Genomic DNA, 230,686 nt, shown 5'->3' with positions numbered 1-230,686 from the left:
ATCAACGGCCACAGGGACAACATCTGTAGTCGGTGAAGATTTCAAATTCGGTAGAAGCAACAACTTGTGTGACGAAACCTAAGGGGAAATGGTTGTCTTTCTATAACCAGCCCCCTTTGAAAAGTCGGGTCAGAATACATTTAGAGAGCAGCTCCTATACGCAATTAAGGTTGGTCAGACGCATTATTACTCTGAGTTCGTCGGGTAGTAACATTACCCGGCCTTGCTTTTTTTGCACTAGGGTGGGATATTTCTGTCTCGATACAACTTCAGTGTTTTCAGGAACCGCAAGGATTTGGTTCTGATCTATGTGCTCACGCAGTAAAACATCAGGCTTTACCCTCCTGGAACTCATGGTCGCGGTTGCCATTCTGGCTATCTTGCTGACCATCGGTATCCCCAGCTTCAGTAACTTTATTGACAGCAGTCAGCGCCGCGCTATCAGCGAAGGTCTAGCATCTGCCGTTAAGGTGGCACGCTCAGAAGCGGTTACGCGTGGCGTGGAAACCACGCTTTGTAGGAGAAACAGTGCAGGTACTGCGTGTAGTAACGCTGCTGACTGGAGTGTAGGATGGCTTGTGGTGCCAAGTGGGGCCGCGCCGGTTAGGGTTTGGGATGCGGTGCCAGGTGAACATGGGCTCACTCTCAATACCACTGAACAAATGATTACGTTCACGCCCATGGGAGGAGTGAAGAATCAGAACACTTTTGACTTTTCGTTATCGTATGGAGACGGTAATATTGGTGGTTATAAAGTAACCGCCATCGGAGGCTTTGAAGTTGAGGAGAACTGAAGTCTATGTCCAGGGATGGGAAGGTTAACCTTCCAAAAAACAGCCAGTCTGGTTCAACGCTTATCGAAGTGTTGATCGCTATGTTTGTGATTGCCGTGGGGTTGTTGGGGGTCGCCGGAATGATGACCTACACCACCAAGGGCAACCACAGCGCCTACCTGCGCTCTCAGGCTTCTTTCCTTGCCTACGATCTAGCCGATGCCATGCGGGCCGCTCCCGCGGATGCGGAAGCAGGAGAGTTTGACAATTCATGCAACGGTACTTCTAGCTCCTGTAGTTTCCGCCAGGCTTGGGATAACCGGGTTAGAAGCGAACTCGGTGCCACTGCCAGCGGTGCAATCAGCTGGGCTGGCGACTCGGTAACAATCAGCCTTACCTGGGATGATAGTCGTGGTGAATTGCTTGATGATGCAGGCGATCAGGCTGCTGGAGTCAACGCCCAAAACAACGTTTTCGAGTTCGAGACAGAGATATAGTCATGCAGGGACGCTCCGCTCAAACGGGTTTTACGCTCATTGAGTTGATGGTCAGTCTGACCATCGGCCTTTTCATTATTCTAGGTGTTTTGGTCGTTTACGTAGGAGGCATCCGTTCCTATTCTGTGAATGATGCCTTGTCACGAGTTCAAGAAAGTGGTCGCTTTGCGATGGAGTTCTTGTCCCGCGACATCCGGCAGGCCGGGTTTCAGGCAGGCTGCACTACCGTAAATAACTTGTTAGACGAGACTGATGACGAGTATTCAGAGCTGCTTCATTTTTTTGCCGGAGGGATCTCTGGCTGGAACAATGACGCGGGAGCTTTCGCTGATGATTTGGTTGGTTACCAGCCCGGCACTGATGTACTCCTTCTTAAAAATGCAGCCAATCTCACCGGTGTTACTGCTTCGGGGAACACGCCCGCAAATGCAAATACAATACAAATCACGGCTGCAAGTGGAATTCCCAGAGGCACGATAATTCTTGTAGCTGATTCTATCGGTTGTGACCTGTTCCAAAAGGCGAATAACGCCAATGCACAGTCTTTGACGCGGGGCGCAGGTGGTGGCGGTGGTTTTGTTCCCGGCAATAAAAACCCGGGCACCAATGATTTCAGTCACCAATATGATGATGAGATGCAGATCTTCCAGTTTGACTCGATGCTTTACTACGTGGGTACAGGAACGGGAGGGGGGCCAGCTTTGCGTCGCGCTCGGTTACAGTCAGATGGGAAGCTTGGTGGCGATGTTGAGCTGGTTAGTAACATACAAAGCATGCAGGTCGAGTATGGAGTAGATAGCGATAACGACAATAATGTCAATTCATACGAGACCGCAGATGCAATAGGAAACTGGGACCAGGTGCTGTCTGCCCGTCTTTCTCTTTTGGTATCGGATGAGACTGACAATGTTCTTGAAGTAGCGGCCGATGCGCTGCCAGCTCCGTTCCAGGCGGTAGATACGTCGGATCGAAGGTTGCGCAGGGTGTTTACTTCCACAGTCGCACTGAGGAACAAACTGCCATGAACCCGAAAATGAATAAAGACGAATCGGGAGCGGCTTTAATAGTCGCGCTTATAATGCTGCTTTTGATCACAATCATTGGCGTCAGTGCGATGCAGACGACAACGATGGAAGAGCGGATGGCAGGGAACCTCAGGGATCGCCACGTGGCATTCCAGGCGGCGGAGGCCGCGTTACGTCAGGGAGAGTCCGATGCCGAGAATGACTTTCCTGATGTGGATGGTAATGGAACAATCACGGTCGATATAAACGGTAATACAGTACCTGCAACCTACACTGTCACTGAGCAGGCGGTTGAGTATGAACCCTCTCTGGATGCTAATGAGAGTCCTGACTTCGCGATTATGATTGTGCGGGTAGTTGCTGAATCCCAAGGTTTATCTGGGAATAGTAACGTGCGGCTAGAATCGACATACAGAATAGAACGATAGGCGACAGGATGATGAAAGGAATTCGTATCAAGAGCTGGCTATATTCTGTCGCTTTGTTGGCATCGTGCCCAGCCGCAGCAGACGTGGCTCAGGAACCGCTGTTTCTGGGTAGCAGTGTACCGGGCAATTTGGCGATAGTTCCGTCGGTCGAGTTCCCCACGGTAAATAGTGTCGCGAATCTCGCTGATACTTATGATGCTGATACGCCCTATATTGGATATTTCGACTCCCGCAAGTGTTATGACTATTACGGCAGCGCTGCTGAGAGTGAGCGACACTTTTATCCTACATCGATCTCCGAAAATATGCGCTGTCCTGGGCCTGTATGGAGCGGTAACTATTTAAACTGGGCGACTACTCAAACGATTGATCCGTTCCGCTGGGCACTGACTGGTGGTCTGCGGGTCAAAGATACACCTACGGAAACTTGGGTGGAAAAGGCACGTCATGATGGCCAGGGAAATTATTTTCCACGCAGAACTATTAGTGGCTCTAGCCTGGTTGCAGACCTAACTCCCTTTGATGCCGACTGGATTTATACAGATATCGACGGCCAGGGTAAAAATATGGCTATCGGTTTGCCGAGCGGCGCCGAATATCTGGGTGAAGACGCGTCTAATCGAAACACCACTTTGCTATATCAGGAAGATTTTGAAAGTAATAATTTGAGATCAGGCGCTGATTCAGCTTATAGCAATCAACAGATACGAAGGTCTAATTAAAGAAGTTATCGAGGTAACTACTCACTTAATAAAAGGCAAGGGGGATATAATAATAGTAATTATATCTATAACGCTTTTAATATTGATGGTGGGTTCGTCTATTCCGGAAAATTTTACCTGACCAATGATAACTATACCGGAATATATATTGCTGATAATAACGGTAACGGCTATGGAGTTACTGTCTCTGCTCAAGGTGGAAATAATATATGGCTGGATATCATGAGAAACAGCCAGTGGCAACAGGGGAATGTCACCGGTACTGCTGCTAACTTGGATAGATGGAAATGGTATAAGTTTGAGTTGGTAAATGATGGGATAGGACATCTTTCGCTGACGATATTTGACGGAAATAATCAGGTCGTTTCTGTATCTGGCACAAATAATATGTCGGTTGGTAACTTTACCCGGCTATATTTTCAAGATGGCGATGGCTATTACGTAGATGACCTTGAGGTTGCGAGCTATACGCCTGATTTTAATGAGGGTATGGCGAAGTATGATCCTACTGGTTCCGCCAATTACGGTGCTGTTGTCAGGGCTAAAGTATGTGATCCAGCCGTCGGTGTTGAAAGTAATTGCCAGCAATATTCTCAAGGCTGGAAACCCGAAGGCTTGATGCAGGAGTATTCCGATCGTATTCGATACAGCGTTTTTGGCTATCTGAATGATAGGGAAAAAGGGCGTGATGGCGGTGTGCTGCGCGCCAGTCAGCGTTTTATCGGTTTACGTGCTCGAGACCCTGAAACCGGTTGGGGTACCAATAGCGCTCCGGAATGGGACGCTAACACGGGTGTATTAATTCAAAACCCGGACTCAGATGCCGCTTCAGCAACAGCGACTTACTTCGGTGTTCCTGTTGCAGATAGCGGCGCGATGAATTACATCAACAAGTTTGGTGAACTGAACAATAACCAATTTAAAACTAATGACCCTGTTAGTGAACTTTACTACACGGCTACTCGGTACTTCCGTGGTTTGGAATCGGTACCCGAGTATTCAACTCGATCCCCTGCCCATAATTCGAACCCCAGTAACACAACCAAAGCTGCGTGGGTTGATGGTTTCCCGGTTGTGCGAACTTGGGAGGACCCAATCCAGTATAGTTGCCAGAAAAACGTGATTCTAGGTATTGGTGACGTATATACCCACAACGATCAAAACCTTCCGGGACGTACAGGAACATCGGGCGAGCCGGGGCGGCCCAGCGCCGTATCTGATGACACAGACGTGGATGTCGAAGACCTTAACGGTGTTGTTGGAGCACTGGAAGGGCTGAACCTGAATAACGAAAGCCGCTTTGGTGCTACACGTAATGCTGGCTATATGATTGGGTTGGCCTTTGATGCGCGTACGCGAGATATCCGAGACGACCTTGATGGAAAACAGTCTATCGAAACTTATTGGGTGGACGTGCTGGAAAACCAGATCCTCGAGGACGTAGGGCGTAACCAGTTTTGGCTCACGGCAAAATATGGCGGTCTTACACCGCGCTGCCCTGATAACGACCCGGGATGTGAGCTTCCAGAAATAACCGGTCCTCACGACTCTGATATACCCAATCCATTACCTGATAACTGGTGGTTCACCAATGGTGAAGTGCTTACACAGTCTGGTAGGAACTTGAAAAGAGCGGATAATTATTTTCCTGCCGGTCAGGCTGATGACATGGTTGAAGGTCTGAAAAGTGCCTTTGAGGATATTGCAGCTTCTCTGACATCCACAGCAACAGCCGTATCTTTCAATAGTGATCAGCTCCAGACTGACTCACTGATCTTTCAGGCGCTTTTCGATACCAACCTCTGGAGCGGTGACCTCATCGCTATAGATATAGACCAGTACGGTAATGTAGGTTCAGAGGTTTGGAGTGCTGCAGATAAGCTCGATGGTCTGACATCATTCTCCAGCCGCAAAATTTATACGGCGGGCGATTTTTCAGATATCTCTGGCGGTAGTGTTGCACGCGCTGGTCGCAGTTTCTCTCAGCTAACTCCGTCTCAGCTAGATAGTCTCGGCGACGGGTCTTTGTCTTCCCAGGAAAAATCGGACTTGATCGATTACATTCAGGGTGATCGTAGTAATGAGAGCGCCGAATACCTCCGTCCACGCGCGAGTCGTATGGGCGATATTGTGAATTCTAGCCCCCAGTATCTTTATCATGATGATTTCGGATACTCCGCGTTATCTGGAAGTCTAGGTACCAGTTATACGGAATATCGTGAGAGCAGTATTTATCAGAACAAACCGCCGGTAGTTGTGGTGGGTGCTAATGACGGAATGCTGCATGTATTTGATGCCAGTGAAGGTGAAACAGGCAGTGGAACAGAACTATTTGGATACGTACCCAGCGCAATCATAGAAAATCTTCATGAACTAGCTAATCCTGATTATCTACACCGGTATTATGTTGACGGTACACCAAGGCTTGGCGATGCGTGGCTGGGCAATCGTTGGGCAACCCTGGCCGTGGGTACCACTGGTGCTGGAGGAAACAGTATTTTCGCACTGGACATTTCCAATCCAGACGCGATGTCTTCGGATAGTGTTCTCTGGGAATTCACGAATGATGATATGGGACGGCTGGTACAGCAGCCCTCTCTTGTATCCTTGGCGAACGGCAAGTTTGGTGTAGTTGTCAGCAGTGGTTACGAGACTACACAGGACGAAGGTTATGTATGGGTTCTGGATGCCGCTGACGGGTCTGTTATCGCTGAGGTAGAGCTGCCTACCGCGGGCGGTGAATTGGGAGCGCCGTTGGTCGTTGATCTCGGACGTGACCGGGTTTCAGACAGAATCTATGTGGGTGATACCGAGGGTAACCTTTGGCGAATAGATATTGATGGATCAAATGCCAATCAGTGGGACGTTCCAAATTCTCTAAAACAGGGCAATGTTGCTAAGCCACTGTTCATCGCTAAGGATTCAGCTGGTGTTCGCCAGCCTATTACGGCCCCGCTCAGCGCAGCGCTCAATGGAAATGGTGATCCGGTTGTACTCTTTGGTACCGGTAGTTTCCATGAACAGGGTGATGAGATTGTGAGTGACGACCCTCAGATTCAGTCGTTCTATGGCATCTATGATGAGGGTAACGAAATTTCTGACCGCTCTGCACTTCTGGAGCAGGATATTACCCGGGAAGTTCACAACGGTAACTTGGCGCTGCGCACCACATCCCGGAATACATTGACCGCCAGTAATAAGGGCTGGTTTATGGATCTATTTGTAAGCTCGGCTAACGGAGGCTTTGGTGCGGAGGGTGAACGTGTCGTTTCTAGAGCGAGTTTGACCTCTGATCTCGTTGTATTTAGTACGTTGATCCCTTCGGCAGATCCCTGTGCCGGCGGCGGTAGTAGCTGGTTCCTCGCACTCGATTACAACTCTGGTAGTGCAATGACTTACCAAGTGTTTGACGTGAACGGAGACGGTGAGTTTGATGTAGATGACGGAGTTGATGGCCAGGTATCTTCCGGCTTTTCAAACACCGACGCAGGTGTAAGCAGCGGTAGCATCACTGATGAGGATAGCGGCGGTCAGGTGCTGGTTACCACTGGTTCAAGGAATGTTGAGCCCGAAACGGTAAACATCAACGACGGCAGTGAAAGCGGCCGTATCGCCTGGCGTGAGCTAATGCAGTGATGGGAGGCAAGGTGAAGGGACGTGCGCAGGGCTTTACGCTGATTGAACTGATGATCGTGGTCGCCGTGGTCGGGATACTGGCGGCGATCGCCTATCCCTCCTATCAGGAGCATGTGAGGGAATCACGTCGTTCCAACGCCAGGGTGGATCTGTTGCAGTTGGCGCAGTTTATGGAACGGTATTACACAAGTAACGGGCGTTATACAGTGACCACGGCTTCTAATGCTGCGGGTCCGGCCTTGCCCTATGATGAGTCGCCCAAAGATGGCTCGGCCAAATACTATGACCTGAGCCTTCTTAATAACGCAGCGGATGACCTGACCACCAGTGCTTACACACTGCAGGCGGTGCCTAAAGGTGTAATGAATGGCGATCGCTGCGGTACGCTTACGTTGACCAATGCCGGTGTTAAAGACGCCGGCGGTGATGTGGATGACTGCTGGGGGCGCTGACTTTACTGGGTCTAGAGTGACCTAAAACCCCGAATAAATGAGGACGTCATGGATGACGCCGAGTTTTCCCCAATGCCGGGCAAGGTTTGCCCGCGGCCTAACGGCTTTACGCTGATCGAGTTGCTGGTCGCTATTACCATACTGGCGATTTTAGCGATGCTGGTCCCTTCTATGGCCGGTATGATCGAGCGAGCTTCCCGCGATTCAGCTCAACAAGAGTTGATCTCCCTGATGTCTCTCGCACGTTCAGAGGCGATCCAGCGCCAGCAGCCCGTGACATTCTGTCGAGGTGGGCCCGCTGCCTGCGCAGGTAACGCCATGCAGGGCGAGACCCGCTGGGATGGTGGGTTAATGTTTGTCGATACGAACCAAACTAGGTCGTTTATCTCTGCTGATGACGAAGTACTGCGTTATACCGCGTTTGACGACGTCACGAGGGTTACCTGGAGTCGCGGCGACGCGATAACCTTTGAGGCGGATGGTAGCGTTACGGGTTATTCGAATGGCACTTTTAAACTTATCCACCGTAATGAGCCCGACACTGTCCACTGTTTAATACTTTCGCTGCAGGGCCGGGTGAGGTCGGCGGAACAAGAAGACTGCGATTGACCGTTGTCGCCCTGTTTTTTCAGAAGCTGTTGTAACATCATGCCCTGATCGTTTTTCTCGGGGAGCAGTATGAAACATATCCTTATCATCGGCGCCGGAGTAATTGGCCTGATGACAGCGCGGGAGCTGGCCCGTGCCGGTGTTAAAGTCACTCTGGTTGAACGCGGAGAAAGCGCCCACGAAGCCTCCTGGGCCGGCGGCGGTATCGTCTCTCCGTTGTATCCCTGGCGTCATGGCGAGGCAGTAACCCGGCTGGCGCTCTGGTCGCAGAGCAGCTATATCCTGCTGGCACAGGAGCTGTTTGCTGAAACCGGCTGTGATCCTGAGCTACGCCAGAAAGGGATCATCATGGTGGATGTGCATGATGAGAAGGAGGCATTGCAATGGGGTCACGATCACTATCGCCCATTGGTGAAGGTGGATAGCGAGTTTATCCACGACAAAGAGCCTCGCATCAGCGGTGATTTCAGCTCAGGTATGTGGATGCCGGAAGTGGCCAGCATCCGTAACCCCCGCCTCGGCCGCGCTCTGCGGATCAGCGCCAGTCAGCATCCTAATATCGAACTGATTGAACACTGTGAGGTGACCGGCTTTATCCTGGCCGGCGAGCGTGTTGAGGGTGTGCATACATCGAAGGGCGATATCCGGGCGGACGATACGGTCGTTGCTACCGGGGCCTGGAGTGGTGGCCTGCTTGAAAGCCTCGGGTTGCGCCTGCCGGTAGAACCGGTGCGTGGTCAGATGATGGTATTCAAGGCGCCGGTGGGGCTGATCGATCGCATCGTGATGCTCAACGGTCGCTACCTGATCCCCCGCAGTGATGGCCGTATCCTTGTGGGCAGCACCTTGGAACATGTGGGTTTTGATAAGCAGACCACGGAAGAGGCGCGGGAGTCACTTTATAAAACCGCTCTGACAATTCTGCCTGATCTGGCACAATATCCCGTCGAACATCACTGGGCAGGGCTGCGGCCCGGATCGCCGGAGGGAATCCCCTATATCGGCCAGGTCCCGGGTTGGTCCGGGCTTCACCTCAATTGTGGGCATTTCCGCAATGGGCTGGTGCTGGCGCCGGCATCCACGCGTCTTCTCAGTGATCTGCTATTGGATCGCGCGCCGATCATCGATCCGGCTCCCTATGCCGTCGATGGCCGTATTGAACACGACTGACAGGTATCCTTAGGTACAGATGAGTAAGCCGATTCGGGTCGCCATGGCCCAGCTGAATCTTTTGGTGGGTGATATTCCGGGCAACACCGCACGGGTTATCGAGACTGCATGTAAAGCCAGGGACGAGCTAAACGCCGATCTGGTCATGTTCCCCGAGCTGGCCCTGAGCGGCTATCCGCCGGAGGATCTGCTGCTGCGTCCGAGCCTGGAGATCCGTATCGAGCAGGCGCTGGAGCGGGTGCTCAGTGAAGTGCGCGGTATTACCTTGCTGTTGGGATATCCCCGTTACCGCAATGGTGCCCTGTACAACATGCTCGGCGTGATTCGTGACGGCGAGATCCTCACCGAGTACGCCAAGCAGTGTCTGCCGAACTACCAGGTATTCGACGAGCAGCGTTACTTTGTTGCTGGCACCGAGCCGGGAGTGATTGATCTGGACGGTTATCCGGTAGGCCTGAGTGTCTGCGAGGATATCTGGCACACGGCTCCGGTTCAGCAGCTCAAAGCGGCTGGCGTGCGTCTGATCCTAAATATCAACGCTTCTCCCTTTGATTCCAAAAAAGCCGAACAGCGTGCCGACCTGCTGGCGCGCCAGGCACAGACCGCAGGTTGTCCGATTCTCTACGTCAACCAGGTGGGCGGTCAGGATGAGTTGATTTTCGATGGCGGTTCCCAGGCGGTGGATGCCGCCGGTCGGCAGGTATTTGCAGGAGCATTTTTTGAAGAAGGGCTGTATGCCTTCAGTATCGATCCGGTATTGGGTCAGGTCACGCCTGAACAGCCGACCATTGAGGTGCCTTCCTTCGAGAAGTCTGTCTATGACGCGCTGGTCTTGGGCGTGCGGGACTACGTCAATAAGAACGGTTTCAAGGGCGTTGTTCTCGGCCTGTCCGGTGGTATCGACTCTGCCGTGACCGCCGCAGTTGCCGTGGACGCACTGGGTGCCGATCGGGTCGAAGCGGTGATGATGCCGTTCCGCTATACCTCCAGTATGAGCGTGGAAGATGCCGCCGGAGAGGCGGATCTGCTGGGCATCCGCCACAGCGTGATCTCTATCGAGCCGATGTACGAAAGCTTTATGGCGGCGCTGGCGAATGAGTTTGCGGGTACCAAGGCCGATACCACTGAGGAGAACCTTCAGGCTCGCTGTCGCGGTGTGCTGCTGATGGCGATCTCCAACAAGAAAGGATATCTGGTACTGACCACCGGCAACAAATCCGAAATGGCAGTGGGTTACTCCACGCTATACGGCGATATGGCCGGTGGTTTCGATGTGCTCAAGGATGTACCGAAAACCCTGGTGTACCGACTGGCGACTTACCGTAACGGTATCTCGCCGGCGATTCCGCAGCGGGTTATCGATCGTCCGCCGTCAGCCGAGCTGGCGCCTGATCAGAAGGACCAGGACAGCCTGCCGGAATATGATGTACTGGATAGAATTCTGGAACTGTACGTTGAGCGAGACTACAGCGCCCGGGCAATTATCGATGAAGGCTTCGCCGAGGCGGACGTGAATCGTGTGGTACGGCTTGTGGATATCAACGAGTACAAAAGACGCCAGTCGCCGGTGGGGCCGCGCCTTACCCAGAGAGGTTTTGGTCGGGACCGGCGTTATCCGATTACTTCGGGATGGAAGCCAGGCGAGTAATTAACGCTCGCCGCCCGCTAAACATTGCGTCTTCGTGCTGGGGTAACCTGGCACAGCGATGAATAAAATCGAGGTGGTGGTCTCTGGGGAGGGGCTGCCGCTGAGTAAAGCTGGCGGGTACAAATAAAAAAAGGCTTGCACACGTTCCGTAGTGCAAGCCTCCTTGGCGTCCTGCCGCTTTCCTTCGCAATACCAGGCTATCCATTGCCTGCGAGTTTCCTTACCCACATCCGAAAACGGCTTCCTGCCGTTGCTGCGATCCCGTCAGCGGATGAGCATATGATCCCTCAGCCGCGCCCTGTGGACTATAGGAATTTTTCCTAAAATTCGGCGTGGCGGCTATTTCATTCTATTCAGGTTAAGAAGCAGAGAATCGGTCAGCTCTACGGCCACATGGGGGAGGGCGTCAATGGCTCGCATCAGGCGCTGCTCACCGCTCTGATGGATAAACTCCAGTAGCAGCGGTTTGATCGATTGAGGTAACAGGGCATGCAGTGGGTGATCCCTGCCATCGGCACGGAGGTAGACCCAGTGCCCGGGGTAGCTGGTACTGACATCGATGAGCGTTTGCATCTGCGCAGGGCCGATCTCCGGTGTATCACAGGGCAGAATCAGCAGGTCGTTTTCGGGTAGATTGGGCAGCAGAGCAGCCAAGGCTTTGAGCGGGCCGGGGAAACTGTCGTCCGGATCCGAAATCAGTGGAAAGCCGAAAGCGGCGTAAGCCGCCTGGTTTCTGTTGCAGTTGATATAGATCTGTTGGCAGTGAGGTTGCAGCGCCTGCAGCGAATAGCTGACCAGGGGCTGGCCATCATGATTGATCAGGCCCTTATCCTGGCCACCCATACGGCGGCCACGGCCGCCCGCAAGCACCAACCCCGTATAGTTTTTTCTATCGTTTGTTATTCTGTTGTTTTCGCTCGCCACGACCGCTTGTACTCCTCGCAAAGATCGCGCCCATTGTCAGGCGACCTCCTGCGCTCTGGCAAGGGCTATCGCCTGCTGCTTTGCGGTGCGTGTTACCTCACCAACGATGATCAGGCTGGGTGTCTGGAATTGCGCCTGTTGTGTTTTCTCGACGATGGTGCCGAGAGTGGCCAGTAGATTGCGCTGCTCGGCACGGGTACCGTTTTCGATCAGCAGAATCGGCCAGTCGGCCGGCAGACCGTGTTTCTGCAGCCGGGCGCTGATGGAAGGCAGAGCCTCCAGGCCCATATAGAACACCAGCGTCTGATCGCGTCGGGCCAGCGACGACCAGTCGTGGCGCAAATGATCTGCATGATGGGTCGCGGTGATAAAGCGTACCTGATGGGCACTGTCGCGATCGGTCAGTGGGATGCCGGCCGCGGCGGCACAGCCGGAGGCAGCAGTGATGCCAGGTACAATCTGCCAATCGATGCTGGCATGGTTCAATGCATCTATCTCCTCTGCCATCCGTGCAAAGATGGCAGGGTCGCCGCCCTTGAGGCGAAGAACGCTCTTTCCACGTCGCGCTTCACTCACCATCAGTTCGCCGATTTTCGACTGCAGCACACTGTGATTCCCCGGGGCTTTGCCGACGTAGTGGCGTTCAGCGCTCGCTGGTATCAGATCGATAATCTCTTTGCTTACCAGTCGATCGTAGATCACTACCTGAGCGTTGCGGATCAGCTGATCGGCACGGACGGTAAGCAGGTCTGCGGCGCCGGGGCCGCAACCGATCAGATGAACCTGGCCTCTGGATTTGCCAACCTGCCTTTTATCCACAGCCGGTGGTGTTACCGACGCAGAGCGATGGTCGCTGTTCTGGTGAATAATGCGGCTCAGAATCTGTGCAAGCGGAGAAAAAGGTTTAGACAGAAACATGATCGGCTTCCTTGGCGCTGTCAGCAATCAGCGCCTTAAGTTCGGGGAGGCAGGAACCGCAGTTGGTTCCACATTTGAGTTGCTCACCCAGCTTCTCGGCTGAGTCTGTGCCGGCGAGGATCGCCGCCAGAATCTCTGTCTCGCGCACCTGAAAGCAGCTGCAGATTACGGCTCCACAACCTGAACTGCCTGCGTCGCGCGCTGCCAGGAGCTGGCGGCGAGCATCCTGATCGATAGAATCCCTGGCGAACTGGGTATCCAGCCAATCCAGCTCCGGCAGATTCTGATCCGGCTCGATCAGCAGCACCCATTCGAGCCGGTCACCCTTAAAACTGCAGCCACGGAAACGTCCCTGGCTGCGGTCTTCCAGCATCAGGTCCGGTTTGCGGCCCAGATTTTCTGCGCACCAGACTGACCAGTCATCCACGGCGTTGGTGTCGGCCACGCGGAAGCTGGTGCAGTGCTGCAGTGGAACACGGCTCCAGTACTCGCTCGGAGGAGGGGCGTTTGAAACTGTGATCAGGCGAGCCTGCCAGACTGTTTTCAGAGCCGAAATCGATGCTATGCCCTGTTTCGATTCCGGCTGGCCGGAGATCGGGTCGACCACCGCGTCGATCAGATCGCCGCTGATCGCGGCGGATGTAAACTGGGCGTTCCAGTGCATCGGGATAAACAGCTCGCCTGGACGCTGGGCTTCACTCAACTGTGCCCTGGCAACGTAGCGGCCAAGCGCGTTTTCCAGCACGGCGATATCGCCGTCGGCAATATCGAAACGCAGGGCATCCTTGGGGTGGAGTTCGATAAACGGCTCGGCTCTATGCTGTAGAAGTCGGGCGGCGCGTCCCGTGCGGGTCATGGTGTGCCACTGATCCCTGATCCGTCCGGTGTTGACCACCAGTGGATAGCTTTTGTCAGGCTGTTGCTGCGGCAGGCTGGGCTCTACCGGCAGCAGGCGAGCTTTGCCGGAGGGCGTGAAAAACTGGCCGTCTGTGAACAGGCGAGCCGTTCCCAGCGGTGCTGTAGCGTTAACCGGCCACTGGATGGGCTTCAGCGCATCGTATTCGTGATCGCCAATCTCTGTGAGCCCACTGATATCGAAGCCCCTGCGGCCGTTGTTTTCAAACCCGGAAAGCGCAGCGTGCTCGCGAAAGATCGCTGCGGGGCCCGTATAAGTGAAGGACTCGGCAAAGCCCAGGCGTTTGGCGACCTCACAGATAATCCACCAGTCATTTTTTGCAGCGCCGGGCGCGGGAATCAGTCCGCGCTGGCGCGAAATTCTGCGATCAGAGTTGGTCACGGTGCCATCTTTCTCTGCCCAGGTGGTGGCGGGCAGGGCGATGTCGGCAAGTTCCAGCGTATCGGTCTTTGCCATACATTCGGAGACGATTACCAGCTCGCATTTCTCCAGCGCGGCGCGAACCTGGCTGGCGCGAGGCAGGCTGACGACCGGGTTGGTGGCCATGATCCAGACCGCCTTGATCTCGCCGCGTTCGATGGCCGAAAAGAGTTCGACCGCTTTCAGCCCCTCGGTTGTTGCCATATTGGGTGCCTGCCAGAAACGCTGTACCCGGTCGATGTTCTCGGCGCTGGAAAAATCCATATGCGCAGCCAGCTGGTTGGCCAGCCCGCCCACTTCGCGCCCGCCCATGGCGTTGGGTTGGCCGGTCAGCGAAAAAGGCCCCATGCCGGGTTTGCCGATACGTGCCGTTGCCAGATGGCAGTTGATGATGCTGTTGACCTTGTCGGTGCCGCTGCTGGACTGATTGATCCCCTGGGAGAAAAAGGTCAGCGTCTTTTCGGTGTTACAGAACCAGTCGACCAGGGTTTCCAGATCGGCCTGCGGGATATCCGTCATTTGGGCTGCTGTGGCTAGATCCGGGACGCTGCGCTGGGCTGCCGCAAGCGCTGCATCCAAGCCCTCGGTATGCTGTTCGACGTAGTCTCGGTCAATCTGTCCGCGCCGCTCCAGCTCAACCAGGATCGCATTGAAAATAACCGCATCGCTGCCGGGCTTCAGTGAAAGATGCAGGTCCGCCAGTTCTGAGGTCGCGGTGCGGCGGGGGTCGATCACGACAACGCGCAGCGAGGGGTTGGCTTTCTTGGCGGCGGTCATACGCTGAAACAGAATCGGATGGTTCCAGGCGGCGTTTGAACCCACCAGAACCATCAGTTCGGCGTGGTCTATATCATCGTAGCTGCAGGGCATCAGGTCGCCGCCGAAGGCGCGTTTATAACCGGCAACGGTGGATGACATACACAGGCGGGAGTTGGTATCCACCTGGCTGGAGCCGATGAAGCCTTTCATCAGCTTGTTGGCGACGTAGTAGTCCTCGGTCAGTAGCTGGCCGGAGAGATACATGGCGACCGACCGCGGGCCGTGCTGTTCGATGATGTTGGCCAGCCGTTCGGCGGCGCTGTCCAGGGCCTGCTCCCAACCGGTTTCAACGCCATCTACGCGGGGCTGCAGCAGCCGGTCGTGCGTTCCTGTGGTTTCATGCAGCGCGCTGCCTTTGACGCAGAGCCGCCCGCGATTGGCGGGGTGATCGCTATCGCCGGAGACGGCAATGATCGCCTGATCCTGCACCTGGGCAGTTACGCCACAGCCGACACCGCAGTAAGGACAGGTGGTATTGTTCATGCTTCAGCCCTGCAAAAAAAAAGCGCCTGAACCTCAGTCCTGCCAGAGCAGGGTGAGATTCAGGCGCCTTTGCCATCTATCGGAAACGTCGCTAAGACATTTCCGTGAAATTGTTGATTAACTGTCCATAAACCAAGCAATTCTGATGCCATTCGTAGGCGCGTATGAATTTCAAAGAGTTAGCTGAAAGGATGGTTTTGGTCTCTGCTTTTATGCCTCCCTAACATGCATCGCGCACTCAGGTGGTGCGAAATCTGACGTGTCATCAGGTGTAAAGGGCTCCCAGCGCCTGCCGGTTTAAGGATGCTTCCAGTGAGATTCGATTAGGCTCGTTAGGCATATAAAGAAGGACCTGTTTTTTGCGCGGTATCAGGGGACCGTCTAATGACCAGTTTCAGGAAAAGGCTGCTCTATTTTTGATCAAAAAACGGCCGATCCTGCCTGATCTCGGTGCGATTTCTCTGTGCAGAGCAGCTAAGAAAAAGAACAAATGTAGACTATGAGTTTGTTTTTTATGAATTAATAAAAAACTGGCACAGGCTTCGCTTATGTTTTGGCAGATCGGTGGCGTGCCGTCTTGCTCTCAAGAGTCAAGGTTGAAAGCAGATTACCCGCCCCGAATGCTCTTTTAGAGCCTGACAATTAGCGAATTCGGCAAAGGCGCCGTTCCAGTATCACAGACCGAGGTTTGTGGTGCAGGAACGGCGCCTTTTTTTGTTTCTGGAGGAATGGATATGAAAAAGTTTAATCGTCGTTCTCTGTGCAAACGCCTGCTGCTGGCGGCTTCCATCGGCCTGGCTTCTGGCGCCCTGTCTCTGCCGGCAGTTGCGGAAGTAGGTTATGCCGAAAAAGAGGAGCTGAAGTTTGGCTTCATCAAGCTGACCGATATGGCGCCGTTGGCGATCGCCTACGAGAAGCAGTACTTCGAGGACGAGGGTCTATATGTAACTCTGGAAGCCCAGGCAAACTGGAAGGTGCTGCTGGATCGTGTCATCGATGGGCAGCTGGACGGCGCCCATATGCTCGCAGGTCAGCCGCTGGGTGCGACCATCGGCTTCGGCACCAAGGCGGATATCATCACCGCATTCAGCATGGATCTGAACGGTAACGGTATCACCGTCTCCAACGATATCTGGGAGCAGATGAAGCCGAATATCCCGGTGGGTGAAGATGGCAAGCCGGTTCACCCGATCAAGGCCGATTACCTGAAGCCGGTTGTGGATAAGTACAAGTCCGAAGGCAAGCCGTTCAACATGGGCATGGTGTTCCCTGTGTCCACTCACAACTATGAGCTGCGTTACTGGCTGGCTGCCGGTGGCATTCACCCGGGCTTCTACGCTCCGGAAAAAGGTGATACCAGCGGCCAGCTGCAGGCCGATGCGCTGCTTTCCGTGACCCCGCCGCCGCAGATGCCGGCGACCATGGAGGCGGGAACCATCTACGGCTACTGCGTCGGTGAGCCCTGGAACCAGCAGGCGGTGTTCAAGGGTATTGGTGTGCCGGTAATCACCGACTACGAGATCTGGAAAGACAACCCGGAAAAAGTGTTCGGTGTCTCCAAGGAGTGGGCGGAAAAATACCCCAACACCCATATCCGTGTGGTCAAGGCGATGATCCGCGCCGCCAAGTGGCTCGATGAGAACAACAACGCCAACCGTCCGGAAGCGGTGGAGATCCTGTCACGCCCAACCTATGTGGGCGCGGATGAAGAGGTAATCGCCAACTCTATGACCGGTACCTTCGAGTACGAGAAGGGCGATGTGCGTGATGTACCGGACTTCAACGTCTTCTTCCGCCATAACGCGACCTACCCGTACTACTCCGATGCGATCTGGTACCTGACCCAGATGCGCCGCTGGGGCCAGATCTCCGAGTCCAAGCCGGACAGCTGGTATATGGATATCGCTAAAAAAGTCTATCGCCCGGATATCTATGCCATCGCCGCCAAGGAGCTGATCGCCGAAGGCAAGATGGATGCATCTGAATTCCCGGATTTCGATAGCGAAGAGGGTTTCAAGGCGCCGCAGACCCAGTTCATCGACGGTGTTACCTACGACGGTCGCAAGCCTAACGAATACCTCGAGAAGTTCTCTATCGGCCTTAAGGGCGACCAGAAAATCTAATCCCCGCGGGCAGCCAGGCCCTGGCTGCCTATCCGGGAAGGAGAGATCACCGATGACTAGCATCCGCATGACTCTGGCCGGCGTTTCCAGTATCGCCGGGGTTAAATCCAATGACACCCTGGGCAGCTGGTTCAAGCGCATGCTTGGCGCCCTGGGGCTGCCGCTGCTTGGCCTGGCCGTATTCCTGTTTATCTGGCAGGCCGGCGCCAAGCAGATCGATACATCCCTGGGGCAGTTTCCGGGACCGACCCAGGTCTATGAGCAGTCGGTAGCACTCTATGCCGAGCATATGAGTGAGCGTGAGCGGGAAACGGCATTCTATGAGCGCCAGGAACAGCGTAACGCCGAGCGTGTTGCCAAGGATCCGAACTATGTGCCGAAGATTCGCGATTACACCGGTAAGCCGACCTTTTTCGATCAGATCGGCACCAGTCTGGTGACTGTGCTGGCCGGCTTTGCCATCGCGGCATTGATCGCCATCCCGCTGGGAATCTGCATCGGCCTGAACGCATCGCTCTATGCGGCGTTGAACCCGATTATCCAGCTGTTCAAGCCGGTATCACCGCTGGCCTGGTTGCCGCTGGTGACTATGGTGGTCAGTGCGGCTTACGTAACCGACGATCCGATGTTTGCCAAGTCATTCCTGACCTCGCTGTTCACCGTTGCGCTCTGCTGTCTCTGGCCGACGCTGATCAATACGGCAGTGGGAGTGTCTGCGGTCAGCCAGGATCTGCAGAACGTCAGCAAGGTGCTGCGCCTGAGCTGGATGACTCACGTAGTGAAGATCGTGCTGCCCTCTTCGGTGCCGATGATCTTTACCGGTCTGCGTCTGTCGCTGGGTATCGCCTGGATGGTGCTGATCGCAGCGGAGATGCTGGCGCAGAACCCGGGGCTGGGCAAATTCGTCTGGGACGAGTTCCAGAACGGCAGCTCCGATTCCCTCGGTCGCATCATGGTCGCGGTTCTGGTGATCGGCCTGATCGGCTTCCTGCTCGACCGGATCATGTTGCTGCTGCAGCGCCGTGTGTCCTGGGACAAAAACGCAATTACCCGTTAAGGAGAGCTCATCATGACCAAGCATCTTGAACTGACCGGTGTATCCATCGAGTTCCCGACGCCGAAGGGCTCCTTCAAGGCATTGGATAACGTAAACCTGAAAATCGCCCGCGGTGAGTTTGTCTCGCTGATCGGCCACTCCGGCTGTGGTAAGTCCACGGTGCTCAATATTGTCGCCGGCCTTTACCAGTCCACCACCGGTGGCGTGGTGCTGGATGGCAAAGAGGTGAACGAGCCGGGCCCCGAGCGCGCGGTGGTGTTTCAGAATCATTCGCTGCTGCCCTGGCTCACCGCCTACGAGAATGTGGAGCTCGCGGTGAAGCAGGTGTTCAAGGGCAAGAAATCCAAGGCGGAGATGAAGGCCTGGATCGAACACAACCTGGAGCTTGTCCACATGACCCACGCTATGCACAAGCGCCCGGATGAGATCTCCGGTGGTATGAAGCAGCGTGTTGGTATCGCCCGTGCGTTGGCCATGGAGCCTAAGGTGCTGCTGATGGACGAGCCGTTTGGCGCCCTCGATGCCCTGACCCGTGCCCATCTACAGGACTCGCTGATGGAGATCCAGAAGGACTTGAACAACACGGTGATCATGATCACCCACGATGTGGATGAAGCGGTACTGCTCTCCGACCGTATCGTCATGATGACCAACGGTCCGGCGGCGACCGTGGGCGAGATTCTCGATATCGAACTGGAGCGACCGCGTAACCGCATTCAGCTGGCCGATGATGCGCAGTACAACCACTACCGCCATGAAGTGCTCAGCTTCCTCTACGAGAAGCAGCGCAAGGTCGAGGATATCGGCCAGCATCGCTCGCAGAAGGCTGCGGCGGATAACACTCAGGAGACCGCACCGGCAAAAAAGCAGGCCCAGGCCTGAGCGATGGATGAGGGACAAGGCCATGAGAAAACTGGTTGATCTGCTGATTATCGGGAACGGCATGGCCGCCAACCGGTTGCTGCAGGAGTTGAGTAAACAGCCCAACCGTCCCGAGTCGATCCTGGTGATTGGTGAAGAGCCTCGGCCGGCCTATAACCGGGTGCTGCTGTCCCCGCTGCTGGCGGGTGAGCTGAATGAATCTGATCTTCAGCTTAACGGCGTGGAATGGTACGCAGAGCAGGGCATAGAGCTGCTGTGTGGCGACCCCGTTCAGGATCTGGACCTGTCGCTGCGCCTGGTCAGAACAGCTCAAGGCAAGGTGGTTCGGTATCGTCGGTTGGTGTTCGCCACCGGCTCACGCTCCGCGCTTCCGGCAATCCCGGGCGCAGATCTCAGCGGTGTGATGGGTTTTCGTACCTGGGCCGATGTGGAGACTATGCAGGCGCAGGCGGCCAAGGGAGGTTGCGCGGTGGTTGTCGGTGGCGGCCTTCTCGGGCTGGAGGCGGCGGAAGGCCTGCGCAAACTGGGTATGCAGACCAGTGTGTTACAGCGTGGTGCCTGGCTGCTCAATCGACAGCTGGACCGCAGTGCCGCCAGTCTGCTGCAGCAGACGCTGGAGGAGCGTGGGCTCGATATCCATACCGATGTCGGTATTGAACTGATTGAAGGCGAGGCGGGAAGGGTGAGCGGCGTGATGCTCAAGGATGGGCGTACGCTGAAAGCCGATCTGGTGGTGCTGGCGGCGGGTATCACCCCGGAAATCACGCTGGCGCAGGCAGCGGGGCTTGTCTGCCATCGGGCGATAGCGGTGGATGCGAGACTGCAGACCAGCGACGAGCGGGTGTTTGCTCTGGGCGAGTGCTGTGAATTTGCGGGCCAGACCTACGGTCTGGTAGCGCCGATCTGGCGTCAGGCCGAGGTGTTGGCCCAGGTGCTCGCCGGTCAGGACAACAGTGGGTATGTTGAGCAGCCCGTCGCGACCCAGTTAAAGGTGAGCGGTATCTCACTGTTTTCCTGTGGCGAGATTGATGCGGAGGACGCCCAGGTCTTGGAATATCGTGATTTGGGACAGCGTGAGTATCGCAGAATCTGGTTGCGTGAAGGGCGTCTGGTCGGCGCGGTGTTATATGGCGATACCCGTTTCGGTCCCGAGTACTTCAAGGCCTTGCTGGCGAAGGAGGATCTCTCCGTCCAGCGAGAGTCACTGCTGTTTGGTCTTGCGGATCGGCAAAAGGTCGCCTGAGCGACGGCACCGGGGTGTTTGTTCAGACTTAAAAATAATAGTTGAGATAAACTCAACTATGGATCAAAAAAGGATCGTTTTTTTTCAGCCAGGTGGCTACGTATTATAGGCCTCAAGTTAGACATTCAACTAAAGTCGAATCCAAAGAGGTGCCACCATGGCTGAACAAAATCTTACTACTGCTGAAATCGCTCGTCGTAACGGTTGTGAAGATCCGATCGTCCTGGCTCAGATCGAGCGCGCTGAATACATCGCTGAACTGATCCACGGTCTGACCAGCTGGGTTTCTGCTAAAGCTTCCCAGGTTGCTCACGAAGTATCTGCGCTGTTCCACCGTCACGCTCACTGATCGGTAGAACAGCCCTCCCCAGGGCTGGGGATAGAATAAAAAAGCCCTTTCTCTTCTTTATGCGTTCCTTGTGACGTTTCTTGTAACGTTCCTTGTAAAAAGCACTGCGTTAAAACTGGTTACACTATCCGCTTTATCTCTGTGTTATCTCGAAAAGCCGTTATCGCCCGATTGTCAGCACGTTAGCAGGTTGAGTCCCCCGGGGCGTAGCAATGCTATTGCTTCTATATCCCGTTTTACTCCGTGACTGAGTCAATCGGCGCAAGTTCGCACTACCTGACGCGCGTGTTCGTAGCGACGCCCTCGTCGCGATTCCCGCTGAGGCGTGATTAATCGGCGCGAGGTTATTATGCCCCTTGGGTGCGCGCCTCTAATGCAGCTGAGCCTCATAGCGCTGGTCGGTCAGGGTCTTCATAAAGGCGACCAGGGCATCGACACGGCGATCATCCAGAGCCGGGGCATCCTTGAGGATCTCTTCCGACAGGTTGCGCTCTACCTCGGCTGCATTCCAGGGATTACCGGTTTCCGGGTTGATCGCCCGGGCCGGGTTGCGGCTGTTGTAGTGGTCATAAAACAGAACTACTGTGCGCAGATCTTCGAAGACGCCGTTGTGCATGTAGGGGCCGGTAACCGCGACGTTGCGTAGTGTAGGCACCTTGAATTTACCGTCACGGGTCGGATCGTCGATGTTCGCGTTGGCGGAGAGTCCCAGATCGATACCGCGATCCAGTGCCGGATTCATCGGTACGCCGATATTGTGGTAGCTGTAATCGGTGAACGTTTCCTGTTTGTACATCGGTGTCTGACTCAGCTGATGACACTGGTTGCAGTTGGTGAACTGCTGAGAGAAGAACAGGGTGCGGCCCAGTTCCTCTTCGGCGGTCATCTTGTACTCGCCGCGCAGGTAGCGGTCGTATTTGGAGTCGAACGGCGAGAAAAACTCGGTTTTTTCAAAAGCCTGGATACTGTCGCCCAGCGCCTGATAGGCCCGTTCCGGGTCGTTCAATATCGCATCATCAAACAGCTTCGCAAAACTCTGCTGATAGTAGGCGTTGTCGCGTAGCCTCTCGATGATCGCTGCCTTGCTGGGCATCCCCATCTCCGCCGGGTTCAGCGGCGGCCCCATCGCCTGGTCGGCCAGTGTCGACGCACGACCGTCATGAAATTGCCCACCCTTATAGCTGCCGTCCTCGGTTTGATGAAACTCCGGTGAAAACGCCGCATAGCTGGCGGTGGGCGCATTACGGCCGCCGTGAGAGCTGCCATCGTCGCCGAGCGAGTCCGGTGTGCGTTTGGGATCGACAAAACCGCTGGAGGGATCGTGGCAGGTGGCGCAGGACTGGGTACGGTTTTTCGACAGGTTAACGTCAAAATAGAGCCGCTGGCCCAGATCGGCCAGGCTGGTTGCAGCCTGGATATCTTTACCCGCGGCGTCGGCTGTGTGACTGAGTTCACTGCTGGCCGTTTTCTGGCAACCGGCCAGCAGTGAGCCCAGTAAAACCGCTATAGCGGTGGGAAGCACAGCGTTGTAAAGCTTCATGAGAGACCCTCTTCACCGGTGCGGACAGCCTAAAGTAATGAGAACAAGTCGCGAGAATAAGTAGCAATAAATAGAATCAATAAATAACCGGACGAAATGTCACGTTAATTTTTGAATGATACATATTATCACTCGCATTACAAAGCGTGGAGAGGTGCGCTTTGTCGAAGGTCAAAATCGGTGTAGATAGTCGCTGGATGGGATGGCTGTGGATAAAAAGAAGCCCCGGCTTAAGCCGGGGCTGGTGAGGTTCCGAATCGTACGAATTAGCCGGGCTCAGCTCAGGCGGCTGCTTCGTCCTTCTCCGGTACCGACTCGCGAATCAGGTAGTCGAAAGCACCCAGTGAGGCGGTGGCGCCTGCACCCATGGCGATAATGATCTGCTTGAACGGCACGGTGGTCACATCGCCTGCGGCGAAAACGCCCGGCATGGAGGTTTCACCCTTGGCACCGATCTCGATCTCGCCAAACTTGGACAGATCCAGGTCGCCCTTGAGCCATTCGCTGTTTGGTACCAGTCCGATCTGGACGAAGATACCTGCCACATCCACATCATGGGACTCGCCGCTGGCACGGTCGGTATAGGTCAGACCGGTGACACGCTCGCCATCGCCATTCACCTGGGTGGTGGCCGCTTCCTTGATGATCTTGATGTTCGGCAGTGACTCCGCCTTGCGCACCAGGACATCGTCGGCGCGCAGGGTGTCGCCGAACTCCAGCACGGTCACGTCTTTAACGATACCGGCCAGGTCGATCGCTGCTTCGATACCGGAGTTACCGCCACCGATCACCGCTACACTCTTGCCCTTGAACAGCGGGCCGTCGCAGTGCGGGCAGTAGGCCACGCCCTTGCCGCTGTACTCTTTCTCACCAGGGACGTTCATCTGTCTCCAGCGGGCACCGGTAGCCAGGACGACCGCGCGGCTTTTCAGAGTGGCGCCGCTTTCCAGATCAACCTCAACCTGACCTTCACGGCGCAACTTGGCGGCTTTCTGTTCGGTGATGATATCCACTTCGTAATCGCGGACATGCTCTTCCAGGCTGGCGACCAGTTTGGGACCTTCGGTGTACTTGGTGGAGATAAAGTTCTCGATCCCCACGGTGTCCATCACCTGGCCACCGAAACGCTCGGCGACAATACCGGTACGGATGCCCTTACGAGCGGCGTAGATCGCGGCTGCGGCACCGGCCGGGCCACCACCGACGACCAGCAGGTCATAGGGTTCTTTCTCGGACAACTCGGCAGCCTGGCGCTCTGCGGCACCGTCGTCGACCTTGTTCAGAATCTCCGGCAGAGTCATACGGCCCTGGCCGAACGCTTCGCCGTTCAGGAATACGCTGGGAACGGCCATGATGTTGCGCTCGCTCACCTCATCCGGGAATACGCCGCCGTCGATCATGGTGTGGGTGATCTTCGGGTTCAGCGTGGCCATCAGGTTCAGTGCCTGTACCACGTCCGGGCAGTTCTGGCAGGAGAGTGAGATGTAAGTCTCGAAGTGCAGCTCCTTATCCAGTGCCTTGATCTGTTCAATCTGCTCGTCGGCCACCTTCGGTGGGTAACCGCCGTTCTGCAGCAGTGCCAGCACCAGTGAGGTGAACTCGTGTCCCATCGGGATACCGGCAAAATGAACGCGAGGAGTCACACCCTCAGGTGATACCGCCATGCTTGGTTTCCGAGCGGCGTTGCCCTCTTCGTTCAGGGAAATCTTGTCAGACAGAGGGGCAATCTCCTGCGCCAGTTCGCGCAGCTCTTTACCCTTGGCTGAGTCGTCTGCAGACAGGGTTATCTCAATCGGAGTAACCAGCGCCTGCAGATAGGTGTTCAGTTGCTGTTTCAGGTTTGCATCCAACATGAGCCCGTCCTGCATTCAATGTTCAAGGAAAATCGGTGTTCGGGGAAAATCGAGGGGTGGGGCTGCGCCCCGGTGCTTTTAAACACCCCGGCACAGCCCTCGGTGGAACCGGTCTTAGATCTTGCCGACCAGGTCCAGAGACGGAGCCAGAGTCGCTTCGCCTTCTTTCCACTTAGCCGGGCAAACTTCACCCGGGTGGGAGGCAACGTACTGAGCCGCTTTGATCTTGCGCAGCAGGCTTTCAGCTTCACGGCCGATGCCTTCAGCAGTCACTTCAGCGGCCTGGATGATGCCTTCCGGATCGACGATGAAGGTAGCGCGGTCTGCCAGGCCCTGGCCTTCACGCAGTACGTCGAAGTTGGTGGTTACAGTCCAGTTCGGATCGCCGATCATGGTGTACTTGATCTTGCCGATGGTTTCAGAAGCATCGTGCCAAGCTTTGTGTACGAAGTGAGTGTCGGTAGAAACAGAGTAAACTTCGACGCCCAGCTTCTGCAGCTCTTCGTAGTGATCAGCAACGTCGCCCAGTTCGGTCGGGCAAACGAAAGTGAAGTCGGCCGGGTAGAAGAAGAATACGGACCACTGGCCTTTCAGGTCAGCGTCAGAAACTTCGATGAATTCGCCGTTTTTGAATGCAGTCGCGGTGAACGGCTTGATCGGGGTGTTGATTGGCTGAGCCATGTCTAATCTCCTTTAGGTTTGTCAGTAGCGTTTCGACAGGACTTAGAATAGTTTTCTCCGTTGGATATGAGAAATTGATTATTCCAAGGTTGTTGATAGCTATCCTTAATCAGCAGCCAATAGCCGCTGCCAATGAATTCATTGGGATCCGGTATCTGCTGTTTCAACCCCGGATCCCATTGAACTTTGTAATCAGCTTCCTCAGTGGCCGGCAGATGCGGCCTGTATCGCCGTCAACGCGATGGTGAAAACAATATCTTCGACCAGCGCGCCGCGGGACAGATCGTTTACCGGCTTGCGCATCCCCTGCAGCATAGGTCCGATACTGATGACATCGGCGCTGCGCTGTACCGCCTTGTAAGTGGTGTTGCCGGTGTTCAGGTCGGGGAAGATAAAGACGGTAGCGCGACCGGCCACGGGGCTGTCCGGGGCTTTGCTGCGGGCCACGCTCTCCATGATAGCGGCGTCATATTGCAAAGGTCCGTCAATGAGAAGGTCGGGACGCTTGGCCTGCGCCAGGCTTGTCGCCTTGCGAACCTTATCCACATCGGCACCCTGACCGGACTGGCCGGTGCTGTAGCTGATCATCGCCACCCGCGGCGGGATACCGAATGCGGCAGCAGAGTCGGCGCTCTGGATGGCGATATCGGCCAGCTCTTCCGCATTGGGATCGGGATTGATGGCGCAGTCACCGTAAACCAGTACCTGGTCCGGCAGCAGCATAAAGAAGACGGAAGAGACCAGGCTGGTGTTAGCCGCAGTGCGGATCAGCTGCAGCGGCGGGCGGATGGTGTTCGCCGTGGTATGCACCGCGCCGCTGACCAGGCCGTCCACCTCGCCGGCTTCCAGCATCAGCGTACCGAGCATGACGTTATCCTGCAGCTCATCCCGGGCCTGCAGCTCGGTCATTCCCTTATGTGCCCTCAGCTGCATCAGCCGCTGCACATAGTGCTCGCGCTTGACCTCTGGATCGACTACCAGCACACCCTCGGGTAGATGGATGCCCTGGTTCTGTGCCAGCTCCTCTATCTCCTCTGGGTCTCCCAGCAGAATTGAACGGGCGATACCGCGCTGAGCGCAGATGGTGGCGGCGCGCAGGGTGCGCGGCTCGTTACCCTCAGGCAGAACAATACAGCGGTTGGCCTCGCGGGCGCGGAGCGTCAGTTGATAGCGGAACGCGGCAGGGGAGAGATGAACCTCGCTGCTGCAGGTGCGCAGGGATGCCAGCCAGTCGGCGTCCAGGTGAGCGGCGGTAAACTCTTTGACTCGCTTGATCCGTTCACTGTCCTCTACCGGAATTTCCAGCGAATAGCGGGGGATATTCAGCACCGTCTGCCAGCTGTCCGTATCGACGCAGACCAGTGGCAGGCCGGATTCAAGTCCCTTGCTGCAGAGTTTCATCACCTGTTCTGAGGGGCGAAACCCACCGGTCAGAACCAGTCCGGCCAGCTCGACGCCGTTGGCGGCGGCCAGGCAGGCGGCCAGAATAATGTCCTCGCGATCCCCGGGCGTCAGAATCAGCGTGCCCGGGCGCAGTCGGCTGGCGGCGTTGCTCAACGTCTGCGCGCAGAGCGTGATATTGCTGACGCGGCGGGTGGAGATCTCGCCAGCGTTAAGGATGCTGGCGCCCAGGTAATCGGTGATATCGCAGAGGCGAGGAGCCACCATGGCCGCATCCCAGGGAATACCGCCGAGCAGTCGGAAACCCTCGTTGAACAGGCTGGCGCCGGTTTGCAGCTTGGCCAGGGTGAAACTGCGGGTCTGGGTTTCATCCATCGCCAGATCGGGTCGCGGATTGCCCTCCAGGTCCAGCGGCGCATCCAGTTTGTTAAGAATGCAGCCCAGTACCTTGGGGTTGCCGATTCCGCCATAAAGCCGCGCGACGATATCGATATGGTCCTGGGTGGCTTCAACGGAATCCAGCCCCGGTGATGCCACCAGCACCACATCCGCATCCAGCGCCTTGGCCACTTCCCGGTTCAGAGTGTTGGCATAGGGCTGGGTCGAGGTGGAGACGAGACCTTCGATGACGACCACGTCCGGCGTATCGCTATAGCAGGTCTGAAACCGCTCGATGATCTGTTCCAGCAGCTGATCCTGCTGCCCGTTGCTGACTAGGTGCTCAGCCTCGCGCATCGGGATCGGATCGGCGATCGCAAAGGCGCTGCTGGAGCGCAAAATCGCCACACTGCGGTCGGTGCTGTCGCCGTTGCGCGTCTGCGCTATCGGTTTGAAAAAGCCGACGCGAATTCCCTGTTGCTCGAGAGCGTGAACCAGCCCGAGTGCGGTGGTGGTCAGACCGCTGCCGAGTCCGGCGGGCGCGATCAGAATGCTGTGCGGCATAACCTGGCTTCCCCTTTGATGTCCCTGTCGAAACGGTGCGTATATTTTGTGCGATGCACAAAATATACGCCTTGGATTCAGATCAAGGAAACCCTGAAAGTGTGCAGGGGGGGGCTCCTGCTCTACTGATTCAGCTCCGCACAGTAATCGGGGTTTTCCCTGGCAGGGGTGAAGAGTATCAGGTCAACTGTTGCAAGATTGCCAAAGCTTTCGGGTTCATAGCTGCTTGGGTCGTCGCTATGCGCCTCTTCAACAGCCTGCAATATCAGGGTGACGGAGGGCGTAGCGTCCAGCCAGCGTGGTACGCCCAGGTCCTTGCGTGCATGGATGCTGCCGGTGAGGAGAATGCCGGTGCGATCGGCTGCAGTATGGTTTCTTAATACGCGGGCGATGCTCTGATCCCGGGCAAGCTGTACCTGGCGCATCGGATCCAGTTGGGAGCGGGGTAACTGGCCGCAGTGACTTTCAAACAGCAGGTCGCGCATAAAGTCGGCGTGGGCGGGTTCCAGCTCACCGTCGGGCGCTCTATCGCGGTAGACCTGGCTCATGGTCTCGCGGTTGATATCCGCCGCTAATACACCCTGGCTCCATTTAAAGGCCGCCTCCACCGGTGCCTGGTACAGGTGCCAGGGCCAGCCATCCTGCCAGTCCAGGGCTTCGGGCGTTGGAGCGTCGCCCGCAGTGAAAAGCCGGTCGAACTTAGGCTGTTTGTCACTGGACGCCATCTCCAGAGCCACGGCGCCAAGGCGCTGTTGTTCGCCCAGAGCTGAAATCAGCTCCGCCTGGAAATGGTGATGGTCCGGGTTATCGTGTTGTTCACCGATCAGCAGCCAGCCGCCTTTCGGTAGCTCAGCGTAAAACTCGGGCCAGTCGATAAAGCGCTGCTGCTCCGGCGACCAGAGTTTGCCCACCAACTCATGCTCTTCGGCACTGGCTGGCAGCGCCAGTGCCGACAGGCAGAACACAAACAAAGCGCTGGACGTTTGCCGCTGACGCTGTTTTCTCAACATCTGCAGCATGGGGTCAATCTCCGTGGGGTGAGCTGGATTTTACATCCAGGTAGTCACGCTGGATCACGGTTTCGAGCGCGTTGGTGGCGGTCACCAGCTCGTCGAAGGTCTCACGACAGGTTTTCAGCTGCTTGATCTGGTCCGGGCTGGGCACGCCGGTGCTGCTGACATTGGCGATATCCAGCAGTTCGCGCACATAGGCGGCACGGGCGTGGGCCACCATGGTCAGCAAGGGTTTAAGATCGTTCAGCGAAAGCTCGGGAAACTGGGGATTGATGATCTCCCGGTTGATTTCGCGGCGGTATTTCTCCAGCTCCAGCAGCAGGCGGTTGTTGCTTACAGGCATGCTGTGTCTCCTCATCATGTAGTCATGGCGTCCATGGAAACCTGAGCAGCTCCGTGCTCTTCCTGAAGATTAGCGCTAATCACTATAAAAGCGTTAATGAATCAGTGCTTTGTAATGACCTGAGTGGCGCAGGATAGGCGGTGTCCGGGATGACGCTGTGGCGGGTAGATGGCATACTCGCGACGTCCGCTATTTGCGGCGGTATTTCGTTTCGCGTGAACAGGAAGCCCGAATGAGTGTAGAGACCACTGTGGAAAATGGCACCGAGAAGCTCTCGCTGCGTGACTTTACCGAGAAGGCTTATCTCGATTATTCAATGTACGTCATTCTGGACCGTGCTCTGCCGCATATAGGCGATGGCATGAAGCCGGTGCAGCGACGTATCGTCTATGCCATGTCGGAACTGGGTCTGAAGGCCACCGCCAAGTACAAAAAGTCGGCGCGTACCGTCGGTGATGTACTGGGTAAGTTCCATCCCCACGGTGACTCCGCCTGTTATGAGGCGATGGTGCTGATGGCGCAGCCGTTCAGCTACCGTTATCCACTGGTCGACGGTCAGGGCAACTGGGGCTCCCAGGATGATCCCAAGTCGTTCGCGGCCATGCGTTACACCGAATCCAAGTTGTCACGCTATTCCGAAGTACTGCTCAGCGAGCTGGGACAGGGCACAGTGGAGTGGGTGCCCAACTTTGATGGCACCATGAACGAGCCGGAAGTGCTGCCGGCGCGCCTGCCCAACGTATTGCTTAACGGCGGTACCGGTATCGCGGTCGGTATGGCCACCGATATTCCGCCGCACAACCTGCGCGAAGTAGCCAAAGCCTGTGTGCATCTGCTTAAGCACCCGTCTGCGGATGTGGAGCAGCTTAGCGAATTTGTGCCGGCGCCGGACTTTCCCACCGATGCCGAGATCATCACGCCGCGTGAAGAGCTGCTGAAGCTTTACCGCACCGGCCGTGGCTCGGTGAAGGCGAGGGCGGTTTACAGCAAGGAAGATGGCGAAATCGTCATCACCGCGCTGCCGTATCAGGTTTCCGGCGCCCGCGTGCTGGAGCAGATCGCCCAGCAGATGCAGCAGAAGAAGTTGCCGATGGTCTCCGACCTGCGCGATGAATCGGACCACGAGAACCCCACCCGACTGGTGGTGGTGCCGCGCTCCAATCGCATCGACACCGAGCAACTGATGGCGCACCTGTTCGCCAGCACCGATCTCGAGCGCAGCTACCGCGTTAACCTGAACATGATCGGCATCGATGGCCGCCCCCAGGTGAAGGATCTACGTCAGATTCTTACCGAGTGGCTGACCTGGCGGACCGATGTGGTACGTCGCCGTCTGCAGCACCGCCTGCAGAAAGTGATCGACCGCCTGCATATCCTTGAAGGCTTGATGGTGGCCTACCTCAATATCGATGAGGTGATCGCCATCATCCGCCATGAGGATGAACCCAAACAGGAGTTGATGCGCCGTTTTGGGCTCACCGATATTCAGGCCGATGCGATCCTCGACCTGAAACTGCGTCATTTGGCGCGTCTGGAAGAGTTCAAGATCCGCGGCGAGCAGGACGAGCTGAGCGAAGAGCGCAAGCAGCTTGAGGAAACCCTCGGCTCGGACAAACTGATGCGCAAGCTGATCAAGGAAGAGATCGAGGCCACCGCCAAGGAGTTTGGTGACGAGCGTCGTTCACCGCTGGTGGAGCGCGAAGAAGCCCAGGCGTTCAGCGAGAAGGATCTGCTCAGCGCAGACCCTGTCACCATCGTACTTTCCAAACAGGGCTGGATCCGAGCCGCCAAGGGGCACGATATCGATGCCGAGGGGCTCAGCTACAAATCCGGCGACGGCTTTAAGCTGGCCTGCCCGGGGCGGATGAACCAGCCCACGATTCTGGTCGATTCCACCGGCCGTAGTTATACGCTGGATACTCACACCCTGCCGTCGGCAAGGGGGCAGGGCGAGCCGGTTACTGGCAAGCTGACGCTGCCCAAGGGCGCGGTGATCGACGGTCTGACCTCTGGTCGGGATTCCGACCAGGTGCTGATGGCCTCCGATGCAGGCTATGGCTTTGTTACCCGGATCGAGGATCTGACCTCCAAAACCAAGAATGGTAAGGCGGTGCTGACGCTGCCGAAAGCGGCCAAGGTTCTGGCACCGGTGAATGTGCAGGCCCCCGACACCGAGCTGCTGGCAGCAGTGAGCTCCACTGGGCGGTTACTGGTGTTCCCGGTCTCTGAGTTGCCTCAGCTGGGGCGCGGCAAGGGCAACAAAATTATCAACATCCCATCCAGCGCAGCCGCCAGCGGTGAAGAGCTGATGGTGGCGATCCAGACCTTCCTGCCGGAGGATACGCTGGTGATTCACGCCGGCCGTCAGCATTTGAAGCTCAAGGGCTCAGATCTGGAACATTACCGCGGTGAGCGTGGCCGTCGGGGCAGCAAACTGCCGCGCGGATTCCAGCGTGTTGATGGTATGGATGTGATCTCGGCCGGTAAGCCCGAGGAGTAAAATTCCAGCGGGGCGTGCCTTAGAAGGTGCGCCCCGAGCTGATCGGACCCGGCATGAGGTCCTTTCAACGCACGGCGTTTAATCCCGCGTCTGTGCCTGCTCCTGCTCGCGGCTCTGCAGCTTGGCCAGCAGGTGACGCGCCTGCTTCTCGAGCAGGTCCTGATAGGACTTGGCGATCTTAAGAATCAGCACCTTATCTTCATCCTCTCGGCGGATATCGGCGCCTTCCAGCAGTGTTCCCTTCAGGTCGTTGGCTTCGGTCAGTGCCGTGTGGCTGATCAGTTCATTGCTCTCGGTGGTGCGGGTGAGGAAGTGGGCTTCCTCCTGCAGGCGGTCGAGGCGGTCATACTTGCCCCGCACCAGCGCCAGGTGCAGGTTGATCACCGGCTTGAACTGACGAATCCGGTGCTGGTTGTAATGGCGGTATAGATAGCTGAACAGCATGGCGCTGCAGAGCGCGTTGATGCCGTGGCTGTCATCTTCCTCGGGCTGATCGAAGAACAGCTGCAGGTCGCCGTCCTTGCCCGCTTCCACTCGACCGCTATAGATGTGCGCTACGGAGTTGGCCAGGGTGCGATACGGCCGCAACAGCTGCTGGCGCTCCTCCTCGCTAATATTCTCCGAGCGGGAGCTGGTAGCATCGATGAGGAACAGGTAGCCGGCGTCCTTGGCCTGGAGCATCAGTTCCAGTTCATGCTCCAGGGTATAGAGCCCCAGTTGCTCCTCTTCCCGGCCCAGAGGCTGAACCACGGAGAAACGTGACTTGGGCTGTTGTTCTGCCGCGGAATCGTCAAACTCCACCTGATCATCGTCGATATCCGGTGCGATCGCCTCATCGCTCTCTTCGTCGCGGTGATCCTGAGGCGTGAACGGCGGCATTCCCTGACGCCCGCGGGATGGACGCAGCAGCTCCACCAGTTCGCGATTATCGTCACGACCGGCTTCCGGCTCATCAGCGCTTTGTTGCGCTGCGTTTTCCGTCGCTCGGGGCGCGGTTTCTCCAGGTGCCTGGTTCTCGGCAGGCTTGAGCCAGGATGCCAGTTGAGGCTCGAAATCAGCCCCAGGCTGGCCTGCCATCAGCGCTTCGGCCGGCTGTTTATCAAGAACAGGTGCATCGGTATCGAAGCTTATCGGTGCGTCATCCAGATCATCCGGCTCATCGTCGAGCGCGTCGCCGGGGATATCATCGAACGCGTACTCTTCTTCGCTGACCTGAACCTGCTGAGTGCTGTTCAGCGTTGGCGGAGGCGTCTCCTTCTGATCCAGGGGCGCGTCACCGAAGTTGGGTGCTATATCGGTGGCCAGCGTACGGAAGTCGGTCGCTTCAGGTTCGGCGCCGGTAACACTGCGTTTGAGGACGAACCAGAGGGTCAGCAGCGTCAGCAGAATGGACCCCAGCGCCAGTGCGCCGGCTTCAAGCAGCTGATTTTTTAGCACTGACCAGCTGTATGTGGGGTTTATCCACAGGGTGAGTTCACCCAGGCGTTCGTTGCCACGGCTCAGTTCCAGTGTTTGGCGCATACCGGTCTGGCTGCCGGCCACGGCGACGGGCAGGGCGGTACTGTCGATCAGGTGCAGTCCGTTCAGTTGCGGCTGTTTATTCAGTTCATTAAAGACGTAATTGAGGCTGATGCGATCGTCGGCCAGCAGCAGTGGCTGGATCAGGATCGCCGTGGCGCGGCCCAGGCTCTGACCGTAGTGGCGGGCTTCCTGCTCGGCGCTGTTCTTGGCACCGTAATAGAGCACTCCCGAGCTGATCAGCAGACACAGCAAGAGTACGCCGGCTACCGGTAGTAGCCTTTTGAAAAGTCCTTGCTTTGCGCTGGGTGTGGGGAGATCCATCTACTCTCGGGTCAGATCGGTAGCCGGAATGGAATGATTCGCCGGATAATAGCAGCTAGTGTGCGCCAGTCACAGTCCGGAAAGGCGCAGTCGGATGTGTCAAGCGGCCCCTGAATCGCTGTATAATGTTCGATTCAATGCACCAACCCGGAACACTGTGGGATGAACGTAGCAGAATACATGTCCGAACTGGGACAGAAAGCACGCGCGGCCTCGCGTCTGATGGCCCGTGCCGATACCGGTTCGAAGAATGCAGCACTCGAAGCGATGGCTCGAGTGCTGGATGCAAGTCGTGAAGAACTGGTCGCTGCCAACCAGAAAGATCTGGAAAACGGCCGCGCTAATGGCCTGGATGCGGCGATGCTCGATCGCCTGGAGCTGACTCCAGCGCGTATCGACACCATGATCGAGGGCCTGCGTCAGGTCGCCTCGCTGCCGGATCCGATTGGTGGCATCACCGATATGAACTACCGTCCGTCCGGTATTCAGATCGGTAAGATGCGAGTGCCGCTGGGTGTTATCGGCATCATCTACGAGTCGCGTCCGAATGTGACGGTAGAGGCGGCGAGCCTGTGTCTGAAATCCGGTAACGCCACCATTCTGCGTGGCGGCTCCGAGGCTATCCACTCGAACCATGCGATCGCTGCTTGTGTCAGCCAGGGGCTCACCGAAGCAGGTCTGCCGGCGGAAGCGGTGCAGGTGGTTGAGACCACTGATCGTGCCGCTGTTGGCGAGCTGATCACCATGCCGGAATATGTGGACGTTATCGTACCCCGTGGCGGCAAGGGGTTGATCGAGCGCATCTCCAATGATGCCCGGGTACCGGTGATCAAACATCTGGACGGCATCTGCCACGTCTATATCGACGATGAAGCGGACAAGAGTAAGGCGATCAACATCGCCATTAACGCCAAGACTCACCGCTACGGCACCTGCAACACCATGGAAACCCTGCTGGTGAACCGTGCTGTTGCGGCTGAGATGCTGCCGGAACTGGCCGAGCACTATGCTGAGCTGGGTGTCGAACTGCGTGGCTGCGCTGCCACCCGCGCGCTGCTGCCGCAGGTGAACGCAGCCAGCGAAGAAGACTGGGCCACCGAATACCTGGCACCGATTCTCGCGGTCAAGGTTGTGGATAACATGGCCGAGGCGATTGAGCACATCAACCGCTGGGGCTCACACCACACTGACGCGATCATTACCGAAAACTACACCAAAGCGCGGGCGTTCCTGCGTGAGGTGGATTCCAGCTCGGTGATGGTGAACGCCTCGACCCGTTTTGCCGATGGCTTCGAATACGGCCTGGGCGCCGAGATCGGTATCTCCACCGACAAGATTCACGCCCGCGGCCCGGTTGGGCTGGAAGGTCTGACATCACAGAAGTATGTGGTGCTCGGTGACGGACAGATCCGGCAGTGATTGATGTCTGAAGCCAAGTCTACAGGTGCGCCGTTCGTATTTATGGGCGGGACCTTCGATCCGGTCCATAACGGCCATCTGCGCACGGCACTTGAAATTCAGCAGTGGCTGGATATTCCCGAGGTCTGTCTGATTCCGTCGAAGATGCCGGTGCATCGTGACGAGCCTGGCTGCACCTCGGAGCAACGCCTGGCGATGGTGGAGCTGGCGGTGGCCGATGAGCCCAGCCTGACGGCGGATGCCCGTGAAATACGCTCGGACAAACCCTCGTACTCCCTGCTGACTTTGGAGTCGCTGCGCCAGGAGCTTGGTCCGCAGCGGCCGATCTGTATGGTGATGGGAGTTGATGCCTATCTGACCCTGGCGCGCTGGCATCACTGGGAACGCTTTATCGATCTCTGCCATATCCTGGTCGTTACCCGGCCCGGTTATGAGCTGGATCTGGAGCCGACCCTGCGTGAGTTTACCGATCGCCATGCGGCCGCGGCGAAAGATGAACTGCTTAGCCTGCCTGCGGGCAAGGTGCTGATTCATGAACTCACCCCGCTGGGCATTTCGGCGACCCAGATTCGCCAGCTTGTCGGTCAGGGGCATTCACCGCGTTATCTCATGCCAGACAGCGTATGGGACTATATTCAAACTAACAGGCTTTACGGCTTTAACCGTCTTTAATGGACGCAAACAAAGGTACTGAAAACCCGATGCAGACCGATCAGTTGATCAACCTGGTGCACAGCGCGCTCGAGGATATGAAAGCCCGTGATGTGGCAACTCTTAACGTCACCGGTAAATCCAGCGTTACCGATTACATGGTAGTGGCCAGCGGTACTTCCAAACGGCACGTGATGTCCGTAGCCCAGGAAGTGATCGATAAAGTGAAAGAGCAGGGCATACTGCCCGTCGGTGTTGAAGGTCAGGGTGTCGGCGACTGGGTATTGGTCGATCTCGGTGACGTGGTGGTCCATGTCATGATGCCGGATGCACGCAGCTTCTATGATATCGAACGGCTCTGGTCCTTCGACGAAGGCGATGCTGCTGCGGACAACGATTGATCGATGCGGATTAAACTGATCGCCGTTGGTGGCAAAATGCCCGGCTGGGTGAGCGAAGGTTACGATGAGTACGCACGCCGCCTGCCGGGCGATTTCCGTCTGGAACTGACCGAGCTTCAACTTGGGCACCGTGGCAAGGGCGCTGATATCGCGCGGGCAATCCGCAGCGAAGGTGATGCCATGTTGGCGGCCATCCCCAAGGGTGACCGGGTGATCGCGTTGACCGTGGACGGTCGCAGCTGGTCTACCGAGCAGTTGGCCGAGCAGGCCGAAGACTGGCGTATGTCCGGGCAGAACATCTCTCTGCTGGTGGGCGGACCCGATGGGCTCGACCCGCGTTGCGTCGCTTGCGCCGATCAGAAATGGTCCCTGTCGAAACTGACTCTGCCCCATCCGCTGGTACGTATCATGCTCGCGGAACAATTGTACCGCGCCTGGACTCTGTTACAGGGTCACCCCTACCACAAATAACGAACCCGATGGCTGCTGTGGAGCGACTTAAAGACTACTCACAGGAGGGCAGAACCTTCGCCAGTCGCGCTGTAATCGCGATGGTGATTGTGATCCTGATGATGGGCGCGCTGGTATCGCGTATCTATTTCCTGCAGGTAATAGAGCACGACCGCTACGCGGCGATCTCCGAGAAAAACCGTGTCCAGTTACAGCCCGTGGCGCCTCGGCGTGGTCTGATCTATGACCGCAATGGCACGCTACTGGCCGATAACCGCCCCGATTTCAGCTTGACCCTGCTGAAAGAGGAAGTGGAAGATATGGATGCCACCATCGCCCGTATCGGTCAGATCGTGGACCTGGAACCAAGTGATATTGAGCGTTTCGAGCGTCGCCTCAAACAGCGCCGTCGCCCGTTTACCTCCGTGCCTCTGAAGTTCAGCCTCACCGAAAAAGAGATCGCAGAGATCTCGGTCAACTATCAGCGCCTGCCGGGCGTTCAGGTTGAGGCGGATCTGGTACGTTATTACCCCTACGGTGATTCTCTCGTCCATGCGCTGGGTTATGTAGGGCGTATCAATGAGCGCGAACTGCAGCGGCTGGATCCGGAAAATTACGCCGCTACCCACTATATCGGCAAGCTGGGGATAGAGCGTTTCTATGAACCATTGCTGCATGGGCAGGTGGGTTTTCAGAAGGTGGAAACCAACGCCCGTGGCCGTGTCCTCAGGGTATTGGAGAGCCAGGACCCTGTGCCGGGGAAAAATATTCAGCTGAGCCTCGATCTCAAACTGCAGCAGTTTTCCGAAGAGCTGATCGAAGGACGGCGTGCCTCCATCGTCGCTATCGATCCGCATAATGGTGAAATTCTCGCGCTGGTCAGCGAGCCCGCCTACGACCCCAATCTCTTTGTCACCGGTATCTCCAGCAAAGACTACGGGGAGCTGCGCGACTCCAAGGATCTGCCGCTCTATAACCGGGCGATTCGTGGTCGCTATCCGCCGGGCTCGACGCTGAAGCCGTTCACGGCTCTGGCAGCCCTCGATAGCGATTCGGTGCCCATCGATCATACCGTTTGGGATCCCGGCTTTTATCAGCTCACCAAGGGCGGGCGTAAATATCGCGACTGGAAACGCTGGGGCCACGGCAAGGTGGACCTGAACCTGGCGCTGGCGCAGTCCTGTGACGTCTGGTTTTACGATGCTGGCTATAAGACCGGTATCGATAACATGTCCGATTATCTGGGCCGTTTCGGCTTTGGCGAAGTCACCAGCCTCGATCTGCCAGAAGCCGACGATGCCCTGCTGCCCACCAAAGACTGGAAACGCGGGCGTTACAATCAGCCCTGGTACCCCGGTGACTCGCTTAATCTGAGTATCGGTCAGGGCTTTATGCTGGCGACGCCTCTGCAACTGGCCACCGCGACAGCGGTGCTCGCGAACAAGGGTAAATGGGTTCGGCCGCATACCATTCGTGGTGTGCTCAACAGCGACGGTACAACGAGCATGCCTGAGGTGGAGGGCGAGAACCCGCTGCCGGCGGATGTGAAACTGAACCACCCGGAATTTTGGGAACCGGTGATTCAGGGCATGGTCGATGTTATGCACAGCAGTTACGGTACGGCGCGCCGCGCGGCCGCCGGTGCTGAATACACCATGGCGGGTAAGACCGGTACCGCCCAGGTGGTAGGGATCGCACAGGATGCCCGGTACAACCCGGACGAACTGGCCGAGCGGCATCTGGACCACGCGCTGTTTGTCGCCTTTGCACCGGTTGAAGATCCGAAAATCGCCGTTGCGGTAGTGGTTGAGAACGGCGGCGGTGGCTCCAGCACCGCAGCACCTATTGCCCGCGAGGTGCTCGACGCATGGCTTACCGATGATTACGTCAATGATCTGAAGGTGGATGAATGACTCAGCGCGATTTCCAGCGCACGCTCTCCGACAGCTCGGCGCACCTGAGTCGTCCCACGGGGCTCTGGAGCTACACCCATCTGGATGCCTGGCTGCTACTTATGCTGCTGGCGCTATGCGGCTTCGGCCTGTTTGTTTTGTACAGCGCATCTGAACGCGACCTGGGTTATGTGGAGCGCCAGGCGGTGCGTATGGCCGCCGGTTTCTTCGTCATGTTTGTGCTGGCGCAGTTGCGACCAAGAACCTTTGAACGCTTGGGCAGCTGGGCCTATGTGGCCGGGGTGGCGCTGTTGGTTGGCGTGCTGCTGTTCGGGGTGGGCGCCAAGGGCGCCCAGCGCTGGATCGAAGTGGCCGGATTCCGCTTTCAGCCCGCGGAGATCATGAAGCTGGTGCTGCCGATTGTTGTCGCGGGTTTCCTGGCACGACAAAGCCTACCGCCGACGATGATGCGTCTGTTTGGCGCGTTGGCGCTGATCGGTGTGCCGACGGTGCTGATCATGAAGCAGCCCGACCTGGGGACCTCACTGTTGATCGCCGCATCCGGCGTGTTCGTTATCCTTTTCTCCGGTGTCTACTGGCGCTGGATCTTCCTGGCTTTGGGGTTGGCCGCCGCTGCTTTACCGGGCCTGTGGATGGTGATGAAAGAGTATCAGCGTCAGCGAGTACTTACTTTTCTTGATCCCGAGAGCGACCCGCTGGGTTCTGGCTGGAACATTATCCAGTCGAAGACGGCGATCGGCTCCGGCGGTCTGTCCGGTAAGGGATGGCTGCACGGCACCCAATCCCAGCTCGATTTTCTGCCCGAATCCCATACCGATTTCATCATTGCGGTGATCGGAGAGGAACTGGGTATGACCGGAGTGATCGTACTCTTGTCTTTGTATCTACTGATCATCGGGCGCGGTCTGGTGATTGCGGTGCAGGCGGGAGACAGTTTCTCCCGGTTGCTCGCCGGCAGTATCACCTTGACCTTTTTCGTATACGTATTCGTCAATATCGGTATGGTCAGTGGAATACTGCCGGTGGTCGGAGTGCCGCTGCCGATGGTGAGTTATGGCGGTACATCGATCGTGACGCTGATGGCAGGATTTGGCATTCTGATGTCGATACATACTCATAAGCAGATGCTGGTTCGCTAAGGATTTTGCACAGGAGATTAGGATGAAAAACGCACTACGTTCAGGGATCGCGCTCGGTGCCACCATGCTCGGGCTTGCTTTCCCGTTGGTGGGCCAGGCTGCATCGGACAACTATGCTGATCGGCCCGAGGCAAAGGCGCTTTACGAAACACTGGAAGCGGAAGGGTTTGAACGCGATTACCTGCGTTCCGTGCTGGATGATGCCAAACAGCAGGAATCGATCCTAAAGGCGATGTCCCGTCCGGCGGAGAAACGTCTGACCTGGGGTGAGTACCGCAACATTTTTATTCAGCCTAAGCGGATCGAGCGGGGTGTGAAATTCTGGCAGGAACACGCGGATACCCTGGCTCGCGCTGAAGCAGAATACGGTGTGCCGGCAGAGGTTATTGTGGCGATCATCGGTGTTGAAACCCACTACGGCCGGATCATGGGTAACTACCGGGTGCTGGATGCGCTGGCTACGCTGGGCTTCGATTATCCGCGTCGCAGTGAGTTTTTCCTCGGCCAGCTTGAGGACTACCTGCGTATGACCCGCGAGGAGTCTATCGAGCCCGGCACGCTGAAAGGCTCCTACGCCGGCGCCATGGGGTACGGCCAGTTTATTCCCTCCAGCTTCAGGCATTACGCCATCGACTTCGACGGTGACGGTCATCGTAATATCTGGTCGAACCCGGTGGATGCCATCGGCAGTGTCGCCAACTACTTCGCTGAACACGGCTGGAAAAGCGGTGAACCCGTACGTGCCAATGTGGTGATGGGCACCCCTGCGGACCCGGAGTGGATCAATGCAGGACTGAAGCCGGAAGTGTCCCTGGCGCAGTGGCGCGAGCGTGATATCCGTACCCATAAGGGGCTGGATATGGATCAGCCGGCCACACTGATGCGCCTTGAGATGGAAGATGGCGATCATTACTGGTTTGGTCTGCATAACTTTTACGTGATCACCCGCTATAACCACAGTCGACTCTACGGCATGGCGGTATATGAACTGAGCCAGGCGATCGCCGAGGCCAGGAAGAAAGGTTAAACGAGGTAGTACGATGGCACGATTGGGAGTTCTGCTGCTGTTCGCTTTGTTAGGGCTGGCGGGCTGTTCATCGACAGGTGGTGGTGGCGAAAACCCCAACGCCGGTCGTTATTCAATGACGCATGATCGTTATCCCGATGCGCCAGCGGATGTCTCCAACGTGCCGGATGCTGTTCCCCGGCTTGAACCGAAAAGCCGGGGCGGCAACAAGAGTCCTTACCAGGTGCTTGGCAAGAAGTACCACATCATGCCGTCTGCCGCAGGATACCGTCGGCAGGGTACCGCCTCCTGGTATGGTGAGAAGTTTCATGGCCATCTGACCTCCAATGGGGAGGTGTACGATATGTACAAGATGTCTGCCGCTCACAAATCTTTGCCACTGCCCAGCTATGTACGGGTAACGAACCTGTCTAACAAGCGCCAGGTGATTGTCCGGGTTAATGATCGCGGTCCGTTTCACGATAATCGGCTGATCGATCTGTCCTATGCCGCGGCAGCAAAGCTGGGAATGCTCAATCACGGTACTGCCCGCGTCGAGGTGGAAGCGATCGATCCGGTGGCCTGGAACAGCAAGAATGTGCTGCCTGACAGCGAGAACATGACCGCTAAACCGGCTGGCCCGCAGATGAGCACGGCAAAAGTTGCAACACAGAAAACCGCAGCGGTTCCGGCGCCGGTATCCGCGTCGGGCAGATACCTCCAGGTGGGCGCATTTTCCACCGATGCCGCAGCCCGGCGTGTGCAGGATAAGTTGATCGAGGCTGCCGCTGGCAGCCAGGTCCAGGTGCGCAGCGTCGAACGCGATGGTCGCCCGCTCTACCGGGTGCTGATAGGTCCGCTGACCTCGGATACGATCCCGGGGGATTTAATATCCCGGGTCCAGGCGGCAGGCCATTCGTCACCGATCTTGGTAAACTACCCATGATCTAGCGACCGGGGAACGATTAGCCGTTCCATCGGTCCATCTGTCGTTGATTTCTAACTACCCGATGAAGAATCCCATGTTGCAGAGACTCTTTCGTTCCCCCTTCGCACTATTATCAGCCCTAGTGTTCGCCCTGTTTACGCTGAATGTGCAGGCGGCCAGCACCATGGTGCCGGCACCGCCGCAGATCGCGGGTACAGCCTACCTGGTGATGGATGGCGACACCGGTGAGGTGCTGCTGTCCCAGAACGCCGATGAGCGTTTCGCACCGGCTAGCCTGACCAAGATGATGACAAGCTACATCGTCGAATACGAAATGTCGGAAGGAAATATTTCCGAAGAAGACATGGTGCCGATCAGCGAGAAGGCCTGGCGTACCGAAGGTTCGCGCATGTTTGTCCGCGAGGGGACCCAGGTGCGTCTCGGCGATCTGCTCAAGGGCGTGGTTATCCAGTCAGGCAACGATGCCTCGGTGGCGCTGGCGGAATATATCGCCGGTAGCGAGAGTGCCTTCGCTGATTTGATGAACCAGCATGCGAAGATGCTGGGCCTGGAAAACACTCACTTCATGAATGCCACCGGCCTGCCGCACGAAGATCATTACTCGTCACCGCACGATCTGGCGCTGATCGGCCGCGCACTGATCAACCGCTTCCCGGACCACTACGCCATCTATTCCGAGAAGTACTTCACTTACAACAAGATTCGTCAGCCCAACCGCAACCGTTTGCTGTGGCGGGATGACAGCGTTGACGGTATCAAAACCGGTCACACCGATGAGGCGGGCTACTGCCTGGTGGCATCGGCCAAACGTGACGGCATGCGCCTGATCACAGTAGTGCTCGGTACCAACAGCGATGAAGCACGTGCTCAGGAATCGCAGAAACTGCTCTCCTACGCTTTCCGTTTCTACCGTACCCGCCAGCTTTACGAAGCCAACCAGGTACTGAATCAGGCACGGGTCTGGGGCGGTGCCAGCGATCAGGTACGTCTGGGCCTGAGTGAAGATCTGGCGGTGACCATTCCGCGTGGCAAGGATGACCAGCTGGAAGCCAGCCTGGATATGAACAGTGTCATCAAAGCGCCGATCGCTGCCGGCCAGACTCTGGGGCAGGTGGTCGTGACTCTGGGCGGTGAAACCGTTAAATCGGTACCGCTAGTGGCGCTGGAAGCGGTGCCTGAAGGCGGCTTCTTCAAGAAGATCTGGGACGAGATTCTGCTGTTCTTCACCAACCTGTTCAAGTAGGCAGCAGCGCGGCCAGGCTTTACAATATAAGCTGACGGTCGCAACGGAGACTCTCGATGAGTTCCGATATTGTCTATCTCGACGGCGCCTTCGTGCCGGCGCAGGATGCGAAAGTCTCGGTCTTTGACCGGGGCTTTCTCTTTGGTGACAGCGTCTACGAGGTGATCCCCTTTTACCGGGGCGTTGCCTTTGGGCTGGAGCCCCACCTGAAACGGCTGGAACACAGTCTGGCAGCGTTAAGGATTCCGTTGTCGATCGACTGGCCAGCAGTGCTCAATGAACTGGTGACGCGGAACGGTGGCGGTAACCTGTCGGTTTATCTGCAGGTGACCCGTGGTGATGCCGGGCGGCGCACACCGGTCTACGATGCCAGCATGCAACCTACGGTGTTTGCCTGCTGTAATCCTATTCGCAACATCTACGCCGATGGCCCTGACGGGGTCGCTGGTATCGCGGTGATTGTGACAGCGGATCTGCGCTGGCACCGTTGCGATATCAAGGCGAACGGTCTGCTACCCAACATACTGGTGTTGCAGCAGGCGCGGGAAGCCGGCGCCGCCGAAGCCCTGATGATCAGGGACGGCATACTCACGGAGGGTGGCTCCTCCAACCTGTTTATTGTCAGAAGCGGGGTGCTGTATACCCCGAAACTCGGATCGGAAATCCTTGGTGGCACCACCCGTGAGCTGGTTCTTGAACTGGCCCGCGGTGCGGGTATTCCCTATCAGGAAACCGATCTCAGCTATGAAAATCTGCTCGAGGCGGACGAGGTGTGGATCTCCAGTTCGACCCGAGCCGTAGTCCCGGTGTTGAGTGTGGATGGAAAGACGGTCGGAGATGGCGAAAAGGGCCCGCTCTGGCGCAGGATGTTCGAGCTTTTCAGCCAGTTTCACCATCGGTTGATGACCGGAGAAGAGTAATGAGTGATACACCCGAAGCCCCGAAAATCGAGTTTCCCTGCGAGGATTATCCGATCAAGGTCGTGGGCCACAACGAAAACGACTTTCGCGGTTTCGTCATCGAAACCGTGCAGGTTCATGCGCCTGACCTGGATATCAGCCAGATCACCCTGGCGGAAAGCCGTACCGGTAAATACCTGTCCGTACGCCTGAGCATCACCGCCACCGGCGAAGAGCAGCTCAAGCGTCTGCATGAGGACCTGATGGCATCCGGACGTGTGCAGACCGTTCTCTGATGGCTGTTTCCGATAAGGTTATCGTCCGCGAGCTGGGGTTGCAGCCCTACGAGCCAGCCTGGCATCGAATGCAGGCTTTCACCGACCAGCGCAATGCTGACACGGTGGACGAGATCTGGCTGCTGGAACATGAGCCGGTATTTACCCAGGGACAGGCCGGTAAGGCGGAGCATCTGCTAAACCCTGGTGATATCCCGGTGGTGCAGGTGGACCGCGGTGGTCAGGTGACCTATCACGGCCCCGGTCAGTTGATCGCCTACCTGATGATCGATCTGCGCCGGCGGAATATCGGCGTGCGTGACACCGTCAGCCTGATGGAAGAGGCGGTGGTCAGCGTGCTTGCCGACTTTGGTATCGATGCCTACCCCAAGCCTGATGCGCCTGGTGTGTATGTCGATGGTGCCAAAATCAGCTCCCTGGGGCTGCGCGTTCGCCGTGGGGCTACCTTCCATGGCCTGGCGCTGAACCTCAACATGGAGCTGGAACCCTTCCTGCGCATCAACCCCTGCGGTTACGCCGGTTTGGCGATGACACAGCTGGCTCAGCTGGCGCCGGAAGCGGACCTGGCCTCGGTGCCTGAACGCCTGCTCAATTACTTGATCGAAAAGATCGGGTATACTTCTGTTACTCGAACAACCAGTTGGGACCAATAGTTTTATGTCAGACTCCCAGGAAAAAAGCACCCACCGCGTAGAGCAGGGTGTAAAACTGCGTGGCGCTGATAAAGTGTCACGCATTCCGGTCAAGGTGATCCCGACCGAAAAGGACGCTATGCCCCGCAAGCCCGAATGGCTGCGTGTGCGCATGGGCTCCAATACGGAAGTCAAACGCATCAAGGCGAAACTGCGTGAACACAAGCTGGCTTCGGTCTGCGAAGAAGCAAGCTGCCCCAACCTGGGTGAGTGTTTCAGCCACGGTACCGCCACCTTCATGATCATGGGTGATATCTGCACCCGTCGCTGCCCGTTCTGCGACGTGGCCCACGGCCGTCCGAATGCACTGGCCGAAGACGAGCCGCGCGAGCTGGCCGAAGCGATCACCGATATGGGGCTGAAGTATGTGGTTATCACTTCGGTAGACCGTGATGACCTGCGTGATGGCGGTGCTCAGCACTTTGCCAACTGTATCCGCGAAACCCGCGAGCGCAGTGCCTCGATCCAGATCGAAACCCTGGTGCCGGACTTCCGTGGCCGTATGGATATCGCGCTGGAGATCCTCAGCCAGACCCCGCCGGACGTGTTCAACCACAACCTGGAAACCGTGCCGCGCCTGTATCGCCAGGTTCGCCCGGGTGCCGATTATGCCTGGTCGCTGGAGCTGCTTAAGGGCTTCAAGGCGCTGCGTCCCGAGATCCGCACCAAGTCCGGTCTGATGGTCGGCGTTGGTGAGACCAACGAAGAGATCGTTGAAGTGCTCAAGGATCTGCGTGCTCACAACGTGGATATGGTGACTATCGGCCAGTACCTGCAGCCGAGCCGTGATCACCTGCCGGTGGATCGTTTCGTCACTCCGGACGAGTTCGCAGAATTTGAACGCGTCGCCCGTGAGCTGGGCTTCTCCCACGTGGCCAGCGGCCCCCTGGTACGCTCCTCATACCATGCCGATCTGCAGGCCAAGGGTGAAAAGGTAGGTTAATCCAGCCGCCTCTTTAGCCTATCTAAAACGCGCCCAACGGCGCGTTTTTTGTTTTTTGATTACAGAAACGACGACCCCGCCGAGGTATTGGATCACCGCCGTGCCAGGCTCCATCGGCGCGAGGGGCGTCCCTTACCGGTAATGCCGCTCTGGATCAATTAACGCTGTATCTTGCCGTGAATCTTCCATGAACATCGTTGTGGATGCTGCACTTGCACTATATATTAGTATCAACTAATTAAAAGGAGTGCAGGTCATGGCCATCAAAAGGATCTCTATCAATGCCGAGATGGGTAGCGACTTCGCGGTCCACGCCCAGATTCGCGGACACCAGGTCGTTATCGATCAACCCGCGCCTGGCGGTTCCGACCTGGGGCCAACCCCATTGGAGTACTTCCTGTTCTCTCTGGCGGGCTGCGTGGCGTCCATCGCGCGCATTGCCGCAGGCCAGCAGAAGATCGATCTACGCGGCATGAGAGTGTCGGTAGAGGGTGATCTGAACTCCGCAGGATTGCTGGGCAAGCCCACCGATGACCGCGTCGGCTTCCAGTCTATCCAGATCGCCGCCGAGATTGACGCCGACCTCAGTGACGAGGCCAAACAGGCGTTTCTGGACGAGGTCTGTGCCCGCTGTCCGCTGCACGACAATATTCATTACACCACGGTGGTGGTGCATGAGTTGAGCGCTGCCGGCTGTATCGCCTGATCCGCTGAACTGTCATTTTTCCTCTTTAAACTGGCTGCACTGGGGTGCGGCCGGTTCGCTTGTGCATAAGTTTCTCTAGTTATTCCGGTCAGATTATGCTGCACTGCAGTAAAATTCGAACGAACAGCAGTAGCCATTTTTGATCAACTCAGCAGGATACAGAGGAGATTGCGCATGAGCCTGAGTCTGGAAGGAAAACGTGGACTGATCCTGGGGATAGCAAACCGCCACAGTATCGCTTACGGATGTGCCAAGGTACTTGCCGAACTGGGTGCTGAACTCTGCATCACTTACTTGAATGAAAAAGCCAAGCCCTATGTTCAGCCGCTGGCCGATGAACTCGGCGCCAAGATGCTGCTGCCCTGCGATGTGTCCATCGAGGGTGAGCTGGAAGCGGTTTTCCACGAGATGGAAAAGCACTGGGGCAATATCGATTTTGCCGTGCACTCCATCGCCTGGTCGCCGCTGGATGAGCTGCACGGGCGCCTGGTGGATAGCAGCGGCGATGGCTTCTGCAAGGCGATGGATATCTCCTGCCACTCTTTCGTACGCATGGCGAACCAGTCGCAGCGACTGATGCCGGAAGGCGGTACGCTTCTGACCATGAGCTACGAAGGCGCCGAAAAGGTGGTGGATCACTACAACCTGATGGGGCCGATCAAGGCGGCGCTGGACAGCTGCGCGCGCTATCTGGCGTCGGAGCTCGGAGAGCAGCAGATCCGCGTACACTCCATCTCACCGGGTCCCATGCCGACCCGTGCGGCCAGCGGTATTGATCACTTCGATGAGCTGATGGATGACGCCACCAGCAAATCGCCGCTGAAACGCCTGGGTACCCCCGATGAGGTGGGCTCACTGGCGGCGTTTCTGATCAGCGATCTGGCGAAAACCCAGACCGGTAACCGGATCTTTGTCGATGCCGGCCGTCATCTGATCGGTTAAGCGGCCTGTAGGGAGGGGAGCAGATTGTTGAAAAGCGTTTTCGAGGCTGCCGAGGCAAGCGGTACGCCGCCCGAACAAAAACAGGTGAAAAAGCGCAGTTTAGTCAACTAAATGAGCATATTACTCGCTTCGCTCGCCCTCGGGGCCGCACTAAAGTGCGTTCAGGCATAGCCTGTGAGCCTGTTTTTAACGCAGCATTCGGCAACGTAGATAGCTTTTGAGCAGTCTGTTAGAGCCCCTCCAGCTCCAACCCCGGACGGCCTAACAGATAACCCTGGGCGTAATCGATACCCGCCTCGCGCACCAGTGCCAGTACCTCTTCGGTCTCCACGAACTCCGCCACCGTCTGCACGTTAAGCTCCTGGGCCAGCTGGGTGATGCTGGTCACGAACGCCATATCGCGTTTGTCATTGGCCATATTGGCGATGAACTCGCCCTCGATTTTGACGAAGTCGATCGGCAGGTACTTCAGATAGTGGAAGGAGGAGAAGCCTGAACCGAAGTCATCGATCGCCAGCTGATGGCCCTGATCTTTCAGGCTCTTAACGAATTTTTCCAGCACCGACATGTTCTTCACGGTATCGCGTTCGGTGATCTCGAAAACGATCCGTTCCGGCTCAATCTGGTACTCGGACACCAGCGAGCGGATCTTTTTCAGGAAGTCTGCCACCAGCACCGAGCGTGGTGACAGGTTGATAAAGATCAGGCCGTCGTACCCGGTACGACGCACTGCGTCGAACGCTTTCTCGGTAACGATATAGTCGATCAGGTGAACCTTGCCCATGGTCTCGGCGATCTCGATAAATTCGCCGGCAGTCATCAGGGTATTGTCTGGCAGCTGGATGCGGCTGAGCACCTCCACCGCGCGCAGACCTCCGCTTTGGGGTGTGATCGGCTGGAACGCCGGCAGGATGCTGCGCTCCTCGATCGCCTTGCTCACCAGCAGGCTCTTCTCGTTCATATCGCGGAAGATGTCCGCCAGGTCCTTGTCATCGGGCAGGGCGATACGATCCTTGCCCATGGACTTGGCGCGGTACATCAGGTTATCCACAAACATGAACAGATCTTTGCGGTTGTCGCCATGGTCTGGGAACACGCCCACACCGATGGAGCAGGTAGCGTGCAGCGTATCGCCTTCTTCACGCTCAAGACGATAATCCTGTGTGGTCTTCAGCAGTCGCTCCGCCAGCTCACCGGCCGATTCCAGGCTGGCGTCCGGTAGCACGACAACGAACTCATCACCGCCGTAACGGGCCAGAACCGTACCAGTGTCCAGTTGCTTCTCCAGTTCATTGGCCAGGCCGGTCAGCAGACGGTCGCCGCTGCTATGGCCATAGCCGTCATTGACCGATTTGAAGTTATCCAGGTCGATCAGCAGCAGCGCGGTTTTGTAGCCGTGGCGATTACTGCGATCCAGTTCGTAATCGAGTAGCTCCCAGAACATGCGCTGGTTATAGAGATTGGTCAGCGGATCACGGGTAGCGTAGTACTCCAGATCGCGGGTGTACTTGTAGATCGCCTTTACCGAGCCGACCACGTTCAGCAGCGTAGATAGGATACTTTCGATCACCAGCAGCTTGGTCTGATCGCGCACCGTATCCGCCTGTACACCGATGCCGACGATACCACCGATCTTGGGCGTTTCCACCAGCAGCGATTTGGCCTGCAGATCCACCTCCTCTTCGGTCAGATGCAGCGGCGTGCTACCGTGATCGGCGATGTTGTGGCGGATCTTGAATTCACCGTGGCCGAACAGCTCCCGGTGGCTGCGCAGTCGCTCGATCACGGTCTGCTCCATCATCGAGCGGCTCTGCTCGGTGGGCGGTGACAGCCAGAAAATCTCCAGGTCGAACAGCTCATCGTCCACCTTGAAGATGGAGAACATGGTGAAGATCTGAATCACCTGGTTGATGTCCAGAATCAATGCGTTGACATACTCCCGCCAGTCCCTGACCACCTCCGAAGTGATGACACACTTTTCGAGCAGCCGTATCTCGAACTCCAGCAGATCCTTGTCCACGGCGATGGAATGCAGCTTGCCTGCCAGGTGGGAAACCTGGCCGTAAATGCCGTTGAATTCGCGGAAGCCAAACTGAATCTGCTGGTTGTGAAGCGAGTTCAGATCATCCAGGGATTCCACCCGCTGAATGCTCTCGGTGAGGTGATTCAGTGAGTTGTTGACGTTGTGAGTGATCGAACGCACCGACCAGTAGGCCAGCAGTAGAGGCAGCGGGGCCAGCGCCAGCAGGTAGAGCAGCAGGCTCTTGTTGGCGGCTTTCAGCTGCGGCTCCAGGTTTTGTTTCACCTCGATCAGTCCCAGCGGATCGCCGACCCGTGCGTTGGTATGGCAGGCGGTGCAGACTTCCCGTGCAGTCAGTGGGTAGAGAGTTCGCAGATGGTCGCCCTCTACCTCTTCCAGGATCTCACCCTGTGCCAGTGCCGCTGTCATGGCGGCGTCGAAGGGGGCCTGTTCGATAGGACCAAATTTATCCACAACCACCGGTCCACGAAACACCGACACGCGCAGGTCCTCGTCGGAGCCGCTGGACTCCAGTTGGCCGACAAACTGCTCAAGCTGCTGGCGGGTCCAGCCCTGGCTCATGATTAGATACATGGCGTTGAAGGTGCTTTCGGCCACGGTGCGTGCCACCAGCTTGCCGTTCTCCTTCACGCTGCTCTGATACGCCTGGCTGGCGACGAGCAGAAGCACGCCAAAACCGAGCAGGGAGAAGAGCAGGGTACGTTGCAGCAGGTATCGGCGGATGGTTGGGGTTTTTAGAGTCATGGGCCGCTTCAAGCACCGGAGCGGTTCGGCAGAACCCCCGGTTCAGGTATTTATTAGAGGAATTGGATTTAGCCGATAATACCTGTATCCAGGGTGAATAAAATGCGTAATAATTCTGAATAATTGATCTAAATCAAAATGTTGTAATTACTGTGTAGATGGATGCAGACGCTTTTTATTGCGATCCCTGCAGACGCTCCCTTGCCCCGCTATCGACCCCTGTTGCAGACTTGATCCTTTCTGCCCCGCGACCCGAGATTAACTATGTCCGAGCTGTCTACCGGTCTGGCGATTATCCACGCCAACCGCCTCGAGACCCTGCGTGACCTGCTGGTGCGCTGGATGCGCGACAACCCCCTGCCACCCCTGGTGGACGAACAGATCCTGGTGCAGAGCAACGGTATCGCCCAGTGGCTGCGACTGGCGCTGGCGGCGCCGGTCAGCGAGGGCGGTTGCGGCATCGCTGCCGGGCTTCAGGTGGAACTGCCCTCGGCCTTTCTCTGGCGCGCCTACCGTGCAGTACTTGGCAAAGAAGCGGTACCGCCCCAATCCCCTTATGACAAACCCCAGCTGCGCTGGCGCCTGCTGCGGCTGCTGCCCGATCTGCTGAAAACGCCCGAGTTTGCCTCGCTGGCGCAATACCTGGAATCGGATCCGGGCGAGCGCAAGGCGTACCAGCTGGCGGAGCATCTGGCGGATCTGTTCGACCAGTACCAGGTTTACCGCGCCGACTGGCTGGCGGACTGGGCCGAGGGGTTGGACCAGCTGCGTATGCCCGATGGCGGCGAGCCTCGCCTGCTGGATGAGGATCAGCGCTGGCAGCCGAGGCTCTGGCGTGCGATCCGTGCCGATCTGCAGGCCGAAGTGGATAGCTCCCGCGCCGACCTGCATCAGCGCTTTCTTGAAGCCTGCAAGCAGTTGCAGAGCCGCCCCCGGTCACTGCCGCCCCGGCTGATGGTGTTTGGTATCTCGGCGCTGCCGCAGCAGATGATCGAGGCGCTGGCCGCGCTGTCGGGGCAGATCCAGGTGATGGTGGCGGTGCTTAACCCCTGCCGTTTCTACTGGGCCGATATCATCGAAGGCAAGGAGCTGCTGCGCGCCGAACATAAACGCCAGCAGCGCCGCGAGGGGGTGCCGGTGGAGCTCTCCAGCGAGCAGATGCATTTGCATGCGCCGCCGCTGCTGGCGGCCTGGGGCAAACAGGGGCGTGACTATATCCGCCTGCTGGATGAGTTCGACCAGAGTGAGCGCTACCGCCACTGGTTCAACGACAGCCGAATCGACCTGTTTGATGAACCGGAACCTGATATCGCCTCACTACCGCTGTTGCAGCAGCTGCAGCAGGATATTCTCGAGCTCAATCCGGTGGAAAAGGCGCCGCGCGAATGGTTCGCCGGTGACGATTCGCTGGTGTTTCACCTGGCTCACAGCGCTCAGCGTGAGGTGGAGGTACTGCAGGACCAGATCCTGAAACGCCTGGATGAAGACCCGACCCTGAAACCCCGCGATATGATCGTTATGGTGCCGGATATTGGTATCTACCAGCCCCATATCGAGGCGGTGTTTGGCCGCCTGCCCAAGGATGATCCTCGCTTTATTCCCTACAGCCTGGCGGACCAGTCCAGCCGTGGCCAGGTGCCGCTGCTGGTGGCGCTGGAGCAGCTGCTGCGCCTGCCGGAGCTACGCCTGGGTGCCAGTGAACTGCTGGATCTGCTGGAGGTGCCGGCGCTGCAGCAGCGCTACGGCCTGACGCCGGCGGATATTCCCACGCTGCAGCGCTGGATCGACGGCGCCGGTATCCGCTGGGGGCTGGATGCGGATCACCGCGCCGGCCTGGAACTGCCCCAGGGGCTGGAGCAGAACGCCTGGCTGTTCGGCATGCGCCGCATGCTGCTCGGTTACGCCATCGGTGATGGCGAAGCCTTTGCCGATATCGAACCCTATGACGAGGTGGCGGGGCTGGAAGCGGCACTGGCCGGCTCCCTGGCGCTGCTGCTGGATGATCTGCGCGAGCTGCTGCATCGACTCACCGCGCCCCAGGATGCTCTTGGCTGGCGCGAGCAGCTGAACTGGCTGCTGGATCGCTTCTTTGCGCCGCAGGATGATGCTGACCTGCTGTTGAACGAGCGGCTGGTCAGCGAGCTGCAGAGCTGGACCCAGGGCTGCATCGATGCCGAGCTGACGGCGGCCCTGCCGCTGACGCTGGCGCGGGAGGCCTGGCTGGGCGGCATCGACCAGGGCAGCCTGTCGGCGCGCTTTATGGCCGGTCGGCTGACCTTCTCCACGCTGATGCCGATGCGTGCGATTCCGTTCCGTCAGGTGTTCCTGCTCGGAATGAACGATGGCGATTACCCGCGTATCAAACCACCGCAGGATTTCGACCTGATGGCGGGACAGTATCGCCCCGGCGACCGTTCCCGCCGTGAAGACGACCGCTACCTGTTCCTGGAGGCGATGCTCTCCGCCCGCGAGCAGCTCTATATCAGCTGGGTCGGTCGTAGTATCCGCGATAACCAGCCGCAGCCGCCATCGGTGCTGGTGGCGCAGCTGCGTGACCATCTGAATCAGGGCTGGAAGGATATTGAAAGCGAAGAGGATGTGGCGCAGCAACTGACGCTGGAGCATCCGCTGCAGCCGTTCAGTACCCGCTATTTCGATGGCTCCGGCCAGGCCGATCCGCGCCTGTTTACCTATGCCCAGGAGTGGCGCGAGATCCACGACAGCGTCGGTGGTGATAGCGAGCAGGATCTGCCCGCCGGATTGCCGGAGGGCGCGCTGACCCTGCAGCGGCTGGGGCGTTTCCTGCGCTACCCGGTGCGGGCTTTCTTTAACGAGCGCCTGAACGTCTATTTCCAGCAGCCGGCGGTACAGCAGGCGGAGCATGAACCCTTTGCCTTTGACAACCTGGAGCAGTTCCAGCTGGGTCAGGAGCTGATCGATCTGGCCCATGGATCTGCTGAGCCCTCGCGGATAGTGGAAGAGGAACTGGAGCGCTGGCGCCGCGCCGGGCGTCTGCCGTTGGGTGAATATGGCCCGCTGGCGCTGCAGCCGATCCTAAGCCCGGTGCGTTCAACCCTGCGCCACCTGGAGCCGCTAGCCGAATGGCAGCCGATGGAGGGAGCGCTGGAGATCGATTTGAAAATGCAGCTCAACGGCAGTGAAATCCCTATAGAAGACTGGCTCAGTGGTGTCTCCGTGCGTGACGGCGCTTATGCGCTGATCCGTACCTCGCCCCAGGCGGTGGCTAGCAAAAACGGTCCGCGCTGGCACCGCCTGCTGCGGCTCTGGGTAGAGCATCTGTGCGGCTGTGCCCAGGGCTATGACCTGCGCAGCTGGCTGGTGGGCCCGGATACCAGTGTATTGATCGAGCCGCTGGCACCGAAAAGTGCACAAGAGATTCTGGAACAGATGGTGAGCTGCTGGGCCCAGGCGATGCAGGCGCCGCCGCCGCTGGCGTGTAAAACGGGGCTGGCGCTGCTCACCGAACCACCGGAGAAGGCTATTGGAGCGGCGGCTCGCGCCTATCTCGGCACCGGTCAGTTCGCCGGTGAGGTGCAGCAGGATCCGGCCCTGGCCCGCGCTTGGCCCGAGTTTGAACAGCTTGCTGACCCGGGGTTGGAAGAGGGACTGGAAGCCTGGGCGCGGGCGCTGTATGAGCCGCTGCTGCAGCATGCCCACGCCCAAGGGACAGGAGAGCGCGAATGAGCGATATGATTCAACTGGATCCGCTGGCGTTTCCGCTGCATGGGCGTCGTCTGATCGAGGCCAGCGCCGGTACCGGTAAAACCTACACCATCGCCGCGCTTTACCTGCGTCTCGTTCTTGGGCATGGAAAGGAGTCGGCCCATCCGCGTGCGCTGCTGCCGCCGGAAATCCTGGTGGTGACCTTTACCAACGCTGCTACCCGTGAGCTACGTGAGCGTATCCGTGATCGCCTGTCGGAGGGCGCGCGGGTCTTTCGCGCACAACAGGAGCCGGGCGATCCCTTTCTGACCTCGCTGCTGAATGATCCCGCTTATGCCGATGATGCGGCCAGAGCGGCCGCGGCGCATCAGCTGGATCAGGCGGCGCAGTGGATGGATGAGGCGGCGATCTACACCATTCATGGCTGGAGCCAGCGGATGCTGACCCAGCACGCTTTCGATAGCGGCAGTCTGTTTGATCAGGAGCTGGAAGGGGATGACAGCGAGATCGTTGCCGAGGCGGTGCGCGACTACTGGCGAACCTATTTTTATCCACTGCCGGAGGCGGCAGCCCGGTCATTGAAGAGGTTGGCGGATCAGCCCGACAAATTGGCTGAGACGATCCGTCCGCTGCTAAAAAACAGCGACGCCACCCTCTACCAGGCGGGCGAACCGCTGCCGGCGCCTGTGTCCCCCACGGATTTCGCCAGCGTGCTGGTGGGCTGGGAGGAGCGGCGCGAAAGCCTGCAGGCCTTTGCCCGTAACCTCTGGTGCCGTGATCGCGAAACGGTAGAAGGCCTGATATTCGCGGCTGTGGAAAAGGGCGCGCTGAGCAAACAGGTCTATAAGGCGGAGAAACTGCCGGAGCAGTTCCAGAGCATGCTGGAGTGGAGCCAGGGCGATGAGGGCGATGCCAAGCTGCTGGCGAACTTTGGCAGTGAAAAGCTGCGCAGCAAGACCAACAAGAAATTTCAGCCCGATGGCACGCCGCAGCATGAGGTGTTCGATGCGCTGCAGCAGCTGGCGGATCATCTGGAAACCAGCCCGGACCTCAACCCGGTACGTGTTCATGCGGCCCGTTGGGTCGCTGCTCGGGTAGAGCAGAACAAGCGCCGCGTAGCGACCTTGGGCTTTGATGATCTGCTGACTCGCTTGGCTGGGGCCCTGGCGGACGAGGATGCAGGCCCGCGGCTGGCGCGGCAGATCGTACAGCAGTACCCGGTGGCGCTGATCGACGAGTTTCAGGATACGGACCCGACGCAGTACCAGAGCTTCCGCCGGATCTACGCCGACGCTGATCCCGAGCGCAGTGCGCTGCTGATGATCGGCGATCCCAAGCAGGCGATCTACGCCTTCCGCGGCGCCGATATCCACACCTATCTTAAGGCGCGCCGCGATTGTGCCGGCGCGCTCTATACGCTGGGCACCAACTTCCGCTCCTCCGAGTCGATGGTGGCGGCGGTGAATACCCTGTTTGAAGAAGCGGAAGACAGCCAGTCCGCCGGGGCCTTCCAGTTCGGCAGCGGCGAGGACAACCCGCTGCCGTTTATGCCGGTAGAGGCGAACGGCCGCAAGGAGCGGTTGGTGGTGTCCGGTGAAGCTGTATCGGCGTTAACCGCCTGGCACCTGGGGGCTGACGAGGCCGCTACTAAGCCGGAGTTTCGCGCGGCTATGGCCAATACCACGGCCAGCCAGATTTGCCGTTTGCTGACTCTGTCCCAGCAGGGCAAGGCTGGCTTCCGGCATCCCGATGCGAAGCTGAAGCCGCTGCGGCCCGGTGATATCGCGATCCTGGTGCGTACCGGCAGCGAGGCGCAGTTGATCCGCCAGGCACTGGAGAAGCGCGATGTACGCAGCGTTTACCTGTCGGACCGGGAATCGGTGTTTGATAGTCAGGAATCCCAGGATCTTTGGCGCTGGCTCAAGGCCTGCGCAGAGCCGGAACAGCCGGGACTGATCCATGAGGCGCTGGCGAGTCAGACCTTGGGACTGGCGCTGGTGGAGCTGGAGCGACTCAACCGCGACGAGCTGCTCTGGGAACAGCGGGTCGAGCTGTTCCGCAGCCTGCGCGATCACTGGCGCCGTCACGGCGTGCTGGCGCTGATCCGCCGCTGGCTGGATGCTTTCGAATTGCCGGCGCGGCTGCTGCAAAGCATCGAAGGTGAGCGGGTACTGACTAACCTGCTGCACCTGGGCGAGATTCTGCAGCAGGCCAGCCAGCAGCTTGATGGTGAGCTGGCAATGGTGCGCTGGCTGGCGGAGCAGCTGGTAGAGCGTCAGGGCGATGCCGAAGAGCGGGTGCTGCGTCTGGAAAGCGACGCGGATCGGGTGCAGGTGATCACCATCCACAAATCCAAGGGGCTGGAGTATCCGCTGGTGTTTCTGCCCTTTATCAGCGATTGCCGTCCTGTCAGTGCGCGCAACGGCAGTTATCTCTATCACGATGAAGCTGGCGGTACCGCCATCGAACTGGATAAGGACGACAAGGACGCGCAGAAACGGGCGGACCAGGAGCGTCTGCAGGAAGATCTGCGCCTGCTCTACGTGGCGCTGACCCGCCCGGTACACGCCTGCTGGATCGGCCTGGCCGAGCTGAAGGATGTGGGCAAAAGCGCACTGGGGCAGCTGCTTTCAGGTAGTGAGGGAAGCATCGAAACCGCCTTTACCGCGCTTTGCACTGCAGAAGTGCTGGCGCTGGAACCGCTGCCGGCCGCAGAGGACGCACGTCTTCCGGCGGCTGCTGAGCGCGATGAGCTCAGGCCCGCCGAGCGGGTGACCCGCGAGCCCGATACCGAGCGTTGGTGGATCGCCAGTTATTCCGCCATCGCCCGTCTCAAGGGAATGCAGGAGTCGGATCAGCCTGCCGCCAATGAGGCCGCGGAAACGGCGGATGACGACAACGTGCTGGAAACCCGCGATGAAACGCCGGGCCTGCCGCTGATCGAGGGCAATCCCGATATCCACCGCTTCTGGAAAGGTCCGGCGGCGGGCACCTTCCTCCACGGCATGCTGGAGTGGGCCGCCGATGAGGGCTTCGACCGGGTGGTTGTGGATGAACCACTGCGGGCCGGTTTCCTGGAACCGCGCTGTCAGCGACGCGACTGGGAGGGCTGGCGCGAGCTGCTCGATGACTGGCTGGTGCGTCTGCTGGATACGCCGCTGCCGCTGGGAGAGGGTGAAAGTGTAAGCCTGGCCGGGCTGGAAACCGCCAAGGCAGAGATGGAGTTCTGGTTCTCCAGCGCCGCGTTGGACGTGAGTGAGCTGGATCGCCGGGTGCGCAAATGGGTGCTGCCCGGAGAGCCGCGACCGAAACTGGAGTGGGGTCAGCTCAACGGCATGCTCAAGGGCTTTATCGACCTGCTGTTTGAGCACCAGGGGCGCTATTGGGTAGCGGATTACAAATCCAACTGGCTCGGCACCGATAGCAGTGCCTACACCGAAAGCGCCATGCGCGAGGCGATACTGCACAAGCGTTACGACCTGCAGTACGTGCTCTATACCCTGGCGCTGCACCGGCTGTTGAAATCGCGTCTGCCCGATTATGCGGCGGACCCGGCAGCGGGCTATCAGCAGTATGTCGGCGGCTCGCTCTACCTTTTCCTGCGTGGAATCGAGGAACCCACGCGCCACGGTGCCTTTGTGGATCGCCCGCCGGTGGAGCTGATCCTGGAGCTGGATGATCTCTTTGCCGGAAAAACGCTCATTAACAGAGAATCTGAGGAGCAGGCCTGTGGATAAGATTGAAGGGCTGCAGGATGACCTGTTTGCGGTAGAGGCGGATCTTAGCGGCGCACGCCTCTGGGAGGTGCTGGAGCGCTGGCACAGCCAGGGCTGGATTCGCGGCCTGGACCTGGCGCTGGCGCGGATGCTGGCGGAACTGGATAGAGCGGCGCCGGCGGAGCTGATTCTGGCGGCGGTGTTCTGCAGCCACCAGCTCGGTCGTGGCCACATCTGCCTGGATCTTGATGCCACGCTGAGCGACCCCGATGCGGCGTTGTCGCTGCCGCCGGAGGGCGCCTATGGCGAACAGCTGCCGGACCGGCCCAGTGAGTTGCTTGGCGGACTGACGTTAAACGCCTGGCTCGACAGCTTGAGCGGTTCGGCGCTGGTGCAACAGGGGGCTGGTAACTCACCGCTGGTGCTGCATCAGGGCAGGCCTTCAAGGCTCTACCTGCGGCGGCAGTGGCACTACGAGATCGCAGTGGCTGAGTTTATTCGCCAGCGGCTGCTGCTCACCGGAGAGACTGCACCTTCCGGGCTCGCGGCAAAGCTCGATCTGCTGTTCCCGGGCAGCGATCCGGAAACGATGGACTGGCAGCGTCTGGCCTGCGCCCTCGGCGCAAGGGGCCGTTTCGGCATCATCACCGGCGGCCCAGGTACCGGTAAAACCACCACTGTCGTGCGATTGCTGGCGCTGCTGCAAACCCAGGCGCGTGATGAGGGAAGAACCCTGCGAATCCGCCTGGCGGCGCCCACCGGCAAGGCCGCGGCGCGACTGACCGAGTCGATCAGCCGTGCGGTTAACTCGCTGCCGGATGGCATGAACAAGGATGTGCCCACCGAGGTGAGTACGCTGCACCGTCTGCTGGTCTCAAGGCCGGATAGCCGCCGCTTCCGTCACCATGCCGGTAATCCGCTGCACGCCGATCTGGTGGTCGTCGATGAAGCCTCGATGATCGACCTGGAGATGATGCACTCGCTGTTGCAGGCACTGCCAGCACAGGCGCGGCTGATATTGCTGGGTGACAAGGACCAGCTGGCGTCGGTGGAAGCCGGCGCCGTGCTCGGGGATCTCTGCCAGCAGGCGCAGCAGGGCGGTTACAGCAAAGGCTCGTTGGAATGGGCGGTTGCCGCAGGATGCCCTGGCCTGGGCTCCTGGCAGCAACGCGAAGGGGAAGCTGGAGAGCAGCCGCTGGCGCAGCAGATCGTGATGCTCAGGCACAGCCACCGGTTTGGCGCTGACAGCGGTATTGGGCGGCTGGCGCGGGCGGTCAACGAGGGCGACTCGACAGCGGTGGAGACGATTCTTCTGGGCGGCTCGGCTGAGCTTGCGCTATTGGAGCCGGGCGGCGATCAGCAGCGCCAGCTTAAACCGCTGTTGCTGGATGGCGGCGTGCTGGGCCGCAGGCGCGGTGCGCCCGGGTATCGTGCTTATCTTGAGCAGCTGCACGCCAGCAAACCGAACGCCGGAGAGCTGACCGATCCTGCCTGGGAGCGCTGGGGCAAGGAGGTGCTGGAGGCGTTCAGCCAGTTCCGTATCCTCTGCGCCCTGCGCAAGGGCCCTTGGGGTGTTGAAGGTCAGAACGAGTCCATCGAACAGGCCCTGGCTGGTGCCGGGCTGATTGTGCCTGATACCCTCTGGTATGAGGGACGACCGGTGATTCTGACCCGCAACGACTATTCGCTGGGGCTGATGAACGGTGATATCGGCATCTGTTTGGCGGTGCCAGATGGTGAGGGCGGGAAGGTGCTGAGAGTGGTGTTTCCGCTGCCCGACAGTTCGTTGAAATGGGTGCTGCCGAGCCGATTGCAGAATGTGGAAACGGTGTTCGCGATGACGGTGCATAAGTCCCAGGGCTCCGAGTTTGCGCACACCGCCATGGTGTTGCCGCCGGGCCCCAACCCGGTGCTGACCCGGGAGCTGATCTACACCGGCATTACCCGCGCCAGTGACTGCTTTACCCTGGTGCTGCCCTCGCGCGCGCGCCTCTACGAAGCGGTTGCTACGCGGGTGCATAGAGCTAGCGCGCTACGGGAGCGGATACTCGAGCATTGAGTCGGTTGAGAGAGTCGATTGAATAATCAGAATGAACAGCAGCAGGGATCAGCGACCGATCTGTGCGGATAAGGGAGGATTAATGAGTAGCGGTTTTTACACCACCTATTACCTGGAAATGACGGCGCAGACTGAGCTGAACGCCAAGCCTTTGCCTGGTAGCCTGAGTGTTGTCGAGAGCGAAGAGCCGCAGTACCCGTTCAACCGATTCTTATATTCGCTGGTTGGCAGTGAATGGGAATGGGGCGACCTGGACAGCTGGAGTGACGCGCAGTGGAAAGCCCAGGTGGAACACGAGCAGCATCGCACCTGGGTGGCCTATTACCGCGGCAGTATTGCCGGCTATTACGAGCTGTTCCGTCCGGATGGCGTCAACGCGGAGATCCGCTATTTCGGCCTGGCGCCGGGATTTATCGCTAAAGGATTTGGCGGGCCGCTGCTCAGTCATGCCATTCAGTCCGCCTGGGACTGGGCGGGTACGGAACGGGTATGGGTGCACACCTGCACCTTTGATCATCCCAATGCGTTGAAGAATTACCAGGCGCGGGGGCTCAGGGTTTACAAGGAGGAGCAGACTGCAACTGAGTAAGGCTGTTTGTTCTGCCTGATAGGCACCAAAGAAAAAGCAGCCGTTTGGCTGCTTTTCTGTTTACGGTTTTTGCTGGCTAGAGCGTCTAGCGAAGTAACAGCAAAGGAACGCGGGTCTGGCGGATCAGGTTGCTGGTGGTGCTGCCCACCAGCATCTGGCGAATGCGGGAGTGGCCGTAAGCGCCCATCACCAGCATATCGGCGCGACGCATCACCACCTCGTTAAGCAGGGTCTGCTCCACATCGCCGGCGAGGATTTCGGCAGTGACATCGAAACCCGCCTGGGTCAGCTTATCTTGTGCCTGCTTCAGCTCCAGCTTCACGTCGTTGGTGGAGGGAGCAATCATCAGCAGATCACAGGGAATACCGGTGAACAGCGGACTCTGCGCCACCATATCCACCGCCTTGCGGGAGGTGGGGCTGCCGTCGTAGGCGATCAGGAAACGCTCCGGTGCTTTGAAATCATCCGGCAGTAACAGCATCGGGCGGTGCAGGGCGCGGATCACCGCTTCCACGTTACGGCCCAGGGTCTCACCGGCACTGCCGCCGCGGCCGAACACCAGCAAGCGGGTGTCCTGTTCCAGTTCCTGCAGGGTTTCCACCAGATCACCGTGACGCTGCAGCACCTCGGGCTCGGCGATGCCATCGGCAACGGCGTGCTCCCTGGCGGCGTCGAGCATCAGGCGGCCCTGTTCGCGGGCCAGTTTGCCGCGCTTTTCGTCCAAGTCTGCCAGCTCTTCCAGCAGCGCTTCCCGTGAACCCAGACCGATGGAGCCGGTCAGGTCGGTCCCCGTGGGGTACTGGCTGCGGTCCAGCACATGCAGCAGCTTGAGCGGGACGTCCAGTCTCAGGCTGGCCCAGCTCGCGGCGTCACAGATGCCGCTGGCGCGCTCGCCAACACCATCGATACAGGCGATCACTCGATTCATGGGCACTCCTCATTAGGGCCTTTTAAGGCCCTTGTCGGTTTTTCTTTCAGGAATATCAGTGGCCCATCAACTGGTCAACCGCTTCCGGCTTATCGTGCACGGCAAAGCGGTCGACGATGGTAGCGCTGGCTTCGTTAAGGCCGATTACTTCGACCTCTGTGCCTTCGCGGCGGAATTTAATCACCACCTTGTCGAGTGCGGATACTGCCGTGATATCCCAGAAATGTGCATGACTCAGATCAATCACGATCCTGTCGATATCTTCCTTGAAGTCGAACGCGGCGGTGAACTTCTCAGAGGAGCTGAAGAACACCTGGCCCACCACCTGGTAGCGGCGCTCCTGCTGGTTTTCGCTCAGTTCACTGTCGATATAGAGGTACTGACCGATCTTGTTGGCGAAGAACAGCGCCGCCAGCAGCACACCGGCGAATACACCAAGAGCCAGGTTGTGGGTCGCTACAACGATCGCCACGGTGACCAGCATCACCAGATTAGTAGAGAGCGGATGCTTCTTCAGGTTGATGATCGATTCCCAGCTGAAGGTACCGATGGACACCATGATCATCACCGCCACCAGAGCGGCCATGGGGATCTGGGAAACCCATTTATCCAGGAACACCACCAGGATCAGCAGCACGACACCGGCGATCAGCGTGGAGATACGGGTGCGGCCGCCGGATTTCACGTTGATCACGGACTGGCCGATCATGGCGCAACCGGCCATGCCGCCAAACAGGCCCGATACGATGTTGGCAGTACCCTGGCCCTTGCACTCGCGGTTCTTGTCGCTGGAGGTGTCGGTCAGGTCATCGACGATGGTGGCGGTCATCAGTGACTCAAGCAGGCCCACCACTGCCAGCGGCAGGGAGTAGGGCAGGATGATCCACAGGGTTTCCAGGTTCAGCGGCACGTCCGGCCAGAGGAATACCGGCAGCGCGTCGGGCAGTTCACCCATATCGCCAACGGTGTTGATATTCAGCCCCAGCGCCATGGATACGGCGGTGAGCAGCAGAATGCACACCAGTGGCGAGGGGATCAGTTTCCCCAGCTTGGGCACGTAGGGGAAGAGGTAGATGATGCCGAGTCCCGCTGCGGTCATGGCGTAGACATGCCAGGTCACATCGGTCAGCTCCGGCAGCTGCGCCATAAAGATCAGGATTGCCAGGGCGTTGACGAAGCCGGTGACCACCGAGCGCGATACGAAGCGCATCAGGGAACCGAGCTTCAGGAAGCCGGCGATAATCTGGAACACACCGGTCAGCAGCGTGGCCGCCATCAAGTATTCCAGGCCGTGCTCCTTCACCAGGGTCACCATCAACAGCGCCATGGCGCCGGTGGCGGCGGAGATCATCCCCGGGCGGCCGCCAAAAAACGCGGTGACCACAGCGATACAGAAAGAGGCGTACAGACCGACCTTGGGATCGACCCCGGCGATGATGGAGAAGGCGATCGCTTCCGGAATCAGGGCCAGTGCCACGACAAGCCCGGCGAGGACATCGCCGCGTAAATTCTGTAGAGACCAGCCCGACTTTAGCGTTGCAATCATGAGAGTCCCGATTCTTAGTTCAGACGGATGAATGACATATTGGATAGTTACCGCAGGACAGCTGTCCTGCCGGCGGGCAGCAAAGCGTTTTAAGCCAGCTGAAACAGACAGCAGGCAGCAACGATTGCGGCTCAGGGTAGGGTAAAAACAGCCGGCAATATTAGCACAGACAGGTGGAGGGATCACGGCGGGAGTCTGTGGCGTTCTAAAATTAGAAGTTAAATCAGCAGGTAAATTAGAAAGATCTATATTAGATGTATTTAAATATAAGTCGAATAGGGTCTATGATCTATCGGGACGACGACACCTTCTTGCTGGTTTTCGCTGGATAGAGGGGAAACGGACGCTAATGGGAGCAAAACAATGAGAAGATTCCAGGTAGGGTTGGGCCTGGCCGCGATGATGCTGACGCTTGGGCTTGCCCGGGCCGAAGGCGATCCCGCAGCCGGTCAGCAATTGGTGATGCAGGGCGATGGCAAGGGTGGGGCACCCTGCCTGGCCTGCCACGGTGTGGATGGCGCCGGTAACGATGCGGCAGGCTTTCCGCGCCTGGCGGGGCTCGATGCTGGCTATCTGGCGCGTCAGCTGCGTGACTATCGCGATGGCCGCGGCAGCGATCCGATTATGGTGCCCAATGCGGCCAATCTCAGCGATCAGCAGATCGATGATGTGGCGGCTTACTACCAGGGCCAGTCGGCACAGCCGACCCCCGCAGCCGCTGACGACAGCGTGCTGGCGCTGGGTGAAAAGCTGGTTAAACAGGGCGATTGGGATAGTTACATTGTGCCCTGCGAAAGCTGCCACGGCCCCGACAGCCAGGGTGTGGGGTCGACCTTCCCGGCCCTGGCCGGGCAGCACGCGGGCTATCTGCGCAAGCAGCTGGAAGCCTGGCAGAGCGGCGCCCGCACTAACGACGAAAACCAGCTGATGCTGGCGATCGCCGGGCGTCTGAATCCACAGCAGATCGAGGCGGTGGCTGCCTATCTGTCTCACCAGTCAATCAAGGGGGCAGGCCAATGAACAAGCTGATCGCATTCGCGCTGCTGGGCGCCGTTTCTCTGCCGCTGATGGCGGAAAACTCCGTGCCGGTACAACTGCCTGCGTTCAAAGAAGGGCAATACGTGCACCAGGCCCCCAGCGTCGATGATCTGATGAACGATGACTCGATAAAGCCGCAGCTTAAAGAGGTGATCCTGAAGGGGCGTGACCTGTTCATGAACACCCAGCAGAAGCGCGGTGAATACGTTTTCAACGATATGAACTGCAAGAGCTGCCATATGGGCGAGGGCCGTATGAACTGGTCGGGGCCGGTGTGGCCGGCGGCGACCACGCTGCCGGACTTCCGTGGCAAGAACCAGCATGTGAACTCGCTGGAAGAGCGCATCGCCGGCTGTTTCTCCTTCTCTATGAACGGTAAGCCGCCGGAGTACGGCAGCGACGATATGCTGGCGCTGGTGGCTTATCATCAGTGGCTGGCCAAGGGCGCCCAGGTTTATGAAACCAATATCGGTGGCCGTGGTTTCAGCCATCTGGGGCGTGAGCCGGAGCAGCCCGCCGATTACGAGCGTGGTGCCCAGGTTTATGCGGATAACTGTGCGGTCTGTCACGGCGCTGACGGCCAGGGCCAGCATGTGGATGGCAAGGTGGTGTTCCCGCCGCTCTGGGGGGATAACTCCTATAACTGGGGCGCCGGTATGACCCGTGTTTTCACCGCGGCTTCGTTCATCAAGAACAATATGCCTCTGGGTAAACCGGGCTCACTGAGCGATCAGCAGGCCTGGGATGTGGCGATGTTTGTTAACAGCCACGAACGTCCACAGGACCCGCGCTATACCGGGGATGCGAAGGAAACCCGTGAGAAGTACAACAACTTTCACAAGTGGACCCGCTATGGCACCGAGTTTAATGGCCAGATTCTGGGTCAGCATGACAACACCGGCGACAAGCCGTTCCTGAAACCGGATGTGCTGCGCCCGCGCACTTTCGAGTAAGCCGTTCAGCCTCTCTATCTCAGCCGTCCCGACCGGGGCGGCTGGGTTATCCTCAGCATCCCCTGCCGCTATAATATGCTTAATAGTTGAACACTTAGCTCGGGCTTTTCGTATACATCTGAAACGGATCCTTACGAAGTTTTAAGCCGAAACCCAACGCTGACATCGAAAGCCATAACCGCAAGCCACAACCATAAGAGAGTTCTGATGAGTGCTAGTTTGACCTACACGCTGATCGCCATCGGCCTGGTCGCCATTGTGTTGCTGAGTACCCTTATCTACCGCCAGCTCAAGACTGCCCGTGAGCTGCGCGAACAGCAGGAGCAGCAGGCCCGTGAATATGAGCAGCAGGCCCAGGAGCAGCGTCGTTATCTGATCGACAGTATCCGCATTATTGCGTCGGCGGTGCTGCACGACGAGAAGATGACCATGACCGAGGGCTGTATCCGCGTCAAAGTGATGCTGGATAACCTGGCGCCGCATCTGCACCAGCACGAAAACTTCGCCGTGATAGAGCGGGTCTACCGGGCCACCGAGCACATCCCGTTCCTTGAGGACTGGAAAGCGCTGAGTCGCGCAGAAAAGCGGGAATACCAGAAGGAGATGGCGCAGCTGGAGAAGGAGCATGGCGAGCAGGTACGCACGGCGATGACCGAGCTGCAGCGTTACCCGCTTGAGCAGATGCAGTAATGGGCGAGTTCGTCCTGGTCTTCGTACTGACGCTGGTTATTCTGCTGGTGCTGGTGTGCTTTCTGAGTTTTGGCCGGGCGCCGACCTACAGACCCAGCCGCGAGGAGATCAGAGATATCCTCGCCGGCGTGCTGAATCGAACCACTTCGGTGGAAGCCTGGGATATGTTCCTGGGGATGCCGATTATCCACGATGCTGAGCTCGAGCAGCTGCGCCGCCGCTGCATCAGTATTCACGAAGGGCTTGATGGCGAGCCTGCCGCCTCAGGGGGCATGGACGGTTATCTATACGACCGGGCAGGGCGTGAGCGGATCAAGCAGGTGCTTGATGAGTTGGAGCGAATTATCCGCGAGTCCCCGGTTACGCGGGAATTTTGATCTACCGGCCTGATCTTCCCGGTTTTTAATTCTTCCCGTGCTGGCATCAATCGGCGCGGGGTTAAGTTGCCCTTTGGGTGCGCGACTTCTACCTGTAATTATTCCAGCTGTTCCTGATCCGCTACCCGCTTCAGCCTTGAGCTGGTCTCCCAGAGCGCTCGCATATCGCCTTCCTGTGCGGCCTGCTGAAGTTCCGAGGTGCAGCTCTCCAGTACCGGCATATCGTAAAGTCCGGCTACGCCGATCAACTGGTGGGCGTAGGCGCGAACCTGATTGCGGTCTTTCTCCCAGACCGAGCGCATGATCTCCTGGGCCAGGCGGCGGACCTCCTGTTGCAGGCTGTCTGGTGAGGTCAGGTTGGTCAGTGAGTGGGTTAACTCCGGTGTAGCAGCCGGAGCCTCGTGGACCTGACCGGTCTTCTCTTCACACAGGCGCAGCAGTGCGCGTAACAGCTCCGGCACATTGATCGGCTTGAGCATCAGATCGTTAATACCGGCAGCCTCCAGCGCCAGATGTTCGTGGGGGACCACGTTGGCGGTCAGAGCGAAAATCGGCAGCTGCTTGCAGCGCAGCCGGACACGGCGGGTCGCTTCGATCCCATCCATACCTGGCATATGCACATCCATGAGGATCAGGTCAGGCAAGGAGGAGTTGTCCAGGTAGTCGAGCACTTCCTGCCCCGAGCCGACTTCGGCTACCCGGGCACCGAGTCCTTCCAGCAGGCGGCGGATCAGCAGGCGGTTAAACTCGTTGTCCTCAGCCACGAGAATTTCGAGCGGATAGGGCAGGTGGCTATCCAGCGTCGGGCTCGGCGTGCTTTGACTGTCATCCAGCGGAAGTCCAAGTGCCCCCATAAGTTCACGCCAGCGCGGCGGTTTCGACAGTATCTTCAGGGCTTCGGCGTGCAGCTGGATCGGTCCGCGTCCCGGGATCAGGAAGATAAGCGGTGCGCTGGTGTGTGCGCGAATCCGGTCACAGAGCATCTGTACGTGGCGGGTATTGGCCTCCAGCGGGCTGACGCCGATGATCAGAGTGCAGGGCGCGTTGTCCCGGCAGTGGTCGCGTATCTCCTCAAAATGACGGATCGGGATCACCGGCGTCGGCAGCAGCTGCAGCTGACGCATCAGAACATCGCAGCTTGCGGCATGCGGTTCATAGACCAGCAGTGCGGTATCGGGCAGGTTGTCGATGCACTGGACCTTGCCTTTCGAGGGGGCGTAGCGCAGCGGCAGGTCCAGGTGAACCCGGGTGCCTTCGCCTTCGACACTTTCGAGATGGATTTTGCCACCCATCAGCTCCGTGAGCCGCTGGGCGATCACCAGCCCCAGGCCTGAACCGCCGAAACGCCGGCTGATGGAGCTGTCGCCCTGTGTAAAGGCGCTGAACAGTTGATTGATACGTGAGGCCGCGATACCGATACCGGTATCACGCACGCAGATCAGCAGGCGGGGGTTATCGCTGGGTAGCCGGCTGAGTCTGACCTGCAGCTCCACTTCGCCCCGCTCGGTGAACTTGACCGCGTTGCCAAGCAGGTTGTTGAGAATCTGACTGAGACGGGTGGGATCGCCCACCACTCGACGTGGAAGGTCGGAAGGCAGGTTGGCGGTCAGCTCCAGCCCCTTGCGTGCCGCAACGGCCGACTGTGCCTCCAGCACGTCAAACAGGCGCTGGGCCAGATCGAAATCGAGGGTTTCAATCTCAATGGCGTTGGACTCCAGCCGGGAAAAGTCGAGGATATCGTCGATGATGGTTAGCAGCAGCTCCGAGGTGCGGCTGACGATCTGTAGATATTGCTGCTGCTGACGATTAAGTTCGGTGCCCTCGAGCAACTCGGTGAAGCCGATGACCGATGTCAGCGGTGTACGCAGCTCGTGGCTCATACGCGCCAGGAACTCGTCCTTGGCCCGGTTGGCATCATCGGCGCGCTGGCGCTCCTGTTGCAGTTCCAGGTTACGACGCTCGAGGTGGCGCAGGGTCTGAGTCAGTCGCCGTGTGGCGCTGTCGACGCGGAATTCAAACTGCAGGTTGGATTCCTGTACCCGGGTCGCCAGACGGTTGATGCCGGTGGCCAGGGTTTTCAGTTCGCCAGTGTAACTGGTGTCGGCTCGGGCATTCAGCTCACCCCGTTGCAGACGTTCGATAAGCCGGGTCAGGCCGAGTACCGGGTAGGTGATGCGGCGACCGAAACGGTTTGCCAGTGCCATGGCGATGACCAGACAGATCAGAGTCAGGCCCGCGCCGCGCAGTAGAATCGCCCGTTCCTGTCTTAGTGTAGGCTGGGCCGAGATCAACACCGCTACCCAGCCCAGGGTTTCGCTGTCATTGTCGATGGAGAGCAGCTCCGGGTTATCCTGCAGCGGTAGGGTACGGGCGGTAATCGGTGCGACAAAGTGCCAGATCCCCTGATAGAGGCGCGGTTCCTGCTGGTCGCGAGCCACCTCCACATCGAACTCGCCGCTTCTGAACAGCAGGCGGAAGTCGGCATCGTAGAACAGAATATCGGAGACCTCTTCGGCGCGTACCGGGCCGCTGCTGAGACTGCGCAGCAGTTGTCGGTTACCACTGAGGACACCAAATTCGGAGGCGGAGGCGATCAGACGGGCCATAGCCTGGCCCTGTTCCAGCAGGTTAGCGCGGGTTTCTGCGACGCGGGTCAGGGTGAAGTAGCCGCCCAGTACCAGGGCGAGCAGTGTCATGGGAAGCAGGGTGAGCGCCATCACCCGGTAGCGAATACTGAGAGAGCGACGCCTCATCGCCTCCCCCTCATTGAATGGTCCGTTCCCGCCGTTTCAGTTCCATCACCAGGGCATCGCTGGGTGCCAGTGTCAGACCCAGGTTGCGTGCAGCCGTTTCGTTAACGGTGATACTGAAATCGTCCGGGTAGGCTGGTGCCGGGAGCGCGTCGCCGAGCACCCGGTGGTTGAGTATGTTCATCGCCTGCTGCGCGATCTGCTCCACGTTGGAGTGCACCGCGACCACAGCGCCAGCGTAAGCGTAGCTGGCTGAGAAGCCGATCAGCGGAATCCGGTTTCTCAGTGTCAGGTAGAGAATCCACTTGGCGGATGCGCGGTTGAACACAGAGCTGTCCGGCAGTGGCAGAAATACGTCACTCTCTTCGATGACGGGGGTCAGCTCACGAACCGGGTTTTCACTGTCTTCAAGACGGCCGATCAGCGGCGTCAGCCCCAGGATGTTGGCTGCCGAGGTGAAATGGGAGGCCTGCCGGTCGCTGCCGGGGCCGAGTACCGTGCCGATCGTTTGCATTCTCGGTTTGAGCATCTTGGCCAATAACATCTGTCGCGTCAGCGGCTGGTCCAGATAGATAGCACTCAGGCGACGTTCGCCCAGTAGCCGCTGCCCCTTGGGGCTTGCGGTCAGGTCAGCAAAGGTCTGCGCGGGTAGAAATACGCACATGGCGTAGTTTTCAGCGCTAATAAGGCGAATCACTGCTTCGCAGGCCCGGGAACCTACCGCCAGAGTAAAAGGGTGGTCTGAAGGTGTCTGGTCTGACAGGACTTCAGACTCCAGTTGTCCATTGTGCTGCTCCGTCAGTGCTCTTAGCATTCCGTTGTAGCTGCCATCGGAATCGCTGAGTAAAACAAACGGGGATTCTGCCTTCGCCATCATTGGCATTAACAGTAGCAGCCACAACAATGTTGTATGCAGCCTTGGTCTCACACGCGCCATCCTTGCCGGTGTACCGTTCATGGGTAAGTAAGGTTCAACTGCAGGAACACGCCACGATGGTAGCTGTTATCCTGCGAAAATTCGTGCCACTGCGAATCGCCGAGGCCTTGTATCAGTAGAGCAGTTTCGAGGCCAGAGTCAACTTGCGGCCAGCGATAGGCAAGCCTCAGGTTGGTGAGGTGCTGGCTATCGGTGTATGTCTCGTTATTCTGTAGCCACTCTGCGTCACTAAGATACCTGTGATTGAGGCTGGCTTCCAGATTTTCGTTTATCTTCCAGTTTAGCAGTAGCGATAATGTGTGTTCAGGCACCGGTGTCTCCACGTACTCAGGCAGGCCCGATTCTTCGCTGGTTTGAGCATAACTGTAACTGGTCAGGGAATAGATGTCTGGGGTCAGCTGCAGTTTGATCTGACCTTCAATTCCGCTGGTGGTCCAGCTGGCGCCATTGGTTCGGGTTGTGACCCGCTGGTTTATCACATTGCCCTTGGCGCGCTCAGCGTCAGATAGTGTATAGCGGGTGCTGTGGATGGCGTTGCTGATCCGTTCCCGAAACAGGCGCATATCGACAAAATCGGCTTTGCCCCAGCGGCGGTGGTAGCCCAGTTCCCAGGTGTGGTTCAGCTCGGGTTCCAGTGATTCGAATTGCTTGTAGTCCACCAGGTACGCATCCTGGGAGGGCAGATAAAAGCTGGAATTTTGGTTACTTTCCAGAATCGAGGGCAAGCGCTCACTGCGGGACCAGCCAAGGCGGATCACCGATTGAGTGTCCGGTTTGAAGTTGACCGACTGGCGCAGCGACAGAGCGTTGTTTTCATCTGCGGCTTCAAACAGAGCGCCGCTATTCAGCGTCCAGTGCGGTGAAATACTCCACTCCAGGGCTGACTGCGCGCGCCACTGGTCTTCGCTCACCTTACCATCGCGCAGCAGCAGGTCGCTTTTTTCCGTCAGGCCTCGCCAGCCGAGACTGGAGCTCAGAGCGACGGGGCCGAATTTGTCGGCTACCTGTAGCGATAAGTCCCGAATCCGGCTGTCGCCATGCTCAGCTACCGACCTCAGCCCGCTGTTGCTGCGACGAAATGCATCCAGATCTTCTCCCGCCAGGGCGCTGCCGAAAAAACGCGCCAGCTGAATGTCGCTAGCGGCCGGAGTCTCCAGATCGACCGACTGTTCCCAGGCCGACAGTGTCAGCGTACCGGTCGCGGAATAGATATGTTCGAAGTCGAGGGCGATGTGATGTGATTTGTGTTCCCGCCTATCGAGAAAACGTCCCCTGTGGGGGCCGTAGTCGGTGCTGCTGTAGATGTAGCCCCGGTCAATACCGGCTCGAAAGGTAAATGTATCGCGCAGGTTAACGGGTTGCACCAGCTGCATGCTCAGGTAGCTATCGCGAAAGCCGTCGTCGGAGTCCTGGCTACCGTCATCTTCCTGATAGCCGGCAGAAACCCGCAGGTGGGCGGAGCCGAGCTGATCGCTGGCGCTGAGTGTCTGCAGGCGGGAGCCCCGGTTGCCCAGTTCTGTGCGTGCCCTGAAGCCTTTATCCTTCAGGGCCGAGCGGGTCAGTATGTTGACCGAACCATTAAAAGCGTTAGAGCCCTGAGTTGCGGCGTTGGAGCCACGTACCACCTCAATCCTGTCGATATCATCCAGGCTTAGCCCCAAAGATGTCCAATCCACTGTAGACAGCAGCGGCAGGTAAACGGAGCGTCCATCCACCTGAAACAGCAGCCGGTTGGGCAGGTCGTCTGCCACGCCATGGTAGGTCACGCCCCATTTGTGCGAGTCCACACGGTAGCTCTGGAAACCCGGTACCAGGCGCAGTAGTTCCGGTATGGTGCGGGCGCCCGAAGCGTCGATGATCTCGCGGGTCAGAATAGTGACCGAAGCGGCGGCATCGTTAATAGGCTGGCTGCTACCGGAAACAGCAGTGACCTGGGGAATATCCACCAGGTAGTGTGATTCATCCGCCAACAGCAGCGGTGAAATCAGCGCTAACGCCAGGGCTAGAGGTAATGGGTACTTCATTTATCGGAAATCATCCTTGAAGCGTCAAACGGCTCAGTCGTGCCTCATGCTGAATTGCAGGAAAGTGCGACGTTCAAACTCGTTATATTCGTAAAAATCCTGATAATCCGGCTCGAATGCGTTCTGCATGATAAGGGCCGCTTCCAGTTCGGTATCCCGGCTGACCTGCCAGCGTTTGGCGACGCGCAGATCGGTACGGTTGTATCCGGGCAGCTCGGTGGAGTCGATCCAGCGCACGCCACTGATGTAATAGTGGGACAGAGTCAGGTCCAGTGTTGGATCGGGTGACCAGTTCAGCATCAGCGATGCGGTGTGCTCCGGTGAGATGTTGTCTGATACGTTAAAGAAACGCTTGCCTGAAGCAACGCTGTCATCGCCGGTGCGCCAGTTACTGTGCTCGGTGTTGATGTAGGCGTAGGAGAGCAGCGTCCATACTTCCGGGGTCAGCTCAAAACGCAGTTGGGCCTCGGCACCGTTGTTGATCCAGCTTGCCGTGTTGCGTGAGGTGAATACCCTGCCGTCCGAGTCCGCGGCAGAAAGCATATAGCTGTCTACGACGTTGTTTATCTCTTCACGGAAAATACGCAGGTCCAGGTAGCTTCGCTGCCCCGGCAGGGTCTGATAGTAACCCAGCTCCCAGCTCGAGATCTCTTCCGGCTCCAGGTCCGGACTCGGGGTGCGAATCTGGTCGTACTCATCGCCGCCCAGGTAGAGAGTGGCTTCTCCGTAGCGCTCCAGCAGAGAGGGCAGACGCTCGCTGCGAGAATAGCCCAGGCGCAGGCTGCTACCCTGTCGTGGGGTGAATATCAGTGCATTACGATAGGAAAAAGCTTCGCTGTTTTCACTGCTGTATTCATACATTACGCCGCTACTGAGCTGCCAGCGGGGATTGAAATCCCAGTCCGCGTTGGCAAACAGGCGTGAGCGATCCTCGTGTACTTCGCCATTCTGCAGCAGTACATCGCTCTGTGCCGCCATGTGTCGGTAGCCGATGCCGCCGGCAACCGCCAGGTTGTCCAGTTTGTCACTGACCTGCAGCTCAACATCGCCGGTATGGGTGATGCCGTGCTCCTCGATCAGGTGGTAATCGTTCAGATCGATCAGGGATTGTGTGGCCTGCAGCATCGCTTTGCAGGTCGCACGCACGGAGTCCGATAATCCGGAGGCGGTGCAGTTGGCAGGGCCTGATTCGCCTAGCTGAGTCAAAACCTCCGCCGCCGTGGCCTTGGGTGTCTCAAGCGAGAGGCGGTTGAGTGATGCCTTCAGCTGTATCATGCCAGTATCGGAATAGAGATGGTTGTAGCGACCACTGGCAAAGGCGCTTTCGTGATCCCGGTCGGAATAGTGGGCCTCATCGCTGTCCAGCGGGCCGATGCGGCTGGTGCCCCGGTCGATTCCAGCCTGAAACCAGAGGCTGTTGACCAGGTCCGGGGTCCAGGTGGTACTCAGGTTCAGATAATTGCGGCGTTGCCTGTCCCGCCATCTGCCATCACTGCCATCCTCTGAGAACCAGTCACCGGTATAAAAGTTGCTGTAGTGAGTATCGCCGTCGCTCTGCTCATGATTGGCGCTGATGCGGTAGCTGATCAGCCCGTTGCTGTCGGCAAAGCTGAGATGGCCGTTGCGGGTCTGGTCGCTGCCGAACAGCGTGGTCAGGTCCAGCCCGCTAGTGGCTGTTGGCTCGCGGGTGATGATGTTGATCGACCCCAGAAAGGCGTTGGAACCCTGCGTCGGCACGTTGGAGCCCCGAACTACTTCGATCCGCTCGACATCATGCACGGATATCCCCAGCGTCTCCCAGCGCACGGTAGAGAGCAGCGGCAGATAGACGGAGCGACCGTCGATCATCACTTCCAGGCGATTAGGGTATTCTCCGGCGGCGCCATGGTAGGAGGTGGCGCTGGTATCGCTGTTCAGGGTGTAGGCCTGGAAACCCGGTACCAGGCGCATCAGATCGGGGATGGTCTGGAAACCGGATGCCTCGATGACCTCCCGATCGATCACCGTCATCGATGCGGGGGCTTCCGATAGCTTCTGTGGCATGCGGGTGGCGGAGGTGACCTCCGGAATATCGACGAAGAAGTCCGCTTCGCTCAGCAGCCGATCTTCAGCGGCCTCGGCGGCGCAAGCAAAGAGTGCGAGACTCATCAGCAGTTTTTGGATGAAACCTGGAGACTGCATATTCATCGACCGGTTGGTGCGACTGCGCTGTTTATTTTATTTTGAGGCCGACATAGAGAATGATGGCGCCCAAAATGATGGCTTCGATGATGAAACCATTGTTTTCAAGAATCCATCCAAACATTGCAGTTTCCCTGAACTGCTGGCGACCACGCCAGAAGATACTGCACACTGAATGACCAGCATGCACAAAGCGGCCGGATTATACCAGTGCTGGACGTCATCAACTATGAAGATCGAAATAAAGTCTCAAAAGAGTGACGTTAAGTATATAAAACAGCATCTTAGCGCAGGAGGTACCGGTGCAGCAGAGATTGAGAGTCACGCCACTGCAGACGAGATTGGTGTGGGAGGACCCGGCGGCGAACCGTGCCCGATTCTCGGCGCTGTTTGATGATCTGCAAGGTAAAACGGATCTTATCGTTCTGCCGGAGATGTTCAGTACCGGCTTCTCAATGGCTCCTGAGAGCTGCGCCGAAGCCCCGGATGGAAACACTCAGGCCTGGTTGAAAACTGAAGCGGGCCGCACAGGCGCCGCCATCTGTGGCAGCATCGCCGTGTTGGATCAGGGGCGTTTTATGAACCGTTTTGTCTGGGCCGACCCCGAGGGCAACTTCCACCATTACGACAAACGCCACCTGTTCCGTATGGGCGAGGAGAGCGGGCATTACAGTGCCGGTGAGCAGCGGGTGCTGATCGAATATCGCGGCTGGCGGATTCTGCCGCAGGTTTGCTACGACCTGCGCTTTCCGGCCTGGTGCCGTAACCGCAATGACTATGACCTGATGCTCTGCGTGGCGAACTGGCCAGCACCAAGGCGCAACGCCTGGCGCACACTGTTGATGGCCCGGGCGATTGAAAACCAGTGTTATGTGGTGGGTGTAAACCGTGTTGGGCGGGATGGTAATCAGCTTGATTATGCAGGTGACAGCCTGGTGGTCGACTTTAAGGGCGAACTGCTCGCCGATGGAGTCGGCGCAGAAGAGTGGCAGATCAACCAGGCGCTGGACGCTGCCGCCCTGGGTCGCTTCCGTGAGCGTTTCCCCGCCTGGAAAGATGCTGACGAGTTTCAGCTGCTGCCTTCAGCCTCGCGGTGAACATAAAACAGCTCGTCTGTGGCCTGTTCGCGAAAAATAAGGCCACAGGTTTGGCCCCTCAGGTCGATATACAGGTAAGGCGCGGAGCTGAACTCGCTTTCCGGGTGAGCGGTACGCAGTGCTTCGCTGGCGTCATAGAGCAGCGCCCAGTCCGGCAGCGGTGCCTGATTGAATGGGATAAGCTGCTCAAGCAGAAAAGCGGGCAGGGCGGGAAAACGTTCGATCCGCATCGCAGTGTCCTCGACGAAACCAATTAAATGGCGGCAGATTAACAGCTCCGCTGCGGTGCCCCAAGTTATCCAGCGCCGGGCGCAGGTGTCGAGCTGTGGAAAGGTGGAATTCAGGCGTTGCTCAGTAGCGTTTTCTGCCTTGGCAGGGGCGCTAAGTGTCTAAATGTTAGAGACTAATGAATGTCACCATGAATTAAGTATAGAATTCGCGAAGAGCAAAAAGACACATCGAAGGAAAGGATTCCATTTGATGCAAAGCGTCAGGGCGAAATGTTACAACTAGGCTGCATCAGCGTCACGGGCATGGCACTGAGCAGGGTTCTTCCTGGCGATACATTAAAAACGGCTGTTAAAACGGTGCTTCTTTGGCGCTGGGCCGCTGCTGGAATACTTATAAATAATGAAACTATCTGTGCGCTCGGCACTAAAGATCGCGTTGATCTATGTGCTGATTGGTGTGCTGTGGATTCTGTTCTCTGACCGCGGGCTGGCAATACTTGTGCCGGATCCTGAGCGGCAGGCCACCTGGCAATTGCTGAAAGGGTGGCTTTACGTGGGCGCCACGGCCTTGTTTCTTTTTCTGTTGGTGCAGAGGTCGTTTAAACAGGCCTCGTCGCTGACACGTCTCAACCATCTTTCTCAGCTACCGACCCGTCATGCTTTTGACGAGGAGGCCACTGAGTATCTGCAGCAGACCGAAGGCAGCGTCCGTTGTGTCGGACTGTTGCTGATCGATCTGGACAACTTTCAGGCGGTTAACGATGTGTCTGGCTATTGCGGTGGCGACCGGTTGATCGGAGAGGCTGCCCAGTTATTGAAGGCAAATCTTCCCGATAAATCCGGTCTTTACCACTTTGGAGGTGACAAGTTTGTGGTATTGGCCAGCCTGGAGGACCCCGATCGGGCTGAGATGCTCGCACGCCGTCTCGGCCAGCTGGTTGCCGACGAGCTGGAGGCGCCGGGTAGTGAGCACCATCGCCTCTCCGCGAGTATCGGCGTTGCCGTATCACCGGATGATTCCGATAACCTGGATGAACTGCTGCGTTTTGCCGATGCTGCGCTGCTGCGCGCGAAGCGGGAAAAGGGCGGTGTCTGTCGTTTCTATCACGATCTCTACAAGCGTCAGCTCTGGCTGCAGCAGTTGGCGCAGGAGCTGGACGTGTCGGTCAGCGCCGATCTGGACCAGTTTCAGGTGATGTTTCAGCCGCAGTACGACCTGCGTAGCCACGCCATCACCGGTGTAGAGGCGCTGGTGCGCTGGCACCACCCGGCGCGTGGACTGGTGCCGCCGGATGACTTTATCCCGGTGGCGGAAAACAACGGCACCATTCTGCTGATCACCGAGCAGGTGATCAGTCGTTCCATCGCCCTGCTGGACTCCCATGATCTGCTAGGAGTTCATGGGGTTGGCCGACTGTCAATCAATATCTCGGAAAAGCTGGTGGGGAGCGAGCTGAGCTGTGCCCGCCTTGAGGAGATGCTCAAGCCCTACAGCGCGCATATGCCCTGGTTGACCTTCGAGATCACTGAAACCGCCGCCATGGAAAACGTGGATGCCTGCCTGCAGATGATGCAGAGGCTCTGTGCCCTGGGCGCAAGGTTTTCCATCGATGACTTTGGCACCGGCTTCTCATCCCTGCTGAAGCTGAAACAGCTGCCTATTCACGAGTTGAAGATCGACCGCAGCTTTATCGACGAACTGCCCGGTAACAAGGATGATCTGGCCATAGTACGCACCACCATATTGATGGCGCGTGAGCTGGGTGTTCAGGTGGTGGCAGAAGGTATAGAAACCGCCGAACAGGAGCAGGCACTGCTGGCGCAGAGTTGTCCACAGGGGCAGGGCTACTACTTCGCAAGACCGATGCAGGTCGACGCGCTCAAGCTGTTTTTTCATACCCAGCGGCACTCGATCTGAGGGCCGTCTGATCACCGGGCGGCGCCGATTCAGGCGTGCGCCCGGTCTCTTCCCCAGCCAAATACCCAGCTCACCGTCAGTCGCATCAGCTCGAAGTGGGCGACAACTCTTTTTTCCAACTTTTCTACAGCCATGACAGGCAGACTGTTCCAGCCCCGCGAACGTTCGGCTTGGCGCCGGTTTTGCGCGGGCTTGCGGACGATCAATTAAGCAAGACCTTGTGTTATATAGATGAATATTCGACTAAATATGTAGCTGTTGTGTAAAATTCATACTTAGTCTTGATCTGCATCAATGTGAATCTTTGCTGTTTGCCGCAGGTCCGCTATCCAAAAAAACCGTGGATAAAGTCCTCTATGAGCCGAAATAATAACGAGCGGGAGCTGCAGAGCCTGTCCCGACGTAAACTCCTGAAGGCCGGCGCCGCCCTGGGTGCGGGCGGCCTGCTGGGTGTACAGCTGCCGGTGAGCGCCGCCCTGGCCGCCGAGCCGGGTGTCGCCCCTTTTATGGAACTCTCCCGTCTGCTGGTGAATCACCAGCTCGATGAAGGCGTTGGCCAGCGCATGTGGCAGTTGCTGCAGCAGGAAAACGCCCAGCTTGATCGCCAGGTCAGCGCGGTGCTTGAGATCGCACACGCCAACAATGCCAAAATCGTTGAAGATTTTTTCCCGGCAATTCCTGAAGGCGAACTCCAGGATCTGGCCTACCAGGTCATCTTCGGTTGGTACGCTGGTTGTTTGAATACCAGCAAGACTGCCGAATCCTTCGCCTTCGCGCAGGCACTGACATTCCAGAACACCGCGGATGTCATCTCGATTCCCTCTTACGGCCGGACCGGTCCGAACGAATGGGCCGACCGCCCCAACGTTCCCGTCCTGCCGCTGCGCGACTTTTAAGCCGTTCCTATTCTGAGAATACCTGGTCTGAGAGTACCTATGTCCCTACCTTCAAACTCCGATGTCGTCATCGTCGGTACCGGCGTTGTTGCTGCCGTTGTCGCCGAACAGTTGTTGGACGCCGGCCTGTCCGTGGTCATGCTCGAAGCAGGCCCACGTGTCTCCCGCGCCGAAATTGTTGAGAACTACCGTAACCTGCCGCTGGGTAACAAGGGCAACGCCATTGCCAGCTACCCCTCCAAGCCCTGGGCGCCGCACCCGGAACCCAATTCGGGCCGCCCGGGTGATGATTACCTACAGGTGTCCGGCCCCAACGGCATCGGTTATCTGCAGAGCTACGTGCGTTATGCCGGTGGTTCCACCTGGCACTGGGCCGGCACCAGCTGGCGTCTGACGCCGGAAGATATGCGCCTGAACTCCAACTTCGGTGTCGGTCGCGACTGGCCCTTCCCGTACGAAGAGCTGGAACCCTACTACGTGAAGACCGAGTACAAACTCGGTATCTGCGGTCCCAGCGATGAGGCGGAACAGTGGCCCCAGGGTGTGCCCCGTTCTGCGCCGTACCCGATGCCGGAACTGCCGTTCAGCCCAGGCGAGAACAAGTTCACCGACGTGGTGCGCGACAAACTCGGTCTGCGTAACGTACATGTGGCCCAGGCCCGTAACAGTGGCACCGCATACGATAATCGCCCGGCCTGCTGCTCCAGCAACAACTGCGTGCCGGTGTGCCCGGTGGGCGCCAAGTACGATGCAGCCACTGCGCTGGGTCGGCTGGAAGCCAAGGGCGCGAAGATCTTGCACAACGCCGTGGTTTACAAGGTGGAAACCAACGCCCAGAACCAGGTCGAAGCGGTTAACTACCTGGATCCGGACAAGCAGTCTCACCGTGTCACCGGCAAGACCTTCGTGCTCGCCTGCAACGGTATCGAGACACCGAAGCTACTGCTGATGTCTGCTGATGATCGCAACCCGAACGGTCTGGCCAACAGCTCCGACCAGGTGGGTCGCAACATGATGGATCACCCCCAGCTGGCGTACAAAATCAAGCTCAAGGAGCCGTACTGGACCGGTGTCGGCCCGGTGGTTAATAGCGGCATCATGGAAACCTCCCAGGGTGACTACCGCGCCCGTCATGCGGCGGCTTACTTCCGCTTCAACAACTTTGCCCAGAACCGTTTCGTCACCTTCGATACCCTGCAGCAGGGCCTGGTGGGCAAGGCGCTGGACGAACAGCTGCGTCACAACACCGGCACCTCCGGCATGATTGTGGCGGCGCATGAGATCCTGCCGGATCCGAACAACCGCCTGACCCTGTCTGACAAGAAGGACTGGCTTGGCCTGCCGAAACCGGCGGTCCATTACGATGTAGGTGACTACGTTCGCCGCAGTGCCGAGGAGTTTTCCGGCCCGATGATCCAGCGCATCGCCGAGGCGATGGGCGTACTTGAAGCGCCGAAGACCGTTGGTTTCCGACCCAGCAAGCACATCATGGGCGGTACCATCATGGGCACCGACAGCAGCAACTCCGTGGTTGATGATGTCTGCCGTTCCCACGATCACGCCAACCTGTTCCTGCCGGGCGGTGGCGCCATGCCGAGTACCGCCACCGGTAACAGCACCATCACCATGGTGGCGCTGGGCTTCCGTGCCGCCGAAGCGATCGTGCAGCAGATGAAGGCGGGGGCGTGATGATGAAAAAGCTCACAGCGTCCCTGATTTTTGGTGCATCCGTACTGCTGTCACCGCTGGCGCTGGCAGCGGCATCCGATGATCCGGCAGTTATCGCCAAGGGCGAATACCTGGCGGAAGCTTCCGACTGTACCGCCTGCCATACCCAGGAACACGGCGGCAAGCCGTTTGCTGGCGGCAAGGCGATCCATTCGCCGGTGGGCGAGATCTTCGCTACCAACATCACTCCGTCGAAGCAGTTCGGTATCGGTAACTACAGCGAAGAGCAGTTTGCCAACGCTCTGCGCAACGGTGTGGCGGCAGATGGTTCGCGCCTCTATCCGGCGATGCCGTACACCGCATACGCCAAACTGACCGATGAAGATATCCACGCTCTCTACAGCTACTTTATGCACGGTGTAGAGCCGGTGGATAACCCGACCAGCGAGACAGTGCTGCCTTTCCCGATGAACCTGCGCTTCTCCATGGCGATCTGGAACACCCTGTTCCACGACAACAAGTCTCATCAGGATGACCCGAGCAAGTCCGAGGAGTGGAACCGTGGCCGCTACCTGGTAGAGGGCCCGACCCACTGCAGCACCTGCCATACGCCGCGCGGCTTTATGATGCAGGAGTTGGGCGACCAGAACCTGGCCGGTGCACAGGTAGGCCCCTGGTACGCGCCGAACATCACCCCGGACGAAGTCAGCGGTATCGGCAGCTGGAGCAAGGCTGAGCTGGTCGAGTACCTGAAAACCGGTCGTATCGAAGGCAAGGCTCAGGCTGCGGGCAGCATGGCGGAAGCGGTCACCAACAGCTTCCAGCATCTGACCGATGAAGACCTCAACGCCATCGCTGAATACGTGATGAGCGTTCCGGCGATCAACAACGCCTCCGAAGATCGCTTCACCCAGGGGGAAGCTGGCAATCAGTTGGCTCAGTTCCGCGGTAAGGCGTTCGATGCCGAGACCGAAGCGGAAGGTGCACGGATCTACTCCGGCAACTGTGCAGCCTGCCACGGCTACAACGGCCAGGGAACTGATGATGGCTACTACCCGAGCATGTTCAATAACTCTGTGACCGGCGAGGAGAACACCTCCAACCTGATCGCGGCGATCATCTACGGTGTCCACCGCGAGACGGAAGCGGGCGGTAACGTCTTCATGCCGCCGTTCGGCGATCAGCCCAACGCGCTGAACTCACTGAGCGATGAGCAGATCGCCACACTGTCCAACTACCTGATGGACAGCTACGGGCTGGCCTCTGCCGAGGTCACTCCGGAGCAGGTCGCCGTGATCCGCGCCGGTGGTGAGAAGTCGCCGCTGGTACAGCAGGCTCGTATCGGCATGGCTGCCGGCGCAGCTGTTGTCGTGCTGTTGCTGCTTGGCTTTGTGTTGCGTCGTAAGCGGCGCAAGTAATCGAGCCTGAGGCGTAGCGCTTCAAATCGTCAGTAAAAAGCCCGCACTCTGCGAAGAGGCGGGCTTTTTCGTCATTCATATTGACTGAACAGACTTACTTATCCATAACTCCTAAAGCATAGCCAAATCAGCGGCTTGCATCGGCAATACGGCGCGCCCGCTCCTGTTCCCAGGCATCAACGGGATCCTGTTTATCCCAGGCCTCGAACAGCTGGCGCTGCTTGCGGCTGATCTTCAGTCCGTAGGTTTTCTCCATATAGAAGTAGGTGCGAGCGATATCGCCGCGTACCTCTGGCCGTGGTTCCGCCACGCGCTGTTTGAAGTCCACCTTGAAGTCACAGCGGCCGTAGGCGCCGGCTTCGCCACCGATCATGCCGTAGCGGAAGTTGCTGCGATCGCCATTCAGTTCGCCCACTGCCGGCACCAGGTTCATCATGTCCGATTCCATCGCCTTGAAGCGCGGGTCTTTCTTGCACGCCTTGCGGCCGCCTTCCTGCCAGCATTGCAGCTGATGGCCAAACTCCCAGGCCGGCACTACGTGTTCCCACTCGATACGGCCAGCACGGTTGGCGTTCTTACGCGGCTTAAGGCCGCAACTGCTGGCGTCGGGAGTCAGGCGAGTTCTATCCGGCTTGCCGGGAACCGGGGCTTCGCCATAGTTGCAACCACAGTAAAAGCTGACTTGATTGCCTGTGTATATCTTTTCATTGAGCACTTTTTTTGCGGAATAAAACGAAGCGGGCCTGTCGGCCAGCGCGGTCAGCGGCAGGCTGACCAGCAGAGAAACGAGAAGCGTACGGCGCACAGCCTATCCTTACTGCTAGAAACGGATACATGGCGTCCTGCCTTAGTAAATTGTTGATCCATAACGAGAAGGAGGGGGATGGTACTTGATGAGGTTCGATAGCCCAAACAATTAGGTGTGAGCTCGAATGGGACGGGCAGAACTCTCCGATGCGGAGCGGTTGTTGAACTTCTGAGTGATGAGATAGGTGCGAGTGATAAAACTCTGAGACTACACTGACTCTGCCAAGGAAGATTGTTAAGGGGAAGTCATGCTGAAAGGAATGGCAATCATCGGCTTGATGATAATCGTCAATACCGCACAGGCAGGCGTCTACAAATGTCGCAATGCTGAAGGACGTCTTCAGTATCAGTCCATGCCTTGTGAAGGGCGAGAGTCTGAGAAAGTCAGAATAGATAGGGCTCCTTCTGATCCCGGTAATGTTGAAGTTCGTCAGAATCAGGCCGAGAGAGGGTTCGCAGAGCGTCGGCGACAGCGGGAAGCAGAGCAAGAACGGCTAAATGCCAAGTCGAAAGCGATCATTGGTGAGCGTGATCGGCAGCGGCGGTTTGATGACCTCGTCAGGCAGGATCGGATCGCCATAGGCATGACCGAAGATCAGGCGATCAAGGCCTGGGGAAGGCCTTGTGATATCAATCGTTCACTGAACTCCAGCGGAACCCGAGAACAGTGGGTGTATTGTGTCGGAGAGTACGAGCGCAAATATCTCTATTTCGATAATGGCATTCTTAGCGGAATGAACTGAAAACTGGAGCCAGTGAAAGGTATGAATAGGTCATTAGTGTCCAAGTAGCTGATAATCTTTGGTCAGGAATAGCCTAGGCAACGATGGGCCGCTGTTATAGCCCTAATACTCCGCTATGCTCAACTTGGTTACACTCCAGCGTATACCCGCGATACGCCGGAGTTCAGTTCAGATACCAGCGTCAGAGGCGTTTGCGAGGATGCTGATTGAGAGGCAGCAAGGAGGGTGTCGGGTAGGACCTTTGTTGCCAGGCGCCAGAATATTTACTAAATAAATAAGGAGGCTTTAGCATTTGATACGTCCTAGGAACTAGGGTTGGTTAGGGAGTTTAGGCACTCACCCTATCTCGCAGCACGCAAGACCCTCGGGTGGCTCGCTATGTATCTGGTCAAAGATCTCGTGGGCGGCCGCATCGTGTACTTTTGGCAGGATAAAAATGGCAGCCCGCGAAGTGACTTTTTTAACACCTTCTTCAACGCCGAAGAGTGGTGGAAAACCCATGTGTTTTCTCTCTACGCAGGCGTAGAACGACGCACTTCGATCATCGATCGGCGCACAAACTACGATAAGCGTCGGCGCCTCAATCACAACCATCGTTTTGCATCCAGTGCCCCAAACGGCCGTCGGATTACCGATCTACCCGTAAAAGTATCCCGGGACCTTGCTGCTGATAAACTGCAGGGGCATTAGGGTAAGTAGTAGGGCTTCAGGCTGAGCATCACCTCAGATCTAAGGAGAGTGGTGCTTCCGGATAATAGGTGGTTTTCCAGGTTGTACCCGCTTAAGTTGCATACTGTGCCCATAGGTCCGTTTTATCTTTGAACTCCGCCCCTTGATTTGTGCTGTCGGCTAGCCTTTGAACGAGATTATGGCTTCAAGTGCACTGTAGGTCTGTTCGGCTGATATCCCCAGTGTAATTGGTATATCCAGGCAGTTGATGTGATGGGTTACTACGTGAGTACCGCCGGCGGCTTTACTATTGTTCTCGCTATGACGCTGGAAGACTTGGCGACTCTGCTGGCTAAGAATCCGAACGCACTCGGCTATCTGACCGAGGAAAATGACAGCGATGAATTGAAGACCATCTTTGTTATTGAAGATAACCAGGACGCGCTTTGAGTGTTAGACCTTCTCTGCGAATTCCCAGCCTGATAAGAGATCCAGGCCGAGCAAACGCATGCTGTCCGTAAACCATGGAGCTTAAAGAAAGCGGCTGTATTGGCCCTGTCTCAGCGAGAGTAAGGGACGGAGTGTACGCTAAAGCGTAAAGTTATCGCGGACGGAGAATTTGGATAGACAGTGGTGCCGGTGGGCGGTCTCGAACCGACAGGTCCGCGAGAGGAGCTCACACATGCACGTCGTACTGTCAGACCGTTAAACGTTTCGCCAAAGCTTCCGTGCCCTGCCTCCTTGCGGGTGAGTCCCTTCCTTATCAGACTCCTGTCACGATTCATCCGTGAACCTGGCATCCTGCCGGTACTCTCTCTGCGCTTAGGTCCACCTAGGCGCCGCTCACCCAGAGCTCTCATCCTGAATGGAGTTAACGTTCCCTGCCAAAGCCTCCGGCTTTGTCACGGCCGATCGATCCGTTGCCGGGCCATCCCTGCAATCAAGGCCCTTCTGACCGCTCCCTGAGCCCTCCGGGCTCTGCAATCCTTCACAGCATCCTGCTGCCTTCTTCGCTGTGCTGCTTCCTTGCGGCGTCCTGCCGTGCCACGGATAACATTCTTCATCCGTCTCGCTGGAGACAAGCTTGAGCACATTTACTCAAGCGGCGTATTCGAGACCGGCTCCCCAGCCTCACGTTCATCTTTTGTTGTTTCAGAACCATGTAATTGCAACGCGTCCAGGTGGTTTTCCAACCATCCCTGAAGCTTTTGTCGCAGGAGTGAAAAAGTCACACTGGAAAGTAGCGAAATCAACACACTGCGCTGGCGCGCAGGCGTACTTCCGCCGCTTGAGGAGGTACGCTGCGAGAGGAACCCCAGCAATGCCGAAGTGGCCAGGGAGGAGGGTTTAATCATTGAGCGAGTCAAGTGCTGCCAGTAACGCCGGCGCTCCTGCCTGAGCGTTAAGCGCTCGACCCTTGCAAGACGGGTCTGAATATCGAGCTGCATTTGCAGATGGCGAATCTCACTCATGGCTATCAGCCTCAGGATTAGAGAAGATCAGCGCGCGGGTCTGGTTAAAATTGAGTTTTCGCAACTCGCGAACCAGCAGCCAGCGCAACCCCCAGACCGCGGCAAAACAGATCAGTGCCAACCCCAGCAGAGTCAGCGGCAGCGGGATACCCAGCTGCCAGGTCAGCACCACCAGCGTTGCCATCAGCGCCAACCAGCCGGACACCAGCATCACCGCCAGCACGATGGTCAGCGTCAACACCCGTGCCGCCCGCAACATAATCAGGCGTGCTTCGGTCTCAGCGACCCCGGCGACCTGTGAAAGCCAGGCGACATAACCACGCATCAGCTCGCTGATGCCCGACAGCGAAGCGCTACTATCAGGCGCTTCGCTGTCGGGCGCGGAGGTGTCTGCTGATGCTGAACGGCTCTGTTCTGACATCCTAAGCACCACCTGAAGATCAGCGGCGGCTGTTAAACAGGGAAGCGACCACGGCGCCTGCGAGGAAAGCAAAGCCTACCGTTTTCAACGGGTGCTCTTTGGCATAGTCACAAACCGCGCCGCTGACTTTTTCGGAGCGCTCGCGCGCGCTCTGAGCCATCGCCGCGGCGGAGGCTTTCATCTCTTCACTGACCTGTTCCAGCTTCTCTTCGCCCTGCCCGGCCACAGCAGCCGCGCCGTCGACCGCTGCGTGAGCGCGTTCAGCCACCTTATCGGTCTGCTCATGGGCTTTACTAGCCGCTTTGTTAGCGGTGCTATTGGTCGTTGATGCGTTAGCCATGTTGATCTCTCCAGTTATCCATCTGTTGAGCTAAATGCACAACCTGTGTGCGTCACTTAGACAAAGCACGAGACATGCCAGAAATTAAAAGTGATAAAAATCAACAAGTTAAGAAAACAATCAATCTATAATGTAAAAATGGCAGGAAAGAATTCAGGGAGAGTCTGCAAAATTTTCAAAACGCCAAAACAGTGTGCGAACAGTGCACACGCAAAATTGCCCCAGCACTTCGCTACCGTGTAGCAATAGCAACCACACTGTTTTCTGAGTGTCCCGATTGTAGGCACGGGCCTGGGCTTAGGCGCACTCAAGGGTCGGTCAGGATTGATACCGCAGAACACGCTGACACAAAGGGGACTGTTGCAGGTAACTGCGGGATTTGGATAGGTGCACCCAAGTTCTGCGACATACGTTCGCCAGTCACTTCATTATGAACGGCGGAAACCTGCTGACTCTGCAAAAGATTCTGGGCCATCAGTCGATTCAGATGACGATGCGTTATGCACACCTTGCGTCGTAACATTTACAGGATGCGGCTGTGTTGAATCCGTTGAGCGAAATATCGGCGTGAAGTGGTGACTTTCGTCAGCGTGGACGATTTGTGAACACGGCGTGAAATGTGGGCTTTTTCGGGTGTACTTGGGAAATGGTGTAAGCGATTGTTTCTAAAGTGGTGCCGGTGGTCGGAACTGGTACTAAACACGCTCAGAGGCCCGCTACGGCGCTTACAGGCCTATAATCAGACACTTAGGTAGTCGCTACTCTGACACTCAGCTCTGACACCGAGGACAGAGCATGAGGATACCGCATACTTACCGAGACTCGCACGGGACCTACTACGTGCGCTATGTTATCCCCGCCAAAATAAGGCCGTTACTCCCTGGGATAGGGAGGGACGTACGCAAGTCGTTGAAGACCAAAGAAGCTCATCGAGCCCGGCTTACCAGCCGGCGATTCGTTGCACTGTTAGACAGGTTGATAGGGGAGTTCGAGTTGTCCGAGTACCGTGATGCAGCGTTTTACGTGCACTTGATTACTACTGCTGATCCATTCGGTAATGAGGTCCGCATTGAACGTGATGATCCGGCTGAAGAGATCAGTATGTACAAGGAGCTTCATCATATGTGGGCGTCGGAGTGGGCTGACACCCCTCATGCTTCAGCAAAACTCGCGTCATTGAACGCCGATTTGCTTAGACGAGACCGAGCGGAGCAGGCGAAGGTGCATACCACCGCTGAAGTGATCGACGCTTTCATACGCGACAAGCGTGCGGCACTGAGGGGACAGCCGATGAAAGAATTGCGGTCGGGGTTGGAGCTGTTCAATCACTTCATGGGTGATACCCCGTTCAATGCGCTGACGAAAGCGAAACTTCGTGAGTTTCGTGATGCAGTTCCCCGACTGCCGGCCAGGATCGCACACAACGTCAAGCTAAAAACGATGTCATTCCCCGAGCTGCTAACTGTCACTGAGCAGAACGGATTGAAGCGCATGTCAGCGCGCACGGTCGATACCAAGATCAGTGCCGTCAGGCAGTTGCTGAAATGGGCGGTGGAGACGACCGACTTCATCAGAGAAGACCTTTCGGGCGTTTTGAAGCGCAAGTATGTGAACGATACTGATAACCAGGCAACCAGTCCTTACAAAGCCTTCGAACGGCAGCATCTTAAAAATCTCATCAGCTCTTATCTGTATCGGGGTGAGATTCCCACACGCATGCGGACCATGTCGCCCTACAGGTTCTGGATACCGCTGATCGCGCTGTATACCGGTGCACGGCTGGAGGAAATCTGCCAGTTATACCTTCAGGATGTCGTCGAAATGGACGGGGTGTTGATGTTCCGCATTACGCCGGACGATGATGAGGGCGTGGGAAAGAAGGTCAAGATCAAAACACTGTCATCGCATCGCAGCGTCCCGGTTCACTCCAGGTTGATTGAATTTGGGCTGCCTGAGTACGTGCGTGAGCTGCGAGCGGAAGGTCAGGTACGCTTATTCCCCGATCTTGGTAATGACAACGCGAAAGGCAAGTTCGGTTTTGATGCAGGCAAGTGGTTTGGCGACACTATGCGCAAGACCATCGATTATGAGAAGGGACAAGGGTACTGCTTCCACAGTTTCCGGAAGAACTTTATCCAACAGCTGCAGAATGTGACCGACGTGCCGCGTGAAGTGCGTAAGGCGCTGGTTGGCCACTCGGTTGGTGACGGAGACGTCCATGAAGTCTATGAAGGTGAGTACAGCCCCGCGGTTTTGAAAGCCAACATTGAACACCTCAAATATGATTTCCTGGATATTACCGGGGTCTCATGGGCTGATTACAAGGCGAGGTTGTCAGCCTGGAAGGGTCTAACCGGGAGATAGGCTACCGCCTTTGCTACATCAACTTCGGGTATGCCCGTTAATATACCACTCAATATCATAACCTTGAGTGGTATATAGGTAGTCACCTACCCAGTCGTAGGTTCGTTACATCACAGATCGATAAATGTGTGGCTTAGAGCTGCTACAGTGAGTCGAACAAGTCATGCGTTGCCGGAGGAAGCTCCAGATCGCTCACGCCTAGTACAGTCAGACCGAGCCTGCGTCCCAGCTTTTTAACTTGGCGGTCATCGCTGTAAATGACCTCTACGTTTTGGGCTCGAGCAATCGCGATGATCTGCCTGTCGAATCGCAGCTTTGCCTTCGTGTGGGGACCGACTGTTAGCCGCCGGCTGGTGTGTTCATCTTCGAGGTTGAGCGCCAGTTCAACCGCCGCACGCTGATCAAAACTGATGTTCCGGAAGACTCGTCGACTACTTATCGCGATAAGTAATTCGTCCGCCTTCTTGCGATCAATAACAAGGAGTTCAGCTAACACCGGAGTCGGTACAAGTATCTTACGGTTATCCTGCTCAAGCGTCTTGATCAGGTGTTCGATTCGTTCACGGGTGTGAGGAACGCGAGCACCTGTAGATTCATCAACAGGCGGAAGGGCGTCAGGCTTCAACATATAAGCAAGCATGCAGCTATCAAGAATCACCATTGCTCAGTCTTTCCTCATCTCCCTGAAAAACTCACTCGGGCTTCCTATACCATCAAGCCCATCACTCAATGCTGCACGGGCGTCGCGAAGACTCTGTGACAAGCTCTGTGTGGACAGCTCCTCAAACTGCTCGATCTGGAAAGCCTTACACTTCCAGCCGCCTCCCGGCTTCCGTATCCAGCTGCCCACTCCTTCGACTCGAACTTCCTTGAATAGGTAATGCGCAAGCTTAAGGGCAAGGGAGCGGCTAGCCGTACATTTATAGACGCCTTCGGGGCCAGTGCCGAACTGGAGATGGACCGGTACCGTTGTATCCCGGCCACCGATTTGCACAAGGATGCCGTCGAGGTGGCCATACTCCTCCCCGACGAAGATTTCAGGTTCTTCTGGTTCTTCACGTCCCGGGAAATACAGATCGGAGTTAGCAGCAACGCCCTGAGTGAGTGGGCGCAGAGTTCCCACAGCGTTGTCTTGTAGAAGGAGTTTGTTGATGTCATGGAAAGCCTTCACGGCTTCCTTTGGTGCTTGCTGAGATCGGATACCACGCAGTCGCTGCCCCACTCGCTCGGCAGCTTCATGCCCAATTACTTGTTGTTTAAGAAGTGCACTACCTTTCTCGACGCGCTGAAAACAGACGTGATCGGTCTCACCCATGACGACAGCGAGGGCTTTCAGATACTCTGCCAACCGCTTCATAGACAGCGTTTCTGGCGTCAGAGCATCGATTCTGAACTCAAACTCAACGTTTTCACTCATCATGGCAATCCGTGCGGCCTTTGTCATTGAGCAGGGGAAATCATCCCTGATGACACGGCTTTCCTTGACAACAGCATAGGCTACGAAAACCTGACATGACTACCCCCAGGGGGATATAAGTAGGAACTCAATAGTTAAACTCGCCCGTGAATCTTTCGCTTACAAGGGAAGCTGGGAGTTGGATAGGGGGCGTTATGTGTTGTTTTATAAGGCTAAAAAGTCAACGGGCGCGAGAGTTGCGCATTGGTCGTGATTCCGGATCATTGATATTCAAAATGCCCCGGCACTTCGGATAGCGTGAGCAGCCCCAGAACTCCCGGCCCGCATTCGCTCCTTTACGCGCGACTCGCTTAACCATAGGCGAGCTGCATTTTGGACAAGAAAGCGTCTCAGGGGCTGTCTCCGTGGCCCTGAGAGTGTCTTCAGGCATTGACTGCTCTGCCTTGCGTAGCATCTTGTCGAGTTTGGCCCCGTTGATCAGGCCAATGGGCTTACCGTTGGCGAACTGGTTCGCCTCTTCGGTGAAGTCGCCGGAGGTGACGATGAAGGCGCCCTTGGCCCCCTGATCGACCATGACCCCGAAGAGCTCTCGGATCACCGCGACACCGACCCTCTGCGTCTTCCAGTGTTTGCACTGGACCAGGTACCGCTGGCCGTTTTTGCTCAAGTTGACGTCGATGCCTCCGTCCGGCCCGGTATCTCCGCCATCGATCACGCGATAGCCTGACTGCCGGAATGCTTCCCCGACCAGAAGCTCGAACTGGCTCCAGCTCATTTCCGCAGTAGGCTTGGCGCGGCTCTGAGAGGGGCTCTGAGTCGGTATCTCTACTTCCGGCACGGCTATGTATTGCTCGCGCAAACGGCGCCCAGAGAGCGCTTTGATAGCCTTAACGGTTGCACCAATGACAAAAGCGAACGGGATCAGGTACTGCGCTGCTATCAAGAGCGGGCGGAACATCATGGCAGTCATATTGGTCGGGAGCAGGGAGCCCGGCTGTGTGTCTACCACGACCGGCTGACTGGCATAGTGATGAAGCACCAGGTAGGACGCGAGAGCGATAAGAAGGCTAACCCATGCTGGTAGCTTGGTCGCGATGTGAACCAGGTCCTCGAGAGGCGAGGTGCGGCGTCTCCGTGCCATCGGTGTTATCCATAACAGTATTGTTTATCGCCATAGAATACGACGCTATTGGCCACCCTTCCAGCACTTGAAGTCTCGAAGATCTCCCGCATTGAGTATGTAGTCACACTCCCAGCGGCAGTTGGGGCTTCCTCATCTAAAAGGGTGCATTTTGCGAAAATGAAAGCTGAAAGCAACGCGGGTGATTTGACTCCCAACCCGCGTATCATGCGGTATCTGGAGAAGTCTGCGCTTCTGCGTAATGACCTTCTCCCAGTAGATACTATGAATAGTGCTCTAATACCCACGGAAGAGCTACCCTATCTCCCCCACCCGAAGAAGAGAAAACTGATCGACTATCGTGGTAAGCGTCGAGTCAGCTATCAGCTTCGTTTCCTGTATGACGCACTGGTCACTTGGACTGTGGAGCGCGAAGGCTACTGCACATCATTTGTCACCTTGCACTTCAGCCGAGAATACGAACGCCGTCTCAAGCAACGGAAGAAAGGCCCTGCAGGAGCGTTTTCTGATTCGCTCCAGAAGTCGCTCAAGGCGCTGGTTCATGACGCCAGCTTCTTCTTGGTTGTTGAACAGGGATTCAGCGAGAATAAGCGTCTGCACGCCCACGTCGTAATTTCCTACCACCCTGAAGATCGCGAGGCTCTTATGGTGGTCATGCGGCACTACTCGGATAACACCAAGATCCAGGATGATTTCGAACTGATGCTCAAGCCTAAGTCCGGCTCCTTCGTGGCGTCTGCGATTGAGCTGGATGATGAGCACGGACTTAATGCTTATGAAAAGAAAAAAGGAGGACGTGGTGGTTACTCGATGAAGCTACCGGTGAACATCGGTGCCGCCGACTACATCAGCAAGCAGGTGCTATCGAACAGGGTGCGCTTCAAAGGTTCACCAATCTACGCACCTCAGGACCTGCGTCGCAGGGCTGCGGATCTTTACGCCGATGCCTATGAGCAACAGCAGCTACTCAAGGCTCAGGGTAGGATTTAATCGGGTGGCCCGGAGCCAAAAACCTTTTTTAACAATAAGTTAAATTAATTGGGGGCGTCTCAGATCGCTTGTATGGGGCGTGAGAAATAAGCTGGTCTCCATAGCTGTAGAGCGAGAAAGTCGCTCAGGGGCGCTCACAGGAGCTCTCAGCGTGACAGAACAGTCTGAGCAGTAGTATCACGCAATTGCAGCAGTCTGCGTCAGGGAGCTGCCTGCTAATCTTGCTTGTACCCACAGCACCCGGTGAGTGAATGCTAATGGGCTCTTGTGTCCGCTCGGAGCAAGTGTGGATGTACTTGTCATAGTCTTAGAGCAGCCTTGTAGCCTCGACCCGGATGCGTCCTGTGTGGAATGTAGGAATCGAGCGGTTCCTTATACAGGTGACTGGCCGGGAGAGGGTTGATTTTGGTTGGTAAACAGTTGGTAGTATTTGCGGCTTTTCTGAATGTAGGGGCCGTCTCGATATAAGGTTTAGCCTCAAGCCCGGTGCTCATTCTGTCTCTGCCTCTCGGTGATTTCACTCTTACACTAAGACCGCTCATGCTAAGTAAAGGCTCAGGTATAACGGGCCTCAGAGAGAGGTCGCTGTCGTGCGAGGCGAGATTCGTGGCCGTATTCGTGCAACGTGCTGCAACCCTATATCAACATGGATATACAACTGAGCTAAGTGGATCGGTGGTAGGCTCCATGGCGGTGTTTGATTTGCCTTGGCTAGCGTACCGTGGTCGGTTCACTGCGACACGCAGCTCTAACATAACCGCAATAGTGAATTTCTGAGCTCTTTCAGTGCTATCTATGGGTACTATCGTGAATTTGGCGGGTTCATTTGATGGCAAACTCAAACCACACCGTATGACCAAGTTGTAATCCAGGGCTAACGCTAAGCTCACATAGCTAGCACTCAAGCAGCGGGAACCTGGTGGCGGACAGATGCGACGCCACGCAGAGGTCGATCACCTGCTCTCACGGCACACAAACATTGACCTGATGAAACAGGTCAATATGATCCGGTGCGGCAAATAACTGAAAAGGAAGCAGGAATGAAAGAATTACTCTACGCGGTAGCACTGTGCATCGCCCTGGGCTCAGGTTACGTGTTCTCAGAGGCCCCAAGCGAGGAGCGTATCGATAATGCGTGGTCGATCGATGCGGCGCTGGCAAATCGGATGATCAAGAAGCAGGAGCACTTCCAGACGATCGGGGCCTTCATGCTGGCCGGTGCTGCTGTGTTCGGACTCGCGGGTTTCGCTGTCCAGATGCGCGAAAAGTCGACCGAAGCGTGATTCCGACACTCCCTACGGGCTCGGCGTCAGCCGGGCGCCGGCGGGGCTGCTCGGGAGCCCCAAATTTCGCTCTACTGTAAGGGGCGAAGCCCAAGGGTCAAGGATTCCAACGCTCCAAGCAGCATAACTTATTCATTTAGTTTAGGAGCGTGGCGTACCTCTTCGGTGAATCCAGGAGTACTTCAATTTGCGCAGTAGCGCCCAGTCAGAGGCGCGTAAGCATTTCTTCGATGGGTATAGAGAGCGTGGCAGAACGTGGCTCTGGCAGCGTGTGAGGGCCTTTGCTGGCCGTCTGGAAGTAGAGCCTGCAGGGCTCAAGGTGCAGGACCTCGGGTTTCGCTGGGTCATGCGGTAAGGGCGCCATGCTCTACTTCCACTGGAAGACCATTTTGCTGCCGGTACGCATCGCCGAGTACGTCGTGGTCCACGAGCTGGTCCACCTTCATGAGCCGAATCACTCAGCCGACTTCTGGCTTCGTCTCGAAAGAGCTATGCCCGACTATGCCGAGCGCAAGCAGTGGCTGGCGACACATGGGATGGATGTCGAGGGGTTATAGCTGTTGAATAAACAAAACCATTAAAATCGTATGGTTTCTTCTGTTTGGACTGATATAGGCTGCCTTGTCTGCCTACTAATCATTCTCTATCTCTGTGATGGCGGTGGTAAGTCACTACTGACTTAAATGATAATCATTATCATTTAATAAGTGATTTATGTATCATTACGTCTAACCCAACCATAAGAGGTAAAAGTAATGAGTCTCAACGTCATATACGATCTAAATCTTGAGGTGAAGACGAGAAAACAAGTGTGTTTTCTGGAAAGGGAGCTAAGACGATCATTATTTGAATACGGGCCGGTGGCGGGCCACATCAAATTTCTGTATCGGCTGGACTTTCCCGGTACAGAGTTGGCGTATGTGGGCACAGGCTTGTCCGCCCGGATAGCGAGTCGTCTATCGAGCAAGATGCAGGAATACGATAATGAAGACCTCGTGTACCACACGAACGAGGCGATGGATCGTGGACGACCGCGTACTACCCATTGCGTTGGCTTGTTCAAAGTTCTGGCGAGTTGGGATACGGGTGAGCGTTTTGAGTGCTTCGAGAAGAAACGGTGTCTTGACGCTGGGTTAACCTTGCTAAATCGAAGGGGGCTATTTGAACTTAGTAACTACGGTTTTGTTCCGATAGAAAAGTGGTTGGGTGAGGAGCGGATTCAGCGTTTCCACGAGCTCGGAACAGCTGATTGAACTTACCTGACGGGAGCCCGCGAAGCCGCTATTGGTCCTGTATCATATTGTTATATGTTCGTTTAACGGTTCGTAACAGCTGGCCAGGAGGGTAACGGATGAAGCTGATCGCGTACTACAGGGTCTCTACCAGTAAGCAGGGTAAGAGCGGCCTGGGACTTGAGGCCCAGCGCAGAGACGTAGAAGCCTATGCGGCTGGTTCTGGCGCGACCGTGATTGCAGAGTTCACTGAGATCGAATCAGGCGGTAAGAGTGACCGGGCGGAGCTGCAGGCGGCAATCGAACGCTGTCAGTTAGTCGGTGGTCGTTTGGTCATTGCGAAGCTTGATCGACTCTCTCGTTCTGTCGGCTTTATTGCTCAGCTTCAGGATTCCGGTGTGCGTTTCGTAGCCTGCGACATGCCGGAGGCTAACGAGACGATGGTGCAGCTCATGTCGGTCATGGCTCAAGCTGAGCGCAAGGCGATCTCTGTGCGTACCAGGGCCGCTCTGCAGGCCGCTAAAGCCAGGGGTGTGCAGCTGGGTAACCCGAATCTTGCGGCTGCCAGAGAGGCTCGCACGGGCGATGTGACGGCTAAGGCGCGAAAGGCCCGCAAAGTGAAGGCAAACCGTCACGCTGATCTCGTCATGCGAGAGATTCAGAGTGCTCAAGGTGAAGGTCTGTCGAGTTTAGGGCAGATCGCCGGCTGGCTTAATGAGCAGCAGATCGGCACGCCGCGTGGGTGTGAGTGGACTAGGGCAGCAGTGGCGAGGGTGCTTAAAAGAAAGCGGCCTTGAGGCCGCTCGTCGGATGGTGTTGAAGTGGTGCTACTTGGGCAAGTAGTCCACAAGCATCCACGCCAAGGTGCCAAAGAAGGCGGTTACCGCCGAACTATTCAGCACAATGTGTACAAGTTGCAGTGAGTACCGTGGCTCAGCCATACGTACCCTCCTTATTCAACTTGAAGTTGAACTTTTAGGGATAGAGGGCGATACTCGATTCGTACAATTTGGGTTAGCGCCCTATGCGCTCATCTTGGTTGTGGCGACCAAGATGAGCCCCTTCCCTACCTCCAGAAGCCTTCCTTGCTCTCTGTTGTCTTCAAAACTAATTCAATGGATCTGCGTTTACAATCGCCATTTGCTAAAAGCGATCCAAGTGATTGATTGTTATGCCTTTCATGGCCAAAGCGGGGGCGATGCTGTAACAACTGCCAGCTGCCGCCGCAGGGCAAACGGGCAGTTGCCTCGATCGTACCGAGCCTAATCTATATCGAGTGCGGGCAGGCCGCGTACAATCTTCATGGTCTCTAGGCTGACTGTGATGACGCGCAGGAACAGATCCAGCGGATAACGTGAGTTATTCATCGTTTCGGTGGCCCAGTCGTTAGCGTCGTTGACGATGCCGCTTTTCTTGTCGGTCTTGACGCACTGGCGTTCCACGACCCAGTCCAGCGCTGGCTTGCCGTTGACTACGTAGTCATAGGCTTCGAGTGGGATGCCCCGGACAGTGATATGGGCGTTGTAGTGTAGGACGGTGAGATCCTTGTCCTTACCCTTCTTGCCGTACTTCATCTTCTCCACGCGGTAGTCATCGGCGGTCTTGGCGTTGCCTCCGATGGTGGCCGGGTAGGGCGGCTGGGTTTCGTAGTTCAGGTGCAGGTCGGCCAAGTTACGGCCGGCCGTGCTGAAGGCCCAAAAGTCGGCAGCTGTCTTTACGCAGGGGATTCGCGGCAGCTCCTTGGCCAGGTTGTCGGCGTAGCGTTCGCGGTAGTCCGGCGAATGCAGCAGGCCATAGACGTAATAGAAAACGTCTTCCTTGTTGATCTGATCGCCGGGGTAGGCGGCCAGGAAGTGCGCCAGCCCTTCGTCGGTGATGGCGTCACGGCGCTGGCGCTCGGGGCTGGCCGGGGCGTCGAACAGGCCGGTTTGCGGCTGCTGGCTGGCTTCCGGGGCTTCGTCGTACAGGTAGAGCGGGAAGCACTGAGTACCGCCATCGGTCTGCAGCTCTGGAATGCAATTTACCATCAGTGCCAGCTGACCTTGGCCGCTCCAGCGTTGCTTGATCATGATCATGCGGTTTTCCGCTATGCCGTCCGGGAAAATTCGTGCCATCTGGTAAACCATTTCGTTGACCCGGCGGCTGTAGTACATCCACTGCTTCTGGAACGGGCGATACAGCGCCGGCACGATGTTGCTGGCGTCGAAGGTTAGTGCGCGATCTTTGGCAAAGTCGTGCTTTAGGGCGCGTGTCCAGCTGATTTTGGCCGGGTCGGTGTTGATGACGCCATCCATTACAGCTTCACGCTGCTTCCTGTCCATACCTTGGTGGTGCTGATTGAAGCTGCGCAGTTCGGCGTTGTAGAAACCGATCATGCGTGCCATGTTTTCGCCAGACTTCGCCTTGCTGGAGTTGTAGCACCAGACATCGCGTTGGGTCTTCACTCCGGCTGAATAGTTGGAAAACAGTGTGATAGTCGAATCATTGCGCTTGTCACCTAAGACGATGAAACTGTCCACGCTGGTATCCCGCTGCTTCAGCCAGTCACTATGTTCATCCGGTGTGATGATCTGCCAGCCCTGTTCTGCAGTGATGCCGGCCACGCTGGCCAATTCGCTGATGCGCTCCAGCTTGTCTTCCCTGCTCAGATAGTCGCCAATATCATGGTAGTGGATGGCCCCGTACTGGCTGGCTTTGGGGTTCTTTACTAGTAAGGAAATGGCAATTGGGGCGCGGCTGCCGCTGCCGAAGATCTTACCGCCTTCCCGACGGGAGGTTTCGCCGGCCGTGCGCTGGTTGCCTCGCAGATGGAAGATATAGAGGCTGGAAAATTCTTCGGCCAGGCACTGGCGAAGACCGTCGGCGGTGTTGGACTCGACAAAGCCTGCATTGGTGACGAAGCCGATGACTCCGCTGTCACCTAGCCGGTCACTGGCCCAGCGAATGGAGCGAATATAGCTGTCATACAGTGCGTTCTTGTTGGTAGCACTGGAGCGGGCGGCATAGGTATCCCGGATGCGGGAATCCAAATGGGGGTAGCCCACATTCTGGTTGTTGGCGTTTGCATCGCCCTGGCCTACTGAGTACGGCGGGTTGCCAATAATGACGCGAATATCCAGTGCCTTCTGCCGCTTGCGGCGGGCGCTGTTGTCTACCAGCAGAGCGTCTACCAAATCATCCTTTTCATACATCTGGAAGGTGTCTGTCAAGCAGATGCCGGCAAAGGGGGAATATTCGTTAGCGACTTGGCCGTGGTAGGCCGCTTCGATGTTGATGGCGGCAATGTAGTAGGCAAGCAGGACCAGCTCATTGGCATGGATTTCGTGCTTGTACTTGTGCGGCAACTGCTCCGGTGCAATCAGGCCGCTTTGTAGCAAACGGGTGATGAAGGTGCCGGTGCCTGTGAAGGGGTCTAGGATATGTACGCCGGGGCTACCCAGCGTCTGGCCGAACTCCTGCTGCAACAGGTCGTTGACGCTGTGGATGATGAAGTCCACCACCTCCACCGGGGTGTAAACGATACCCAGTCGCTCGGTCATGCGAGGGAAGGCGTTGCGGAAGAACTTGTCGTACAGCTCCACAATAATCTTCTGTTTGCCCTGGGCGCTGTCGATGCCTTCGGCTCGCAGCTTTACACTTTCATAGAACTTCTGCAGGGTGTCGGCTTCCTTGGCCAAGTGGTGTTCGTGCAAGGCGTCCAGCACGCCTTGCATAGCCAGTGACATGGGGTTGTGGTTGGCAAAGCTGTACTCGTCGAACAGGGCATCAAAGACCGGCTTGGTTACCAGATGCTGCGCCAGCATTTCGACGATCTCGTGATCGGTGATACTGTCGTTCAAGTCATCGCGCAGCTCTTCGGCAAAGGCAGCAAAAGTGGCCCGCTCCTCGGTGTGAGATGGGTCTTCCAGGATCGAGTGGATGCGGTCAATGTGGGTTCGGGCAATCCTTGCAATGTCGTTGGCCCAGTCGGCCCAGTGATGTCGATTGCCACACTTCTGCACGATGCGGGCATAGATGGCGCGTTCGATTTCTCCCACCTCGAAGGTCAGGCCGTGTTGCTCGGTCATCTGTCCTTCGGCGTCGTGGTTCTTTTGCTGACGCTGGCCGATGTTGTAGCTGCCCTTGGCTGAATCCTTGATCTGATTGCCCTTGCTGTGGGCCTTAGCCTTCTGCTGCAGCTTGTCTGTGATGGCGATGACCTCCATCTTGCGCGGGTCTGGTCCGGTCAAGTCCAGCTTGTTGATGGTCGCGTCAAAGCGGTCATCGTGGGAACGCAGGGCCTGCAACACCTGCCAGACCACTCTATAAGTCTCGTTGTCGTTAAGGGCTTCGTGGGGTTCCACGCCAGCGGGAATTACCACAGGTAGGATGACGTAGCCGCGCTGCTTGCCAGGAGCGTTGCGCATTACGCGACCAACGGATTGCACGACGTCTACCTGAGAGTTGCGCGGGGTGAGGAACAGCACGGCGTCCAGAGCAGGAACGTCCACGCCTTCAGACAGACAGCGCACGTTGCTGAGGATACGGCAGGTGTTTTCCGGGGTGTCTTCCTTCAGCCAAGCCAGCTTTTCTTCCTTCTGGCTTGCATTCATGCTGCCGTCCACATGGGCGGCTTCGCAAGTCAGACGGGTGGCTGGCTCGATGTCTTCCGATTCCTGGTAGGCCTCCACTACGGCCTGAAAAATGCCGGCAATGTTCTTGGAGCTGACCTTGTGCTTGCTGCCCCTGTACTCGGGTTCGATAACCTGGCAGAAGGCCACGGCGCGCTTCATGGGATCGCCGTCACCGATCAGGTCATCTGTTAGTCCCTGCTTAGCCAGCGCCTTCCAGCATCCGACGATCCGGGCGGCATCATCTACCTTTAGCTGGTTGTTTTCGTCCTTCAACAGGTTCTGCAGGCGGCGGTTGACGTGGCTCTCCTCGACAGCCAATACCAAAACCTTGTAGTCCACCAGTAGGCGGCGCTGTACGGCTTCGGAGAAGGTCAGGACATGGAGTTCAGGGCCGTAGTAAGACACGTCGTTCATGTCGTACAGCACGACATTATCCGTTTCGGCTTTGATCTTGGCGCTATCGCCATATACGCGGGGTGTGGCGGTCATGTAGAGCCGCTTCTGTCCCCGGATATAGGCTGAGTCATGGATGCGGACAAAGGCGCTTTCGTCATCGTCAGCAAAGGTCGCTCCGGTGGTGCGGTGTGCCTCGTCACAGATGATCAGGTCGAAGTCGGCAAGGCCGTAACCCTGTTGGGCTTGGCTGATCACGTCGATAGAGTGGTAAGTGGAGAACACCACACTCATGTGGTCGCTGTCATGGCGCTTGCTGACTTCGGTGGCGAGGCTGTGGGGGGTGGTGGTAGCTGGATAGCGCAATTCATGAACCAGGGTGAAAACCTGGTCATCGGACTGCTGGCGCTTTTTCTTTCCAACATCGCTATCAGAGCAAACAGCGAAGCTGTGCAGTGGAGTTGTGCTCTCCTGCGTCCACTCAGTAAGGGTCTGGGAAAGCAGTGACAGACTCGGCACGAGGAATAGTACCCGTTTACCTGCACCCGCAAGATTCTCAGCAATCTTGAGACTTGTGAAGGTCTTGCCTGTGCCGCAGGCCATGATCAACTTACCGCGATCGTGGCTTGCCAGTCCCTTCGTTACTGCAGCCAACGCAGTTTTCTGGTGTTCGCGCAGTTCTTTGAAAGCCTTTAGGTCTGGCGCTTGCTGGGGCTGATAGCTGGTCCAGTCAATCTGACTGTCTTCGAGCGCCTGGAGGTCAATCAGGGTAACTGCGGGGGTTTGATCCTTCAGGGCCTCACGGGCGTTGTCGCTCCAGTTGTTGTTGGTGACGACTATGACGCGATGGGTAAATGGTTTCTTGCCGGATGCGGTAAAGAAACTGTCGATGTCCTTCTTCTGCACTCGGTGATCTTCCGCGTACAGCTTGCATTGGATGGCGTGATACTCCCCTGTGCCTTGGGTGCGGGCTACCAGATCGATCCCAGTGTCACGTTTGATCAGCCCCTGTTCTTCCGCCCAGTCGCCATACATCCATACCTTGTCGTAGAGGTCACGGTAGGTGGCTTCGTTTCGCAGATAACAACAGGTCAGCTCCTCGAAGTAAGTGCCTTTCTCGCGTTCAGTGACTGAAATTGATCTGTAGGTATCAAGAAGCTGGGAGAGTGCAGACATTGGTGGCTTTCCGTGCAGGTATGACAATCAGCTAGGGAGTCTACCCTTGGTGAAGCTGAAAATCACAGTGCTAGGGGCAGCCGGTCCTTGACCCTACGGGTAGTCGAGTTATGGTCTTATCGAGAGGAAATTAATCTAAACAGCTGGGAGATGAGTCTGACACCTAAGTCTGACACTACATATATAAGGTAGTGCTGAAAGGCCGCAGAATGCGCTGTATGGGGCGTTTCTATTTGAGTGGTGCCGGTGGTCGGACTCGAACCGACACGCCCGTTAAGGCGGGGGATTTTGAATCCCCTGTGTATACCAATTTCACCACACCGGCACTGTTGCTGCAGTCGTTAGGGTAGACATCAGCGATGTGGAAGGCCGACATTATATGCAGTTGGCGGGCCGGGTCAATCCACTCTGTGCAGGGAGTGCTAAAAAGCTGACTAATCTGGTAAAATTCGCGCCCCTTTGGATTGTGATTCCTTCTTCCTGATGCAGCTTAAAGACTTCTATTTCGATCTGCCTGAAGAGCTGATTGCGCGCTACCCGCTGGAGCAGCGTAGTGCCAGCCGCATGCTCTGCGTCGATGGTAACAGCGGTGAGCTTAACCACCGCGTGTTCAGTGACATTCTCGACCTGCTGGAACCCGGCGATCTGCTGGTGTTTAACGATACCCGCGTGATTCCGGCGCGGCTGTTCGGCCAGAAGGAGAGTGGCGGCAAGGTCGAGCTGTTGATTGAGCGTGTCACAGGTGAGCATGAGGCGTTAGCTCATATCCGCTCCAGCCGTTCCCCCAAGCCAGGGGCCACGCTGCTGCTGGAGGGGGGGCTGAAGGCTGAGGTAACCGGCCGCCAGGAAAATCTGTTCGAGCTGCGCTTCGATATAGAAGGGCATCTGGTCGCAGCACTGGAAGAGTTCGGTCATATTCCGCTACCTCCTTATATGAAGCGCGACGATCAGCTCTCTGACCGTGAACGCTACCAGACGGTGTATAACCGCAAGCCCGGCGCCGTCGCCGCGCCCACGGCCGGTCTGCATTTCGATCAGCCGCTGCTCGACAAGCTGAAAGAGAAGGGGATCGAAACCGCGTTTGTCACCCTGCATGTGGGTGCCGGCACCTTCCAGCCGGTGAAGGTCGACAAGATCGAAGACCATCACATGCACGCGGAGTATATCGAGGTATCCCCCGAGGTCTGCGAGGCGGTGAATGCCGCCCGTGCCCGTGGCAAGCGCGTGGTCGCGGTGGGCACCACCAGCGTGCGCAGCCTGGAGAGTGCCAGCCGTTCCGGCGAGATTGCACCTTTCTATGGCGATACCGAGATCTTTATCTACCCGGGCTACCAGTATGTCAGCGTGGATGCGCTGATCACCAACTTCCACCTGCCGGAGTCGACGCTGCTGATGTTGGTCAGTGCGTTCGCCGGCTATGAACATATGATGTATGCCTACGAGCAGGCGGTGGCCGAGCGTTACCGTTTCTTCAGCTATGGCGATGCCATGTTCCTGACCCGCCGCGATGCGCAGGAGAATCCATGAGCGACAACAGCACCCGTGAGTGTTTTATGAACTTTGAGCTGCTCGGCAGCGAAGGCAAAGCCCGCCGTGGTCGCCTGACCTTCCCGCGCGGCACGGTGGAAACACCGGCGTTTATGCCGGTGGGCACCTACGGCACCGTTAAGGGGATGCTGCCCCGTGACGTAGAAGAGATCGGTGCGCAGATCATCCTTGGCAACACCTTTCACCTGATGCTGCGTCCCGGCACCGAGATCATCAAGCAGCACGGTGATCTGCACGATTTCATGAACTGGAAAGGGCCGATCCTTACCGACTCCGGCGGTTTCCAGGTGTTCAGCCTGGGCAATATGCGCAAGATCACCGAGGAGGGTGTCTCCTTCCAGTCGCCGGTCAATGGCAGCAAGGTGTTTATCAGCCCGGAAGTCTCCATGCAGGTTCAGCGTGACCTGGGCTCCGATATCGTCATGATCTTTGACGAGTGTACGCCGTACCCCGCTGATGAGATGGAAGCGGCCAAATCGATGCGCATGTCGCTGCGCTGGGCCAAGCGCTCGAAGGACGCGCACGGCGACAGTCCCTCGGCGCTGTTCGGTATTATCCAGGGCGGTATGTACGAGCATCTGCGTGACGAGTCTCTCGAAGGGCTGACAGGTATCGGTTTCGACGGCTACGCCATCGGCGGTCTGTCGGTGGGCGAGCCGAAAGAGGAGATGATCAAGATCCTCGATCACCTGGCTTATAAGATGCCGGAGGATAAGCCGCGCTACCTGATGGGTGTGGGCAAGCCGGAAGACCTGGTGGAGGGCGTGCGCCGTGGTGTGGATATGTTCGACTGCGTGATGCCGACCCGTAACGCCCGAAACGGCTTCCTGTTTACTACCGATGGTATTGTTAAAATCCGCAATTCGGCGAACAAGACGAATACCGGTCCGGTGGATGAAACATGTGACTGTTATACCTGTCAGAACTTCAGTCGCGCCTATCTGCACCACCTGGATAAGTGCGGAGAAATTCTCGGTTCACAGCTCAATACCATCCACAATCTGCACTACTATCAGGTGCTGATGGCTGGTTTGCGCGGTGCACTTGAACAGGGTACATTGAGCGACTTTGTAGCGGACTTCTACGCCAAAAGAGGCAAAGAAGTTCCTCCGCTAAAGGGTTGAAAAACGTACCCGGAACCCCACATAAAGATTTCTAATCAAGTTTCAGGAGAACGCTTTAATGAGCTTCCTTATCGCTACCGCCCAGGCCGCTGAAGGCGCACCCGCAGGTCAGATGGACTCGGGTCTGTTCAACATCATATTCCTGGTCGGTTTCGGTCTGATTTTCTACTTCTTCATGTGGCGCCCCCAGGCCAAGCGCTCCAAGGAGCACAAAAACCTGATCGGTGGTCTGGCCAAGGGTGATGAAGTGATCACCGCCGGCGGCATCATCGGCAAGGTTATCCGTCTGAACGACGACTATGTCGTGCTGGAAGTGGCCGAAGGCACCGAAATGAAGTTCCAGAAAGCCCATGTAGCTGCGGAACTGCCCAAAGGTACGATCAAGGGTATCTGATCGAACCGCGCCGACAGCGCCAGTGCAAAGCACTGGCGCTTTTGTTTTTGCTGAGGACGGAGCACGATGCTCAACCGCTATCCACTCTGGAAAAATCTCCTGATACTTCTCGTACTGGTCATCGCCGGTATCTACGCTGCACCCAACCTCTACCCCGAAGATTACGCCGTCCAGGTATCGGGCACCCGTGAAGCTTACACGGTTGATTCGGCGCTGATGTCCCGACTCGAACAGAATCTGGAGCAGGCCGGGGTCGAATACAAGGCGGCTGAACTGAACGATGGCACCGGTCTCCTGCGCTTTGCCGATGGCGATGCTCAGCTGCGCGCCAAGGATATGATCGCCGAGGAGTTGGGCGGCAACTATGTGGTTGCCCTGAACCTGGCGCCGACCACGCCCGAATGGCTTACCGATATTGGTGCCGGACCGATGAAACTTGGTCTCGACCTGCGCGGTGGTGTGCACTTCCTGCTTGAGGTCGACATGGCCCAGGCCGTTGGCCAGCGTCTCGACGTTTACGTCAGCGATATCAAGGGCCAGCTGCGCGACGAGCGCCTGCGCTATCGCCAGGTAGAGCACCTGGATGACGGTCGCCTGTCGGTTCGCTTTGCCGATGCGGAGACCCGCGATCAGGCCGAAAATCTGCTGCGTGGCAACTTCCCCGAGTTCCTGACCGAAACGGAAGATAACGACGAGGGCAACTTCGTTTATATCAACCTGACCGAGCAGACGATCCGTGAGATCGAAGACTATGCGGTCAAACAGAACCTGACCACGCTGCGTAACCGAGTCAACGAGCTGGGTGTTGCCGAGCCGCTGGTTCAGCGCCAGGGCCGCAACCGTATCGTTGTGCAGCTGCCGGGTATTCAGGACGCCGCTGCGGCGAAACGTATCATCGGTAAAACCGCGAACCTGGAGTTCCGTCTTGAAGCCAAGCCGGACGAAAGTCGTGCCAACACCGAGGTTTACCCGTTCCGCACCACGCCGGGCCGTACCGCCGAGCTGGAGCGTGACATCATTATCACCGGTTCCAACGTTGCCAACGCTCAGGCTTCTTTCGATGAGAACGGCCAGCCCCAGGTAAACATTACCCTGGACGGCAAGGGCGGTCAGATGATGAGCCGCGTGACCCGCAACGCGATTCAGCGCCGCATGGCGGTACTGTTTGTTGAGCACAAGTCCCGTATGGTGGAGCAGCGCATCGACGGTGAAGTCGTTGAGAAGCGCGTGCCGTACACCGAGAAGGGCATCATCTCGCTGGCGACCATCCAGAGCACCCTGGGTAACTCCTTCCGTATCACTGGCCTCGAAAGCTCACAGGAATCCTCTGAGCTGGCACTGCTGCTGCGTGCAGGTGCCCTGGCTGCACCGATCTACTTCGTAGAAGAGCGTACCGTGGGCCCGAGCATGGGGGCCGAGAACATCGAAATGGGTGTGACCTCGGTGCAGATCGGCTTCGCCCTGGTGCTGGCGTTCATGCTGCTCTACTACCGCGTGTTCGGTCTGCTGGCCAACGTGGCGCTGACCCTGAACCTGGTATTGATCGTGGCGGTGATGTCGATCCTGTCGGCCACGCTGACGCTGCCTGGTATTGCCGGTATCGTCCTTACGGTCGGTATGGCGGTCGATGCCAACGTGTTGATATTTGAGCGAATAAAAGAGGAGCTGAAAAACGGTCTGCCGGTGCAGTCGGCGATCAACGCAGGTTTCTCGCGGGCACATACCACCATCCTCGATGCCAACATCACCACGCTGCTGGCTGCGGTGATCCTGTTCGCCATGGGCACAGGGCCTGTGAAGGGCTTCGCCGTGACCCTGTCGGTCGGTATCATCACTTCCATGTTTACTGCGATTCTCGTCACCCGTGCCCTGGTCAACCTGGCCTATGGCGGTCGGACGCTGAAGAAGCTGGGCCTTTGAGAGGAGCAGGATGATGTCCAAGACTCAGAAAATTTATAACTTCATGGGGCCGCGCAAGATCATGGCGGCCTTCTCGATCATTCTGCTGCTGATCTCTATCGGGTCGCTGGCGGTGAATGGTCTTAAGTTCGGACTCGACTTCACCGGCGGTAGCCTGGTGGAGATCGGCTACGAGCAGCCTGCAGATCTGGGTAAGATCCGCCAGTCCATGGAAGAGGCGGGTTATCCCGATGTGACGGTACAGACCTTCGGTGCAGCCACCGATGTGCTGATCCGCCTGGGTGAAACTCACGATCCCAAACTGGGTGATACGATTCTAGCCAGCCTGCAGGCGGATGAACCCGATCAGACGCTGGAGCTGCGCCGTAACGAGTTTGTCGGTTCGCAAGTAGGTGAAGAGCTGCGTGAGCAGGGCGGCCTCGGCATGCTGCTGGCGCTGGCGATGATCATGCTGTACCTGGCGTTCCGCTTCCAGCTGAAGTTCTCTATTGGCGCGGTACTGGCGCTGGTACACGACGTACTGATCGTGCTCGGTATCTTCTCGCTACTGCAGCTGGAGTTCGATCTGACGGTACTGGCGGCGATTCTGGCGGTGATCGGTTACTCGCTTAACGATACCATCGTTGTGTACGACCGTATCCGTGAGAATTTCCGTATCATGCGCACCGGTACTCCGGTTGAGGTAATGAACAACTCGCTGAGCCAGACGCTGAGCCGTACGTTGATGACCTCCTTCACCACCTTGCTGGTGTTGATGGCGCTGGCTATATTCGGTGGCACCACCATCTTCGGCTTTGCGGTGGCGCTGCTGTGCGGTATCGGTATCGGTACTTACTCATCTATCTATGTCGCCGCAAACCTGTTGCTGCTGCTGAAGGTAGACCGTGAAGACCTGATTCCGCCGCCGAAAGAAGAGAACGAAGTGGACGAAATGCCCTGATCCACGCAAAAAGAGCCGGCTTATGCCGGCTTTTTTGTTTTTCGCGTCGCCCATGTGTAGGCGCAGGGGCTATGAACGACTATTCTAGTACGAAATGTATACACCGCCCTGAAGGTTTTTGCGCACGAGGCGTAAGCGGGCGGCCCAAATGGAAAACGAATGAGTAACAACTGGAAAGATAAAGATCCCAACGCCCAGGAAGAGGCAAGCAAGTACGACAACCCCGTCCCGAGCCGCGAGTTCCTGCTGGAATTCCTGCGGAAGTGGGGCTCCCCCATCAAGCATCCCAATCTGTGCCGCGAGCTTGGCCTCGAAAATGAGGACGACATCGAAGCGGTGCGTCGCCGTCTGATCGCTATGTGCCGCGATGGTCAGCTGATCTCCAACCGTAAGGGTGAGTTTGGTCTGATCGAGAAGATGAACTTGATCCCCGGCCGCGTAATCGGCCACCGTGATGGCTTCGGCTTCCTCAAACCCGATGCTGGCGGCGATGACCTGTTTTTGAGCCCGCGCAACATGCGTGAGCTGTTCGACGGCGACCGCGCCCTGGTGCAGGAGATCGGTGTCGACTTCAAAGGTCGCCGCGAAGGCAAGATCGTTGAAGTGCTCGAGCGCAACACCCGCAAGCTGGTGGGTAAGTTTGACGGTGAAAACGGCTTCGGCAGCATCGTGCCGGAAAACCAGCGTATCACCAACCAGGTGATGGTCATCCCCGATCCCTCCACAGGCTTGAGCTACGAAACCGGTCAGCTCGTCGTGGTGGAACTGATGCAGCAGCCCACCCGCCGCCAGCCGGCGCGTGGCCGCGTTATCGAGGTGCTCGGCGATCATCTGGCCGCGGGTATGGAGATCCAGGTGGCTATCCACAGCCACGATATCCCCAATGAATGGCCGGACCAGGTTCACCAGGAGATCGGTGAACTGACGCCGGAAGTGCGTGAGTCCGACAAGACCAACCGTGTCGACCTGCGTGATCTCCCGTTTGTCACCATCGACGGCGAAGACGCGCGCGACTTTGACGATGCGGTCTACTGCGAGAAGAAGCGTTTTGGTGGCTGGCGCCTGCGCGTTGCTATTGCTGACGTTTCTTACTACGTGCGTCCGGACTCTGCGCTGGACCAGGAAGCGATCAATCGCGGTAACTCGGTCTACTTCCCAGAGTACGTGGTGCCGATGCTGCCGGAGCTGCTCTCCAACGGTCTCTGCTCGCTGAATCCGAAGGTTGATCGTCTGGCGATGGTCTGCGAGATGAACATTACCCGTGCCGGTAAGCTCTCGGACTTCACCTTCTACGAAGGCCTGATCAACTCCAAGGCACGCCTGACCTACACCAAGGTGGGCGCCATGCTGCAGGAGCCCGACAGCGACGAAGGCGCGCAGTGGCGTAAAGAATACGCTGAAGTGGTGCCGGATCTGGAAGCGCTGTATGGCCTCTATAAAAAGCTGCGCCAGGCCCGTGAAGAGCGTGGTGCGATGGATTTCGAAACCACCGAAACCCGCATCGTCTTCAGCGAAGATCGCAAGATCGAAGAGCTGGTTCCGGTGCGCCGCAACGATGCGCATAAGCTGATTGAAGAATGCATGCTGATGGCCAACGTGGCCACGGCGCGCTTCCTCGACAAGCTGAAGAAACCGGCGCTGTACCGTATCCACGAAGGCCCGAAAGAGCAGAAGCTGGAAAACCTGCGTGCTTACCTGAGCGAGCTGGGTCTTAACCTGCCCGGTGGCGAAAAGCCGGAGCCGAAGGATTACCTGCGTCTGTCCGAGACTATCGAAAGCCGTCCGGATCGCCACATCATCCAGACCATGATGCTGCGCTCCATGCAGCAGGCGGTCTACAGTCCGGATAATCATGGCCATTTCGGTCTGGCTTATGATGCCTATACCCACTTCACCTCGCCGATCCGTCGCTACCCGGACCTGGTGGTGCATCGCCTAATTCGCGCCGCAATCCATAGCGACAAGAAGCTCAAGCATGTGGAGCGGCCCAAAGGCTTTAAAGCCAATCCTGCGTTCCAGCTGGGTTACAGCATGGAACAGATGCTCTCCCTGGGTGAGCACTGCTCCATGACCGAGCGTCGTGCCGATGATGCTACCCGTGACGTGGTCGCCTGGCTGAAGTGTGAATACATGCAGAGCCAGATCGGTGAAGAGTACGAGGGCGTTATCGCCGCCGTCACCGGTTTTGGCGCGTTTATCGAGCTGACCGACCTTTATGTCGAGGGTCTGGTGCATATCACCGCACTGCCGAGCGATTACTACCACTTCGAAGCCGCCAAGCAGCGTCTGATCGGCGAGCGCACCCGTAAGGTGTTCAAGCTGGGCGATCCGCTGAAGGTGAAGGTGGTTCGTGTCGACCTGGATGAGCGTAAGATCGACTTTGAGCTGGCGGATCAGCCGGGTTCTACACCGACCAAAAAACCGAGCAAACGTGAGTTGCTGGCATCCGGTAAGTTGGGGCCTGATGGCCGCAGTGATGGCCGTGATTCGCGCGGTTCCAAGGGCGGTAACGGTAAAGCCCGTGCTCGGGTCTCTGATGATAAGGGGCCGCGTAAAACCAAGCGCAAGGCGTCTACCAAACCCAAACACCCGCCGCGGGCTCGACGCAGTAAATCCTGAGGCTCGTTAACTCGGCTCTAAGTCCTAAATCTTGAAGTTATAAAGCCGGGCGAAAGCCCGGCTTACTTTTGCAGATTCGATACTGAGCTTGACCCCGGGTTTCAGAACAGAGCTTTAGATCCGAGTATTAGAAAAGAGTCATCACACCGGCATAAACCAGCACCGGCAGCAGGAATAGCGGCAGGGTCTTTGTCAGCGTCAGTGTCTGAGTCGGTGGATAGCGATGCAGCCAGAGACGGTAGAGCGTCGCTATGGCCAGCCCCTCCGCTAAACCCGCAATAATATCCAGTGGCCAGTGCACTCCCAGAAACGCTCGTGACAGGCCGATCATCAGTATCAGCACCGCAGTGAGCATATAGCCGATATGGCGTGCTTTGTGACTTTGCCCGCGCAGCAGCCAGATCGCCAGTATGGCGTAGATGGCACAGGCACCGCTGGAGTGACCGCTGGGAAAGCTGTAGCTGTCCAGCAGCGCCTGTCCGGCTTCAGGCCGGGCGACCCTGAAACTCTCTTTTAGTAGATGATTGACCAGGATTGTGCTCAAACCCGCGAACAGCAATGAGATGCTGCGACGTTCGCGGTAGATCAGCAGACCGGTTAACGAGGCGAGTGCAAGCAGAGCTATCAACAGTGGTGGATCGCCGGCATGGGTGATGAACTGGGCGATGGGGCTGATCTTCTGACCGATGCCGTAAAGCAGTGTATAAAGCCCTTCATTGATCGCGCTAAAGCGACCGGATAGTTGCGCCCAGATGCTCAGTCCAAACAGAGCCGTGCTGATGACTAGCAGGCTCAGGATCGATGTGAGCTGAGGGTTGATGCGGCGTTCGGCCAGCCAGTGCCAGAGACCGGCGCCGGGATGCATGCGCACATGGATCTGCTGGAAGCCGATGATAAGACTGATGATAGCCACCAGAATGAAGGTGCCCTGTTCCTCGATCAGTGGCAGGTGTTTGAAGCCCAGGCCGGTCAGATAGCCCGGTAGCAGGTAGGCCGGTGACCAGGCCAGGGCAGAGCAGCCATTGATCAGCGTGAAGCGCGCCGATGGCATTTTGCAGCTGCCGGCGATAAACGGGATCAGCGGTCGTACAGGCCCGATAAAGCGGCCGATGACGATGCTGGCGCCACCGCGACGCAGGAAAAAGCTTTCTCCCCGTTGACGCCACTCGGGGTAGCGGTTCAGTGGCCAGCGCCGCTGAAGATGAGGAGCAAAATGGCGGCCGAGCAGAAAACTGAGCTGATCACCGGCAATGGCGCCGATCACGCCGCCGGCAAGCAGTGGCAGCAGAGCCGCTTCCAGGCTGCCCGATAGGGCGCTGAGGGCAAAGAGGATCGCTACACCCGGCACCAGCAGGCCGATGAAGGCCACACTCTCGGCAAAGGAAAGCAGGCCTACCAGCAGTGGCAGGAGGAGCGGGTTTTCTCGGGCCAGGTCGAGTAATTGTTCGGTCACGGAATCACGGCACAGTCTCAGGGCATGGGGAAACTCATTAGGAAACTATACTGGATTCCTAGCCCGACTCGGTAGGGGCCGCGAAAAACGGTATAATCCTGACCCACTCCTATTCACGAGTTCGGCGACGGACGGATCTATACGCGATGCACGAAATTATTCTGCTCACCCTGTCGGGTGAGGATAAACCCGGTGTGACCTCTGAGATGACGGCGATTCTGGCTCGTTATCAGATCGGTATTCTCGATATCGGCCAGGCGGTTATCCACAACACCCTGTCCCTCGGTATTCTGATACAGGTGCCGCATGAGGCTGAGTCTTCGCCGGTACTGCGCGATATCCTGTTCAAGGCTCATGAACTCAATCTGCAGGTTCGTTTTGAGCCGGTCAGCGACTCCGCCTACTCCGAATGGGTCGAAGGCCAGGGTAAAACTCGCCATATCATCACCTTGCTGGCGCGTCGTATCAGCGCGACCCATATTGCCCGGGTGACCGATATCGCAGCCTGTCATGGTCTTAATATCGATAACATCAGCCGTCTGTCCGGCCGTGTTGGTCTGGATGAGGATCGAAGCTCGAAGACCAACGCCTGCGTCGAGTTTTCGGTGCGTGGCATGCCTGCTGATGCTGGTGAGCTGCGTGAAGCGTTTTTGAAAGCCGCCTCCGAGCTGGATGTGGATATCGCCTTCCAGAAGGATGATATCTACCGCCGTAACCGTCGCCTGGTGGTGTTCGATATGGATTCCACGCTGATTGAGGCGGAAGTGATCGACGAGCTGGCGAAAGAAGCCGGTGTTGGCGATCAGGTGATCGAGATAACCGAAGCGGCCATGCGTGGCGAAATCGATTTCAATGAGAGCTTCCGCCGTCGTGTGGGGCTGCTGAAAGGCCTGGATGCCCAGGTTTTGGAGCGGATTGCTGAGCGCCTGCCGATGACCGAGGGTGTCGAGGAGCTGGTCTCTAACCTGCGTGCACTGGGCTTCAAAACCGCAATTCTCTCCGGCGGCTTTACCTATTTCGCCCGTCACCTGCAGCAGAAACTGGGCTTTGACTATATCCACGCCAACGAGCTGGATATCCAGGATGGTAAGGTCACAGGTGAGGTGGTTGGTGAGATCGTAAACGGTGAGCGCAAGGCGCAACTGCTGCGTGAAATCGCCGAGAAGGAAGGTGTGCGTCTGGAGCAGACCATCGCTGTGGGCGATGGCGCCAACGATCTGCCGATGCTGTCGATCGCTGGCCTGGGTATCGCGTTCCGAGCCAAGCCGCTGGTACGCCGTAGCGCCAAGAATGCGATTTCAACGCTGGGCCTGGATGGCATCCTCTATCTGATCGGCTTCCGGGATCGCGATAGGGCGCTTTGATTCCAGTTTTCTTCGACTGAAAGAACTTGCTGGTATGACGACGCATCGACGCTCTTTGTGAGGCCGGTTTCGCCTGCTGGCGAGATAAGGTACTTGTGCGCTGCTGTATGGGGGAAAGGTACCTTATCAATCCCAAACCGGCCCTATGGCTTGGTCGGCTACGCCGACTGCCCTGTGCTTCTCATCTGAAAGAGCGGGAAAGGCTTTCTTTTGAAAAATCAGTCGCCGCTTCGCGGCTCAAACAGCCTTTCCCTTGTTTCTCTTTCAGCCTGCGATGCTCGGCTGTGCCAAAGGGGATAGAGTGCTGCGCTCAGGTAGTCATGAGACATCGAGCCCTGCTTATATCCAAGGAGCGAGAATAAAAGGCCGGCTATCTGAGCCGGCCTTTTAGTTTGTGGTTATTCGAGCGGTTGTTCGCGCTCGCCTGTAGCCCGATTACTCAAAGTAATCGTAATCCATCGCCTCACGTGGTGGCTGCAGGTAGTAGCCCTGAATCAGCTGTATACCGCAACGGAACAGCTTGCTGATAATCTTGTTGTTTTCCACCATCGGTGCAATCAGTATCCGGCTCTCTGCGGTGACTGGCTGCAGCTGCTCCTGCATCTCCTTGATGCTCATATCTCCGCTTTCCAGGTCCTGAACATAAGCCGCATCCAGTTTGATGTAATCGGCGTGGATGCTGGCGAATACCCGGTGGGAGTTGGGTGAGCTGCCAAAATGTTTCAAACAGATCTGGCACTTCAGCGTATGAACCTTTTCGGTGAACACGCGAGCCTGTTCGATATCGCTGGCGGCGTCGGTTTCGCTGATCTGGAACACCACCAGCTGTGGTGGAATATCCAGTTCGCTGATCACGTGCTCGACCCAGCTGAGCAGCGATTTACTCTGCAGAGAACGGCCGGCGATGTTGATAAACAGGCGGTTGCGGAAGCCCTTGTCCAGCTCGTCTTTGAGCATCTGTAGCGAGCGCTCGACGACCCAGCGGTCCATCTTCACCATGACATCGCTCTGTTCCACAGAAGTCATGAACAGGTTGGGAGCCAGCGGGGCGTTATTCTCATCCAGCAGGCGGATCAGTACCTCGTAGTTGTGCTCTTCGCTCTCTTCGGTCAGCGAGACGACAGGCTGGAACAGCATTTTCAGGCGGCAGTCTGAGATCGCATCGAGAATACGTTTGATCGCATCGTCATCCTGGTGCTGATGCAGGCTGGATGGGCTGCGGTATACGGCGCAACCCTTGCCATCATCGAGCGAGTTCACCGCGATATGGGCGCGATTCAGCAGCTCGCTGGCCGGCGGTGCATTGTCGTTGATAGTGACGATGCCCACTGCGGCGGAGCTGCTGACCGCGCTCTGACCGAAAGGCACGCGCAGATCGGTGACCTGGCGGCAGAGTTTGCGGCCTATTGTCTGGGTTGCTTCGGTATCCGAATGCGCAAAGAGAATAGCGAAGCTGTCATCTTCGAGTCGGCAGGGAAGGTGTGGGGCCGGGAAGGCTTTGGCCAGACGTTCTGCAATCGCCGTAAGCAGGGTTTCGCCCGCTTCCTGTCCCTGGGTCTCGGTAACCTGGGCGTACTGGTTAAGGCGCAGGTAAATCAGGTGGCTGTCGTGGCCGCCGGTCAGTGCACGCTGGGCCGTCTCATCCAGTTTCTGCGTCAGGTAGGTGCCGTTTTTCAGGCCGGTCAGAGGATCTTCCTCACGCTTGCCCATTGCCAGCTCCAGATCGTAATCAGATTTCACCGCCAGGGTCAGGCAGAGCTGTCCTTCATAGCGATTGGTCTGGAGCTCGGCGCTGACGCTGATTGTGGTGTTATCGGCACGCTGCAGGGACAGATCCAGGGTACAATCCACCGGTTCATGCTTCTCGAACAGGCGGCTGAGTGGGTCGTTCAGTAGTTCCTGATCCGCCGGCGGTAGCAGTTCTGACAACGCATGTGCCAGAAGCTGACGTTCGTCGTCAAAGCCGAGCAGGGTAACCAGGCTATCGTTGGCGAAAATGAAACCCTCTTCACCCAGATAACCGATGGCGCTCGATGAGCTTGATACCTGCCGGTGATAATGGCGCTCGGCGACTTCCAGCATCGCTTCCGTCTGACGCAGGCGCCGGCGGGTATCCAGCTCTTTGATCAGGTGGCGCATTACGTGCAGAAGCAGCTCACCCGGATTGTTCGGCAGCAGGGCCTGAATACCATCCTTGTAGGAACGGAGTTGGGCAGCAGGCGAGGGATCTTCACTCAGTTCGATAACCGGGATATCCCTGTCATGCTGGGCTAACTGATGCACCACGTTATAAGGCAGGTGTGGGTCATCCTTACTGCTGGTGCAGAGGAGTAAATCCCAGGAGCGCTCGCTCAGGGCCTGTGAAAGCTCCTCTCGCGTATTTACATGGCGCCCCCTTGGGGCCATGCGACCGGTGCGGATCAGAGAAAGCAACGGGTCGACCTTTTCGCTCGGAAAACCCACGAAAAGCAGATTAAGGGAGCGGTGCTGCTGCGATCCGGAGGATAGCTTGTCGAGAAGTGCGTAGCTGGATTCTGATAGGGCTTTCATAACCTGTCTGACTATTATTAGACGCGAGGTTACATACTAGCCTGAGTAAACCCTACTGTCAGCGCATGAATACATACGCGAGAGTACGTAAATGGGCAGTAAATCAGAAGGTAGTGGAATGTACCGGGAGCTGCTAAAAAGGGAGGTGGCAGGGGTAGCAGGATTCGAACCTGCGCATGCTGGAATCAGAATCCAGTGCCTTACCGCTTGGCGATACCCCTACAATGTAGATCTTTGAATGGTGGCAATAGCGGGACTCGAACCTGCGACCCTCGCATTATGAATGCGATGCTCTAACCAACTGAGCTATATTGCCACACTCAAAAACGTGGCAGGGGTAGCAGGATTCGAACCTGCGCATGACGGGATCAAAACCCGTTGCCTTACCGCTTGGCGATACCCCTACACATGTAAAGTCTAAATGGTGGCAATAGCGGGACTCGAACCTGCGACCCTCGCATTATGAATGCGATGCTCTAACCAACTGAGCTATATTGCCACGCTTTAGAGGCGCGAATTATTCTCTTTTTCTCATTGCCTGTCAACACTCAAAGCCGACAAAAAACTGGTTGTTTTTATAGACTTGAGTCATTTCCTCAATTCATTGCAGAGCGAGGGGATACCAAGGTGGTATTGCCGCCCGGGCGCAGGCGGACTTCAATTCAATAAGTGTCTGTGGGTCAGTCCCGCTAGACCTATGCTGGCGAGAAAACGTACAGCTGCCTGACGCTGCGTTGGGACTGTTTGCATGGCTATTTGAATCAGTCTCTTTGTTAAGGCGTCGCGCTACAGAATAAAAATAATAAGGAGTGATGCCGTGCTGCGTACCTGGCCGTTAATGGCCCTTTTTTGCATGCCTCTCGCGCAGGCCGCTGAGGTGACCGAGCTGCCGGATGATTTCTACGCGGCACAGCCCACGGTTCAGCTGTTCAAGGCCTATGCCGAGTTCAAGATGGCGAACTATGAAATTGCTCAGCAGATGTGGTTGAGCATCGATGGCAGCGCTCGGGCCGAGGCGCGATTTAATCTGGGCATCCTGTACGACGATGGGCTGGGCGTTGAGGCCGATTTACACCGGGCTCTGGCGTATTACCGGGAAGCTGCACTGGCGGGAAGTCGCTCAGCCTCCTACCGACTGGGGCTCCTTTATCTGCGAGATCCACGTATGGCGACTGATATTGATGAGGCGCGTTACTGGCTTTCCAGAGCGGCATTGGACGGAGATGCCGACGCGGCAAAGTTGCTTCAGGGAATGACCGACAATTCGACAACCGGTGATGGAATGCAGAAAGCGGAGGCGCTGCTGCTCGATGGCGAATCCCGCCAGGCGGTAGAGTTACTGACACAGCTGGCACAGCAGGGCGATCCGGCGGCGATCAATCGTCTGGCGTGGATCTATGAGTCCGGCGTGCATGTAGAGAAGGATCTTAATCGTGCTGCGGAGCTGTTTCTCCAGGCTGCGGAGCTTGGCGATGCCAGTTCCCAGTATGCGCTTGGCGTGATGCTAATGACCGGAGCCGGTATGTCCAAAGACGGTGACAAGGCCAAACGCTGGCTGAAACAGGCGGCGGGTCAGGGACACGTGTCTGCCAAGCGAGCCCTGCGGGAGATGCAGTAGGAGGTGCGCCGCTCCTGCGGAAAAGGCCGAGTAGGGGGGGGGAACGGGTACAAAAAAAGCCAGCTCTGAAGCTGGCTTTTTTGATCGGTCTAGATGATCAGACGTTGAAGCGGAAGTGCACTACGTCGCCGTCTTTGACGATATATTCCTTGCCTTCCAGGCGCCATTTGCCGGCGTCTTTCGCGCCCTGTTCACCCTTATATTCGATAAAGTCGTCATAGCTGACCACTTCAGCGCGGATGAAGCCTTTTTCGAAGTCGGTGTGGATAACTCCGGCTGCCTGCGGTGCAGTGGCACCGATGCGTACTGTCCAGGCGCGCACTTCTTTCACACCAGCGGTGAAGTAGGTCTGCAGACCGAGCAGTGAGTAACCGGCGCGGATGACGCGATCCAGGCCCGGCTCTTCCATGCCCATCTCTTCCAGGAACATGCTCTTTTCGTCATCTTCCAGTTCGGCGATTTCGGCTTCCAGCTTGTTGCAGACAGGAACGACGCTGGCGTTTTCGTTGGCCGCCATCTCTCGGACCTGGTCCAGCCAGGGGTTGTTCTCGAAACCGTCTTCGGCCACGTTGGCGATGTACATGGTCGGCTTGGTGGTCAGCAGGTGGAAGCTCGGCAGCAGCTTCTGGTCCTCTTCGGACAGCTCCAGGGAGCGGACCGGCTGGCCCTCTTCCAGGTGCGGGATCAGCTTTTCAAGTACCGCCTTGGCTGCAACTGACTCTTTATCACCACCCTTGGCGCTGCGCTGAACGCGCTGCAGCTGCTTCTCGCAGGACTCCAGGTCAGCCAGCGCCAGCTCCAGGTTGATGGTTTCGATATCTTCCAGCGGGTGGATGCGGTTAGCCACGTGGATAACGTTGTCATCTTCGAAGCAGCGAACCACGTGAGCAATTGCGTCTGTCTCGCGAATATTGGCCAGGAATTTGTTACCCAGACCTTCTCCCTTGGATGCGCCGGCCACGAGGCCCGCGATATCAACGAATTCCATGGTGGTCGGTACAACGCGCTCTGGCTTGACGATGGCAGACAGTGCATCGAGACGCGGATCGGGCATGGGAACGATGCCTGAGTTGGGCTCGATGGTGCAGAACGGGAAGTTTTCCGCCGCGATGCCAGACTTGGTCAGGGCGTTGAACAGTGTGGACTTACCGACGTTGGGCAGGCCTACGATGCCGCATTTGAATCCCATGATGAAAATCCTGTTTAGGGCCTGGGGTCAGGCGCTCGCGTTAAAACTCTTTAGGCGTTTGCACTAAAGCTGTGCAGATGGTTCATGGCGCGGGACCAGTCGCCCTTGATGGCCAGCGGTAACTGGCGCAGCGCCTCGTCAATGGCCGCCTGGGTTAGCTCTCTTTCCTGCTTCGGCGCTTTGCTGAGCACAAAGTTGGAGACTTGGCTGGCGTGTCCCGGGTGTCCGATACCAAGGCGCAGGCGGTAGAAGTCACGATTGTTGCCCATCTGGCTGATGATGCTGCGCAGGCCGTTATGGCCGCCGTGACCTCCGCCTTTTTTCAGGCGTGCGGTGCCAGGGGCGATATCGAGTTCGTCATGAGCTACCAGAATGGCGCTGACCGGGATCTTAAAGAAATTGGCGAGGGCGGCGACGGATTGTCCGCTCAGGTTCATGAAGGTGGTCGGTATCAGCAGGTGTACCGGCTGACCTTCAATCAGAATCTTGCCGTACAGCCCCTTGTATTTGCTTTCGGGCTGCAGGGTAGTGTGCTGGTGGGCAGCAAGCTGCTCCACCAGCTCAGCACCGGCATTATGACGGGTCTGCTCATATTGGGGGCCAGGATTACCCAGCCCGACGATCAGAGAGATAGTGTCATTCATGCCGATACGGTCACGCTATGATTACTTCTTAGCGCCACGCGGAGAGTAGCAGTAACCGATACCCTGGTCGTGGTCTTCACCGCGACGCAGAGCGACGATCTCAACACCTTCCGGCAGAGTGATGTCGGAAAGGTGAGCGATCTGGCCCAGTTCGATGTTGGACAGATCAACTTCCAGAGCTTCCGGCAGAGCAGTCGGCAGACACAGGATTTCAACAGTCTGAGCTTCAACGGCGAACTTGGCAGAAGCTTTGGCAGCTGCGGAACGACCGAAGTTAACGAAGCTCAGCGGAACCTGGATCTTGATCTTCTTGCTTTCATCAACGCGCTGGAAGTCAGCGTGCAGGATCAGCGGCTTGAACGGGTGACGCTGCAGGTCCTTGATGATGACGGTAGTTTCCTGGCCATCAACGTTCAGGGAGAGCTTGGAGGAGAAGAAGCCTTCCAGCAGTTCAGCTTTGTACAGCTCGTTAGCGTTAACGGACAGGCTTACCGGCTCACCGCTTCCGTACAGGATGCCCGGGATCTGACCTTCGCGACGCAGGCGGCGGCTCGCACCTTTGCCCTGATCGTTACGGGTCTGAGAGTTCAGTACAATCGTAGACATTTTCGTTTACCTTTAAATAGATAAAAACTGCAGGCTTCCGCGACCAGAAGCGTGCAGTATTTCTTAACCCTTGCGGGTGCGTATGTACCGGACGTAGCCGGTACTTTCAGGCCTGAATCGCTTAGCGAAACATGGCGCTGATAGACTCCTCGTTGCAGACGCGGCGTACCGCTTCGGCAAGCATCGGAGCCAGAGTCAGCTGGCGGATCTTGTCACATTTAACAGCTGCATCTGAAAGCGGGATGGTGTCGGTGACGACCAGTTCATCCAGCTCGGAATTGGTGATGTTGTTGATGGCCGGGCCAGACAGTACCGGGTGGGTCACGTAGGAAACCACACGGGATGCGCCCTTGTCTTTCAGGGCTTTGGCCGCTTTGCACAGGGTGCCGGCGGTGTCGCACATGTCATCGACGAGGATGCAGGTACGGCCGGAGACATCACCAATGATGTTCATTACCTGGGCTTCGTTCGCTTTCTCACGACGCTTGTCGATGATTGCCAGGTCGCAGTCGAGCTGTTTGGCGACAGCGCGTGCGCGGACTACACCGCCCACGTCCGGGGATACAACAATCGGGTAGTCGTAGGTCTGATCGAGAATGTCATCGAGCAGTACCGGAGAGCCGTAAACGTTGTCCACAGGGATATCGAAGAAGCCCTGAATCTGGTCGGCGTGCAGATCGACTGTCATAACGCGGTCGATGCCGACGTTGGAGATCATGCTGGCTACGACCTTGGCGCTGATCGGTACACGGGCCGAACGCGGGCGACGATCCTGACGGGCGTAACCGAAGTACGGGATGACCGCGGTGACACGGGTCGCCGATGCACGGCGGATGGCGTCAGCGAACACGATCAGTTCCATCAGGTTGTCGTTGGTCGGAGCACAGGTGGACTGGATGATGAAAACATCCTTACCACGTACGTTCTCCTGGATCTCGACACTGACTTCGCCATCGCTGAAGCGGGTGACGTTTGCCTTGCCCAGCGGGATGTCCAGCCGTTCTACCACTTTCTGCGCCAGCGCAGGGTTAGCGTTGCCGGTGAAAACCATCATTTTAGACACGGCGCGTACCTTTTTGATTGAGTCTGGGTTGGCGGACGAAGTCGCTGAAAGGGAGTCAGTCATCGATAACTTAATTTGGCAGGGGTAGCAGGATTCGAACCTGCGCATGCTGGAATCAGAATCCAGTGCCTTACCGCTTGGCGATACCCCTGTATTCATGGCGGCGTGCCGCCAATCCAAGAAGGCGCGTATTTTCGGTAAACAGGTTGGGAAAATCAACCCCTGATGGGGAATTTGAGATGATTTACGGTTGCCACTCCCGAATCACCAGTCTCAGACGCAGATCCTGGTAGCTGAACTCAAGTCTGCCGGGCAGTGTCAGCTCGGGGGAAACCTCGCTCAGGCGCTGGATCTCGACCCGCCACCCCAGCTGCTCAAAACCCCTGGCATCGGCCAGCGGTGTAGAGGGAAGGGTCGGGTCCGGCAATCCTTGCACCCAGTAGCGCGCCTGACTTACCGGCAGGTACCAGCCCAGCGCCTGGTACATCACCTCTTCGGGGGTGGCGCCGCGAAATGTTTCATCCTCGCCGGATACCTGCATCTCGACAGCGCGGCTATCGCCGCTGATCACAGCGCCGCCCTGACCCAGCGGGCCGCTGAGGCGGACCTCGTAGGCCTGACCCTGCTGGTGCCAGTCGATATTAGCGGAATCCGCGCTATTGCCCTGGCGGATACCCGCCTTGCCGGTGAACTGCCAGTCATTGTCGAGCTTGCCCTGAAGGCTGGCGTCCGGCGCGGATGGCGGTGCCTGAATCGAAGAACAGGCACTTAATAGCAGGGCGATCGAAATCAGCAGTACCCGTGTCACTGATCAACTCCGAGTTTCTCAGCGATTTCATTGAGGTGTTCGTCTTCAGGTGTCGCGTCGAGGTTTTCCTGCAGTAACTGGCGAGCCTGTTCGGTTTCACCCTGTTGCCAGAGCACTTCGATCAGGTGGCTGGCAACTTCAGGATCACCGGAAGCATCATAAGCGCGCTGCAGGAAGTTGAGCGCCTCGGCTTCACGGCCAAGCTTGAACAGCACCCAGCCCATGGAATCGAGCACGGCGGCATCATCCGGGTGCTGCTCCAGCGCCTTGGAGATCAGGTCATGGGCACGATCGTAATCATCGGAATAGACCGTCAGTGAATAGCCCAGAGCGTTCTGCAACATGCCGTTGTCCGGATCCAGCTCGATGGCACGTTCCAGGTTCGCAAGCATCTTCTCTGGATCCTGTTTTTCGACCAACAGTGCGTAGGTATATAGAAGGCCCACATCGGCAGGTTCACGTTTTAGGGCGTTTTCCAGCAGACTCAGTGCTTCGGTCTCCAGCCCATGGGTATGCAGCCAGTTGGCTTCGGTCAGTTGCAGGCGGCTGTTAAGACCGGGGTGGCGTTCGATACCCTGATCGATGATCGCTGCTACCTGAGCGCGGTCGTCCGGGCTGTTGAACAGCTCAACTGCGTGGCTGTAGGCCTGCGGCAGGTTGGGGCCTGATCTGACCTCGAGGAAATGCTGCAGAGCGCTTTCGGTATTGCCCTCAGCCTCGTCGATCACGCCTAGGTAGAAGTTCAGATTGCTGTTATGGGGATCCTTCTCCGCCATCTGTTCCAGGATACGGCGGCTGGCTGCGTACTGCTCATGCTCGAGGGTGAGCAGCGCGAAGTAATAGTGCAGCTGGCTTTCATCCGGCTGGTCGGCAATGACATCATCGATCAGTTCGACGGCGGTGTCCGGGTCGGTGGCGATCAGCAGCTGTGCTTTCTGTACCCGCAGCTGGCTCTGGTTAGGGCTGGCATCGAGACCCTCGTCGATCAACGACAGCGCGGCCTGTTGCTGGCCACGGGTACGCAGGATGTCGATTTTTTGCAGCAGCAGGTCGGTCTGCCCAGGCTCTGTGGCCAGGCCTTGGTCGAGCAGGGCGAGCGCGCCATCATCATCGCCGGCGCGGCGCTTTAGCAGGGCGCGGGTCAGCAGCAGATCGAGGCGCTCGGGATCACGTTCAGAGTAGCGGGACAGCAGTTCGTCATAGCGTTTGGCGGAATCCGCTGTGAGCTCCTGGCTTTTGCTGCCAAGAATCAGTACTGCCTCGGAGCTGCCGTCGTCGAGTATGCGCTCCAGTACCGGCAGCGCTTCGTCGAAACGCTCCTCGCTGATCAGGATGGTGGCGCGAATATGATCCGGTTCGGGGTTGTCCGGCGATACTTCAGACCAGACAGTGGCGGCCTCGAGCACCGCATCAGGGTTACGCATGAACTGTGCAATCCGAGTGGCGCGCTCCGCCACCGCCGGGTCGCGGGATTTTCTGACCTGGCTCAGGTAGTAATCCAGTGCCGTGTCGAAATTACGCCGCTGGCCGGCGATCTCCGCAGCCATCAATTCGTACAGCGACTCCCGGTTCAGCTCCCCCGGTGTGTAGACGGGCTGGCCCGGCTGATAGTCGGTGTCAATTCCACTTTGCTGGCTGGAGGTCGGCGATACGCTGGCACAGCCGCCGAGTAGCAGAGTGCCGATCAGTAGTGTGATCCCGGTTGTTCTCATTGCTGCTCTGATCCTGAGTCTGATCTTGAGTCCCAAAGTTGCACTATAGAGGACAGCGAAGGGCGAAGGGAAGTTGCCGACCGGTCAGAAGAAAAACCGCTTCCCTTGATCTTGGCGGCAGTGTTAGCTAAGGGCATGGCTTAATCCGTGGCGTTGAAAGGTGTATGATGTCGCGCTTGTCCAAGTAGGGTAGTGCGAACCTCAGTATATGGCGTTGCTGGCATTAGGGATCAATCACAAGACGGCTCCGGTCGAGGTACGGGAGCGCGTGTCTTTCGCTCCCGAGCAGCTCGGCGAGGCGATGAGTGCTGCCCGTGACCACGCCAGCCTGCAGGAAGTGGCGATTCTCTCCACCTGCAACCGTACCGAACTCTACTGCGCCACCGATCTGACCGATATCCGCCTGGTGCTGGAGTGGATCGGCCGATACCACGGTCTTGACCCCGCCGAGCTGGAAAAGTGCAGCTATATCTATCGCGACGAAGAAGCGGTACGCCACATGATGCGCGTGGCCAGCGGACTGGATTCGCTGGTGCTGGGCGAACCGCAGATTCTCGGTCAGCTGAAGAGCGCGTTTAGCGTCTCCCAGCAGGCCGGTATGGTCGGTGCGGAACTCGGGCGCCTGTTCCAACATACCTTCTCCATCGCCAAGCAGGTGCGTACCGAAACCGCCATCGGCCAGAACCCCGTGTCTGTCGCTTACGCAGCGGTGAGTCTGGCGGAGCACATATTCGCAGATCTGGGCGAGAGCCATGCCCTGCTGATCGGCGCCGGTGAAACGATCGAGCTGGTGGCCCGTCACCTGAAACAGGCGGGTGTGCGCTCGATCACCGTAGCCAACCGGACGCTGGCGCGGGCACACGCCCTGGCTGACGAGGTGAACGGCGAGGCGATTGAACTCTCGGCCATGCCCGACGCGCTGCCCAAGGCTGATATTCTGATCTCATCTACTGCCAGCCAGCTGCCGATTCTTGGCAAGGGCGCGGTGGAAACGGCGCTGAAAAAGCGTAAGCACCGGCCCATGTTCATGGTCGATATTGCTGTCCCCCGGGATATCGAACCCCAGGTGGCGGAGCTTGATGATGTCTACCTTTATACTGTCGATGACCTGACCGAGGTGATCGAGGAAAACCAGCGTAACCGCGAATCCGCGGCCGCCGATGCGGAAGCGATTATCGAAGCGGGCGCTCATGCATTCCTCAGCCGCCTGCGCGAGCTCGAAGCGGTTGATACGCTCACTGCGCTGCGTGAGCAGGGCCAGGCGATCTGTGACAACGAGCTGGAAAAAGCGATGAAGCAGCTGGCGCAGGGGCGTGATGCCGAACAGGTGCTGCAGCAGCTGGCTCGCGGAATTACCAACAAGATGCTGCACCAGCCTACGGTGCAGCTGCGCAAGGCCTCCGCCGAAGGGCGTACCGATCTGGCGGGGCTGGTTCAGGAACTCTACCAGCTCAGCCCTCCCGCCGAACGCGATAACTGACAGGCTCCGTTAGATGAAAGACTCGATTCAGACCAAGCTCGAGAAGCTTAGTGATCGTTACGAGGAACTTGCTGCTCTGCTCAGCGAGCCCGAGGTGATCAACGATCAGAACCGGTTTCGTGATTACTCCCGTGAGTATTCTGAGCTGGAAGCTGTCGTAAAGGCGTTTGGCGACTGGAACCAGGCGCAGGAAAACCTCGCTGAAGCACAGCTGATGCTGGAGGATTCCGATCCCGATCTTCGCGAAATGGCGAAGGAGGAGATCGATGCGGCGAAGGAGCAGATCGAGACGCTGGAAGCTGAACTGCAGATCCTGCTGCTGCCGAAAGATCCCAATGACGGTCGCAACGTCTTTCTCGAAGTCCGCGCCGGCACCGGCGGTGACGAGGCGGCGATCTTCGCCGGTGACCTGTTCCGCATGTATTCCCGTTACGCTGAACAGCATGGCTGGCGCGTTGAAGTGATCAGCGCCAGTGAGGGTGAGCACGGCGGTTATAAAGAGATTATTACCCGGGTGGCCGGTGATGCGGTCTATTCGCGGTTGAAGTTTGAGTCCGGCGCACACCGCGTACAGCGTGTGCCGGAGACTGAATCCCAGGGACGCATCCACACCTCTGCCTGTACCGTGGCAGTGATGCCGGAGATGGATGAGGCGGCGGCTGTCGAGATCAACAAGGCCGATCTGCGCGTGGATACCTTCCGTGCCTCCGGCGCCGGTGGTCAGCACGTCAACAAAACCGACTCCGCGATCCGTATTACTCATATTCCCACCGGTGTGGTGGTGGAGTGTCAGGAAGAGCGTTCCCAGCACAAGAACCGCGCCAAGGCGATGGGGCTGCTGGCGTCGCGTCTGCAGCAGGCGGAGATGGACAAGCACAACGCGGCGCAGGCCAGCACCCGCAAAAGCCTGGTGGGTTCCGGTGATCGTTCCGAGCGTATCCGTACCTACAACTTCCCCCAGGGACGTGTCACCGATCACCGTATCAACCTGACGCTCTATAAGCTCAGCGAAGTGATGCAGGGCGATCTGGATTCAGTGATCGGACCGCTGCTGCAGGAGCATCAGGCGGAACAGCTGGGTGAACTTTCGGCCGAGGGCTGAATATGAGCGATCCTTCATCTCCTTTGTCGATCGAGGCGGCGCTCGGCCTGGGCGCCTCCCGTATCGATTCCGACACCGCCCGTCTCGACACGGAGCTGCTGCTTTGTCATCTGCTCGATAAACCGCGCAGCTACCTGTTTACCTGGCCGGACAAGGAACTGACCGTCGCGCAGCGCGACGAGTTTCTCGTGCTGCTGGAGCGTCGGGTGGCCGGTGAGCCGGTGGCGCACCTGACCGGCCTGCGCGATTTCTGGACCCTGACCCTGGAAGTCAGCCCCGATACGCTGATTCCACGGGGCGATACCGAAACCCTGGTGGAGGCCGCGCTGGTGCTGTTGCCGGATGGTGCCTTCCGGGTGGCCGATCTGGGCACGGGTACCGGCGCCATCGCCCTGGCTCTGGCCAGCGAACGACCGCACTGGCAGGTGCAGGCCTGTGATCGTGTGGAAGCCGCCGCCGAACTGGCGCGGCGTAACCAGACCCGAAATGCGGTACCGAACGTGGAAATCCTCACCGGCAGCTGGTGTGAACCACTGCATGGCGAGTTCGATATGATTGTCTCCAACCCGCCCTATATAGAGGCTGATGACCCGCATCTGAGCCAGGGCGATGTGCGTTATGAGCCACTGTCGGCGCTGGTAGCTGCCGAGTCCGGTCTTGCCGATATCCGCCTGATCGCTGACCAGTGCCGAACCCGTCTCAAGTCCGGTGGCTGGCTATTGCTGGAACACGGCTACAATCAGGCAGAGGCGGTAGAGCGACTGCTGGTTGCTAGCGGTTATGACAAGATCGAACTGATCCGTGATCTGGCCGGCCAGCCACGCGTGACAAAGGCGCGCTGGCCCGGCTGAATCTATCCCTGCGCCCAACGCTTGAAACAGGACAGGAGTGAACAGGTGTTATCCGATGAACAACTGCTGAGATACAGCCGTCAGGTCATGCTGCCGGAAGTGGAGATCGACGGACAGGAAGCTTGGCTCAACAGCCGGGTGCTGATCGTGGGGCTTGGCGGGCTGGGTAGCCCCGCCGCTATCTACCTGGCATCGGCAGGTGTGGGTCACCTGGTGCTGGTGGACGATGATGTTGTGGATATTACCAACCTGCAGCGTCAGATAGTGCATACCAGTGACCGGGTCGGTGAGTCCAAGGTGGAGTCTGCACGCAAAACCCTGCAGGCGCTGAATCCCGAGATCCGAATCGATACCCTGGCCACTCGGCTGGAGGGCGAGGCCCTGACCGAGCAGGTGGAAGCGGCGGATCTGGTGCTCGATTGCTCCGATAACTTCACCACTCGCTTTGCCCTAAACCGGGTTTGTGTGGCCACTGGTACGCCGCTGGTATCTGGTGCGGCGATCCGTTTCGACGGTCAGATCAGCGTGTTCGACTCCCGCGTGGAGGGCGCCCCTTGCTATCAGTGCCTTTACGCCGAGGGCGAGGACGAAGAGCTAAGTTGTTCTGAATCAGGCGTTTTTGCGCCGTTGGTAGGTATAGTGGGAACGACACAGGCCGCTGAAGCGTTGAAGGTGTTGGCCGGTATCGGTGAACCGCTGGTAGGTAAGCTTTTGATGCTCGATGCCCGTCGTATGGAGTGGCGTAACCTCAAGCTCAGACCGGACCCATCTTGCCCGGTATGCAGTGCAAAGAGTACTGCCAGATAACCGATAGGGAGCGCGATCATGAGTAACGACAAAGCACTGATCGAACGACTGCAACATGAAGTCCGTATGATCGCCCTGGTAGGTGCCAGCAATAAGCCGCATCGGGCCAGCCATCGGGTGATGGAGTTTCTACTGCGCCAGGGTTACACCGTGGTGCCGGTGAACCCCAGGCTGGCAGGTCAGAACCTGCTCGGTTGTCCCGTGGTCGCCAGTCTTGCCGATATTGCCGGCACCATCGATATGGTGGATATCTTCCGTAACTCCGAAGACGCCGGTGCGGTGGTCGATGAAGCGATCGCCGCAGGCGCCAAGTCGGTCTGGATGCAGCTCGGCGTGATTAATGAGGCCGCCGCAGAGCGCGCGCGAACGGCGGGGCTCGACGTGGTGATGGATCGCTGCCCGGCGATCGAGTGGCACTGATTCACGCTGGCTGTAAGTGATTAGCAGTTCCGGCGATTGAGTGCCGGATAAATCCTGTTGTAGAAAAAGGATCTTTCATGCCTCCCTCAAATAAAAGTCCCTCCGACCTGCGGCTGGCTCCGGCGCTGGTTGCGCTGGGATTGGGTACTCTCGTCTATTTCCTGCCTCAGCCCGAGATGGTCAGTGACCAGGGTTGGCTGATGCTGGCGATCTTTATCGGCACCATCGCGGCGATCATCGGCAAGGCGATGTCGATTGGTGCGATCTCCATTGTGGCGATCGCCCTGGTGGCCGCCACCGGCGTGACCAGTGACAACCCGGGCACCGCGATCAAAGACGCGCTGAGCAGCTTTTCCAGCCCGCTCATCTGGTTGATCGCTATTGCCGTGATGATCTCCCGTGGCCTGATCAACAGCGGTCTAGGTGCGCGAATCGGCTATCACTTTATCGCCCTGACCGGGCGCAGCACCCTGGGTATAGGTTACGGGCTGGCGCTCTCGGAGCTGACGCTGGCACCGGTGACACCGAGTAACACCGCCCGTGGCGGCGGTATCATGCATCCGATCATGCGCTCCATCTCGAAAAGCTTTGGCTCCTCTCCTGCGGAGGGGACAGAGAGCAAAATCGGCAAATACCTGGCGCTGGTGAACTACCACAGCAACCCGATCACCTCGGCGATGTTTGTTACCGCCACCGCCCCTAACCCACTGACCGTTAAATTGGTGGCCGATGCCACCGGGGCCCAGATCGATCTGACCTGGACCACCTGGGCGCTGGCGATGCTGCTGCCCGGACTGGCCGCCATCGCCCTGATGCCGCTGGTGCTTTACTGGCTCTATCCGCCTCAGGTCCGCAAAACACCGGACGCGCGCCGCTTCGCCAAAGATAAGCTGGCCGAGCTGGGGCCGGTCAGCCGCGATGAAAAGCTGATGCTCGCGGTGTTCCTGCTGCTGCTGGTGTTCTGGGCGGATCTGCCGGCCTGGCTGCTGGGCGAGAGTTTCAAGCTGAATGCCACCACCACCGCATTCCTTGGGCTGTCGATGCTGTTGTTGACCGGTGTGCTGCACTGGAAAGATATCCTCGAGGAGAAGAACGCCTGGGATACGCTGATCTGGTTTGGCGCCCTGGTGATGATGGCAACCCAGTTGAACAAACTGGGTGTGATCGACTGGTTCTCACACAGCGTTCAGCAGTGGATTACCGATACCGGCATGGGCTGGCCGCTGGCCAGTGTGCTGATTGTCGCTATCTTCCTCTATTCGCACTACTTCTTCGCCAGCACCACAGCACACATCACCGCGATGATGGGGGCCTTCCTGACCGTGGGGCTGAGCCTGGGCGTACCGAGTATGCCGTTTGTGCTGATGATGGCCGCGGCCTCATCGATCATGATGACCCTGACCCATTACGCCACCGGTACTTCACCGGTGATCTTCGGCTCCGGTTACCTGACCCTGGGTGAGTGGTGGCGCGCCGGCTTCGTGATGAGCCTTGTGAACCTGCTGGTCTGGGCTGTGGTGGGGATTCTCTGGTGGAAGCTGCTGGGCTATTGGTAAAAAGCTATTGGTAAAAGGGGATTGGTAAATAGCCGGACAGACTTGCCGCTCTGAACGCTGGGGCTTAGCGCCCCAGCATCATTTCACGGATCTTTTTGTCATCGGCGCAGCGACGGGCGTAGGCGCGTAGTTCGTCACTGCACTGGATACCGCTCAGGTCTCCGGGTAGCGGTGCGCCGGAGCTGATCAGAAAGTTAAGCGTGGCCTGGTCTTCGCGCTCCATTGAACGGATCACCAGTATCTCGGCCTGTTCCAACGTTGCGCCGTGCTGGGTGAGCCGGCTCAGGTGCAGCATCAGCGTCTGCTGCTCACAGTGCTCGAAGCACCACTCCAGCAGGCTGCGCTCTTCGTGGCTGATATTGGCATCAAACCCGGATTGCAGCATTGCAGTGATCAGGGCCAGGCTCTCGTCTGGATGTTGCAGCGCGTGCAGCAGGTAGGGCGTGTCATCAGCGTCCCGCTGGGCATGCTGCGGCAGCTGCTCCATTACCCAGCGCAGCGATGCTGCCTGTCCAGCCTGTAAGGCGAGCTCCAGTGCATTGAAGTTATCGGCCAGCGGCTCGGTCAGTTGTTCTGGCGTGAACTTGCCGGCCAGTTTGTTCAGCGTTTCCCTGTTGCCGCTGCGCAGCGCATTTACCAGTTTGGCAGTCCGTGCATCTTTAAAAATCTTCAGCATGTCTCAGCCCCTGTTTCTCGGCGATCAGATAATGCCGATAAAGCGCACGATGAAGATGCCGGTGCTCAGCGTCACCACCGAACCCAGCGTGGTGGTCAGGATGATATTGGCGGCGAGCTGGGCGTTGGCGCCCATCGCCTTGGCCATGACGAAGCCGGCGGCGGCGCTCGGGCAGCCGAACAGCACCATCAGCATCACCATGTCCTGACCGGAGAAGCCGAACAGCCAGGCCAGGGGCACCAGCACCAGTGGCAGCAGCACCAGCTTGGTCAGGGTTGCCCAGAAGGCTGATCCCGAGGTGCTTTTCAAACTCTTCATATTGAGTGAGCCACCGATGGTCAGCAGCGCCAGCGGCAGGGTGATATCGGCAAAATAACGTGCAGTGCGTTCAGCGATATGCGGCAGTTCCAGGCCGAAATAGGAGAAGGGCAGGGCGATGATTACCGCGATAATCAGCGGGTTGCGGATAATCTGGTAGGCAGTTTTCATCACATCCAGACCGCCGCTTTTCTGCAGCGGTACGGTCAGGCAGATGATCGCCAGCACGTTATACATAGGGATCACCAGCGCCAGGATCAGCGAACCCTCCGCAAGCCCCGCCTGGCCAAACAGGTTGAAGCTGATCGCCAGCCCGAGAATGCCGTAGTTACTTCGAAACGCGCCCTGAATGAACGAGGCAAGGTCCTCCGGCGAGTCGATCCAGCGTTTTCCGAGCCACCAGATCAGGCCGAAAGAGATCAGTGTGGTGATAAAGACAAACAGCAACATCGCCGGGTTGAACGTGGCGTGGTAATCCATCCGTGCAATGGAGAGAAACACCAGCGTCGGCAGAGTGACGGTGAAAACGAAGCGGGAACCCACATTCACGAAGTTTTCGTTGAATACTCCGACCCTGACCAGTAAATAACCGATGAACATGATCAGGAAGATGGGCGCGACGATATTGCCGGTGAAGGCGAGAGTCTGGAGGTAGAGTTCCAACGCTAATCCCTTAGAAGCAGAGAGAGGGGTAATAAGTGTACCCGAATCGGCTCTCTCTTATCAGTCTGCACTTGGCAACAGCGGGATCAGCGGACAGAGACTTGGCGCTGCAACGGTGGTTTGTTTTGCCGCTTTTTATCGATGTGGTTTTTCATCGATGTAGCTTTTCAGCGGTGCAGTTTTGGATAGTCAAACCACTGGCTGGTACCGCAGCTTTCGGCCAGTTCGCTCCAGCTCAGTACGTTGAGAATCAGGTGCTGTACACAGGAGGTGGGGAAGTGTGGCAGCGGGGTGCCGCTGAGGTAGGCGCCGAGCTCAGCGATGCCTGGATTATGACCCACCAGCATCAGGCGAGAGTGTGAATCTGACTGCCCCTGCAACAGGTTCAGCAGTGTTTCCCAGCAGGCTTCATACATCTCCGGCACATCCTTGCAGTGGGATGCCGGTAGCAACAGGCAGGAGCTGAGCTCCTGGGCCGTCAGGGTGGTGCGCAGCGCGCTGCTGTAGAGCAGCAGATCGGGAATCAGCTCCTTGGCCCGCACCCGCTCAGCCATGGCGGGAAGGTCACGTTGGCCGCGTGGATTCAGCGGACGCTCGAAATCCGAAAGCTGGGGATTCTCCCAGCTCGATTTGGCGTGGCGGATCAGGGTTAACTGCTTCATGCGGGCGCTCTCCGGGAAGGCTTAGCCCCTGAAGTATTGACTGCGATAGGTGTAAAGGCAATTCAGCGCGTTGAACCCAATCGCCGTAGCGAGTTAAGCGAGCCGCCGAAGAAGAACAGACCCAGCCCCATCAGCACCAGAGCAGAGCCCAGATAAAGCTGTTCGCTCAGAGGCTCATCGTTAAGTAGATGCCCAAGGAATAGCGCAAATACCGGTGTAATCAAGGTTACCAGCGCTACGGTGCTGGCGCTCAGGTGCTTGAGCACGAAGTAGTAAGAGACAAAACCCAGCAGCGAGCCGATCAGCGCCAGGTAGATAATTGACCAGAATGAGCGTGACGCGGGATCCAGTGGTTGCCAGTCACCGCCGATCAGCAGCCAGGTGACCAGATAGCAGGGAATCGAAAGCATCAGGGCACCAACGGTTTGTGCCAGCGGATCCAGCTGCGCCCGCTGCTGTTTGACCAGCACACCGCTGAGGCTGAACAGACTCACACCCAGTAGCAGTAGCAGAACGCCGGGCAGACTGCCGGGGCCAAGCGCCACATCGTCCATGAAAATCACGGCAAGACCGGCCAGTGCCAGCGCGCAGGCGAGCCAGCGATAGAAGGGAAAATGCTCGCTGCGGAACAGCACCCGGGCAAACAGGGCCGAGAGTATCGGCGCGAGGCCAAAGAGGACAGAGATCAGGCCAGAGGGCACATAGCGTGCAGCCAGATAGACACTGCACATGGCGCCGTAAACCCCCAGTGTGGCGCAGAGATAGGAGCGAAACGCCTTGGCGTTCAGCGGCAGAGGTACTCGCCGTGCCGCCAGCAGCAGAAGGCCGGCGGCGGCCGCCAGCGCCATTCTCAGTCCCGCCGCGATGATCGGATCCACGGTTTCGCCGCTCCAGGCGATCGTCAGAGGCGAGGTGGACCAGATGACGACAACGGTGAGGTAAGCGGCGGGTATCAGCAACGGAGTATCCTTTCCAGTTAGCGCAGAAACAGAAAGACCGCATCAAGAATGCGGCCCTTCGTGCTTTCAGGGGAGTTGAGCCTGCGAACGGCTAAGGGGAGCAATCTCCGCAGCGTCGCTTCAGCCAGTAATCCACAGACAGGGTACCAGCACCGCGCATCATCAGGAATAGCAGGCCGGTGGCCCAGATGCCGTGGGTCGGGTAAGCGCCGGGGTAGACGAACAGCTGAATCGTCAGCGTCATGATCAGCAGGGCAAGTGCCGAAAAGCGGGTGGCAAGGCCCAGCAGTAACAGCACCGGGAACAGGTGCTCAGCAGTCGTGGCCAGGGTTGCAGCGAGTTCCACGGGAATCAGCGGCAGGGCGTACTCCTCCCTGAACAGATAGAGCGTTGAACCGGCAAAACGGGGCCAGCCCAGTTCGACCGTACCGTCGATGATATTCAGCGCGAACCCTTCTACTTTCGTCTGCCCGGAGATCCAGAAGATCGCGGCCAGGGAAAACCGTGCCAGCAGCTGAACCAGATTTTCAGGAATACGGCCGAGCAGTGTATTGGCTTTGCAGATCAGACCGATCAATGAGTTGGAGGCTGAACTGTTCATGGTTTATTCCTCCTCGAATAGCGCTATGCCGGTAATTGCGCCTTTTTGCACCAGCAACTCCAGGGTTGGGCCAAGCGGGGGGTTGCGCAGCGGCTCACCGGCCATGCAGCGGTCGATAAAATCGGCGCTCTCATGGCTCAGCGGGATGGTTTCCACTTCCAGCTCAGGTCTCAGGATCAGCGCCTGCTCCGGTGTGTTTGGGTCTATGTTGGCCAGTTTTGCCAGCCCCTGGTGAGCAGCCCATATAGAGACTGCGGCATAGCGGCTTTTGAACAGGGCTAAGGATGGATGAAAAAACAGCTTGAAAGGTATGCAGCCGGTCTCGTTGGACAGTGCTTTTTTGACCACTGTAGATAAGTGCTTACTATCAGCAGAGTTCGCGTCAGCGGCGTGGAGAGATTGGAGCCTTAACCACTCCAGCTGCGCCACGTCACTGAGATAGGGAAGAGTAGCGGCGGGCTCAAAATCTGCAATAAACGCGGGAAAGCGTTCGCCGTAATGGGCCAGTACCGGTGAGGCGGGCAGGTTGGCGGGATCGCGCAGAAACTCCCGCGCCATGGCCCGAAAGAACGGCTCTCCAACCAGCTGTTTCACCACATCGAAGCAGTTGGCCAGTGCATCGATCAGCGAAACGATGACATTGTTGCGATATACGTCGAAGCGTTTGCTGCCGGTCTCTGAGTCCCAGGCAGAGACGCCATCAGGCGGTGCAAGCTCCGGGTTCAGTAGTGCGTGCTGAAATCGACTGTCGCTGTTCGCTTTAATATCCATTACGCCACCTCCCGCGAAATCGCCTGGAGCCTGCGCGCGGCGTTCTGTGCCTCAGCCACCAGGATCGTCAGGGGAGGCAGGTTGGCATCGCGCTCGATCAGCGTGGCCACCGCGCCGGTTTGCTCTAATGCATAGTCGTAAAGTTTCCACACCGCCTCAGCCACCGGTGCATCATGGCTATCGATCAGCAGCGGTGCGCCCTGGGAGTCGCTGTCGCGAGCGAATCCGGCAAGGTGTATTTCGCCGACCCGGTGGCAGGGCAGAGCGTCGATATAGGCGTGGCTGCTGAAGCCGTGGTTGATGGCGCTGACATAGACGTTATTCACATCCAGTAGCAGGCCGCAGCCGGTGCGACGGATCACCTCGGCAATAAATTCAGGTTCGGTGTAACTGGAGTCGCGATACTGGAGATAGGTTGCCGGGTTTTCCAGCAACATCTGTATGCCGAGTTTTTCCTGCACTCTGTCCACGTGATCGCAGACGTTCTCTAAGCGTTCCGGCGTGTAGGGGAGCGGCAACAGGTCATTCATGAACTGGCCGTTGTGGCTCGACCAGGCCAGGTGCTCGGAAAAACGCTCAGGCTGATGTCGCGCTATCAGTGTTTTAAGCCGTTCCAGATGGGCCTCATCAAGCGGCTCGCTGCCGCCGATGGAAAGTCCCACGCCATGAACTGACAGTGCATAGTGTTCGTGTATCCGCTGCAGATAGTGATGCATGGGGCCACCTGCCACCATGTAGTTTTCGGCATGGACTTCGACAAAACCCAATTTCGGGCGGGTCTCAAGCAGCGGCTGAAAGTGCTCCGGCTTCAGCCCTATGCCTGCGCCAGAGGGCAGGCCGGCGGGAGGTTTGTATGGGCCTGTTTGACTGTGTTGATCGCTTTTCATCGTTAAACCTCCCGCTGGCGCTACTGGTCAGTTCCTTAAGACATCTTTTCTTCAAAGGCTTCGAGCTGGCCCATGCCTGTGGGTGAGGTGGTGGATTCCATCTCGGTGCAGGTACCGGCGGGAACCATTTTCCAGGCGTTACCCTGGTGGTCCTTTTTCGCGGTGCCTGCGCAGGAGGTACCGGGGCCCGCCTTACAGTCGTTCTGCCCCTTCAGGGAGACGCCGTAGCATTTCTCCATATCGGCAGCGGTGGCCGGCAGGGAGGTCAGGCTGACGGCGGTACCCAGAGCCAGTGCAAGTGTCGTAGAGGTGGTAGTCTTCATAGACATGATTGTTCTCCGATTTGTTGGGTGCGTTGGCTGAAGCAGCCGTTTTATCGAGAAGAGAAACAGCTACTTCCCTTCTTGCTGCGATAGTCGACGGCGAAACGCATTCCTTACACGGAAAACGAAAAAAAATTTGCGAGTGTTTTTCAGCTGATCAAGGGCGGTTGCCGCCGCCCTCGCTCTATCTAAGTGGGTCGAACGCTAGGCAGGCGAAGCCCCCGGATCGGTAGGCAGCTTCATAAGGTGGGCGAGGCTGGCGCTGCTATCATCGGCGGGCTGTTCGAAGAGACGGCCAAAGTGCTCGATCCGGCCGGTATAGCCCAGCAGACGCAGGCTGTGCCAGGCGATTGCCTGGTTGCTGCTGACCACCGGCTTGCCGAGGCGGGTCTCGATCGCTTCGATCGCGAGAGAGGCGCGCAGGGCGGTGCAGGAGATAAACAGCAGGTCCGCCAGGGGATCGCAGGCGGCCACGGCGGCATCGGCAATATCCAGTGGGGAAACGCCGGTGACCAGGCGGTCATCGGTGAAGCCAAGACCCGCGACGCTGAGCACCTCGAAGCCCCGCGCGGTGAACTGGTCCGCCAGCTGCAGATTCACATCCTCGGTATAGGGCGTGAGTAGAGAGATCCGGCTGGCCCCCAGGGCGCGACAGCCTTCAATCCCTGCCTGCAGTGGCGTGGTGACCGGAACCCCCGGGCGCGCCAGTCTGATCAGGTCCTCTATTCTGTCCTGGCCGATCGCCAGGGTGCCAGCGGTACAGCCATAGACCATCACATCCAGCTTTATACCGGGCAGGATCAGTTCCGCTGCACCGGTGATACCGGGCGCCATGGCGCGCAGATTCTCCAGCGTCATCGGATTGTGGTTGGCGACGCGGCTGGTAAACAGCTCGACGCCGGCGGGATAGAAGCGGCGCAGGTCCTGTTCGCTGTTGAAGTCGGTGGACAGGGCCACCAAGCCGATACGGCCCAGCGGGGCGATATCGTCCAGGGGACGTGAAGGCTCAAGCAGCTGGCTTATCATGACGTTCTCCCGCTTGTTGAATGGCGTGAAGCGTTAACAGATATGAGCAATTGCCGTGCCGTGACCGGTTAGGGCTTCCCGTTCAGAGACGGGAATAGGGAAGAGTTGTATAAAAAATAGACTAAAGATTTGAATCCCGGTTCCTTTTATCGATACCGGCTCAGTGGATTCTTAGCAGAGTCGAGGAAAGCGCAGGGTTGATGCGGCTGTTCAGATGATGAAGTGCCCGAATCTGGTGCTTTTGCGCGCTTAAACAGAGTCGCTTAAGGCTCGCGATCGGAGGGTAAAACGATAAAAGGCGCCCGCAGGCGCCTGTCCAAAACCGGTCGAGTCAGTCCGGTTTCTTGTCTTTATCCTTGTCCGCTTCAGCGTCAGTTTTTTCGTCGGCGCCTGGCTCCGTTGCTTCCGGTTGCTCCGCATTGGTGGCGGGTTTTTCCGCCGCTGGCGCTTCTCCCTGATCACTGTCTGGTGCTTGAGCGGCTTCCCCGGCCTTGCGCTTTTCCTCCCAGTAGCTGGAATCGCGCTCTTCCATGCCGATCATTTCGCCGCCCACTTCGATCTCTTCACTGGTGGCGGAAGGCTCGGGCTCTTTCTCCTCGTCTTTCTCTTCGCTGGCGTCGTCGCCCCAGGCTTCAACCCACTCTTCCGGGAAGATATCTTCCACGGAGGTTTCGTTTTCCTCCTCGGTTTCATAGCGCGGGTCAAACTCGGAGGAAAGCTGGGTCTCCGGCATGGTTGCCACGTAATGCTCCTGGGCGGTAATCGGCAGCGGCGGCATCCGTTTCTGACGATAACGAACGTAGCTGGCCAGCGTGACAAGCAGCACAGCAAAGCCCACAAACATGGTTTCCGGTGCAAACGCTTCCATCAGCATCGAGCTGCCGATCGGACCAATGATACTGCCCACACCGTAGCAGAGCATCAGTGCTGAGCTGGCCGCGACCCTGGCGCTGGCATCGATGCGGTCGTGGGTGAGCGCCACGGCTACCGAGTTAACCAGTGACAGCATGCCGAGCAGCACGGCAGCGGGTACGACACGGATCAGGAACGACATATCGACGCTGAGCGCCACGGCCAGACTGAGGAAAGCCGCCGTCAGGGTGATGACCAGCATCACCTGGCTGCGTTGAACCCGGTCACAGATCCAGCCCACCGGCCAGGCCAGCAGCAGCGCGAGCAGCACGGAGGCGGTCATCAATTGAGACACCTCCTTGACGCTCATGTTGGTCAGGCTGCCGAACAGTGGCACCAGCGAGTAATACGCCCCGAGCATGATGCCGCCGGTAAACGCGCAGGTGAGCCCGAGCGGTGCCTCACGATATAGCGTCAGCAGCGACATTTTCGGACCGGGTTCGATATGCGGTGACTGCATGCGTGACAGACAGAGCGGGATGATCGCCGCCAGCAGTACCAGTGCAGCACCGGTGAACGGCACCGAGCTCAGCGGTTCGCTGTAGCCCACCGTCATCTGGGCCAGGGTGGAAGAACCGTAGGCGGCCACCTGATAGAGCGCGAACAGCGTGCCGCGGTTGTTGTTGGAGGCAACCGCACTGAACCAGCTTTCGATGATCACGTAGAGACCGGCCGCGGTGATACCGCCGACAAAACGCAGGGTGGCCCAGAAGTAGACCGAATCCATGAGCGGATAGCTCATCGACGCCATGGCGGTCAGTGCGGCCATGGCGGCAAAGGTGCGGATGTGTCCGACCTTGGCCACCAGGTGGGTGGCGTAGTGGGAGCCGATGGCAAAACCGATGGAGTAGCAAACCATGATGAAACCGACCTGGGTCGGCGGCACGCCCTCGGCACCGAGTCGGACACCCAAGTAGGTGAGCAGGTAGGCATTGCCGCCGATTACCAGTGCCAGGCTGATAAAGAGGGCCGAAAGGGAGATAATGATCAGTCGCACGATTTGACTCCATCCATACAGCAAATCTCCGGCCCGCCGAATGCCATGCCGGTGTCCAACGAAATCGTTTCCAGGAAGCTAGGTGTTACCTGATAGTGGAACCCGCCTGAGCGTTGCAGCGGCGGTCCCCAGCTTCTTAGTCTAGCAACTTGCACTCTGGTTAAAAGTGGCAATATGGCCAGAGAATAAAAAGAGCAGGTCGGATCAATGAAAACGGATCCAACCCACTGAGGTGACCAGGGGCTGGATCTCGAGTTCACCCGCTTAGCCGCCGAGGTATGCTTTGCTGACGGCATCATCCTGAAGCAGGGCGGCGCCGGTATCGCTCATCACGACCCGACCGTTCTCAAGCACATAACCACGGTCGGCGATCTTAAGCGCCTGGTGCGCGTTCTGTTCCACCAGAAAGATGGTGACACCCTCATCACGTAGTTGTTCGATGATCTCGAATATCTGCTGGATGATGATCGGTGCCAGGCCCAGCGAAGGCTCATCGAGCAGCAGCAGACGTGGATGACTCATCAGCGCGCGGCCGATCGCCAGCATCTGCTGCTCGCCACCGGACATGGTGCCGCCGCGCTGGTGGTAGCGCTCCTTCAGGCGGGGGAACAGCTCCAGCACGTGGTCGCGTTGCGCCTCGTAAGCGGCCTTGTCGCTGAAGTAGGCGCCCATGTGCAGGTTTTCCGCCACGGTAAGGCCCGGGAAGATGCGGCGGCCTTCAGGTACGACCGCCAGCCCCTTGCGCATGATCACCGAGGTGGGCTGCTTTTCGATCGCCTCACCCTCGAACTCGATGCTGCCGGAGGAGGCCTGGGGCGAGCCGCAGACGGTCATCATCAGCGTGGTTTTACCGGCGCCGTTGGCACCGATCAGAGTAACGATCTCACCCTGGTTTACCTCGATGGAAACATCGTGCAGCGCCTGGATCTGGCCGTAGTGAGTGTTTACATTTCTGAGTGTCAGCATGCTCAGCTCTCCCCCAGATAGGCTTTGATGACTTCAGGGTTGCTCTTGATCTCATCCGGCATGCCATCGGCCAGCGGCGTGCCCTGGGCGATCACGTAGATGTGATCGGAGATACCCATCACCAGGCTCATATCGTGTTCGATCAGCAGCACGGAGATTTCGTGCTCGTCGCGCAGCCGGATGATCAGCTCGTCGAGCTCCTTGGTCTCTTTCGGGTTGAGGCCCGCCGCCGGTTCGTCGAGCAGGAGCAGCTCCGGCTGGGTCGACATGCAGCGGGCGATCTCCAGCTTGCGCTGCTGACCGTAGGCGAGATAACCGGCCTCACGGTTGGCGTGCTCCAGCAGATTGACCTCCTCCAGCCAGTAGATCGCGCGGTCCATCGCTTCCTTTTCCAGGCGGCGGTAGGCCGGCGTTTTGAACATACCGGAGAACAGGTTGGTGTTCAGATGGCGATGCTGGGCCACCAGCATGTTCTCTATCACCGTCATCCGCTTGAACAGACGCACGTGCTGGAAGGTACGCACCAGCCCCTTGCGGGAGATCTGGAAATCCTTCAGTCCGGCCAGCTGCTGGCCGTTGAACAGCACACTGCCGTCGGTGGGGATATAAAACCCCGACAGGCAGTTGAACACCGTGGTTTTGCCGGCCCCGTTGGGGCCGATGATGGAGACAATCTGACGGTTCTTGACCTTCAGATTGACCTCGTTGACCGCAAGCAGACCACCGAAGCGCATGGTCAGCTCGTTAACATCAAGCAGTAACTGACTCATTGTTGTTTCAACTCCAGGTGGGGACGCTTCATCGGTACCAGTCCCTGAGGACGCCAGCGCATCATCAGCACCATCAGCAGGCCGAACATCAGCATTCGATACTCGGAGAACTCACGGGCCAGCTCCGGCAGAATCGTCATCACGATGGCCGCACAAATTACGCCCACCTGGGAGCCCATGCCGCCGAGTACCACGATCGCCAGGATGATCGCCGACTCGATAAAGATGAACGATTCGGGGCTGATAAAGCCCTGACGTGCGGCGAAGAAGCAGCCGGCAAAACCTGCGGTGGAAGCACCCAGCGTAAAAGCGGACAGCTTGATAACCGTGCGATTAAGGCCCAGCGAGCGGCAGGCGATCTCATCCTCGCGCAGTGCTTCCCAGGCACGGCCGATAGGCATCCGCATCAGGCGGTTGATCAGGTAGACCACGATGCACACCAGCACCACGGCGATCAGATAGAGGAAAACCACCTTCTGACTGCTGTCGTAGTCGATACCGAAAAACTCGTGGAAGGTCTGACTGCCCTCGCTGGCGCGACGGCTGAACTCAAGACCAAACAGGGTTGGTTTTTCGATACCGGATATACCGTTGGGGCCACCGGTCAGATCGGTCCAGTTGTTGAGCAGAATACGGATAATTTCACCGAAGCCCAGGGTAACGATCGCCAGGTAGTCACCGCGCAGGCGAAGTACCGGAAAGCCGAGAATAAAGCCGAAGGTGGCGGCCAGCAGGGCAGCGATGGGCAGGCAGGCCCAGAAGGAGAAGCCGAAATATTCCGACAGCAGGGCGTAGGTGTAGGCGCCCACGGCGTAAAATGCCACGTAACCCAGGTCGAGTAGACCGGCCAGGCCGACCACGATGTTAAGACCCAGCCCCAGCATAATGTAGATCAGCGTCAGGGTGGCCAGATCCACGGCGCCGCGGGAGGCCATGAACGGCCAGACCAGCATCACCACCACCAGGGCCGCCAGTGCCCAGGGCTTGATGCGGCGCCACTTGGTCTCTTCCGGTTTTAGCGCGGCCAGGTTCGGCTTGGGGATGCGGCCGAAAAAGGCATCGACCTTGTCGGAGAACAGCTGCACGAAGAATACCGCCGCGATGCCGATACCTATCCAGGTCCAGCGAGTGGCGTCGGCGCCGGTAACGGTCAGTGTGGTGCCTTCGGCGCCCAGCTGCACACCGAGCATCAGGCAGGTCAGCACAAAGGTGATGCCCGCCGCGAAAATAGCGTTATACAGAGATCTGCGCATCAGACTTTCTCCACCTCCGGTTTACCCAGAATGCCTGTGGGCCGGAACAGCAGGATCAGTACCAGCAGCCCGAACGACACCACATCCTTGTATTCGGACGGGAAGTAGGCCGCAGTCAGTGCTTCGGTCACACCCAGGATCAGGCCGCCCAGCATGGCGCCGGGGATTGAGCCGATGCCACCCAGGACCGCCGCGGTGAACGCCTTGAGGCCGGCGATAAAGCCAACGAAGGGGTTAACCACACCGTAGTAGAGTCCCAACAACAGGCCGGCAATGGCCGCCAGCGCGGCGCCGATGACGAAGGTCATGGCGATGATACGGTTGGTATCGATGCCGAGCAGGTTGGTCATGCCGATATCCTCGGCACAGGCACGGCAGGCGCGTCCCATCCGCGAGCGCGAGATAAACAGGGTCAATACGGTCATGGAGATCAGCGTAACTACCCAGATCAGCAGCTGCATCCAGGAGATGGTGACCTCAAAGGTCTCCAGAGATCCGAACTCCACCAGGCTGCCGGAGATCAGCGGCGGCATCGCCACGTCGCGGGAACCCTGGGCCAGAACCACGTAGTTCTGCAGGAATATGGACATGCCGATGGCGGAGATCAGGGCGATCAGGCGGTTGGAGCCGCGCAGCGGCCGGTAGGCAACGCGCTCTATGGCCCAGCCGTAGCTGCTGGCCACCAGCATCGCCACCACCAGAGCGACAAACAGCACCGCGGGCAGGGCGATATGGCCCATCGCCAAAAGGCCCGTGATCACGATAAAAGAGATGTAGGAACCGATCATGTAGATTTCGCCGTGGGCGAAGTTGATCATTCCGATGATGCCGTAAACCATGGTGTAACCGATGGCGATCAAGGCATAGGTTGAGCCGATGGTCAGTCCGTTGATTATCTGCTGCAGAAGATAGAGGCTGGCTTCAGTCATCGAGGCTTACCAGTAAAACAGATACCCCTGGCCAAACGGCGCAGGGGTATAGGGTTTGGTTGGAAGGCGGTTCGATTACTCGGCCGCGGTCTTGGATCCGTCGGCGTGCAGTTCGTACACCAGGAAGGTGGATTCGGTCAGGTCGCCCTTGTCGTCATATTTGACGTGACCGATCGCGGTCTCGAACTCATTGGCGCTGATGTACTCGGCCATGGCCATTGGATCGGTGCTGTCGATCGCATCGATGGTGTCAGCCATGATCTGTACCGCAGCGTAGGCCGGGAATACGAACGGGCCGGTCGGGTCGAGACCCTTCTCTTCGATGGCCGCTACGCGCAGGGCGTTTTCCGGGTTTTTATCGAAGCTCTTCGGTGCGGTGGCCAGAACGCCTTCGGTGGCGTCGCCGGCGATCTTCGCCAGGTCGGAGTTGACTATGCCTTCAGGACCCATGAATTGGGCTTCAAAGCCTTTCTCCTTGCTCTGACGCAGGATCAGCCCCAGCTCCGGGTGGTAGCCGCCGTAGTAGACGAAATCCACATCGGCTTTCTGCAGCTTGGCGATCAGGGCGGAGAAGTCCTTGTCACCGGCGGTGACACCTTCAAACATCACCGGCTCGATACCGGCTTCAACCAGGGAATCACGCACAGTGGTGGCCAGGCCTTCGCCATACTGCTGTTTGTCATGGATAACCGCGACGCGTTCAGGCTTGACGGTGCCGGAGATGTAATCGGCTGCCAGCGTGCCCTGCAGGCTGTCCAGACCGATGGTACGGAAGATGGTGTCGTAGCCTTTTTCGGTGATGCTCGGCGAGGTGGAGGCCGCCGTGATCATCAGGATGCCTTCCTCGTAGTAGATATCGCTGGCCGGTTCGGTAGAGCTGGAGCAGAGGTGGCCCACCACGTGGGTGATACCATCGTTGACGATCTTGTTGGCTACGGCCACGGCCTGTTTCGGGTCGCAGGCGTCATCGTAGATCACGCCTTCCACTTCCATACCGTTGATGCCGCCGTTGGCGTTGAAGTAGTCGATCGCCGCTTCAACGCCGATCTTCTGCATATCACCGTACTGGGCAACCGGGCCGGTGGCAGGGCCAGCCAGCGCGATCTTCAGTGTTTCCGCCTGAGCGGTCCCTGCAATAGCCAGCGCTGCGGCGGTTGCCAGCAGCGTTTTGCTGAAGCCTTTCATCTTAATCGCCATGTTTCTCCCCTCTGTCCATCTTTTTCTGATCCGGTGAAGGATCGTTCAATGGTTGACTGTTATTCATCCGATATTACACAGAAGATTTTTGTCGGTACAGGCAGGTTTTCAGTAAAAATCACGTTAAATCAGTGATTATTAATCCTTGTTATGGAGCTGGTTCATCTTCTCCTGCAGTAGCTGGACGAACAGGTCCCGTGCCTTGTTGGCGCGTGATGACTTGCGCACGATAGCGCAGAGATCCAGATCGTAATGATTGCTCTGCGGGTTCAGTGCCCGCAGCTCGCCGGGCCTGGTTTCGCTGGCCACATAATATTCCGGCAGAAAACCCAGGTAGCGTCCGGAGCGGATCAGGGCCAGCCGGGTTTCATAGTAGTAAGCGGTGGCGCGCAGCTCCTTGTGTTCGATCAGGCTGGCGGCGCCCTCGTGGGGTTTGAGGCCAGCCTGGATGAACGGGTAGCTCTCGATCACCGCATCGGTGATCTGCTCATCCGGCAGCTCGTACAGCGGGTGGCTGCTGTGGCAATAGATGCGGCAGGTATCGGTGAACAGGTGCAGGTAATCCAGGCCTTCGATGCTGCGGTGCCTGGGGATAAAGCCCACTTCGGCTTCCTCGTTGATCACCATCTGTTCGATCTCGGCCATGGAAGCGACATCCACCGTGATGTAAACGTCCGGCGCCCGCTCGTTAACCTGGCTGATCAGTTCCGACAGGCCCAGGCGCGAGTCGCCGCTGACCGTATCGGAAAAGATCAGGCGCAGATCCCCCGACAGGGTCGCGTTAAGGTTGTTTACCGTGGCGCGAAACTCTTCCAGGGTGCCAAACAGGTTCTGCGCCGACTCGTAGATGATCTTGCCCTCGTCGGTGAGCGAAAAACCGGAACGGCCGCGATGGCAGAGTTTCAGATTGAGTCGCGCTTCCAGGTTGGCGATATGGATGCTGATCGTCGAGCGGGTGATGTTGAGCTCCGCCTCAGCCGCGGAAAAACCGCCGCACTGCACCACCGTGGTGAAGACGCGAAGCTGTTTTATTTCGAAGTCGCCGACCTGGCCTAGCCAGTATTTGCGTGAACTCATACCATCTGGATCCTGAAAAAGCGGAATAGCGCATCTTAGTCAAAGCCGGCCGACTACCCAATAGCCTGTTTTCTGGACTGAGGGTTTTGCTGTGGGCGGCGTAAAAGCTTGAGGCAAAGCTTGATGAGAAGTGTGGTGCAAGGTGTGATGCAAAGTTTGATGCGGATAAAACTGGGCTTTTATCGGCCAACCTTTTTCCTGTCCGGCTGTCGGGCCTAAACTGCTGCTATGGTCATTTAACCGGCCCGGCAACGACCGGCCCCCAAGACGCCAAACAAGGTTAGCACGATGAAAAACTATCAGAGCATGGATCACTTCTGGATGCCGTTCACCGCGAACAGGGCTTTCAAGAACGCGCCAAGGATTATCGAACGGGCGGAAGGTGTTTGGCTGCATAACGATCGTGGCGACAAGATCCTGGATGCTACCGCCGGTCTCTGGTGTGTCAACGCCGGTCACGGCCGCCGCCAGATCGCCGAGGCGATGGGCCAGCAGGCGATGAAGCTGGATTACACTTCACCGTTTAACCTGGGCCACGATATCGGCTTTGAATTCGCCGAGCGTCTGGTCAAATACACTCCGGAAAACCTCAACCGCGTGTTCTTTGCCAACTCTGGCTCCGAAGCGGTGGAAAGTGCTCTGAAGATCGCGCTGGCCTACCAGAATGCCCGTGGTAAAGGCGGCAAGTACCGCTTTATCGGCCGCGAAAAGGCGTATCACGGTGTTAACTTCGGCGGTATCTCCGTCGGCGGCCTGACACCTAACCGCAAAGGCTTCGGTCCGCTGCTGCCGGTTGATCACCTGCCGCACACCCTGGACCTGAGCCGCAATGCGTTTAGTAAAGGCCTGCCGGAACACGGCATTGAAAAAGCGCTGGAGCTGGAAAACCTGGTCCAGTTCCACGGCGCCGAAACTATCGCTGCCGTGATCGTCGAGCCGGTATCCGGTGCAGGTGGCGTGGTGCTGCCGCCGATCGGTTACCTGAAGAAGCTGCGTGAGATCTGTACCCGTCACGACATTCTGCTGATCTTTGATGAAGTGATCACCGGTTGGGGCCGCCTCGGTGCACCGTTCGCCTCGCAGAAGTTTGATGTCGAGCCGGACATGATCACCTCAGCCAAGGGTATTACCAACGGTGTAGCGCCGATGGGTGCGGTCTTTGTCCGTGACGAGATCTACGACACCGTGGTTAACGCGGCGCCGGAAGGCACCATCGAGTTCTTCCACGGTTACACCTACTCCGCGCACCCGGTTTCCTGTGCTGCGGGTCTGGCTACCCTGGATATTTACGAAAGCGAAGGCCTGCTGGAGCGTGCCAGCGGTGAGATCGGCGAGTACTTCGAGGCGGCACTGCACAGCCTGAAGGGCGAGCCGGGCATCGTCGATGTGCGTAACTGCGGCCTGGTGGCGGCGGTTCAGTACGCCGCGCCGGATGGCTCACTGGTGGGGCCGAAGATCATGCAGCGCTGCTACGAGAAAGGTCTGTCGGTGCGCGCCGTGGGCGACATCATCGCCTTCTCTCCGCCGCTGATCATCGAGAAAGAGCATATCGACCAGATCGTCGATACCCTCGGCTCCATCGCGCGGGAAATGTTTGCCTGAAAGAGTGACGCCGTGGTCTGAGGATCGCGACGTCGTTTAAAGCACACCCTGGTGTGGACTCCACTGTGGATTGTCACATCGTGCTATTGCCGGCCCTTCTATCGGAAGCGCCGGCTTTTTTATGATTGACCGTCGGTCAGGCGAGCCCGCGTGATTCGAGAATCCGCACGATAATCGGAATTGGGTTCATCATATGCTCGAACATCAGCTGGCGGGCGGCCTGGGCGTCGCCGGACATGAGTACGTCGATCAGCTCCCGGTGCTCTTCCTGCTTGGACTTCAGCGCCTCGCCTGAAAACACCATCTCCCTGAGCCAAAGCTGACGATAGCGCTCGGCCTGATCAAGCATGGTTTCACGCAACTCCATCAGCTTCGCTGAGCCGCAGCCGCTGGCGATGGCGTAGTGAAAAGCCTTGTGACGGTTGTCCCAAATTCCCAGCATCTCGTCGGTGTTCTGCACCTCTTTGACCCGTGACAGGGTGTGAGCGGTGGCGATCACGCCGGCTTCCCATTCATCGCCACCGCGCTGCACCGCCAGCTCGGTGATCATCGCTTCCAGCTGGGCGCGGGCGAAGTAGATATCTTTCAGTTCATCGATAGACATGGGCGCTACACGAAAACCGCGCTGGCTGATCGCCGTGACCAGGCGTTCTGAAACCAGCCGTGATAGCGCCTCACGCATGGGGCCCGCACCGATGTCATAGCGCTCCTTCAGGCCGCTCATCAGCAACTTGTCCCCGGGCTGGAACGCGCCTTCGGTGATATCCCGTTTCAGGGCGACATAGGCGAGATTTGCCAGGTTGTTCTTCTCTTCGGGTTCGGCCATGGGGTGTCCGGTATCAGTTCTGATGATGGGCGGATTATAGCGACAGGGATAAGAATGCAGCAAAAGGTGTGTTTTGTTGACGAAATTATAAAATGTAGATATTTTTACAAAACGTAAATATTGATGCTGTGTACCCCAACACAGGCACACCGATAAAAAGATCCATCTCCATACCAATGCCAACATAAAAATTATCGAGGTAGCCCCATGTCCCTAGCCGCTATGGTCTCAACTGACGCTGGAAGTGCAGCCGGTTTTACCCTGGAACCCTCCACCCAAAGCCCGCGCCTGCTGGAGCTGCGTTTTGATGCGCAGCTGGTCGAAGCTTTTCTGCAGGCGGTGGCGCACTGGCCTGTTCAGGCGCTGGAATACAAGTCGATGCTGCGTTTTCGTGTCGCCCGGATTCTGGATGAGCTGTGTAATAACGAGCTGCAGCCGCTGCTGGTGGATACGCTGGTGGATCGCAATACCGGGGCACTGATCATCACGCCTGAAGGGCTGAACCAGGTGGAGCAGGCCGAGGAGATGGTCAAGTTCACCACCGCCGTGGCGCACCTGTTTGGTCGTTCCAACTTCGATGCGATGAGCGGTCAGTACTACGCCCGCTTCGTGGTGAAGAACGAGGATAACTCCGACAGTTACCTGCGCCAGGCGCACCGCGTTATGGAGCTGCATAACGATGGCACCTACGTTGAGCAGGACACCGACTATGTACTGATGCTGAAGATCGACGAGCAGAACATGGAGGGCGGCAACTCGCTGCTGCTGCACCTGGACGACTGGGAAGACCTTGACAGATTCAGCGGCGACGAGCTGGGCAGTCGCGAAATGCGCTGGGCCGCGCCGCCGAGCAAAAACACGGCGAAAGACGTCTTCCATCCGGTTTTCGATCTGGACCGCTCCGGGCGCCCGATCATGTCCTATATCGACCAGTTCGTGCAGCCCAAAGACGATATCGAAGGCAACTGGCTGACCGATCTGTCCGAGTCGCTGGAGGGCAGCCGGTCGATCCTGTCCGTGCCTGTACCTACCGGTAGCTTCCTGCTGATCAACAACCATTTCTGGCTGCATGGCCGCGACAAGTTCACCGCTAACCCGGGGCTGCGTCGTGAACTGATGCGGCAGCGCGGTTATTTCACTCGAGCCAAAACCTTACGCAATCCCAACCAGTAATCTGGTGACGGCCAAACCAAAAACGCTAAGATCAAAGGCCACCGGCAGTGCGACCGGTGGTTTTCAGTTCGGCGCTCTTCGTGAGAACTCTTTTTAAGAACTCTTGCTAAGAACCCCTTATATGAGGAAAGAGATGTACGATTTTCTGATTATCGGCGGTGGTATCGTCGGCATGTCCACGGCGATGCAGCTGCTGGGGCGTTACCCGGATAAAAAGGTACTGGTACTGGAGAAGGAGGGCGGCCCCGCGGAGCATCAGACCGGCCATAACTCCGGTGTTATCCATGCCGGCGTCTACTACACCCCGGGCAGCCTGAAGGCGAAGTTCTGCCTGGAGGGTAATCGCGATACCAAGGTGTTCTGCCAGGAAAACGGCATCAAATACGAAGAGTGCGGCAAGCTGCTGGTGGCCACCAACGAGCTGGAGATGGAGCGGATGAAGGCGCTCTGGGAGCGAACCGAGGCCAACGGTCTGGAGCGCTACTGGCTCAATGCCGGCGAGCTGCGCGAGCGCGAGCCCAACATCACCGGTATCGGCGGTATCTTTGTGCCCTCCAGCGGTATCGTCAATTACAAGCAGGTCACCGAAGCGATGGCGCGCCGGTTTGTCGAGAAAGGTGGCGAGATCCGCTACAGCGCTGAGGTGACCGGGCTCAGCGAGTCGGCCAGCGAGGTGCGTGCCAGTACCACCCAGGGCAGCTTCAGCGGCCGTTACCTGATCTCCTGCTCAGGCCTGATGGCCGACCGGGTCGTGCGGATGCTGGGTATGGAGCCTGAATTCCGTATCTGTCCCTTCCGTGGCGAATACTACCTGCTGCCGGAAAAACATAACCGGATCGTCAATCATCTGATCTACCCGATCCCCGACCCATCGATGCCGTTCCTGGGGGTGCATCTGACCCGCATGATCGATGGCACCGTCACCGTTGGCCCCAATGCGGTGCTGGCCTGGAAGCGTGAAGGTTACCGCAAGACTGATATCTCGCTGGCCGACAGTTTTGAAACCCTGAGCTACCCGGGAATCCGCAAGGTGCTGCAGAAGAACTTCAAGCCGGGCCTGATCGAGATGAAAAACTCCCTGTTCAAGGGCGGTTACCTGAAAGAGGTGCAGAAATACTGCCCGATGGTGGAAAAGTCCGACCTCACTTCCTACCCTGCAGGCGTGCGGGCCCAAGCGGTTTCCCGCGATGGCAAGCTGGTGGATGACTTCCTGTTCGTGAAAACCCCGCGCACCATCAACGTTTGCAACGCGCCTTCGCCGGCGGCGACCTCGGCGCTACCGATCGGTCGTTACATCATCGCCGAGGCGAGCAGTCAATTTGATCTCTGAGGTCGCAGCGCCTGAATAGCGGGGGATGCGTCGAAAAGGGCACACTGATATTGATTGTTTGAGAGTGATGAAACTGAACGTTTACAGGCGATCAACCGGCACTTAAATGCCGGTGTTAGTATCCCAGCATCACCCAACGAGTTCTGGAAACGACTATGACAAGCACACTGATTACCAAGACCCAGGCCTATGTCGATGGACAGTGGGTCTCGAGCGCCTCCGGTAAAACCCTGGCGGTCCTGAATCCTGCCAACGGTGAGCATCTGGCTGATGTGCCGGACATGAGCGCCGAGGAAGCCAGCGCTGCGGTAGAAGCAGCGCACAAGGCGTTCGCCAGCTGGAAAAAGACCACCGCAAAAGCGCGTGCCCAGATGCTGCGTCGTTGGTATGAGCTGATCATGGACAATCAGGAGCGCCTGGCGCGACTGATGACCGCCGAGCAGGGCAAGCCGCTGGCCGAAGCCCGCGGCGAAGTGGCCTATGGCGCCTCCTTTGCCGAGTGGTTCGCGGAAGAGGGCAAGCGCGCCTATGGCGAGCACATCCCATCACCGTCGCCGACCTCCCGCATCGTCACCATCCGTCAGCCGATTGGCGTAGTAGCGGCGATTACGCCCTGGAACTTCCCGCTCGCGATGATTACCCGCAAGATCGCACCGGCCCTGGCCGCGGGTTGCACCGTGGTGCTCAAGCCCGCCGAAGATACGCCGCTGTCGGCGCTGGAGCTGGCGGCGTTGGCCGAAGAGGCGGGTTTCCCGGCGGGCGTTATCAACATTGTCACCACAACCGACCCGGTTGCCGTGGGAGATACGCTCACTTCTCATCCGCTGGTGAGCAAGGTCTCCTTCACCGGTTCAACGCCGGTGGGTAAACATATCCTGCATCAGGCCGCGGATACGGTGAAAAAGGTATCCCTGGAGCTGGGCGGCAACGCGCCGTTTATCGTGTTTGAAGATGCCGATCTGGATGCGGCGGTCAAAGGTCTGCTGATCTCCAAGTACCGCAACGCCGGTCAGACCTGTGTCTGCACCAACCGCATATACGTGCAGCGCTCGGTGGTCGGCCCCTTCGTTGAGAAGTTCAAGGCGGCAGTCAGTGAGTTGAAAGTGGGCGCCGGTGATCAGGATGGGGTCGAAATCGGCCCGCTGATCAACAAAAAGGCGATCGACCGCGTCGATCAGGTAGTTAAAGACGCAGTGGGTGAGGGTGCTGAGCTAGTGCTTGGTGGCAAGCGCTCCAGTGCCGGCGAGCTGTTCTATGAGCCGACCCTGCTCAGCGGCGTCACCGAACAGATGGCGATTGCTAACCAGGAACTGTTCGGCCCGATCTCTACGCTGTTTGTCTTCGATGATGAAGAGGATGTGATCGAGCGCGCCAATGCCACTCCGTTCGGACTGGCGGCTTACTTCTATTCCCGTGATATCGGCCGCTGCTGGCGCGTCGGTGAGGGGCTGGAATACGGCATGGTCGGTATCAACGAAGGCATTATCTCCAACGAAGTGGCGCCTTTTGGCGGCGTCAAAGAGTCCGGTCTTGGCCGCGAAGGTTCCAAGCATGGACTCGACGATTATCTGGAGATCAAATACCTCTGCATGGGCGGTATCTAAGCCCTCAAAGTGTTGAGTAAATTATCGAAGACCCGGCCGGAACAGCCGGGTTTTTCTTTGTCTGGCCCTCTCAAAAGCGGCGCTAATGGAACAGTATCCTTATGGTCTTTGTTCGCCGCTTATACAGCTGTAAAGCCAGATCTGTAATTGTTCCATTTTTGGGATTGTCTGTTAGTCATCTGTATGAATTTTGTTCTTACTGCTTTAAGTCATTGATTTGTAATAATGCAGTTCGACTAAGGTCTTATTAGGTTGTTTTTTGCAATGGTCCGTTCCTTTGAGGTCAAGTGCGCCTGAGAGTTATGTTTCACGCGCTGTTGATCTGGATCATTGTTCACAACTTCGGATTTCATCTTATCGCCAAGAGTGTCTCTGTGAGGCCGTTCCCGCGGGAAACTTCATCTCCCCGTTCCGCGTATCGGCTTCGATCAGGTATTAGAACCCAGGGACCGGGAAATTCGTTGGCAATGATTCAATTCACAGTGCGGTCGTTCCATGACCCTTCGCGAGCCGTTCAACGTGTCTCCAGCAATGCCTTGGTTCCACTCGGTATCCCAGGGCCGCGTTGAACGTCCCGCGACCCACTTAGCCACTTTCATACCGAAGGTTGTAAGATGAAAGACAGAGCCTCTTCTCTTGTCCGGGGCGGGATATTGCTGTTGCTGACGGTCGTCATGGCCGGTTGCAAGAACGGTGTTCTTGATCCCAAAGGGCAGGTCGCGGCGGATGTTAAATCGCTGATTATCACAGCAACTCTGCTGATGCTGATCGTCGTCATCCCCGTTATTGTCCTGACTCTGGTGTTTGCCTGGAAATATCGTGCCAGCAACACCAAAGCTACATACACGCCTAAATGGGCGCATTCCACCAAGATCGAACTAGTGGTCTGGTTGGTTCCCTGCCTGATCATTATCGTGCTTGGCACCCTGACCTGGCGCAGTACCCACGAGCTTGATCCTTACCAGCCGCTGAAAGGCGTTGCCGGTGAAGAGGATCCGCTGACCGTGGAAGTGGTGTCACTGGACTGGAAATGGCTCTTCATCTACCCGGAACAGCAGATCGCCACCGTCAACAAGCTGGTGATTCCTGCTCATCGTCAAGTGGCCTTCAAGATCACTTCCGACTCCGTGATGAACTCTTTCTTCATCCCGCAGCTCGGTAGCCAGATCTACTCCATGGCTGGCATGGAAACCAAGCTTCACCTGATCGCCGATGAACCCGGTACCTATGATGGTTTCTCCGCCAACTACAGTGGCGGCGGCTTTACCGGCATGAACTTCAAGACCGATGCGCTGGCAAGCGAAGCGGACTTTGACGCCTGGGTTGAACAGGTACGTGCAGGTAGCGAGCCGCTGAACCAGGCGCGTTACGAGCAGCTGGCCGAGCGTTCCATCAACCACCCGGTAGAGACCTTCTCCGACGTGGAGCCGGGCCTCTTTACCAGCATTCTGCAGCAGTACATGACGATGCCTTCCGAGGGAGAAGAGGGCATGCACGGCATGGAAATGCATGAAGAGGCCAGCACGCATGGCCAGGAAAGCGCAGACGCTGACAAACAGCATCTGGCGCAGGAGTAAGCAAATATGTTCGGAAAACTCACTCTGGACGCCATTCCCTACCACGAGCCGATTATCGTTATCACGCTCGCGGTAGTCGGCCTTGTTGGCCTGTTTGTGGCGGCGTCCGTTACCAAAATGGGTAAATGGGGTTACCTCTGGCGCGAATGGCTGACCTCTGTCGACCACAAACGTCTGGGTATCATGTACATCATCCTGGCGCTGGTGATGCTGATCCGTGGCTTCGCCGATGCCGTGATGATGCGTACGCAGCTGGCTGTCGCCACCGGTGGCTCCGAAGGCTATCTGCCGCCGGAACACTATGACCAGATCTTCACCGCGCACGGTGTGATCATGATCATCTTCATGGCGATGCCGATGATGATCGGTCTGATGAACATCGTTCTGCCGCTGCAGATCGGTGCTCGCGACGTGGCTTTCCCGTTCCTTAACAACCTCAGCTTCTGGCTGGCGGTTGGCGGTGCCGTGCTGATCAACATCTCTCTGGGTGTGGGCGAGTTCGCCAAGACCGGCTGGGTGGCTTACCCGCCGCTGTCCGGGCTCTCGTACAGTCCCGGCGTCGGTGTGGATTACTACATCTGGGCACTACAGATATCGGGGCTCGGGACGCTGTTAACCGGCGTCAACTTCCTGGTGACCGTGTTCAAGATGCGCGCACCGGGCATGAAACTGATGGATATGCCGATCTTCACCTGGACCTGCACCTGGGCCAACATCCTGATCGTTGCATCTTTCCCGATCCTGACCGCTGTACTGGGTATGCTCACCCTGGACCGTTACCTCGACTTCCACTTCTTCACTAATGAAGGTGGTGGTAACGCGATGATGTATATCAACCTGTTCTGGGCCTGGGGTCACCCCGAGGTATACATCCTGATTCTGCCGGCGTTCGGTATCTTCTCCGAGGTGATCTCCACCTTCACTGGCAAGCGTCTGTTCGGCTACAAGTCCATGGTATGGGCGAGCGGTGCAATCTCTATCCTGGGCTTCATTGTCTGGCTGCACCACTTCTTCACCATGGGTTCCAGCGCTAACGTCAACGCCTTCTTTGGTGTGGCGACCATGATCATCTCCATACCGACCGGTGTGAAGCTGTTCAACTGGCTGTTCACCATCTACCGCGGCCGTCTGCGTTTCGCCGTGCCGGTGCTCTGGACCCTGGGCTTCATGGTGACCTTCACCATTGGTGGTATGACCGGCGTTCTGCTGGCGGTACCGGGCGCGGACTTTGTGCTGCATAACAGCCTGTTCCTGATCGCGCACTTCCACAACACCATCATCGGTGGTGCGGTGTTCGGTTACCTGGCCGGTATTGCGTTCTGGTTCCCGAAAGCGACCGGTTTCCACATGAACGAGCGTCTGGGTAAAGCAGCGTTCTGGTTCTGGCAGATCGGTTTCTACGTGGCCTTCATGCCGCTGTACGTGCTCGGCTTCATGGGTATGACCCGTCGTCTGAACCACACCGACAACCCGCTGTGGGAGCCCTGGCTCTACCTGGCTGCCTTCGGTGCCGGCCTGATCCTGATCGGTGTTGTCTGCCAGCTGGTACAGCTGTTCGTCAGCATCCGCGATCGCGAGCAGAACAAGGCTGAAGGCGACCCCTGGAATGGTCACACCCTGGAGTGGTCCACCACTTCACCGCCGCCGTTCTACAACTTCGCTTCTACGCCGATCGTTGAAGGCATCGATGCCTACACCACGGCGAAAGAGAAGGGTTATGCCGGCTGGCGTCCTGAGAAGTTTGCGCCGATCCACATGCCGCGTAACACCTCTGCAGGCATTCTGATGGCGGGCTTCCTGACCGTGATGGGCTTTGCACTGATCTGGCATATCTGGTGGCTGGCAGGTGCGAGCTTCGTGGCAACCATCGTCACTCTGCTGGTACGTGCTTACGATGATGACGTCGACTACTACGTCCAGCCGGACGAGATCGAACGGATCGAAGGCAGTGCGGCCGGCGCTAAAGTGGCGGAGCAGGTATAAATCATGACGACACAAGTAACTTATCCCGCAAACGCGTATCCGGTGCCCGAAGAGGAGCACCACGATCCGGGCGAGAATACTCTGTTCGGGTTCTGGCTCTACCTGATGACGGACTGCCTGCTGTTCGCATCCGTCTTCGCTACCTGGGGCGTGCTCTACTTCGCCACCGACGGTGGTCCGGGGCCGAAGGAACTGTTTGAGCTCGACTACGTGGCGATCGAAACCGCCGCGCTGCTGGTTTCCAGTATCACCTACGGTTTCGCGATGATCTCGGCGCACGCCGGTCGTAAGGGCGGCGCCCTGTTCTGGCTGGCGGTGACCTTCGTCTGTGGTCTCGTGTTCATCGGTATGGAAATCAACGAGTTCCATCACCTGATCGCTGAAGGCGCAGGCCCGCAGCGCAGCGCATTCCTGACCGCGTTCTTCTCGCTGGTCGGCATGCACGGTCTGCACGTCACTGCAGGTCTGCTGTGGATGATCGTGATGATGATCGAAGTCTCCAAGCGTGGTCTGGGTGGTAAAACCCTGACCCGCCTGGGCTGCCTGAGCATGTTCTGGCACTTCCTGGACGTAGTCTGGATCTGCGTATTCACCACCGTTTACCTGATGGGGGCTCTGTAATGGCACATTCACATGACTCTCACAGCACGTATCACGGTACGGTGAAGGGCTACCTGACAGGCTTCGTTCTGTCGATCATCCTGACGGCGATCCCGTTCTGGATGGTGATGGAAGGTGATTTTTCGACCAGCGTGAAATTCTGGACCATCAGCATCCTGGCTGTGGTTCAGATCATCGTCCACCTGAAGTACTTCCTGCACCTGGACTTCACGCACGAAGGCAAGCCGAACACCCTGGCGTTCCTGTTCAGTGCGCTGATTATCGTGCTGGTGGTTGGACTCTCGCTGTGGATCATCTACGAATCCAACGCGATGATGATGTGAGCATTTTATGCTGAAGCTTAAACGTTACCTACTCGTGGCCAAGCCGGGGATTATCTTCGGCAACCTGGTGGCGACCGGCGGGGGATTCCTGCTGGCGTCCCAGGGCCAGGTCGACTGGCTGCTGTTGGCGATAACCGTACTCGGGATATCGCTGGTGGTTGCCTCCGGCTGTGCGGTGAACAACTGCATCGACAGGGATATCGATCGCCGCATGGAGCGCACCCGCAACCGCGTTACCGTCACCGGGGAGATCTCGGTGAAGGCGGCGCTGGCGCATGGTTTTGTGCTCGGTGTGGCGGGCTTCTCGCTGCTGGCCTGGCAGACCAATGCCATCACCGTGTTCTTTGCCGCCTTTGGCTATGTCATCTACGTCGGCGTTTACAGCCTGTGGATGAAGCGCAAGTCGGTCTACGGAACGCTGGTCGGCAGTCTGTCCGGTGCGGTACCGCCGGTGGTGGGTTACTGCGCTGTCAGCGGACAGTTCGATGCCCAGGCCGCGATTCTGCTGCTGATGTTCTGCCTCTGGCAGATGCCGCACTCCTATGCGATCGCCATCTATCGCTACCGTGACTACGAAGCGGCCGGTATTCCGGTACTGCCGGTGGTCAGCGGTGTGATGAAGACCAAACGCCATATCGCGCTGTATATCCTGGCTTTCCTGCCGGCGGCGCTGGCGCTGGTGATTGGCGGTCATGTCGGCGTTGCCTACCTGGCGGTTGCAGCGGTCACCAGTATCTGGTGGCTGGTGCTGGCGCTGCGGGGCTATCGCGTCGGCATCGATGAGACACGCTGGGCGCGGCAGGTGTTTGCGTTTTCCATCGTGACCATCACCGCGTTAAGTATTGCCATGGCCGTGGACGTGCACCAGCCGGTTACGTCGCTCGCCATGCTGTGACGGGGATTCGGAAAAGCGTTGGCAGGCAAGTTCATGTCAGGCTCTTAGACCGGCTTTCAGCTTTTCCGAAACCCTTTTTTTCACCGGCCCTCGGGCCGGTTTTTTGCGTCTGGAGGAATGGAATTCAGATGCTGCTGTCCTAACCTCAATGCCGTGTATACACTCCAGGTTCGCTGGACAGCCAAGGATTACCCATGCAGAGATTAAGCAAAACACTGAATCAGACCCTGAGCGCGCTGCTGCTGATGCTGGCATCCAGCCTGGCGATGGCGGAGCTTGAGCCTGTACGTATCCAGGCCTATATCGAGAGCCTTGATGAGGTGCGCGTGCTGGGCAAGCAGCTAAAGGCTGAGGGCAAAGAGGCGTTTCTGACTGGCCAGATCATGCCGCGGGAAGGCCAGAGTTTCGATCCGCATCAGCGTGCAGTGTCGGCGCTGAAGCGCGATGAACCCGCTTATTACAGCAAGCTTGAAAGCAGCGTTGTGAAGAACGGCTTTACCAGCCCCGAATCCTGGGCACAGACCGGTGATCAGGTAGTGCTCGCCTATGGCGCGGTCAAGGTAGCGGCAGAAAGCCCGCAGATCCTGGCTATGGCGGCGCAGAGCGGCCCCGACCAGGAGATGCTGCTGATGGCTCTGCCGGAAAAACAGCGCGCCCAGCTGAAGCAGGCGTTGCTGATCGCCAAGGCGTTGGCAGCGGTGCCTGAGGCTGACCGAGCGGCGGTCAAACCCTATATCGGGACGCTGGATACGGTGTTTACCGAAGAGGGGCTGCAATAGTCTATGTTTCTCGGGTTGGTCCTGTGGATGTAAGCATCGACAGGGCGCGTTGCAGAAGTAATTTCTGAGCGCAGCAGGAACCCCTTCAGCGCAGCCGAGCATCGCAGCCTGAAAGAGAAACGAGGGAAGGGCTGTTTGAGCCGCGAAGCGGTGAGTTTCCCTTCCCGCTCTTTCAGGCGAGAAGCACAGGGAAATCGGCGAAGCCGATCAAGCTGTCGGGGCGGCTTAGGATTATCAAGGATCTTGGCCGTCCAAGATCCTTGATTCGCCAGCAGGCGAAACCTGCATCCAAAAGAGTATTAACAAGTTTAATTCGAGCGTTTTTCAGGCTCGCCTGGACTCAGGCATGGAGAGCTAATCTCAGGCCTCCAGTGTCTCCCCCAGCCGCTGAACAGCGGTTTCCAGCAGCAGTTGGCTGATCTCATGGCCAACGCCTCTCTGGGTATCCAGCGTCACGGTGGCGCCGAGGTTTTCCAGGGTTTCGCAGGCTTCGTGGGCAAAGTCTACGGGAATCACCTGGTCCGCTTCACCGTGCAGCAGGTGAATGACGGTTTTCTGCGGTGCCTGGTCCGGCAGGCTGGCGTAGCGGCCGGAAAAGCCGAGTACCTGGCCGACCAGGCCATCTTTCGCCTTGATCGCTTCCAACGACATGATGGTGCCCTGGGAGAAACCCACCAGCACGGTGTGGGCGCTGTCGATGCCGTAGCGCTGCTGCAGGGTTTCCACCATCTCTATAAAAGCAGGGAGTACCTTGGCCACCCTCGCCGGACGCTCGTCTGCGCTCATGTTGGCGAGGGAGAACCACTGGCGACCGCCAAAACCACCATCGAAGGGTTCAAAGCCGTCCATCACGGCACAGACAGCGCCGGGGAATGCCGCATTCAGTGCCTGTCCCAGTGGTTCCAGGTTCTCTTTGTTGGCGCCTACGCCGTGGGCGAGGATAAACAGGTAATGCGCTTCACCCTGGGCGGGTATCTCAATCATTGCGGGTAAGGTCATGCGGCAAACTTCTCCATCAGCCGGGTCAGGGGATAGTGGCAGGGCGGGGTGGAATACTGCCTTTTCCGAGGATAATTCTCTGAATTTATACCTTAAAAAAAGAATAAACAGGGCACCAGCCTGTTCTAATTCATCAGCTTTCTAAATCTATTGACTGAATAGCGAAACACTATTTGACTAAGATCAATAATTCTCTAAATTGAATAGTGTAGGAGCCAACTCGCAGCCTCACACTCAGGTGCACATTTATGACGCGCAAAACTCACTTAACACCGATGCTCGCACTGGCGCTTTGTGCGCTGCTGGCGCTGTTCGCCTCGGTGTCGGTGGAGGCTGGCACCAAGGGCGATACCGGACTGGTTCCTCCGGCGATTATCGTCGATAGCTGCATTACCGATCTGTCACTGGGAGAGTCCGGTGATGGTGATCACTCGGCGGTACTGCCATCCTCACCCCTGCCCACTATCCCTGATGGCTACAGGGTCGAATCTCCGGCCTGGGAAAGGGTTCCATACACAGAAATTCGCGCGCTTCCGCCCTCTCGGGCACCCCCTGTTGTTTTCTGATTTGAGCGTACTTTTCTCGTATTGAATCTGAAAACTGCTGCGCCTTCTGGGGCGTGGAAGGAGTGTCAAAATGGAACGTTATTCCGAACTCAAAACCGTCAGCCTGAGCGATTTCCAGTCTGTTGTTGAATCCGAAGATGTTGAAAACTTTGACCTGGATACCCCGGCGCGTCTGGTTGTTACCGACTTTCTCTATCATAAGCCGCTGAAACTGAATCCCGATGTGGGGGTGGACGAGGCGATCGCTGCCATGCGTCGTGCCCATGTTCGTTCCGTATTGGTCGCGAACGGTGAGTTCCGCGGTATTGTTACCGTGGCTGATCTGGAAAGCCGCAAGGTATTGAGCCTTGCCGCCAGCTCCGGTCAGGCGCGTAGCGATCTTGCGATCAGTGACCTGATGATCCCGAAATCCAAGCTGCGTGGTGTTCCGGTCAACGTGATCGAAAATGCCAGCATCGGTGAACTGTTGCAGACGCTGAAGAACGAAGGCCAGCAGCATATGCTGGTGGTGGATCCGGAGAATCATCGTATCCGCGGTATCATTTCCGCCAGTGATATCGCCCGTCGTCTGCATGTTTCGGTGGAAATCAACCACCGTGCCACCAGCTTCCGCGAACTGGTTGAGGTGATCTCCTCCGGCCGCGACGTGGGCTGATACGCCGCCGCTTGTCTATCCTGAATCTGACGCAGGCCGCTAACCCGAATCATTGATGGAATATTCGGGTTCTCGATCTATAGAGAGTTCCACTTATAGAGAGCTCTTTGGTCTGTGTCAGTACCTTGCCCGCGCTCAGCTGAGATACTCGGTCTGAGTCGCACGGCAAAGGTCGTCGCAGGATAGAAGGAGACGTCGGCATGGCACCCGAATATCGGATGATGGACGGCAATGAAGCCGCCGCCACCATCGCCCACCAGCTCAATGATGTAATTGCGATCTACCCGATCACCCCCGCATCTCCCATGGGGGAGCTCTGCGATGCGTGGAGTGCATCCGGAAAAACCAATCTCTGGGGCGCGGTCCCCGATGTGATCGAACTGCAGAGCGAGGCAGGTGCCGCAGGCGCTGTTCACGGCTCGCTGCAGGCCGGCGCGAAAACCTGCACCTTCACGGCCTCCCAGGGGCTGCTGCTTAAAATCCCCAACATGTTCAAGATCGCCGGTGAGCTCACGCCCACGGTGTTTCATGTGGCGGCACGTTCGGTGGCGACCCATGCGCTATCGATCTTTTGCGATCACTCCGATGTGATGGCGGCCCGAAGCACAGGCTTCGCGATTCTCTCTTCAAATACCGCCCAGGAAGCGATGGACTTCGCCTGCATCGCCGAGATGGCCACGCTGGAAGGGCGGGTGCCGGTACTGCATTTCTTCGATGGCTTCCGTACCAGCCACGAGGTCAGCAAGGTTGAGCTGATCAGCAGCGAACAGCTGCGCGAGCTGGTGCCGCCGCATCTGGTGCAGGCTTGTCGCGACCGCGGTATGTCGCCCAACCGTCCCGGCGTGCGCGGTACCTCGCAGAACCCGGATGTGTTCTTCCAGTCCCGGGAAGCGACCAACCCCTTTTATGCGGCCTTTCCCGGTATTGTGCAGTCTGCCATGGATCGCTTTGCCACCGTGACCGGACGCCAATACCGAACCTTTGAATATGAAGGAGATCCAGGGGCAGAAAGGGTGCTGGTGCTGATGGGCTCCGGTGCAGAAACCGCGGCGGAGACGGTGGCCGATCTGAACGGCAAGGGCGAAAAGGTGGGCGTATTGAAGGTCCGCCTGTTCCGCCCGTTCGATAGTCAGCGCCTGATGGCGGCGCTACCGAAAACGCTGAAGGCGCTGGCGGTTCTCGATCGCACCAAGGAGCCGGGAGCCGATGGCGAACCGCTCTACAAGGATGTGGCTACGGCGCTGTGCCAGGCCTTTAATGCCGGCCAGATGGAAAACGGCTTGCCGCGCATCGCCGGCGGACGTTTTGGACTCGGCTCCAAGGAGTTCACTCCGGCTATGGTTAAGGCGGTGTTCGATGGTCTCAGTGCCTGTCAGCTCGGGACTCAGTTCAGCGTTGGTATCGAGGATGATGTCAGTCAGCTCAGCCTGGCCTGGAACCCGGATTATCGCACCGACGCGGCAGAACACTGGACCCAGGCGGTGTTCTACGGCCTGGGGGCTGATGGCACCGTCAGTGCCAATAAGAACAGTATCAAGATCATCGGTGCCGAAGCGGGACGTTATGCACAGGGGCACTTCGTGTATGACTCGAAAAAGTCCGGTGCGGTAACGGTCTCGCACTTGCGCTTCGGCCCCAAACCTATTCGCGCCGCCTATGAGATTCAGCAGGGGCAGGCGGATTTCGTCGCCTGCCACCAGCCGCAGTTTCTTGAGCGTTATCCGATGTTGGAGCTGGCCCGTGAGGGTGCCACTGTTTTAATCAACACGCCGCTGTCCGGTGATAGCTTCTGGCAATCGCTGCCGGGGCAGGTGCAGCGCACGATGCAGCTAAAACAGCTTAAGGTTTACCTGATCGATGCCTATGCGGTGGCGCAGGAGGCGGGCCTGGGTAAGCGCATCAACACCATTATGCAGACCTGCTTCTTTGCCCTGGCGCAGGTGTTAGCGAAAGAGGAGGCGATACAGAGCATCAAGGCCGCGGTGGAGAAAAGCTACGGCCGCCGTAGCCGCAGCATCGCCGATATGAATATCAGTGCCATCGATAATGCGCTCTCGCACCTGGCTGAGTTCAGCGTACCGGCCAGCGATGCCGGTCAGATACCGATGCGGTTGCTGGAGATCCCCGGCGATGATCCTTTCCTGCACCAGGTGACTGGCGAGCTGATCGCCGGGCGGGGTAACGCTTTGCCGGTATCTAAACTTCCGGCGGATGGCGCCTGGCCTTCGGCTACCGCCCAGTATGAAAAGCGCGATCTGGCGCTGAATATCCCCCACTGGGAGCCGGATCTGTGCACCCACTGCGGCAAGTGCGTGCTGGTCTGTCCGCACAGTGTTATCCGCTCCAAGGCGTTCGATGCCAAACTGCTGGACGCTGCGCCCGATAGCTTCCAGGCGGTGCCGATCAAGGGTGCCAAGGATTTTCCGCCGGATACGATGATCAGCTACCAGCTCTCGCCGGAGGACTGCACCGGTTGTACGTTGTGCGTGGAGATCTGCCCGATCACTGACAAGTCCAACGCCAGCCGCAAGGCGATCAACATGGTGCCCAAGCAGCAGACGCTGGCCGAAGAGAGCGCCAACTGGGAGTTCTTCAAACAGCTGCCGGAGTTTGACCGTACCCAGGTGAAGGAAACCACGCTCAAGGGCGCCATGCTGTATCAGCCGCTGTTTGAGTTCAGCGGCGCCTGTTCCGGTTGTGGCGAGACTCCCTACGTGCGCCTGCTGAGTCAGTTATATGGCGATCATATGCTGGTGGCCAACGCCACTGGCTGTTCATCGATCTACGGCGGCAACCTGCCCACCACGCCCTGGAGCTATAACGCCGCAGGACGCGGCCCCGCCTGGAACAACTCCCTGTTTGAGGATAACGCCGAGTTTGGCCTGGGGATGCGCGCCGCGCTGGATGCTCAGCAGGCTTATGCCCGGGCATTGCTGGAAAGCCTGGCCGGCAAACTCGATGGGGCTCTTCTTAATGAACTGATCAACGCGGATGAATCCAGCGAGTCTGGCCTTGCCGCTCAGCGGGAGAGAATCGCCGCTCTGCGTCAGCAACTGGCCGCGATGGATGATCCGGTGGCGCGTTCGCTGGAAGCGGTGGCTGACAAGCTGGCGCGTCATTCGGTCTGGATCGTCGGTGGCGATGGCTGGGCCTACGATATCGGTTACGGTGGCCTCGACCATGTGCTCGCTTCAGGGCGTAACGTAAATATCCTCGTGCTCGATACCGAGGTCTATTCCAACACCGGCGGCCAGACCTCCAAGGCCACGCCAAGGGCGGCAGTGGCCAAGTTCTCCGCTGGCGGTAAGCCGGGGCCGAAGAAGGATCTGGCGCGCATCGCCATGGACTACGAGCATGTCTACGTGGCTCATGTGGCCTACGCCGGCAAGGATGTGCAGACCCTGCGCACCTTCCTTGAAGCGGAAAGCTATGACGGCCCGTCGCTGATCATCGCCTATTCGCCCTGTATCGCTCACGGCTATGACCTGGCTGATAACCACGAGCACCAGCGCCTGGCGGTGGAATCGGGGCACTGGCCGCTGTTCCGCTACGATCCGCGTCGTGCGGCGGAGGGGCAGAATCCGCTGCGGATGGACTCCAAACCGCCCTCAATTCCTTACAGCCATTTTGCCCGCACCGAGGCTCGTTTCAGCATGCTCAGTCGTACCCATCCCGAAGCGGCGAAAGCGTTTCTGGATGCGGCCCAGCATGAGGTGACCGAGCGTTATCACCGCTACGCACAGCTGGCTGAACTGAGCTGGGAAGAGGTGGAGTCTCCGCCCGAAGATGAATCCGAGAATCCGGCAGCCGAGGAGAAATAATAATGACCAATCAACCTGAAGCGCGCCGGCTTGAAGCGCGTTACCTGGGGCTGGCGCTGAAAAGTCCGCTGGTGCCCTCCGCCTCGCCGCTGACGGCAACCTTCAACGGCGCTCGCGAGCTGGAAGACGCGGGAGCAGCGGCGATAGTTATGCACAGCCTGTTCGAGGAAGAGTGCCAGAAAGATCACGCCATGCTGCACCAGTTTCTTTATGAGCAGGAGCTGGGTCACTCCGAATCCGACGGCTATCTGCCGGTGCCGGACACTTTCCGCACCGCCGAAGAGCGCTACCTGGATAACCTGGAGCGGATGAAAGCCTCGCTGGAGATTCCGGTGATCGCCAGCCTTAACGGCGTGACCCGCAAAGGCTGGGCCGAGCATGCCCGCCAGCTGGCCACTGCCGGTGCCGATGGCCTGGAGCTGGACGTGTATTACATCGCCGCCGATGCGGAGGAGTCCTCCATGGATGTGGAGCGGCGCTACCTGGATATCGTCCACTCGGTGCGGGCATCGGTGCCCGATCTGCCGTTGGCGGTGAAGATCTCTTCCCAGTTCACCAGCCCGGTGCATTTCATCTCCCAATTGAAGCAGATCGGCGTGAACGCGGTGGTGATGTTCAACCGCTTTTTGCAGCCGGAGCTAACGCTGGTAACGCGCAAACTGCACCCGATGCTGGAGCTTTCACATGCCGATGAGCTGCGTGAGCGGCTGCGCTGGATAGCCATCGTGCGGGCGCAGGTGGCAATCGATATCGCTGTGACCGGTGGTGTCCATAGCGCTTCCGATGTGATCAAGGCGCAGATGTGCGGCGCCGATATCACCCAGATGGCCAGCGTGCTGATGCAGCAGGGGCCGGGCGTCATCCGGCAGATGGAAACCGAGATACTGGAGTGGATGGATCTGAACGAGTACGACTCGCTGCTGCAGCTTAAGGGCAGTGTGTCTTACCGTAATGCGGCGGATCCTTCGGGGTTTGAGCGAGCCAACTATCTGGAAACGTTGGATAGCTGGAGACCTTAGCTGACCGCTACTCAGGTTGTGACGGGGGATGTAGCTCCGGCTACATCTCCCACTCTTTCATAATGATATGGGTTTTTACCCGCACCATCTTCGGGAACTGCTCGATCGCCTTGCGCAGGTCGATCAGCCGTTCCATGTTTTCCGCTTCCACGTAGAGCAGGATATCGGTATCACCGCTGATGCCACTGCACTTTTTTACCTCGGGAAAGGCGCGCAGCCGAACGATGTACTCTTCGTAATGGCTCTCTTTGAAAAACAGCTCCAGGTAGGCGCGCACCGCCGGGGTGCTCTCGATCGAGACGTCGGCATGGTAGCCACGGATGATGCCGCGCTGCTCCAGATGGCGGATCCGGTCGCTGACCGCGGTGCGTGACAGGCTCACGGCCTTGGCGATGGCCGTAACCGCCATGCGAGCATCACTGCGCAATAGCGCCAGGATCTGTTGATCGAACTTGTCCAACTCCGTTTTCTTCCTTTTTCTGTATGTCCCTGAACGTCTCTTTTGAGGCGATCTTTACACGCGCCTCGGGCGTTTTGCCGGCGGCTGCATTATGCAGGTGTTTTCCGCCGAAATGCAGCTCAATGCCTGCGTCCTGCCAGCTCCCTCCAGCGAGGGCGAAACGTACTATATCAGCAGCTCTTATATCGGCCACTCTGGCAAACACCCGTGAAAGGCCCGGAGCCCCATTTCTCTGTTAAGCATTCTGTCTGGATCACACGCATGAGTCGATTGAACAAAGAGCTGAGCCTGCTGCAGGGCGTTGGCCTGCTGGCGACTTCGCTGCTCGGCACCGGTGTTTTTATCGTGCCGGCAGCGGCCGCTGCCATAGCAGGTGAAGCCTCGCTCTGGGCCTGGCCATTGCTGACGCTGCTGGTGTTGCCGGTGGCGCTGACCTTTGCCGGACTCGGGCAGAAGTTTCCCCATGCCGGTGGTGCGCCGGCACTGATTGGCCGCGCTTTTGGTCTGTCGATGGAGCGTAGTGTGGCACTGCTATTCCTGGCGGTGATCCCGGTGGGATTGCCGGCGGCGCTGAAAATGACCAGCGGTTTCTGGCACGCGCTTTACGACCTCAGCCCCGGCGAGGATATGACGATCCAGCTGCTGACGCTGGGGCTGATGCTGATACTCGGTCAGCGTCCGGCGCGCGCCTCGGGCCAGATCCAAACCGCTATCGCCGTGGCGATTATCGCCACCGTGGCGTCGTTCTGGTGGTTTGGCGACCTGCCGGTTTCAGATCAGCCGGTACTGCCAACGACGGATCTGAACTGGCTGGCGGTGCCACCGGCGCTGGCGCTGATGTTCTGGTGCTTTGTCGGTCTGGAGGCGTTCACCCATCTGGGTGAGGAGTTCAAGAATGCGCGGCGTGACTTTCCGTTGGCGCTGATGCTGGGCGTGCTGCTGGCCGGTGGCGTCTATTGGGCTTGCTCGGTGGCGGTGGTCAGCTTCGGTACTTTCGGTGATCAGCAGGCCAATGGCGCTTCGCTGCCTAACCTGGTGGGGCAGCTCTGGGGCGAGCAGTGGCTCTGGCTGGCGGCGTTGATCGGTTACCTGGCCTGTTTCGCCTCGATCAATATCTACCTGCAGGGGTTTGCACGCCTGCTCTGGAGCCTGGCGGATGAGGGCAAACTGCCTGCAGCACTGGCGCAGCGCAATCGTCACGGTGTGCCGGCACGGGCGTTCAACCTGGTGGTGCTGGCCTGCGCTGCCTGTGCGCTGATCGGCTGGTGGTGGGGGCTGAGCATCGAAGAGCTGATGCGTTATGCCAACGGCAACTTCATCTTGGTTTATCTGCTTAGTATGGCGGCGGGTTGTGTGCTGCTGACGGGCGTGTTCCGCATGGTAGCGCTGGTTGCCACGCTGCTCTGTGGGCTGGTGCTGCTGATGCTGGGCGCTCAGATGCTCTATGCGCTGGGTATTCTGTTGTTCTTCCTGCTGATCGGGCGTTTCAGCGGTTTTCGGCAAACGAGCGCAGCCCGCTGAAGACAAAGCGTTTGATATGGTCTGAGATCTCTTCGGCCGGTCGGGAGTAGATCGGCTGGATCGGGGTCGGCAGTTCCGGGTCGATAATCAGCAGCATCAGGCAGGGAGACATCAGCCCGAGCAGGCCGTAAAAACGCTGCGGATCGTCACTGGGGATGCCGGTGAGCTCAGACAACAGCGGCAGGATGATCTCGACCCTGGGCGTTGATTCGGTGGCAGTGATCTCCGGCAGAACCGGTGAGGGCGTCAGGATCTCCCGGGCCCAGACCCGGGTGTGCCAGCTGCGCTCCTCGATCAGGCTATGGACCAGGCCATCGATCAGCAGCGCCAGTTTCTCCTCTGCGCTGCCGTCACCTGAAGCGATCTGCTGCAGGTATTCCAGCTCCAGCAGATGACTCATCACCTCGCTGATCACCGCAAGGTAGAGGCCATCACGGCTGCCGAAGTGATAGTTCACGGCGGCCAGGTTGGCTCCGGCGCGCTTGCAGATCTCTTTGCTGGTGGTGTCGTGATAGCCGCGCTCGGCAAACACCAGTCCCGCCGCCTCGATAATACGGCTGCGGGTGGCCTCGCCATCGGTGCGGCTGCGGCGGGTCTGGGATTCGGGCTTGCGGGTCGGTTTCAGCATAAGGGCGATGCTAGCGGATAGTTTTCGGTGCGGCAAATAGTTTAAATTCGAATTTGAATTATAGTTATGTCGCGTTATGCTGATGGCATTCATAGGTGGTAACACGGAGTTCCCCGATGCGAAAAATCCTGCTCCCGATCCTGATACTGCTGGCGGCCGCCGGCTATTTCGGCTGGCACTACAGCCAGGCTGAGCGCAATGTCGGTGAGCTGGAGCTCTATGGCAATGTGGATATCCGCCAGGTGTCCCTGGCCTTTACCCAGAGCGAGCGTATCGACCAGGTACTGGCCGAAGAGGGCGACCAGGTCAAAGAGGGCCAGCTGCTGGCCAGTCTGGATACCCGCACCCTGGCGCTGCAGGTGAAACGCACCGAAGCTGCTATTGCGGCGCAGCAGCAGCAGGTGGCAAAGCTGCATAACGGCAGTCGCCCGGAAGAGATCGCCCAGGCCGCAGCCCAGTTCAGCGCTGCCGAGGCGGAGCTGGAGCTGGCGCAGAGTCAGCTTAACCGGCTGGAAGATGTGAAACGGCGCACCGATGGCCGTGGCGTTAGTGCACAGGATATCGACAGTGCCGCCACCCGCGTTCGCGCCGCGAAGGCGCAGTTGGCGGTCCAGGCCGAGGCGCTGAAACTGGCGCAGACCGGTCCGCGCGATGAGGATATCGCCGCCGCCGAAGCCCAGCTCGAAACCCTTAATGCGGATCTGGCGCTGCTCAATCACCAGCTTGATCAATCCCGCCTGATCGCCCCCACCGATGCCCGGGTCAGAGCCCGTTTGCTGGAACCCGGCGATATAGCGTCACCGCAACGGCCGGTGTTTACGCTGGCGCTGAACGATCCCAAGTGGGTGCGGGTCTATGTCAGCGAGCCGGATATGGGCCACCTGAAGCCCGGCATGCAGGCCAGTATCTACACCGACAGTTTCCCCGAGCAGCCGGTGGCAGGCACTGTCGGTTATATCTCTTCGGTGGCTGAGTTCACGCCGAAAAACGTGCAGACCGAATCCCTGCGCACCGCCCTGGTTTATGAGGTGCGTGTGCTGGTGGATGATCCGGATAACCGTCTGCGCATGGGGATGCCGGCTACTGTAAGCATCGATCTGAACGCCTCTGCTGATACACAGAACGGACAGGCGCAATGAACCAGGCGGCGGCCTGTGTCAGCGCCACCGCGCTGTGCAAAGCGTTCGAGGATAAAAAGGCCCGCACCCAGGTCGATGCGCTGAAATCGATCGAACTGAATATCCCTACCGGCTCGCTGACCGCGCTGGTCGGCCCCGATGGGGCCGGTAAAACCACGCTGCTGCGCCTAATGGCGGGGCTGATGAAGGCCAGTAGCGGCTCTTTGCAGGTACTGGGTTTCGATGTCTCGGCGGATCCTCAGTCGGTGCAGGACCGGATCAGCTATATGCCGCAGCGCTTTGGCCTGTATGAGGATCTCAGTGTGCAGGAAAACCTGGATCTCTATGCCGACCTGCACGGCGTGCCCCAGGCGGAGCGGCAAGAACGCTACCAGCGTCTGCTGCACATGACCGATCTGGCCCGCTTTACCGACCGCCTTGCCGGAAAGCTCTCCGGCGGCATGAAACAGAAGCTGGGCCTGGCCTGCACCCTGGTGCGCTCGCCGGAGCTGTTGCTGCTCGATGAACCCACGGTGGGTGTCGATCCGCTATCGCGCCGCGAGCTCTGGGAGATCATCCAGCAGCTGATCGATGACGAGCAGCTCAGTGTGATCGTCAGCACCTCCTACCTCGATGAAGCCAGCCGCTGCGACCGGGTCTATGTGCTCCACGGCGGTGAGATGCTGGCCCAGGGCACGCCGGATCAGCTGCGCTGCGAGGCCGATGACTGCGCCTTTCTTGCAGTGCCGGCCGAGGGTAAACCGCCCCGTGAACTCCAGGCGCGACTGCTCGATGCGCAGGAACAGATTGTCGATGCCGTGCCCCAGGGCGGGGGAGTGCGTTTTGTCACTCAGCGCGATGTGGACAGGTCAGCGCTGGAGGCATTGCTGGACGGTGCCCACTGTCAGCCGCTGGAGTCGGATCTGGAAGATGGTTTTATGGTGCTGCTGCGTCGCCGACTCGGCCCGGTGGAGGCGAACCCGGAAGCGTTCGAAGGCGATGGCGATGGCAGAAACGATGAGGTAGTGATCGAAGTCCGTGATCTTGTGCGCAAGTTCGGCGACTTTACCGCTGTGGCCAGCACCAGTTTCGATGTTCGCCGTGGCGAAATCTTTGGCCTGCTCGGCCCCAACGGCGCGGGTAAAACCACCACTTTCAGGATGCTCTGCGGTCTGCTGCCATCCTCCAGCGGTTCTCTGCAGGTGGCTGGCGTCAATCTGCGCACCGCCAGCGCCTCGGCGCGCAAACGGATCGGTTATGTGTCCCAGAAGTTTTCCCTCTACGCCAACCTCACGGTGCTGGAAAACCTGCGCTTTTTTGGTGGCGCCTACGGTCTGCGCGGGCGAGCGCTGAAGCAGCGGATCGGCGCGATGCTGGATCAGTTCGACCTGCGCGGCCAGGAAAAAACGCCCAGCGGTCAGCTGCCGGGCGGATTCAAGCAGCGCCTGGCCATGGCGGCGGGGCTGATTCATGAACCGGAGATCCTGTTTCTCGATGAGCCCACCAGCGGCGCCGATCCGCTGGCGCGGCGGGCGTTCTGGCGGCGCATCACCGCGCTGGCAGAGGGTGGCACCACCATCGTTATCACCACCCATTTTATGGAAGAGGCGGAATACTGCGACCGCATTCTGATTCAGGATGCCGGCAAGCGGTTGGCTATCGGTACGCCGCAACAGGTGCGGGAACTGGTGGATGAGCAGGGCGGCAACCTGAGCATGGAGGATACCTTTATCGGTATCGTCGAGCGTAACCGCCAGCCTGAGAAGGGGGCGGCATGACTCAGATTCAGAACCAGACCCAGATCCAGAGCCGTTTTCTCACCCGCCTGCTGTCGTTGATCCGCAAGGAGACGCGGCAGCTTTTGCGTGATCGCAGCAACCTGCTGATCGGTATCGGCTTGCCGATCATCCTGATCTTTATCTTCGGTTATGGTGTCTCGCTGGATGTGCGCAATATCCGTCTGGCGCTGGTGCTGGATGACCGCTCGCCGGCGGCCACGAATTTTGTCTCCGGGCTGACCCTGTCGCGCTACTTCAATCCGGTGCATGCGGATTCGGTAACGGCTGCCGAACAGATGATGCAGGCCGGAACGGTGGAGGGCTTTGTGCACCTGAGCAGTAACTTTGCCCGCGAATTGAGCGCCGGTCAGGCCCAGGTACAGCTGGTTGTTTCCGGTACCGATGCCACCAGGGCCGGTTCCATCGTCAACTACTTCAGTGAACAGGTGGCGCAGTGGTCCGGCAAGGCCGCGGACCGCCAGGGAGTATCCAGTCCGCCCGGCCCAAGGGTTGAGGTGGTGGACCGGCTCTGGTTCAACGTGGCCAACACCAGCAGCTGGTTTCTGGTGCCGGGGCTGATCGTGCTGATCATGACGCTGGTGGGGACTTTTCTCACCGCCATGGTGATGGCGCGGGAGTGGGAGCGCGGCACGCTTGAGGCGTTGTTTGTCACCCCGGTGCGGCCTACTGAGGTGTTGCTGGCGAAGGTCACGCCGTATTTCTTTGTCGGTATGCTCGGCCTTGGCCTCTGCATCATCGCCGCGCGGGTACTGTTTGATGTGCCGATCGTCGGTGCGCCTTTGATGGTGGTGATCGGATCCACGCTGTATATGCTGGTGGCGCTGGGGATAGGGCTGCTGATCTCGGCGGTGACCCGCAACCAGTTTCTCGCCAGCCAGATCGCGCTGCTGGCCAGTTTCCTGCCGGCGCTGATGCTGTCGGGGTTTGTGTTCGATATCCGCAACCTGCCGCTGGCGGTGCAGGTGATCTGCTATGCCCTGCCGGCCACCTATTTCATGGAGCTGATCCGTACCCTGTTCCTGGCCGGGGACTTCTGGCCGCTGATCATCAAGGACTGCCTGATCCTGGCCGCCTATGCGGCGGTGCTCCTGGGTCTGGCGCGTTTCGTTACCCGCAAGAGTCTGGATTAAGCCGATGACTACCAGCCTGATCGCGTTTATCTACCGAGTCATCAACCTCTGCAACAAGGAGATGCTCGCGGTGCTCAAGGACCCGGCCAACCGGGTGATCCTGATCGTGCCGCCACTGCTGCAGAGCCTGCTGTTCGGCTACGCCGCCAACTTCGACCTTACCGATGTGCCCTACGTGGTGCTGGATCAGAGCAGTACGGAATCGAGCCGCACACTGCTGGACCGGGTGGACGGTACCGGCGTGTTTCATCGCGTGGCGACCCTGCACAGCAGTGCTGAGATCGAGCGTTTTATCGGTAACGGTGAGGCGCTGATTGCGCTGCATTTTCCCAGCGATTTCGAGGAGCGGTTGAGCTCCGGTGATACTGCGCCGCTGCAGCTGATTGTGGATGGGCGTAACTCCGCCACCGGTAACTCGGCGGTTGGCTATGTACGATCCATCGTCGCTGGCTTTAATCAGTGCCTGAACCCGGAGACAGCGGTCTCTGTCGAGGTTGAAGCGCGCAGCTGGTTTAACCCCAATCTTGAGACCCGCTGGATCATCATGCCGGCGATGATCGCGGGGTTGAGCATGATTCAGACGATGATGCTATCGGCGCTGTCGGTGGCGAGAGAGCGGGAGCAGGGCACCTTCGATCAGCTGCTGGTGACGCCGCACACACCGTTCGAGATCCTGATCAGCAAGGCGATCCCGCCAATCATTATTGGTCTGGTGCAATCCACGCTGGTACTGGTGGTGACGCGCTACTGGTTCCATATCCCCATGTCCGGATCGGTGGGGACTCTCTACGCGGGACTGCTGATGTTCACCATCGCCAGTGTGGGCGTGGGGCTGTCGATCTCTGCGCTCTCCGCCAATATGCACCAGGCGATGCTCTATACCTTTGTGCTGATCATGCCGCTGATGCTGCTATCGGGATTGGCGACGCCGGTAGCCAACATGCCGGACCTGTTGCAGACCCTCACCTACGCTAACCCGCTGCGCTTTGCGATCCATCTGGTGAGGGCCGTCTACCTGGAAGGGGCGCAGCTGGGCGATGTCTGGCGGGATATGGTGCCGCTGATGCTGATCGCCATTGTGACTTTGCCGCTGGCGGCCTGGTTGTTCCGCCATCGCCTGATTTAACTGAAGTGCTCTAATTAGAGCGCTTTAACTGGAGTGCTGAATGTCTGATCCGTTGCTGCCAACAAGGCGTTTCCCTCAAAGCTTCCCGCAGGGCAGAGTCGTGCGGCCGGGATTGGCTGTGGCTCTGTTATCGCTACTGGCTGGCTGCACCGCCCTTGGTCCTGACTTTGAAAAGCCACAGCCTGATGCGCCGGATTCCTGGAGCCAGTGGCACAGCGGGGAGCAGGCTACTGATCAGCTCAATGTGGATAACTCTAGTGCCGATCTGCTCTGGTGGCGCGAGTTCAACGATCCATTGCTCGATGAGCTGCAGTCCCGCATGGCGGCGAACAACCCGGATCTGCAGACGGCGGCGCTGAGTTTTATTCGTGCCCGGCTGCAGCAGCAGATCGTCGGTGCCCAGAGTGTGGAGCTTAACGCCAGTGGTGCTGCCGGTCGTCAGCGGATCAGTGAGAACAGCCCGTCCATGCGCATGGCCGAGATCTCCGCGCCGGGTAACGCCGATCAGTTGATCGAGCGTCTGGCCAAGCCCTACACCCTTTACCAGGCGGGCTTTGATGCCAGTTGGGAGCCGGACTTCTGGGGTCGGATCAGCCGCTCGGTAGAAGCGGCGGGGGCCGAGATGCGGGCAAGCGCCGCTGAGCTTGATGAGATACGGCTGGCGCTGAGCGCTGAGTTGGCCCGCGCCTACTTCCAGTTTCTATCTATCGATCAGCAGATCGGCCTGCTTGAACAGCAGATCAATCTGGGCGAGGACCAACTGGAACTGCTGCAGGCGCAGCAGGCTGCCGGGATGATCACCGAACTGCCGGTGGAGCGTCGGCTGACCCAATTGCGAGAACTTAACGCGGGTTTGCCACCGCTGCGCAGTCAGTCAGCGGCGTTGCGGAATGCAATGGCGCTATTGCTTGGTGAGCGTCCCGGAGCTTTGGATTCACTGCTGGAGAATGCAGACACCCAATGGCCGAAGAATCCAGCAGAAAACCCGTTTAAGCTCGGGTTGCCGTCGGAGCTGGCCCAGCGCCGCCCCGATATCCAGGCGGCAGAAGCGCGTCTGCATGCCGCCACTGCACAGATCGGCGTGGCCCGCGCCGACCTTTATCCACGCATCACCCTGAATGCCGGGTTCGGTTTCGAAACCTACAACGACAGCACTATCGGGGAATGGAGCAGCCGTCAGTGGAATATAGGCCCTGGCTTTTACCTGCCGCTGTTTAATCAGGGACGGCTGCGAAAAAGGGTAGAGCTGACCGATGTGTCTCAGCAGCAGGCGGCGATTCAGTACCGCAAAACGGTACTGGCTGCCTGGCAGGAGATCGACGATGCACTGACTGCCTATAGCGCAGAGCTTGAAAGGTACACAAGGCTGGAAGAGCAGCAGCAGAGTCTTAGCAGTCAGCTAGAGCTGATCACCGCCAACCGGGTAGCGGGTCTTACCGATAGCAGCGCAGAGCTCGAGGCCAAGAGTGCTCTACTCGGTATCGAACGTCTGCTGGCCGATGGCCAGGCTGCGCTGAACATACAGCGAGTTGCGGTTTATAAAGCGGTGGGGGGCGGCATTTAGCAGTCCAGCCCCTAAGTTCTTTCCGCCGCGGTTGGCAGTGCACCAGGCCCAGATACTCAGTGAATACGCCTGAATCCAAGGAGATCCAGGCGTATGTGGGTGTGATCGATACCGCTTGTTACCGGTTACTGGGTGGATCCGGCTGGTTATCTCAACATACCCATATTCAAGCAAAAGGTCGGCCGGAACAGTGGCTTCGGTTCGCGCTCGGTCAGGCAGATGTAACCTGCGGCGCAGGCCAGCATAATCGCCAGGCCGGTAATCATGACGTAAACCCCTTCAAGACTACCGCTGCTTTCGCGAACCGCGCCCGCAACCAGGTTACCCAGGGCGCCGCCCAGGCCGAAGGTGACCATGCCGATACCGTTGATCTGCATGGTGGCCTTGGAGCCGTACTGCTTGCTGACCCAGCCTGCGATGATGCCCCACATCGGGAAATACATCAGTCCATAGCCGAAGCCTGCAACCGCTGCGAATTTTTCCGGTGAGTAGGCGAGAGCCAGCAGGCTCAAGGCAAAGCCGCCAAATACCACCAGCAGAGCCTGGCCGTGGCCTCGGCGGTCGGCCAGTTTTCCGATCAGAAAGCCTGCAGCCATGCCGGTCAGGCCGGTCACTGTCCAGGTGTAACCTCCCAGCGCAGGCGGCAGTGCCAGCTCCGCCAGATAGGTGTTCAGCCAGGTTGAAAACGGCATGGCGGATGCACCGACCAGGAAGCAGATCAGACAGGCACAGAAAGCGGTGCGTTCGCGCACGATGGTGCTGAACAGCTGCAGCGGGCTCAATGCGGCGCTGGACTCCTCCGCCAGGTGGTTCTCATGGCGCTGCTTCAAGCTGCGCAGCAGCGACAGGGTAAGCAGCAGGGTGGCCGCACCCAGGGCGCCGGCCAGAATCCAGCCGCTACGCCAGCCAAACAGCGGAATCACCAGCAGAATCAGCATGCCGTTCAGGCCATAGCCCCAGGCCGTGCCGCTGGAGGCGGTGGCCAGATTAGTGGCGCAGTTTTCCGGGCGTCCGTAGCGGGTGATCAGTTCCACAATACCGCCCCAGCTGATCGCGGCACTGGCGGCCATCACTGTCAGTACCAGGGTGATCACCATCGGGTCGTTGAGCATGGACATGCTGAATAGCAGCAGCGTGGTAATGGAGCCGGTGACCAGCAGCAGTCGGCCGGAATTGACATGGTGGCCGATCAGGCCCAGGAGCATGGCGCCTGCCAGGTAGGCCAGCTGAGTCAGTGCGCCGATGGTGGCCAGGTGCCAGTGACTGATCTCAATGGAGGTCTGCATCAGGGGCACGAGTGCCGCAAACAGAAACAGTCCGAAACCATGGCTGATGATCTGGTTAATCCCGAGCGTGGCGGTCATACGCATTGGATTTGCTCCGCAGGTTCAGGGCCCTTGTTGAAAGTCTTATCTGGGCCAGCGGAGCTATCCTAGGCGCTTGCGCTTGTTCGTAAAATCGATAAATATTCAATTCTACATTCGGTTTTATTGAAGATAGATCTGATGCGAGATTTACCGATCAATCTGCTGCGCACGTTTATGGTGGTGGCGGATACCCTGAACCTCACCGAGGCCGCGAAACGCCTGCATAAAGCGCCCTCCACGATCAGTATGCAGCTGAACCGGCTGGAGGATCTGGTGGCCAATCCGCTGATGGAGCGGGGCCAGCACGGTGTTCGTTTGACCGCCGCCGGCACCCAGCTGAAGTCCCATGCCCAGCAACTGCTGAATCTGCACGATCAGATTGTCGGCTCGTTCCAGAACATCGATATCGGTGGCAAGGTGCGTCTGGGCACCCATGATCAGTACGCCAGCCGCACCCTGGCGCCGCTGTTGGAAGAGTTCATCCTCAGCTATCCGGAGGCGGACCTGGAGGTGTTCTGCGATCACCGCCCCGATCATCTGGTCGAAATGCTGGAGAAGGGCAAGCTGGATATAGCGCTGGTGGAGATGCTTGCAGATACCGAGGGTGGTACGCGTTTGCGACGCGATCAGCTGGTCTGGGTCAGTTCAAAAGGGCATAGCGTGGAGCAGCAGCCGGTGTTGCCGCTGGCGGTGTTCGATGAAGGCTGTTACCACCGTATCTATGCCTGTAAGGCGCTGGACGAAGCGGGTATCAGACATCGTATCGCTTTTACCAGTCAAAGCAGGGCCGGTGTTCTGGCTGCGGTGCGTGCCGGTATAGGCGTAGCGATCATTCCGCACCATACGGTGGAGGATGATCTGAATGTGGTTGAGGATATGCCGGCGTTGCCGGATACCGAAGTCACACTGTTCATGGCGCCGAAAGTGAACGAGGCGACCCAGAGATTGGGAAGGATTATCGAGGAAAGCCCCCTGTTTTCAGGTATTCAGGGGGCTTAACGGGATCAGACGCCTAGCGCTACAGGCTCGGTCAGTTCTGTCTTCGCTTCGGGCTGGTCGGTCTGTTTATCGGCCGTGCCCAGTTGCGCCATGGACCAGGCGACACGCTCTTCCGCAGTGAAATGCGGACGACGCAGTGCTTCCACCGCGTGCAGGCGGGGCAGCAGACCGGTGCCGTTAGCCATCTGAATGGCCAGCCCCGGTCGGGCGTTGAGCTCTAGCAGCAGCGGGCCGTGCTCTTCGTCGATGACGATATCCACACCCATGTAGCCCAGGTTGGTCGCTTCGAAGCAGCGGCTGGCCATCACCAGGAGCTTGTGCCAGTCATCAATTTTGATGGCGTTGAGCGGCTGTCCGGTATCCGGGTGATGCTCGATGGAACGGTCGAACTGAACCGCATGCAGCGCCTGACCGGTGCAGATATCCAGGCCCACGCCCACAGCGCCCTGGTGCAGGTTGGCCTTGCCGTCGGATGCCTGGGTGGAAAGCCGCAGCATCGCCATCACCGGGTAGCCCTTGAAGGCAACGATGCGGATATCCGGCACGCCCTGGTAGGAGTAGTTCGCCAGCATCGGCTCGCAGCGCACCAGGGATTCCACCACCGCCACGTCGGGAGAGCCGCCCAGCGAGTAGAGTCCGGCGAGGATGTTGGAAAGGTGGCGCTGGATATCGGCCAGATCCACCTTGCTGCCAGAGGGTTTGACGAAGGCGTCGCCGTCGCGGCCGGTGATCACCAGTATGCCCTTGCCGCCGGAACCCTTGGCCGGTTTGATGGCGAAGCCGTCCAGCTTCTGTACCAGCTCACGAAAGCCGGTGATCTCATGTTGCTCAGTGATCACCTCGAGCAGCTTGGGTGAGCTCACCTCGTATTCTTTCAGCACCAGCTTGGTTTTCAGTTTGTTATCCACCAGCGGATAGGCGCTGCGGTCGTTGTAGCGCGCGATGTAATCCACATTGCGCTTGTTCATATTGAGGATGCCCGCCTGCTTCAGCTGTGACGGCTTGATCCAGTCATTGAACAGGCGCTGTTTCAGCTTGTTGATCACAGGTGCCTCCTCACAGGTATTTCCTTACTGGAGAAAACCGGCGCAGCTCGGTGAGCTTGTAGCCAGTGTACTGTCCCAGCAGCAGGATCGCGCCCAGCACCACCAGGTGCAGTTCGGGGAAGTTGAAACTCAGGTGCTCGGCCAGTGGTGAACTCATTACCAGGTAGGCGATGACCGCAACCAGCAGGCTGCCGCCGCCCTGTACCAGAACTTCGTGAGCGCCTTCCTCCTCCCAGAGGATCGATACACGCTCGATGGTCCAGGCAAGAATGATCATCGGGAAGAAGGTAACCGTCATACCGGTGGCAAAGCCCATCTGATAGCCGATCACGCTGATACCCACGGTGATAAAGATCACCAGCACGATCAGCGTCGATATTCGCGATACCAGCAACAGGTTAAGACTCGACAGGTAGCCGCGCATCAGCAGGCCCAGGGTGACTACGCTGATAAAAGCCGCCAGGCCCGGCAGCAGCGAGGTCTGCACGAAGGCCACGGCGATCAGTACCGGCATAAAGGTACCGGAGGTCTTGATGCCGACGATGATGCGCATAAGGCAGACCACCAGGGCGCCGAACGGTAGCAACAGCAGCATGCGGAACATGCTCTGCTGCTCCACCGGCAGTTGATACAGGCTCAGTGCACCCAGATTGTTGGCGTCGGCCTCGGCACGGACCACCTGCAGCGCAGGAATGGTCTGACGCAGAATGGAGAAGTGGATCTGGGAGTCGCTGCCACCCACGACATCCAGCAGTGAGCCGCTCTGCTGGCGCCACAGCAGGGTATTTTCAGGCACGCCCTGTTCGCCGGTGCGCGGGTTGAAAGTAACCCAGCTTTCACCATCAAATATCTGCAGATAGGGCTGTAGCGACTGCGCGCGGCGTGCGTCTTCCAGAACCAGCCCTTCGGCGATACGTGCCGGGGTGTTGGCGTAGTTGAGCAGCTGGTAAAGGGTGTCGATCTTCGATGCGTCGCTGAGCAGCAGCTGGGTGTTCTGGTCCGGCTTGGGGCTGTTCAGCTGGCTGATCAGTTCGCGGGCCAGACTGGTGGGCGAACTGGAGCGGCTGCCGGCCTGTTCGATCAGCGTCAGCGCTGCAGTGGCCCGAGGCTCCTCAAGAAAGATCTGGGTGGGCAGCGGTGCGGCATCGGTACCGGTTTCAGCCGCTTCCGTGGCGCTGGTCGGGATCATGCGCGTCTTGAAGTAGAGCGTCTGTGGTCCCTCAGCCTCGCGGATGGTCCATTCGGCGCGACGATCACCCTTGTTGTTGGTGATCGCGAAGCCGTAGCCGGGCGACGCCGCCTGCTCTGACAGGGTGGCAAAGCCCGGTGCGTTGTCCGGCACGTTAAGGCTGACGGTGACCGGATCACCCCAGGCCTGGAAGTCTATGCGCGCATCGACCAGCCACACCGGCTGCTGTACACCGGGTAGCCAGGGCACGCCCATGCTCTGGTTGCGCAGCACCGCCAGGGCGATGCCGAGGAAAATCAGCATCAGTGTGGCGATATAGAACGGCGTTTTGGAATGGCGGCTCATTCGTCATCTTCCCCAACAAGCTCCAGGCCTTCCGGCAGCTCTGTGGCGTGCTCGCGACCTACATCCACCAGCATGACGTCACGCAGTACATTGCGACCGATCAGCAGTGAATAGGTCAGCTGCTCGCGGTCGTTGAGGGTGAATTCGGCGGTCTGGCGGTGATCGCCGATCATAAACGGCAACTCAACCACAGGGCGGCGTTCCGCCTCGTCAGCAGAGGCCTGGATAATGCGCACGTTGCGGGACAGCTTACGCTCCAGGGTGATCGACTGTTCACTGGCGGGGTCTTCAATCTCGAAACGCACCCAGCGTTCGCCGTCACGTTCAAAACGCTCGATGTTGGTGGCGTGCAGGGATGAGGTTTGGGCGCCGCTGTCGATGCGTGCTTCATAGATCACGCCCGGTACCGGCATGTAGACATTTTCCAGCTCACCGACCACCAGTTTGCCCTGATAGCGGCCGCGGCTTGGCTGCTGCTGCGGGTTGATGGCGTTGCGGTGTTCTGGCTGACGCTGCTCATGTTTTTCCAGCAGCGTGCGCTGGGCTCTGAGCTCGGCAGACAGGTCGTTCTGGCGCAGCTGCTGGCGGGTTTCCAGCAGATCGAACTGAGCCTGGTTCTGCTCTTTCAGGGCAAAGATCTCAAGCTGCTGATCCGCCAGTTGCTGCTGGAGAGGGCCCAGATCGGCGCGCTCCAGGAACATATAACGGTCCTGGGCACAGGCCGAGAGCAGAAGGACCATCGGAATCAGAGTGAGAAAACGAAAACGGCGAAACATAGCGGATAACGGTGTAGCAGTACGGAGAAACATCTCGGGTGTTATTCCTGATAGTGTGTAGAGCTGACGGGGAAAAGAGACAGGGGGAAAAACGGAAAGTTTCACGCGGGGATGATTTTGTGCAAAAAACAACCGGGCGATCCAGAGGCCTGATAGGCGGGATAAGAATTTCCGAACGGCAAGTTGATTATCAGGATGTTATATTTGCCGCCTGTCAGTGAGGGGCGATTATAACATGTTACCGATCAATGTCTGGGGTCTAGCGCTGGGTCAGGCGCTGCTGGTGACCGGAAATATTCTGCTGGTGGCGGTAACCGCACTGATCGGCCAGGCGATAGCCCCGGATCTGGGGCTGGCGACACTGCCTGCTGCCCTGCAGTTTCTTGGCTTGATGGCCGCGACTCTGCCTGCAGCCCAGTTGATGCGCCTGTTTGGTCGTAAAATCGGCTTTCTGTCGGGCAACCTGATCGGTATCGGCGGCGCGGTGCTTGCCGCTTTCTCTCTGGCTCACTCCGATTTCACCCTGTTCTGTATCAGTACTTTTCTTCTGGGGATGGCCATTGGCGTTGGCCAGCAATACCGCTTTGCCGCGATAGAGAGCTGCGCACCGGCCCAGCATCCCAAGGCGATAGGCTTGGTCATGGGCGGCGGTGTCCTGGCCGCTATACTGGGGCCTAATCTTGCCACCTGGGCGCAGGGGATAGTGCCCGAGAGCGCATATCTCGGCGCCTTTTATGTCCTGATCGTGCTTTATCTGCTCACCACTCTGCTGATCGCCAGCCTGCCGCTGCCGCCGGTCAATCAGGCGGAAAAACATGGTGAGACCCGCAGTTATGCACAGCTGATGCGCCAGCCCGCGCTGGTTGCAGCGGTCACCGCGGGTGCCATCGGCTACGGGGTGATGGTGCTGGTGATGACCGCAACGCCCCTGGCCATGAGCGCCTGTGGTTTCGGCTTCAGCAGCTCCGCCAGCATTATCCAGTGGCATGTGCTGGGGATGTTTCTGCCCTCTTTCTTTACCGGCAAACTGATCGCCCGCTTTGGAGATACCCGCGTGATCCAGAGTGGCTGTCTGCTGCTGATTGTTTGCGTACTGCTGAACCAGCTGGGTGTGACCTACTGGCACTTCTGGCTCTCACTGGTCGCACTGGGCATCGGCTGGAACTTCGCGTTTATCGGCGCCACCACGCTGCTGACTCACACCTATTACCCGGCGGAAAAGGCGAAGGTGCAGGGGATGAACGACTTCCTCGTATTCGGCTTTTCGGCCCTCGGCGCCATGCTCTCCGGTAAGCTCCAGGCGCTGTTCGGCTGGGAAATGCTCAACCTGCTGATGCTGCCGGCAATTGCCATTGCGATGCTGCTGGTATGGGAGAGTGGGCGCAGGCGTGCGCTGGAAAACCGCGCGGATGCAGCGGTGCAGTGATGCTCCAGCTGGATATATCCAGACGCTGGGCTTCCGCTCTATAAACGGTTGAAATTCCAGTGCTGGCGCACTGTTGGATGCAGGTTTAGCTTGCCTGGCTTAATGGTGAAAACCAGGGTTTCAATCCTGACCGTCTAAGCGCACCAACTTCCCCTTCAGCGCAGCCGAGCATCGCAGGCTGAAAGAGAAACAAGGGAAGGGCTGTCTGAGTGCCATAGGCACGAGTTTCCCTTCCCGCTCTTTCAGACGAGAAGCACAGGGCAATCGGCGTAGCCGATCAAGCTGTCGGGGCGGCTTAGGATTGTTAAGGATCTTGGCCGTCCAAGATCCTTGACTCGCCAGCAGGCGAAACCTGCACCAGAAAGCGCGGTAGCGCTAACCAGAGTTGCATGCTAAATGACATTCAACGGCGCAATAGGCGGGAATACGGGCAAAGCGGGGTTCAGGGGCGAGCGACCTCGCCCCTGAAAAGTCGATATCAGATATCGAGCACCAGGCGTTTGCTCTTGGCGCGCGAACAGCAGGGTGCGAACTCTTCGTTGGCGGCGTGTTCCGCTTCGGTCATGAACACATCACGGTGATCCGGCTCGCCTTCCAGCAGACGTACGGCGCAGGTGCCGCAGACGCCCTCTTCGCAGGAGAAGGGTACATCCACGTCTCTTTCCATCAGTACATCCAGCACGGTGCGGTCGGCGGGAATCTCGATAATATCGCCGCTGCTGGCCAGCTGCACTTCAAAGGCGGTGTCGCCTTCCTGGCTGACCGCTTCGGCGGCAAAGTGCTCGCGGTGCAGGCGCTCTTCCGGCCAGCCGCATTCGCGGGCGGTATTGAGCACATGATCCATAAAGCCGTTCGGACCACAGACATACAGGTGAGTACCGGCAGCCTGGGCTTCCATCACCGCCTTGGTATCCATGGTGCTGGGGTTGTCGGTGTGGCTGTGGTGGAACTCCACGCGGTTGGCAAAATTAGCCTTGCCGATACGCTCAACGAAGGCGGTGGTTTCCGGGGTGCGGGTGCAGTAATGCATCTCGAACTCGCCGCCCTGGTGGTCAAGGCGCTCCGCCATGCAGAGGATCGGGGTGATACCGATCCCGCCGGCGATCAGCAGGTGACGCTCGGCCTTGGCTTCCAGCGGGAACAGGTTGCGCGGCTCGCTGATCTGCAGGCTGTCGCCTTCGTTCAGGCCTTCATGCACAAAGCGTGAGCCACCGCGGGATTCCGGATCGTTGAGGACCGCAATCTCGTAGCGATGATCTTCGTTGGGGTGGTTGCACAGGGAGTACTGACGGATCAGTCCATTGCCCAGGTGCAGGTCGATATGGGCCCCGGCACTGAAGGCGGGGAGAGCGGAACCGTCGGGACGGGCCAGCTCGATAAGGCAGATGTCCGCTGTTTCACAGCTTTTTTTCGTTACTTTCGCGTCGATCACAGCATTTCTCCTGGCCTCAGGTGATGGCCGGAACTGTCAGGAGAGGCGATGCACCTGGCATCGCCTTCCCGGATTATTGTTATATGTGGTGCTTAATTAGCGTTTAGCTGCACGGATGGGAGCAGATCAGGCGGAAGCCGTCTTGATCAGGTTGCTGTCCTGTTCCGCCTGCTGTTCTTCCTCGATCATGCGATCAATGATGCGGCGTGCCTGAACACCACCGGCGTCTATATCCAGCTTGAGCAGGTTGCGCTCAGGGAACTCGAGCAGGTTGCGCTGCTGGCGCTCCAGCATCTCCAGGTCTTCGGTAAAGATCTTGCCCTGGCCTTCCCGAATCTGGTCGGTCAGTGCCTGATCTTCCGGCTTGAAGTTGCGCGCCATGCCCCAGAAGTACCAGTGGCTGGTTTCGGTTTCCGGCGTGATGAAGTCAACGACGATACTGTTGGCACGTTTGTCGGCCGGTGCTTCCTGGCCGCCTTCACCTTTAAGGGCTACGCCCACGTCGATCAGAACATGGCTCGGCGGAGTGAAGCGGCAAACCTGCCAGCGGTCCACATCGGCATCGGCCGGCAGATCGTTGGCTTCGAGGGCGGCCTGCCAGAACGGCGGCGCCTTGATATCTTCCATGTAGCGGCTGGTGCGAACTTCACCATCAACCACCTTGGTGCGGACCGGCGCTTCGTCGATCTCTTTCTGACCGATGCTGGTGGAGTGCACGTAGGTTTCGTGGGTCAGGTCCATCAGGTTGTCGATCATCAGGCGGTAATCGCACTGGATGTGGAACAGGCCGCCACCGTAGGCCCAGTCATCGCTGACCGCCCACTCCAGGTGATGGATTTCGCTCGGGTCCGCTTTCTCAGCGTCGCCCGGCCATACCCAGATAAAGCCGTAGCGCTCCTCAACCGGGTAGCTTTTAACGCAGGGGAAACCGCCTACGCGCTGTTTCGGCATGGAGGTGGTCTTACCGTCGCGACCCATTTTCAGGCCGTGGTAACCACAGGTCAGCTGGCCGTCTTCAACATAACCTAGGGAGAGCGGTGCGCCGCGGTGCGGGCAGAAGTCTTCGACAGCGGCAACCTTGCCTTCGCCGTCGCGGTAAAAAGCCATGCGTTCGCCGCAGATCTGACGGGCCAGCGGCTTATCTGCAAATTCGTCGGGGGTACAAGCGACATACCAGCAGTTTTTCGGGAACATGACAGGGCTCCTAATTTGGGTTTGTTCTACTTATGGATCCAATTTGAGCGAATAATGCACCAGATTGTGTGTGTTCTGCTAGTAATGGATCCAAAAAATAAGTTGTACTTTAGGTGTATTTACACACTTCGATTCCTGCTTATGGCGCGTTAATTTGCTTTAATTCAATGTATTTAAAAGGGTTTTATGAAAATAATTCGCTATGCGATGACAGGGCTCTGTTCTATAAATTGAATATTGCTGTGCATTTATTGGATCCACCCTGGTGCCATAATTGTTTTTTTAGTGGTTCAGGCTCTAAGCTAGCGGTCTGGTGTGATGAGCGTCAGTTGAATGAGTGCGATAAGCAGATCTGAACAGATACGAGGTAGCGACAAACCATGAGCAGAGCTGGTCAGCGGGTGCTGAGCACGTTGAGGCAGATGATCATTTCCGGCGAACTGGCGGCTGGTGAGCGGATCGCCGAGATTCCCACTGCCGAAAAGCTGGGAGTTTCACGTACGCCGATCCGTATCGCCTTTCGTGCGTTGGAGCAGGAGGGCCTGCTGACCAAGCTGGAGCGGCGCGGTTATCGCGTGCGTGAGGTGACTCAGGAAGAGGTCAGCGGAGCTATCGAGGTGCGTGGCGTGCTCGAAGGTCTGGCGGCACGCCAGGCCGCTGAGCTAGGGCTGTCGGAAGAGACCCGGCGCGAGCTGCTCGAGTGCATCGCCAAGGGCGATGAGCTGTTCGATAAGGGCTACGTCAGTGAAGAGGATATCGAGGTCTACCACGACATCAACCAGCGCTTTCATGCGCTGATCATCGAGGCCAGTCAGAACCCGGCCATCGGCTCCGCCATGTCGCGCAACGAGCATCTGCCCTTTGCTTCCGTGACCTCTATCGCCTTCGACCAGAACAATCTGAAGCAGGAGTACCGCCGCTTCAATTTCGCCAATATGCAGCACCATGCGGTGTTCGATGCGATCGACCGCGGTCAGGGCACCCGTGCCGAGGCGATTATGCGTGAACACGCCAACGCGACCTTGAGGTACGCGGATATCTTTGCCGATAAGAACCCGCTGGATAGCGAGGTGAGAGTGATCGGCAAGGGCGCGCCAAGTGGCGATGAACAGGAACCCGGCAACGCCTAGGCCGGTTTAGCTGTTTTCCAGCAACGCCTGGGCAAAGTATTCGCCGGGCTTGCTTACGCCGGGCAGGGCAAAGAAATAGCCGCCGCCGAACGGCTTGATGTACTCCTCCAGCGGCTCGCCATTGAGTCGCTTCTGCACCGTTATAAAGCCCGCATCCAGATCTGCCTGATAGCAGATAAACAGCAGTCCCATATCCAGCTGCCCCGAGGCGCTGATCGCGTCGGAGTAGTTATAGGCGCGGCGCAGTAGCTGGTGCTTCTCAAATCCTGGCGTGCGCGGGTTGGCCAGGCGCATATGGGAATCCAGCGGCACCTGCTTGCCTTCCGGATCCTGGCTGTAGTCAGGAATATCGTGCTCGTTTTTCATCCCCAGCGGAGCGCCGCTTTCACGGTCGCGGCCGAAAACAGCTTCCTGCTCCTGCAGCGGGGTGCGGTCCCACTGCTCAACAAAAAAGCGGATCAGGCGCACGGCCATATAACTGCCGCCTTGTGCCCAGGCCGGTTCATCATGTTGATCAGACACCAGAATCACGCGGTTGGCTTCGGCTTGGTCGCGGGTGTTCGGGTTAACCGTACCGTCCTTGAACCCCAGCAGGTTGATCGGCGTTTCCCTGCCCGCGGTAGCGGCCACATGGTTAGAGATAAACCCGTCCCGGCGCCAGCGCACGCTGAGCAGTGACGGTGTGTGTTTGATGATGTCGCGCATGGCGTGCAGCACCGTCTCCTGGGAGTTGGCGCAGATCTGCAGCAGCAGATCGCCGTGGCACCAGTCCGCGTCCAGGGCGTCGTTAGGGAAGCGGGTCATGGGCTGCAGATGCCGTGGTTTTGCCTCTGCCAGGCCAAAGCGCTCATCAAACAGAGAATCGCCCAGTGCCAGTGTGATGGTCAGGTTATCGGGATGCACATAGGTGCCGACGATGCCGGAATCCAGTGGTGGAAATTTCTCTTCGGTGGTTGGTGGCTCGCCACCCTGGGTCAGAAACTCGCAGCGCTCGGTGAGGATCTTGAACAGGCGGGTCAGCTCGTTTTTATCCCAGGCCAGTACATCGAAGGCGATCAGCGCGGCGCTGGCCGGTGGAGGATTGAGAATGCCGCTCTGGTGTTCGCCATAAAAGGGCTGCGTCATCTGACGGCTGGTGTACTCCGCATCCTCCTTGCTTTGCGATACGGCACTGCCGGCGGCCATGGCCGGGTGGGAGCCACCCAGAGCAAAAGCGCCGCCAAGCGCGCCTATGCCCTTGAGCAGGGATCGGCGTCCCTGCTGAGTCTCTGGTAGTGAACTCTCAGCGCTGTTTTTACGGCGCTCGCGCCGGAATAGGTCGTGGAATGGGCAACTCATCTCTCTGTCTCCTGATCGGGCGACCGATTAGTTAAGGCCAAGGCTGCCGCGCAGCTGGGAAAGATCTTCCGCCAGTGCGGTGATCGGACCCTTCAGCGCGTTACGGTCGCTATCCGACAGGTCACTGTAGGGGGCGAAACTGCCATCCTCTTTGCGGTAGGCCGCAAGTGTCGACTCGACGCGCTGCATATTGCTATCGACGCGCTTGGTCAGCGGCTCATCCACCTTGGTGAGTAGGGGATGGAACAGGCTCAGAATCTTGTTGGCGCCATCGATATTGGCCTGAAAGTCCGCCAGGTCGGTATGGGCGTAGCGATCCTCTTCACCACTGAGCTTGCTGGCGGCGATCTCTTCGACCAGCGCCGCCGCGCCACCGACCACCTTTTCCGGCGGGAAGGGCAGGGCGCGAATCCGTTCGGTCAGGTCCGCCACATCGGTATCCAGCTGGTCGGCGAAGGGGACAGCCGCTGCAACGTCCTGCTGCACCCAGAGTAGATACTCGATACGGTGGAAGCCGGTAAATGCAGGGTCTTCCGCACCTTTGGTGAAGTCATCCTCGCGGGCATCGATGCTGGCATCCAGATCGGAAAACAGCTCGGCCACCGGCTCTATGCGCTCGTAAGGCTCGCGGGCCTGTTCGTACAGTGTTTTTGCCTTTGCCAGGTCCTTGGCGCGGATCGCATCGGTAAACGCCTGGGTGTTTTCCAGCAGCGAGCGGGTCTGCTGACTGACATAAAACTTGTATTCCGCCAGCGGGCCGACCAGGTCGGTGGCGCTGACTTCATAGGGCCCGGCATTTGCGTCGGCGTTGACCACCAGCTTGCCGCGTGGGTTGGTGAGCAGGCCGCAGGTGATGTCGTACTCGCCCGGCTCCAGGTTGGCCGTCATCTTCTGCATAAAGCCCGGTGCGATATTCTCCCGCTCTTCCACCACCATGACGCCGTCGAGAATTTCGAACTCGAGTGCGCGCATGCTCTTGTTGCGGATGATGAACTGCACCTTGCCGGCCGGTACGCTGAGTTGCATCGGCTCGCACTGGCTGTCGCTGACTGCTACCTCAACCTTCATCACCTCATCATTTGAAGCGGCCTGGGCGGAGCTGTTGATCATTGCTGCGCCCAGCAGGCAGAGTGCGGGTGCGCTTGAGAATATTATTTTTCGCATAGGGCTCTCGTTGGAGTGCAGAGGGAGAGGCAAGGCCTCTCCGGACTGAAGTGACAGAAAAGTGTGGGCTTAGTCCAGGTCGAGTACGCCGCGCAGCAGCGAGAGGTCTTCCGCCAGCACCGTGATCGGACCTTTCAGCGCCAGGCGGTCGCGGTCGGTGAGCTTGTCGTAGGGCTCGAAACCGTCGTCGGTACGGTACTTGGCAAGTACGCTGTTGACCCGCGCCAGGTTGCTGTCGATCTTCTCTACCAGCGCTTCGTCCTCCTGCTTCAGCAGAGGATGGAACAGGTCAACGATCTTCTCGGCGCCTTCAACGTTGGCCTTGAAGTCCGACAGATCGGTGCGGGCGTAACGGTCTTCCTCGCCACTGATCTTGCTCGCGGCCACCTCTTCGATCAGGCCCGCCGCTCCGCCAACCACGGCGCTGGGCGGGAAGGTCAGCGCCGTCAGACGTTTCTCCAGTTCCACTGCATCGCTATAGAGCTGGTCGGCATACTTGCCCATGCCATCGGTGGAGTTATCTGCCCACAGAGCCTTCTCGATACGGTGGAAGCCGCTGAAGTCCGGGTCTTCGGCGCCCTGGGCGTAGTCGTCCTCACGGGCGTCCATGCTCGCATCCAGATCGGAGAACAGCTCGGCCACCGGCTCGATGCGCTCATAGTGGATGCGGGTCGGTGAATAGAGCGCCTTGGCGCGGTCGATATTGCCGGCCTTCACCGCATCGGTGAATTCCTTGGTATCGCGGACATAGGCGGCCACTTCATCGATGACATAGATTTTGTAGTCGGTCATCGGTGCCACCAGATCGGCGGGCTTGGTTTTGGCCTGGGCCGTTACCGATGAAGACAAAGCGGCGGCCAGGGAAAGGCTGATCAGTGTCTTGTTCATGCGTAATCCTTCTGGGTTGGCGCGGCGATGCCGGCTCGCAACCCTTAACTAAGTGAACTCAGGAGGAGAGCGGCTTGGCTCCCGCGGGTTGGCTTTGACGGGGTTCACGGAAAAACAGCAGCAGGGCTGGAATCAGGTAGAGCAGGTATGCACCGACCTCGCTGACACTCGGTGTCTCCTGGTAACCGAGCAGGCCTTCCAGCAGGGTGCCGGTCAGCGAGTGGGTGGAGAGCACCTGACTGAGGTTGAAGGCGATACCCTGGAAGTGATTCCAGATCCCCGCTTCATGGAAAGCTCGGATTGCTCCGGCGGCGAGACCCGCCGAGACGAAGATAATGAACAGGCTGCTCCAGCGGAAAAATGCCCGCAGCGGCAGACGGGTGCCACCGAAATAGATGGCAAAACCGAGCACTATCGCGGTGATCAGCCCTGTGACGGCGCCGGCCGGCGCTGCCGCGCCCACGTCCTGTTGAAAGGCGGCAAGCAGGAAAAACACCGACTCCATCCCTTCCCGTGCCACCGCCAGAAACACTATCAGGACTAGCGCAAGGGCCTGACGCCGCTGGCTGCCGCCACTGAGTGCGCGATCTACCGCCTGCTGCATCTGCTCTTTGCTGTTGCCGGCCACCCTGCGCATCCAGAACACCATGTAGCTGAGCATCCCCACGGCAACCAGGGCGACGATGCCCTCAAACAGCTCCTGCTGTTTCTGCGGGAATTCACCGGTGGTTTCGTTGATGCCCCAGCCGATGGCAAAGCAGAGCAGGGCCGCCGCTATGGCGCCACCCCAGATGGCGCCGATCCAGTGGCCGCGCCCGGTGCGGGAAAGATAGCTGGCGATCAGGCTGACGATCAGAGCCGCTTCCAGCCCCTCGCGCAGCATGATCAGAAAAGGAACGAAAAACATCTAGACCTTCTAAACCTCGGCTCGGCTGCCCGTCCTGCGAAACGGTGGGTAATTGTTATGGTAATGAGAATTACTATCAGTTCTCTTATTCTGCCAACTAACGGCGGCTTAGGAAGCCGCCAAACACGCAACAGAGTTTTGGTCGGTCGGTTTGCGCAATGATGTGTTGATAAAGCGGCGTGGGTAACGGGGGGATAAGGGGGTAAAGGCAAGCCACCGGCACGAGCCCTTTCAGGCTGGCCGGTGCGATATAACTGTGAATATTAAGAGTGAGTATTCAGTGTGAATGTCAGCGTTGATTAGTGCCGATCCTGGCGCACGTAGGGCTTACCGAGCGCTGCCGGTTCCACGCCTTTCTTAGAGCCGGACCAGGCGGCGACCAGCAGTACCGCGATGGTGAACAGGTAGGGAAGCATGTTCATCAGGTAGATCGGAGCGGGTACGCCGATCGCCTGCAGACGCGGCAGCAGGGCCTCAATAGCACCAAACAGAAAGGCACCGGCCAGCGCCTTGAGGGGATCCCAGCGGGCGAACACCACCAATGCGAGAGCGATCCAGCCACGCCCGGCGATCATGTTATCCACCCAGACGCTGCTGCTGGCCACCGACAGGTAAGCGCCGGCCAGGCCGCAGAGGGCGCCGCTGGCGGTGATCGCCATCAGCTGCTGCAGTTGCACCTGAACGCCGGCCACATCGGCACTGGCGGGATCTTCACCCACGGCGCGGATCTTCAGGCCTGCGCGGGTGCGCTCCAGCAGAAACCAGAGACCGAAGCCGATCAGGACAGTCAGATAAACCAGAATGTCCTGATTGAACAGCAGGCGGCCGAGCAGCGGGATCTGGTCCAGCAGCGGAATATCCAGCGGCTGCAGTCCTTCGAAGCTTTTATGCACATAGGGTCGCCCAACCACACCGGCGACCCCTAAGCCCACCGCCATGGTGGCCAGGCCCGCCAGTATCTGTTCGCAGCGCATGATCACCACCGCAAAGCCGAAAATCAGCGCCAGTGCGGCGCCGGCTATGACGGCCGCGATTATCCCGATGGCTGGGTTGCCGAGGGTTAGCGTCAGAACTGCGGCGGTCATGGCGCCCAGCGCCATATAGCCCTCGGCACCCATGTTGAGGACGCCGGCGCGCTCGCAGAGCACCAGACCCATGCTGGCCAGTGCCAGGGGGATGGCAAAGGCCGGGGTGCTGCCGAGCCAACTTGTGATGAACTGTTCCATAGACTTTCTATGCTCTTACGCTGCGGGCTTTCTGAGCTCTTACGCTGAAGGCTTTCTATGCTCTTCAACTGAGGGCTCTCTATGCCCTTAAGTTGACGGCTGACTGGACTGCGGAGCGCTTTGGCGAATCAGCGATACGCGGTAGCTGCGGAAGAACTGCACCATCAGCAGGGTCAGCAGCACGATGCCCTGAATCAGCACGACGATTGAATCGGGAATGCCGTAGAAAACCTTCAACGTGCCACCGGCGTTATAAATACCCGCCAGTACGATGGCCGTTGGTAGCACCGCCAGCGGATTGAAGCGGGCGATAAACGCGATAACGATGCCGCTGAAGGTGGTGTTGATCCCGATGGTCTGGGTCAGGCGATGTTCCACTCCGGTCACGATCAGACCACCCGCCAACCCCGCCAGGGCGCCGGAGAGCAGAATCATCAGTGTGATCGTGGCCGTCACCGGAATACCGGTGGCCAGGGCGGTGGTGCGGTTACGGCCGATTACATCCACATAGAAACCGGTACGGCTTTTCTGCACCAGGATCGCCATCAACAGGGTGATGCCGAGCGCTACATAGATGCCGGAGTGCAGGTTGCCAAAACCAAGGCTCGCCAGCTGCTCGCTGTCGTCGAAACGTGGTGATACCGGGAAGCTGTTCACCGGATCTTTCCAGGCGCCAAACAGCAAATGCTGCAGCAGCAGGTAAGCCACGTTAGAGAGCAGCAGGGTTGCCACCAGTTCATTCACGCCGGCGCGGAGTTTCAGAATCAGCGGCACGGCGATCCAGGCGGCGCCGGCTATGGCGGAAGCGAGCAGCATGGTGGGCAGGCGCAGTGATTCGCTGCCGAAGTCACTGAGTGCCACCAGCGTGGCGCCGATGGCACCAAGCCAGAGCTGGCCCTCGATGCCCACGTTCCAGAATCGTAGTCGCATGGCCGAGGTGGCGGCCAGCCCTACCAGAATTAGCGGAACTGCCAGGGTCAGTGTCTGCGCCAGTCCCATTGAGCTGAAAAACACCTGTATCACCAGGTCATCCAGCAGGGTGGCGGCGGGTGCGCCGGCGGCGAGCAGAACTGCCAGGCCAAAGCCGAGGCCCAGAAGCAGGCCCAGAATGTAAGTGGTGGTTGAGCGCAGCGTGCTGACTTGCTGGCGGCGCTCAAGGGTCAATCTAAAACTACTCATGGCCCAGAATAAGCCTCCCGATATCAGCGGCACTGGCGTCGCCGGGCAGCTCGCCCATGATTTTTCCGGCGCTGATGACACAGATGCGGTCAGACAGCGCCATGATCTCTTCCACATCCTCGCTGACCAGCAGGCAGGCGGCGCCTTTGGCGGCGGCCTCGCGCAGGCGCTGATGCACCAAGGCGCTGGCGCGGATATCCAGGCCGCGGGTCGGCGAATGGGCCAGCAGCAGTTTCATGCCGCTGTCGATCTCCCGGGCCAGCAGCACCTTCTGGGCATTGCCGCCGGAGAGCAGCCCCATGCGGCCAGAAGGGCGGGCGCCAGCGATCTCGTGTTGCTCGATACTGGCCTGGGCTTCGCGCTGTATGCGGCGGCGGTTGAGCCAGAGGCGTCCGAAGCGGCCGCTGACCACGGAGGTCAGCGACAGGTTGGCGGCGATACTGAGATCGGACACCAGCGCGCTGGCCATGCGGTCTGCGGGAATAACGCGTAATCCCAGCTTGCGCCGCTGGCGCGGGGAGAGCCCCAGCGCATCGGCGCCATCGATCATCACGCTGCCGGAGCTGGCGGAACGGATACCGCTGAGCAGCTCCGTCAGCTCATGCTGACCGTTGCCGCCAACACCGGCGAGGCCGAGAATCTCACCGGCCCTAACCCTGAGGCTGACATCGGTGAGCGCAGGTGCGCCGTCATCGCGCCGGGCATTCAGATGGCTGATCGCCAGCAGATCCGGGCCGTGCTCCTGTATGTTGCCAGGGGCTTTTTTAGAGTTGATACCGTCCGGGCTGAGGCTCGTCGATGAGGAACCCATCATCAGGCTGGAGATTTTCTCGATTGAGAGATCGCTGGTATCCAGACCCGCTGCCACGGTCTCGCCGCGGCGCATAATAGTCACGCGGTGGCTGAAACCGACCACTTCGCGCAGCTTGTGGGTAATCAGGATGATGCTGCGACCCGATTCCGCCATGCGGCGAATAGCGGCCAGCATGGAGCTGGCTTCGGAGTCGGTGAGTACGGCGGTGGGTTCGTCGAGAATCAGGATGCGGGCGCCCAGCGCCAGAACCTTGCAGATCTCGGCGCGCTGCTTCTCCGCCACTGAGAGCTCGCCCACCTGGCAATCGGGGTTCAGCGTAAAGCCGATCTCCTTTGCTGTGCTGAGCAGAGCCTCACGGGCAGCGGCGCGGCTTTTCAGCTGTGGATGGTCATCGGCAGCCAGCAGCAGGTTTTCCGTTAACGTCAGACGGTCCACCAGACGAAAATGCTGGTGGACCATGCCGATACCCTGGCGCGCGCTGTCGGAAGGCTTGCTGATCTTCAGCGGTTTGCCTTCCAGCTCCAGCTTGCCGGCATCGGCACTGTAGACGCCGATCAGGATATTCATCAGGGTGGATTTGCCCGCCCCGTTCTCGCCAAGGAGGGCGTGCACCTCTCCCCTGGCAAGTTCGAAGGAGACCGAGTTCAGCACCCGGTGAATATCAAAGCTCTTATCGATGGCGCTCAGTGTCAGCAGGGGGGAACCCTGACTCATTGACCGCCCCCGACCGTACCCTGAACCAGGTAATCCATCGCCCAGAGCTGCTCATCGCTGAGAGATTCGCCAACAGGCAGTTTCTCGGTGCCATCCTGAGCCAGAACCGGGCCATCGAACGGCGTCAGTTCACCAGCGATGATGGCGGCACGTTTCTCTGCGATGGTCTGCTTAACCGCTTCAGGAACGCTGTCCGGCAGCGGGGTAATATCTACCACACCTTCGGCCAGGCCCGGGAAGGCGCCGTATTCAGAGGGTTCCCAGGTACCTTCGGCGATCGCCTTGATGGTCGGGACCAGATACTTGTCCCAGTGGAACGCGACCGAGGTCAGGTGGCCCTTGGGCGCATTGGCGCTCATATCCAGCTGGAAGCCGACGCTGTATTTGTCCGCTTTTTCCGCTTCGGTAAACGGCGCAGCGGAGGAGAGGTTGTTGGCAATGACATCGGCGCCCTGCTCAAGCAGTGATTTCGCGGCCTGGCCCTCTTTCACCGGATCCCACCAGGAGTTGGTGTAGAGCACGGAGACGGAGGCATCCGGATTGCTGACCTGAGCGCCGCGGGCAAAACTATTGATATCCCAGTTAACAACGCTCACCGGGAAGCCGGCCAGCATGCCCAGTTTATCGCCTTCGGCCACTCCGCCTGCAGCGATGCCAGCCAGGTACCAGGCCTCGTAGGTGCGGGCGTAGAAGCTTTCCAGGTTGTCGGCGTTGGTGGTGCCGGAAGCGTTCACGAACGCCACGTTCGGATATTTTTCAGCCGCCTGGGCGATGCCGTCGGAGTAGCCGTAGGTTGTGCCGACGATGATGTTAAAGCCGCGCTGTACATAGAGATCGATGGCGTTTTTCAGTGCGCTGGCATCTTCGGGAATACTCTCGGCCACGGCGATCGGGTAACCCAGTTCATCGGCGACGATCTGGCGGGCGTTGTCGATCGCTTCATTCCAGCCGCCATCGCGGGCAGTGGCGCCGTAGATAAAGGCGATCTTCGGTTCGCCTTCCAGCTGGAAGGGTTTCGCCTGAGCAACGTTGGCCATTAAAACGCTGGAGGCGGTCAGGGAGACGGCCAGGGACAATGTGGAAAGTGTGATCGGGTTACGCATCGGTTGAGTTCTCCGGGTCAAGGTAACGGGCTCGGCGGGAAGAGGTCCTTCAGGACTTCTCCTCCGCAGCGCGATGGGCGTAGGTCTCGTTAAAGCGCGATTGGATGTAATCGCTGGTTTTGATCGGCTCGAACTGCGGCGGCCAGTCTTCGTTCTGGCAGGAGGGCAGAACCTCGATCAGGGCGTCCGAGTTGGTGCCGTAGAAAAACGGAATAGAGAAGCGTTCCTTGCCGGATTTGTTGATGGCGCGGTGCAGCGTCGAGGCGAAGTAGCCGTTGGTCCAGCGGGCCATCAGATCCCCCACGTTGACGATAAACGCGCCGGGGATAGGCGGAGCCTGAATCCACTCGCCGGCGCAGTTCAGCACCTGCAGTGAAGGTGTTTCATCGGTGCAGAGTACGGTGAAGCATTCGTAATCTGAGTGCGGGCCGATGCCGATCTGGCGCTCGTCGATAGGGCCATCCTGGCTCGGGTAGGAGAGCACGCGCATCTGAGCCATTGGCTTGGTGCTCAGGGGTACGAAGAAATCTTCCTCCAGCTCCAGTGCCAGGGCAAAGGCGGCGAAGATCTTCTGGCCGAAGTCCAGTACCTCGCTCTGGTAGGCGAGCAGTGCTTCCTTGAAGCCGGGCAGGTTTTCCGGCCACTGGTTCGGACCGTAACCGAACTTGCCGGCGATCACGTCGGGATCGTTTTCAGGAAGATCCAGGGCGATATCGAAACCTTCGTGCACATCGCCGAGGCCCTCAACGTTGGTGTTCTCCTCAAGAAGGCCAGTGTAGCCGCGCAGGTTCGGTGACTTGGAGATGTCGACCTTCACTTTTTCTTCCAGCGGCAGATCGAAAAACTGGTGTGCGGCCTTGAAGGTGTTATCGATCACCTGCTGCGGCACGCCGTGGCCCTTGGCGTAGAAAAAACCTACCTCTGTGCAGGCCTTGCGCACTTCTGCGCCCACGGCACGGCGGGCGTCGGCATCATCGGAATACATGGCGGAAAAGTCGATAACCGGAATGGAAGAGAAGGGGACAGTCAGGCTGTCCAGGTCGTTGCTGTTGACGGCACGGGGGCCGTTGCCGGTGATCACTGTGGCCATGGTTCTTTCCTGGGTTTAGTCCTGGGTTCGTGCTGTTCTGCTGGCTGACTGTGCACTTTGTTCGCTATATATGCGGTCAGCGGCGTTGCTGTTGAAGCTCTTAGAGCAAGGTGCATACCAACTGAATGGGGCGGTGGCGGGAAAAGTAGGATGGTTTGGATTGAACAGTCTTTGTTATGGAATTCTGTGCAGGTTGCACAGTTTTTTTGTTTTTTCTCAGCAGAACGGGGAGCGGCTGATTAAGGATTATTCAGGGCTGAAAAGGGGACGGGTGTTGATAAATATGGGATTGCACTGAGATGGTGCATGGTAAGGTCGGGAGCAGGCCGGCGTTGTGCACTCCGGCCCGCTTATGTAGTTGGGAATTAATCAGTCCTGAATATAGCGAGCGCTGGTCACTCGAGCAGGTTCGCGCTGCATGATGACTTCGCCCAGGCGCACCGACAGCAGCACGTCGCCCTGTTTGCGCAGCACGCTGTAGTCGTCTTCACCGTCGAGCAGGATAAAGTTGCCCGGCTTGCCGGTTTCGATGCCGTAGCGATCCTGGATATTCAGGGTACGGGCGCTGTTGTCGGTGATCAGGTCCAGCGCGCTCTCGAAGTCGCGATAACCCATCATCTGGCAGATATGCAGGCCGAAATCCAGGCTGCGCAGCAGCTTGCCGTTGCCCAGGGAATACCAGGGATCGAAGATCGAATCCTCGGCGAAGCAGACGTTGATGCCGGCTTCGCGCAGCTCTTTCACCCGGGTCAGGCCGCGGCGTTTCGGATAGGTGTCGAAACGGCCCTGCAGGTGGATGCTCTCGGTGGGGCAGGAGATAAAGTTGATGCCGGAGTTCTTCAGCAGCCGGAATAGCTTGGAGCAGTAAGCGTTGTCGTAGGAGTGCATCGCCGTGGTGTGGCTGGCGGTGACGCGCGAACCCAGCTCGTTGAACAGCGCCTCGCAGGCCAGCACCTCAAGGAAGCGGGAGTTGGGATCGTCGATCTCATCACAGTGCACATCGACCAGGCGATCATACTTCTTCGCCAGCTCGATCACAGTTTTCATCGATTCCACACCCAGATCGCGGGTGTATTCAAAGTGCGGAATACCACCTACCACATCGGCGCCGAACTCCAGCGCCTCCTCCATCAACTGCAGTCCGTTGGGGAAGGAGAGCAGCCCGTCCTGGGGGAAGGCCACCACCTGCAGGTCGATCTTGTCCTTCAGCTCGTCACGCAGGGTGCAGAGTGTTTTCAAACCGACGAGGCTCGGGTCGGAGATATCCGCGTGGGTGCGGATATGCTGCACGCCGTTCTGCACCAGCAGCTCGATGGTCTCCAGCACGCGGCGGCGGATATCGGCCTCGTTCAGCATCGGCTTGCGCTCGCTCCAGCGCTCGATCCCCTCGAACAGGGTGCCGCTCTGATTCCAGTTGGGCTCGCCGGCGGTCAGCGCCGCATCCAGGTGGATATGCGGCTCGACAAACGGTGCGCAGAGCAGCATGCCGCCGGCGTCGATGGCGCCTTCCGGGCATTCGATGCTGCTGCTCTGCTCGCTGATCTGGCTGAACAGCCCAGCGGTGATCTCCAGGGTGTGGAGCTGGGGCTTCTGTCGCAGACGGGCGTTAACGATTTTCATGGGAACCTCTTCAGTGATCTCCCAGCGTGGGGAGCTGGCTGTCGATATTGTGGTGCTGAAACAGGATCTGCTCGATCAGCAGGGCGTTCTGCAGGTTGAGCCGCACGAAGGCATCGCCCAGGCGGTGGCCGATCAACTGCTCTATCCGTTTCAGTCGGTGTCTGAGGGTGTTGCGGTGAATACCCAGGCTCTCGGCGGTCTGCTGCTGGTTGCCGAACAGATTCAGGTACTGGGTCAGGGTCTCTTTCAGCATCAGCGACTGGTCGTCGCGGGCGAAGCAGAGACTGCCGAGCTGCTGCTGGCAAAACTGGGCCAGCAGGTTGCGCTGGGGGATCGCTGCGAACAGCCGGGCGATGCCCAGCTGATCGTAGAAAAACAGCCGCTGGCCACCGTGCTGCACGGCGAACTGCACCGCCTGGCGCGACTGTTCCACGGCAGATGACAGTTGGCTCAGGCCCGGCTGCAGATCGCTGGCGCCGGCGTACAAGTGCAGCTCCGGCATCCGGTTCTGCAACTGATTCAGCGCGGAGTCTATCTCGTCGGCGAGAGCACTGGCGTGGTCCTTCTCGGCGGGCCAGATGGCGATCAGATCCTGCTCCAGAACGAGGATCGGCCAGTCGATGCCGCGTCGTTTGAGCAGCTCGCCGAACTGCTGCTCCAGCTGGTTACGCTGATGGATCAACTGCCAGTGCTGATCCTTGTCTTCACTGAGCAGGCGCTGGTGAAAGCCGGAAATGCGCACGGAAACCACCGCGTAGGGGCGGTCATCGTTAAGGCCCAACTCTGCGGCGCGCAGGTGGATAAGCTCCGGCGCATCGGCAAAGCCGTTGATCAGCCGGGTCAGGAACAGCTTGGTGGACTGGCCGATCAGGTTGTCCTGCACGATAGCGTTGGAGATCACCTCGGTGACCAGCACCATCTTCAGCGAGTAGGGCTGTTCCAGAATCGGGAAATTCAAAGAGTTGGCGAGCTCCAGCACGCCAGCGGGAATCTCGCGGATAAATTCGGGGCCGGTGAGGATCACCAGTCCCGCGACCTGATGCTCGACTGCCTCATGCACCAATTGCTTCAGGTTGGCTTCCGAGCGCGGCAGGTTGATACCGGTGACGAACACCAGCTCGCCGCCCCGAACCCAGGGAGCGATGCAGTCGTTCTCGGCCACATAGGGCCAGCGGACAGGTCGGTTGCCGCCCTGCAGACCGGCCCGGAAGCGAATCTCTTCCAGGCCGGGCAGGCGCGGTATATCGGCGCAGCTTATTCCCATATCAATGCCATATCAGCGATATCAACCTTCCGCCGGGTCCAGCGCAGGGCTGGCGAATGGCATTTTGACTAGCACGCTGTAGCAGAGCGCGGCAACGACTACGCCCACCAGCGGCGGCAGCACCGGCGAGAAGTAAGCCGCGGCGGAACCCACTACGTAGCTACCCAGACCAATCCAGTTAAACGCCGGCAGACTCACATCGGCGAGTTTCGGATACTTGCCCTTATGGTTCACCCAGAAGTCCGCCATGATCACGCCGCCGATGGGCGGAATGAAGGTACCGAGTAATACCAGGAAGGGAATCAGCAGGTTGTACATGCCACCGACAGCCAGCACGGTGCCAATAGCGGCGCCGGCCACGGTAACCACCTTGCGCTTGTCGGTACGCAGCAGGTTACAGCCAGCGACAGCGAAGTTGTAGATGGTGTTGTCCTGGGTGGTCCAGATGTTGAGGAACAGCATCAGCACAGCGAGAACCACAAAGCCCTGAGCCAGCATCACATCGACGATATCCGCCTGGTGGTAGATCATTGCGCCCAGTGCACCGGTCAGCACCATCAGGCCGTTGCCGACGAAGAATGCAGCCAGAGTAGCGATCACGGCGATCTTGGGCGTTTTCGCAAAGCGGCTCCAGTTGGTGGCCTGGGTGCCGCCGCTGATAAAGGTACCGATCACCACGGTGATGGCGGCGGCAAAACTCATGCTTTCAGCCGGGCTCTTGCCGAGCAGGCCGGAGACGCCGCCCACATCGACCATGCCGGTGTAGAGGCTGATCAGGATAAACAGCATCATCGCCGGCACGGCAAAGCGCGACAGCAGATCCAGACCTTTAAAGCCGATCATGGCGGTGATGCAAAACGCCATGCCGAACAGAATCATCAGCGGAATTTCGAGGGATTCTGGCATGCCGGTGGTTTTTACCAGTACCACGGCGATGGTCGCTGTACCCCAGGCGTACCAGCCGATCTGGGTGAAACCGAGGACGAAGTCGGACAGCTTGCTACCGATCTCGCCGAAGCAGAAGCGCCCCATCAGCACCGAATTCAGCCCGCTTTTGCAGGCGATATAGGCCAGACCCGCCGCATAGGCGCCCAGCAGTAGGTTGCCGATCAGGATCACCAGCATCAGCTCGCCGAAGTCGAAGGCGGTGCCGAGTGATCCACCCGCCCACATGGTGGCGGTGAAAAAGGTAAAGCCGAGCAGTACAACAGAGGTGGAGAGCAGCCCTTTGCGTTCGCTGTTGGGCACTTCGCTCAATGGGTAATCTGAGTTTTCCATAGCGTGCTCCGCATGAATGATTAGAGTTGTCCTTTTCTACACCACGCACGAAGCAAGGCTCGTTCCATTATTTGGAGCGGTGGCAAAGGTTGCGCGCGATTGTCGATTTCGGCAAGGGTGACGTCAATAATCTGTGCACTATGCACAGTATCTTGAGGGGTGTGGAGAGACGTTCTGTTGTAACAAAGAGTTCTTGCCCCGCGCTGGTTCATGAAATGTATCATCAGGGAGCGTGTCTCCTGTTTTGACCGGACCTGTTGTGGCCGGACGGTTTTGGGAGGAACTTGGCGTAGCTTGCGGAGATCAGAGTGTCGCGAGTCTATGCTTAAGGCTGCAGCCGGTGGATGCATGTTGCTGTTGCGGTCCGGTGTTATTTCTCGCTGCTGTTCATTAATCGGGAAGTCATTCATCAGAAAGCCATTCATCGAGAAACAATTAATCAGGAAGAATAATGTTGCTGCGCGTTCTCTGTTTTTCACTGCTGTTCTTTACCGCTGTCGCTCCGTTGCGAGCGGCCACTAACCCTGAACTGGACGCGGCCCTGGCGCAATCGCCCAAGGGAACTCAGGTCGCGTTACTGGTGCAGCCGCTTGATGGTGGCGTACTGCAGGCGGAATACAACACCAACCTGCTGTTACCGCCGGCGAGCACCCAGAAGCTGCTTACCGCCCTGGCTTCTGAGCTGCAGCTCGGTGCTGACTATCGCTTCAAGACAACGCTGCTGGGCCAGGGCCGGGCGCAGAACGGCAACTGGCGTGGCGATCTTAAGCTGCAGTTGAGCGGCGCGCCGGACCTGAGTCGGGCGCAGTTGGGCGAGCTGCTGGATCAGCTGAAAGCCAGGGGAATTACGCGGGTCGATGGCGATCTGCTGCTCGATGGCCGTGTATTCAGCGGCTACGAGCGGGCACGGGGCTGGCCCTGGGATAACCTGGGTGTTTGCTACAGCGCACCGGCTTCTGCCTTCACCATCGAACACAACTGTGTCGCGGCGAGCCTGGATACCAAGGTTAACGGTAATAAGGCGCGTCTGTTTGTGCCTGCACATCAGCCGGTGGCGGCCGCTGCTGATGTAGAGATGGTCAGTGCCAGCGAAAAGAAAGAGAGCCTTTGCGATCTGAGGATGGAACGCGGCCCTGGCAACCGCTATCAGCTGAGCGGCTGTGTCACCAAAGCGCAGCGACGTTGGCCGCTTAACTTTGCGGTCAATGATACGGCCGCTTACCTGGGCGATATCCTGCAGCAGGAGCTGCATCAGCGCGGTATTGTGCTGACCGGCAAAACACGCCGTCTGGAGCAATCCACCAGCGGCGAGCAGTGGCAGACGCTGGCGCAGGTCAGCTCTGCGCCGCTGGCAAGCCTGCTGGAGCAGGTGTTGCAGCACTCCGATAACCTCTATGCCGACAACCTGCTGAAAACCCTTGGCGCGCAGCGCAGTGGCATAGGCTCATTCGAGGTGGGTGCCCGCGAGGTTATCCAGGTCCTGCGCGAGCAGGCGGGGCTGGATTTGGGGGTAACGACCCTGAAAGATGGTTCGGGTCTGTCGCGGGATAATCAGCTCAGTGCTCAACAGCTGGCCGCGGTGCTGAGCTTTCTGAACCGTAATCCGCAGATGGCGGCCTACCAGGCGCTGCCGGTGGCGGGACAGAGCGGCACTCTGAAATATCGTCGCAGCCTGCGCGAAGCGCCGCTAAGCGGAACCATCCGGGCCAAAAGCGGCACCGTGAACGGCTCCTCCAACCTGGCCGGCTTTCTCCAGGCGGCATCGGGAAAACGCTATCTGTTTGTGCTGATGGTATCGGGCATCGCCCGTGGGGATGATCCGGCAGAGATGCGCAGGGCCCGGGCCGAATTTGAGCGCAACCTGCTGCTTACTATCCATAATCGGGGTTGATCGGTCCCGGCATTGTTGATGCTCCTAAACCTCCAGCGGAGGAGGTGGTGATCATCTAATTGGGGATAGGCGTTTCTTGCGCTTTGGTTGAGATAGAAGTTCGATGTCTCATCGCTGCCTGAGCGCAGCGATCTACCCCCCCTTTGGCGCAGCCGACCAAGGTTTAGGGGCGGTTTGGGATTGATAAGGTGCCTGTCCGCACAAGTACCTTATCTCGCCAGCAGGCGAAACCTGCTTAAAAACGTATGCTGATCTGGATGATCTCTGCATGCGGTGTCGTCAGGCTTTCCTGCAGGGAGTGGGATGTGATACCACCTGCTCTGCAGATAACCTGATCCGCGTTCTCAGCGATCGTAGGTGGCCAGAAACTCGCGGATAATCCGTTGGTAAGCATCGCGGCCAAAGCTATCGAAATGCCCGCCATGGACCTGATTCACCGGCAGTTCCAGCAGGCGGCGCATGCTGTCGATATAGTCATCGATATCGGAGTGATGGTTATCTGCCAGCAGTTCTCCATCGTAAATAGCATCGCCGCTGAAAAGCACGCCGTTGCGCTCATCCCAGAGAGCGATGGTACCCGGGGAGTGGCCGGGAAGGTGCAGAACTTCAAAGCTACGGTCACCGGTATCCAGGCGGGTTCCCGCCTCCAGGGGCTTCACCCTGTCCGCGTCGGTGGCTTCAATTTTGTAACGCTGGGCGTCAAAACCGCCCGGCGGCAGCTGGTCAAACATCTCCGCGGTGGCATAGCGGTCAGCCAGGGTTTCGTGGGGATCAGGAGCCAGTAGCACCGGCAGCTCCGCGGGATGTGCCAGACAGTGGTCAAACTCGTGATGGCAGCCGATATGGTCGAAGTGGGCATGGGAAGCTACCGCCGTGACAGGTCGTTCGGCGAGGCTTGCGACGCTACCACGCAGGCTGTAGAGGCCGCTGCCGGAGTCGATCAACAGGTCGCGTTCGCGCCCCTTGATATGCCAGATATTGCAGCGAAAAAACGGATTGATCGCCGGTTCGTAGATCCAGGTGATATCGTTTTCGATCCGTTTCGTTTCATACCAAGCGGTATCTGTGGGTAGCTTCATTTAAACTGGTCTCCTTGCAGTCTAAGCCGTTATCGCGATGATCAGGCTTAACATTTCAGGCTTCAGTGTGTGGCTTGGGGTTGGTTCGAGCAACCGGGGGCCCGCGCCAGTCTGAGGGTAGGGTGCTAGCGAGAGACAATTATCAACTATCGACGCCAACCATCAACGCCAGGCTGAGTGAGTGGTCATGCTGAACAATAACCTGCTGCGTAAACTGGACGTTCAGGACATCGCCATTTTCCTGTTGCTGTTCAAGACGCACAACGCCCGTAAAACGGCCGATGAACTTAGTGTCAGTCCGCCCACGGTGAGCTATTCGTTGAAGCGGCTGCGGGAAAGTCTTAATGATGAACTGTTCGTGCGCGAAAGCAGCGGCCTGCTGCCCACGGCGCGCGCGGTATATATCGAACCCTATCTGCGCAACGCGCTGGAGGCGATCAACCGCTCGGCGGAGGGACTGGGGGAGCAGGATGACCGGGAACTACCACTGGAGCTCTGCGTGCCTGAGGCGTTCGAGCTGCTGCTGTTACCCAGGTTGATGAAGGCGGCGCTGGAATGCTCGCCACGCCGGATTCTGCATGTGCAGAAACTGCGCGAAAAGTTACCCACAGAAGAGCTGTTGGCGGGTAAGGTGGATCTGCTCTGTGTGCCGGGGCCAGGCGCCTATTTTCAGCTGCATCCCCAGCTCCAGCGTCAGCCGCTGTTTGAAGATCGCTTTGTCTGTATGGCGCGGGGTAACCGGCCCCGACAGATCGATATGGATGAGTATTGCGATGCGCTGCATGTTTATCCGTCGCCCTGGCAATCGCCGCGCAATATGGTGGATATGTGGCTGGAGCAGCTGGGCCGTAGCCGCAGCGTTGTGGCCTGGGCCAGCAACTACCAGGCTTGCCTGAATATGCTAGAGCAGCTGCCCTGCATGATGATGCTGCCAGAGAGTCTGGTACCAACGCTGCGGATTCCGCCTGGCGTGCAGATTAACCAGCCACCCCTGGGTTGCCCCAATTTCACCTTCGATATGGTCTGGGCGCCCTCCAATGACAGCCCGCGCAGCCGCTGGCTAAGGCACCAGTTGCTCAGTATCTGTGAGTCGGGACTGCCGCCGACATCTCAGGCCTGATCGACTGTACTCAGCAGGCCAGTGCCGCCAGTTGCTGCCAGGCCTTGGCGAGACCGCTGTCTGCGCTTTCCGGTGACAGATCCAGGCCCTCTGCGATGATCCGGTGAACACGGGTGATACCGACCAGATTCAGCAATTGCTCCACCGCCGGTATCTGGTGATCATCCTCAGGTGCCAGGATACCGCCGCGGGTGGATACCAGGTACACATCCTTGTCGCGCAGCAAGCCACGGGGGCCATCTGCAGTGAACTCAAAGCTGATCCCGGCCCGCGCCAGAAGATCGAAATACGCTTTTAGCTGTGACGGAATGCCAGCGTTATAGAGTGGCAGGGCGATGACCACGACACTGGCCTTATCGAACTCGCGGATCAATTGGTCGGAAAGGGCGCGGTATTCCCGCTGTTCGTTATTCAACTGATATTGGTCGAGACGCAATGCATCCCACTGCTGTGGGCCCAGATGCGGAAGCGGATTGCTGACCAGGTCTCGGGTCAAGCTGCTCCAGCTGGGGCGGTTGCCGATAAAGCGCTCGATAAAGCGCTGGCACAGCAGGGATGAGCGGCTGCGTTCTGCGTTGGCGCTGGTGGCCAGATAAAGAAGTTCAGACATCAGGTTTTCCTCGTTGGATCGTTAATGAGCTTTCAGGCTAAGCGGCCGCCCAACCAGCGGAGTCAGAAAATCCGAACGCCTCTTTTAATCTTTAAACCTTGCCGGGAGCGGCGCAGCGCATCCTGTCCATCAGCAAGCTCTGTAGTTCTCAGACGAGGCCTGCGCGAGTTCGAAACAATTGGTAGAACAGGAAGTTAACGATGGACAGATTGATGAAAACCACCTTCGGGGCGCACCTGATGATGCTGCTCTGGGCGCTGCTGGTGGGCGGTTCATTCCCGCTTGCCGCGACCTTTGACCGCGAGCTGTCGCCACTTTGGCTGACGGTGCTGCGTTTCTTTATGTCCGCGGCGCTGATGCTGCCCTGGGTGATCCGGCAGCAGGGCTGGTTGCCCAATACCGCCAAGGCCTGGGGCGGTTACACACTGCTGGGCGTATTCCTGGCGGCGTTTTTCGGTACCCAGTTTGCAGCGCTGAATCTGACCTCGGCGCTGTCGGTGGCGGCCCTGTTTGTGTCCCTGCCCGCCATCGCCTGGCTGCTGGCGCGTCTAGCCGGTATCGAGCGCTCGGGTGTTGGCCGACTACTGGTGCTGCTGGTGGGCGCTGCGGGGGCGTTGGGACTGAACCTGCAGGGTCGTGCCGGCTCCTTCAACGGTTTCGGGCTGGGGGAATGGCTGTTTCTCGCCGGTTGCGCCTGCTCTGCGGCGTATTCGGTTTCTTCCCGGGTGTTGGTGCTGCGTGACTGGCTGCCGGCCAATCCCTTGCTGGCTACCTTCTGGAGCCTGTTAATCGGCACTCTGCTGATGATGGCGCTGGCGCAGTTTGAAGGCGGTGACAGCGACCGCTTCTGGCAGCTGCTCGGCTTGCGTGACATCGCCGTGCTGGGACTACTTGCCCTGTTCGCCAGCTTTATGACCTTCTGGATACTGCAGAGCGCCATGCAGGTGCTGATGCCGAGTAGCGTCGCGGCCTACAGCTACCTGACGCCGCTGGTATCCTTGGCGCTGGCGCTCTATGCGGGGAGTGCGGATTTAAACCTGCTGACCTGGATAAGTCTCGGGTTGCTGCTGGTAACCGTGTTCTGGCTGATTGGATCGGAGCGGGGGAGTGTGAACCCTGCACTGGCAGGACGATAAACAGTGGTGCCTCCCGCGGGAGGCACCACTCAGTTTTATCAACGTGTTCGCAGCGGATTCTTGGCCAGGCAACTGGCTCGCTGAGTGCTTGAGGATCTATTTATTCAGGATTTTCTCCAGGGCAGCGAGCAGTGCAGTGACCTCTTCCAAACTGTTGTAATGTCCCAGCGAAACGCGTGCCACTGATGTTAGGCCGAGGGGGCGGAGGATATTCCCGGAATAGGCATCTGCCGAGCGGGCATGGATGCGAATATTGTGATGCGAAAGCATGGTCACAATATCCTTGGACTCTATATTGTCTACCGAGAAGGATACGACACTTTCGTGATGACCCTTTTCCAGGTCGCCAATCACCCGGATGTTGTCGTAGCTCTTAAGCCCGTTCAGGCCACTGGTGCCATTGAGAATCGCGTCGACCAGGTGGCGTTCGTGAGCAAACATAGCCTTGCCCGCGGCTTCCAGTGCAGGGACCGGCTGCTCATCAGTTATAAAGTTCAGCCCAAGCCACTCGAGATAGTTCACTACTTCGGAAACCGCCGCCAGTGCCGAAGGATCCCGGCTACCGAGTTCCCATGCGTCTGCCGGCTTACCCAGCAGTTTGTCGTGGGGGAGCTGAGTGAAGCGTTCGGAGACCCATGCGTAGCCGTTGTTGAACTTGGAAAAAACCTTGTACAGCGAGAGGACGTAGGCGTCTATATCCAGATCATCTACGCCAATCACACCGTGAGGTGCGTGCTGAATGCCATCCACTATGATGTAGCAGTCAGGGGCGATACTGCGGATGGCCTCGGTGATCGATTTGACGTCCATAACCATACCGGTGACCGGGTTGGTATGAATTATAGTGGCAACTCGGGTGTCCGGCCGGACGCTCTGCGCGTAGTGCTCTGCGGTAACCACACCGGTACGGACATCGAAGGGGACCTCAATCCACTCGCGTCCGGTCTTTTTCGCCCAGATTTGAGTCGAATCGTAGGTGGCCGGATGTTCGAGTGAGCAGGACAGGACAGAGCCTCCCTCAGGAGTTTCCAGTGAGGCAGTTCTGATCAGGCGAAAAAGACACTCCGTACCGGTTTCGCCGCCAAACACCGTACCCTTGGTTGCACCGAACAGCCTCGCCAGGTCCCGTTTACCCTGTTCCACTACCTTGGATAGCGCGGCGGAAGCTTTGTTGTCGCGGTGCTCGTTGTCGGGAATGCAGCCGATATCGCTGGTCACCTGTATGACCGATTTTAACGTCAGGGAACCGCCAGCGTTTTCAAAATAGATTCTGGGCCCTTCAAACGGGCAGCTATCCGCGTAGTAAAAACGATCGCGAATGTTTTTTAACAGCGATTTCGAGATAGGTGATGAAGCCTTGGAGGTGAGGCTATCATCTGTGCAAGTTTCGATAGTCATTTATTCAGCCTTTAAATACCCGGTATGGAGTATTTTTAAATTAGGTGCTTAGCTCTGGGATTATTTCGATTACCGTTTTATCTGTTTTTCTGCCACGCTTTACATAGAGGGTAAGCGACGGAGAGAACCACCAATGAAATGATGGCCAGGGATAAATAACTGTCGAAAAATGTTGAGTAGTCCCAGTTAGAAATCTGCATGGATCGTCTAAAGTTAACTTCCAGAATCGGCCCGAGAATCAAAGCAATAACCAACGGGGCTGTTGGATATTTCCAGCGTTCCATAAAGTAACCGATAAGACCAAAAGCTGCGGCCAGCCAGACATCAAATAGTTCGTTTCTGAGCGCGTAGGTACCCACGATGCTGAAAATTAGAATAATGGGTCCAAGTATTGATCCGGGTATTTTTGTTACATTGACGAGGTATTTACTTAACGCTATACCCATCACGGCAAACAAAACATTCGCAATCAGCAGTGAAATGAGCAGGGTATAGGTGATATCTGCAAAATTTGTAAATAGGTCCGGACCTGGGATCATTCCATGAATCGTCAGGCCACCGACAAAAACTGCAGTGACCGCATTGCCGGGGATTCCGAGGGTCAGCGTGGGGATCAGGGTTCCCCCGGTTACGGCATTGTTGGCCGATTCCGAGGCCGCGATACCCTCGAGTTCGCCTTTACCGAAGTTCTCCGGATTTTTGGATTTTCGACGTGCTTCATTGTATGAAATGAAAGCGGCGATACTTGTGCCGGCCCCCGGCAGGGCGCCGATGAATGTGCCTATCAGCGATGAGCGCGCCATGCTGCGAAAGCATCGTTTGATATCGCTGATCAATGGCAGGTGGCCATGGACGTTGACGATGCTGTCTTTTTTAAGCACCCCGGCTTCTGCAGGAATGCACAGGTTGAACGCCTGAGACACGGAAAAAAGTCCAATTAGAACCGGTAGCAGCGGGACGCCGTCAAAGAGCTCACTGTGCCCGAAAGTGAAGCGTGGTACACCAGTGAATGAATCCAGACCCACGAGGCCCAGTGCAAGGCCGGCCAGAGCGGCTACTAGTCCCTTGGCAGGGTTGTCGGAGACCACCCCGATAATGGTTACCAGGCCAAAGATCGCCAGCAAGGCGTATTCCTGGGGGCCAAACGCAAGCGCAATCTTTGAAAGCAGCGGGGCGACAGCGATAAGAATGATGACGCTGACTGTTCCACCAAACAGAGAGCTCAGTGTCGCCATGCCTATTGCTTCGCTACCGCGTCCCTTGGATGCCAGGGGGTAGCCGTCAAGGGCGGTTGCGATGGATGCGTCGGTACCTGGGGTTCGAAGCAGAATGGCCGTTATGGAACCGCCATACACTGAGCTTACATAGACGGCGCCGAGAAGGATCAATGCCAGTTCGGGTGGCATGTTGAATGTGATTGGAATGCAAAGCGCTACACCCATGGTCGAAGAAAGACCAGGTAGCATGCCGATCATCATTCCGGCCAGCGTTCCTATAAGAAGCGTGATAACCGCATCTATAGACGCCAGGTTTGAGAGTGCTATTAATACATTATCCATTTTAAACTCTACTTACCTAATTCTTATATATCCAACCAGTCGGATAAGATCCCATTGGGCAAAGGAACTTCAAGAAGTTGAACGAATGTGAAGTAGATAAAGGCCGTAAATATTAAGGATATAAAAATCGATTTTTTAACTTCAATCTTGCCTAATAGATAGAAGCTAAAAAATAGAAAAGAGGGTATGGCTATAAACGATCCTATATCCTGTATAGCAGCGATGGTGATCACTGAAAGTGAACACCAGAGCAGGAACCTTCTCCAGTTAATGGGATGATGCATCTCCTCATCTGCTATAGATGGCTTTTTCTGTGCTATTAGTATTAAACTGGTTATCAGGCCCAATACCGCGATGGACACCGGCATTACGCCGGCGCCACCACGCATATCATGACCCGCAACAATTAAAAGAGCGCATAAGATAGAAAACGAAACTGCCAGTATGCGATCAACAATTAGCAAACTCATGATAAGAAAAATCCCTATCAGTCTTTAACCCAAGGATTCACGTCCCAAATAGCTTTGAGTGAATCATGGCTGTCCTGCAGGAAATCTACATAATCAGAGCCGTAGATCGGATTCAGAGGCATGTTCAACTTAACCAGTTCTTGCTTGAACTCTTCATCGTTGATGACTGCTTCAGAGGCTGCTACCAGCTTCTGATAGACGTCCTCGGGTACCCCAGCAGGTACGGCGAGCCCGCGGGAGGCTGCGGCGATCAGATCAACATTCTGCTCTGCTCCAGTCGGAACATCGGCGATGGCATCCAGACGTTCCGGAGACCATACGGCCAGCGCCTTGATTGTGCCGGAATTGATCTGGGCGGAAACCTCGGACATGTTGCCTTCAAACGCATCGATATGTCCGCCGAGCAGGGCGGCGGTGGCCTCAGCATTGCTGCTGAAGGAAACCATGTTCATTTCGGTGTTTGTTTTGTTGGCAAAGGACATCATGGCCAGATGGTCGTCACCGCCGATACCCTCGTGTGACACGGTAACTTCGTTGGGGTGTGACTGAACAAACTCGATGAAGTCCGTAAGAGTCTGGAATGGGCCGTCAGCCTTTACCGCTAGTACGCCTGGGTCGGTAACGACGTTAACTAGCGGACGGATGTCGTCCATGCTGTAACCCACGGTTTCGGCGCGGGTAAAAGGGTAAACCTCAACGACAGGAGAGTTGATAAGGCCGATGGTGTAACCGTCCGCCTTGGAGTTGGCCAGGAAGGTCCAACCCAGCTCGCCACCAGCTCCGGGCTTGTTCACCACGATAACCCGTTCGCCGAGATGTTTTTCAGCGTACTTGGCGAAAATTCGCGCCATAGTGTCCGTACTGCCGCCTGCACCGAAAGCAACAACCATCTTGATCGGTTTGTTGGGGTAGCCTGCTGCCATTGCACTTCCAGCCGTCAGGGCACCAACCAGAATGGCTGCGGAAGCACTAAGAAAAGCCTTTTTAAACATCGCGTTACCTTCTAAATGAGTCTAAGTGGTTATTATATTTCATCGTTTTTTTTGGGGGCGTTGCGAACGTCATCAATCATAGGGTGATGAGCAATGGTGAAAAAAGTGAATTGTTTCGATAGTATTTAATCGATTTATAGAATGGTTTGGTCGTGCTTACACTTAAACAGCTCGAGGCATTCGTCCAAATAGTGGAGCTAGGTACTTTTGAGCTTGCCGCTAAGCGACTGAATGCGACTCAATCGACAATATCGAAACGAATAACAGAACTTGAAGAGGCTTCTGGACTCAGGCTCTTCGATCGTTCGAAGCGTACTGCCAGGTTGACGGCGGATGGTGAGAGGTTGCTGCAGTTGGCCAGGGACACGCTGAGCAGTGCCAATCGTATTTTACAAATGAAAGATGAGGCGGCGGCAGGAAGACAGCGAGTCCGTGCAGGGTTCACCGATCTCTGTGCTTTGACCTGGCTTCCGCAGTTTTTTCGTGAGTGCTCGGAAGCCTATCCGCTGATCAATCTAGAGATTACGATCGATATGAGCCGTAACCTCTATCGGATGTTTGAGGATGGTGATCTGGATATTGTGGTAGCGCCTATCGATAGTGCTCTGTTGAAACAAAAAAACCACAAATTTGAGGTTCTACGCAGCGTAGAAATTGCTTTTATAGGTCGCTCCGAGTTTATTCGGAGTCCCAGTAAGGTCCCTATTCATAACCTGGATAAATTTAATATTCTCGTTCAGGGGAAAGAGTCATCATACGCACAAGGGATTAATGAATGGTTGTCGGAGAAAGGGGCTACTCTGGTACCTACGATGATCGCTAATAACCTGGTCGCCTTGGTAGGTCTGATCAGTGCAGGGTACGGAATAGGTGTGTTACCAAAGCGGTTTGTTATGAACCTATCGAAACCAACGGACTTGGTGGAGATCAAAACGCATCCCGAGTTGCCAGATATGACTTACTATCTGTTAACCAGAGACCATGGAGGTAACAAAGCTGTAGATAAATTGGTGGAGGAGATTTCGCGGGCCGCCGACTTTACGACTCCCTTTTTACATTAGTTATCCAGTGATGAAATAAAGAAGCAGCCGACTGGCTGCTTCTTTATTGATGCTGGTTTACTCGGTCGGGCAGCTGTTGCTCAGCTCCAGTGCACGGGCGTAAACCTGGCGGCCTGGCAGGCCTTTCTCTTCGAGGGAAGCCAGGTAGCTTTCGGTGGCTTCATCCAGCACCGGTTTCCAGGCCGGGTTTTCGGCGCCGCCTTCAACGGTGTAGATCTCGTCGCCAGCGTCCAGCGCCTGCTGGCGGCCGGTATCGTCGGAGTTGTCGTAGTTAACACCGGCGATCTTCGCCCAGGCCTGGCCTGAAGCGTTGTCGATGACCTGCTTCAGGTCGTCCGGCAGGCCGTTGTAGACGTCCTTGTTCATGGTGGCGATGAACGACAGGGAGTATAGACCGCCCACTTCGGTGTGGTACGGGGTCAGTTCATTCAGGCGGAAGGAAAGCTGGCCTTCCCAGGGGAACATGATGCCGTTGATCACGCCACGCTGGGCGGACTGGTAGGTTTCCGGAGCCGGCATGCCAACCGGCTGGGCACCCAGGCGGGAGAGCATGTCGCCCACCACGGTGGTCGGGCGGCGGATGCGCATCCCTTCAAGGTCAGCCGGTACTTTTACCAGTTTGTCGGTGGAGTGCAGGTGTCCCTGGCCGTGGGTGAAGAAAAACAGCGGGTGGGTATCTTCATACTCGGAGGCGATCAGGCCTTCATCGTACAGGCTCTGCAGTACGCAGGAGCCCTGCACGGCGGTCTTGACCACGCCCGGCAGTTCGACAACCTGGGTCAGCGGGAAACGGTTGGCGGAGTAACCCTGGACGGTAGCGGTCACGTCCATGATGCGGTTTTTAACCGAGTCGTACTGGGCCGCCGGCTTGGCCAGTGTGCCTGACGGGTAGATCTCTACCTCGATGCGACCGTCGGACTCTTTCTGCACCTGGTCGGCCCAGGGCTGGAAGATGTTTTTGTGGGTACCGGCCACGGCGGGCCAGATATGGCCGAAGCGCAGGGTGACGTCCGCGGCCTGGGCCTGGACAGCGCCCAGAGTCAGGGTTGCGGTGGTGGCGACGGCGGCAGCAAGCTGTGTCAGTTTCATTCGATGATCCTGTTTATTGTTATAGAGCCCTGCTCAAAGGTGTGAGCGATCAGGCATCGTTGTTGTTATGGGGTTGTAATTGTGGGTTGTCGTTATCGGTTGAAGTCACTTTAAGCATGGGTGCTTAAGGCTGCATGAACAGCTTTATGCAGCCCTTAGATATCCAGCACCAGTCTTTTACTTTTGGCACGTGAGCAGCAAGGCGCGAACTCCTCGTTGCTGGCATGTTCCGCGGGTGTCATGAACACATCGCGGTGATCCGGTTCCCCCTCAAGCAGGCGCACGGCACAGGTGCCGCAGACGCCCTCTTCGCAGGAAAAAGGTACATCCATATCCTTGTCGAGCAGCACTTCGAGTACCGACTTGTCCGCCGGTATTTCGATCACTTCGCCACTGCTGGCGAGCTGTACCTCAAAGGCGCCGTCGTCATCGTGATTGATCGCCTCGGCGGCGAAGTACTCACGATGCAGCTGGGTATCCCCCCAGCCGGCGGCCTGGGCTGTCTCCAGTACGTGGTCCATGAACGGATTGGGGCCACAAACGTACAGGTGAGTGCCCGGTTTCGGGGAGGCCAGCAGTGCTGCAGCATCCATGCGAGTGGAGGGCTCGTCGCGACTGTGGTGGAAGCTCACCCGGTCAGCAAAGTCCGACTGCTCAATGCGCGTGCGGAATGCGGTCTGCCCGGCGTTGCGGGTGCAGTAATGCATCTCGAACGAGGCGCCCTGATGCGCCAGGCGTTCAGCCATGCAGAGAATCGGCGTCACGCCGATACCGCCGGCGATCAGCAGGTGATGCTCGGCGCTGTGCTCCAGCGGGAACAGGTTGCGCGGCTCGCTGATCTGCAGTGTATCGCCCTCATTGACCTGGTCATGCACGGTGCTGGAACCGCCGCGGGATTCCGGGTCACGCAGTACACCGATCTCATAGCGATGGCTCTCGCCGGGGTGATTGCAGAGGGAATACTGGCGCACCAGACCGCCCGGCAGGTGCAGGTCGATATGTGCACCGGCGCTGAAACTAGGTAGCGCGGAACCGTCCGGCCGGGCCAGTTCAAGCAGGCAGATATCGTCGGTTTCGTAGCGTTTACTGACGACCTTTACATCTATCACAGCACTGTCTCCTGTCCCGACATGCGGGCGGGCTTTTTTCTAGTTATATAGCCGATCCCGGCAGCCAGCGTCAGGCGCTGACGCTGGTGATCTTGCTGTCCTGCTGCTCTTTTTCCAGCAGTTTGTCGATGATTCGGCGCGCCTGAACGCCTCCAGAATCGATGTCGAGCTTGAGCAGGTTGCGCTCGGGGAACTCGAGAATGTTGCGCTGCTGGCGCTCCAGCATCTCCAGGTCTTCGGAGAAGATCTGGCCCTGGCCTTCGCGGATCTGGTCGGTCAGCGCACTGTCTTCCGGCTTGAAGTTGCGCGCCATACCCCAGAAGTACCAGTGGCTGGTCTCGGTTTCCGGGGTGATAAAGTCGACCACGATGCTGCTGGCCTTGTGCTGAGCCTCGGCCTCGTAACCGCCGTTGCCGGCGATGGCGACACCGACTTCGATCATGACATGGCTGGGCGGGTTGAAGCGGCAGATCTGCCAGCGGTCTACGTCGGCGTTAGCATCCAGGCCATTGGCTGTTAGCGCAGCCTGCCAGAAGGGCGGAGCCTTGATGTTTTCCATATGGCGCACGGTCTGCACCTCGCCATCGACCAGCTTGGTTTTAACCGGCGCTTCGTCGATCTCTTTCTGGCCGATGCTGGTGGAGTGGACGTAGGTCTCATGGGTCAGATCCATGAGGTTGTCGATCATCAGCTTATAATCGCAGTTGATGTGGTAGAGGCCGCCACCGTAGGCCCACTCTGGATCTTCGGCCCAGTGCAGCACGGGGATGTCATCGGTGTTGGCCAGGCTCGCATCGCCGGTCCAGACCCAGACGAAGCCGTAGCGCTCTTCAACAGGATAGCTTTTAACGCAGGGAAAACCGCCCACGCGCTGTTTCGGCATGGAGAGTGTCTTGCCGTCGGCGCCCATCTTCAGGCCGTGGTAGCCGCAGACCAGTCCGCCATCTTCAACATAACCCAGGGATAGTGGTGCGCCCCGGTGGGGGCAGAAATCCTGAACGGCGCCGACCTTGCCGTCGGTGTTGCGGAAAAACGCGATACGTTCGCCACAGATCTGTCTGCCGAGCGGTTTCTCGGCGAATTCATCGGGTGTACAGGCCACGTACCAGCAGTTCTTGGTGAACATGACAGACTCCTTCGATTGGTGTTTCTTGTATTTATGTATCCAACTTGAACCTATATTGCCCCATGTACCGCAGAAAAGGCCAGAATGGATCCATAGTAATTAAGTATTAGGTATAAATTTTTTAGTTTGCTGTATGAGGGGGTTATTTTGGATCCAATAGCCTATTCTTTGGCTGAAGTAACGATAGTCCAGAACCTTAAAAATGGCAGAAAAAAGCCGGATCCAAAGATCCGGCTGGAAAGCTGCATCCCGGGTTACCGGGGCAGGGGAAGGCATGGTTATTCAGTTGTGCGGTCAGTTCATCATCGTGTCCGGCAGCACCAGTGCAATCTGCGGGAAGGCCACCAGCAGTACCATGGCCAGAATCATCACCAGCCAGAACGGCATGATGCCGGAGAAGATATCCTGCAACCGGATATCCGGCGCCACCGATTTCACGATAAACACGTTGATACCCACCGGTGGGCTGATCAGTCCCATCTCCAGCGCCAGTACTACGACGACACCAAACCAGATCGGGTCAAAGCCTAGGCTCGAGATAACCGGGAAGAAGATCGGCATGGTCAGCACCAGCATGGAGAACCCTTCCAGGAAGCAGCCCAGCACCACGTAGCAGGCGAGAATCAGGCATAGAATCAGGATCGGACTTACATCCAGCCCGGTAAGGAACTGCCCCAGGTTCTGCGGAATATGGCTCAGCGCCAGGAACGGGTTCAGCAGGTTGGCGGCGATCAGGATGATCATCACCGTGGAGGTGGTGGTCAGTGTGCTCTGTGCCGCGCGCCAGATCGCTTTAGGCCCCAGCTTGCGCATGGCGACGCCGAAAACGATGGCCAGGCCCGCGCCCACGGCTGCGGCTTCCACCGGGGAGAAAATGCCGGTGTAGATACCGCCGATGGTCAGCAGAATGATCATCAGGATCGGCACGGCGCCCAACAGCCCGTCGCCTTTTTCGCGCCAGGTGGTTTTCGGGCCGGCAGGGGCACTGTCCGGTTTGAGGTAGGACTGGACGAAGATCCAGGCGATAAACAGCACGCAGAGCAGTATCCCTGGTAGCACGCCAGCCAGGAATAGACGGCCGATCGACTGTTCGGTGAGAATCGCGTAGATCACAAAGCCGGTGGAGGGCGGGATCAGAATACCCAGGGTGCCGCCAGCGGCCACGGCGCCGGCCGACAGCTTGGGCGAATAGTTAAAGCGGCGCATCTCCGCGAGGGACACCTTGCCCATGGTCAGCGCCGAGGCGACGGAGGAGCCGCAGAGCGCGGCAAAGCCGGCGCAACCGATGACTGTGGCCGATGCTAGACCGCCACGGATTGAGCCGATCAGAGCATAGGCAGCGTCGTAAAGCTTGCGGCTCATGCCGGTTTCGGTGGCGATGTTACCCATCAGGATAAACAGCGGCACCACGATCAGTTCCGAGTTCGATGCCAGGGTAAAGCTTTCGCTGGCCAGTACGCTCATGGCCGAGGTGCTGCTGTCCAGGATAGTGATGCCCACCAGCCCGACAACGGCGATGGCGAACGCCACAGGTATGCGCAGTACCATCAACAGCAGGAGCGCCAGGATGCCCAGCGTACCAATGATTTCACTACTCATTCATTCACCTCTTCGGTCGCGTCCTGGGAGCCGCACAGAGACAGCAGGCGGTTGATGCATTTCAACAGCAGGCTGAAGGCGGTCAGCAGGGAAAAGCCCGCCAGGGCGTACTGGAAAGGCGCCTTTTCGAGGCCAAGAATATTGGTGCTCAGGCCCAGCATCTGGGAGATCTCCGCCGCTTCGATCACGGTGTAGCCGATCGCCGCGAACAGCAGGGCACCAGCCAGGAGGCCGAGAACGTCCAGGATGCGGTTCATCAGCGGCGGGAACATCTTTTCAAACAGGTCTACCGCGATAAAGCCGCTGTTTTTTTCGCAGTAGGCCATGCCGCCGAAGACGATCAGCACCATCGCCATCTGTGTCAGATCCTGGGATCCCGCCAGTGGGCTGCCAAAGAAGCGCCCGATCACATCCGTGAGGATGGTCAGCAGGACAAACAGCAGCACCGCGGTGGAGAAAATGCTGGACAGGCTGGTGAGCCTGTCCGTCAGAGTGATTAACGGTTTCAAGAGAGTTGCCATGGGAATCTCTGTCAGGGGTTAACGCTTGAGCATGGCGTCGAGCACCGCCTGGCCGCCGTCGATCTCTTTCAGGTTTTCGACAACGAAAGGCTCAGAGATCGCGCTGAATGGTGCAATCTGCTCCGGCGTCAGGTCGATAACGGTGGAGTCCGGATCGGCCCGCAGTCCATCCAGCGTTTTGTCGGCACGCTCGTTCCACGCCACTTCACCGCTTTGGGAAAGGGCACGACCGCTGCTGGCATCGATGGCAGCCTGCTGTTCGTCGGAGAGGCTGTCGTACTTCTTCTGGTTCATCACCAGGTAGAACATGATGTGGCCAAGCGGAATACCGACGGTATAGGAGTTGGCTACTTCACCCAGTTTGAAGTCGGTGATGGCGCTGGCACCGGTGGCAACACCGTCGATCAGACCGGTCTGCAGGGCGTTGTAGATCTCCGGTGCGCTCATCTGTACCGGGGTGGCGCCGTAGGCTTCGATCAGCTTGCCGGTCATGGCACCGGAGACGCGGATCTTCAGGCCCTTGAGGTCTTCCGGAGAGCTTATGTTCTTGTCTTTCATGATCAGGACGCTGGGTTCGCTGACCCAGAGCGCCAGCGGCTTGGTGCCGGGGAACTCACTTTTCAGCTCAGAATCGTAGGCGTTCCACAGCATGTCATAGCCGCTGGTGCCTTCCGGAATGACGCCGGGCAGTTCCACAACCATCGATTTCTTGAACTGGGATGAGGTATAGCCAGACAGGCCCCAGGTGATATCGGCCACGCCCTGCAGCGCACGCACGTACTGCTCCATCGGGCCGCGGCCGAGTTCGCCGCCGGGGTATACCTTGATGGTCAGCTCGCCGTTGGTGCGGGCTTCAACCTGCTGCTTCAGCGGGTCGATGATCGAGCTGTTGAGCGTGTGGGTAGTGGAAACAAAGTGAGCAAGTTTTAACTCCTCGGCGGCCTGGCCAACGTTGGCGGTCAGCAATGCGGCGCTGGATGCGAGGCAGAGAAGGGCTTTACGCAGAGATAGGTCCATCGAGATGGCTCCTGTATTTTTGTTGTTGTCAGGATGGAGGAAGCGCTGAACGGGTTCAGTCAGGTGGCTAACCTGTCAGGCAGTTTTCACCGCCTTGGCCCATTCGTGGCTTTCCTTCTACTTTCGAGCCTACTCTCTGGAGGTTAGCAATAACCAATGCAAAAACATCGATCAGATATACGTTTTTCCTATTTGGCGTGTCCCAGTCGCGGTTAATAAGAAAAATGAATGGCGCCGATGGGGAAAACTATTGGTCGGCTGATGTATCGCGGTGACAGTATGGAAAGGCAGCGGTGCCAGAACGGAAACAATAAAACAGGGCCCGCGCGTTGGGTCGATGAATTGAACAGGACGAGGGTTGGGAATGCTTCCTCAGATGATGTTGCTGCCGGGGCTGATGTGCGATGACGCGGTCTGGACAGAACAGGTAAAAGCACTGGCGCCGATGATCGATTGCCAGATTGCAGACTACGGCATGGCCGACAGTATCGAAGCGATGGCGGATCTGGTGCTGGCGAGCGCGCCGGAAAAATTTGTTCTTGCCGGACACTCCATGGGCGGTCGTGTGGCGCTGGAGGTTTGCCGCAAGGCGCCGGAGCGCGTCAGTCATCTGATCCTGATGGATACCGGCTACAAACCCCGCGCCGCAGGTGAGGCGGGCGAGAAAGAGCAGGCGGGCCGCTTTGCACTGCTGAACAAGGCCCGGGAAGCCGGCATGCGCGTCATGGGCCAGCAGTGGGTTCAGGGCATGGTGCATCCCGAGCGTCTTGACGATCAGGCTCTCGTCGAGGAGATCCTGGCGATGATCGAGCGCAAAACGCCGGAGATCTTCGCTGCCCAGATCAATGCATTGCTGAATCGCCCCGATGCCACCCCGGTGCTGGAATCGCTGAGCTGCCCGACGCTGCTGCTGTGCGGTCGTCAGGACAGCTGGAGCCCGTTGGAACGTCATGAAGAGATGGCCGAGCTGGTTGCCAACGCCCAGTTGGGTGCCATCGAAGACGCCGGCCATATGAGCACCATGGAGCGGCCTGATGCGGTATCCGCGGCGATTAAACAGTGGCTGGAGGCCGAGCTATGAGCGATCTGGATCTTCTGCAGCAGCTCAAGATTGAGCGCGATCTGACTCGGCTGGTGCTGGATGCCGCGCATTTCGCAGACAGCCGTGAGTTTCGGCAGTTGGCTGAACTCTTTGTCGAAAAGGGTGTGCTTTACCGCCCGACAGCACCGGAAAAACCGCTGCTGGGTCGCGAGGCGATCTTTGAATCCTACAACGCCCGCCCCGAACACCGCCTGACCCGCCATCTCTGCAGCAACTTCCGTGTCGATATTCGAAACGCAGACAGAGCCCGCGTGCGGTGCTATGCCCAGGTGTTTGGCGCCGACAAACGTGAAGATGCCGGCGATCACCTTGGGCCTCCGGCGGAAGCGAGAATCATGGTGGGTGAATTCGATGACCTCTGTGTATTCGAAGCGGGCCGCTGGCTGATCGCCGAGCGTCGGGCCAGCTTTACCCTGCATCAACCCCTGTAAACGCAGGCTGCTTTTAAGCAAAGAAAGCAACGCGTTTCAGTTTCGGAGCAAACCATGTCAGCAGACCAGGACCGCTGGGGAATACCCGGTACGTACGTGTTCGACCTGAATTTATCCCGTAAGGGGTATGCCGTGAACAAAATGTGCAACTCACTGCGTTACGCCGAAAACCGCGAGGCTTATCTCGCCGATGAGGAGGCATACATGGCGCGTTACAACCTGTCAGAGGAGCAGAAGCAGGCGATCCGCGATCGCGACTGGCTGCAGCTGACCCGCCTCGGCGGCAACCTGTTCTTCTTTCTCAAGCTAGGTGCCACGCTTGGGCACGGACTCTATCCCATCGGGGCTCAGATGCGCGGTGAGAGTTACGAGGATTTTCTTAAAACGCGCAATGTACCGGAGGCAACCTGATGGCGAAGATAGTGGCAGGTATAGGCTCTTCCCATGTGCCTTCAATTGGCCGGGCCTACGATCAAAAAAAGCAGGCAGACCCAGCCTGGCAGCCGCTGTTTGACGGCTATGAGCCGGTCAAACGCTGGCTGGAAGAGGAGGTGAAAGCCGATGTGGTGATCCTGGTCTACAACGACCACGGCACCGAGTTCTTCCTCGACCGTTACCCGACCTTTGCTATGGGTGTGGCGGACAGCTACCAGGTAGCCGATGAGGGTTATGGCAAGCGGCCGCTGCCGGATTTCCCGGGCGATGCAAGTTTCTCTGAGCATTTGGCGAACTCGCTGGTGGCGGATGAGTTCGATATGACCCTGTGCCAGGAGATGGCGCTGGATCATGGCTTCCTTACCGCCATGCCGCTGCTCTGGGAACCGGGCGAAAATGAATGGCCGGTAAAAGTGGTGCCGCTGCTGGTGAACGTGATTCAACACCCGCTGCCCACCGGACAACGCTGCTTCAAGCTTGGCCAGGCGTTGCGCCGTGCCGTGGAGTCCTACCCCGAGGATCTGCGCGTGGCGATCGTCGGTACCGGCGGCTTGTCGCACCAGCTCAATGGTGAGCGCTTTGGCCTGATCAATGAGGAGTGGGATAAGGCCTGGCTGCAGAACATCCAGGACGATCCCAAGGCGCTGGCGCAGCTTTCCCATAAAGAGGTGATGACCGCCGCGGGTGCCGAAGGTGGCGAGGTGATCATGTGGCTGGTGATGCGCGGCGCGATGACAGAGCAGGTGAAAGAGAGGCATCGCTTCTACTACGCACCGATGACCACCGGTATGGCGGTGCTGGCGCTGGAAAACGAGGGCAACACCCCGGCCTAGCCGGGGTGTTTGAGCGTTAGAAAGTAGCGTCGATTTCTAGTGGAAGCGGCGCTTATCACCACCGGTCAGACTCAGGTTGCTGCCGATATCGGCAAGAATCTGGCAAAGGGTGTTCAGCGGCTGGGACGGCTTGCTGTCGTTGCGGATCAGCATGCCGATCTCGCGCTGACTGCCCTTCAGCGGTACCGGCAGCAGGGTCAGCTGGCCGCCGTGAACCTCGAAGTGAACCTGGTGCGGTGATATCAGCGTGATCCGGTCGCTGTCGAGCAGCAGCGAGCGGATGGTGATCAGGTTGCCCGCTTCGATACCGATCTCCGGTGCTTCGAGACCGGCGTCGTGAAACTCCTTTTCGAAGCAGTTGCGTGCCGGCGTACCCAGACGTGGTGCGATCCACTGGGCGTTGCGCAGATCCTTCAGGGTCAGATCATCACGGCGGGCCAGCGGGTGATCATGACGGGCGACCACGGCCAGGCGATCCTCATAGAGCGTCGTCTGAGTGATCTCCGGATAACCCGGGTTGTCACGCAGGGCACCCACCAGAATATCGATCTCGCCGTTGCGCAGGGCGGTGAGCAGGGATTCATAAGTGCCATCGATCAGCGTGGCTTTCACGCCGGGCATCTCCTGGGTCAGTCGGTCCAGGGCGCGAGGCACGAGCAGTGAGCTGGACATCGGCAGCGCACCGATCACCAACTGGCCGCGGCCCTTGTCCTGCCAGGCGTGCAGGTCCTGAGAGATCAGGCAGAGTTCGCGCAGCGCCACCTTGGCGTGGTGAGTCAGCAGTGCACCGCACTGGGTAGGGCGCATCCCCTGCTGGGTGCGCAGGAACACGGAGATGCCAAGCTGCCGCTCAAGATCGCGCAGGTTGCTGCTGATGGCGGGCTGGGTCAGGTTCAGGTGGGCGGCGGCCATAGGTTCCACCCGGAAGTCGGACAGGGCGACCAGCACCGTAAGCTGCCGGTAGGAGAGCCGCTGCGCCAGACGCTCGAAGTTGCCTGTGGGCTCCAGCGCGGCGAGGCCCGCTTCGGCATCGGTCAGGTGGCCCAGTGCGCGGCGCAGGCGGCGCACGACGATCTCGCCGATCTCGGTGCAGATCATGCCGTTGCGGTGGCGCTGGAACAGCTCAACGCCAAGGGATGATTCCAGTTCGCGAACAGCACGGGTCACCGATGGTTGAGACAGGTGCAGTGCTTCGGCGGCACGCATAACGCCGCCGATCTCGGCGACGGTAACCACGGCGCGCAGGCGACGCATGTTGGGTTTGAAATCGGGGTTGGTGCTCAGAGTGGACTGCATGGGCCCCTCCGGGAAGCTGATTGTTATATTTATTGATCTGGATCAAAGCCTAATCGATCACTGCTGGAATCAAAATGTCTTATTTGCGCATTCATTGAGCGCGAAAAGGAATTAATATGTTCTAGTGCTCCGTTTCAGCGGAGATCTTTGCAGGTAGACAGAGGCTTAGCTGAGGGGCTGCTTATGGACATGATTACCAATCTGCGTACCTTTCTCGCCGTGGCCAGCCATGGCAGTTTTGCCTCGGCCGCACGGCATCTGCACGTGGTGCCCTCGGTGGTGGCGAAGCGGATAGCGCAGCTTGAGAAGTCCGTAGGTTCGCGTCTTTTCGAGCGTTCCACCCGTACCATCACCATTACCGATGCCGGTCAGCGGTTGCTGCCAAGGGTGCGTCATTCGCTGATGGAGTTTGAGGAACTGCTCAAGGATGCCCGGCGTGATGATGGCAAGCTGGAGGGGCACCTGCGACTGATGCTGCCGACGACGCTATCCATGGCGCACCTGTCCAATGCCATCGTAGAGTTTATGAAGGTGCATGACCGTATTACGGTGGAAACCGTGCTGGCGGATCGCTCGGTGAGCCCGCTGGAGGAGGATGTGGATATCATGGTCAGTGGCCGCCTGGCCCACTATGACGGTGTCAGCCAGGTACCGCTGGCGCCCACCAATGTGCTGCTCTGCGCCTCGCCGGAATACCTGGCCAAGGCGCCGCCGATCAATCATCCCAGTGATCTGGTGGATCACACCTGTCTTATATTCAGCCCCCAGGGCACCACCTGGGCGTTCGAGTCCGAGCGCGGGCCGCTGTATGTGGATGTGCAGGCGCGGCTGGCATCGGATGACAACCATACCCTCAGCCGCGGGGTAGAGCGTGGGCTTGGTATCTCGGTATTGCCGCGCTATATCGCCCGCAAGGGGCTGGATGCAGGCACCATCGTGCCGCTGCTGGAGCATTTTCCGCCCCAGGATCGCTGGTACAAGGCGTATATACCACGTCGCAAAGAGCGTCTGGCCCGGGTTGAAGCGATGTGCGAATGGCTCAGGCTGGCGATCGAGCAGCTTAACGCCCAGGGCGCCTGCAACCCGATCTTCGGACACTGTGATTAACCACGTGTGTCCTTCACATTTTCCATCACCACAAAAGTACTGGTCTGAAGCACGTGGGGCAGAGAGGAGATCTGTTCACCCAGCACAGCCCGGTACTCCTCCATGTTGCGGGTTCTGACCTTCAACAGATAGTCGAAGTTACCGGCGATCATATGACACTCCTCCACTGCTGAGATCTTCCTGGCCGCCGCATTGAATGCTTCCAGCGCGGCGGTGCTGGTGTCGTTCAGCGTGACCTGGGCGAAGGCGATATGGTCCAGCCCCATCTTTTTCTGATCGATCAGCGCGGTATAGCCGCGAATATAACCCTGCTCTTCCAACCGCCGCATGCGGATCTGGCAGGGAGTCTTGGATAAACCCACCTTTGAAGCCAGGCCGGTGACCGTAATCCGGGCGTCGAGCTGCAGCTCTTTGATGATGGCCCGGTCGAATTTATCCAGATCGTTCATGGTGTTGGTACTGCTCGCTGGTGAAATTGACTATTTAAGCTAATTTTACAGGACGAAAGATATTTTGGTATTTGAATAAAAGTCGATATACGACGTTGATGTTTTCTATATAGGAAAAGTGTATGCGATAGCTTGCGTAGAATGCATCGGCAAGACAACGTATAAGGAGGAGCGACGATCATGGCTCAGGTGCAGACTACACAACCGACAATGGAAACTAGCCGCGAAGCGATGCGGGCCAACTATCTGGCCGACGAGCACCGTGTTATCAGCGAGCTGATTGCCGGTGCCAACCTCTCGGAACAGGTGCGCAAGGCGATCTCCGACCGCGCGGCCGATCTGGTCCGCGATGTGCGTGGTAACTCCAAGCCGACCATGATGGAGAAGTTCCTCGCCGAGTATGGCCTGACTACCAAGGAGGGCGTGGCGCTGATGTGCCTGGCCGAAGCGCTGCTGCGTGTGCCGGACAACGTCACCATCCATGAGCTGATCGAGGACAAGATCTCCTCTGGCAAATGGGGCGAACACCGCGGCAAATCCAACTCTTCCCTGATTAATACCACCACCTGGGGCCTGATGATGGCTGGCAAGGTGATCAGCCCGTCCGATACCCGCAGCCTGGTGGAAACCCTGCGCCAGTTGGTGAAGCGCATGGGGGATCCGATGGTGCGCACCGTGGCGAATCAGGCGATGAAAGAGATGGGGCGCCAGTTTGTGCTCGGCCGTACCATCGAAGAAGCGCAGAAAAACGCCCGTAAGTATGAATCCAAGGGTTACACCTATTCTTACGACATGCTCGGCGAAGCAGCGCGGACTGATGCGGATGCGCTGCGCTACCAGCGTGACTACGCCAGTGCGATCAAGGCGCTGGCGCTGAACTGCAAACATGACGATATCCGTGATAACCCCGGTATCTCTGTAAAACTTTCCGCCCTGCATGCACGTTACGAATATGGTCAGCGCGACCGTGTGATGAACGAGCTGGTGCCGCGTGCGCTGGAGCTGGTTAAGCAGGCGAAAGCCGCCAACATGGGCTTTAATATCGACGCGGAAGAGGCGGATCGTCTGGATCTCTCCTTCGATGTGATCGAAGCGATTCTTTCCGATCCGGAATTGGCCGGCTGGGACGGCTTCGGCGTTGTGGTGCAGGCGTTCGGCAAGCGTGCTTCCCACGCGCTGGACTGGCTCTACGCCCTGGCGGAAAAACTGGACCGTCGCATCATGGTACGTCTGGTGAAGGGCGCCTATTGGGATGCCGAGATCAAGCGTGCCCAGGTGATGGGGCTGGATGGTTTCCCGGTTTATACTCGCAAGGCGTGCAGTGATGTCTCTTACCTGGCCTGCGCAGAAAAACTGCTGGGTATGACCGACCGCATCTACCCGCAGTTCGCCACCCACAACGCTCACTCTGTCTCCGCTATCGTTGAGCTGGCCAAGGGGCGTGACTGCTTCGAGTTCCAGCGTCTGCACGGCATGGGTGAATCCCTGCACGAAGCGCTGATGAACGGCGACGGCAAACGCTGCCGCATCTACGCACCCGTAGGTGCACACCAGGATCTGCTGGCTTACCTGGTGCGTCGTTTGCTGGAAAACGGTGCCAACAGCTCCTTCGTGAACCAGATTGTCGATACCCGTATTACGCCGGAACAGATCGCCCGTGATCCAGTGGCGCTGGTGCAGTCGTTGGGCGAGAACGTCTCCAGCAACAAGATTGTCCGTCCGCAGGACCTGTTCGGCGAAGGTCGTCGCAACTCCAAGGGCTGGGATGTGACCGATCCGGTGGAAGTGGAATTTATGGAAGCCCAGCGTGGCGCTTTCCGCAGTTCCGCCTGGAAAGGCGGCCCGGTTCTGGCCGGCGAAGTAGTTGGTGGCGAGCAGAAAGAGGTGCGCAACCCCGCCGATCCGAACGACCTGGTAGGTCATCTGACCCTGTCTGCGCCTGAAGATATAGAGACCGCGATTGTCGCTTCGCAGTCAGGCTATGAGAGCTGGTCCAAGCTTTCTGCCAAGGAGCGTGCCGCGCGTATCGATCGCGTTGCCGACCTGTATGAACAGAACACCCACGAGCTGTTTGCCCTGACCTCCCGCGAGGCGGGCAAAACCCTGCTCGACGCCATCGCCGAGGTGCGCGAGGCGGTGGATTTCGCCCGTTTCTACGCCAATGAAGGTGTACGTATCGACGGTGAAGGCGACGCCCGTGGTGTGATCACCTGTATTTCACCGTGGAACTTCCCGCTGGCGATCTTCACCGGTCAGGTACTGGCCGCGCTGGCGGCGGGCAACACCGTACTGGCCAAGCCGGCGGACCAGACGCCGCTGATCGCGACCCGTGCCGTGGAGCTGATGCACGAGGCCGGCATTCCGAAAGAGGTGGTACAGCTGCTGCCGGGCGCCGGTGCTTCGGTGGGCGCTGCGCTGACTTCCGATCCGCGCATCAACGGCGTCTGCTTCACCGGTTCTACCGGTACAGCACAGATCATCAACCGTGTAATGGCCGAGAAAATGGCGCCGGACGCACCGCTGGTGGCGGAAACCGGTGGCCTCAACGCCATGATCGTTGACTCCACGGCGCTGCCGGAACAGGTGGTACGCGATGTGCTGGCGTCCTCTTTCCAGAGTGCCGGCCAGCGCTGCTCTGCGCTGCGCATGCTCTATGTACAGAAAGATATCGCCGATCATCTGCTGGAGATGCTGTTCGGTGCCATGGATGAGCTGCGCATGGGTAATCCCTGGGAGCTCTCCACCGACGTGGGCCCGGTGATCGACAAGGCCGCCCAGGCGAAGATCGAGACTCATTGCGAGAAGTTCGCTCAGAAAGGCCGTGTGCTGAAGTCTTTGGCGAAGCCGGAAGCCGGGATCTTCGTTGCGCCGACGGTGATCCGTCTGGAAGGTATCGAAGAACTCGAAGAGGAGATCTTCGGCCCAGTACTGCACGTGGCCACCTTTGAAGCCAATGAACTGATCAAGGTGGTGGACGATATCAACGCCCAGGGCTTTGGTCTTACCTTCGGTCTGCACACCCGTGTGGATAGCCGTGTGAACCGCATCGTTAACCGGATCAAGGTGGGTAACACCTACGTGAACCGTAACCAGATCGGCGCCATTGTAGGCTCCCAGCCGTTCGGTGGCGAAGGTCTCTCCGGTACCGGTCCGAAAGCGGGTGGCCCGCACTATGTGCGCCGCTTCAAGAACAGCGCCACCGATGCGCGCAGCGCTGAAGACGGTGCCGCGATGGTGTGCAGCGATGCGCTAAGTGCTGCCATCAGCCATATTGCAGCAGTTGAAGCGCCCGAAGCTGAAGCCCGCGAGCAGGCACTGAAGCCTTTCTTCGACCAGGTGCCTGCGGCGCTGGATGCTGAGCCTGAGCTGCTGCCGGGACCGACCGGTGAGCTGAACCGTCTGTCCAACTGCGCCCGCGGGCTGATTCTCTGCCTCGGGCCGGACAAAGCGAGCGCTATGGAGCAGGCTGCTGTGGCCCTGTCTCAGGGGAACAAGGCGGTCGTGATCGCACCGGGTGCCGACAAACTGCTGGCCGACGCCAGCAAGGCCGGTCTGCCTGTGGTTGGTCTAGATGGACAACTGCAGCCGGAAGCGCTGATCCGTACCAGCGGCTTTGATGCAGTGATTAGCTGTGCAGGGGCTGAGATGCTGAAAGAGTACCGCCAGGCTCTCGCGGAGCGCACAGGCGCGTTGCTGCCGCTGCTGACCGAGCATCTGTTGGCAGAGCGTTACGTGATTGAGCGTCACCTCTGTGTGGATACCACCGCCGCGGGCGGTAACGCCAGCCTGATTGCTCAGTCTGAGTAAATTGGCGCTTCCTGCCGCCATCAGTCTCTAACGAGAAAGGCCCTCTAGCGAGAGGGCCTTTTCTTTTGTCATCAGTATCAGCGTGGCTGCTTGTTTACTGGCTAAGCCAGGCGTGAAACTTTTCGTCGAGAGCGGCGCCATGCTCAGCCCAGAAGGCACCAGAGGTCTTCAGGCCTGCATCCAGATGAGCGGATGGCAGCTGGGGAATGATGGATTCGTCGATATAGGCGTAAGAGGACTGACGTGTCGGGCCGTAAGCCATGGTTTCAGACATCCCTGCCAGCGGTTTGGAGCTGGTGGTGAACTTGACGAAGTCCAGCGCCGCTTCTTTTTTGCTGGTGCCTTTGACGACAGCCCAGGCGTCCAGATCGAAGATATGTCCGTCCCAGACCATCTCGAATGGCTTGCCCTCGTTCTGGATTGCTGAGAAGAAGCGACCGTTGGCGGACTGAACCATCACCGCGGCGCCATCATTCAGCAGCTCCGGAGTTTGGGACCAGTAATCGAACCAGACGATTTCATCCTTGATCGTGTCGAGTTTGGCGAAAGCGCGAGCCTGCCCCTGTTCAGTGGCGAGTTCGTCGTAGACTTCACTCTTGCGGACGCCGTCGGCCAGCAGAGCCCATTCCAGATTGACCTGTGGGCTTTTACGCAGGGCGCGTTTTCCCGGGAAGGACTCGGTGTCGAAGAAGTCCTCCATGGAGGAGGGGTCGCCGCCTTTGATGGTGTTGTGGTTGTACGCGTAGAGCACAGACCAGTAGATGTTGCCGACGCCGCATTCGCTGGTCAGAGCGTCTTCGCTGAAGTCCTCGGTAGCCCGGGTGCCGTCGTCGCCCGCAGGCAGCTGGTCCATCGGAAACCTTTCCAGAAGACCTTCGGCGCAGGCTCGCTCCAGGTCATTCCCCTCCAGCTCAATGGCATCCCAAACGACATTGCCGCTCTCTACCTGCTCTTTGAGTTCGACGATCCCACCGGAGTAGTTCTTGAACAGTACGTGTTGTCCGGTTTTGACCATGTAAGGGTCGATGACGTGCATCTGCAGTGATGCTCCGTAGGAGCCATCGAATGAAACCACATTCAGTTTATTGGCACTTGCCAGGTTGGCAAACAGGCTAACGGCGGTGGTCGCCGCCAAGGCTAACAGTTTCTTCTTCATTGAATCTCCTATTCAAGCCATTGAGCTATTGGTCCATCGAAATCGGGAATCTCTTCTGCGGCCGCGACACGGTCCCGATTATTAAGCACTTTCCCTCTCAGCCCGGCACCAGCGCTCATCTTAGAAAAGCAGCGGGTTGTGACGCCGATGCAGAGGCCTGAGATCAATTCGACGGAAGTTATGCTTTCGAACTATCGTCCCACTTCTGCGATAAACAAGTCCGTCGGGCGTTAGCCTGCTCCTGCTTTGGCAGAGTAAATCTGTGTCCAGATTCTCTTTCAGAATGAGCAGGAATGCACTAGGTTTATGAGATTAACGTATTGTTTTCTCTTTTAAATTAAAAGAAATATATCTTTTTAATGCTCTGGCGATCGGGGAGTTTTCTTGATCGAGAGCGAGGTGCAACGGTATTTATTATCCGCTCTATCGCGGCATGATATTTATCACTCAGGTTAAATCGCTCTGTACTCTGCACTCTACATCCCGCTGGTTATCAGGCCCCCGGTCGGCGCCCGCAGCGCTCTTATGTCGATAAAATCTGTGCGGCCCTGGGGCTTTCTGAACTGAGAAAGCAGTGCTGGGGTCAGGGTGATAGCAGGTCTTGCCTCATGCATCAGAAAGGCCCTCGGGCGTGTGTCACCGAGGGCCCTGATGGCGAAGTTTTCCTGAGAGTAGACCGTTGCCGCAGAGACGGTATCAAGCGTTATCAGTGAACGTTCAATCCAGCTCCCCGGCACGCATCTTCTCACCGCGGGCGCGCAGGTACTCCATGGTCAGCAGCAGCAGACCGGAGATGATTACCAGCAGGGTCGCGACGGCCAGAATGGTCGGGTTGATCTCCTCGCGCAGGCCGGAGAACATCTGGCGTGGAATAGTGCGCTGCTCAGGGCCGGCCAGGAAGAGCACCACGATCACCTCGTCAAAGGAGGTAACAAAGGCGAACAGAGCGCCGGAGATTACCCCGGGGCGGATCAGCGGCATGATCACCTTGAAGAAGGTGTACACAGGCTTGGCGCCCATGCCCAGAGAGGCGCGCACCAATGAGTAGTCAAATCCTGCCAGGGCAGCGTTCACCGTGATCACCACGAAGGGTGTCCCCAGGGCCGCGTGGGCGAGTATTACGCCCATGTAGCTGCCGGCGATATCCAGCTGAGTGTAAAAGAAGAACATCCCCGCTGCGGTGATGATCAGCGGTACGATCATCGGTGACAGCAGCAGCGCCATGATCATGCGCTGGAAAGGCATCTGGCCGCTGGTCAGACCGATGGCGGCGGTGGTGCCCAATACAGTGGCGATCAGCGTGGCCATCAGGCCGATGTAGAAGCTGTTCTTGATCGCCAGAATCCATTTTTGATCCGCCAGAATCTCTTCATACCACTTCAGCGAGTAAGCGCTCGGGTCCAGCGCAAGCATTCCTTCGGTGAAGGTGAAGTAGGGCTCGGCGTTGAATGACAGCGGAATGATCACCAGGATCGGCGCCATCAGGAACAGCAGTACCAGGTAGGCGGTCAGCTTGACCCCGGAAAGGCCCAGCTTCTGCCAGATTGTGAAATAACGTGGAAATTTAGCCATCTGTACGCTTACTCCTTAGCCCAGCTTCAGGTTGCTGATGCCCACCAGGCGGTCATACAGCCAGTAGAGCAGAGTGATCAGCAGTAGCAGCAGGGAACCGAGCGCTGCGGCGAGCTCCCAGTTGTTTGAAGACTGCATATGGAAGGCGATGATGTTGGAGATCATCTGCCCCTCGGTACCGCCGACCAGCGCCGGTGTGATGTAGTAACCGATGGAGATGATGAACACCAGCAACGCGCCGGCACTGAGCCCGGGTACCGTCATCGGCATATAGATGCGGATAAAGGCCGGAATCGGCTTTGCGCCCAGCGACAGGGCGGCACGGAAATAACTCGGGTCGATCCCCTTCATCACGCTGTATAGCGGCAGAATCATGAACGGCATCAGTATGTGGGTCATCGCTATCACCGTGGCGAACTGGGTATATAACAGGTCCAGAGGCTCATCGATGATATGCAGCGACATCAGCGTGGAGTTGATCACGCCGTTGGTCTGCAGCAGAGCGATCCAGGCGGTGGTACGTACCAGCAGCGAGGTCCAGAACGGCAGCAGCACAAAAATCATCAGGGTGTTGGCGACCCGCGAGGGTGCGTTGGCGAGATACCAGGCCAACGGGAAGCCGATCAGCGCGGTCAGCGCGGTGATGTAGAAGGCGATCTTGAGACTCTTCCAGTACAGATCCAGGTAGATCTGCGTGTCTCGCTGAACGATTTCGCCCTGGGGATTACGCTCCAGGTCGAGCGCGGTCAGGTAGAAGTCATCCTTGATAACGGAGCCGGACTTTTTCATCGCCCGCCAGACGTTCACGTCGGACCACTTCTTGTGGGCATCAAGCACCAGTTGGCCACCACTGGTCTGCAGTTCGGCCAGATCCACTCGGCGCACTTTACGGGCGGTGGATTTGATCAGGCTTGAAGCACCAGGATAGGCGCGGTTGATCTCTTCCGCGAGTTTGCCGGAACGGCGCTCAGCGGCCAGGGTCTGCAGTTCCACGGCGAAGGCGTTCAGCGCTGCCGTCGGTGGCAGGTCTCCAGATTCCTCGCTCCAGTCATCCAGTTGCGCCAGCGTATCGGGAATAAGCTCGGCGACGGTGGGATGGTAGAAACTGCGGTAGAGCATCGTCCCGATCGGGGCGACGAAGGTGACGAAAATAAACAGCAGCAGGGGCGCGACAAAAAATATCGCCAGCAGTTTGCGGCGGCGGATGTTGCGATCGGCCTGCTTGATCTCGTCTTGCGTCAACTCTGGGTTGGACATGCGTAATAACCCTGTCAGGCCGGGCCGCCCGAAGGGCAGCCCGGTTTAGTGCGCGTTTGATAGCTGTATGGCTTAGCGGATTACTGCAGCAGCCATTCGTTGAACTTCTCGCCGAGAGACTCGCCGTAGTCAGCCCAGAAGATGGAAGAGGCTTTCAGACCTTCATCCAGGTGAGCAGACGGCAGCTTCGGAACGATAGATTCGTCGATGTACGCGTAGGAAGACTGACGGGTCGGGCCGTAGGCGACGTCAGGCATGCCGGACAGCGGCTTGGAGCCGGTGGCATACTTGATGAAGTCGATCGCCAGGTCCTTCTTGTCGGTACCTTTAACGATAGCCCAGACGTCCAGGTCGAAGACGTGACCGTCCCAAACCATCTCAAACGGCTTGTTCTCTTCCTGGATAGCGGCGAAGAAACGACCGTTGGCGGACTGAACCATCACCGCACCGCCGTCGTTCAGCAGCTGCGGAGCCTGGGACCAGCTGTCGAACCAGACGATGTCGTCCTTGATGCTGTCCAGCTTGGCGAAAGCACGGGCCTGACCCTCTTCGGTGGAGAGAACGTCGTAGATCTCATCCTTGGGCACACCGTCAGCCATCAGTGCCCATTCCATGTTGACCTGCGGGCGCTTACGCATGGCGCGTTTGCCCGGGTAGGTAGCGGTGTCGAAGAAGTCGGTCATCGAGGTCGGCTCGCCGCCTTCGATGGTGTCGTGGTTGTAGGCGTAGAGTACGGTCCAGACGATGTTGCCGACGCCACACTCGTTGGCCAGGGCTTCTTCACTGAAATCCTCGGCGGCGGGGGTGCCGTCGTCACCCGGAGGCAGCTGATCCTGAGGGAATACTTCGAGCAGACCTTCGGAGCAGGCGCGCTCCAGGTCGATCACTTCCATATCGATCACGTCCCAGAGGACGTTACCGCTTTCCACCTGTGCCTTGAGCTCGGCAACACCGCCGGAGTAGTTCTCAAACAGGATGTTGTGGCCGGTTTTATCCATGTACGGGTCGATCATGTGCTTCTGCTGCGCCGCTCCGTAGGAGCCCCCGAAGGAAACCGCGGTCAGTTCGTCAGCGCTTGCCAGGTTGGCAGACATGCTGACGGCTGCAGCGGCCGCCAGGGATAACAGTTTCTTCTTCATTGGATCACCTCTTCCAGACATTGAGTCGTTGGTCCATAGACGTCAGGCAGCCTCATGCCGCCTCGACACTATCCTTATCAGCCGGTTTATCGAGCGCCAGACCGCGGTCTGTGGCCCAGGTCAGGCGGGCCTGGGAGCCTGGCTCGATGACCGGTGCATCCTGATCGTTGAGCATTTTCACCATCAGCTCGGCGCCGTCGCTCATCTTGAAGAAGTAGCGGATGGCATCGCCGACATAGAGCCGGGTGATGAATTCGGCGCTGATGACGTTATCGAACTCCCTGCCCGCCTCGGCGATAAACAGGTTTTCCGGTCGTACCGATAGAATGCACGGCTCACCCTTGGGCGGGCAGTTGATATTCAGTGCGCTGACCTTGTCACCGCGGGACAGGCTGATGGTGGCGGTCTGCTCGTTGCACTCTTCCACCGTGCCGTGAATATGGTTGTTCTCGCCGATAAAGTCGGCGACAAAGGAGTTGGCCGGCGTCTCGTAAAGCGCCGAGGGATGCGAGCACTGCTGCACCACACCGTCATTGAACACGGCGATGCGGTCGGACATGGTCAGGGCTTCTGTCTGATCGTGGGTGACATAGATGGCGGTGAAACCGAGCTGCTCGTGCAGGCGTTTGATCTCGTACTGCATGTGTTCACGCAGATTCTTATCCAGCGCGCCCAGGGGTTCATCCATCAGCACGATGCTGGGTTCGAAAATCAGCGAGCGCGCCAATGCCACGCGCTGCTTCTGACCGCCGGAGAGCTGGCCGGGGTAACGGCCACCAAAGGCATCGAGTTCCACCAGGGCCAGGGAGTCCTTAACTTTCTGCTTGACCTCGGAGGAGGGCAGTTTGCGCACCTTCAGCGGGTAGGCCAGGTTCTCGGCGATAGTCATGTGCGGGAACAGGGCGTAGTGCTGGAACACCATGCCGATGTTGCGGTGATAGGGCGCCACATCCTGGACCGACTTGCCGTTGATCTCGATGGCCCCGCTGGTGACATCCTCGAAACCGGCCAGCATCATCAGGCAGGTGGTTTTGCCGGAGCCCGAAGGGCCCAGCAGGGTAACGAACTCACCTTTGCGGATGTCCAGGTTGAAATTCTTTACCACCAGATTCTTCTGGTCGTAGCTCTTCTTCACATTGATGAAGCGAACGTATTGATCGTTGACGTCGGAACCTGACACTGAGTAACCCCTTACATTGCTTTGCTATCCGTGGGCGCGCGTTGGTGCGGTCATGGTGTACTTTTGGTGAAGTTGAAAGGCAATCTGCGTACCAGTTTGATGTAAACCAGCGTGTTACAGTCGTTTCAAGCAGAATGCTGTTTCGTATTTCATCCAGTCTAGGCATAAATGCACCACTTTTGGGCTTTTGGTGCACTTTTTTAGCTTGCTGCGCATTTACAGGAAAGATAGCTTGCAAAGTGGAGATTAGAGGGGAAATTTCCTTAGCAAAAGAGTCGGGATATAAATGTTTCTTTTTGTAACATCTGTTACGTAACGTATTTTCGTTTCTGGAAACAGTCGCTTAGTGTGCTGAATGAAGTTCCGCGCTGGTGACGCC

194 protein-coding genes, 6 tRNA genes and 2 pseudogenes (2 of these 202 running past the window's edge) are annotated in these 230,686 nt (G+C 58.0%); 104 read left to right on the top strand and 98 right to left on the bottom strand.

Annotation, left to right across the window (positions count from 1 at the left end; genetic code table 11):
• The 11 genes from CLV83_RS14245 to CLV83_RS14195 all read left to right on the top strand — a co-directional run.
• A protein-coding gene (locus CLV83_RS14245) for a type IV pilus modification PilV family protein (protein WP_132293639.1) crosses the window boundary here: on the top strand, nt 1-82 show its end. The gene continues 1,715 nt to the left of window position 1, outside the view; 82 of the gene's 1,797 nt are visible here — the last part of the coding sequence; its start codon lies beyond the left edge, outside the window; the stop codon is at nt 80-82.
• Nucleotides 83-308: 226 nt separating this feature from the next.
• Nucleotides 309-794 (top strand): GspH/FimT family pseudopilin, encoded by a 486-nt coding sequence (locus CLV83_RS14240; protein ID WP_132293636.1) that lies wholly within the window; start codon nt 309-311, stop codon nt 792-794.
• 5 nt (nt 795-799) lie between these two features.
• Complete coding sequence (gene pilV / locus CLV83_RS14235; protein ID WP_132293633.1) at nt 800-1,270, top strand: type IV pilus modification protein PilV; 471 nt, start codon at nt 800-802, stop codon at nt 1,268-1,270.
• A gap of 2 nt (nt 1,271-1,272) precedes the next feature.
• Nucleotides 1,273-2,295 carry a PilW family protein gene (locus tag CLV83_RS14230; RefSeq protein ID WP_132293630.1) on the top strand — a complete coding sequence of 341 codons (1,023 nt, stop codon included), beginning with the start codon at nt 1,273-1,275 and terminating at the stop codon, nt 2,293-2,295.
• Nucleotides 2,292-2,723, top strand: coding sequence for a pilus assembly PilX family protein (locus CLV83_RS14225; RefSeq protein ID WP_207894899.1), 432 nt, complete (start codon nt 2,292-2,294; stop codon nt 2,721-2,723). The genes CLV83_RS14230 and CLV83_RS14225 overlap by 4 nt, the downstream gene beginning before the upstream one ends.
• An 8-nt stretch (nt 2,724-2,731) precedes the next feature.
• Complete coding sequence (locus tag CLV83_RS14220) at nt 2,732-3,445, top strand: hypothetical protein (protein ID WP_132293627.1); 714 nt, start codon at nt 2,732-2,734, stop codon at nt 3,443-3,445.
• Nucleotides 3,446-3,667: 222 nt separating this feature from the next.
• Nucleotides 3,668-7,081 (top strand): pilus assembly protein, encoded by a 3,414-nt coding sequence (locus CLV83_RS14215; protein WP_132293624.1) that lies wholly within the window; start codon nt 3,668-3,670, stop codon nt 7,079-7,081.
• Between the two features lie 11 nt (nt 7,082-7,092).
• Complete coding sequence (locus tag CLV83_RS14210) at nt 7,093-7,533, top strand: type IV pilin protein (RefSeq protein WP_279387527.1); 441 nt, start codon at nt 7,093-7,095, stop codon at nt 7,531-7,533.
• 48 nt (nt 7,534-7,581) lie between these two features.
• Nucleotides 7,582-8,142, top strand: coding sequence for a GspH/FimT family pseudopilin (locus CLV83_RS14205; RefSeq protein ID WP_132293621.1), 561 nt, complete (start codon nt 7,582-7,584; stop codon nt 8,140-8,142).
• A gap of 69 nt (nt 8,143-8,211) precedes the next feature.
• A complete protein-coding gene (gene thiO / locus CLV83_RS14200) occupies nt 8,212-9,312 on the top strand; it encodes a glycine oxidase ThiO (RefSeq protein WP_132293618.1) in 1,101 nt (366 codons plus the stop codon).
• Nucleotides 9,313-9,331: 19 nt separating this feature from the next.
• A complete protein-coding gene (locus CLV83_RS14195) occupies nt 9,332-10,960 on the top strand; it encodes an NAD+ synthase (RefSeq protein WP_132293615.1) in 1,629 nt (542 codons plus the stop codon).
• A gap of 339 nt (nt 10,961-11,299) precedes the next feature.
• Here CLV83_RS14195 and CLV83_RS14190 read toward each other — a convergent pair whose 3' ends face one another.
• The 3 genes from CLV83_RS14190 to CLV83_RS14180 are packed head-to-tail and all read right to left on the bottom strand — an operon-like array spanning nt 11,300 to nt 15,440.
• Nucleotides 11,300-11,884, bottom strand: coding sequence for a molybdenum cofactor guanylyltransferase (locus CLV83_RS14190; RefSeq protein WP_132293612.1), 585 nt, complete (start codon nt 11,882-11,884; stop codon nt 11,300-11,302).
• A gap of 36 nt (nt 11,885-11,920) precedes the next feature.
• On the bottom strand, nt 11,921-12,802 hold the full coding sequence (gene cobA / locus CLV83_RS14185) for a uroporphyrinogen-III C-methyltransferase (RefSeq protein WP_132293609.1): 882 nt from the start codon (nt 12,800-12,802) through the stop codon (nt 11,921-11,923).
• The gene (locus CLV83_RS14180) at nt 12,789-15,440 is read right to left on the bottom strand and encodes a nitrate reductase (RefSeq protein ID WP_132293606.1); all 2,652 of its coding nucleotides are present in this window, start codon (nt 15,438-15,440) and stop codon (nt 12,789-12,791) included. Before CLV83_RS14180 ends, cobA begins: the two co-directional genes overlap by 14 nt.
• Nucleotides 15,441-16,174: 734 nt before the next feature.
• Between CLV83_RS14180 and CLV83_RS14175 the strand changes: the two genes are divergently transcribed.
• From CLV83_RS14175 to CLV83_RS14155, 5 genes are all read left to right on the top strand, one after another.
• Nucleotides 16,175-17,563, top strand: coding sequence for a CmpA/NrtA family ABC transporter substrate-binding protein (locus tag CLV83_RS14175; RefSeq protein ID WP_132293603.1), 1,389 nt, complete (start codon nt 16,175-16,177; stop codon nt 17,561-17,563).
• A 139-nt stretch (nt 17,564-17,702) separates the two neighbouring features.
• Entirely contained in the window at nt 17,703-18,620 is a 918-nt protein-coding gene (locus CLV83_RS14170) for an ABC transporter permease (RefSeq protein WP_424399128.1), read from the top strand.
• Nucleotides 18,621-18,632: 12 nt separating this feature from the next.
• On the top strand, nt 18,633-19,502 hold the full coding sequence (locus CLV83_RS14165) for an ABC transporter ATP-binding protein (RefSeq protein ID WP_132293597.1): 870 nt from the start codon (nt 18,633-18,635) through the stop codon (nt 19,500-19,502).
• A gap of 22 nt (nt 19,503-19,524) precedes the next feature.
• Entirely contained in the window at nt 19,525-20,745 is a 1,221-nt protein-coding gene (locus CLV83_RS14160; protein ID WP_132293594.1) for an NAD(P)/FAD-dependent oxidoreductase, read from the top strand.
• A 157-nt stretch (nt 20,746-20,902) separates the two neighbouring features.
• Complete coding sequence (locus tag CLV83_RS14155) at nt 20,903-21,094, top strand: hypothetical protein (protein ID WP_132293591.1); 192 nt, start codon at nt 20,903-20,905, stop codon at nt 21,092-21,094.
• Nucleotides 21,095-21,464: 370 nt separating this feature from the next.
• On the opposite strand, the gene CLV83_RS14150 is transcribed toward CLV83_RS14155, so the two are convergent.
• From CLV83_RS14150 to CLV83_RS14125, 6 genes are all read right to left on the bottom strand, one after another.
• Nucleotides 21,465-22,634 carry a cytochrome-c peroxidase gene (locus CLV83_RS14150; protein WP_132293588.1) on the bottom strand — a complete coding sequence of 390 codons (1,170 nt, stop codon included), beginning with the start codon at nt 22,632-22,634 and terminating at the stop codon, nt 21,465-21,467.
• Nucleotides 22,635-22,915: 281 nt separating this feature from the next.
• A complete protein-coding gene (ahpF, locus tag CLV83_RS14145) occupies nt 22,916-24,487 on the bottom strand; it encodes an alkyl hydroperoxide reductase subunit F (protein ID WP_132293585.1) in 1,572 nt (523 codons plus the stop codon).
• Nucleotides 24,488-24,601: 114 nt separating this feature from the next.
• Nucleotides 24,602-25,168, bottom strand: a complete 567-nt coding sequence (gene ahpC / locus CLV83_RS14140) for an alkyl hydroperoxide reductase subunit C (RefSeq protein ID WP_132293582.1) — start codon at nt 25,166-25,168, stop codon at nt 24,602-24,604.
• A gap of 201 nt (nt 25,169-25,369) precedes the next feature.
• Entirely contained in the window at nt 25,370-27,511 is a 2,142-nt protein-coding gene (pta, locus tag CLV83_RS14135; protein ID WP_132293579.1) for a phosphate acetyltransferase, read from the bottom strand.
• Between the two features lie 122 nt (nt 27,512-27,633).
• On the bottom strand, nt 27,634-28,530 hold the full coding sequence (locus tag CLV83_RS14130; protein ID WP_132293576.1) for a ChaN family lipoprotein: 897 nt from the start codon (nt 28,528-28,530) through the stop codon (nt 27,634-27,636).
• 4 nt (nt 28,531-28,534) lie between these two features.
• The gene (locus CLV83_RS14125; protein ID WP_132293573.1) at nt 28,535-28,867 is read right to left on the bottom strand and encodes a hypothetical protein; all 333 of its coding nucleotides are present in this window, start codon (nt 28,865-28,867) and stop codon (nt 28,535-28,537) included.
• 232 nt (nt 28,868-29,099) lie between these two features.
• Between CLV83_RS14125 and parC the strand changes: the two genes are divergently transcribed.
• Nucleotides 29,100-31,367 (top strand): DNA topoisomerase IV subunit A, encoded by a 2,268-nt coding sequence (gene parC / locus CLV83_RS14120; RefSeq protein WP_132293570.1) that lies wholly within the window; start codon nt 29,100-29,102, stop codon nt 31,365-31,367.
• Nucleotides 31,368-31,445: 78 nt separating this feature from the next.
• Here parC and CLV83_RS14115 read toward each other — a convergent pair whose 3' ends face one another.
• A complete protein-coding gene (locus tag CLV83_RS14115; protein ID WP_132293567.1) occupies nt 31,446-33,209 on the bottom strand; it encodes a prolipoprotein diacylglyceryl transferase in 1,764 nt (587 codons plus the stop codon).
• Between the two features lie 162 nt (nt 33,210-33,371).
• Here CLV83_RS14115 and CLV83_RS14110 point away from each other — a divergent pair, with 162 nt between their 5' ends.
• The 15 genes from CLV83_RS14110 (at nt 33,372) to fabI (ending at nt 46,858) form a co-directional block, all read left to right on the top strand.
• Nucleotides 33,372-34,628, top strand: coding sequence for a glutamate-5-semialdehyde dehydrogenase (locus CLV83_RS14110; RefSeq protein ID WP_132293564.1), 1,257 nt, complete (start codon nt 33,372-33,374; stop codon nt 34,626-34,628).
• 3 nt (nt 34,629-34,631) lie between these two features.
• Nucleotides 34,632-35,300, top strand: coding sequence for a nicotinate-nucleotide adenylyltransferase (gene nadD, locus CLV83_RS14105; protein WP_132293561.1), 669 nt, complete (start codon nt 34,632-34,634; stop codon nt 35,298-35,300).
• Between the two features lie 29 nt (nt 35,301-35,329).
• Nucleotides 35,330-35,680, top strand: a complete 351-nt coding sequence (gene rsfS, locus CLV83_RS14100) for a ribosome silencing factor (RefSeq protein WP_132294367.1) — start codon at nt 35,330-35,332, stop codon at nt 35,678-35,680.
• 3 nt (nt 35,681-35,683) lie between these two features.
• The gene (rlmH, locus tag CLV83_RS14095) at nt 35,684-36,151 is read left to right on the top strand and encodes a 23S rRNA (pseudouridine(1915)-N(3))-methyltransferase RlmH (RefSeq protein ID WP_132293558.1); all 468 of its coding nucleotides are present in this window, start codon (nt 35,684-35,686) and stop codon (nt 36,149-36,151) included.
• An 8-nt stretch (nt 36,152-36,159) separates the two neighbouring features.
• On the top strand, nt 36,160-38,043 hold the full coding sequence (gene mrdA, locus CLV83_RS14090) for a penicillin-binding protein 2 (RefSeq protein ID WP_132293555.1): 1,884 nt from the start codon (nt 36,160-36,162) through the stop codon (nt 38,041-38,043).
• Complete coding sequence (rodA, locus tag CLV83_RS14085; protein WP_132293552.1) at nt 38,040-39,182, top strand: rod shape-determining protein RodA; 1,143 nt, start codon at nt 38,040-38,042, stop codon at nt 39,180-39,182. Before mrdA ends, rodA begins: the two co-directional genes overlap by 4 nt.
• A gap of 22 nt (nt 39,183-39,204) precedes the next feature.
• The gene (gene mltB, locus CLV83_RS14080; RefSeq protein WP_132293549.1) at nt 39,205-40,209 is read left to right on the top strand and encodes a lytic murein transglycosylase B; all 1,005 of its coding nucleotides are present in this window, start codon (nt 39,205-39,207) and stop codon (nt 40,207-40,209) included.
• A gap of 13 nt (nt 40,210-40,222) precedes the next feature.
• Nucleotides 40,223-41,134, top strand: a complete 912-nt coding sequence (locus CLV83_RS14075; RefSeq protein WP_132293546.1) for a septal ring lytic transglycosylase RlpA family protein — start codon at nt 40,223-40,225, stop codon at nt 41,132-41,134.
• A gap of 76 nt (nt 41,135-41,210) precedes the next feature.
• Nucleotides 41,211-42,380: a D-alanyl-D-alanine carboxypeptidase family protein gene (locus tag CLV83_RS14070; RefSeq protein WP_132293543.1), complete on the top strand. Its 1,170-nt coding sequence runs from the start codon at nt 41,211-41,213 to the stop codon at nt 42,378-42,380.
• A gap of 56 nt (nt 42,381-42,436) precedes the next feature.
• Nucleotides 42,437-43,300: a D-amino acid aminotransferase gene (locus tag CLV83_RS14065; protein WP_132293540.1), complete on the top strand. Its 864-nt coding sequence runs from the start codon at nt 42,437-42,439 to the stop codon at nt 43,298-43,300.
• A complete protein-coding gene (locus CLV83_RS14060; protein WP_132293537.1) occupies nt 43,300-43,575 on the top strand; it encodes a YbeD family protein in 276 nt (91 codons plus the stop codon). Before CLV83_RS14065 ends, CLV83_RS14060 begins: the two co-directional genes overlap by 1 nt.
• Entirely contained in the window at nt 43,575-44,228 is a 654-nt protein-coding gene (gene lipB, locus CLV83_RS14055) for a lipoyl(octanoyl) transferase LipB (RefSeq protein WP_132293534.1), read from the top strand. The genes CLV83_RS14060 and lipB overlap by 1 nt, the downstream gene beginning before the upstream one ends.
• A gap of 4 nt (nt 44,229-44,232) precedes the next feature.
• Entirely contained in the window at nt 44,233-45,210 is a 978-nt protein-coding gene (gene lipA / locus CLV83_RS14050; protein ID WP_132293531.1) for a lipoyl synthase, read from the top strand.
• A gap of 256 nt (nt 45,211-45,466) precedes the next feature.
• A complete protein-coding gene (locus CLV83_RS14045; RefSeq protein ID WP_132293528.1) occupies nt 45,467-45,916 on the top strand; it encodes an OsmC family protein in 450 nt (149 codons plus the stop codon).
• 174 nt (nt 45,917-46,090) lie between these two features.
• Complete coding sequence (gene fabI, locus CLV83_RS14040; RefSeq protein ID WP_132293525.1) at nt 46,091-46,858, top strand: enoyl-ACP reductase FabI; 768 nt, start codon at nt 46,091-46,093, stop codon at nt 46,856-46,858.
• A gap of 229 nt (nt 46,859-47,087) precedes the next feature.
• Here fabI and CLV83_RS14035 read toward each other — a convergent pair whose 3' ends face one another.
• Nucleotides 47,088-49,643, bottom strand: coding sequence for a putative bifunctional diguanylate cyclase/phosphodiesterase (locus CLV83_RS14035; RefSeq protein ID WP_132293522.1), 2,556 nt, complete (start codon nt 49,641-49,643; stop codon nt 47,088-47,090).
• 264 nt (nt 49,644-49,907) lie between these two features.
• Here CLV83_RS14035 and recC point away from each other — a divergent pair, with 264 nt between their 5' ends.
• The 4 genes from recC (at nt 49,908) to CLV83_RS14015 (ending at nt 59,691) form a co-directional block, all read left to right on the top strand.
• The gene (recC, locus tag CLV83_RS14030) at nt 49,908-53,348 is read left to right on the top strand and encodes an exodeoxyribonuclease V subunit gamma (protein WP_132293519.1); all 3,441 of its coding nucleotides are present in this window, start codon (nt 49,908-49,910) and stop codon (nt 53,346-53,348) included.
• The gene (gene recB, locus CLV83_RS14025; protein ID WP_207894898.1) at nt 53,345-57,064 is read left to right on the top strand and encodes an exodeoxyribonuclease V subunit beta; all 3,720 of its coding nucleotides are present in this window, start codon (nt 53,345-53,347) and stop codon (nt 57,062-57,064) included. Before recC ends, recB begins: the two co-directional genes overlap by 4 nt.
• Nucleotides 57,057-59,102, top strand: coding sequence for an exodeoxyribonuclease V subunit alpha (recD, locus tag CLV83_RS14020; RefSeq protein ID WP_243642391.1), 2,046 nt, complete (start codon nt 57,057-57,059; stop codon nt 59,100-59,102). The genes recB and recD overlap by 8 nt, the downstream gene beginning before the upstream one ends.
• Nucleotides 59,103-59,184: 82 nt before the next feature.
• The gene (locus CLV83_RS14015) at nt 59,185-59,691 is read left to right on the top strand and encodes a GNAT family N-acetyltransferase (protein ID WP_243642390.1); all 507 of its coding nucleotides are present in this window, start codon (nt 59,185-59,187) and stop codon (nt 59,689-59,691) included.
• Between the two features lie 85 nt (nt 59,692-59,776).
• Here CLV83_RS14015 and CLV83_RS14010 read toward each other — a convergent pair whose 3' ends face one another.
• Both CLV83_RS14010 and CLV83_RS14005 read right to left on the bottom strand, forming a co-directional pair.
• A complete protein-coding gene (locus CLV83_RS14010) occupies nt 59,777-60,619 on the bottom strand; it encodes a universal stress protein (protein WP_132293514.1) in 843 nt (280 codons plus the stop codon).
• A gap of 55 nt (nt 60,620-60,674) precedes the next feature.
• On the bottom strand, nt 60,675-62,165 hold the full coding sequence (locus CLV83_RS14005) for a SulP family inorganic anion transporter (RefSeq protein ID WP_132293511.1): 1,491 nt from the start codon (nt 62,163-62,165) through the stop codon (nt 60,675-60,677).
• A 363-nt stretch (nt 62,166-62,528) separates the two neighbouring features.
• Between CLV83_RS14005 and CLV83_RS14000 the strand changes: the two genes are divergently transcribed.
• The 4 genes from CLV83_RS14000 to CLV83_RS13985 all read left to right on the top strand — a co-directional run bounded on the left by CLV83_RS14000 (nt 62,529) and on the right by CLV83_RS13985 (nt 65,223).
• A complete protein-coding gene (locus tag CLV83_RS14000; protein ID WP_132293508.1) occupies nt 62,529-63,185 on the top strand; it encodes a c-type cytochrome in 657 nt (218 codons plus the stop codon).
• Nucleotides 63,182-64,156, top strand: coding sequence for a c-type cytochrome (locus tag CLV83_RS13995; protein WP_132293505.1), 975 nt, complete (start codon nt 63,182-63,184; stop codon nt 64,154-64,156). Before CLV83_RS14000 ends, CLV83_RS13995 begins: the two co-directional genes overlap by 4 nt.
• A 207-nt stretch (nt 64,157-64,363) precedes the next feature.
• Nucleotides 64,364-64,846 (top strand): DUF2489 domain-containing protein, encoded by a 483-nt coding sequence (locus CLV83_RS13990; RefSeq protein ID WP_132293502.1) that lies wholly within the window; start codon nt 64,364-64,366, stop codon nt 64,844-64,846.
• Nucleotides 64,846-65,223 carry a hypothetical protein gene (locus CLV83_RS13985; protein ID WP_132293499.1) on the top strand — a complete coding sequence of 126 codons (378 nt, stop codon included), beginning with the start codon at nt 64,846-64,848 and terminating at the stop codon, nt 65,221-65,223. Before CLV83_RS13990 ends, CLV83_RS13985 begins: the two co-directional genes overlap by 1 nt.
• A gap of 98 nt (nt 65,224-65,321) precedes the next feature.
• On the opposite strand, the gene CLV83_RS13980 is transcribed toward CLV83_RS13985, so the two are convergent.
• The 4 genes from CLV83_RS13980 to CLV83_RS13965 all read right to left on the bottom strand — a co-directional run bounded on the left by CLV83_RS13980 (nt 65,322) and on the right by CLV83_RS13965 (nt 73,082).
• Nucleotides 65,322-67,976 carry an ATP-binding protein gene (locus CLV83_RS13980; RefSeq protein ID WP_132293496.1) on the bottom strand — a complete coding sequence of 885 codons (2,655 nt, stop codon included), beginning with the start codon at nt 67,974-67,976 and terminating at the stop codon, nt 65,322-65,324.
• Nucleotides 67,977-67,986: 10 nt separating this feature from the next.
• Nucleotides 67,987-68,856: an ABC transporter substrate-binding protein gene (locus CLV83_RS13975; protein WP_165900318.1), complete on the bottom strand. Its 870-nt coding sequence runs from the start codon at nt 68,854-68,856 to the stop codon at nt 67,987-67,989.
• 71 nt (nt 68,857-68,927) lie between these two features.
• A complete protein-coding gene (locus tag CLV83_RS13970; RefSeq protein WP_132293490.1) occupies nt 68,928-70,934 on the bottom strand; it encodes a TonB-dependent receptor plug domain-containing protein in 2,007 nt (668 codons plus the stop codon).
• Between the two features lie 33 nt (nt 70,935-70,967).
• Complete coding sequence (locus CLV83_RS13965) at nt 70,968-73,082, bottom strand: TonB-dependent receptor plug domain-containing protein (RefSeq protein WP_165900317.1); 2,115 nt, start codon at nt 73,080-73,082, stop codon at nt 70,968-70,970.
• 13 nt (nt 73,083-73,095) lie between these two features.
• Here CLV83_RS13965 and CLV83_RS13960 point away from each other — a divergent pair, with 13 nt between their 5' ends.
• The gene (locus CLV83_RS13960) at nt 73,096-73,290 is read left to right on the top strand and encodes a hypothetical protein (protein ID WP_132293484.1); all 195 of its coding nucleotides are present in this window, start codon (nt 73,096-73,098) and stop codon (nt 73,288-73,290) included.
• 127 nt (nt 73,291-73,417) lie between these two features.
• Nucleotides 73,418-74,212, top strand: a complete 795-nt coding sequence (locus CLV83_RS13955; RefSeq protein ID WP_207894896.1) for an amidohydrolase — start codon at nt 73,418-73,420, stop codon at nt 74,210-74,212.
• Here CLV83_RS13955 and CLV83_RS13950 read toward each other — a convergent pair.
• Complete coding sequence (locus CLV83_RS13950; RefSeq protein ID WP_132293481.1) at nt 74,185-74,442, bottom strand: hypothetical protein; 258 nt, start codon at nt 74,440-74,442, stop codon at nt 74,185-74,187. The genes CLV83_RS13955 and CLV83_RS13950 overlap by 28 nt on opposite strands.
• A gap of 400 nt (nt 74,443-74,842) precedes the next feature.
• On the opposite strand from CLV83_RS13950, the gene CLV83_RS13945 reads away from it, so the two are divergent.
• From CLV83_RS13945 to CLV83_RS13930, 4 genes are all read left to right on the top strand, one after another.
• Entirely contained in the window at nt 74,843-76,360 is a 1,518-nt protein-coding gene (locus tag CLV83_RS13945; protein WP_132293478.1) for a putative bifunctional diguanylate cyclase/phosphodiesterase, read from the top strand.
• Nucleotides 76,361-76,716: 356 nt separating this feature from the next.
• Entirely contained in the window at nt 76,717-77,256 is a 540-nt protein-coding gene (locus CLV83_RS13940; protein ID WP_132293475.1) for a sugar dehydrogenase complex small subunit, read from the top strand.
• Between the two features lie 39 nt (nt 77,257-77,295).
• Nucleotides 77,296-78,945, top strand: a complete 1,650-nt coding sequence (locus tag CLV83_RS13935; protein ID WP_132293472.1) for a GMC family oxidoreductase — start codon at nt 77,296-77,298, stop codon at nt 78,943-78,945.
• A gap of 2 nt (nt 78,946-78,947) precedes the next feature.
• A complete protein-coding gene (locus CLV83_RS13930) occupies nt 78,948-80,342 on the top strand; it encodes a cytochrome c (RefSeq protein WP_132293469.1) in 1,395 nt (464 codons plus the stop codon).
• Between the two features lie 127 nt (nt 80,343-80,469).
• Here CLV83_RS13930 and CLV83_RS13925 read toward each other — a convergent pair whose 3' ends face one another.
• On the bottom strand, nt 80,470-81,147 hold the full coding sequence (locus CLV83_RS13925) for an endonuclease (RefSeq protein WP_132293466.1): 678 nt from the start codon (nt 81,145-81,147) through the stop codon (nt 80,470-80,472).
• A gap of 250 nt (nt 81,148-81,397) precedes the next feature.
• Here CLV83_RS13925 and CLV83_RS13920 point away from each other — a divergent pair, with 250 nt between their 5' ends.
• From CLV83_RS13920 to CLV83_RS22610, 3 genes are all read left to right on the top strand, one after another.
• The gene (locus tag CLV83_RS13920) at nt 81,398-81,892 is read left to right on the top strand and encodes a DUF4124 domain-containing protein (RefSeq protein WP_132293463.1); all 495 of its coding nucleotides are present in this window, start codon (nt 81,398-81,400) and stop codon (nt 81,890-81,892) included.
• A 378-nt stretch (nt 81,893-82,270) separates the two neighbouring features.
• Nucleotides 82,271-82,582 carry a hypothetical protein gene (locus CLV83_RS13915; protein ID WP_132293460.1) on the top strand — a complete coding sequence of 104 codons (312 nt, stop codon included), beginning with the start codon at nt 82,271-82,273 and terminating at the stop codon, nt 82,580-82,582.
• A 252-nt stretch (nt 82,583-82,834) separates the two neighbouring features.
• A complete protein-coding gene (locus CLV83_RS22610) occupies nt 82,835-83,011 on the top strand; it encodes a hypothetical protein (RefSeq protein ID WP_165900316.1) in 177 nt (58 codons plus the stop codon).
• A gap of 644 nt (nt 83,012-83,655) precedes the next feature.
• On the opposite strand, the gene CLV83_RS13910 is transcribed toward CLV83_RS22610, so the two are convergent.
• The 3 genes from CLV83_RS13910 to CLV83_RS13900 are packed head-to-tail and all read right to left on the bottom strand — an operon-like array spanning nt 83,656 to nt 84,794.
• The gene (locus CLV83_RS13910) at nt 83,656-84,033 is read right to left on the bottom strand and encodes a hypothetical protein (RefSeq protein ID WP_132293457.1); all 378 of its coding nucleotides are present in this window, start codon (nt 84,031-84,033) and stop codon (nt 83,656-83,658) included.
• Entirely contained in the window at nt 84,026-84,454 is a 429-nt protein-coding gene (locus tag CLV83_RS13905) for a hypothetical protein (RefSeq protein WP_132293454.1), read from the bottom strand. The genes CLV83_RS13910 and CLV83_RS13905 overlap by 8 nt, the downstream gene beginning before the upstream one ends.
• 19 nt (nt 84,455-84,473) lie before the next feature.
• Complete coding sequence (locus tag CLV83_RS13900; protein ID WP_132293451.1) at nt 84,474-84,794, bottom strand: hypothetical protein; 321 nt, start codon at nt 84,792-84,794, stop codon at nt 84,474-84,476.
• A gap of 391 nt (nt 84,795-85,185) precedes the next feature.
• Between CLV83_RS13900 and CLV83_RS13895 the strand changes: the two are divergent.
• From CLV83_RS13895 to CLV83_RS13890, 3 genes and pseudogenes are all read left to right on the top strand, one after another.
• Nucleotides 85,186-85,308: pseudogene (locus CLV83_RS13895) on the top strand (tyrosine-type recombinase/integrase); the annotation flags it as partial.
• Nucleotides 85,309-85,589: 281 nt separating this feature from the next.
• Nucleotides 85,590-85,763: pseudogene (locus CLV83_RS22920) on the top strand (DUF6538 domain-containing protein); the annotation flags it as partial.
• Nucleotides 85,764-85,787: 24 nt separating this feature from the next.
• Nucleotides 85,788-87,158, top strand: a complete 1,371-nt coding sequence (locus CLV83_RS13890) for a site-specific integrase (RefSeq protein ID WP_132293448.1) — start codon at nt 85,788-85,790, stop codon at nt 87,156-87,158.
• Between the two features lie 142 nt (nt 87,159-87,300).
• Here CLV83_RS13890 and CLV83_RS13885 read toward each other — a convergent pair whose 3' ends face one another.
• The 3 genes from CLV83_RS13885 to CLV83_RS13875 form a co-directional block, all read right to left on the bottom strand.
• Nucleotides 87,301-87,819, bottom strand: coding sequence for a PIN domain-containing protein (locus tag CLV83_RS13885; protein WP_132293445.1), 519 nt, complete (start codon nt 87,817-87,819; stop codon nt 87,301-87,303).
• A 3-nt stretch (nt 87,820-87,822) separates the two neighbouring features.
• The gene (locus CLV83_RS13880; RefSeq protein ID WP_132293442.1) at nt 87,823-88,575 is read right to left on the bottom strand and encodes a hypothetical protein; all 753 of its coding nucleotides are present in this window, start codon (nt 88,573-88,575) and stop codon (nt 87,823-87,825) included.
• Between the two features lie 220 nt (nt 88,576-88,795).
• A complete protein-coding gene (locus CLV83_RS13875; protein WP_132293439.1) occupies nt 88,796-89,716 on the bottom strand; it encodes a restriction endonuclease in 921 nt (306 codons plus the stop codon).
• A gap of 159 nt (nt 89,717-89,875) precedes the next feature.
• Here CLV83_RS13875 and CLV83_RS13870 point away from each other — a divergent pair, with 159 nt between their 5' ends.
• From CLV83_RS13870 to CLV83_RS13850, 5 genes are all read left to right on the top strand, one after another.
• Complete coding sequence (locus tag CLV83_RS13870) at nt 89,876-90,706, top strand: hypothetical protein (RefSeq protein ID WP_132293436.1); 831 nt, start codon at nt 89,876-89,878, stop codon at nt 90,704-90,706.
• 1,040 nt (nt 90,707-91,746) lie between these two features.
• Nucleotides 91,747-91,989 carry a hypothetical protein gene (locus CLV83_RS13865; protein WP_132293433.1) on the top strand — a complete coding sequence of 81 codons (243 nt, stop codon included), beginning with the start codon at nt 91,747-91,749 and terminating at the stop codon, nt 91,987-91,989.
• A 362-nt stretch (nt 91,990-92,351) separates the two neighbouring features.
• A complete protein-coding gene (locus tag CLV83_RS22700) occupies nt 92,352-92,546 on the top strand; it encodes a M48 metallopeptidase family protein (protein ID WP_207894895.1) in 195 nt (64 codons plus the stop codon).
• A 198-nt stretch (nt 92,547-92,744) separates the two neighbouring features.
• Nucleotides 92,745-93,242, top strand: a complete 498-nt coding sequence (locus tag CLV83_RS13855; RefSeq protein ID WP_132293430.1) for a hypothetical protein — start codon at nt 92,745-92,747, stop codon at nt 93,240-93,242.
• Between the two features lie 98 nt (nt 93,243-93,340).
• Nucleotides 93,341-94,018 (top strand): recombinase family protein, encoded by a 678-nt coding sequence (locus tag CLV83_RS13850; RefSeq protein ID WP_132293427.1) that lies wholly within the window; start codon nt 93,341-93,343, stop codon nt 94,016-94,018.
• 465 nt (nt 94,019-94,483) lie between these two features.
• Here the strand turns inward: CLV83_RS13850 and CLV83_RS13845 are convergent, their stop codons facing one another.
• Together CLV83_RS13845 and CLV83_RS13840 are read right to left on the bottom strand one after the other, a co-directional pair.
• Nucleotides 94,484-99,403: a DEAD/DEAH box helicase gene (locus CLV83_RS13845; protein ID WP_132293424.1), complete on the bottom strand. Its 4,920-nt coding sequence runs from the start codon at nt 99,401-99,403 to the stop codon at nt 94,484-94,486.
• Nucleotides 99,404-99,641: 238 nt separating this feature from the next.
• Nucleotides 99,642-99,728: transfer RNA gene (locus tag CLV83_RS13840), tRNA-Leu, on the bottom strand.
• 158 nt (nt 99,729-99,886) lie between these two features.
• On the opposite strand from CLV83_RS13840, the gene queA reads away from it, so the two are divergent.
• From queA to rnr, 6 genes are all read left to right on the top strand, one after another.
• Complete coding sequence (gene queA / locus CLV83_RS13835; protein ID WP_132293421.1) at nt 99,887-100,930, top strand: tRNA preQ1(34) S-adenosylmethionine ribosyltransferase-isomerase QueA; 1,044 nt, start codon at nt 99,887-99,889, stop codon at nt 100,928-100,930.
• A 26-nt stretch (nt 100,931-100,956) separates the two neighbouring features.
• Nucleotides 100,957-102,075 (top strand): tRNA guanosine(34) transglycosylase Tgt, encoded by a 1,119-nt coding sequence (tgt, locus tag CLV83_RS13830; protein ID WP_132294355.1) that lies wholly within the window; start codon nt 100,957-100,959, stop codon nt 102,073-102,075.
• Nucleotides 102,076-102,133: 58 nt separating this feature from the next.
• Nucleotides 102,134-102,469 carry a preprotein translocase subunit YajC gene (gene yajC / locus CLV83_RS13825; protein ID WP_132293418.1) on the top strand — a complete coding sequence of 112 codons (336 nt, stop codon included), beginning with the start codon at nt 102,134-102,136 and terminating at the stop codon, nt 102,467-102,469.
• Between the two features lie 66 nt (nt 102,470-102,535).
• On the top strand, nt 102,536-104,389 hold the full coding sequence (secD, locus tag CLV83_RS13820; RefSeq protein WP_132293415.1) for a protein translocase subunit SecD: 1,854 nt from the start codon (nt 102,536-102,538) through the stop codon (nt 104,387-104,389).
• Nucleotides 104,390-104,402: 13 nt separating this feature from the next.
• Complete coding sequence (secF, locus tag CLV83_RS13815; protein WP_132293412.1) at nt 104,403-105,329, top strand: protein translocase subunit SecF; 927 nt, start codon at nt 104,403-104,405, stop codon at nt 105,327-105,329.
• Between the two features lie 159 nt (nt 105,330-105,488).
• Nucleotides 105,489-107,948 carry a ribonuclease R gene (gene rnr, locus CLV83_RS13810; protein WP_132293409.1) on the top strand — a complete coding sequence of 820 codons (2,460 nt, stop codon included), beginning with the start codon at nt 105,489-105,491 and terminating at the stop codon, nt 107,946-107,948.
• A 127-nt stretch (nt 107,949-108,075) separates the two neighbouring features.
• Here rnr and CLV83_RS13805 read toward each other — a convergent pair whose 3' ends face one another.
• Nucleotides 108,076-109,401, bottom strand: a complete 1,326-nt coding sequence (locus CLV83_RS13805) for a bifunctional DedA family/phosphatase PAP2 family protein (RefSeq protein ID WP_132293406.1) — start codon at nt 109,399-109,401, stop codon at nt 108,076-108,078.
• 146 nt (nt 109,402-109,547) lie between these two features.
• Here CLV83_RS13805 and serB point away from each other — a divergent pair, with 146 nt between their 5' ends.
• Complete coding sequence (serB, locus tag CLV83_RS13800; RefSeq protein ID WP_132293403.1) at nt 109,548-110,765, top strand: phosphoserine phosphatase SerB; 1,218 nt, start codon at nt 109,548-109,550, stop codon at nt 110,763-110,765.
• A 435-nt stretch (nt 110,766-111,200) separates the two neighbouring features.
• On the opposite strand, the gene CLV83_RS13795 is transcribed toward serB, so the two are convergent.
• From CLV83_RS13795 to CLV83_RS13775, 5 genes are all read right to left on the bottom strand, one after another.
• Nucleotides 111,201-113,315 (bottom strand): EAL domain-containing protein, encoded by a 2,115-nt coding sequence (locus CLV83_RS13795; RefSeq protein ID WP_132293400.1) that lies wholly within the window; start codon nt 113,313-113,315, stop codon nt 111,201-111,203.
• Nucleotides 113,316-113,461: 146 nt separating this feature from the next.
• Nucleotides 113,462-113,536, bottom strand: a tRNA-Gln gene (locus CLV83_RS13790).
• An 18-nt stretch (nt 113,537-113,554) separates the two neighbouring features.
• A tRNA-Met gene (locus tag CLV83_RS13785) sits at nt 113,555-113,631 on the bottom strand.
• A gap of 13 nt (nt 113,632-113,644) precedes the next feature.
• Nucleotides 113,645-113,719 (bottom strand) — tRNA-Gln (locus tag CLV83_RS13780).
• Nucleotides 113,720-113,737: 18 nt separating this feature from the next.
• Nucleotides 113,738-113,814, bottom strand: a tRNA-Met gene (locus CLV83_RS13775).
• A 354-nt stretch (nt 113,815-114,168) separates the two neighbouring features.
• Between CLV83_RS13775 and CLV83_RS13770 the strand changes: the two genes are divergently transcribed.
• Nucleotides 114,169-114,933 (top strand): tetratricopeptide repeat protein, encoded by a 765-nt coding sequence (locus CLV83_RS13770; RefSeq protein WP_165900315.1) that lies wholly within the window; start codon nt 114,169-114,171, stop codon nt 114,931-114,933.
• Nucleotides 114,934-115,030: 97 nt separating this feature from the next.
• Here the strand turns inward: CLV83_RS13770 and ychF are convergent, their stop codons facing one another.
• The 7 genes from ychF to CLV83_RS13735 all read right to left on the bottom strand — a co-directional run bounded on the left by ychF (nt 115,031) and on the right by CLV83_RS13735 (nt 120,955).
• Nucleotides 115,031-116,122: a redox-regulated ATPase YchF gene (gene ychF, locus CLV83_RS13765; protein ID WP_132293394.1), complete on the bottom strand. Its 1,092-nt coding sequence runs from the start codon at nt 116,120-116,122 to the stop codon at nt 115,031-115,033.
• Between the two features lie 50 nt (nt 116,123-116,172).
• Nucleotides 116,173-116,766, bottom strand: coding sequence for an aminoacyl-tRNA hydrolase (gene pth / locus CLV83_RS13760; RefSeq protein WP_132293391.1), 594 nt, complete (start codon nt 116,764-116,766; stop codon nt 116,173-116,175).
• 21 nt (nt 116,767-116,787) lie between these two features.
• Nucleotides 116,788-117,372, bottom strand: coding sequence for a 50S ribosomal protein L25/general stress protein Ctc (locus CLV83_RS13755; protein ID WP_132293388.1), 585 nt, complete (start codon nt 117,370-117,372; stop codon nt 116,788-116,790).
• Nucleotides 117,373-117,493: 121 nt separating this feature from the next.
• A complete protein-coding gene (locus CLV83_RS13750; RefSeq protein ID WP_132293385.1) occupies nt 117,494-118,435 on the bottom strand; it encodes a ribose-phosphate pyrophosphokinase in 942 nt (313 codons plus the stop codon).
• Between the two features lie 76 nt (nt 118,436-118,511).
• Nucleotides 118,512-118,586: transfer RNA gene (locus CLV83_RS13745), tRNA-Gln, on the bottom strand.
• A 93-nt stretch (nt 118,587-118,679) separates the two neighbouring features.
• Nucleotides 118,680-119,243: a lipoprotein insertase outer membrane protein LolB gene (gene lolB, locus CLV83_RS13740; protein WP_132293380.1), complete on the bottom strand. Its 564-nt coding sequence runs from the start codon at nt 119,241-119,243 to the stop codon at nt 118,680-118,682.
• Nucleotides 119,240-120,955: a tetratricopeptide repeat protein gene (locus CLV83_RS13735; RefSeq protein ID WP_132293378.1), complete on the bottom strand. Its 1,716-nt coding sequence runs from the start codon at nt 120,953-120,955 to the stop codon at nt 119,240-119,242. The genes lolB and CLV83_RS13735 overlap by 4 nt, the downstream gene beginning before the upstream one ends.
• Nucleotides 120,956-121,163: 208 nt before the next feature.
• On the opposite strand from CLV83_RS13735, the gene hemA reads away from it, so the two are divergent.
• The 6 genes from hemA (at nt 121,164) to CLV83_RS13705 (ending at nt 127,171) form a co-directional block, all read left to right on the top strand.
• Nucleotides 121,164-122,435, top strand: a complete 1,272-nt coding sequence (hemA, locus tag CLV83_RS13730) for a glutamyl-tRNA reductase (RefSeq protein ID WP_132293375.1) — start codon at nt 121,164-121,166, stop codon at nt 122,433-122,435.
• A gap of 13 nt (nt 122,436-122,448) precedes the next feature.
• Nucleotides 122,449-123,537 (top strand): peptide chain release factor 1, encoded by a 1,089-nt coding sequence (gene prfA / locus CLV83_RS13725; protein ID WP_132293372.1) that lies wholly within the window; start codon nt 122,449-122,451, stop codon nt 123,535-123,537.
• A 2-nt stretch (nt 123,538-123,539) separates the two neighbouring features.
• Nucleotides 123,540-124,388, top strand: coding sequence for a peptide chain release factor N(5)-glutamine methyltransferase (gene prmC, locus CLV83_RS13720; protein ID WP_132293369.1), 849 nt, complete (start codon nt 123,540-123,542; stop codon nt 124,386-124,388).
• Nucleotides 124,389-124,433: 45 nt separating this feature from the next.
• Entirely contained in the window at nt 124,434-125,195 is a 762-nt protein-coding gene (gene moeB, locus CLV83_RS13715) for a molybdopterin-synthase adenylyltransferase MoeB (protein ID WP_132293366.1), read from the top strand.
• A gap of 18 nt (nt 125,196-125,213) precedes the next feature.
• Entirely contained in the window at nt 125,214-125,615 is a 402-nt protein-coding gene (locus tag CLV83_RS13710) for a CoA-binding protein (protein ID WP_132293363.1), read from the top strand.
• 77 nt (nt 125,616-125,692) lie between these two features.
• Nucleotides 125,693-127,171, top strand: coding sequence for a DASS family sodium-coupled anion symporter (locus CLV83_RS13705; protein WP_132293360.1), 1,479 nt, complete (start codon nt 125,693-125,695; stop codon nt 127,169-127,171).
• 64 nt (nt 127,172-127,235) lie between these two features.
• On the opposite strand, the gene CLV83_RS13700 is transcribed toward CLV83_RS13705, so the two are convergent.
• The 16 genes from CLV83_RS13700 to CLV83_RS13625 form a co-directional block, all read right to left on the bottom strand.
• On the bottom strand, nt 127,236-127,847 hold the full coding sequence (locus CLV83_RS13700) for a hypothetical protein (protein WP_132293356.1): 612 nt from the start codon (nt 127,845-127,847) through the stop codon (nt 127,236-127,238).
• 24 nt (nt 127,848-127,871) lie between these two features.
• On the bottom strand, nt 127,872-128,828 hold the full coding sequence (locus CLV83_RS13695) for an AEC family transporter (RefSeq protein ID WP_104004497.1): 957 nt from the start codon (nt 128,826-128,828) through the stop codon (nt 127,872-127,874).
• A gap of 167 nt (nt 128,829-128,995) precedes the next feature.
• Nucleotides 128,996-129,490 carry a SixA phosphatase family protein gene (locus CLV83_RS13690; RefSeq protein WP_132293353.1) on the bottom strand — a complete coding sequence of 165 codons (495 nt, stop codon included), beginning with the start codon at nt 129,488-129,490 and terminating at the stop codon, nt 128,996-128,998.
• Nucleotides 129,491-129,552: 62 nt separating this feature from the next.
• Nucleotides 129,553-130,449 carry a DMT family transporter gene (locus tag CLV83_RS13685; RefSeq protein WP_132293350.1) on the bottom strand — a complete coding sequence of 299 codons (897 nt, stop codon included), beginning with the start codon at nt 130,447-130,449 and terminating at the stop codon, nt 129,553-129,555.
• 91 nt (nt 130,450-130,540) lie between these two features.
• Nucleotides 130,541-131,050, bottom strand: a complete 510-nt coding sequence (locus CLV83_RS13680) for a DoxX family protein (protein WP_132293347.1) — start codon at nt 131,048-131,050, stop codon at nt 130,541-130,543.
• Nucleotides 131,051-131,053: 3 nt separating this feature from the next.
• Complete coding sequence (locus CLV83_RS13675; RefSeq protein WP_132293344.1) at nt 131,054-131,821, bottom strand: HvfC/BufC N-terminal domain-containing protein; 768 nt, start codon at nt 131,819-131,821, stop codon at nt 131,054-131,056.
• Entirely contained in the window at nt 131,821-132,708 is an 888-nt protein-coding gene (gene bufB, locus CLV83_RS13670) for an MNIO family bufferin maturase (RefSeq protein ID WP_132293341.1), read from the bottom strand. The genes CLV83_RS13675 and bufB overlap by 1 nt, the downstream gene beginning before the upstream one ends.
• Nucleotides 132,709-132,743: 35 nt before the next feature.
• Nucleotides 132,744-133,037 carry a BufA1 family periplasmic bufferin-type metallophore gene (locus CLV83_RS13665; protein WP_341540381.1) on the bottom strand — a complete coding sequence of 98 codons (294 nt, stop codon included), beginning with the start codon at nt 133,035-133,037 and terminating at the stop codon, nt 132,744-132,746.
• 198 nt (nt 133,038-133,235) lie between these two features.
• Nucleotides 133,236-134,057, bottom strand: a complete 822-nt coding sequence (locus CLV83_RS13660; protein ID WP_165900314.1) for a maleate cis-trans isomerase family protein — start codon at nt 134,055-134,057, stop codon at nt 133,236-133,238.
• A 331-nt stretch (nt 134,058-134,388) separates the two neighbouring features.
• Nucleotides 134,389-135,966, bottom strand: coding sequence for an MFS transporter (locus tag CLV83_RS13655; protein ID WP_165900313.1), 1,578 nt, complete (start codon nt 135,964-135,966; stop codon nt 134,389-134,391).
• Nucleotides 135,967-136,230: 264 nt separating this feature from the next.
• Nucleotides 136,231-136,932 carry an ABC transporter ATP-binding protein gene (locus CLV83_RS13650; RefSeq protein ID WP_132293335.1) on the bottom strand — a complete coding sequence of 234 codons (702 nt, stop codon included), beginning with the start codon at nt 136,930-136,932 and terminating at the stop codon, nt 136,231-136,233.
• Nucleotides 136,933-136,934: 2 nt separating this feature from the next.
• On the bottom strand, nt 136,935-137,702 hold the full coding sequence (gene livG / locus CLV83_RS13645) for a high-affinity branched-chain amino acid ABC transporter ATP-binding protein LivG (protein WP_132293332.1): 768 nt from the start codon (nt 137,700-137,702) through the stop codon (nt 136,935-136,937).
• On the bottom strand, nt 137,699-138,955 hold the full coding sequence (locus tag CLV83_RS13640) for a high-affinity branched-chain amino acid ABC transporter permease LivM (RefSeq protein WP_132293329.1): 1,257 nt from the start codon (nt 138,953-138,955) through the stop codon (nt 137,699-137,701). The genes livG and CLV83_RS13640 overlap by 4 nt, the downstream gene beginning before the upstream one ends.
• Nucleotides 138,955-139,884, bottom strand: coding sequence for a high-affinity branched-chain amino acid ABC transporter permease LivH (gene livH / locus CLV83_RS13635; RefSeq protein ID WP_132293326.1), 930 nt, complete (start codon nt 139,882-139,884; stop codon nt 138,955-138,957). Before livH ends, CLV83_RS13640 begins: the two co-directional genes overlap by 1 nt.
• 75 nt (nt 139,885-139,959) lie before the next feature.
• Nucleotides 139,960-141,081 (bottom strand): high-affinity branched-chain amino acid ABC transporter substrate-binding protein, encoded by a 1,122-nt coding sequence (locus CLV83_RS13630; RefSeq protein WP_279387526.1) that lies wholly within the window; start codon nt 141,079-141,081, stop codon nt 139,960-139,962.
• 138 nt (nt 141,082-141,219) lie between these two features.
• A complete protein-coding gene (locus CLV83_RS13625; protein WP_132293323.1) occupies nt 141,220-142,158 on the bottom strand; it encodes a LysR family transcriptional regulator in 939 nt (312 codons plus the stop codon).
• A gap of 288 nt (nt 142,159-142,446) precedes the next feature.
• Here CLV83_RS13625 and aptA point away from each other — a divergent pair, with 288 nt between their 5' ends.
• Nucleotides 142,447-143,760, top strand: a complete 1,314-nt coding sequence (gene aptA, locus CLV83_RS13620) for an omega-aminotransferase AptA (RefSeq protein WP_132293320.1) — start codon at nt 142,447-142,449, stop codon at nt 143,758-143,760.
• A 136-nt stretch (nt 143,761-143,896) separates the two neighbouring features.
• Here the strand turns inward: aptA and csiR are convergent, their stop codons facing one another.
• On the bottom strand, nt 143,897-144,586 hold the full coding sequence (gene csiR, locus CLV83_RS13615; RefSeq protein WP_132293317.1) for a DNA-binding transcriptional regulator CsiR: 690 nt from the start codon (nt 144,584-144,586) through the stop codon (nt 143,897-143,899).
• A 207-nt stretch (nt 144,587-144,793) separates the two neighbouring features.
• Here csiR and glaH point away from each other — a divergent pair, with 207 nt between their 5' ends.
• The 9 genes from glaH to CLV83_RS13570 all read left to right on the top strand — a co-directional run bounded on the left by glaH (nt 144,794) and on the right by CLV83_RS13570 (nt 154,871).
• Nucleotides 144,794-145,759 (top strand): glutarate dioxygenase GlaH, encoded by a 966-nt coding sequence (gene glaH, locus CLV83_RS13610; protein WP_132293314.1) that lies wholly within the window; start codon nt 144,794-144,796, stop codon nt 145,757-145,759.
• A gap of 133 nt (nt 145,760-145,892) precedes the next feature.
• A complete protein-coding gene (lhgO, locus tag CLV83_RS13605; protein WP_132293311.1) occupies nt 145,893-147,089 on the top strand; it encodes an L-2-hydroxyglutarate oxidase in 1,197 nt (398 codons plus the stop codon).
• 155 nt (nt 147,090-147,244) lie between these two features.
• Entirely contained in the window at nt 147,245-148,693 is a 1,449-nt protein-coding gene (locus CLV83_RS13600; protein WP_132293308.1) for an NAD-dependent succinate-semialdehyde dehydrogenase, read from the top strand.
• A gap of 614 nt (nt 148,694-149,307) precedes the next feature.
• Complete coding sequence (gene cyoA / locus CLV83_RS13595; RefSeq protein ID WP_132293305.1) at nt 149,308-150,270, top strand: ubiquinol oxidase subunit II; 963 nt, start codon at nt 149,308-149,310, stop codon at nt 150,268-150,270.
• A 6-nt stretch (nt 150,271-150,276) separates the two neighbouring features.
• The gene (gene cyoB, locus CLV83_RS13590; RefSeq protein WP_132293302.1) at nt 150,277-152,253 is read left to right on the top strand and encodes a cytochrome o ubiquinol oxidase subunit I; all 1,977 of its coding nucleotides are present in this window, start codon (nt 150,277-150,279) and stop codon (nt 152,251-152,253) included.
• A gap of 3 nt (nt 152,254-152,256) precedes the next feature.
• The gene (gene cyoC, locus CLV83_RS13585) at nt 152,257-152,874 is read left to right on the top strand and encodes a cytochrome o ubiquinol oxidase subunit III (RefSeq protein ID WP_132293299.1); all 618 of its coding nucleotides are present in this window, start codon (nt 152,257-152,259) and stop codon (nt 152,872-152,874) included.
• Nucleotides 152,874-153,197 carry a cytochrome o ubiquinol oxidase subunit IV gene (gene cyoD, locus CLV83_RS13580; RefSeq protein ID WP_132293296.1) on the top strand — a complete coding sequence of 108 codons (324 nt, stop codon included), beginning with the start codon at nt 152,874-152,876 and terminating at the stop codon, nt 153,195-153,197. The genes cyoC and cyoD overlap by 1 nt, the downstream gene beginning before the upstream one ends.
• A 7-nt stretch (nt 153,198-153,204) precedes the next feature.
• Nucleotides 153,205-154,092 carry a heme o synthase gene (cyoE, locus tag CLV83_RS13575; RefSeq protein WP_243642389.1) on the top strand — a complete coding sequence of 296 codons (888 nt, stop codon included), beginning with the start codon at nt 153,205-153,207 and terminating at the stop codon, nt 154,090-154,092.
• 194 nt (nt 154,093-154,286) lie between these two features.
• On the top strand, nt 154,287-154,871 hold the full coding sequence (locus tag CLV83_RS13570) for a hypothetical protein (protein ID WP_132293293.1): 585 nt from the start codon (nt 154,287-154,289) through the stop codon (nt 154,869-154,871).
• A 360-nt stretch (nt 154,872-155,231) separates the two neighbouring features.
• Here the strand turns inward: CLV83_RS13570 and ypfH are convergent, their stop codons facing one another.
• Nucleotides 155,232-155,870, bottom strand: coding sequence for an esterase (ypfH, locus tag CLV83_RS13565; RefSeq protein ID WP_132293290.1), 639 nt, complete (start codon nt 155,868-155,870; stop codon nt 155,232-155,234).
• Nucleotides 155,871-156,118: 248 nt separating this feature from the next.
• Between ypfH and CLV83_RS13560 the strand changes: the two genes are divergently transcribed.
• From CLV83_RS13560 to CLV83_RS13545, 4 genes are all read left to right on the top strand, one after another.
• A complete protein-coding gene (locus CLV83_RS13560; protein WP_132293287.1) occupies nt 156,119-156,436 on the top strand; it encodes a hypothetical protein in 318 nt (105 codons plus the stop codon).
• 70 nt (nt 156,437-156,506) lie between these two features.
• On the top strand, nt 156,507-157,091 hold the full coding sequence (locus CLV83_RS13555; protein WP_132293284.1) for a CBS domain-containing protein: 585 nt from the start codon (nt 156,507-156,509) through the stop codon (nt 157,089-157,091).
• 200 nt (nt 157,092-157,291) lie between these two features.
• Complete coding sequence (gene nifJ / locus CLV83_RS13550; RefSeq protein ID WP_132293281.1) at nt 157,292-160,912, top strand: pyruvate:ferredoxin (flavodoxin) oxidoreductase; 3,621 nt, start codon at nt 157,292-157,294, stop codon at nt 160,910-160,912.
• Between the two features lie 2 nt (nt 160,913-160,914).
• The gene (locus tag CLV83_RS13545; protein ID WP_132293278.1) at nt 160,915-161,931 is read left to right on the top strand and encodes a dihydroorotate dehydrogenase-like protein; all 1,017 of its coding nucleotides are present in this window, start codon (nt 160,915-160,917) and stop codon (nt 161,929-161,931) included.
• Nucleotides 161,932-161,971: 40 nt separating this feature from the next.
• On the opposite strand, the gene CLV83_RS13540 is transcribed toward CLV83_RS13545, so the two are convergent.
• Complete coding sequence (locus CLV83_RS13540) at nt 161,972-162,391, bottom strand: Lrp/AsnC family transcriptional regulator (RefSeq protein ID WP_104004469.1); 420 nt, start codon at nt 162,389-162,391, stop codon at nt 161,972-161,974.
• A 261-nt stretch (nt 162,392-162,652) separates the two neighbouring features.
• Here CLV83_RS13540 and yjeH point away from each other — a divergent pair, with 261 nt between their 5' ends.
• Nucleotides 162,653-163,912, top strand: a complete 1,260-nt coding sequence (gene yjeH / locus CLV83_RS13535; RefSeq protein ID WP_132293275.1) for an L-methionine/branched-chain amino acid transporter — start codon at nt 162,653-162,655, stop codon at nt 163,910-163,912.
• Here the strand turns inward: yjeH and CLV83_RS13530 are convergent.
• Nucleotides 163,878-164,540: a TetR/AcrR family transcriptional regulator gene (locus CLV83_RS13530; protein ID WP_165900312.1), complete on the bottom strand. Its 663-nt coding sequence runs from the start codon at nt 164,538-164,540 to the stop codon at nt 163,878-163,880. The two genes, yjeH and CLV83_RS13530, sit on opposite strands and share 35 nt — an antisense overlap.
• A gap of 116 nt (nt 164,541-164,656) precedes the next feature.
• Between CLV83_RS13530 and CLV83_RS13525 the strand changes: the two genes are divergently transcribed.
• Genes CLV83_RS13525 through CLV83_RS13505 form a run of 5 tightly spaced genes read left to right on the top strand, consistent with a single transcriptional unit; the run spans nt 164,657 to nt 171,277 of the window.
• The gene (locus CLV83_RS13525; RefSeq protein ID WP_132293269.1) at nt 164,657-165,679 is read left to right on the top strand and encodes an HlyD family secretion protein; all 1,023 of its coding nucleotides are present in this window, start codon (nt 164,657-164,659) and stop codon (nt 165,677-165,679) included.
• Nucleotides 165,676-167,436 carry an ATP-binding cassette domain-containing protein gene (locus CLV83_RS13520; protein ID WP_132293266.1) on the top strand — a complete coding sequence of 587 codons (1,761 nt, stop codon included), beginning with the start codon at nt 165,676-165,678 and terminating at the stop codon, nt 167,434-167,436. Before CLV83_RS13525 ends, CLV83_RS13520 begins: the two co-directional genes overlap by 4 nt.
• Nucleotides 167,433-168,587 (top strand): ABC transporter permease, encoded by a 1,155-nt coding sequence (locus CLV83_RS13515; protein ID WP_132293263.1) that lies wholly within the window; start codon nt 167,433-167,435, stop codon nt 168,585-168,587. The genes CLV83_RS13520 and CLV83_RS13515 overlap by 4 nt, the downstream gene beginning before the upstream one ends.
• Nucleotides 168,588-168,591: 4 nt before the next feature.
• On the top strand, nt 168,592-169,713 hold the full coding sequence (locus CLV83_RS13510) for an ABC transporter permease (protein WP_132293260.1): 1,122 nt from the start codon (nt 168,592-168,594) through the stop codon (nt 169,711-169,713).
• A 40-nt stretch (nt 169,714-169,753) separates the two neighbouring features.
• Nucleotides 169,754-171,277, top strand: coding sequence for an efflux transporter outer membrane subunit (locus CLV83_RS13505; RefSeq protein ID WP_132293257.1), 1,524 nt, complete (start codon nt 169,754-169,756; stop codon nt 171,275-171,277).
• A gap of 146 nt (nt 171,278-171,423) precedes the next feature.
• Here the strand turns inward: CLV83_RS13505 and CLV83_RS13500 are convergent, their stop codons facing one another.
• Nucleotides 171,424-172,647 carry an MFS transporter gene (locus CLV83_RS13500; RefSeq protein WP_132293254.1) on the bottom strand — a complete coding sequence of 408 codons (1,224 nt, stop codon included), beginning with the start codon at nt 172,645-172,647 and terminating at the stop codon, nt 171,424-171,426.
• Nucleotides 172,648-172,782: 135 nt separating this feature from the next.
• Here CLV83_RS13500 and CLV83_RS13495 point away from each other — a divergent pair, with 135 nt between their 5' ends.
• Nucleotides 172,783-173,643, top strand: coding sequence for a LysR family transcriptional regulator (locus CLV83_RS13495; RefSeq protein ID WP_132293251.1), 861 nt, complete (start codon nt 172,783-172,785; stop codon nt 173,641-173,643).
• 5 nt (nt 173,644-173,648) lie between these two features.
• Here the strand turns inward: CLV83_RS13495 and CLV83_RS13490 are convergent, their stop codons facing one another.
• From CLV83_RS13490 to CLV83_RS13480, 3 genes are read right to left on the bottom strand one after another with little or no spacing between them, the layout of a single operon-like run.
• Nucleotides 173,649-174,689: an alpha-L-glutamate ligase-like protein gene (locus tag CLV83_RS13490; protein WP_243642388.1), complete on the bottom strand. Its 1,041-nt coding sequence runs from the start codon at nt 174,687-174,689 to the stop codon at nt 173,649-173,651.
• Between the two features lie 10 nt (nt 174,690-174,699).
• Nucleotides 174,700-176,223 carry an inactive transglutaminase family protein gene (locus CLV83_RS13485; protein ID WP_132293248.1) on the bottom strand — a complete coding sequence of 508 codons (1,524 nt, stop codon included), beginning with the start codon at nt 176,221-176,223 and terminating at the stop codon, nt 174,700-174,702.
• On the bottom strand, nt 176,220-177,032 hold the full coding sequence (locus CLV83_RS13480; protein WP_207894893.1) for an ATP-dependent zinc protease family protein: 813 nt from the start codon (nt 177,030-177,032) through the stop codon (nt 176,220-176,222). The genes CLV83_RS13485 and CLV83_RS13480 overlap by 4 nt, the downstream gene beginning before the upstream one ends.
• A 202-nt stretch (nt 177,033-177,234) precedes the next feature.
• On the opposite strand from CLV83_RS13480, the gene CLV83_RS13475 reads away from it, so the two are divergent.
• Nucleotides 177,235-178,425, top strand: coding sequence for an MFS transporter (locus CLV83_RS13475; RefSeq protein WP_132293245.1), 1,191 nt, complete (start codon nt 177,235-177,237; stop codon nt 178,423-178,425).
• A 478-nt stretch (nt 178,426-178,903) separates the two neighbouring features.
• Here CLV83_RS13475 and CLV83_RS13470 read toward each other — a convergent pair whose 3' ends face one another.
• Together CLV83_RS13470 and CLV83_RS13465 are read right to left on the bottom strand one after the other, a co-directional pair.
• Complete coding sequence (locus CLV83_RS13470) at nt 178,904-179,857, bottom strand: PDR/VanB family oxidoreductase (protein ID WP_132293242.1); 954 nt, start codon at nt 179,855-179,857, stop codon at nt 178,904-178,906.
• A 126-nt stretch (nt 179,858-179,983) separates the two neighbouring features.
• Nucleotides 179,984-181,051: an aromatic ring-hydroxylating dioxygenase subunit alpha gene (locus tag CLV83_RS13465; protein ID WP_132293239.1), complete on the bottom strand. Its 1,068-nt coding sequence runs from the start codon at nt 181,049-181,051 to the stop codon at nt 179,984-179,986.
• A 380-nt stretch (nt 181,052-181,431) separates the two neighbouring features.
• On the opposite strand from CLV83_RS13465, the gene CLV83_RS13460 reads away from it, so the two are divergent.
• A complete protein-coding gene (locus CLV83_RS13460; RefSeq protein ID WP_132293236.1) occupies nt 181,432-182,181 on the top strand; it encodes a GntR family transcriptional regulator in 750 nt (249 codons plus the stop codon).
• A gap of 6 nt (nt 182,182-182,187) precedes the next feature.
• On the opposite strand, the gene efeB is transcribed toward CLV83_RS13460, so the two are convergent.
• The 12 genes from efeB to codB form a co-directional block, all read right to left on the bottom strand.
• Nucleotides 182,188-183,519 (bottom strand): iron uptake transporter deferrochelatase/peroxidase subunit, encoded by a 1,332-nt coding sequence (gene efeB / locus CLV83_RS13455; protein ID WP_132293233.1) that lies wholly within the window; start codon nt 183,517-183,519, stop codon nt 182,188-182,190.
• Between the two features lie 27 nt (nt 183,520-183,546).
• Nucleotides 183,547-184,683 carry an iron uptake system protein EfeO gene (gene efeO / locus CLV83_RS13450; protein WP_132293230.1) on the bottom strand — a complete coding sequence of 379 codons (1,137 nt, stop codon included), beginning with the start codon at nt 184,681-184,683 and terminating at the stop codon, nt 183,547-183,549.
• 69 nt (nt 184,684-184,752) lie between these two features.
• Nucleotides 184,753-185,571, bottom strand: a complete 819-nt coding sequence (gene efeO, locus CLV83_RS13445) for an iron uptake system protein EfeO (RefSeq protein WP_132293227.1) — start codon at nt 185,569-185,571, stop codon at nt 184,753-184,755.
• Nucleotides 185,572-185,629: 58 nt separating this feature from the next.
• The gene (efeU, locus tag CLV83_RS13440) at nt 185,630-186,478 is read right to left on the bottom strand and encodes an iron uptake transporter permease EfeU (RefSeq protein WP_132293225.1); all 849 of its coding nucleotides are present in this window, start codon (nt 186,476-186,478) and stop codon (nt 185,630-185,632) included.
• 299 nt (nt 186,479-186,777) lie between these two features.
• Nucleotides 186,778-187,704: an ABC transporter permease gene (locus tag CLV83_RS13435; RefSeq protein ID WP_132293222.1), complete on the bottom strand. Its 927-nt coding sequence runs from the start codon at nt 187,702-187,704 to the stop codon at nt 186,778-186,780.
• 87 nt (nt 187,705-187,791) lie between these two features.
• Entirely contained in the window at nt 187,792-188,883 is a 1,092-nt protein-coding gene (locus tag CLV83_RS13430) for an ABC transporter permease (RefSeq protein ID WP_132293219.1), read from the bottom strand.
• Nucleotides 188,876-190,411, bottom strand: a complete 1,536-nt coding sequence (locus tag CLV83_RS13425) for an ABC transporter ATP-binding protein (RefSeq protein WP_132293216.1) — start codon at nt 190,409-190,411, stop codon at nt 188,876-188,878. Before CLV83_RS13425 ends, CLV83_RS13430 begins: the two co-directional genes overlap by 8 nt.
• Nucleotides 190,408-191,514, bottom strand: a complete 1,107-nt coding sequence (locus CLV83_RS13420; protein WP_132293213.1) for a BMP family ABC transporter substrate-binding protein — start codon at nt 191,512-191,514, stop codon at nt 190,408-190,410. Before CLV83_RS13420 ends, CLV83_RS13425 begins: the two co-directional genes overlap by 4 nt.
• Nucleotides 191,515-191,563: 49 nt before the next feature.
• On the bottom strand, nt 191,564-192,604 hold the full coding sequence (locus CLV83_RS13415; RefSeq protein WP_132293210.1) for an isopenicillin N synthase family dioxygenase: 1,041 nt from the start codon (nt 192,602-192,604) through the stop codon (nt 191,564-191,566).
• 369 nt (nt 192,605-192,973) lie between these two features.
• A complete protein-coding gene (gene codA / locus CLV83_RS13410) occupies nt 192,974-194,224 on the bottom strand; it encodes a cytosine deaminase (RefSeq protein WP_132293207.1) in 1,251 nt (416 codons plus the stop codon).
• Nucleotides 194,225-194,234: 10 nt separating this feature from the next.
• The gene (locus tag CLV83_RS13405; RefSeq protein WP_104004441.1) at nt 194,235-195,488 is read right to left on the bottom strand and encodes a PucR family transcriptional regulator; all 1,254 of its coding nucleotides are present in this window, start codon (nt 195,486-195,488) and stop codon (nt 194,235-194,237) included.
• A 21-nt stretch (nt 195,489-195,509) separates the two neighbouring features.
• Complete coding sequence (gene codB, locus CLV83_RS13400) at nt 195,510-196,766, bottom strand: cytosine permease (protein ID WP_132293204.1); 1,257 nt, start codon at nt 196,764-196,766, stop codon at nt 195,510-195,512.
• A 451-nt stretch (nt 196,767-197,217) separates the two neighbouring features.
• Between codB and dacB the strand changes: the two genes are divergently transcribed.
• Nucleotides 197,218-198,657, top strand: coding sequence for a D-alanyl-D-alanine carboxypeptidase/D-alanyl-D-alanine endopeptidase (gene dacB, locus CLV83_RS13395; RefSeq protein WP_132293201.1), 1,440 nt, complete (start codon nt 197,218-197,220; stop codon nt 198,655-198,657).
• A gap of 344 nt (nt 198,658-199,001) precedes the next feature.
• Here dacB and CLV83_RS13390 read toward each other — a convergent pair whose 3' ends face one another.
• The gene (locus CLV83_RS13390) at nt 199,002-199,736 is read right to left on the bottom strand and encodes an MBL fold metallo-hydrolase (protein ID WP_132293198.1); all 735 of its coding nucleotides are present in this window, start codon (nt 199,734-199,736) and stop codon (nt 199,002-199,004) included.
• Nucleotides 199,737-199,923: 187 nt separating this feature from the next.
• Here CLV83_RS13390 and CLV83_RS13385 point away from each other — a divergent pair, with 187 nt between their 5' ends.
• On the top strand, nt 199,924-200,856 hold the full coding sequence (locus CLV83_RS13385) for a LysR family transcriptional regulator (RefSeq protein ID WP_132293195.1): 933 nt from the start codon (nt 199,924-199,926) through the stop codon (nt 200,854-200,856).
• 10 nt (nt 200,857-200,866) lie between these two features.
• Here the strand turns inward: CLV83_RS13385 and CLV83_RS13380 are convergent, their stop codons facing one another.
• Complete coding sequence (locus CLV83_RS13380; RefSeq protein ID WP_132293192.1) at nt 200,867-201,466, bottom strand: FMN-dependent NADH-azoreductase; 600 nt, start codon at nt 201,464-201,466, stop codon at nt 200,867-200,869.
• A 200-nt stretch (nt 201,467-201,666) separates the two neighbouring features.
• Between CLV83_RS13380 and CLV83_RS13375 the strand changes: the two genes are divergently transcribed.
• On the top strand, nt 201,667-202,602 hold the full coding sequence (locus CLV83_RS13375) for a DMT family transporter (protein WP_132293190.1): 936 nt from the start codon (nt 201,667-201,669) through the stop codon (nt 202,600-202,602).
• Between the two features lie 96 nt (nt 202,603-202,698).
• On the opposite strand, the gene CLV83_RS13370 is transcribed toward CLV83_RS13375, so the two are convergent.
• From CLV83_RS13370 to CLV83_RS13355, 4 genes are all read right to left on the bottom strand, one after another.
• Complete coding sequence (locus CLV83_RS13370; RefSeq protein WP_132293188.1) at nt 202,699-204,000, bottom strand: aminotransferase class V-fold PLP-dependent enzyme; 1,302 nt, start codon at nt 203,998-204,000, stop codon at nt 202,699-202,701.
• Nucleotides 204,001-204,077: 77 nt separating this feature from the next.
• Nucleotides 204,078-205,559 carry a tripartite tricarboxylate transporter permease gene (locus CLV83_RS13365; RefSeq protein ID WP_132293186.1) on the bottom strand — a complete coding sequence of 494 codons (1,482 nt, stop codon included), beginning with the start codon at nt 205,557-205,559 and terminating at the stop codon, nt 204,078-204,080.
• A gap of 23 nt (nt 205,560-205,582) precedes the next feature.
• Nucleotides 205,583-206,029 carry a tripartite tricarboxylate transporter TctB family protein gene (locus tag CLV83_RS13360; RefSeq protein WP_132293184.1) on the bottom strand — a complete coding sequence of 149 codons (447 nt, stop codon included), beginning with the start codon at nt 206,027-206,029 and terminating at the stop codon, nt 205,583-205,585.
• Between the two features lie 17 nt (nt 206,030-206,046).
• Nucleotides 206,047-207,021 carry a Bug family tripartite tricarboxylate transporter substrate binding protein gene (locus CLV83_RS13355; RefSeq protein ID WP_132293182.1) on the bottom strand — a complete coding sequence of 325 codons (975 nt, stop codon included), beginning with the start codon at nt 207,019-207,021 and terminating at the stop codon, nt 206,047-206,049.
• A gap of 152 nt (nt 207,022-207,173) precedes the next feature.
• Between CLV83_RS13355 and CLV83_RS13350 the strand changes: the two genes are divergently transcribed.
• Nucleotides 207,174-208,082, top strand: a complete 909-nt coding sequence (locus CLV83_RS13350) for a LysR family transcriptional regulator (protein ID WP_165900311.1) — start codon at nt 207,174-207,176, stop codon at nt 208,080-208,082.
• Between the two features lie 57 nt (nt 208,083-208,139).
• Here CLV83_RS13350 and CLV83_RS13345 read toward each other — a convergent pair whose 3' ends face one another.
• From CLV83_RS13345 to CLV83_RS13320, 6 genes are all read right to left on the bottom strand, one after another.
• Nucleotides 208,140-209,171 (bottom strand): TRAP transporter substrate-binding protein, encoded by a 1,032-nt coding sequence (locus CLV83_RS13345; protein WP_132293178.1) that lies wholly within the window; start codon nt 209,169-209,171, stop codon nt 208,140-208,142.
• Nucleotides 209,172-209,326: 155 nt separating this feature from the next.
• Entirely contained in the window at nt 209,327-210,280 is a 954-nt protein-coding gene (locus tag CLV83_RS13340; RefSeq protein ID WP_132293176.1) for a PDR/VanB family oxidoreductase, read from the bottom strand.
• A gap of 70 nt (nt 210,281-210,350) precedes the next feature.
• Nucleotides 210,351-211,406, bottom strand: a complete 1,056-nt coding sequence (locus CLV83_RS13335; protein WP_132293174.1) for an aromatic ring-hydroxylating dioxygenase subunit alpha — start codon at nt 211,404-211,406, stop codon at nt 210,351-210,353.
• Nucleotides 211,407-211,700: 294 nt separating this feature from the next.
• Nucleotides 211,701-213,005 carry a TRAP transporter large permease gene (locus CLV83_RS13330; RefSeq protein WP_132293172.1) on the bottom strand — a complete coding sequence of 435 codons (1,305 nt, stop codon included), beginning with the start codon at nt 213,003-213,005 and terminating at the stop codon, nt 211,701-211,703.
• A complete protein-coding gene (locus tag CLV83_RS13325; RefSeq protein ID WP_132293170.1) occupies nt 213,002-213,526 on the bottom strand; it encodes a TRAP transporter small permease in 525 nt (174 codons plus the stop codon). Before CLV83_RS13325 ends, CLV83_RS13330 begins: the two co-directional genes overlap by 4 nt.
• A gap of 18 nt (nt 213,527-213,544) precedes the next feature.
• On the bottom strand, nt 213,545-214,543 hold the full coding sequence (locus tag CLV83_RS13320; protein ID WP_132293168.1) for a TRAP transporter substrate-binding protein: 999 nt from the start codon (nt 214,541-214,543) through the stop codon (nt 213,545-213,547).
• Nucleotides 214,544-214,907: 364 nt separating this feature from the next.
• Here CLV83_RS13320 and CLV83_RS13315 point away from each other — a divergent pair, with 364 nt between their 5' ends.
• The 4 genes from CLV83_RS13315 to CLV83_RS13300 are packed head-to-tail and all read left to right on the top strand — an operon-like array spanning nt 214,908 to nt 217,344.
• Nucleotides 214,908-215,624 (top strand): alpha/beta fold hydrolase, encoded by a 717-nt coding sequence (locus CLV83_RS13315; protein ID WP_132293166.1) that lies wholly within the window; start codon nt 214,908-214,910, stop codon nt 215,622-215,624.
• Nucleotides 215,621-216,076: a nuclear transport factor 2 family protein gene (locus CLV83_RS13310; protein ID WP_132293164.1), complete on the top strand. Its 456-nt coding sequence runs from the start codon at nt 215,621-215,623 to the stop codon at nt 216,074-216,076. The genes CLV83_RS13315 and CLV83_RS13310 overlap by 4 nt, the downstream gene beginning before the upstream one ends.
• Nucleotides 216,077-216,130: 54 nt before the next feature.
• Entirely contained in the window at nt 216,131-216,487 is a 357-nt protein-coding gene (locus CLV83_RS13305; protein WP_132293162.1) for a protocatechuate 3,4-dioxygenase, read from the top strand.
• On the top strand, nt 216,487-217,344 hold the full coding sequence (locus CLV83_RS13300; RefSeq protein WP_132293160.1) for a class III extradiol dioxygenase family protein: 858 nt from the start codon (nt 216,487-216,489) through the stop codon (nt 217,342-217,344). The genes CLV83_RS13305 and CLV83_RS13300 overlap by 1 nt, the downstream gene beginning before the upstream one ends.
• A 36-nt stretch (nt 217,345-217,380) precedes the next feature.
• On the opposite strand, the gene CLV83_RS13295 is transcribed toward CLV83_RS13300, so the two are convergent.
• A complete protein-coding gene (locus CLV83_RS13295; protein ID WP_132293158.1) occupies nt 217,381-218,640 on the bottom strand; it encodes a LysR family transcriptional regulator in 1,260 nt (419 codons plus the stop codon).
• A gap of 183 nt (nt 218,641-218,823) precedes the next feature.
• Here CLV83_RS13295 and CLV83_RS13290 point away from each other — a divergent pair, with 183 nt between their 5' ends.
• Nucleotides 218,824-219,747: a LysR family transcriptional regulator gene (locus CLV83_RS13290; RefSeq protein WP_132293156.1), complete on the top strand. Its 924-nt coding sequence runs from the start codon at nt 218,824-218,826 to the stop codon at nt 219,745-219,747.
• On the opposite strand, the gene CLV83_RS13285 is transcribed toward CLV83_RS13290, so the two are convergent.
• On the bottom strand, nt 219,744-220,196 hold the full coding sequence (locus CLV83_RS13285) for an Lrp/AsnC family transcriptional regulator (RefSeq protein ID WP_104005498.1): 453 nt from the start codon (nt 220,194-220,196) through the stop codon (nt 219,744-219,746). The two genes, CLV83_RS13290 and CLV83_RS13285, sit on opposite strands and share 4 nt — an antisense overlap.
• A gap of 180 nt (nt 220,197-220,376) precedes the next feature.
• Between CLV83_RS13285 and putA the strand changes: the two genes are divergently transcribed.
• On the top strand, nt 220,377-224,003 hold the full coding sequence (gene putA, locus CLV83_RS13280) for a bifunctional proline dehydrogenase/L-glutamate gamma-semialdehyde dehydrogenase PutA (RefSeq protein ID WP_132293154.1): 3,627 nt from the start codon (nt 220,377-220,379) through the stop codon (nt 224,001-224,003).
• 94 nt (nt 224,004-224,097) lie between these two features.
• Here the strand turns inward: putA and CLV83_RS13275 are convergent, their stop codons facing one another.
• From CLV83_RS13275 to CLV83_RS13250, 6 genes are all read right to left on the bottom strand, one after another.
• Nucleotides 224,098-225,159 carry an ABC transporter substrate-binding protein gene (locus CLV83_RS13275; RefSeq protein WP_132293152.1) on the bottom strand — a complete coding sequence of 354 codons (1,062 nt, stop codon included), beginning with the start codon at nt 225,157-225,159 and terminating at the stop codon, nt 224,098-224,100.
• A gap of 717 nt (nt 225,160-225,876) precedes the next feature.
• Nucleotides 225,877-226,731: an ABC transporter permease gene (locus tag CLV83_RS13270; protein WP_132293150.1), complete on the bottom strand. Its 855-nt coding sequence runs from the start codon at nt 226,729-226,731 to the stop codon at nt 225,877-225,879.
• A gap of 15 nt (nt 226,732-226,746) precedes the next feature.
• Nucleotides 226,747-227,988, bottom strand: a complete 1,242-nt coding sequence (locus tag CLV83_RS13265) for an ABC transporter permease (protein WP_132293148.1) — start codon at nt 227,986-227,988, stop codon at nt 226,747-226,749.
• 80 nt (nt 227,989-228,068) lie between these two features.
• Nucleotides 228,069-229,127: an ABC transporter substrate-binding protein gene (locus CLV83_RS13260; protein WP_132293146.1), complete on the bottom strand. Its 1,059-nt coding sequence runs from the start codon at nt 229,125-229,127 to the stop codon at nt 228,069-228,071.
• A gap of 52 nt (nt 229,128-229,179) precedes the next feature.
• A complete protein-coding gene (locus CLV83_RS13255; RefSeq protein ID WP_132293144.1) occupies nt 229,180-230,307 on the bottom strand; it encodes an ABC transporter ATP-binding protein in 1,128 nt (375 codons plus the stop codon).
• Between the two features lie 343 nt (nt 230,308-230,650).
• Nucleotides 230,651-230,686 carry the final stretch of an NAD(+)--dinitrogen-reductase ADP-D-ribosyltransferase gene (locus CLV83_RS13250; protein ID WP_207894892.1) on the bottom strand. It continues 834 nt past the right edge of the window, so the window shows 36 of its 870 coding nt (coding positions 835-870); its start codon lies off the right edge, out of view — the gene reads right to left on this strand; it ends in the stop codon at nt 230,651-230,653.

The sequence above is a fragment of the Marinobacterium mangrovicola genome (genome assembly GCF_004339595.1).
GTDB lineage: Bacteria > Pseudomonadota > Gammaproteobacteria > Pseudomonadales > Balneatricaceae > Marinobacterium_D > Marinobacterium_D mangrovicola.
The sequence above is the reverse complement of the archived record's forward strand: the minus strand, read 5'-3'. Positions and strand labels throughout refer to the sequence as shown.

Bases quoted from the DNA above. Each gene is read 5' to 3' on its own strand.
- CLV83_RS13405 (WP_104004441.1), bottom strand. From the start codon at position 195,488: ATGGGAATAAGCTGCGCCGATATACCGCGCCTGCCCGGCCTGGAAGAG.
- CLV83_RS13930 (WP_132293469.1), top strand. From the start codon at position 78,948: ATGAAAAAGCTCACAGCGTCCCTGATTTTTGGTGCATCCGTACTGCTG.
- ahpC (WP_132293582.1), bottom strand. From the start codon at position 25,168: ATGGCTCAGCCAATCAACACCCCGATCAAGCCGTTCACCGCGACTGCA.
- CLV83_RS14155 (WP_132293591.1), top strand. From the start codon at position 20,903: ATGGCTGAACAAAATCTTACTACTGCTGAAATCGCTCGTCGTAACGGT.
- CLV83_RS13265 (WP_132293148.1), bottom strand. From the start codon at position 227,988: ATGTCCAACCCAGAGTTGACGCAAGACGAGATCAAGCAGGCCGATCGC.
- CLV83_RS13355 (WP_132293182.1), bottom strand. From the start codon at position 207,021: ATGTTTAAAAAGGCTTTTCTTAGTGCTTCCGCAGCCATTCTGGTTGGT.
- CLV83_RS13625 (WP_132293323.1), bottom strand. From the start codon at position 142,158: ATGAGTTCACGCAAATACTGGCTAGGCCAGGTCGGCGACTTCGAAATA.
- CLV83_RS13310 (WP_132293164.1), top strand. From the start codon at position 215,621: ATGAGCGATCTGGATCTTCTGCAGCAGCTCAAGATTGAGCGCGATCTG.
- CLV83_RS14160 (WP_132293594.1), top strand. From the start codon at position 19,525: ATGAGAAAACTGGTTGATCTGCTGATTATCGGGAACGGCATGGCCGCC.
- CLV83_RS13560 (WP_132293287.1), top strand. From the start codon at position 156,119: ATGACGCGCAAAACTCACTTAACACCGATGCTCGCACTGGCGCTTTGT.
- ypfH (WP_132293290.1), bottom strand. From the start codon at position 155,870: ATGACCTTACCCGCAATGATTGAGATACCCGCCCAGGGTGAAGCGCAT.
- CLV83_RS13380 (WP_132293192.1), bottom strand. From the start codon at position 201,466: ATGTCTGAACTTCTTTATCTGGCCACCAGCGCCAACGCAGAACGCAGC.
- efeO (WP_132293230.1), bottom strand. From the start codon at position 184,683: ATGCGAAAAATAATATTCTCAAGCGCACCCGCACTCTGCCTGCTGGGC.
- CLV83_RS14220 (WP_132293627.1), top strand. From the start codon at position 2,732: ATGATGAAAGGAATTCGTATCAAGAGCTGGCTATATTCTGTCGCTTTG.
- CLV83_RS13600 (WP_132293308.1), top strand. From the start codon at position 147,245: ATGACAAGCACACTGATTACCAAGACCCAGGCCTATGTCGATGGACAG.
- CLV83_RS13850 (WP_132293427.1), top strand. From the start codon at position 93,341: ATGAAGCTGATCGCGTACTACAGGGTCTCTACCAGTAAGCAGGGTAAG.
- CLV83_RS13665 (WP_341540381.1), bottom strand. From the start codon at position 133,037: ATGTCTATGAAGACTACCACCTCTACGACACTTGCACTGGCTCTGGGT.
- CLV83_RS14230 (WP_132293630.1), top strand. From the start codon at position 1,273: ATGCAGGGACGCTCCGCTCAAACGGGTTTTACGCTCATTGAGTTGATG.
- lhgO (WP_132293311.1), top strand. From the start codon at position 145,893: ATGTACGATTTTCTGATTATCGGCGGTGGTATCGTCGGCATGTCCACG.
- CLV83_RS13465 (WP_132293239.1), bottom strand. From the start codon at position 181,051: ATGTTCCCGAAAAACTGCTGGTATGTCGCTTGTACCCCCGACGAATTT.
- CLV83_RS13770 (WP_165900315.1), top strand. From the start codon at position 114,169: ATGCCTCTCGCGCAGGCCGCTGAGGTGACCGAGCTGCCGGATGATTTC.
- CLV83_RS13460 (WP_132293236.1), top strand. From the start codon at position 181,432: ATGAGCAGAGCTGGTCAGCGGGTGCTGAGCACGTTGAGGCAGATGATC.
- CLV83_RS13950 (WP_132293481.1), bottom strand. From the start codon at position 74,442: ATGCGGATCGAACGTTTTCCCGCCCTGCCCGCTTTTCTGCTTGAGCAG.
- thiO (WP_132293618.1), top strand. From the start codon at position 8,212: ATGAAACATATCCTTATCATCGGCGCCGGAGTAATTGGCCTGATGACA.
- CLV83_RS22610 (WP_165900316.1), top strand. From the start codon at position 82,835: ATGGGTTACTACGTGAGTACCGCCGGCGGCTTTACTATTGTTCTCGCT.
- CLV83_RS14180 (WP_132293606.1), bottom strand. From the start codon at position 15,440: ATGAACAATACCACCTGTCCTTACTGCGGTGTCGGCTGTGGCGTAACT.
- CLV83_RS14110 (WP_132293564.1), top strand. From the start codon at position 33,372: ATGAACGTAGCAGAATACATGTCCGAACTGGGACAGAAAGCACGCGCG.
- CLV83_RS14070 (WP_132293543.1), top strand. From the start codon at position 41,211: ATGTTGCAGAGACTCTTTCGTTCCCCCTTCGCACTATTATCAGCCCTA.
- efeU (WP_132293225.1), bottom strand. From the start codon at position 186,478: ATGTTTTTCGTTCCTTTTCTGATCATGCTGCGCGAGGGGCTGGAAGCG.
- CLV83_RS13965 (WP_165900317.1), bottom strand. From the start codon at position 73,082: ATGAGTCTCGCACTCTTTGCTTGCGCCGCCGAGGCCGCTGAAGATCGG.
- cyoC (WP_132293299.1), top strand. From the start codon at position 152,257: ATGACGACACAAGTAACTTATCCCGCAAACGCGTATCCGGTGCCCGAA.
- CLV83_RS13360 (WP_132293184.1), bottom strand. From the start codon at position 206,029: ATGAGTTTGCTAATTGTTGATCGCATACTGGCAGTTTCGTTTTCTATC.
- CLV83_RS14150 (WP_132293588.1), bottom strand. From the start codon at position 22,634: ATGAAGCTTTACAACGCTGTGCTTCCCACCGCTATAGCGGTTTTACTG.
- CLV83_RS14195 (WP_132293615.1), top strand. From the start codon at position 9,332: ATGAGTAAGCCGATTCGGGTCGCCATGGCCCAGCTGAATCTTTTGGTG.
- CLV83_RS13335 (WP_132293174.1), bottom strand. From the start codon at position 211,406: ATGTTCACCAAGAACTGCTGGTACGTGGCCTGTACACCCGATGAATTC.
- rlmH (WP_132293558.1), top strand. From the start codon at position 35,684: ATGCGGATTAAACTGATCGCCGTTGGTGGCAAAATGCCCGGCTGGGTG.
- pta (WP_132293579.1), bottom strand. From the start codon at position 27,511: ATGCCGCACAGCATTCTGATCGCGCCCGCCGGACTCGGCAGCGGTCTG.
- CLV83_RS13420 (WP_132293213.1), bottom strand. From the start codon at position 191,514: ATGCGTAACCCGATCACACTTTCCACATTGTCCCTGGCCGTCTCCCTG.
- CLV83_RS13320 (WP_132293168.1), bottom strand. From the start codon at position 214,543: ATGGACCTATCTCTGCGTAAAGCCCTTCTCTGCCTCGCATCCAGCGCC.
- CLV83_RS13795 (WP_132293400.1), bottom strand. From the start codon at position 113,315: ATGAAAGCCCTATCAGAATCCAGCTACGCACTTCTCGACAAGCTATCC.
- codB (WP_132293204.1), bottom strand. From the start codon at position 196,766: ATGGAAAACTCAGATTACCCATTGAGCGAAGTGCCCAACAGCGAACGC.
- dacB (WP_132293201.1), top strand. From the start codon at position 197,218: ATGTTGCTGCGCGTTCTCTGTTTTTCACTGCTGTTCTTTACCGCTGTC.
- queA (WP_132293421.1), top strand. From the start codon at position 99,887: ATGCAGCTTAAAGACTTCTATTTCGATCTGCCTGAAGAGCTGATTGCG.
- CLV83_RS13330 (WP_132293172.1), bottom strand. From the start codon at position 213,005: ATGAGTAGTGAAATCATTGGTACGCTGGGCATCCTGGCGCTCCTGCTG.
- CLV83_RS13710 (WP_132293363.1), top strand. From the start codon at position 125,214: ATGAGTAACGACAAAGCACTGATCGAACGACTGCAACATGAAGTCCGT.
- secF (WP_132293412.1), top strand. From the start codon at position 104,403: ATGTCCAAGACTCAGAAAATTTATAACTTCATGGGGCCGCGCAAGATC.
- CLV83_RS13875 (WP_132293439.1), bottom strand. From the start codon at position 89,716: ATGGCACGGAGACGCCGCACCTCGCCTCTCGAGGACCTGGTTCACATC.
- CLV83_RS13475 (WP_132293245.1), top strand. From the start codon at position 177,235: ATGTTACCGATCAATGTCTGGGGTCTAGCGCTGGGTCAGGCGCTGCTG.
- CLV83_RS13915 (WP_132293460.1), top strand. From the start codon at position 82,271: ATGTATCTGGTCAAAGATCTCGTGGGCGGCCGCATCGTGTACTTTTGG.
- CLV83_RS14175 (WP_132293603.1), top strand. From the start codon at position 16,175: ATGAAAAAGTTTAATCGTCGTTCTCTGTGCAAACGCCTGCTGCTGGCG.
- CLV83_RS13990 (WP_132293502.1), top strand. From the start codon at position 64,364: ATGAGTGCTAGTTTGACCTACACGCTGATCGCCATCGGCCTGGTCGCC.
- CLV83_RS13905 (WP_132293454.1), bottom strand. From the start codon at position 84,454: ATGTCAGAACAGAGCCGTTCAGCATCAGCAGACACCTCCGCGCCCGAC.
- CLV83_RS14215 (WP_132293624.1), top strand. From the start codon at position 3,668: ATGAGAAACAGCCAGTGGCAACAGGGGAATGTCACCGGTACTGCTGCT.
- ahpF (WP_132293585.1), bottom strand. From the start codon at position 24,487: ATGTTGGATGCAAACCTGAAACAGCAACTGAACACCTATCTGCAGGCG.
- CLV83_RS13735 (WP_132293378.1), bottom strand. From the start codon at position 120,955: ATGAGAACAACCGGGATCACACTACTGATCGGCACTCTGCTACTCGGC.
- CLV83_RS14170 (WP_424399128.1), top strand. From the start codon at position 17,703: ATGCTTGGCGCCCTGGGGCTGCCGCTGCTTGGCCTGGCCGTATTCCTG.
- CLV83_RS14060 (WP_132293537.1), top strand. From the start codon at position 43,300: ATGAGTGATACACCCGAAGCCCCGAAAATCGAGTTTCCCTGCGAGGAT.
- CLV83_RS13640 (WP_132293329.1), bottom strand. From the start codon at position 138,955: ATGCGCAGATCTCTGTATAACGCTATTTTCGCGGCGGGCATCACCTTT.
- CLV83_RS13555 (WP_132293284.1), top strand. From the start codon at position 156,507: ATGGAACGTTATTCCGAACTCAAAACCGTCAGCCTGAGCGATTTCCAG.
- CLV83_RS13870 (WP_132293436.1), top strand. From the start codon at position 89,876: ATGAAAGCTGAAAGCAACGCGGGTGATTTGACTCCCAACCCGCGTATC.
- CLV83_RS13945 (WP_132293478.1), top strand. From the start codon at position 74,843: ATGAAACTATCTGTGCGCTCGGCACTAAAGATCGCGTTGATCTATGTG.
- CLV83_RS14130 (WP_132293576.1), bottom strand. From the start codon at position 28,530: ATGCTGCAGATGTTGAGAAAACAGCGTCAGCGGCAAACGTCCAGCGCT.
- putA (WP_132293154.1), top strand. From the start codon at position 220,377: ATGGCTCAGGTGCAGACTACACAACCGACAATGGAAACTAGCCGCGAA.
- CLV83_RS13510 (WP_132293260.1), top strand. From the start codon at position 168,592: ATGACTACCAGCCTGATCGCGTTTATCTACCGAGTCATCAACCTCTGC.
- ychF (WP_132293394.1), bottom strand. From the start codon at position 116,122: ATGGGATTCAAATGCGGCATCGTAGGCCTGCCCAACGTCGGTAAGTCC.
- CLV83_RS14005 (WP_132293511.1), bottom strand. From the start codon at position 62,165: ATGATTGCAACGCTAAAGTCGGGCTGGTCTCTACAGAATTTACGCGGC.
- CLV83_RS13630 (WP_279387526.1), bottom strand. From the start codon at position 141,081: ATGGCGATTAAGATGAAAGGCTTCAGCAAAACGCTGCTGGCAACCGCC.
- CLV83_RS13545 (WP_132293278.1), top strand. From the start codon at position 160,915: ATGACCAATCAACCTGAAGCGCGCCGGCTTGAAGCGCGTTACCTGGGG.
- CLV83_RS13290 (WP_132293156.1), top strand. From the start codon at position 218,824: ATGGACATGATTACCAATCTGCGTACCTTTCTCGCCGTGGCCAGCCAT.
- cyoE (WP_243642389.1), top strand. From the start codon at position 153,205: ATGCTGAAGCTTAAACGTTACCTACTCGTGGCCAAGCCGGGGATTATC.
- CLV83_RS13675 (WP_132293344.1), bottom strand. From the start codon at position 131,821: ATGGATATTAAAGCGAACAGCGACAGTCGATTTCAGCACGCACTACTG.
- cyoB (WP_132293302.1), top strand. From the start codon at position 150,277: ATGTTCGGAAAACTCACTCTGGACGCCATTCCCTACCACGAGCCGATT.
- rnr (WP_132293409.1), top strand. From the start codon at position 105,489: ATGAGTAACAACTGGAAAGATAAAGATCCCAACGCCCAGGAAGAGGCA.
- fabI (WP_132293525.1), top strand. From the start codon at position 46,091: ATGAGCCTGAGTCTGGAAGGAAAACGTGGACTGATCCTGGGGATAGCA.
- cobA (WP_132293609.1), bottom strand. From the start codon at position 12,802: ATGTTTCTGTCTAAACCTTTTTCTCCGCTTGCACAGATTCTGAGCCGC.
- CLV83_RS13305 (WP_132293162.1), top strand. From the start codon at position 216,131: ATGTCAGCAGACCAGGACCGCTGGGGAATACCCGGTACGTACGTGTTC.
- CLV83_RS13855 (WP_132293430.1), top strand. From the start codon at position 92,745: ATGAGTCTCAACGTCATATACGATCTAAATCTTGAGGTGAAGACGAGA.
- CLV83_RS13975 (WP_165900318.1), bottom strand. From the start codon at position 68,856: ATGCCAATGATGGCGAAGGCAGAATCCCCGTTTGTTTTACTCAGCGAT.
- secD (WP_132293415.1), top strand. From the start codon at position 102,536: ATGCTCAACCGCTATCCACTCTGGAAAAATCTCCTGATACTTCTCGTA.
- CLV83_RS13480 (WP_207894893.1), bottom strand. From the start codon at position 177,032: ATGTTTCTCCGTACTGCTACACCGTTATCCGCTATGTTTCGCCGTTTT.
- pilV (WP_132293633.1), top strand. From the start codon at position 800: ATGTCCAGGGATGGGAAGGTTAACCTTCCAAAAAACAGCCAGTCTGGT.
- CLV83_RS13325 (WP_132293170.1), bottom strand. From the start codon at position 213,526: ATGGCAACTCTCTTGAAACCGTTAATCACTCTGACGGACAGGCTCACC.
- CLV83_RS14065 (WP_132293540.1), top strand. From the start codon at position 42,437: ATGAGTTCCGATATTGTCTATCTCGACGGCGCCTTCGTGCCGGCGCAG.
- prfA (WP_132293372.1), top strand. From the start codon at position 122,449: ATGAAAGACTCGATTCAGACCAAGCTCGAGAAGCTTAGTGATCGTTAC.
- yjeH (WP_132293275.1), top strand. From the start codon at position 162,653: ATGAGTCGATTGAACAAAGAGCTGAGCCTGCTGCAGGGCGTTGGCCTG.
- recB (WP_207894898.1), top strand. From the start codon at position 53,345: ATGAGCGATATGATTCAACTGGATCCGCTGGCGTTTCCGCTGCATGGG.
- rsfS (WP_132294367.1), top strand. From the start codon at position 35,330: ATGCAGACCGATCAGTTGATCAACCTGGTGCACAGCGCGCTCGAGGAT.
- CLV83_RS13520 (WP_132293266.1), top strand. From the start codon at position 165,676: ATGAACCAGGCGGCGGCCTGTGTCAGCGCCACCGCGCTGTGCAAAGCG.
- CLV83_RS13415 (WP_132293210.1), bottom strand. From the start codon at position 192,604: ATGGCCACAGTGATCACCGGCAACGGCCCCCGTGCCGTCAACAGCAAC.
- CLV83_RS13485 (WP_132293248.1), bottom strand. From the start codon at position 176,223: ATGAGCCGCCATTCCAAAACGCCGTTCTATATCGCCACACTGATGCTG.
- CLV83_RS13295 (WP_132293158.1), bottom strand. From the start codon at position 218,640: ATGCAGTCCACTCTGAGCACCAACCCCGATTTCAAACCCAACATGCGT.
- mltB (WP_132293549.1), top strand. From the start codon at position 39,205: ATGAAAAACGCACTACGTTCAGGGATCGCGCTCGGTGCCACCATGCTC.
- CLV83_RS13390 (WP_132293198.1), bottom strand. From the start codon at position 199,736: ATGAAGCTACCCACAGATACCGCTTGGTATGAAACGAAACGGATCGAA.
- CLV83_RS13660 (WP_165900314.1), bottom strand. From the start codon at position 134,057: ATGATAAGCCAGCTGCTTGAGCCTTCACGTCCCCTGGACGATATCGCC.
- CLV83_RS14015 (WP_243642390.1), top strand. From the start codon at position 59,185: ATGAGTAGCGGTTTTTACACCACCTATTACCTGGAAATGACGGCGCAG.
- CLV83_RS13570 (WP_132293293.1), top strand. From the start codon at position 154,287: ATGCAGAGATTAAGCAAAACACTGAATCAGACCCTGAGCGCGCTGCTG.
- CLV83_RS13435 (WP_132293222.1), bottom strand. From the start codon at position 187,704: ATGGAACAGTTCATCACAAGTTGGCTCGGCAGCACCCCGGCCTTTGCC.
- codA (WP_132293207.1), bottom strand. From the start codon at position 194,224: ATGAAAATCGTTAACGCCCGTCTGCGACAGAAGCCCCAGCTCCACACC.
- tgt (WP_132294355.1), top strand. From the start codon at position 100,957: ATGAACTTTGAGCTGCTCGGCAGCGAAGGCAAAGCCCGCCGTGGTCGC.
- CLV83_RS13300 (WP_132293160.1), top strand. From the start codon at position 216,487: ATGGCGAAGATAGTGGCAGGTATAGGCTCTTCCCATGTGCCTTCAATT.
- CLV83_RS14240 (WP_132293636.1), top strand. From the start codon at position 309: ATGTGCTCACGCAGTAAAACATCAGGCTTTACCCTCCTGGAACTCATG.
- CLV83_RS14000 (WP_132293508.1), top strand. From the start codon at position 62,529: ATGAGAAGATTCCAGGTAGGGTTGGGCCTGGCCGCGATGATGCTGACG.
- CLV83_RS13650 (WP_132293335.1), bottom strand. From the start codon at position 136,932: ATGCTGACACTCAGAAATGTAAACACTCACTACGGCCAGATCCAGGCG.
- CLV83_RS13920 (WP_132293463.1), top strand. From the start codon at position 81,398: ATGCTGAAAGGAATGGCAATCATCGGCTTGATGATAATCGTCAATACC.
- CLV83_RS13375 (WP_132293190.1), top strand. From the start codon at position 201,667: ATGGACAGATTGATGAAAACCACCTTCGGGGCGCACCTGATGATGCTG.
- cyoA (WP_132293305.1), top strand. From the start codon at position 149,308: ATGAAAGACAGAGCCTCTTCTCTTGTCCGGGGCGGGATATTGCTGTTG.
- prmC (WP_132293369.1), top strand. From the start codon at position 123,540: ATGAGCGATCCTTCATCTCCTTTGTCGATCGAGGCGGCGCTCGGCCTG.
- parC (WP_132293570.1), top strand. From the start codon at position 29,100: ATGAGTGTAGAGACCACTGTGGAAAATGGCACCGAGAAGCTCTCGCTG.
- CLV83_RS14075 (WP_132293546.1), top strand. From the start codon at position 40,223: ATGGCACGATTGGGAGTTCTGCTGCTGTTCGCTTTGTTAGGGCTGGCG.
- CLV83_RS13500 (WP_132293254.1), bottom strand. From the start codon at position 172,647: ATGCGTATGACCGCCACGCTCGGGATTAACCAGATCATCAGCCATGGT.
- mrdA (WP_132293555.1), top strand. From the start codon at position 36,160: ATGGCTGCTGTGGAGCGACTTAAAGACTACTCACAGGAGGGCAGAACC.
- lipB (WP_132293534.1), top strand. From the start codon at position 43,575: ATGGCTGTTTCCGATAAGGTTATCGTCCGCGAGCTGGGGTTGCAGCCC.
- rodA (WP_132293552.1), top strand. From the start codon at position 38,040: ATGACTCAGCGCGATTTCCAGCGCACGCTCTCCGACAGCTCGGCGCAC.
- CLV83_RS13345 (WP_132293178.1), bottom strand. From the start codon at position 209,171: ATGAAACTGACACAGCTTGCTGCCGCCGTCGCCACCACCGCAACCCTG.
- CLV83_RS13495 (WP_132293251.1), top strand. From the start codon at position 172,783: ATGCGAGATTTACCGATCAATCTGCTGCGCACGTTTATGGTGGTGGCG.
- CLV83_RS14205 (WP_132293621.1), top strand. From the start codon at position 7,582: ATGGATGACGCCGAGTTTTCCCCAATGCCGGGCAAGGTTTGCCCGCGG.
- aptA (WP_132293320.1), top strand. From the start codon at position 142,447: ATGAAAAACTATCAGAGCATGGATCACTTCTGGATGCCGTTCACCGCG.
- CLV83_RS13935 (WP_132293472.1), top strand. From the start codon at position 77,296: ATGTCCCTACCTTCAAACTCCGATGTCGTCATCGTCGGTACCGGCGTT.
- yajC (WP_132293418.1), top strand. From the start codon at position 102,134: ATGAGCTTCCTTATCGCTACCGCCCAGGCCGCTGAAGGCGCACCCGCA.
- CLV83_RS13530 (WP_165900312.1), bottom strand. From the start codon at position 164,540: ATGCTGAAACCGACCCGCAAGCCCGAATCCCAGACCCGCCGCAGCCGC.
- CLV83_RS14115 (WP_132293567.1), bottom strand. From the start codon at position 33,209: ATGGATCTCCCCACACCCAGCGCAAAGCAAGGACTTTTCAAAAGGCTA.
- CLV83_RS13980 (WP_132293496.1), bottom strand. From the start codon at position 67,976: ATGAGGCGTCGCTCTCTCAGTATTCGCTACCGGGTGATGGCGCTCACC.
- CLV83_RS13425 (WP_132293216.1), bottom strand. From the start codon at position 190,411: ATGAGTCAGGGTTCCCCCCTGCTGACACTGAGCGCCATCGATAAGAGC.
- CLV83_RS13940 (WP_132293475.1), top strand. From the start codon at position 76,717: ATGAGCCGAAATAATAACGAGCGGGAGCTGCAGAGCCTGTCCCGACGT.
- CLV83_RS14045 (WP_132293528.1), top strand. From the start codon at position 45,467: ATGGCCATCAAAAGGATCTCTATCAATGCCGAGATGGGTAGCGACTTC.
- CLV83_RS14010 (WP_132293514.1), bottom strand. From the start codon at position 60,619: ATGAATCGAGTGATCGCCTGTATCGATGGTGTTGGCGAGCGCGCCAGC.
- pth (WP_132293391.1), bottom strand. From the start codon at position 116,766: ATGAATGACACTATCTCTCTGATCGTCGGGCTGGGTAATCCTGGCCCC.
- CLV83_RS13315 (WP_132293166.1), top strand. From the start codon at position 214,908: ATGCTTCCTCAGATGATGTTGCTGCCGGGGCTGATGTGCGATGACGCG.
- CLV83_RS13285 (WP_104005498.1), bottom strand. From the start codon at position 220,196: ATGAACGATCTGGATAAATTCGACCGGGCCATCATCAAAGAGCTGCAG.
- CLV83_RS13700 (WP_132293356.1), bottom strand. From the start codon at position 127,847: ATGCTGAAGATTTTTAAAGATGCACGGACTGCCAAACTGGTAAATGCG.
- CLV83_RS13525 (WP_132293269.1), top strand. From the start codon at position 164,657: ATGCGAAAAATCCTGCTCCCGATCCTGATACTGCTGGCGGCCGCCGGC.
- livH (WP_132293326.1), bottom strand. From the start codon at position 139,884: ATGACTGAAGCCAGCCTCTATCTTCTGCAGCAGATAATCAACGGACTG.
- CLV83_RS13910 (WP_132293457.1), bottom strand. From the start codon at position 84,033: ATGAGTGAGATTCGCCATCTGCAAATGCAGCTCGATATTCAGACCCGT.
- CLV83_RS13260 (WP_132293146.1), bottom strand. From the start codon at position 229,127: ATGAAGAAGAAACTGTTATCCCTGGCGGCCGCTGCAGCCGTCAGCATG.
- nadD (WP_132293561.1), top strand. From the start codon at position 34,632: ATGTCTGAAGCCAAGTCTACAGGTGCGCCGTTCGTATTTATGGGCGGG.
- CLV83_RS14035 (WP_132293522.1), bottom strand. From the start codon at position 49,643: ATGACTCTAAAAACCCCAACCATCCGCCGATACCTGCTGCAACGTACC.
- CLV83_RS13505 (WP_132293257.1), top strand. From the start codon at position 169,754: ATGTCTGATCCGTTGCTGCCAACAAGGCGTTTCCCTCAAAGCTTCCCG.
- CLV83_RS14125 (WP_132293573.1), bottom strand. From the start codon at position 28,867: ATGCCTGTAAGCAACAACCGCCTGCTGCTGGAGCTGGAGAAATACCGC.
- cyoD (WP_132293296.1), top strand. From the start codon at position 152,874: ATGGCACATTCACATGACTCTCACAGCACGTATCACGGTACGGTGAAG.
- CLV83_RS13960 (WP_132293484.1), top strand. From the start codon at position 73,096: ATGAAACCTGGAGACTGCATATTCATCGACCGGTTGGTGCGACTGCGC.
- serB (WP_132293403.1), top strand. From the start codon at position 109,548: ATGCACGAAATTATTCTGCTCACCCTGTCGGGTGAGGATAAACCCGGT.
- CLV83_RS13370 (WP_132293188.1), bottom strand. From the start codon at position 204,000: ATGACTATCGAAACTTGCACAGATGATAGCCTCACCTCCAAGGCTTCA.
- livG (WP_132293332.1), bottom strand. From the start codon at position 137,702: ATGAGTCAGTTACTGCTTGATGTTAACGAGCTGACCATGCGCTTCGGT.
- CLV83_RS13900 (WP_132293451.1), bottom strand. From the start codon at position 84,794: ATGGCTAACGCATCAACGACCAATAGCACCGCTAACAAAGCGGCTAGT.
- CLV83_RS13865 (WP_132293433.1), top strand. From the start codon at position 91,747: ATGAAAGAATTACTCTACGCGGTAGCACTGTGCATCGCCCTGGGCTCA.
- lipA (WP_132293531.1), top strand. From the start codon at position 44,233: ATGTCAGACTCCCAGGAAAAAAGCACCCACCGCGTAGAGCAGGGTGTA.
- CLV83_RS13705 (WP_132293360.1), top strand. From the start codon at position 125,693: ATGCCTCCCTCAAATAAAAGTCCCTCCGACCTGCGGCTGGCTCCGGCG.
- CLV83_RS13845 (WP_132293424.1), bottom strand. From the start codon at position 99,403: ATGTCTGCACTCTCCCAGCTTCTTGATACCTACAGATCAATTTCAGTC.
- CLV83_RS13365 (WP_132293186.1), bottom strand. From the start codon at position 205,559: ATGGATAATGTATTAATAGCACTCTCAAACCTGGCGTCTATAGATGCG.
- efeB (WP_132293233.1), bottom strand. From the start codon at position 183,519: ATGAGTTGCCCATTCCACGACCTATTCCGGCGCGAGCGCCGTAAAAAC.
- CLV83_RS13985 (WP_132293499.1), top strand. From the start codon at position 64,846: ATGGGCGAGTTCGTCCTGGTCTTCGTACTGACGCTGGTTATTCTGCTG.
- bufB (WP_132293341.1), bottom strand. From the start codon at position 132,708: ATGAAAAGCGATCAACACAGTCAAACAGGCCCATACAAACCTCCCGCC.
- glaH (WP_132293314.1), top strand. From the start codon at position 144,794: ATGTCCCTAGCCGCTATGGTCTCAACTGACGCTGGAAGTGCAGCCGGT.
- recC (WP_132293519.1), top strand. From the start codon at position 49,908: ATGTCCGAGCTGTCTACCGGTCTGGCGATTATCCACGCCAACCGCCTC.
- CLV83_RS13270 (WP_132293150.1), bottom strand. From the start codon at position 226,731: ATGGCTAAATTTCCACGTTATTTCACAATCTGGCAGAAGCTGGGCCTT.
- CLV83_RS13995 (WP_132293505.1), top strand. From the start codon at position 63,182: ATGAACAAGCTGATCGCATTCGCGCTGCTGGGCGCCGTTTCTCTGCCG.
- csiR (WP_132293317.1), bottom strand. From the start codon at position 144,586: ATGGCCGAACCCGAAGAGAAGAACAACCTGGCAAATCTCGCCTATGTC.
- CLV83_RS13690 (WP_132293353.1), bottom strand. From the start codon at position 129,490: ATGAAGCAGTTAACCCTGATCCGCCACGCCAAATCGAGCTGGGAGAAT.
- CLV83_RS13680 (WP_132293347.1), bottom strand. From the start codon at position 131,050: ATGAACAGTTCAGCCTCCAACTCATTGATCGGTCTGATCTGCAAAGCC.
- nifJ (WP_132293281.1), top strand. From the start codon at position 157,292: ATGGCACCCGAATATCGGATGATGGACGGCAATGAAGCCGCCGCCACC.
- CLV83_RS13515 (WP_132293263.1), top strand. From the start codon at position 167,433: ATGACTCAGATTCAGAACCAGACCCAGATCCAGAGCCGTTTTCTCACC.
- CLV83_RS13885 (WP_132293445.1), bottom strand. From the start codon at position 87,819: ATGGTGATTCTTGATAGCTGCATGCTTGCTTATATGTTGAAGCCTGAC.
- CLV83_RS13430 (WP_132293219.1), bottom strand. From the start codon at position 188,883: ATGAGTAGTTTTAGATTGACCCTTGAGCGCCGCCAGCAAGTCAGCACG.
- CLV83_RS13755 (WP_132293388.1), bottom strand. From the start codon at position 117,372: ATGTCTACGATTGTACTGAACTCTCAGACCCGTAACGATCAGGGCAAA.
- CLV83_RS13880 (WP_132293442.1), bottom strand. From the start codon at position 88,575: ATGAGTGAAAACGTTGAGTTTGAGTTCAGAATCGATGCTCTGACGCCA.
- CLV83_RS13385 (WP_132293195.1), top strand. From the start codon at position 199,924: ATGCTGAACAATAACCTGCTGCGTAAACTGGACGTTCAGGACATCGCC.
- CLV83_RS14225 (WP_207894899.1), top strand. From the start codon at position 2,292: ATGAACCCGAAAATGAATAAAGACGAATCGGGAGCGGCTTTAATAGTC.
- CLV83_RS13275 (WP_132293152.1), bottom strand. From the start codon at position 225,159: ATGAAGAAGAAACTGTTAGCCTTGGCGGCGACCACCGCCGTTAGCCTG.
- CLV83_RS14165 (WP_132293597.1), top strand. From the start codon at position 18,633: ATGACCAAGCATCTTGAACTGACCGGTGTATCCATCGAGTTCCCGACG.
- efeO (WP_132293227.1), bottom strand. From the start codon at position 185,571: ATGAACAAGACACTGATCAGCCTTTCCCTGGCCGCCGCTTTGTCTTCA.
- CLV83_RS22700 (WP_207894895.1), top strand. From the start codon at position 92,352: ATGCTCTACTTCCACTGGAAGACCATTTTGCTGCCGGTACGCATCGCC.
- hemA (WP_132293375.1), top strand. From the start codon at position 121,164: ATGGCGTTGCTGGCATTAGGGATCAATCACAAGACGGCTCCGGTCGAG.
- CLV83_RS13970 (WP_132293490.1), bottom strand. From the start codon at position 70,934: ATGAAGTACCCATTACCTCTAGCCCTGGCGTTAGCGCTGATTTCACCG.